The organism is Sinorhizobium alkalisoli, from assembly GCF_008932245.1.
Lineage (GTDB): Bacteria > Pseudomonadota > Alphaproteobacteria > Rhizobiales > Rhizobiaceae > Sinorhizobium > Sinorhizobium alkalisoli.
Window position 1 is genome coordinate 452,874 of record NZ_CP034909.1, and the last position, 223,652, is coordinate 676,525.

Annotated in this window: 219 protein-coding genes, 2 tRNA genes, 5 pseudogenes and 1 riboswitch (2 of these 227 cut by a window edge); of the genes and pseudogenes, 121 read left to right on the forward strand and 105 right to left on the reverse strand. The window is 62.5% G+C overall.

Annotated elements, in window-relative coordinates; genetic code table 11:
• Positions 1-449: the 5' portion of a ribonuclease HII gene (locus tag EKH55_RS02155; RefSeq protein WP_069460347.1), read on the reverse strand. 202 nt of this gene lie to the left of the window's left edge; the window shows 449 of its 651 coding nt (coding positions 1-449); the start codon lies at positions 447-449; its stop codon lies beyond the left edge, outside the window.
• A gap of 311 nt (positions 450-760) precedes the next feature.
• Positions 761-1,918: a PA0069 family radical SAM protein gene (locus tag EKH55_RS02160; protein ID WP_151610899.1), complete on the reverse strand. Its 1,158-nt coding sequence runs from the start codon at positions 1,916-1,918 to the stop codon at positions 761-763.
• Positions 1,919-2,092: 174 nt separating this feature from the next.
• Between EKH55_RS02160 and EKH55_RS02165 the strand changes: the two genes are divergently transcribed.
• Positions 2,093-2,626 carry a glycosyltransferase family protein gene (locus tag EKH55_RS02165; RefSeq protein WP_069460349.1) on the forward strand — a complete coding sequence of 178 codons (534 nt, stop codon included), beginning with the start codon at positions 2,093-2,095 and terminating at the stop codon, positions 2,624-2,626.
• A gap of 265 nt (positions 2,627-2,891) precedes the next feature.
• On the opposite strand, the gene moaB is transcribed toward EKH55_RS02165, so the two are convergent.
• The 4 genes from moaB to EKH55_RS02185 all read right to left on the reverse strand — a co-directional run bounded on the left by moaB (position 2,892) and on the right by EKH55_RS02185 (position 7,364).
• Positions 2,892-3,434: a molybdenum cofactor biosynthesis protein B gene (gene moaB / locus EKH55_RS02170; RefSeq protein WP_069460350.1), complete on the reverse strand. Its 543-nt coding sequence runs from the start codon at positions 3,432-3,434 to the stop codon at positions 2,892-2,894.
• Positions 3,435-3,440: 6 nt separating this feature from the next.
• Positions 3,441-4,352, reverse strand: a complete 912-nt coding sequence (locus EKH55_RS02175; RefSeq protein ID WP_192803734.1) for a 4-(cytidine 5'-diphospho)-2-C-methyl-D-erythritol kinase — start codon at positions 4,350-4,352, stop codon at positions 3,441-3,443.
• 7 nt (positions 4,353-4,359) lie between these two features.
• On the reverse strand, positions 4,360-6,192 hold the full coding sequence (locus EKH55_RS02180; protein WP_069460807.1) for a tetratricopeptide repeat protein: 1,833 nt from the start codon (positions 6,190-6,192) through the stop codon (positions 4,360-4,362).
• Positions 6,193-6,347: 155 nt separating this feature from the next.
• On the reverse strand, positions 6,348-7,364 hold the full coding sequence (locus EKH55_RS02185; protein WP_151610901.1) for a polyprenyl synthetase family protein: 1,017 nt from the start codon (positions 7,362-7,364) through the stop codon (positions 6,348-6,350).
• A 112-nt stretch (positions 7,365-7,476) separates the two neighbouring features.
• On the opposite strand from EKH55_RS02185, the gene EKH55_RS02190 reads away from it, so the two are divergent.
• From EKH55_RS02190 to EKH55_RS02210, 5 genes are all read left to right on the forward strand, one after another.
• Positions 7,477-7,698 (forward strand): putative signal transducing protein, encoded by a 222-nt coding sequence (locus tag EKH55_RS02190; RefSeq protein ID WP_069460353.1) that lies wholly within the window; start codon positions 7,477-7,479, stop codon positions 7,696-7,698.
• A gap of 40 nt (positions 7,699-7,738) precedes the next feature.
• Complete coding sequence (locus EKH55_RS02195) at positions 7,739-8,527, forward strand: tRNA1(Val) (adenine(37)-N6)-methyltransferase (protein WP_427915834.1); 789 nt, start codon at positions 7,739-7,741, stop codon at positions 8,525-8,527.
• 75 nt (positions 8,528-8,602) lie between these two features.
• A complete protein-coding gene (locus EKH55_RS02200) occupies positions 8,603-9,469 on the forward strand; it encodes a S49 family peptidase (protein WP_069460354.1) in 867 nt (288 codons plus the stop codon).
• Positions 9,470-9,573: 104 nt separating this feature from the next.
• Entirely contained in the window at positions 9,574-9,768 is a 195-nt protein-coding gene (locus EKH55_RS02205; RefSeq protein ID WP_069460355.1) for a hypothetical protein, read from the forward strand.
• Between the two features lie 105 nt (positions 9,769-9,873).
• Positions 9,874-10,833: a glycine--tRNA ligase subunit alpha gene (locus EKH55_RS02210; protein ID WP_151610903.1), complete on the forward strand. Its 960-nt coding sequence runs from the start codon at positions 9,874-9,876 to the stop codon at positions 10,831-10,833.
• 32 nt (positions 10,834-10,865) lie between these two features.
• On the opposite strand, the gene EKH55_RS02215 is transcribed toward EKH55_RS02210, so the two are convergent.
• Entirely contained in the window at positions 10,866-11,057 is a 192-nt protein-coding gene (locus tag EKH55_RS02215) for a hypothetical protein (RefSeq protein WP_069460356.1), read from the reverse strand.
• Between the two features lie 327 nt (positions 11,058-11,384).
• Between EKH55_RS02215 and EKH55_RS02220 the strand changes: the two genes are divergently transcribed.
• The 6 genes from EKH55_RS02220 (at position 11,385) to EKH55_RS02245 (ending at position 18,181) form a co-directional block, all read left to right on the forward strand.
• Positions 11,385-11,933 carry a LemA family protein gene (locus tag EKH55_RS02220; protein ID WP_069460357.1) on the forward strand — a complete coding sequence of 183 codons (549 nt, stop codon included), beginning with the start codon at positions 11,385-11,387 and terminating at the stop codon, positions 11,931-11,933.
• 30 nt (positions 11,934-11,963) lie between these two features.
• Positions 11,964-13,901 (forward strand): DUF2207 domain-containing protein, encoded by a 1,938-nt coding sequence (locus EKH55_RS02225; RefSeq protein WP_151610904.1) that lies wholly within the window; start codon positions 11,964-11,966, stop codon positions 13,899-13,901.
• A gap of 93 nt (positions 13,902-13,994) precedes the next feature.
• A complete protein-coding gene (glyS, locus tag EKH55_RS02230) occupies positions 13,995-16,160 on the forward strand; it encodes a glycine--tRNA ligase subunit beta (RefSeq protein WP_069460359.1) in 2,166 nt (721 codons plus the stop codon).
• Positions 16,157-17,080, forward strand: coding sequence for an AraC family transcriptional regulator (locus tag EKH55_RS02235; protein ID WP_246231764.1), 924 nt, complete (start codon positions 16,157-16,159; stop codon positions 17,078-17,080). Before glyS ends, EKH55_RS02235 begins: the two co-directional genes overlap by 4 nt.
• Positions 17,081-17,166: 86 nt before the next feature.
• Entirely contained in the window at positions 17,167-17,547 is a 381-nt protein-coding gene (locus EKH55_RS02240) for a cupin domain-containing protein (RefSeq protein ID WP_069460360.1), read from the forward strand.
• Between the two features lie 136 nt (positions 17,548-17,683).
• Positions 17,684-18,181, forward strand: a complete 498-nt coding sequence (locus tag EKH55_RS02245; RefSeq protein ID WP_151611930.1) for a 2-thiouracil desulfurase family protein — start codon at positions 17,684-17,686, stop codon at positions 18,179-18,181.
• Positions 18,182-18,294: 113 nt separating this feature from the next.
• Here the strand turns inward: EKH55_RS02245 and EKH55_RS02250 are convergent, their stop codons facing one another.
• From EKH55_RS02250 to EKH55_RS02265, 4 genes are all read right to left on the reverse strand, one after another.
• Entirely contained in the window at positions 18,295-18,795 is a 501-nt protein-coding gene (locus EKH55_RS02250) for a plant virulence effector HPE1-like domain-containing protein (RefSeq protein ID WP_069460361.1), read from the reverse strand.
• A 199-nt stretch (positions 18,796-18,994) separates the two neighbouring features.
• Entirely contained in the window at positions 18,995-20,266 is a 1,272-nt protein-coding gene (gene purD / locus EKH55_RS02255) for a phosphoribosylamine--glycine ligase (RefSeq protein WP_151610905.1), read from the reverse strand.
• Between the two features lie 106 nt (positions 20,267-20,372).
• Positions 20,373-22,751 carry a putative bifunctional diguanylate cyclase/phosphodiesterase gene (locus tag EKH55_RS02260; RefSeq protein ID WP_069460363.1) on the reverse strand — a complete coding sequence of 793 codons (2,379 nt, stop codon included), beginning with the start codon at positions 22,749-22,751 and terminating at the stop codon, positions 20,373-20,375.
• Positions 22,748-23,788, reverse strand: coding sequence for a polyamine ABC transporter substrate-binding protein (locus tag EKH55_RS02265; RefSeq protein WP_151610906.1), 1,041 nt, complete (start codon positions 23,786-23,788; stop codon positions 22,748-22,750). Before EKH55_RS02265 ends, EKH55_RS02260 begins: the two co-directional genes overlap by 4 nt.
• Before the next feature lie 166 nt (positions 23,789-23,954).
• On the opposite strand from EKH55_RS02265, the gene ubiA reads away from it, so the two are divergent.
• Positions 23,955-24,914, forward strand: a complete 960-nt coding sequence (ubiA, locus tag EKH55_RS02270) for a 4-hydroxybenzoate octaprenyltransferase (protein WP_069460364.1) — start codon at positions 23,955-23,957, stop codon at positions 24,912-24,914.
• A gap of 327 nt (positions 24,915-25,241) precedes the next feature.
• Here ubiA and EKH55_RS02275 read toward each other — a convergent pair whose 3' ends face one another.
• Positions 25,242-25,808 (reverse strand): DUF6101 family protein, encoded by a 567-nt coding sequence (locus EKH55_RS02275; protein WP_083265436.1) that lies wholly within the window; start codon positions 25,806-25,808, stop codon positions 25,242-25,244.
• Between the two features lie 315 nt (positions 25,809-26,123).
• Between EKH55_RS02275 and EKH55_RS02280 the strand changes: the two genes are divergently transcribed.
• Complete coding sequence (locus EKH55_RS02280; protein WP_151610907.1) at positions 26,124-28,430, forward strand: DUF1217 domain-containing protein; 2,307 nt, start codon at positions 26,124-26,126, stop codon at positions 28,428-28,430.
• 18 nt (positions 28,431-28,448) lie between these two features.
• On the opposite strand, the gene EKH55_RS02285 is transcribed toward EKH55_RS02280, so the two are convergent.
• The 3 genes from EKH55_RS02285 to EKH55_RS02295 form a co-directional block, all read right to left on the reverse strand.
• Positions 28,449-29,882 (reverse strand): FAD-binding oxidoreductase, encoded by a 1,434-nt coding sequence (locus EKH55_RS02285; RefSeq protein WP_151610908.1) that lies wholly within the window; start codon positions 29,880-29,882, stop codon positions 28,449-28,451.
• Between the two features lie 16 nt (positions 29,883-29,898).
• Positions 29,899-30,873, reverse strand: coding sequence for an L-threonylcarbamoyladenylate synthase (locus EKH55_RS02290; RefSeq protein WP_069460368.1), 975 nt, complete (start codon positions 30,871-30,873; stop codon positions 29,899-29,901).
• Between the two features lie 88 nt (positions 30,874-30,961).
• Positions 30,962-31,558: a DUF6656 family protein gene (locus EKH55_RS02295; RefSeq protein ID WP_069460369.1), complete on the reverse strand. Its 597-nt coding sequence runs from the start codon at positions 31,556-31,558 to the stop codon at positions 30,962-30,964.
• A gap of 318 nt (positions 31,559-31,876) precedes the next feature.
• A riboswitch (cobalamin riboswitch) is annotated at positions 31,877-32,076 on the forward strand.
• Here EKH55_RS02295 and EKH55_RS29285 point away from each other — a divergent pair.
• The 3 genes from EKH55_RS29285 (at position 32,060) to EKH55_RS02305 (ending at position 34,579) form a co-directional block, all read left to right on the forward strand.
• A complete protein-coding gene (locus tag EKH55_RS29285; RefSeq protein ID WP_165614743.1) occupies positions 32,060-32,209 on the forward strand; it encodes a hypothetical protein in 150 nt (49 codons plus the stop codon). Its footprint overlaps the riboswitch before it by 17 nt.
• A 32-nt stretch (positions 32,210-32,241) precedes the next feature.
• Positions 32,242-33,486 (forward strand): aromatic ring-hydroxylating oxygenase subunit alpha, encoded by a 1,245-nt coding sequence (locus tag EKH55_RS02300; protein WP_151610909.1) that lies wholly within the window; start codon positions 32,242-32,244, stop codon positions 33,484-33,486.
• A gap of 1 nt (position 33,487) precedes the next feature.
• Positions 33,488-34,579, forward strand: coding sequence for an FAD-binding oxidoreductase (locus EKH55_RS02305; protein WP_151610910.1), 1,092 nt, complete (start codon positions 33,488-33,490; stop codon positions 34,577-34,579).
• A gap of 76 nt (positions 34,580-34,655) precedes the next feature.
• Here EKH55_RS02305 and EKH55_RS02310 read toward each other — a convergent pair whose 3' ends face one another.
• Complete coding sequence (locus tag EKH55_RS02310; RefSeq protein WP_192803735.1) at positions 34,656-35,732, reverse strand: glycoside hydrolase family 25 protein; 1,077 nt, start codon at positions 35,730-35,732, stop codon at positions 34,656-34,658.
• Between the two features lie 422 nt (positions 35,733-36,154).
• Between EKH55_RS02310 and EKH55_RS02315 the strand changes: the two genes are divergently transcribed.
• From EKH55_RS02315 to EKH55_RS02355, 9 genes are all read left to right on the forward strand, one after another.
• Positions 36,155-36,580: a BA14K family protein gene (locus EKH55_RS02315; RefSeq protein WP_151610911.1), complete on the forward strand. Its 426-nt coding sequence runs from the start codon at positions 36,155-36,157 to the stop codon at positions 36,578-36,580.
• A 300-nt stretch (positions 36,581-36,880) separates the two neighbouring features.
• Entirely contained in the window at positions 36,881-38,662 is a 1,782-nt protein-coding gene (locus tag EKH55_RS02320) for an acyl-CoA dehydrogenase family protein (protein ID WP_069460373.1), read from the forward strand.
• 12 nt (positions 38,663-38,674) lie between these two features.
• Positions 38,675-39,427, forward strand: a complete 753-nt coding sequence (locus EKH55_RS02325) for a crotonase/enoyl-CoA hydratase family protein (protein WP_069460374.1) — start codon at positions 38,675-38,677, stop codon at positions 39,425-39,427.
• A 272-nt stretch (positions 39,428-39,699) separates the two neighbouring features.
• Positions 39,700-40,080, forward strand: a complete 381-nt coding sequence (locus EKH55_RS02330; protein ID WP_069460375.1) for a hypothetical protein — start codon at positions 39,700-39,702, stop codon at positions 40,078-40,080.
• Positions 40,081-40,175: 95 nt separating this feature from the next.
• Entirely contained in the window at positions 40,176-40,403 is a 228-nt protein-coding gene (locus tag EKH55_RS02335) for a hypothetical protein (RefSeq protein ID WP_069460814.1), read from the forward strand.
• Positions 40,400-41,863, forward strand: coding sequence for a TolC family protein (locus tag EKH55_RS02340; protein ID WP_069460376.1), 1,464 nt, complete (start codon positions 40,400-40,402; stop codon positions 41,861-41,863). Before EKH55_RS02335 ends, EKH55_RS02340 begins: the two co-directional genes overlap by 4 nt.
• Before the next feature lie 14 nt (positions 41,864-41,877).
• Entirely contained in the window at positions 41,878-43,227 is a 1,350-nt protein-coding gene (locus EKH55_RS02345) for a multicopper oxidase family protein (RefSeq protein ID WP_151610912.1), read from the forward strand.
• Between the two features lie 39 nt (positions 43,228-43,266).
• Positions 43,267-43,746, forward strand: a complete 480-nt coding sequence (locus EKH55_RS02350; RefSeq protein WP_069460378.1) for a cupredoxin domain-containing protein — start codon at positions 43,267-43,269, stop codon at positions 43,744-43,746.
• 18 nt (positions 43,747-43,764) lie between these two features.
• Positions 43,765-44,049 carry a copper-binding protein gene (locus EKH55_RS02355; RefSeq protein WP_069460379.1) on the forward strand — a complete coding sequence of 95 codons (285 nt, stop codon included), beginning with the start codon at positions 43,765-43,767 and terminating at the stop codon, positions 44,047-44,049.
• A gap of 112 nt (positions 44,050-44,161) precedes the next feature.
• On the opposite strand, the gene EKH55_RS02360 is transcribed toward EKH55_RS02355, so the two are convergent.
• Complete coding sequence (locus tag EKH55_RS02360) at positions 44,162-44,530, reverse strand: hypothetical protein (RefSeq protein WP_069460380.1); 369 nt, start codon at positions 44,528-44,530, stop codon at positions 44,162-44,164.
• Positions 44,531-45,300: 770 nt separating this feature from the next.
• Here EKH55_RS02360 and EKH55_RS02365 point away from each other — a divergent pair.
• A complete protein-coding gene (locus EKH55_RS02365; protein WP_069460381.1) occupies positions 45,301-45,882 on the forward strand; it encodes a DUF305 domain-containing protein in 582 nt (193 codons plus the stop codon).
• A 259-nt stretch (positions 45,883-46,141) separates the two neighbouring features.
• On the opposite strand, the gene EKH55_RS02370 is transcribed toward EKH55_RS02365, so the two are convergent.
• The 7 genes from EKH55_RS02370 to EKH55_RS02400 all read right to left on the reverse strand — a co-directional run bounded on the left by EKH55_RS02370 (position 46,142) and on the right by EKH55_RS02400 (position 53,679).
• The gene (locus tag EKH55_RS02370) at positions 46,142-47,389 is read right to left on the reverse strand and encodes a class I SAM-dependent RNA methyltransferase (RefSeq protein WP_069460382.1); all 1,248 of its coding nucleotides are present in this window, start codon (positions 47,387-47,389) and stop codon (positions 46,142-46,144) included.
• Positions 47,386-48,141 carry a TlyA family RNA methyltransferase gene (locus EKH55_RS02375; protein WP_069460383.1) on the reverse strand — a complete coding sequence of 252 codons (756 nt, stop codon included), beginning with the start codon at positions 48,139-48,141 and terminating at the stop codon, positions 47,386-47,388. The genes EKH55_RS02370 and EKH55_RS02375 overlap by 4 nt, the downstream gene beginning before the upstream one ends.
• Positions 48,142-48,196: 55 nt before the next feature.
• Positions 48,197-50,110 carry a 1-deoxy-D-xylulose-5-phosphate synthase gene (gene dxs / locus EKH55_RS02380; RefSeq protein ID WP_192803762.1) on the reverse strand — a complete coding sequence of 638 codons (1,914 nt, stop codon included), beginning with the start codon at positions 50,108-50,110 and terminating at the stop codon, positions 48,197-48,199.
• Positions 50,111-50,271: 161 nt separating this feature from the next.
• Positions 50,272-51,195: a pirin family protein gene (locus EKH55_RS02385; protein WP_069460385.1), complete on the reverse strand. Its 924-nt coding sequence runs from the start codon at positions 51,193-51,195 to the stop codon at positions 50,272-50,274.
• Between the two features lie 264 nt (positions 51,196-51,459).
• Complete coding sequence (locus EKH55_RS02390) at positions 51,460-51,714, reverse strand: exodeoxyribonuclease VII small subunit (RefSeq protein ID WP_069460815.1); 255 nt, start codon at positions 51,712-51,714, stop codon at positions 51,460-51,462.
• A gap of 3 nt (positions 51,715-51,717) precedes the next feature.
• Positions 51,718-52,647 carry a histone deacetylase family protein gene (locus tag EKH55_RS02395; RefSeq protein ID WP_069460386.1) on the reverse strand — a complete coding sequence of 310 codons (930 nt, stop codon included), beginning with the start codon at positions 52,645-52,647 and terminating at the stop codon, positions 51,718-51,720.
• 63 nt (positions 52,648-52,710) lie between these two features.
• Complete coding sequence (locus EKH55_RS02400; protein WP_151610914.1) at positions 52,711-53,679, reverse strand: zinc-dependent alcohol dehydrogenase family protein; 969 nt, start codon at positions 53,677-53,679, stop codon at positions 52,711-52,713.
• A gap of 14 nt (positions 53,680-53,693) precedes the next feature.
• Here EKH55_RS02400 and EKH55_RS02405 point away from each other — a divergent pair, with 14 nt between their 5' ends.
• Positions 53,694-54,095 carry an acyl-CoA thioesterase gene (locus tag EKH55_RS02405; protein ID WP_069460388.1) on the forward strand — a complete coding sequence of 134 codons (402 nt, stop codon included), beginning with the start codon at positions 53,694-53,696 and terminating at the stop codon, positions 54,093-54,095.
• On the opposite strand, the gene EKH55_RS02410 is transcribed toward EKH55_RS02405, so the two are convergent.
• From EKH55_RS02410 to EKH55_RS02430, 5 genes are read right to left on the reverse strand one after another with little or no spacing between them, the layout of a single operon-like run.
• Entirely contained in the window at positions 54,083-55,276 is a 1,194-nt protein-coding gene (locus EKH55_RS02410; protein WP_151610915.1) for a thiolase family protein, read from the reverse strand. The genes EKH55_RS02405 and EKH55_RS02410 overlap by 13 nt on opposite strands.
• The gene (locus EKH55_RS02415) at positions 55,260-56,753 is read right to left on the reverse strand and encodes a class I adenylate-forming enzyme family protein (protein WP_151610916.1); all 1,494 of its coding nucleotides are present in this window, start codon (positions 56,751-56,753) and stop codon (positions 55,260-55,262) included. Before EKH55_RS02415 ends, EKH55_RS02410 begins: the two co-directional genes overlap by 17 nt.
• 4 nt (positions 56,754-56,757) lie before the next feature.
• Entirely contained in the window at positions 56,758-57,321 is a 564-nt protein-coding gene (locus EKH55_RS02420) for a biotin transporter BioY (RefSeq protein WP_151610917.1), read from the reverse strand.
• Between the two features lie 31 nt (positions 57,322-57,352).
• A complete protein-coding gene (locus tag EKH55_RS02425) occupies positions 57,353-57,958 on the reverse strand; it encodes a CbiQ family ECF transporter T component (RefSeq protein WP_069460392.1) in 606 nt (201 codons plus the stop codon).
• Positions 57,952-58,632 (reverse strand): energy-coupling factor ABC transporter ATP-binding protein, encoded by a 681-nt coding sequence (locus EKH55_RS02430; protein WP_151610918.1) that lies wholly within the window; start codon positions 58,630-58,632, stop codon positions 57,952-57,954. The genes EKH55_RS02425 and EKH55_RS02430 overlap by 7 nt, the downstream gene beginning before the upstream one ends.
• A gap of 142 nt (positions 58,633-58,774) precedes the next feature.
• Between EKH55_RS02430 and EKH55_RS02435 the strand changes: the two genes are divergently transcribed.
• Positions 58,775-59,977, forward strand: coding sequence for a winged helix-turn-helix domain-containing protein (locus EKH55_RS02435; protein WP_151610919.1), 1,203 nt, complete (start codon positions 58,775-58,777; stop codon positions 59,975-59,977).
• Positions 59,978-60,047: 70 nt separating this feature from the next.
• Positions 60,048-61,463, forward strand: coding sequence for a metalloprotease TldD (gene tldD, locus EKH55_RS02440; protein ID WP_151610920.1), 1,416 nt, complete (start codon positions 60,048-60,050; stop codon positions 61,461-61,463).
• A 61-nt stretch (positions 61,464-61,524) separates the two neighbouring features.
• On the opposite strand, the gene EKH55_RS02445 is transcribed toward tldD, so the two are convergent.
• The gene (locus tag EKH55_RS02445; protein WP_151610921.1) at positions 61,525-62,775 is read right to left on the reverse strand and encodes a D-alanyl-D-alanine carboxypeptidase; all 1,251 of its coding nucleotides are present in this window, start codon (positions 62,773-62,775) and stop codon (positions 61,525-61,527) included.
• Between the two features lie 348 nt (positions 62,776-63,123).
• On the opposite strand from EKH55_RS02445, the gene EKH55_RS02450 reads away from it, so the two are divergent.
• Complete coding sequence (locus EKH55_RS02450) at positions 63,124-64,173, forward strand: polysaccharide deacetylase family protein (protein ID WP_151610922.1); 1,050 nt, start codon at positions 63,124-63,126, stop codon at positions 64,171-64,173.
• Positions 64,174-64,185: 12 nt separating this feature from the next.
• On the opposite strand, the gene pdxH is transcribed toward EKH55_RS02450, so the two are convergent.
• The gene (gene pdxH, locus EKH55_RS02455) at positions 64,186-64,806 is read right to left on the reverse strand and encodes a pyridoxamine 5'-phosphate oxidase (protein WP_069460397.1); all 621 of its coding nucleotides are present in this window, start codon (positions 64,804-64,806) and stop codon (positions 64,186-64,188) included.
• Positions 64,807-64,949: 143 nt separating this feature from the next.
• Here pdxH and EKH55_RS02460 point away from each other — a divergent pair, with 143 nt between their 5' ends.
• The 4 genes from EKH55_RS02460 to EKH55_RS02475 all read left to right on the forward strand — a co-directional run bounded on the left by EKH55_RS02460 (position 64,950) and on the right by EKH55_RS02475 (position 68,514).
• Complete coding sequence (locus tag EKH55_RS02460) at positions 64,950-65,405, forward strand: RT0821/Lpp0805 family surface protein (RefSeq protein ID WP_069460398.1); 456 nt, start codon at positions 64,950-64,952, stop codon at positions 65,403-65,405.
• 313 nt (positions 65,406-65,718) lie between these two features.
• Positions 65,719-66,759, forward strand: a complete 1,041-nt coding sequence (locus EKH55_RS02465) for a DnaJ C-terminal domain-containing protein (RefSeq protein ID WP_069460399.1) — start codon at positions 65,719-65,721, stop codon at positions 66,757-66,759.
• Positions 66,760-66,954: 195 nt separating this feature from the next.
• Positions 66,955-67,773 (forward strand): enoyl-ACP reductase FabI, encoded by an 819-nt coding sequence (gene fabI, locus EKH55_RS02470; protein WP_069460400.1) that lies wholly within the window; start codon positions 66,955-66,957, stop codon positions 67,771-67,773.
• Between the two features lie 156 nt (positions 67,774-67,929).
• Complete coding sequence (locus tag EKH55_RS02475; RefSeq protein WP_069460401.1) at positions 67,930-68,514, forward strand: histidine phosphatase family protein; 585 nt, start codon at positions 67,930-67,932, stop codon at positions 68,512-68,514.
• Between the two features lie 201 nt (positions 68,515-68,715).
• Here the strand turns inward: EKH55_RS02475 and EKH55_RS02480 are convergent, their stop codons facing one another.
• Positions 68,716-68,976, reverse strand: coding sequence for a DUF1344 domain-containing protein (locus EKH55_RS02480; protein ID WP_069460817.1), 261 nt, complete (start codon positions 68,974-68,976; stop codon positions 68,716-68,718).
• Positions 68,977-69,559: 583 nt separating this feature from the next.
• Between EKH55_RS02480 and aroC the strand changes: the two genes are divergently transcribed.
• Together aroC and ribB are read left to right on the forward strand one after the other, a co-directional pair.
• Positions 69,560-70,657, forward strand: a complete 1,098-nt coding sequence (gene aroC, locus EKH55_RS02490; RefSeq protein ID WP_069460818.1) for a chorismate synthase — start codon at positions 69,560-69,562, stop codon at positions 70,655-70,657.
• A 16-nt stretch (positions 70,658-70,673) separates the two neighbouring features.
• The gene (gene ribB / locus EKH55_RS02495; protein ID WP_151610923.1) at positions 70,674-71,774 is read left to right on the forward strand and encodes a 3,4-dihydroxy-2-butanone-4-phosphate synthase; all 1,101 of its coding nucleotides are present in this window, start codon (positions 70,674-70,676) and stop codon (positions 71,772-71,774) included.
• 90 nt (positions 71,775-71,864) lie between these two features.
• Here ribB and EKH55_RS02500 read toward each other — a convergent pair whose 3' ends face one another.
• Positions 71,865-72,485 carry an invasion associated locus B family protein gene (locus EKH55_RS02500; RefSeq protein WP_425353248.1) on the reverse strand — a complete coding sequence of 207 codons (621 nt, stop codon included), beginning with the start codon at positions 72,483-72,485 and terminating at the stop codon, positions 71,865-71,867.
• A 299-nt stretch (positions 72,486-72,784) separates the two neighbouring features.
• Between EKH55_RS02500 and coxB the strand changes: the two genes are divergently transcribed.
• The 13 genes and pseudogenes from coxB (at position 72,785) to rnhA (ending at position 82,529) form a co-directional block, all read left to right on the forward strand.
• Positions 72,785-73,669 (forward strand): cytochrome c oxidase subunit II, encoded by an 885-nt coding sequence (gene coxB / locus EKH55_RS02505; protein WP_069460404.1) that lies wholly within the window; start codon positions 72,785-72,787, stop codon positions 73,667-73,669.
• A gap of 20 nt (positions 73,670-73,689) precedes the next feature.
• Complete coding sequence (gene ctaD / locus EKH55_RS02510) at positions 73,690-75,378, forward strand: cytochrome c oxidase subunit I (RefSeq protein ID WP_069460405.1); 1,689 nt, start codon at positions 73,690-73,692, stop codon at positions 75,376-75,378.
• 98 nt (positions 75,379-75,476) lie between these two features.
• Positions 75,477-76,433 carry a heme o synthase gene (locus tag EKH55_RS02515; protein ID WP_069460406.1) on the forward strand — a complete coding sequence of 319 codons (957 nt, stop codon included), beginning with the start codon at positions 75,477-75,479 and terminating at the stop codon, positions 76,431-76,433.
• Positions 76,433-76,573: a hypothetical protein gene (locus tag EKH55_RS02520; protein WP_106407922.1), complete on the forward strand. Its 141-nt coding sequence runs from the start codon at positions 76,433-76,435 to the stop codon at positions 76,571-76,573. Before EKH55_RS02515 ends, EKH55_RS02520 begins: the two co-directional genes overlap by 1 nt.
• 10 nt (positions 76,574-76,583) lie before the next feature.
• Positions 76,584-77,189: a cytochrome c oxidase assembly protein gene (locus EKH55_RS02525; RefSeq protein WP_069460407.1), complete on the forward strand. Its 606-nt coding sequence runs from the start codon at positions 76,584-76,586 to the stop codon at positions 77,187-77,189.
• A gap of 62 nt (positions 77,190-77,251) precedes the next feature.
• The gene (locus EKH55_RS02530) at positions 77,252-78,130 is read left to right on the forward strand and encodes a cytochrome c oxidase subunit 3 (protein ID WP_069460408.1); all 879 of its coding nucleotides are present in this window, start codon (positions 77,252-77,254) and stop codon (positions 78,128-78,130) included.
• Positions 78,131-78,315: 185 nt separating this feature from the next.
• On the forward strand, positions 78,316-78,513 hold the full coding sequence (locus tag EKH55_RS02535) for a hypothetical protein (RefSeq protein WP_151610924.1): 198 nt from the start codon (positions 78,316-78,318) through the stop codon (positions 78,511-78,513).
• Positions 78,506-78,889: a DUF983 domain-containing protein gene (locus EKH55_RS02540; RefSeq protein ID WP_069460819.1), complete on the forward strand. Its 384-nt coding sequence runs from the start codon at positions 78,506-78,508 to the stop codon at positions 78,887-78,889. The genes EKH55_RS02535 and EKH55_RS02540 overlap by 8 nt, the downstream gene beginning before the upstream one ends.
• Positions 78,858-79,643 (forward strand): SURF1 family protein, encoded by a 786-nt coding sequence (locus EKH55_RS02545; RefSeq protein WP_151610925.1) that lies wholly within the window; start codon positions 78,858-78,860, stop codon positions 79,641-79,643. Before EKH55_RS02540 ends, EKH55_RS02545 begins: the two co-directional genes overlap by 32 nt.
• 1 nt (position 79,644) lies before the next feature.
• Positions 79,645-80,009: pseudogene (locus tag EKH55_RS02550) on the forward strand (DUF1304 domain-containing protein).
• 3 nt (positions 80,010-80,012) lie between these two features.
• Positions 80,013-81,023, forward strand: coding sequence for a 4-hydroxy-3-methylbut-2-enyl diphosphate reductase (gene ispH, locus EKH55_RS02555; RefSeq protein ID WP_069460411.1), 1,011 nt, complete (start codon positions 80,013-80,015; stop codon positions 81,021-81,023).
• A gap of 49 nt (positions 81,024-81,072) precedes the next feature.
• Positions 81,073-82,053 (forward strand): homoserine kinase, encoded by a 981-nt coding sequence (locus EKH55_RS02560; RefSeq protein ID WP_151610926.1) that lies wholly within the window; start codon positions 81,073-81,075, stop codon positions 82,051-82,053.
• Positions 82,050-82,529, forward strand: a complete 480-nt coding sequence (gene rnhA, locus EKH55_RS02565; protein ID WP_069460413.1) for a ribonuclease HI — start codon at positions 82,050-82,052, stop codon at positions 82,527-82,529. Before EKH55_RS02560 ends, rnhA begins: the two co-directional genes overlap by 4 nt.
• A gap of 170 nt (positions 82,530-82,699) precedes the next feature.
• Here rnhA and EKH55_RS02570 read toward each other — a convergent pair whose 3' ends face one another.
• Positions 82,700-83,194: a peroxiredoxin gene (locus tag EKH55_RS02570; RefSeq protein ID WP_151610927.1), complete on the reverse strand. Its 495-nt coding sequence runs from the start codon at positions 83,192-83,194 to the stop codon at positions 82,700-82,702.
• A gap of 177 nt (positions 83,195-83,371) precedes the next feature.
• The gene (locus EKH55_RS02575; protein WP_246231767.1) at positions 83,372-84,193 is read right to left on the reverse strand and encodes a protein-disulfide reductase DsbD domain-containing protein; all 822 of its coding nucleotides are present in this window, start codon (positions 84,191-84,193) and stop codon (positions 83,372-83,374) included.
• Between the two features lie 274 nt (positions 84,194-84,467).
• Here EKH55_RS02575 and EKH55_RS02580 point away from each other — a divergent pair, with 274 nt between their 5' ends.
• On the forward strand, positions 84,468-85,073 hold the full coding sequence (locus tag EKH55_RS02580; protein WP_069460416.1) for a YqgE/AlgH family protein: 606 nt from the start codon (positions 84,468-84,470) through the stop codon (positions 85,071-85,073).
• 117 nt (positions 85,074-85,190) lie between these two features.
• Here EKH55_RS02580 and EKH55_RS02585 read toward each other — a convergent pair whose 3' ends face one another.
• From EKH55_RS02585 to thrC, 4 genes are all read right to left on the reverse strand, one after another.
• On the reverse strand, positions 85,191-88,103 hold the full coding sequence (locus EKH55_RS02585; RefSeq protein ID WP_069460417.1) for an EAL domain-containing protein: 2,913 nt from the start codon (positions 88,101-88,103) through the stop codon (positions 85,191-85,193).
• The gene (locus EKH55_RS02590; protein WP_069460418.1) at positions 88,103-88,714 is read right to left on the reverse strand and encodes a GNAT family N-acetyltransferase; all 612 of its coding nucleotides are present in this window, start codon (positions 88,712-88,714) and stop codon (positions 88,103-88,105) included. The genes EKH55_RS02585 and EKH55_RS02590 overlap by 1 nt, the downstream gene beginning before the upstream one ends.
• A 170-nt stretch (positions 88,715-88,884) precedes the next feature.
• Complete coding sequence (locus EKH55_RS02595; RefSeq protein ID WP_083265422.1) at positions 88,885-90,186, reverse strand: M16 family metallopeptidase; 1,302 nt, start codon at positions 90,184-90,186, stop codon at positions 88,885-88,887.
• A 14-nt stretch (positions 90,187-90,200) separates the two neighbouring features.
• A complete protein-coding gene (thrC, locus tag EKH55_RS02600; RefSeq protein WP_192803736.1) occupies positions 90,201-91,607 on the reverse strand; it encodes a threonine synthase in 1,407 nt (468 codons plus the stop codon).
• A 449-nt stretch (positions 91,608-92,056) separates the two neighbouring features.
• Here thrC and EKH55_RS02605 point away from each other — a divergent pair, with 449 nt between their 5' ends.
• A complete protein-coding gene (locus EKH55_RS02605; RefSeq protein WP_069460419.1) occupies positions 92,057-92,602 on the forward strand; it encodes a hypothetical protein in 546 nt (181 codons plus the stop codon).
• Positions 92,603-92,681: 79 nt separating this feature from the next.
• On the opposite strand, the gene EKH55_RS02610 is transcribed toward EKH55_RS02605, so the two are convergent.
• Both EKH55_RS02610 and EKH55_RS02615 read right to left on the reverse strand, forming a co-directional pair.
• Positions 92,682-93,788: a branched-chain amino acid ABC transporter substrate-binding protein gene (locus EKH55_RS02610; protein WP_069460822.1), complete on the reverse strand. Its 1,107-nt coding sequence runs from the start codon at positions 93,786-93,788 to the stop codon at positions 92,682-92,684.
• A 153-nt stretch (positions 93,789-93,941) separates the two neighbouring features.
• The gene (locus EKH55_RS02615; protein WP_069460420.1) at positions 93,942-94,637 is read right to left on the reverse strand and encodes an HAD family hydrolase; all 696 of its coding nucleotides are present in this window, start codon (positions 94,635-94,637) and stop codon (positions 93,942-93,944) included.
• 250 nt (positions 94,638-94,887) lie between these two features.
• Here EKH55_RS02615 and EKH55_RS02620 point away from each other — a divergent pair, with 250 nt between their 5' ends.
• Positions 94,888-95,556 carry a GntR family transcriptional regulator gene (locus EKH55_RS02620; protein ID WP_071014199.1) on the forward strand — a complete coding sequence of 223 codons (669 nt, stop codon included), beginning with the start codon at positions 94,888-94,890 and terminating at the stop codon, positions 95,554-95,556.
• A 91-nt stretch (positions 95,557-95,647) separates the two neighbouring features.
• Here the strand turns inward: EKH55_RS02620 and EKH55_RS02625 are convergent, their stop codons facing one another.
• Entirely contained in the window at positions 95,648-96,328 is a 681-nt protein-coding gene (locus tag EKH55_RS02625) for an ArsR/SmtB family transcription factor (RefSeq protein ID WP_069460422.1), read from the reverse strand.
• Between the two features lie 126 nt (positions 96,329-96,454).
• Here EKH55_RS02625 and EKH55_RS02630 point away from each other — a divergent pair, with 126 nt between their 5' ends.
• The 3 genes from EKH55_RS02630 (at position 96,455) to EKH55_RS02640 (ending at position 98,428) form a co-directional block, all read left to right on the forward strand.
• Positions 96,455-96,781: an NIPSNAP family protein gene (locus EKH55_RS02630; protein WP_069460423.1), complete on the forward strand. Its 327-nt coding sequence runs from the start codon at positions 96,455-96,457 to the stop codon at positions 96,779-96,781.
• A complete protein-coding gene (locus tag EKH55_RS02635; RefSeq protein ID WP_069460424.1) occupies positions 96,778-97,143 on the forward strand; it encodes an antibiotic biosynthesis monooxygenase family protein in 366 nt (121 codons plus the stop codon). Before EKH55_RS02630 ends, EKH55_RS02635 begins: the two co-directional genes overlap by 4 nt.
• Before the next feature lie 154 nt (positions 97,144-97,297).
• Positions 97,298-98,428 (forward strand): site-specific DNA-methyltransferase, encoded by a 1,131-nt coding sequence (locus tag EKH55_RS02640; protein WP_069460823.1) that lies wholly within the window; start codon positions 97,298-97,300, stop codon positions 98,426-98,428.
• A gap of 176 nt (positions 98,429-98,604) precedes the next feature.
• Here EKH55_RS02640 and EKH55_RS02645 read toward each other — a convergent pair whose 3' ends face one another.
• Together EKH55_RS02645 and mutY are read right to left on the reverse strand one after the other, a co-directional pair.
• A complete protein-coding gene (locus EKH55_RS02645) occupies positions 98,605-99,249 on the reverse strand; it encodes an HAD family hydrolase (protein ID WP_151610929.1) in 645 nt (214 codons plus the stop codon).
• Between the two features lie 41 nt (positions 99,250-99,290).
• Complete coding sequence (mutY, locus tag EKH55_RS02650; protein WP_151610930.1) at positions 99,291-100,376, reverse strand: A/G-specific adenine glycosylase; 1,086 nt, start codon at positions 100,374-100,376, stop codon at positions 99,291-99,293.
• 90 nt (positions 100,377-100,466) lie between these two features.
• Here mutY and EKH55_RS02655 point away from each other — a divergent pair, with 90 nt between their 5' ends.
• The 4 genes from EKH55_RS02655 (at position 100,467) to ppdK (ending at position 108,382) form a co-directional block, all read left to right on the forward strand.
• Complete coding sequence (locus EKH55_RS02655; RefSeq protein ID WP_069460824.1) at positions 100,467-100,973, forward strand: DUF721 domain-containing protein; 507 nt, start codon at positions 100,467-100,469, stop codon at positions 100,971-100,973.
• Between the two features lie 186 nt (positions 100,974-101,159).
• Entirely contained in the window at positions 101,160-101,975 is an 816-nt protein-coding gene (locus tag EKH55_RS02660) for a DsbA family protein (RefSeq protein WP_069460427.1), read from the forward strand.
• 117 nt (positions 101,976-102,092) lie between these two features.
• Positions 102,093-105,554, forward strand: coding sequence for a chromosome segregation SMC family protein (locus EKH55_RS02665; RefSeq protein ID WP_069460428.1), 3,462 nt, complete (start codon positions 102,093-102,095; stop codon positions 105,552-105,554).
• Positions 105,555-105,691: 137 nt separating this feature from the next.
• Complete coding sequence (gene ppdK / locus EKH55_RS02670) at positions 105,692-108,382, forward strand: pyruvate, phosphate dikinase (protein ID WP_069460429.1); 2,691 nt, start codon at positions 105,692-105,694, stop codon at positions 108,380-108,382.
• Positions 108,383-108,600: 218 nt separating this feature from the next.
• Here the strand turns inward: ppdK and EKH55_RS02675 are convergent, their stop codons facing one another.
• Positions 108,601-108,990, reverse strand: a complete 390-nt coding sequence (locus EKH55_RS02675) for a hypothetical protein (RefSeq protein ID WP_069460430.1) — start codon at positions 108,988-108,990, stop codon at positions 108,601-108,603.
• 248 nt (positions 108,991-109,238) lie between these two features.
• Here EKH55_RS02675 and EKH55_RS02680 point away from each other — a divergent pair, with 248 nt between their 5' ends.
• Positions 109,239-110,150, forward strand: coding sequence for a DUF1499 domain-containing protein (locus EKH55_RS02680; RefSeq protein WP_069460825.1), 912 nt, complete (start codon positions 109,239-109,241; stop codon positions 110,148-110,150).
• A gap of 89 nt (positions 110,151-110,239) precedes the next feature.
• On the opposite strand, the gene EKH55_RS02685 is transcribed toward EKH55_RS02680, so the two are convergent.
• Complete coding sequence (locus tag EKH55_RS02685) at positions 110,240-111,151, reverse strand: MBL fold metallo-hydrolase (protein WP_069460431.1); 912 nt, start codon at positions 111,149-111,151, stop codon at positions 110,240-110,242.
• Between the two features lie 11 nt (positions 111,152-111,162).
• Positions 111,163-111,459, reverse strand: a complete 297-nt coding sequence (locus EKH55_RS02690; RefSeq protein ID WP_069460432.1) for a cupin domain-containing protein — start codon at positions 111,457-111,459, stop codon at positions 111,163-111,165.
• A 231-nt stretch (positions 111,460-111,690) separates the two neighbouring features.
• Between EKH55_RS02690 and EKH55_RS02695 the strand changes: the two genes are divergently transcribed.
• Positions 111,691-111,765: transfer RNA gene (locus EKH55_RS02695), tRNA-Gln, on the forward strand.
• Between the two features lie 583 nt (positions 111,766-112,348).
• Here the strand turns inward: EKH55_RS02695 and EKH55_RS02700 are convergent.
• On the reverse strand, positions 112,349-112,762 hold the full coding sequence (locus tag EKH55_RS02700; protein ID WP_069460433.1) for a hypothetical protein: 414 nt from the start codon (positions 112,760-112,762) through the stop codon (positions 112,349-112,351).
• Positions 112,763-113,038: 276 nt separating this feature from the next.
• On the opposite strand from EKH55_RS02700, the gene EKH55_RS02705 reads away from it, so the two are divergent.
• Positions 113,039-113,115: transfer RNA gene (locus EKH55_RS02705), tRNA-Pro, on the forward strand.
• Positions 113,116-113,196: 81 nt separating this feature from the next.
• On the opposite strand, the gene EKH55_RS02710 is transcribed toward EKH55_RS02705, so the two are convergent.
• The 8 genes and pseudogenes from EKH55_RS02710 to EKH55_RS02750 all read right to left on the reverse strand — a co-directional run.
• On the reverse strand, positions 113,197-113,418 hold the full coding sequence (locus EKH55_RS02710) for a hypothetical protein (RefSeq protein WP_069460434.1): 222 nt from the start codon (positions 113,416-113,418) through the stop codon (positions 113,197-113,199).
• Positions 113,419-113,687: 269 nt separating this feature from the next.
• Positions 113,688-113,924 carry a 30S ribosomal protein S21 gene (rpsU, locus tag EKH55_RS02715; protein ID WP_069460435.1) on the reverse strand — a complete coding sequence of 79 codons (237 nt, stop codon included), beginning with the start codon at positions 113,922-113,924 and terminating at the stop codon, positions 113,688-113,690.
• 79 nt (positions 113,925-114,003) lie between these two features.
• On the reverse strand, positions 114,004-114,288 hold the full coding sequence (locus tag EKH55_RS02720) for a hypothetical protein (protein ID WP_069460436.1): 285 nt from the start codon (positions 114,286-114,288) through the stop codon (positions 114,004-114,006).
• Positions 114,289-114,453: 165 nt separating this feature from the next.
• Entirely contained in the window at positions 114,454-114,663 is a 210-nt protein-coding gene (locus EKH55_RS02730; RefSeq protein ID WP_069460437.1) for a cold-shock protein, read from the reverse strand.
• 584 nt (positions 114,664-115,247) lie between these two features.
• Positions 115,248-116,744, reverse strand: a complete 1,497-nt coding sequence (gene cysN / locus EKH55_RS02735) for a sulfate adenylyltransferase subunit CysN (RefSeq protein ID WP_151610931.1) — start codon at positions 116,742-116,744, stop codon at positions 115,248-115,250.
• The gene (gene cysD, locus EKH55_RS02740) at positions 116,744-117,697 is read right to left on the reverse strand and encodes a sulfate adenylyltransferase subunit CysD (RefSeq protein WP_069460439.1); all 954 of its coding nucleotides are present in this window, start codon (positions 117,695-117,697) and stop codon (positions 116,744-116,746) included. Before cysD ends, cysN begins: the two co-directional genes overlap by 1 nt.
• Before the next feature lie 49 nt (positions 117,698-117,746).
• A complete protein-coding gene (locus EKH55_RS02745; protein WP_106407924.1) occupies positions 117,747-118,502 on the reverse strand; it encodes a phosphoadenylyl-sulfate reductase in 756 nt (251 codons plus the stop codon).
• A 151-nt stretch (positions 118,503-118,653) separates the two neighbouring features.
• Positions 118,654-119,936 (reverse strand): annotated as a pseudogene (locus EKH55_RS02750) (chloride channel protein); the annotation flags it as partial.
• 228 nt (positions 119,937-120,164) lie between these two features.
• Between EKH55_RS02750 and EKH55_RS02755 the strand changes: the two are divergent.
• Both EKH55_RS02755 and EKH55_RS02760 read left to right on the forward strand, forming a co-directional pair.
• Positions 120,165-120,542 carry a DUF6152 family protein gene (locus EKH55_RS02755; RefSeq protein ID WP_151610932.1) on the forward strand — a complete coding sequence of 126 codons (378 nt, stop codon included), beginning with the start codon at positions 120,165-120,167 and terminating at the stop codon, positions 120,540-120,542.
• The gene (locus EKH55_RS02760) at positions 120,542-121,027 is read left to right on the forward strand and encodes a DUF6644 family protein (protein ID WP_069460442.1); all 486 of its coding nucleotides are present in this window, start codon (positions 120,542-120,544) and stop codon (positions 121,025-121,027) included. Before EKH55_RS02755 ends, EKH55_RS02760 begins: the two co-directional genes overlap by 1 nt.
• 2 nt (positions 121,028-121,029) lie before the next feature.
• Here EKH55_RS02760 and betA read toward each other — a convergent pair whose 3' ends face one another.
• From betA to betI, 3 genes are all read right to left on the reverse strand, one after another.
• Positions 121,030-122,679 (reverse strand): choline dehydrogenase, encoded by a 1,650-nt coding sequence (gene betA / locus EKH55_RS02765; protein WP_069460443.1) that lies wholly within the window; start codon positions 122,677-122,679, stop codon positions 121,030-121,032.
• Between the two features lie 137 nt (positions 122,680-122,816).
• Entirely contained in the window at positions 122,817-124,280 is a 1,464-nt protein-coding gene (gene betB / locus EKH55_RS02770; RefSeq protein ID WP_151610933.1) for a betaine-aldehyde dehydrogenase, read from the reverse strand.
• An 80-nt stretch (positions 124,281-124,360) separates the two neighbouring features.
• The gene (gene betI, locus EKH55_RS02775; protein WP_069460445.1) at positions 124,361-124,948 is read right to left on the reverse strand and encodes a transcriptional regulator BetI; all 588 of its coding nucleotides are present in this window, start codon (positions 124,946-124,948) and stop codon (positions 124,361-124,363) included.
• 149 nt (positions 124,949-125,097) lie between these two features.
• Between betI and EKH55_RS02780 the strand changes: the two genes are divergently transcribed.
• From EKH55_RS02780 to EKH55_RS02790, 3 genes and pseudogenes are all read left to right on the forward strand, one after another.
• Complete coding sequence (locus EKH55_RS02780) at positions 125,098-125,649, forward strand: HdeD family acid-resistance protein (RefSeq protein ID WP_151610934.1); 552 nt, start codon at positions 125,098-125,100, stop codon at positions 125,647-125,649.
• A gap of 57 nt (positions 125,650-125,706) precedes the next feature.
• Positions 125,707-127,595 (forward strand): annotated as a pseudogene (locus tag EKH55_RS02785) (GGDEF domain-containing protein).
• A gap of 79 nt (positions 127,596-127,674) precedes the next feature.
• The gene (locus tag EKH55_RS02790) at positions 127,675-128,685 is read left to right on the forward strand and encodes an NAD(P)H-quinone oxidoreductase (protein WP_192803737.1); all 1,011 of its coding nucleotides are present in this window, start codon (positions 127,675-127,677) and stop codon (positions 128,683-128,685) included.
• Between the two features lie 405 nt (positions 128,686-129,090).
• On the opposite strand, the gene EKH55_RS02795 is transcribed toward EKH55_RS02790, so the two are convergent.
• Positions 129,091-129,828, reverse strand: a complete 738-nt coding sequence (locus EKH55_RS02795; RefSeq protein WP_151610935.1) for a DUF3750 domain-containing protein — start codon at positions 129,826-129,828, stop codon at positions 129,091-129,093.
• Positions 129,829-129,895: 67 nt separating this feature from the next.
• Here EKH55_RS02795 and EKH55_RS02800 point away from each other — a divergent pair, with 67 nt between their 5' ends.
• The 3 genes from EKH55_RS02800 (at position 129,896) to EKH55_RS02815 (ending at position 133,022) form a co-directional block, all read left to right on the forward strand.
• A complete protein-coding gene (locus EKH55_RS02800) occupies positions 129,896-130,903 on the forward strand; it encodes an asparaginase (RefSeq protein ID WP_151610936.1) in 1,008 nt (335 codons plus the stop codon).
• 87 nt (positions 130,904-130,990) lie between these two features.
• A complete protein-coding gene (locus tag EKH55_RS02805) occupies positions 130,991-131,611 on the forward strand; it encodes a glutathione S-transferase family protein (protein WP_151611933.1) in 621 nt (206 codons plus the stop codon).
• 481 nt (positions 131,612-132,092) lie between these two features.
• A complete protein-coding gene (locus EKH55_RS02815) occupies positions 132,093-133,022 on the forward strand; it encodes a LysR substrate-binding domain-containing protein (RefSeq protein WP_151610937.1) in 930 nt (309 codons plus the stop codon).
• Here the strand turns inward: EKH55_RS02815 and EKH55_RS02820 are convergent.
• Positions 132,988-133,647, reverse strand: a complete 660-nt coding sequence (locus EKH55_RS02820) for a glutathione S-transferase family protein (protein ID WP_151610938.1) — start codon at positions 133,645-133,647, stop codon at positions 132,988-132,990. The two genes, EKH55_RS02815 and EKH55_RS02820, sit on opposite strands and share 35 nt — an antisense overlap.
• Before the next feature lie 554 nt (positions 133,648-134,201).
• Here EKH55_RS02820 and EKH55_RS02825 point away from each other — a divergent pair.
• Positions 134,202-134,972 carry a L,D-transpeptidase family protein gene (locus EKH55_RS02825; RefSeq protein WP_069460452.1) on the forward strand — a complete coding sequence of 257 codons (771 nt, stop codon included), beginning with the start codon at positions 134,202-134,204 and terminating at the stop codon, positions 134,970-134,972.
• A gap of 19 nt (positions 134,973-134,991) precedes the next feature.
• Here EKH55_RS02825 and EKH55_RS02830 read toward each other — a convergent pair whose 3' ends face one another.
• On the reverse strand, positions 134,992-135,465 hold the full coding sequence (locus EKH55_RS02830; protein WP_069460453.1) for a MarR family winged helix-turn-helix transcriptional regulator: 474 nt from the start codon (positions 135,463-135,465) through the stop codon (positions 134,992-134,994).
• A 113-nt stretch (positions 135,466-135,578) separates the two neighbouring features.
• On the opposite strand from EKH55_RS02830, the gene EKH55_RS02835 reads away from it, so the two are divergent.
• Positions 135,579-136,001, forward strand: a complete 423-nt coding sequence (locus EKH55_RS02835) for an organic hydroperoxide resistance protein (protein WP_069460454.1) — start codon at positions 135,579-135,581, stop codon at positions 135,999-136,001.
• 109 nt (positions 136,002-136,110) lie between these two features.
• On the opposite strand, the gene EKH55_RS02840 is transcribed toward EKH55_RS02835, so the two are convergent.
• The gene (locus EKH55_RS02840) at positions 136,111-136,323 is read right to left on the reverse strand and encodes an alkylphosphonate utilization protein (RefSeq protein WP_069460828.1); all 213 of its coding nucleotides are present in this window, start codon (positions 136,321-136,323) and stop codon (positions 136,111-136,113) included.
• A gap of 121 nt (positions 136,324-136,444) precedes the next feature.
• Positions 136,445-137,998 (reverse strand): helicase HerA-like C-terminal domain-containing protein, encoded by a 1,554-nt coding sequence (locus tag EKH55_RS02845; RefSeq protein WP_151611934.1) that lies wholly within the window; start codon positions 137,996-137,998, stop codon positions 136,445-136,447.
• 247 nt (positions 137,999-138,245) lie between these two features.
• Between EKH55_RS02845 and EKH55_RS02850 the strand changes: the two genes are divergently transcribed.
• Positions 138,246-138,635 carry a DUF2780 domain-containing protein gene (locus EKH55_RS02850; RefSeq protein ID WP_069460456.1) on the forward strand — a complete coding sequence of 130 codons (390 nt, stop codon included), beginning with the start codon at positions 138,246-138,248 and terminating at the stop codon, positions 138,633-138,635.
• 197 nt (positions 138,636-138,832) lie between these two features.
• Here the strand turns inward: EKH55_RS02850 and EKH55_RS02855 are convergent, their stop codons facing one another.
• From EKH55_RS02855 to EKH55_RS02870, 4 genes are all read right to left on the reverse strand, one after another.
• A complete protein-coding gene (locus EKH55_RS02855) occupies positions 138,833-139,660 on the reverse strand; it encodes an aldo/keto reductase (protein WP_151610939.1) in 828 nt (275 codons plus the stop codon).
• Between the two features lie 77 nt (positions 139,661-139,737).
• The gene (gene tam / locus EKH55_RS02860; RefSeq protein WP_069460829.1) at positions 139,738-140,511 is read right to left on the reverse strand and encodes a trans-aconitate 2-methyltransferase; all 774 of its coding nucleotides are present in this window, start codon (positions 140,509-140,511) and stop codon (positions 139,738-139,740) included.
• A gap of 11 nt (positions 140,512-140,522) precedes the next feature.
• Positions 140,523-141,185 carry a haloacid dehalogenase type II gene (locus EKH55_RS02865; protein ID WP_069460458.1) on the reverse strand — a complete coding sequence of 221 codons (663 nt, stop codon included), beginning with the start codon at positions 141,183-141,185 and terminating at the stop codon, positions 140,523-140,525.
• Between the two features lie 156 nt (positions 141,186-141,341).
• Positions 141,342-141,893: a phosphatase gene (locus EKH55_RS02870; RefSeq protein WP_151610940.1), complete on the reverse strand. Its 552-nt coding sequence runs from the start codon at positions 141,891-141,893 to the stop codon at positions 141,342-141,344.
• A gap of 70 nt (positions 141,894-141,963) precedes the next feature.
• Between EKH55_RS02870 and EKH55_RS29290 the strand changes: the two genes are divergently transcribed.
• Positions 141,964-142,110 (forward strand): hypothetical protein, encoded by a 147-nt coding sequence (locus tag EKH55_RS29290; protein WP_192803738.1) that lies wholly within the window; start codon positions 141,964-141,966, stop codon positions 142,108-142,110.
• 232 nt (positions 142,111-142,342) lie between these two features.
• On the opposite strand, the gene EKH55_RS02875 is transcribed toward EKH55_RS29290, so the two are convergent.
• The gene (locus EKH55_RS02875) at positions 142,343-143,383 is read right to left on the reverse strand and encodes a zinc-dependent alcohol dehydrogenase family protein (protein ID WP_151610941.1); all 1,041 of its coding nucleotides are present in this window, start codon (positions 143,381-143,383) and stop codon (positions 142,343-142,345) included.
• A 179-nt stretch (positions 143,384-143,562) separates the two neighbouring features.
• Between EKH55_RS02875 and EKH55_RS02880 the strand changes: the two genes are divergently transcribed.
• Positions 143,563-144,444: a branched-chain amino acid aminotransferase gene (locus EKH55_RS02880; protein ID WP_151610942.1), complete on the forward strand. Its 882-nt coding sequence runs from the start codon at positions 143,563-143,565 to the stop codon at positions 144,442-144,444.
• A gap of 187 nt (positions 144,445-144,631) precedes the next feature.
• Here the strand turns inward: EKH55_RS02880 and EKH55_RS02885 are convergent, their stop codons facing one another.
• Positions 144,632-145,042 carry a VOC family protein gene (locus tag EKH55_RS02885; protein WP_069460462.1) on the reverse strand — a complete coding sequence of 137 codons (411 nt, stop codon included), beginning with the start codon at positions 145,040-145,042 and terminating at the stop codon, positions 144,632-144,634.
• Between the two features lie 235 nt (positions 145,043-145,277).
• Here EKH55_RS02885 and EKH55_RS02890 point away from each other — a divergent pair, with 235 nt between their 5' ends.
• Entirely contained in the window at positions 145,278-145,880 is a 603-nt protein-coding gene (locus EKH55_RS02890) for a superoxide dismutase (protein WP_069460463.1), read from the forward strand.
• A 74-nt stretch (positions 145,881-145,954) separates the two neighbouring features.
• Here the strand turns inward: EKH55_RS02890 and EKH55_RS02895 are convergent, their stop codons facing one another.
• Positions 145,955-146,635 carry a helix-turn-helix transcriptional regulator gene (locus EKH55_RS02895; protein ID WP_151610943.1) on the reverse strand — a complete coding sequence of 227 codons (681 nt, stop codon included), beginning with the start codon at positions 146,633-146,635 and terminating at the stop codon, positions 145,955-145,957.
• Positions 146,636-146,768: 133 nt separating this feature from the next.
• Here EKH55_RS02895 and EKH55_RS02900 point away from each other — a divergent pair, with 133 nt between their 5' ends.
• From EKH55_RS02900 to EKH55_RS02910, 3 genes are all read left to right on the forward strand, one after another.
• On the forward strand, positions 146,769-147,410 hold the full coding sequence (locus tag EKH55_RS02900) for a LysE family translocator (protein ID WP_069460465.1): 642 nt from the start codon (positions 146,769-146,771) through the stop codon (positions 147,408-147,410).
• 178 nt (positions 147,411-147,588) lie between these two features.
• A complete protein-coding gene (locus tag EKH55_RS02905) occupies positions 147,589-148,035 on the forward strand; it encodes a c-type cytochrome (RefSeq protein ID WP_069460830.1) in 447 nt (148 codons plus the stop codon).
• 109 nt (positions 148,036-148,144) lie between these two features.
• Positions 148,145-149,059: a c-type cytochrome gene (locus EKH55_RS02910; RefSeq protein ID WP_151610944.1), complete on the forward strand. Its 915-nt coding sequence runs from the start codon at positions 148,145-148,147 to the stop codon at positions 149,057-149,059.
• A 57-nt stretch (positions 149,060-149,116) separates the two neighbouring features.
• Here the strand turns inward: EKH55_RS02910 and EKH55_RS02915 are convergent, their stop codons facing one another.
• Both EKH55_RS02915 and EKH55_RS02920 read right to left on the reverse strand, forming a co-directional pair.
• Entirely contained in the window at positions 149,117-149,686 is a 570-nt protein-coding gene (locus tag EKH55_RS02915) for a DJ-1/PfpI family protein (RefSeq protein ID WP_069460467.1), read from the reverse strand.
• A gap of 13 nt (positions 149,687-149,699) precedes the next feature.
• The gene (locus EKH55_RS02920) at positions 149,700-150,203 is read right to left on the reverse strand and encodes a GNAT family N-acetyltransferase (protein ID WP_151610945.1); all 504 of its coding nucleotides are present in this window, start codon (positions 150,201-150,203) and stop codon (positions 149,700-149,702) included.
• A gap of 410 nt (positions 150,204-150,613) precedes the next feature.
• On the opposite strand from EKH55_RS02920, the gene bla reads away from it, so the two are divergent.
• Positions 150,614-151,504 carry a class A beta-lactamase gene (gene bla, locus EKH55_RS02925; RefSeq protein WP_151610946.1) on the forward strand — a complete coding sequence of 297 codons (891 nt, stop codon included), beginning with the start codon at positions 150,614-150,616 and terminating at the stop codon, positions 151,502-151,504.
• A gap of 46 nt (positions 151,505-151,550) precedes the next feature.
• Here the strand turns inward: bla and EKH55_RS02930 are convergent, their stop codons facing one another.
• Both EKH55_RS02930 and EKH55_RS02935 read right to left on the reverse strand, forming a co-directional pair.
• Positions 151,551-153,053, reverse strand: coding sequence for a protein adenylyltransferase SelO (locus tag EKH55_RS02930; RefSeq protein ID WP_192803763.1), 1,503 nt, complete (start codon positions 153,051-153,053; stop codon positions 151,551-151,553).
• Positions 153,054-153,232: 179 nt separating this feature from the next.
• Positions 153,233-154,189 (reverse strand): homocysteine S-methyltransferase family protein, encoded by a 957-nt coding sequence (locus EKH55_RS02935; RefSeq protein WP_192803764.1) that lies wholly within the window; start codon positions 154,187-154,189, stop codon positions 153,233-153,235.
• Positions 154,190-154,441: 252 nt separating this feature from the next.
• Here EKH55_RS02935 and EKH55_RS02940 point away from each other — a divergent pair.
• Positions 154,442-155,055 (forward strand): annotated as a pseudogene (locus EKH55_RS02940) (TetR/AcrR family transcriptional regulator).
• Positions 155,056-155,068: 13 nt separating this feature from the next.
• On the opposite strand, the gene EKH55_RS02945 reads toward EKH55_RS02940, so the two are convergent.
• The 4 genes from EKH55_RS02945 to EKH55_RS02960 form a co-directional block, all read right to left on the reverse strand.
• Positions 155,069-155,596: a DUF1697 domain-containing protein gene (locus EKH55_RS02945; protein WP_069460472.1), complete on the reverse strand. Its 528-nt coding sequence runs from the start codon at positions 155,594-155,596 to the stop codon at positions 155,069-155,071.
• 11 nt (positions 155,597-155,607) lie between these two features.
• Positions 155,608-157,716 (reverse strand): S9 family peptidase, encoded by a 2,109-nt coding sequence (locus tag EKH55_RS02950; protein ID WP_151610949.1) that lies wholly within the window; start codon positions 157,714-157,716, stop codon positions 155,608-155,610.
• Between the two features lie 101 nt (positions 157,717-157,817).
• Positions 157,818-158,657 (reverse strand): SDR family oxidoreductase, encoded by an 840-nt coding sequence (locus tag EKH55_RS02955; protein ID WP_151610950.1) that lies wholly within the window; start codon positions 158,655-158,657, stop codon positions 157,818-157,820.
• Positions 158,658-158,761: 104 nt separating this feature from the next.
• The gene (locus EKH55_RS02960) at positions 158,762-159,664 is read right to left on the reverse strand and encodes a VOC family protein (RefSeq protein ID WP_427915835.1); all 903 of its coding nucleotides are present in this window, start codon (positions 159,662-159,664) and stop codon (positions 158,762-158,764) included.
• 345 nt (positions 159,665-160,009) lie between these two features.
• On the opposite strand from EKH55_RS02960, the gene EKH55_RS02965 reads away from it, so the two are divergent.
• The 3 genes from EKH55_RS02965 to trhA all read left to right on the forward strand — a co-directional run bounded on the left by EKH55_RS02965 (position 160,010) and on the right by trhA (position 161,790).
• A complete protein-coding gene (locus EKH55_RS02965; RefSeq protein WP_069460475.1) occupies positions 160,010-160,432 on the forward strand; it encodes a universal stress protein in 423 nt (140 codons plus the stop codon).
• A gap of 64 nt (positions 160,433-160,496) precedes the next feature.
• On the forward strand, positions 160,497-160,841 hold the full coding sequence (locus tag EKH55_RS02970; protein WP_069460476.1) for a TraR/DksA family transcriptional regulator: 345 nt from the start codon (positions 160,497-160,499) through the stop codon (positions 160,839-160,841).
• Between the two features lie 286 nt (positions 160,842-161,127).
• Entirely contained in the window at positions 161,128-161,790 is a 663-nt protein-coding gene (trhA, locus tag EKH55_RS02975; RefSeq protein WP_069460477.1) for a PAQR family membrane homeostasis protein TrhA, read from the forward strand.
• A gap of 27 nt (positions 161,791-161,817) precedes the next feature.
• On the opposite strand, the gene EKH55_RS02980 is transcribed toward trhA, so the two are convergent.
• Together EKH55_RS02980 and msrB are read right to left on the reverse strand one after the other, a co-directional pair.
• Positions 161,818-162,312, reverse strand: coding sequence for a hypothetical protein (locus tag EKH55_RS02980; RefSeq protein WP_069460478.1), 495 nt, complete (start codon positions 162,310-162,312; stop codon positions 161,818-161,820).
• A 155-nt stretch (positions 162,313-162,467) separates the two neighbouring features.
• A pseudogene (msrB, locus tag EKH55_RS29615) lies at positions 162,468-162,744 on the reverse strand (peptide-methionine (R)-S-oxide reductase MsrB); the annotation flags it as partial.
• A 268-nt stretch (positions 162,745-163,012) separates the two neighbouring features.
• Here msrB and EKH55_RS02990 point away from each other — a divergent pair.
• From EKH55_RS02990 to mnhG, 7 genes are read left to right on the forward strand one after another with little or no spacing between them, the layout of a single operon-like run.
• A complete protein-coding gene (locus tag EKH55_RS02990; RefSeq protein ID WP_151610952.1) occupies positions 163,013-165,388 on the forward strand; it encodes a putative monovalent cation/H+ antiporter subunit A in 2,376 nt (791 codons plus the stop codon).
• The gene (locus EKH55_RS02995) at positions 165,385-165,804 is read left to right on the forward strand and encodes a Na(+)/H(+) antiporter subunit B (RefSeq protein WP_151610953.1); all 420 of its coding nucleotides are present in this window, start codon (positions 165,385-165,387) and stop codon (positions 165,802-165,804) included. Before EKH55_RS02990 ends, EKH55_RS02995 begins: the two co-directional genes overlap by 4 nt.
• Complete coding sequence (locus EKH55_RS03000) at positions 165,804-166,181, forward strand: Na+/H+ antiporter subunit C (RefSeq protein WP_151610954.1); 378 nt, start codon at positions 165,804-165,806, stop codon at positions 166,179-166,181. The genes EKH55_RS02995 and EKH55_RS03000 overlap by 1 nt, the downstream gene beginning before the upstream one ends.
• Before the next feature lie 7 nt (positions 166,182-166,188).
• Positions 166,189-167,748, forward strand: a complete 1,560-nt coding sequence (locus EKH55_RS03005; RefSeq protein ID WP_151610955.1) for a Na+/H+ antiporter subunit D — start codon at positions 166,189-166,191, stop codon at positions 167,746-167,748.
• Positions 167,745-168,221 (forward strand): Na+/H+ antiporter subunit E, encoded by a 477-nt coding sequence (locus EKH55_RS03010; protein WP_151610956.1) that lies wholly within the window; start codon positions 167,745-167,747, stop codon positions 168,219-168,221. Before EKH55_RS03005 ends, EKH55_RS03010 begins: the two co-directional genes overlap by 4 nt.
• Positions 168,218-168,604 (forward strand): cation:proton antiporter, encoded by a 387-nt coding sequence (locus EKH55_RS03015; protein WP_151610957.1) that lies wholly within the window; start codon positions 168,218-168,220, stop codon positions 168,602-168,604. Before EKH55_RS03010 ends, EKH55_RS03015 begins: the two co-directional genes overlap by 4 nt.
• Positions 168,604-168,963, forward strand: a complete 360-nt coding sequence (gene mnhG / locus EKH55_RS03020) for a monovalent cation/H(+) antiporter subunit G (protein WP_069460486.1) — start codon at positions 168,604-168,606, stop codon at positions 168,961-168,963. Before EKH55_RS03015 ends, mnhG begins: the two co-directional genes overlap by 1 nt.
• A 120-nt stretch (positions 168,964-169,083) precedes the next feature.
• Here mnhG and EKH55_RS03025 read toward each other — a convergent pair whose 3' ends face one another.
• Positions 169,084-169,305 carry a hypothetical protein gene (locus EKH55_RS03025; protein WP_192803739.1) on the reverse strand — a complete coding sequence of 74 codons (222 nt, stop codon included), beginning with the start codon at positions 169,303-169,305 and terminating at the stop codon, positions 169,084-169,086.
• A 57-nt stretch (positions 169,306-169,362) separates the two neighbouring features.
• Between EKH55_RS03025 and mucR the strand changes: the two genes are divergently transcribed.
• Complete coding sequence (gene mucR / locus EKH55_RS03030; RefSeq protein WP_069460488.1) at positions 169,363-169,794, forward strand: exopolysaccharide biosynthesis transcriptional regulator MucR; 432 nt, start codon at positions 169,363-169,365, stop codon at positions 169,792-169,794.
• 243 nt (positions 169,795-170,037) lie between these two features.
• On the opposite strand, the gene EKH55_RS03035 is transcribed toward mucR, so the two are convergent.
• Together EKH55_RS03035 and EKH55_RS03040 are read right to left on the reverse strand one after the other, a co-directional pair.
• On the reverse strand, positions 170,038-170,460 hold the full coding sequence (locus EKH55_RS03035; protein ID WP_069460833.1) for a SufE family protein: 423 nt from the start codon (positions 170,458-170,460) through the stop codon (positions 170,038-170,040).
• Positions 170,461-170,660: 200 nt separating this feature from the next.
• Positions 170,661-171,095, reverse strand: coding sequence for a DUF5330 domain-containing protein (locus tag EKH55_RS03040; RefSeq protein WP_151610958.1), 435 nt, complete (start codon positions 171,093-171,095; stop codon positions 170,661-170,663).
• Between the two features lie 584 nt (positions 171,096-171,679).
• Between EKH55_RS03040 and EKH55_RS03045 the strand changes: the two genes are divergently transcribed.
• The 3 genes from EKH55_RS03045 (at position 171,680) to EKH55_RS03055 (ending at position 174,726) form a co-directional block, all read left to right on the forward strand.
• Positions 171,680-173,260, forward strand: a complete 1,581-nt coding sequence (locus EKH55_RS03045) for a sensor histidine kinase (protein WP_151611936.1) — start codon at positions 171,680-171,682, stop codon at positions 173,258-173,260.
• On the forward strand, positions 173,232-174,218 hold the full coding sequence (locus EKH55_RS03050; RefSeq protein ID WP_151610959.1) for a peptidoglycan-binding domain-containing protein: 987 nt from the start codon (positions 173,232-173,234) through the stop codon (positions 174,216-174,218). Before EKH55_RS03045 ends, EKH55_RS03050 begins: the two co-directional genes overlap by 29 nt.
• A 157-nt stretch (positions 174,219-174,375) precedes the next feature.
• On the forward strand, positions 174,376-174,726 hold the full coding sequence (locus tag EKH55_RS03055) for a DUF1491 family protein (RefSeq protein WP_069460492.1): 351 nt from the start codon (positions 174,376-174,378) through the stop codon (positions 174,724-174,726).
• A 205-nt stretch (positions 174,727-174,931) separates the two neighbouring features.
• Here EKH55_RS03055 and EKH55_RS03060 read toward each other — a convergent pair whose 3' ends face one another.
• Positions 174,932-176,005 (reverse strand): DUF2336 domain-containing protein, encoded by a 1,074-nt coding sequence (locus tag EKH55_RS03060; protein WP_069460834.1) that lies wholly within the window; start codon positions 176,003-176,005, stop codon positions 174,932-174,934.
• Between the two features lie 247 nt (positions 176,006-176,252).
• Between EKH55_RS03060 and EKH55_RS03065 the strand changes: the two genes are divergently transcribed.
• The 3 genes from EKH55_RS03065 (at position 176,253) to EKH55_RS03075 (ending at position 177,770) form a co-directional block, all read left to right on the forward strand.
• Entirely contained in the window at positions 176,253-176,879 is a 627-nt protein-coding gene (locus EKH55_RS03065; protein ID WP_151610960.1) for an SH3 domain-containing protein, read from the forward strand.
• Between the two features lie 125 nt (positions 176,880-177,004).
• Positions 177,005-177,289 (forward strand): hypothetical protein, encoded by a 285-nt coding sequence (locus EKH55_RS03070; protein WP_069460494.1) that lies wholly within the window; start codon positions 177,005-177,007, stop codon positions 177,287-177,289.
• A gap of 310 nt (positions 177,290-177,599) precedes the next feature.
• Positions 177,600-177,770 (forward strand): hypothetical protein, encoded by a 171-nt coding sequence (locus tag EKH55_RS03075; RefSeq protein ID WP_165614749.1) that lies wholly within the window; start codon positions 177,600-177,602, stop codon positions 177,768-177,770.
• A gap of 159 nt (positions 177,771-177,929) precedes the next feature.
• Here the strand turns inward: EKH55_RS03075 and EKH55_RS03080 are convergent, their stop codons facing one another.
• The 3 genes from EKH55_RS03080 to EKH55_RS03090 form a co-directional block, all read right to left on the reverse strand.
• Entirely contained in the window at positions 177,930-178,478 is a 549-nt protein-coding gene (locus EKH55_RS03080) for a DUF1254 domain-containing protein (RefSeq protein WP_069460496.1), read from the reverse strand.
• The gene (locus EKH55_RS03085) at positions 178,471-179,058 is read right to left on the reverse strand and encodes a DUF1214 domain-containing protein (RefSeq protein WP_069460497.1); all 588 of its coding nucleotides are present in this window, start codon (positions 179,056-179,058) and stop codon (positions 178,471-178,473) included. The genes EKH55_RS03080 and EKH55_RS03085 overlap by 8 nt, the downstream gene beginning before the upstream one ends.
• Positions 179,059-179,179: 121 nt before the next feature.
• A complete protein-coding gene (locus EKH55_RS03090; protein ID WP_151610961.1) occupies positions 179,180-181,387 on the reverse strand; it encodes a transglycosylase domain-containing protein in 2,208 nt (735 codons plus the stop codon).
• A gap of 151 nt (positions 181,388-181,538) precedes the next feature.
• On the opposite strand from EKH55_RS03090, the gene EKH55_RS03095 reads away from it, so the two are divergent.
• A complete protein-coding gene (locus EKH55_RS03095; RefSeq protein WP_069460499.1) occupies positions 181,539-182,006 on the forward strand; it encodes a YcgN family cysteine cluster protein in 468 nt (155 codons plus the stop codon).
• Between the two features lie 26 nt (positions 182,007-182,032).
• Here the strand turns inward: EKH55_RS03095 and EKH55_RS03100 are convergent, their stop codons facing one another.
• Both EKH55_RS03100 and EKH55_RS29295 read right to left on the reverse strand, forming a co-directional pair.
• Positions 182,033-182,368 (reverse strand): MmcQ/YjbR family DNA-binding protein, encoded by a 336-nt coding sequence (locus tag EKH55_RS03100; RefSeq protein ID WP_069460500.1) that lies wholly within the window; start codon positions 182,366-182,368, stop codon positions 182,033-182,035.
• Positions 182,369-182,485: 117 nt separating this feature from the next.
• On the reverse strand, positions 182,486-182,626 hold the full coding sequence (locus tag EKH55_RS29295; RefSeq protein ID WP_165614750.1) for a hypothetical protein: 141 nt from the start codon (positions 182,624-182,626) through the stop codon (positions 182,486-182,488).
• Positions 182,627-183,092: 466 nt separating this feature from the next.
• Between EKH55_RS29295 and EKH55_RS03105 the strand changes: the two genes are divergently transcribed.
• The 12 genes from EKH55_RS03105 to EKH55_RS03160 all read left to right on the forward strand — a co-directional run bounded on the left by EKH55_RS03105 (position 183,093) and on the right by EKH55_RS03160 (position 197,428).
• Complete coding sequence (locus EKH55_RS03105; RefSeq protein WP_069460501.1) at positions 183,093-183,344, forward strand: hypothetical protein; 252 nt, start codon at positions 183,093-183,095, stop codon at positions 183,342-183,344.
• Positions 183,345-183,387: 43 nt separating this feature from the next.
• Positions 183,388-184,059: a two-component system response regulator FeuP gene (gene feuP / locus EKH55_RS03110; RefSeq protein ID WP_069460502.1), complete on the forward strand. Its 672-nt coding sequence runs from the start codon at positions 183,388-183,390 to the stop codon at positions 184,057-184,059.
• A complete protein-coding gene (locus EKH55_RS03115; RefSeq protein WP_069460503.1) occupies positions 184,049-185,434 on the forward strand; it encodes a sensor histidine kinase in 1,386 nt (461 codons plus the stop codon). Before feuP ends, EKH55_RS03115 begins: the two co-directional genes overlap by 11 nt.
• A 232-nt stretch (positions 185,435-185,666) precedes the next feature.
• On the forward strand, positions 185,667-186,131 hold the full coding sequence (locus EKH55_RS03120) for a hypothetical protein (RefSeq protein WP_069460504.1): 465 nt from the start codon (positions 185,667-185,669) through the stop codon (positions 186,129-186,131).
• A gap of 147 nt (positions 186,132-186,278) precedes the next feature.
• Positions 186,279-187,421, forward strand: coding sequence for a c-type cytochrome biogenesis protein CcmI (gene ccmI, locus EKH55_RS03125; protein ID WP_069460505.1), 1,143 nt, complete (start codon positions 186,279-186,281; stop codon positions 187,419-187,421).
• Positions 187,418-187,870 carry a cytochrome c maturation protein CcmE gene (gene ccmE / locus EKH55_RS03130; protein ID WP_069460506.1) on the forward strand — a complete coding sequence of 151 codons (453 nt, stop codon included), beginning with the start codon at positions 187,418-187,420 and terminating at the stop codon, positions 187,868-187,870. The genes ccmI and ccmE overlap by 4 nt, the downstream gene beginning before the upstream one ends.
• Positions 187,867-189,855 (forward strand): heme lyase CcmF/NrfE family subunit, encoded by a 1,989-nt coding sequence (locus EKH55_RS03135; RefSeq protein ID WP_069460507.1) that lies wholly within the window; start codon positions 187,867-187,869, stop codon positions 189,853-189,855. The genes ccmE and EKH55_RS03135 overlap by 4 nt, the downstream gene beginning before the upstream one ends.
• Complete coding sequence (locus tag EKH55_RS03140; protein ID WP_069460508.1) at positions 189,852-190,307, forward strand: cytochrome c-type biogenesis protein; 456 nt, start codon at positions 189,852-189,854, stop codon at positions 190,305-190,307. The genes EKH55_RS03135 and EKH55_RS03140 overlap by 4 nt, the downstream gene beginning before the upstream one ends.
• Before the next feature lie 290 nt (positions 190,308-190,597).
• Positions 190,598-192,157, forward strand: a complete 1,560-nt coding sequence (locus EKH55_RS03145) for a Do family serine endopeptidase (RefSeq protein ID WP_069460509.1) — start codon at positions 190,598-190,600, stop codon at positions 192,155-192,157.
• 195 nt (positions 192,158-192,352) lie between these two features.
• A complete protein-coding gene (locus EKH55_RS03150) occupies positions 192,353-193,054 on the forward strand; it encodes a response regulator transcription factor (RefSeq protein WP_069460510.1) in 702 nt (233 codons plus the stop codon).
• Complete coding sequence (locus EKH55_RS03155) at positions 193,051-194,442, forward strand: sensor histidine kinase (RefSeq protein WP_069460511.1); 1,392 nt, start codon at positions 193,051-193,053, stop codon at positions 194,440-194,442. The genes EKH55_RS03150 and EKH55_RS03155 overlap by 4 nt, the downstream gene beginning before the upstream one ends.
• Positions 194,443-194,470: 28 nt before the next feature.
• Entirely contained in the window at positions 194,471-197,428 is a 2,958-nt protein-coding gene (locus EKH55_RS03160) for a bifunctional [glutamine synthetase] adenylyltransferase/[glutamine synthetase]-adenylyl-L-tyrosine phosphorylase (RefSeq protein WP_151610962.1), read from the forward strand.
• A gap of 66 nt (positions 197,429-197,494) precedes the next feature.
• Here the strand turns inward: EKH55_RS03160 and EKH55_RS03165 are convergent, their stop codons facing one another.
• A complete protein-coding gene (locus EKH55_RS03165) occupies positions 197,495-199,813 on the reverse strand; it encodes a PAS domain-containing sensor histidine kinase (protein WP_069460513.1) in 2,319 nt (772 codons plus the stop codon).
• Positions 199,814-200,109: 296 nt separating this feature from the next.
• Complete coding sequence (gene pepN / locus EKH55_RS03170; protein WP_151610963.1) at positions 200,110-202,770, reverse strand: aminopeptidase N; 2,661 nt, start codon at positions 202,768-202,770, stop codon at positions 200,110-200,112.
• 395 nt (positions 202,771-203,165) lie between these two features.
• On the opposite strand from pepN, the gene EKH55_RS03175 reads away from it, so the two are divergent.
• Positions 203,166-204,104, forward strand: a complete 939-nt coding sequence (locus EKH55_RS03175; RefSeq protein WP_069460514.1) for a DMT family transporter — start codon at positions 203,166-203,168, stop codon at positions 204,102-204,104.
• 3 nt (positions 204,105-204,107) lie between these two features.
• On the opposite strand, the gene EKH55_RS03180 is transcribed toward EKH55_RS03175, so the two are convergent.
• The 5 genes from EKH55_RS03180 to EKH55_RS03195 all read right to left on the reverse strand — a co-directional run bounded on the left by EKH55_RS03180 (position 204,108) and on the right by EKH55_RS03195 (position 208,336).
• Positions 204,108-205,397, reverse strand: a complete 1,290-nt coding sequence (locus tag EKH55_RS03180; RefSeq protein ID WP_069460515.1) for an MFS transporter — start codon at positions 205,395-205,397, stop codon at positions 204,108-204,110.
• Between the two features lie 200 nt (positions 205,398-205,597).
• Positions 205,598-205,738, reverse strand: a complete 141-nt coding sequence (locus tag EKH55_RS29300) for a hypothetical protein (protein ID WP_192803740.1) — start codon at positions 205,736-205,738, stop codon at positions 205,598-205,600.
• 67 nt (positions 205,739-205,805) lie between these two features.
• Positions 205,806-205,982 carry a hypothetical protein gene (locus EKH55_RS03185; RefSeq protein ID WP_106407928.1) on the reverse strand — a complete coding sequence of 59 codons (177 nt, stop codon included), beginning with the start codon at positions 205,980-205,982 and terminating at the stop codon, positions 205,806-205,808.
• 142 nt (positions 205,983-206,124) lie between these two features.
• Positions 206,125-207,000, reverse strand: coding sequence for a uracil-DNA glycosylase (locus tag EKH55_RS03190; RefSeq protein WP_069460516.1), 876 nt, complete (start codon positions 206,998-207,000; stop codon positions 206,125-206,127).
• Positions 207,001-207,049: 49 nt separating this feature from the next.
• Positions 207,050-208,336: an Hsp70 family protein gene (locus EKH55_RS03195; protein WP_069460836.1), complete on the reverse strand. Its 1,287-nt coding sequence runs from the start codon at positions 208,334-208,336 to the stop codon at positions 207,050-207,052.
• Between the two features lie 245 nt (positions 208,337-208,581).
• On the opposite strand from EKH55_RS03195, the gene EKH55_RS03200 reads away from it, so the two are divergent.
• From EKH55_RS03200 to EKH55_RS03210, 3 genes are all read left to right on the forward strand, one after another.
• Positions 208,582-210,246, forward strand: coding sequence for an electron transfer flavoprotein-ubiquinone oxidoreductase (locus EKH55_RS03200; protein WP_069460517.1), 1,665 nt, complete (start codon positions 208,582-208,584; stop codon positions 210,244-210,246).
• A gap of 546 nt (positions 210,247-210,792) precedes the next feature.
• Positions 210,793-211,791 (forward strand): ABC transporter substrate-binding protein, encoded by a 999-nt coding sequence (locus EKH55_RS03205; RefSeq protein WP_069460518.1) that lies wholly within the window; start codon positions 210,793-210,795, stop codon positions 211,789-211,791.
• Between the two features lie 176 nt (positions 211,792-211,967).
• On the forward strand, positions 211,968-212,855 hold the full coding sequence (locus EKH55_RS03210) for an ABC transporter permease (RefSeq protein ID WP_069460519.1): 888 nt from the start codon (positions 211,968-211,970) through the stop codon (positions 212,853-212,855).
• 71 nt (positions 212,856-212,926) lie between these two features.
• Here the strand turns inward: EKH55_RS03210 and EKH55_RS03215 are convergent, their stop codons facing one another.
• Complete coding sequence (locus tag EKH55_RS03215; RefSeq protein WP_151610964.1) at positions 212,927-213,835, reverse strand: DMT family transporter; 909 nt, start codon at positions 213,833-213,835, stop codon at positions 212,927-212,929.
• A gap of 135 nt (positions 213,836-213,970) precedes the next feature.
• Between EKH55_RS03215 and EKH55_RS03220 the strand changes: the two genes are divergently transcribed.
• A complete protein-coding gene (locus tag EKH55_RS03220; protein WP_069460521.1) occupies positions 213,971-214,441 on the forward strand; it encodes an Lrp/AsnC family transcriptional regulator in 471 nt (156 codons plus the stop codon).
• Positions 214,442-214,550: 109 nt separating this feature from the next.
• Here the strand turns inward: EKH55_RS03220 and EKH55_RS03225 are convergent, their stop codons facing one another.
• Positions 214,551-215,564: a zinc-binding alcohol dehydrogenase family protein gene (locus EKH55_RS03225; RefSeq protein WP_151610965.1), complete on the reverse strand. Its 1,014-nt coding sequence runs from the start codon at positions 215,562-215,564 to the stop codon at positions 214,551-214,553.
• A 101-nt stretch (positions 215,565-215,665) separates the two neighbouring features.
• Here EKH55_RS03225 and EKH55_RS03230 point away from each other — a divergent pair, with 101 nt between their 5' ends.
• Both EKH55_RS03230 and EKH55_RS03235 read left to right on the forward strand, forming a co-directional pair.
• Positions 215,666-216,016 carry a winged helix-turn-helix transcriptional regulator gene (locus tag EKH55_RS03230; protein WP_069460523.1) on the forward strand — a complete coding sequence of 117 codons (351 nt, stop codon included), beginning with the start codon at positions 215,666-215,668 and terminating at the stop codon, positions 216,014-216,016.
• A gap of 174 nt (positions 216,017-216,190) precedes the next feature.
• Positions 216,191-217,135, forward strand: coding sequence for a diacylglycerol/lipid kinase family protein (locus tag EKH55_RS03235; protein WP_069460524.1), 945 nt, complete (start codon positions 216,191-216,193; stop codon positions 217,133-217,135).
• Here the strand turns inward: EKH55_RS03235 and EKH55_RS03240 are convergent.
• Both EKH55_RS03240 and EKH55_RS03245 read right to left on the reverse strand, forming a co-directional pair.
• On the reverse strand, positions 217,114-218,601 hold the full coding sequence (locus EKH55_RS03240; protein WP_069460525.1) for an ArnT family glycosyltransferase: 1,488 nt from the start codon (positions 218,599-218,601) through the stop codon (positions 217,114-217,116). The two genes, EKH55_RS03235 and EKH55_RS03240, sit on opposite strands and share 22 nt — an antisense overlap.
• The gene (locus tag EKH55_RS03245; RefSeq protein ID WP_151610966.1) at positions 218,594-219,613 is read right to left on the reverse strand and encodes a glycosyltransferase family 2 protein; all 1,020 of its coding nucleotides are present in this window, start codon (positions 219,611-219,613) and stop codon (positions 218,594-218,596) included. Before EKH55_RS03245 ends, EKH55_RS03240 begins: the two co-directional genes overlap by 8 nt.
• A 98-nt stretch (positions 219,614-219,711) precedes the next feature.
• Here EKH55_RS03245 and EKH55_RS03250 point away from each other — a divergent pair, with 98 nt between their 5' ends.
• The gene (locus EKH55_RS03250; RefSeq protein WP_069460527.1) at positions 219,712-220,668 is read left to right on the forward strand and encodes a lysylphosphatidylglycerol synthase domain-containing protein; all 957 of its coding nucleotides are present in this window, start codon (positions 219,712-219,714) and stop codon (positions 220,666-220,668) included.
• Between the two features lie 157 nt (positions 220,669-220,825).
• Here the strand turns inward: EKH55_RS03250 and EKH55_RS03255 are convergent, their stop codons facing one another.
• The 4 genes from EKH55_RS03255 to EKH55_RS03270 form a co-directional block, all read right to left on the reverse strand.
• A complete protein-coding gene (locus EKH55_RS03255; RefSeq protein ID WP_069460528.1) occupies positions 220,826-222,328 on the reverse strand; it encodes an AMP nucleosidase in 1,503 nt (500 codons plus the stop codon).
• 192 nt (positions 222,329-222,520) lie between these two features.
• The gene (locus EKH55_RS03260) at positions 222,521-222,841 is read right to left on the reverse strand and encodes a YnfA family protein (RefSeq protein WP_151610967.1); all 321 of its coding nucleotides are present in this window, start codon (positions 222,839-222,841) and stop codon (positions 222,521-222,523) included.
• 81 nt (positions 222,842-222,922) lie between these two features.
• A complete protein-coding gene (locus EKH55_RS03265) occupies positions 222,923-223,096 on the reverse strand; it encodes a hypothetical protein (protein WP_034854326.1) in 174 nt (57 codons plus the stop codon).
• Between the two features lie 69 nt (positions 223,097-223,165).
• Positions 223,166-223,339 carry a hypothetical protein gene (locus EKH55_RS03270; RefSeq protein WP_151610968.1) on the reverse strand — a complete coding sequence of 58 codons (174 nt, stop codon included), beginning with the start codon at positions 223,337-223,339 and terminating at the stop codon, positions 223,166-223,168.
• 182 nt (positions 223,340-223,521) lie between these two features.
• Between EKH55_RS03270 and EKH55_RS03275 the strand changes: the two genes are divergently transcribed.
• Positions 223,522-223,652: the 5' portion of a glutathione S-transferase family protein gene (locus tag EKH55_RS03275; protein ID WP_069460530.1), read on the forward strand. Its footprint extends 571 nt past the window's final position; the window shows 131 of its 702 coding nt (coding positions 1-131); the start codon lies at positions 223,522-223,524; the stop codon falls past the right edge of the window.

A 223,652-nucleotide genomic window follows, 5' to 3' on the forward strand; every position in this document is an offset into this window, starting at 1 on the left:
GAGTCGCCCTTGACGATCGCCTTTGCTTGACAGGCGAGACCCGGAGGCACATCGCGCCCATCAATCAGGACAAAGCGGGCCGCCGTCGCCAGGCCGAAAATCGCCCGGCGCATGGCATCGAGGCTGGCCTTGAGAATATCGCTGGTGTCGATGTGTCTCGCCGAGGATGACGCGATCGAAACCGTGGCCGTCGCCATGATCTGGTCGAACAGCATTTCGCGTTGTTCGGCGCTCAGGAGCTTGCTGTCGTTGAGACCGTCAGGGACGGCATCGGGATCAAGGATGACTGCGGCGGCGACCACCGGGCCAGCGAGCGGCCCGCGGCCGACTTCATCGGCACCGGCAACGGGCCAGAAGCCGTCCCGCCTTGCCGTCAGTTCGAGAGCGAAATCCGGGATCACCGGTTGGAGAGGGAAAAGGAGGGAATCGGGCGGGTTGCGACGTGACATGCGGGGGACCCTCGCATATTCGCCCGATTCCCTTCAAGCCCCCCGGTACGAGTGCGGCGGTGACCGGGAGGAAAGCCGGCGTCGTCCTGAGGCGGGGAGGACGCCGGAGCTGAAATCCTGTCGGCGCTCAAGGCGCCATGGGTCCGTCCGGACGCTGTTACGTGGCTCCAAGATCTATTGCATGCCTGTCTGACGCGACCTCGACTCAAGGGCCACGGCAACACTTGCGCGTTTGCCAAGACGCGCGCCGCTGTGGAGCAGCGCCTGCTTGAGAACTGCCGCCTCGGCGTCTCGGAGATGCGCGTGAGCCCTTAAAGCAGCGACAATTGCACCCCCATTCCGAGCGGAGGCACGAAGATATCGTTTCGCAACTGGCGGCGCGCGAGATTGAGGCCAAGCCGCTTGGCGGCGAGGTCGAAGCGGCGGCCGATCTGCCAGGCATAGGGGCCAGCGCCCTTCATCCGCTTGCCGAACTCGGCGTCATAGTCCTTGCCACCGCGCATCGAGCGAATAAGGGACATTACGTGCCTGTAGCGATCAGGGTAGTTTCTCAACAGCCAGTCCCGGAACAGTGGACTCACTTCCAGCGGCAGGCGCAGGAGCACGTAGCTTGCTTCGGCAGCGCCAGCCGCCTTGGACGCGTCCAGCACGCGTTCGATTTCATGGTCGTTCAAGGCGGGAATGACCGGAGCAACCAGAACAGCGGTTGGAATGCCGGCCTCGGACACCGCGCGCATCGCCTCGAGGCGTTTGGCCGGCGTCGAGGCCCTCGGCTCCATGGCGCGTGCAAGCTTCCGGTCAAGGGTGGTCACCGAAATGCCGACCCGCGCGAGGCCCTTCTCAGCCATCGGTGCAAGCAGGTCGATGTCGCGCGCCACCATGGCCGATTTGGTCACGATCATCACCGGGTGGTTGGCCGACTGAAGCACTTCGAGGATCTGGCGCATGATGCGCCATTCCTTTTCGATCGGCTGATAGGGATCGGTATTGGTGCCTATCGCGATCGGCCGCACCTTGTAGTCCGGCCGTGCCAACTCTCGCTCCAGCAGGCGCGGAGCGTCTGGCTTGACGAACAGCCTGGATTCGAAGTCGACGCCCGCAGAGAGGCCCATATAGGAATGCGTGGGCCGCGCGAAGCAATAGATGCAGCCATGTTCGCAACCGCGATAGGGATTGATCGAGCGGTCGAAGGGAATATCGGGGGATTCGTTGCGGGTGATAACCGACCGTGGTTTCTCGACCTGGACCTCGGTTTTGAAGGGCGGCAGATCCTCGATGGTCTGCCAACCATCATCGAAGGTCTCACGGGTTACGGGCTCGAAACGTCCTGACATGTTGAGGCCCGCTCCGCGCCCGCGGCGGCGGTCGACATCGATCCTGACGCCGCTTGCGGTGGCCATGGCGTCGGCGATCTCGGCGCTGTTGCCCGGTGCAAAGGCGCCCCGCCTGAGTTGAGACAGCTCGTTCATGGAAATCTCCTCGGAACCGATAGTCGAGTCTGTTCCGCTCTGACTATTTTCCTACCGTAGACAGCAGAACAAATCAAGAACAAAATTCCATGTCATCTCGGCATCGGGAGGAGGCGGTCGGCTTTGCCCCTGTAATCTTGTGGTATTTGCCTCTGCAATGCGCTAGGAACGGCTATGCTGACGATCATTATGGAAACGCGGGACAATGAAGCGGAGCTGGCACAAACGCTTTCCGCACTGGTCACGGGTGCAGTGGAAGGGCTCGTCAGCGACGTCATCATACTCGATCACGGTTCCAAGGACGGCTCGCTGCATGTCGCCGACGCCGCGGGCTGTCGCTTCTGTGTCGACTGGGACCTTGGCGATGTCGTGCGGTCGGCACGGGGCGAGTGGCTGATGCTGCTCGAGCCGGGCGCCCGTCCTGTGGGCCGCTGGGTCGACGAACTCCTCGAATATGTCTCGCTCAACAAGGCGCCGGCGCGCTTCTCTCCATCGAGAGTGCACAAGCGGCCCCTACTCAGCCGGCTGTCCAAGAGGGCGCCCCCGCTTGAGACTGGATTCTTGATGCGAAAGCTTGACGCCGTCGCCATGGCGCGTGCCGATATGCGGCTGAGCGATATCGCGAATGCGCGGTCGGTGCGCAAGCTTGGCACGGAACTCGTTCCAGCATGGGTGGCGCTGAGACACCGGATGGCCGAGCGCGCCTGAACGAGCTTGCCCAGACCCACGGAATATGGGGTGTGCCTTGCGGCACCCCCGAAGCCATTCTTAAATCACCTTGCTCGCGAAAAATCTTTGCCATGATGCCCCGACCGGGTGGAGCGCATGTTATATATCTCCTACTTCCCCATATTTTTAGGAAAGAGGCGCCGTCGCGTTCATTCCAAGCGAATAGTCACCTGGCCGCGCGAAGCTAACGTAACAAGGGTAGCGGCTCTTTCCGCCGGCGGCTGTTCCAAAGGGAACAGTTTCCTCAACCGCGCTTCAGGTGCTCGTCGAGTCGCGGCATGATTTCGACGAAATTGCAGGGCATGTGCCGATAGTCGAGCTGCTGTTTCAGGATTCCATCCCAGGCATCCTTGCAGGCCCCGGGCGAGCCGGGCAGCACGAAGATTAAGGTGGCGTTCGCAACCCCGCCGGTTGCCCGCGACTGGATCGTCGATGTGCCGATCTTGTCGAAGGAAATGCGGTGAAAGACTTCGGAAAAGCCGTCCATGCGCTTTTCGAACAGCGGCTCCAGCGCCTCCGGCGTCACGTCGCGGCCGGTGAAGCCTGTGCCGCCGGTGGTGATGACGACGTCGATTTCGGGGTCGAGCGTCCAGGTTTTCACCTGATCGTAAATCTTCTGCCGCTCGTCAGGGACGATTGCGCGGGCCTTGAGCAGATGACCCGCTTCGCGGATCCTCGTCTCCAGGGTATCGCCGGACTTGTCGTCCGCGCGCGTACGCGTGTCGGAGACGGTGAGGACGGCGATGCCGACGGGAATGAAGTGGCGAGTCTCGTCGATTCCCGGCATCTGGCCTTATCCTCTCTTTCCGGAACTGCGGCTGGCTAGAACGTACCACCCGGCATGGGCGGCGGAAATGCGCCGTGCAGCCGCAGCCGCCTCTTCATCGCTGCGGAACAGGCCGAAGCAGGTCGCACCCGAGCCGGACATGCGCACGAGGTCTGCGCCGGCCGCGCTCAAGGCATCGGACACGTGTTCGATCGATGGCTCCAGGGCGCGAGCCGGTGGCTCCAGATCGTTGCGCATGCCGGCCAGAGCGCTCAGCCACTCCTCGGTTGTTTCGATGCCTTGCGGCAGCACCAGCGGCGGGTTCGCCTTTCTGGCAAGCGTCCTGAATATCACCGGCGTCGATATGGCGACGAGCGGGTTGGCGAGGACGATCGCGAAGGACGGCAAAGCGGGGAGCGGCGTGATCACTTCGCCGATTCCCCTTGCGATAAGCGTGCGGCCTTCGAGACACATCGGCACATCGGCACCGAGCTGGAGGGCGAGCTTGTTCAGTCCTTCGGGCGCGATACTTGCTTCCCAGAGCGCAAGCAGCCCTTTGAGCGTCGCGGCGGCATCTGCCGAGCCGCCGCCAATGCCGGAGGCGATCGGCAGGTTCTTCTCAAGATGCAGATGGACCGGGCCAGCGGATTCTCCCCTTCCGGTCAGTTCGCTGCGCAGGAGATCGCGAGCGCGCAGGACCAGATTGCCATCCCGGCCCTGAGCCGTGGTCGCCAGGTCCTGCGAAAAACGGCCCGAGACGGTAAAGCGGTCAGCCTCCGCCGGTGCTAGGCCCACCCGATCGCCGAGATCGGCGAAGGTGACCAAGCTTTCGAGGAGGTGATGGCCGTCGCCACGCTGGCCGATGACATGCAGCGCCAGATTGATCTTGGCCGGCGCCGCTGAGGTCAGTGCGAAGCCGGAGAGGTCGTCTGCCTGCATTCGGTTATCAGGATTTCTTGTCCGATGCAGCGGTTTCCGCGGCGCCCTTTTTCGGCAGGGTCTCCTTGGCATCCGCCGCAGCCGGAACGGTCTGCGCGAGAGGCGGCAATCCGTTTTCGATCTTTGCCTTGATCTTCGGAATTTCCGCTTCCTCCGGCTCCAACTCCAGCGCCTGGGTCCATTGGAACACTGCCTCGAGCTTGCGTCCCACCCGCCAATAGGCGTCGCCAAGGTGATCGTTGATCGTCGGATCTCCGGCCATCAACTCCGCCGCACGCTCGAGCTCGCCCACTGCCTCCTCGAAGCGGTTCATGCGGAAATAGGCCCAGCCGAGCGAATCGACGATGTAACCGTCGTCGGGCTTGAGCTCGACCGCCTTACGGATCATCTCCAGGCCCTCTTCGAGGTTGATGTTCATGTCGACCCAGGAGTAGCCGAGATAGTTAAGGACCTGCGGTTGGTCGGGGTTGAGCTCCAGAGCCTTGCGAAAATTCGGCTCTGCCTTCTCCCAGAGCTTCTGGCGCTCATAGGCGATCCCGCGCTGGAAGAAGACGGTCCAGTCGCTACGCTTCGGAACCGGGCCGATCGCCTCGACTGCACGATCGTAAAGCTCGCCCATTTCCTTGTACGCCTTGGCGTCGGAAAGCACGCTGCCATAGGCGAGATAATTGCGGATGTTCTTGGGATCGAGTTCGATCAGCCCCTGCAGGTGCTTCTTAGCCTCGTCGACCTTGCCGACGCCGGCAAGGGCGAGGCCGAGTTGCAGTTCCGAGACCCGGCGCATTGGCGAATCTTCAGGCACACTCCTGTAAAGCGCGATTGCCTCCTGCTCCTTCTTCAGGTTTTCGGCAATGCCTCCCAGCATCACCAGGATATCGGCACTGTCCGGATCGAGCCGGCGCGCCGTCTGGAGGTAAAGCGACACGATGTCCTCGGCACCTTCCCGGTTGAGGGCACCACCGATCGAGAAGAGCACGGCAGCCGCACCCTGCACGGCCGTACGTACCTGCTGCTCCTGGTGTTTGCCCTCTTCAATGCTTTTCCTGAGCGCCTCGAGCGGAGTGTAGTTGTTGACGAGGCTTTCGCCAACGGAGACGGTATCGAGCGCCTTCTGCTTGTTGCCCTCTCGCGCCTCGAAGCGCGCCAGCGCCTCAACCGCACGCATGAAGGTGTCCGGCGCGGCACTTCCGCCTTCCCGGTCGAGAATGGCGTCGTTCAGCCTCGCGCGCGCCGTCGCCTTGTCGCCGGCGGCCAGAGCGATCGCGCCAGCATGATAATTCTTGAACACCCGGAACCATTCCGGCCCGTCGAGCGCCTTAATCTGCGCAAGCGCTTCCTTCGGCCTGCCCTGACCGTATTTCGCCCAGGCGGAGAGCAGAGTGCTCATCAGCCGGTCGAGGTCGTTGGGGCCTTCATATTTCAAGAGCTTTTGGGCCGTGCGGTATTCGCGTTTGCGGATCGCGTCGATGGCGCGGACGACCGTCGTGATCCGTTCGACGGCCCGCTCTGACTTCAGATCCTCGGCAACCTTGACGCCTTCGTCGAATTCGCCGCCGATCAACAGCGTGATCATCAGGCGCTGCTTGACTTCCCGGTTGTCCGGCTCGAACTGCAATGCGATCCGGTAGAGGTCTGCCGCCATCGCATAATCTCGATCGACATCGGCGGTGCGAGCCGCCAGGAAGGCACCGGCGAAGGTGTTTGCGCTCGTGAGGTCGAAAGGTTCGGCGTCCTCGACCGCAGCCGCTTCTTCAGCGAAGGCGTAATGGCTGCCGGTCGTAACCACGAGGGCCAGCATTGCCGCGGCGCTGAGAAGCCGAAGGAGTTTATTCTGCCGCATATCAAACCTTTCGTTGCCGATGGTCCGGCGCATCGCGCCATCGCTCATTGCTGCGGAGTCGATTGGAGGGTGCCGGACGCAAGTCTCGAAAAACAGAATGGCTTTTTTGGCGCAGCCCGGCAAGAAATTCCTCAAGGGAAACCCTGACCAGCCGGCTAGCTCACTCGATCGATGCAGAAATCGATCACCTCGGTGAGCGCAGCTTTCCAGGGGGAAGCGGTGAGGGGCGCGAGCGCATCGCGCGCGATCGTGCCGTAATGCTGGGCGCGCGCAATCGTATCGGTCAGCCCCCCGTAGCGGTGGATTAGCCCGAGTGCCTTTTCGAGATTGGCCCCATCACTGGCGCCACCTTCGATGGCTTCGCGCCAGAAGGCGCGGTCCTGCGGCGTGCCGCGTCGATAGGAAAGAATGACCGGCAACGTGATCTTGCCCTCTCGGAAGTCGTCGCCGACATTCTTGCCGAGATTAATCGACGATCCGCCATAGTCGAGTACGTCGTCGACGAGTTGGAAGGCAAGGCCGAGATTCATGCCGTAGGATTTCAGCGCGTTGCGATCGGCCTTGCTCGCAGCCGCAACAATGGGGCCGACCTCGGCGGCCGCGGCAAAGAGCGCAGCCGTCTTGGCGCGGATCACCTGCAGATAGTCGTCCTCAGTGGTCTCCATGTTTTTGGCCACGGACAACTGGAGAACTTCACCCTCCGCGATCACAGATGCGGCGGTTGAGAGCACATCGAGCGCATCCAACGAACCGACATCCACCATCATGCGGAAGGCCTGGCCGAGCAGGAAGTCGCCGACGAGCACGCTCGCCTGATTGCCCCAGATCGTCCGCGCCGTCGACTTGCCGCGCCTGAGATCGCTTTCGTCGACCACGTCGTCGTGCAGAAGTGTCGCCGTATGCATGAACTCGACGCTGGTCGCGAGCTTGACATGGGCGTCGCCGTCATAGCCGAACATCGAAGCGGCCGCGAGTGTCAGCATCGGCCGCAGGCGCTTGCCGCCCGAAGAAATCAGGTGGTTGGCGACCTCCGGAATCATCTGCACGTCGGAGCCGGCCTTCGAGAGAATAAGCTGGTTGACCCGCTCCATGTCGGACGCCGTGAGCCCGACGAGCGGCTTCACGGACGCCTGTTTGTTTTTGCCGTCTTCCAGCGGTATCACTACGCCCAACGCCCCGGACTCCTGTTTCTTGCTCGGTTGTGACAATAGTAAAGAGGTGGCTCGTGCGGCAAGAGGCGAATTGCCTCGCCCGCTGGAATTTGAAGGAGGAGACCCGATCGCGATGAAGGAACTGATCCGCACCAACGATGCCGTCCTTCTCTCCTTCGCAGAAAGTCTGATGAAGGACGCCGGCATCACCTGTTTCGTCGCCGATCGCGACATGAGCATCCTTGAAGGCTCGCTCGGCCTGTTGCCGCGGCGCTTCCTGGTGGCCGAGGAGGATGCCGAGCGGGCCCGGCGCATTCTGGTCGAAGCTGGCCTGGAAAAGGAACTGCGGCAGTGATCGAGGCATCTCCGCGGACCGGCCGCGATGCGCTGGCAGAATGGCGGCCATGACAACGCTGATCAAGGAAACCGTGGATGCGTTCCACCGAGGCGGCTTTCACCTGATCCAGCCGCTTGGCCAGGGGCATCGCTCCGGCATGGACGCAATGCTGCTTGCGGCCCTCGTTTCCTGCGAGGGTTCCTGCCGCGTCGCCGATCTCGGTGCAGGGGCGGGGGCGGCCGGCATGGCGGTCGCCTCGCGCGTTGCAACGGCTGAGGTGCTGCTCGTCGAACGCTCGCCGATCATGGCCGGCTTTGCCCGTCGCAGCCTTGCCTTGCCTGCAAATGCACATTTTGCGGGACGCGTCGCCGTTCTCGAGGCGGATGTGACGCTGACTGGCAAGGCACGCGTAGAGGCGGGCCTTGCCGATGACACCTTCGATCACGTCATCATGAACCCGCCCTTTAACGATGCCGCCGATCGCCGGACGCCGGATCGGCTGAAGGCCGAGGCCCACGCGATGAGCGACGATCTCTTCGAAACCTGGATCAAGACCGCGGGCGCGGTCATGAAGCCCGGGGGCCAGCTTTCGCTCATAGCCCGGCCGGAATCGATCGCCGAGATCATCGCAGCCTGTGGCCGCCGCTTCGGCGGCATCGAAATCACGCCGCTCCTGCCGCGCGCCGGCGAAAACGCCGTGCGTATCCTGGTGACCGCGATCAAGCAGAGCCGCAAGCGATTGGCGCTGCGCGCGCCGCTCGTGATGCACGGGGAGGGGACGCACCGTTTCTCCCCGGACGTCGACGACCTCAATAACGGCCGGACCGCCTATCCTCGCCGGCGATAAACGGTAAGCGTGGCATTGCGTTTGCTGCGGCAGTGCATACATGCAGGGACAAGTTTCGAATGAGCAGGAGTTGAAATGGCCGGGTTCTTGAAAAAATTGCTTCCGAGGCGTTTTCGCAAGGACGGGCAAACGATCCCGGCTATCCGGCTCCATGGCGCGATCATGGCCGGGGGCAGCCAGTTCCGTCCTGCTCTCAATCTCGCGACGGTGGCGCCGCTGCTCGAGAAAGCCTTCGCCGTCAAGGAGGCTCCGGCCGTAGCCATCTCCGTCAACTCGCCCGGCGGCTCGCCGGTGCAGTCGCGCCTGATCTACCAGCGTATCCGCGATCTCGCCGAGGAGAAGAAAAAGCGGGTCCTGATCTTCGTCGAGGACGTGGCGGCCTCGGGCGGCTACATGATTGCGCTTGCCGGCGACGAGATCATTGCCGATCCGAGTTCGATCGTCGGCTCGATCGGTGTCGTGTCCGGCGGGTTCGGTTTTCCGGAGCTGTTGAAGAAGATCGGCGTCGAACGGCGCATCTATACGGCCGGCGAGAACAAGGTGGTCCTCGATCCGTTCCAGCCGGAAAAGGAGCGGGACGTCGAGTTCTTGAAATCACTTCAGCTCGATATCCACGATACCTTCATCGAGATGGTCAAGGCCCGGCGCGGCACGCTGCTCAGCGACAATCCCGATATATTCTCGGGTCTCTTCTGGACAGGGCGTCGCGGGCGGGAGCTTGGCCTCGTCGATGGACTCGGTGACATGCGCGGAGAGGTGAAGAGGCGCTATGGCGAAAAGGCGCGGCTTGAACTCATCCAGCCGAGCCGCAGCCTCTTCGGACGGCGCCAGCCGGGGGCGGCGGTCGCGGGATCTCTCGCAGCCCCACTCGCCGCTTCTGCTGTAGCGGGACTTGTCGAGGCGATAGAAGAAAGGGCGCTATGGGCGCGTTTCGGGCTGTGATACCAAGGGCAGTAGATTTCGGTCGGTCCCGCACCGCCCGGCCAGGGAATCGCTGCACCTCCAGCTGGCATTCTGTCTGATCCGGGAGGCGCAGAGGAGGAAACATGCCGCAGATCATTCTGCTCTTGATCATCGCTGTTATCGCCTGGATCGGCTATCGCAAGTTCATCGCCGACGCCGAGCGGCTCGCGCGCCAGCGCGAGCGTTTGCGCCGTGAGCGCGAGAGCGGCGCCGACGGAACGCTCGTCAAGGATCCGAAGACCGGCGAATACCGCCTGAGGCGCGACGACGAGCGATAAATTGCCGCAGGCTGAGGCTTAGGCCGTGGATCGGCCAAGGCGCTTGACCCTAGTTCTCCGGCATGGCACCTGTCCCCGCACATGTCGAAGAATTCGGACGAACCCATGACCGCTGCCCCCCTCCCGGACCATATGAACCCGAAGCGCTCGTTCCAGGCTTTGATCCTGACACTGCACAACTATTGGGCCGACAAGGGCTGCGCGGTGCTCCAGCCCTATGATATGGAAGTTGGCGCCGGCACCTTCCATCCGGCGACGACGCTCCGCGCGCTCGGGCCGAAGCCGTGGCGCGCGGCCTATGTCCAGCCCTCGCGGCGTCCAGCCGACGGCCGCTATGGCGAAAATCCGAACCGGCTCCAGCATTATTATCAATATCAGGTGATCCTGAAACCCAACCCGTCCAATCTTCAGGAACTCTATCTCGGCTCGCTCGAGGCGATCGGTCTCGATCCGCTGCTGCACGATATCCGCTTCGTAGAGGACGACTGGGAAAGCCCGACGCTTGGTGCGTGGGGCCTTGGTTGGGAGTGCTGGTGCGACGGCATGGAAGTGTCGCAATTCACCTATTTCCAGCAGGTCTGCGGCATCGAGTGCTCGCCGGTTTCCGGCGAACTGACCTATGGCCTCGAGCGATTGGCGATGTACGTCCAGGGCGTCGACAATGTCTACGACCTCAATTTCAACGGCCGCGAGGGCGCAGAAAAGATCACGTATGGCGATGTCTTCCTGCAGGCTGAGCAGGAGTATTCGCGGTACAATTTCGAATACGCCAACACAGCGATGCTGCATCAGCACTTTATCGACGCGGAGAAGGAGTGCCTGGCGCTTCTTGCCGCCGGTGCGCCCAACGCCGGCAACGATCGCCTGCACAAATGCGTCTTGCCCGCCTATGACCAGTGCATCAAGGCGAGCCATGTCTTCAATCTTCTGGATGCGCGCGGCGTGATTTCGGTGACGGAGCGCCAGAGCTACATCCTGCGCGTGCGCACCCTCGCAAAGGCCTGCGGCGAAGCCTTCCTGCTGACCGATGCAGGCGGCGCGAATTGGAATCAGGAGGCAGCCTGACGGTTGCCAGGGTGCCGTTGGCCCGGCTGCGATCAGAGCAGATCGTCGTTTTCCATAGGGCGGGTCGGTTTCACGAGCGGAGAAGCGCCCGGCTGCAGCGCCCTGGCATAGGTCTCCAGCGCGCGGCGGACGCCGTCCGGCCTTTCGACCTCCTCTACGCCCGCATAGGTAGCGAAGAGCGCTGTAAAGGCGATCGCGTTGACGAGGGTCGCGAGCGGTTTCATCGGGGGACCTTTGCGTCCTGGCGTGCGGGTGGATCTACTATCCCCCACTTGCTGGTCCGGCGCCGTTACCGGGGATACAGGCCGGCAGGCAGTCGAAATTCGTCGGTCGACAGCAGCGCGGCGCATGCGGAATACCGCTCCCCTGGTGCCGCTTCGATGCGGGCGGTCGCCCTTGCGTCTCCCGTCGGAATGCAGTTGCGGCTGCCCGTGTGCTGCGCCCGAGAGTCGCGGCGGGCTCTTTGAAATTGCTGCAGGCTTTCATCCTAAATCGATTTGGATTCGAGGAATCATGCAGTAAGCTCCGGCGGGTGCAAAAGGAGGGTTCTCATGCTCGGGCTGGCAATCGGTGTCGCCGTGATCCTTTATCTTGTCTACGTCTACAACAGCCTTGTCAGGGCGCGGCAGATGACCCAGGAGGCCTGGTCCGGCATCGACGTACAGTTGAAACGCCGCGCCGATCTCATTCCCAATCTGATCGAGACGGTGAAGGGCTATGCGGCGCACGAGAAGTCGACGCTCGAGGAGGTGGTCGCACTTCGCAACCGGGCACAGGCCGTGCCGGAAGGCGACGTAGCCGGCCGGGCCGCGGTGGAGGGGGCGCTCTCGCAGGCGCTCGGCCGCCTCTTTGCGCTCGCTGAAGCCTATCCCGACCTGAAGGCCAACCAGAATTTCGCCGAACTGCAGCGTTCGCTGGAGACGATTGAAGGCGAGATCCAGATGTCCCGCCGCTATTACAACGGCGCTGCCCGCGACTTGAACGTGAAGGTCGAGAGCTTCCCGTCGAATCTGATTGCGAACCTATTCCGTTTTGCCCGGGCCGGTTACTTCGAGATCACCAACGAGGCGGATCGTGCTGTGCCGTCGGTCAGGTTCTGATTCGTATCGGGTGAGGAAGGGGGCATTGCTATGAGGCGGCTCTTGGCGGCGTTGGCGGTCGCACTGCCCCTTCTGGCGACGTCGCCCGCTGCAGCGGCAGAGATCATCTCCGCCTTTCATTCGGTGATCGACGTCGCCAGGGATGGCACGCTCACGATCACGGAAACGATCACGGCAAATGTCGAAGGCAGGGAGATCCGCCGCGGCATCTACCGCGATTTTCCGCTGACCTTCCTCGATGAGAATGGCCGCCGGGCCCGCGTGGACTTCAAGGTCCTTTCCGTCGAGCGCGACGGCGAGGAGGAGGAGCACCGCACGGAGGCGATCAGCGGCGGGATCCGCGTTTACACCGGTAAGGCCGACGTCTTCCTGCCGCATGGCGAACATACATTCCAGATCTCATACGAGACCGGACGCCAGATACGCTTCTTCGACGACCACGACGAACTTTATTGGAACGTGACCGGAACCGAGTGGATTTTTCCGATCGAGGAGGCAACTGCAACGGTGACCTTGCCGTCGGGGGTCAGGGCTCAGGCGCTCGACGTCTTCACCGGCGGCTACGGCGCCACCGGCAAGGATGCGCGCGTTGTGGAAGAGGGTGACGAGATATTCTTTGCGACCACGCGAAGGCTGCGTCCGCAGGAAGGATTGTCGATCGCGATCATGATGCCGAAGGGCAGTATCGACCGGCCGAGCGCTGGCCAGGAAAACATCTGGTGGCTACGCGACCGTCTGACACTGGTCATCGCCGCGGCAGGCCTCCTGCTCGTCACCCTCTATTACGGGCGTGCCTGGGTCCGCGTCGGCCGCGATCCCGCCCGTGGGGTCATGGTGCCGCGCTGGGATCCGCCGGACGGAATTTCGCCGGCTCTCGTCAACTATGTCGACAACAGGGGTTTTTCCGGTGAGGGATGGACAGCACTTTCTGCGGCCGTGCTCAACCTTGCTGTCAAGGGCTATGTCGTCCTCGACGATCTGAAGAATGCCATCGTCATCGCCGCCACCGGCAAGGGGGGCGTGGAGCAGCTGCCGACGGGTGAGGCGGCAGTGATGAAGGCGATCGCAGCGGCCAACGGCAGGCTTACGATCGATCGGGCGAACGGCAAAAAGGTCGAAGCGGCAGGGTCCGGTTTTCGCCGCGCGATGGAGCGCGAACACCGCGATAAATACTACCGCGCCAATACCGGATATATCATCGGTGGCGTCCTGATTTCGGTGGTTTCGCTGGGCGCACTGTTCATCTTTGGCGATCTCGGAGAGGACAAGATCCCTCTCGTTTTCGTTCCCGTCGTCTTCGCCATTCTTGTTTCGACCCTGGCGGTTTCATTCGGCAAATCACTACGGCGCGGGTCGAGCCTCGCGCGCCGCATTCTGTCGATCGTCGTGCTCGCCTTTATCGGTTTCGTGCTCTTCTCCGTCTTCTCGAGCATCCTGGCGGTCGTCGTGCTCTCTGCGAGCGAACCGGATGACCTGGCGCTGCTTTCCGCAATCGGCGGCATACTGCTCGTCAACTTGCTCTTCTTCTTCCTGATGGGGGCGCCGACGCCGCTCGGCACCCGCATGATGGATGGGATCGACGGTCTCAGGCAATATATGACGCTTGCCGAAAAGGATCGCTTGAACATGCAAGGCGCGCCGGAAATGTCGCCGCGGCATTTCGAGACGCTCTTGCCCTATGCGGTTGCGCTCGGCGTCGAGAAGCCGTGGACGGAGACGTTCGATCGCTGGCTGCTGGCCGCAGCAGGCGGTGCAGCCGCGGCCGCTGCCTATCAGCCGGCGTGGTATCACGGCGATTCCTTCAGTCCGGGGTCTTTCGCCGATACGATCGGCGATTTCGCCGGCTCCATGGCGGGTACGATGACGTCTTCGCTGCCGCCTCCGCCAAAGAGTGCGTCATCGGGCTTCTCGTCCGGCGGCGGCTTCTCCGGCGGTGGTGGAGGCGGCGGCGGTGGCGGCGGCTGGTAGAGTGCGCCGATTTCCTCACAGCACTTGATGACATTTTCTCCAGAGCTTGCTAAGTCCCGCGCCAACGGTCCGGAACATAACAAAGCTGAATTCATGCCCGATCTTCTTATCGAACTGCGCTCCGAAGAAATCCCTGCCCGCATGCAGCGCAAGGCGGCCGGCGACTTAAAGAAGCTGGTGACCGACGCCCTGGTCGGGGCTGGCCTAACCTATGAGGGCGCGCGCGAATACTGGACGCCGCGCCGGCTGACGCTCGACATTCGCGGCCTGAATGCCCGCTCCGCCGATGTCCGCGAGGAGCGCAAGGGGCCGCGCACCGATGCCAACGAGAAGGCGATCGAAGGCTTCCTGCGCGCCGCGGGTCTCTCCTCGATCAGTGAAGCGCATGTTCACAGCGATCCGAAGAAGGGCGAATTTTACGTCGCTCACATCGTAAAGCCCGGCCGCGCGGCAGAAGACATCATTGCCGATGTGATGCCGGCAATCATCCGAGACTTCCCCTGGCCGAAATCGATGCGCTCCGGCGCCGCTTCCGCCAGGGCGGGCAGCCTGCGCTGGGTGCGCCCCCTGCAATCGATCATCTGCACCTTCGGCGCAGAAACCGAAGAGACGAAGGTGATCCCCTTCGAGGTCGACGGCATCGTCGCCGGCAATGTCACCTACGGCCACCGGTTCCATGCGCCGGAGGCGATCAGCGTTCGTCGCTTTGCCGATTATTCCGAGCAGCTCGAAAAGGCGAAGGTCGTGCTCGATGCCGAACGCCGCAGACAGATGATCTCAGCGGACGCCCACAACATCGCCTTCGCCAACGGCCTCGAACTGGTAGAGGACGAAGGGCTGCTTGAGGAAGTTGCAGGTCTGGTCGAGTGGCCGCGCGTGCTGATGGGAAGCTTCGACGAGAGCTATCTGGAAATCCCTTCCGAAATCATCCGCCTGACGATCAAGACCAACCAGAAATGCTTCGTCACGCGGCGGCCCGGGGCGGAAAAGCTTTCCAACAAGTTCATCCTCGTTGCCAATATCGAAGCGCGCGACGGTGGCCAGGAGATCATCCACGGCAACGGCAAGGTCGTGCGCGCCCGCCTCTCCGATGCGGCGCATTTCTGGAAGCGCGACCAGGGCGATCTGCCGGACCTCGAAACGCTGGAAGCGCCGGCGGCGAAGCTTGCGCTTGATCTTGAAAAGCCGCTCGACCAGCGCATGGCGAAGCTCGATGCGCTGAACGTCACCTTTCATGCCAAGCTCGGAACCCAGGGCGAGCGCGTCGCCCGCATCCGCGCCCTGGCTGCCGCACTTGCCAAGATCACCGGAGCCGATGCAGCGCTGGTCGATCGCGCAGCCGTTCTCGCCAAGGCGGATCTACGCACCGAAGCGGTCGGGGAATTCCCGGAGCTTCAGGGCATCATGGGCCACAAATATGCTGCCTTGCAGGGCGAGGATCAGGCCGTCTCCAACGCGATCGAAGACCATTACAAGCCTCAGGGTCCTTCGGACCGCGTGCCGACCGATCCGGTATCGGTCACCGTCGCGCTTGCGGACAAACTCGATACGCTCGTCGGCTTCTGGGCGATCGATGAAAAGCCGACCGGCTCGAAGGATCCTTACGCACTACGCCGCGCCGCGCTAGGCGTGATCCGGCTCGTGCTCGAAGGAAAGGCACGTCTCCCAATGCTGCCCTTCTTCGATGTCGCCCTTGCAGGGCTCAAGGCTCAGCGGCCCGACATTGCCGGCGAGATCGGCGGGGACCTCCTCGCCTTCTTCCATGACCGGCTGAAGGTCTATCTACGCGACCTCGGGGCGCGCTACGACCTGATTGACGCGGTGCTGACGCCTGAGGCCGACGACCTGTTGATGATCGCCCGCCGCGTCGAGGCGCTGACGGCCTTCATCACGGCGGAGGAGGGCAAGAACCTGCTTGCCGGCACCAAGCGCGCGACGCAGATCCTTGCGGCCGAGGAGAAGAAGGGCACCGAGGTGGCCGCGAGAGTGGACGAGAAGCTCTTCCGGCTCGACGCCGAGCGCACGCTGCACGCTTCGATTATGATCGCCTCCGACGACGCGCGCCAGGCGATCGTCAAGGAGGACTTCCGCTCGGCCATGGAGGCGCTCTCCAAATTGCGCGAGCCGGTCGATGTCTTCTTCGACGACGTGCTCGTCAACGACGAGAATGTAGCGATCCGCGCCAACCGTCTGGCGCTGTTGGGCCTGATCCGCACGGCGACCGGCGAGGTCGCGGATTTCTCGAAGATCGCGGGATGACGTCGACAAGCGACGGGAGCGATCCTAACTCCCGCCGTATGACGAGCGACAATGCGAGCGCGGGCGCAGGTGTCATCGAGCCTCCGGGCCACGAGCGGGGCGGTGATTGGATTGCCGTTGCCGACGATGCCATCCCGTTCGAGCGTATCGAGGCCTTCTTTTCGGGGCGTGCCTACGAGCCGCACCGGCACGATACCTATGCCATCGGCCAGACCTTGTCCGGCGTTCAGAGTTTCCATTATCGCGGTGCCGAGCGGGCAAGCCTTCCTACCACGACGATGGTGCTGCACCCCGACGAAGTGCATGACGGCCAAGCCGGTAGCGAGGATGGCTTTCACTATCGCATGATCTACATCGAGCCGGCAGCCATCCAGAGCGTTCTCGGTGGTCGGCCGCTGCCTTTCATCAAGGGCGGGATCTCCTGCGATCCACACCTCTTCGCCGCGGTTCGCGCCTTGCTTCCGGCGACGGATGCCCGGATCGAAATCCTGGAATTCGAGGACGGCCTTTTCGAACTCGCCCGTGCGCTTGAAGTCGCCGGCGGCGGACCCGCGAAGGCTGGCCGCACGCTCGACTACCGCGCCTGCGAGCAGGTGCGCCTTTACCTCCATGACCTGCCCGGAGGCACTGTGACACTTGAGAGCCTCGAAACCATCAGCGGCCGCGATCGCTGGGGCCTCAGCCGCGACTTCCGCCGGCTTTTCGGCACGAGCCCCTATCGCTATCTGGTGCAAAGGCGCCTTGAGACGGTCAAAGTCCATCTGCGGCGGGGCGTCCCAGTTGCACAGGCCGCGCTCGTCGCGGGCTTTGCCGACCAGGCGCATATGAGCCGCCACTTCAAGAAGGCCTTCGGCGTCACCCCCGGACGATGGCTGCGCGTGGCGGGCATGCCTTCGGCTGTCGAAGCGGACCGAGCCTGAAACGGCTCTCTTCCTGCACGATCGTTCAAGACCGGTCGCAAGGCTCCTGCTGTTATTCCTGTCGGAAACAGCCTGAGGAAACAGCGATGAAATCAAACAGACCCGCCTATGCCCCGATAAACTTCGCAGACAAGCTGGCGCAGTTCACCGATCGATGGCAGCCGCGCGTGATCGCAGAGCTCAACGACTATCAGTTCAAGATCGTCCGCATTGAAGGCGACTTCATCTGGCACGATCACCCCGAGACGGACGAGGCCTTCATCGTGCTGGAGGGCGTCCTCCGCATCGATTTTCGTGATGGCGCGGTGACGCTCGGTCCGGGCGAAATGTACATCGTGCCGAAGGGCGTCGAACACAAACCCTTTGCAGCAAGCGAAGTGACGATGTTGCTCATCGAACCGCGTGGGACGCTGAACACCGGGGAGGTGGGCGGTGAGCGCACGACAGCGAATGATATCTGGATCTGACAGGGTTGACGTCCAGGTTCGGCGATCTCGCGCCCCTCCTTCAGCGGGTCATGCCGCTGGTTTCGTTGCCGCGGTATTTCTGACGGAATGAATCTTCTGTTGAAGAAGTCGGCGGTGGCCGTCTATGACGGACAGCATGATCGCAAGAATTCTCGTCAGTGCCTGTCTCATGGGGCATGCGGTGCGCTACGACGGCGTAGCGAAGCCGCTCCTTCATCCGGCCATCGAACGCTGGCGCGGTGAGGGGCGGCTTGTGGTCCTCTGTCCCGAAATGTCGGCAGGCATGCCGGTGCCGCGCCCGCCGGCGGAAATCGAGCCCGGCAGGACCGCTGGCGCAGTGCTTTCCGGCGATGCTCGCGTCCTCGAAAGGACCGGCGGGGATGTGACGGCCGCGTTTCGCGAGGCGGCTGAAAACGCGCTTGCTCTTGCGCGTCGGACGAATTGCCGCTTTGCGCTGCTTATCGATGGCAGCCCATCCTGCGGCTCAAGCTTCGTCCATGACGGGGGCTTCAGGGGCGCTCGGGTTTCCGGGGCGGGGGTGACGGCGGCGCTGCTCCGCGCGAACCGCATAGAGGTCTTTTCCGATCGGCAGATCGGCGAGTTGGCGGCGCGGATCGAGGAATTCGGTTCCTGACAAAAGATTACGCCCCTGCTTCTCTCAGGGGCGCAACCTTTTCGCCATTGCAGCGAAACGCCCGTCGGTCCTTGAACCTGGCCGATGGGGCAGGGAACTCAGTTTATATGGGTTCAATCTAGCCGAAGTGCGAAAGCGGACGGATCAAATTCTCGTGAAGTGCCCGCCATGGCCGCGCTCACCGGCTCGGTCCGCGTTGGGGTGCCGACCGCAGAGGTCTTCGTCGTCACGTCGATCGTCGCGGCGGGTGGTGTGGACGGGCTCGTTGAGGCATATGCCTGTTTCGTTTGATCCGCTTCGAGTGCCGCGGCCCTGATCGCTTCCTCCGACGCTTTGCTGACGAAGATCACCGGCGAGCCGCCGAGCCAGGCCTCCGTGCGGACCGACTTGAACTCCCCATGGATTTCCTTGAGCTCAACCCGGTCCGTTCCGGGCGCGAGCTCGGGCACGAGATAGGAGCTCTTCTTCTTCGGCTGTAGCGGAGGGCACTCGGCACAGGAGATCGTCGCGACGCTGGAATTAATGGCCTCGCCGGAGACCACGTCTTCGATCGAGGATGCTGCCGCTGTGCCGGCGGCGAAAAGGAGGGCGGCGGTGATCAGCAGGGAACGCATCGGTCTCTCCTCGCTAGCTCACGTGATCCAGGGTCTGCTTCAGATCATCGTGGTCGTTTCCGGCAGCTGGAGCGGGACGGGCGGGCAAACCGTGTATAGCTCTTCCCTCGCTTCAGTTCGGGGGAGAATATGAGCTTTCCCTTACCTTCTCGTCAGGAGAATTGGTAAAAATTGAATGATGCGGCCGAAATTCCGCCGTTCACGTCGTCTCGCGTTCGACCGCGCGCCAACCGATGTCGGCACGACAGAAGCCATTCTCCCACGAAACGCCCTTCAGCGCGGCGTAGGCGGCATTCTTGGCTTCGCCGACGGTCCGCCCCATGGCCGTGACATTCAGGACCCGGCCGCCGGTGGCGACCAGCCGCCCGTCCTGCATCGCTGTTCCGGCATGAAACACCTTGGTCCTGGCAGACGCCTCCGGCAGCGAGTCGATCGGCGTGTTTTTCTCGTAGGTTCCGGGATAGCCGCGTGAGGCAATGACGACCGTCAGCGCCGCCTCATCGCGCCATTCGGCCTTCAGGCCGTCGAGCGCGCCCGTTGCTGCTGCGTAGAGCAGCGGCAGGAGGTCGCTCGTCAGGCGCATCATCAGGACCTGGCATTCCGGATCGCCGAAGCGGACATTGTATTCGATGAGTTCCGGTCCCTTCTCGGTGATCATCAGGCCGGCGAAGAAGACGCCGGTGAACGGGTGCCCGCTCTCGGCCATGCCGCGCACCGTCGGCTCGATGATCTCCTTCATCGTCCGTTCGACCATTTCCTGAGTCATTACCGGGGCCGGCGAATAGGCACCCATCCCGCCGGTGTTCGGTCCCGTATCGCCGTCGCCAACGCGCTTGTGATCCTGCGCAGAGCCGAGTGGCAGCACCGTCTCGCCGTCGCAGAGGCAAAAAAAGCTTGCCTCTTCGCCGTCGAGATAGGCTTCGACCACCACTTCCGCACCGGCAGACCCGAAGGCACCCGCAAAGCAGTCGTCGATGGCGGCAAGCGCCTCCTCGAGCGTCATCGCGACGGTCACGCCCTTGCCGGCGGCAAGCCCGTCGGCCTTGATGACGATCGGTGCGCCCTGTTCGCGGATATAGGCCTTGGCCGGTTCGGCTGCGGTGAACCGCTTATAGGCGCCGGTCGGAATTCCGTATCTGGCGCAAAGGTCCTTGGTGAAGCCCTTGGAGCCTTCGAGCTGGGCAGCGGCGGCCGATGGGCCGAATACGGGAATGTTTGCGGCGCGAAGCACGTCTGCAAGGCCGGCGACCAGGGGCGCCTCGGGGCCGACGACGACAAAGTCGATCGCCCGTTCGCGGCAGAAGTCGAGAATGGCCGAATGGTTCTCGGTATCGAGTCCGACGATCGTTGCTTCTTCGGCGATGCCCGGATTGCCCGGCGCGGCATAGAGCGCGGTGAGCTTCGGCGATTGCGCGATCTTCCACGCTAGCGCATGTTCACGTCCGCCCGACCCGATCAGAAGAACCTTCATCGCCAACCCCGCCATCTGCTCGTCGATGCGCTGCGGTTAGGACGGCAAATGGGGCCAGGTCAAGGAAAAAGCGGTGCGGATGTGTGATTCCCGCACTATGCCGTGTTCAAGCCTCGCTCGCCGCGACCGGAAAATCGCGGAAACGTTTGGCGGCGAGGGTCGGTGCATGTCGCGCCGTTCTGGTCAGGCCCCAGATCGCCAGATCATCGAGGGCGAGGGGCTTGCTGATGAGATATCCCTGGAAACGGTCGCAGCCGGCCGCCGTCAGCATTGCGAGCTTTTCCGGTGTGTCGACGCCTTCACCGACCACCGCCATGTCTTTCGCATGGCAAAGCGCCACGACCGCCTTTAATACGGGGAGCGCGTGCGACGCGGTGAGATCCGCAACCAGCGCCCGGTCGAGCTTGATCGTGTCGGCGGCATAGTCGATGATCTGCTGGACGGATGTATAGCCGGCGCCGAAATCATCGATCGAAAGGCGAAAGCCCTTCCGCCGAAGCTCCTCGATGTTTTCCCGCAACTGATCGCTGATTTTGACGGCGAAAGTCTCGGTCAGCTCGATATCGATCGATTGCGGACCGAGCCCGTGGCGCTCCAGGCACTCTGAGAAATAGTCGTTGATCGCGCTCGAATGCAGTTCCGCCGAGGAGATGTTGATCGCCACCACCGTGTCGGGCCCAAAGAACGCCTTCAACTGGTGGCAATCGGCCATGGCTTTGTCGATGACCCACCAGTCGATCTTTGAAAAGAGACCGGAGCTTTCCGCTATCGGCACGAACTCGTCCGGCGTCACATTGCCGAGAACCGGGGAATGCCAGCGCAACAGCGCTTCGCAGCCGGTGACCTGACCTTGGGTGTTCACGATCGGCATGTAGACGAGGTGAAACTGCTCGTTCGGGTCGATGGCGCGCAACTCCTCCTGGATCTGGCGCTGCCTGGTGCGCTTGTCATGAATCGCACGGGAGAACCGGGCAGACCGGTTCTTGCCGCCGGTCTTTGCCTGATACATGGCGGCGTCGGCATTGGATATCAGTTCGGCGACCGTGATTGCGTCACCCGGGCATATGGCGACGCCGATGCTCGCCGTGACCGGATAGCGCTTGTCCGAGACTTCGAAACCGCCATCGAAGAGCGCGAGGATGGCGGAAGACATCTCGCGTACGGTGCCGTCCCCCGGTTGCGAACGGGCAAGCACCGCGAATTCGTCGCCCGAGAGGCGAGCAATGATGGCCGGCGCTTGGCCCCTCCTTCGGCTGATGGTCTCGACGCAGCCGGTGATGCGCGTGGCGAGTGTCTTCAGCAGGTCGTCGCCGACTTCGTGGCCATATTTGTCGTTGACGAACTTGAAGTTGTCGATGTCGATGAACAGCAGGCTGCACTTGCCGCCGGAGGTCAGGACGTCATCGACGACGCCGGCGGCAAGCGTATTGAAGCGGCCGCGATTGGCGATTCCTGTGAGCGTATCGGTCCAGGACTTCTGCTGCGCGAGCCGCAGCGAATTGAGGGACTGGCGGTGAAGCTCGCGGATGTTCTGCGTCAGGCGCCCGATTTCGCCCACGGTGCCCGCACCTGCGATTTCGTCGTGCTCGCCGGTCATGACCGCCGTCACATTGGCATCGAGCCTTGCGATCGGACCGGTGATGAAGCGCCTGATCAGGAGGACGATCAGGCAGATGGATATCAGGCTCATGGCAAGCGCGCCGAAGGCAAGCTGCATCTTCTGCTGCAGCATCTGCGCGTCGAAGTGAGAGTCCGGCACGGCGATCGTCGCGTATAGCTGTGGTCCGAGAGGCACACTCGCCGAAAGCGCGTCCGTGACGGCGAGCGGCCATGGCTGGAGGACGATGTCGGCGCCATACTCCTTCTTCAGGGCGGCCTGCATCTGCAGAAAGCGATCGGGCAGTATGGCTATCTGCATCAGCAGCGCGTTTGATTTGTTGCTCGGCATCGGGCGGCGGAAGGTGACCGGATCGACGAAGAGGGAGTAAACGATCCGCGGCCGCTCGCCAGTGGGCTCGAGATAGGTCAGGTCGCTCAGCCGCTTGCTGGCAACCAACTTTCTTGCAAGAGCACTTTGGGGCCTGTCGATCTGGGCAAAGGGATCCCAGCTGTTTTCAAAATAGTATCGGACTTCTCCCTGCGCATCGAGGATAGCGAATGAGAGATACGCGATCGGATCGTCCGACAGTGATCTTATGCTCTCCTGCAGGCGCACGCCGAGCGCGGCTACGCGGTAGCGCTCGTCCGTCTCTGCCACGTACTGGCGTAGCGCATTGCCGTTCAGCAGCGCATTGAGAAAACCTTCGCTGCGCTGGATTTCGTTCTGGAAGACGGCGGCTGCGTGTTCCAGGCGCTGCGAAAGCTTCGCCTGTTCCAATGCGCGAATTGATCGCTTTTCGGCGTAGTGAGCCGAGAGAGCCGCGAGAAAGTAGCCGGCAAGCACTACGGGAAAGATCAGAAAGAGCGCGCGCTTGCTGAGTGTCACTGGAAGTTTGCCAATGTGCTGATGATGCGCCGGCGCGCCTGGACGGAATTGACCGAAAGTTCTTGCTGGTACTGACTTCTCGTCAGCACCTCCTCCGGCGGGTAGATTTCCGGATTGGAGCGTACGGACTCAGGCAGGAGCTTCTGTGCTGCACTGCTCGGGGTAGGCATGTTCAGCGACAGCGCATTGGCGGCTGCGACCTCGGGCGAGCCGACATATCTGAGGAACTCCAGAGCCCGTTGCTTGTGGGGAGAGGCGGCGGTAACCGAAACGCAGTCGAGCCAGGAGAGCGTTCCTTCTAAGGGAACGGCGTAGCGCCACAGACCGGACTTGCCGATCTTCTCGTTGAGGACGTGCTGATCGCCGCTGTAGCCGAGCGCCATATGGATATCTTGGCCGATTGTGGGGCTCTGAATGGCGGTGATGACATAGTCGTAGGTCAGAACGGACGGCGCCTGGGCCTTCAGTAATTCGAAGGCGGCCTTCAGGGTCTCGGTGTCGTTGGCATTGATGGAAGCGCCGAGCAGTACCAGCGGCGGCACGAAGAGTTCGCTATAGTCGTCGAACATCGCGACGTGCTTCTTGAGGGCGGGCGCCGGACGCATCATGTCCTGCCAGGACGTAGGCGGCGGCTCGATGACGTCGGCACGATAGAGAATCCCGACCGTGCCCCACAGATAGGGAAGGCCATAGCCTGCGCAGCGCTTGCGCCACTCGGGCGCATAGTCCGCGAGCGCCGGCAGATTGCTGTCGGAGAGGGGTTCGAGGACACCCTTCTTGCCGAAGAGCGAAGCGCCATGCTCATCGACCGTGACCAGGTCGATGTGATTGGTCGGGTCGGCGAGGATCACGTCGCGGGCGTCGTCGCTGTCGAAATTGATCTGGTGAATCGAAACGCCGGTCTCCTGCGTCCAGCGATCGATGAGGTCCTGGTCAATATAGTCTTCCCAGATCAAAAGGTTCAGTGTCTCGGCATGGCACGCGGACGCGCCGACAAGCGCTGCCAGTAACACGGAAATTGCGGCACGCCCTTTCATCCTCAGCCCCCGCTCGATGCCCATGGGCCGATTTTATGGGGGAATAATTGAGGAATACTTACGGAAAGGCACCGTCGCGGCAGTCGGAAAGTCGCGGGACTTCACCTTGCCTTCATCGCCGCGTCAAGCGCTTGACCGCCGGCCTTTGCGGCGCCAAACAGAAAGCATGAGCACCTCGCCCGTCGATTCCGGCCGCGTGCATGACGCGCCATCCACCAATTGGGTCTATCGTGCGCTGCCGCGCGCGCTCTGGCCCTATGCACAACTTGCCCGCTGGGACAGACCGATCGGCTGGCAATTGCTGATGTGGCCATGCCTCTGGTCCACGGCTCTGGCCGCCGGCACGGCCGCGAGCCTCGGCGGCTTTTCTCCGGCCCGCTTCCTTCTCCATGTTTTTCTTTTCGTCGCCGGGGCAATCGCCATGCGTGGCGCCGGCTGCACTTATAACGATCTCGTCGACCATGATATCGACATGGAGGTGGCGCGCACGCGCTCGCGCCCGCTGCCGTCCGGCCGCGTCACGCGCGCCCAGGCCAAGGCCTTCATGATCCTGCAGGCGCTGGCGGGCTTCGTCATCCTGCTGCAGTTCAATGGCTTCACCATCTTCCTGGGCATTCTCTCGCTGGTGCTGGTCGCCATCTATCCCTTCGCCAAGCGGTTCACGGACTGGCCGCAACTTTTCCTCGGTCTTGCCTTCTCATGGGGAGCGATCATGGGCTGGGCGGCGGAATTCGGTACCCTCTCGGTTGCGGCCGTGATCCTCTACGCGGCGGCCATCGCCTGGACCATCGGCTACGACACGATATACGCCTATCAGGACCGCGAGGATGACGAACTGATAGGCGTCCGCTCCACGGCGCGCCGCTTCGGCGAGAACCCAGGGCCGTGGCTGATCGGGCTCTATGGAATGGCCGTCCTCCTGATGTTCTTCGCGTTTCTCGCAGCGGGCGCCGGCTTTTTCGCCTATATTGGGCTTGTGATTGCGGCGGTCGTACTCGCCTATCAGATCCTGGTGCTGAATATCCACGATCCGCTGCAATGCCTGGCGCTGTTCAAATTCAACGGCACAGTCGGCCTCATCGTATTCGCGGGGCTGGTTCTGGCGCTTCTCGTGCGCCTTTTATGAAGAAGCCTCCGGGTTCACCGGATGCGATTCAAGCCCAACTCAATTCAGTATCGGCCCGCCGCCGCCTTTCAGCGAGTCGAGCGCGGATGATGGCGCGGATAGCGGCGAAAGTAGTCAGCAGCGGTCTGCGCATCGGCGTCTCCTTCTTCTATGTCCTGCCGCGGCTTATGACAAGAAGAACGCATTTGCGCTGTTTCGCGGGTAACACTCTGCTCTTGAGGATCGCGCGGCGGTCTGCCGGCGTCGCGAGGCCCATGCAAGAGAGCCGACCATTTGTTGATGGCCGGCTCCCATTACGAGAAGGGATTTGTAAGGGGACTTGTCAGGTCAGCGACGGGCGATGATTTCGCGGCCGTTGATCTTCATGTGCACGCCAAGCTGCCCGGTGGAGCGGCGCACGAGGAAGCGAGGTCGGCGCTCGGCGAAGAAGGCGTGGCGCCGGCGCGGTTTCGCCGGTGCGGTGCGCACGTCGCCGAGATGTTCCTCGAGGGATCGTGCCACCCCGTCCGCCTCGATCATCAGCATCGGGATTCGATAGGCCTCCGCCCAGGCACGCCAATCGGCTGCAATGTCGGACAGATCATGGGCCACGAGCAGCGGGATGCAAAGATCCGGATCGTCGTGATGGAGCTCTAGCGTCACTGTAACCTCTCCGTTCCCGTGGTCGATGGCCCGCGCCGCCACGCCCCTGAAGGCCCGGGCGGGCAAAGCGATTGAAAGCGGAAGTCCGCTGGATGGTAACACCTTGCGCAGCACAGCGCCACGCTGGTCGAGGCTGATGCTGACATTGCCCACATCGCCATGCAAGATATAGCTTGCCTGCTGCGGGAAACGCTTCGGATCGAGTCGCAGCGTGTTTTCAACCCACGCCGGTTGAGAGAGTGTATTGCCCATTTCCATCGCCCTTGTTTTCCTTGAGAGCCGGGATGCCGGTCTTCTCGTCGGGACTTTTCGTCCTCTATGGGCGGGAGGATAGGCGCGGCCGCTTCCGCGCGGCTTAAGAATTGCGGTTAAAAAAACTTTGCGTTGCCCGATGGTTAGCAAAAGCCGAGCCTGCAGGGTTTCTCCTTCGTAAACGGAAACTACGGCATTTTTTGCGTCAGCGCCGCAATGGGCCGAACAGCTTCGCGCAAGGGTGTCGCGTCACCTTGAGGCCGTTTGATGATCGGAGACGGGCGCGCGTCGGCCGTCTGGTGGAGCGGCCCTCGCATGGTTTCGACTTATCTCGACTATAATCTCATTGCGCGGGACATGACGCTCAGCCTCAAGCGTGTTTCGGAGCAAACCCTCGTCGCCCGCGATACGCAATACTTCAAAGAAAACATCGGCAATGTGACTTCGGTCGATGAGTTCCTGGACGATTTTCGTCTCTATTCTTACGCAATGGCGGCGTTTGGGCTGGGGGAGATGATCGATTCGGTCGCCTTCATGCGCAAGGTGCTGGAAAGTGACCTCTCCGACGAAAACAGTTTCGCCAACAAGCTGACGGATGAGCGCTATCGTGAATTCGCAATGGCGTACAGCTTCAGCAGCGGGACCGCCGTCTCGCAGACCGAGGCGCAACTCGACGAACTCATCGGATTGTACAACACGAGCATCGCCAATCTCGGGGAGACCCAGAAGGAGGAGACCCGCTACTACAACGTCATGATCGACAAGGTCACCAGCGTCGATCAGTTGTTGAACAACGACCGCCTGCGCGCCTACGTGTTCACCGCCTTCGGGATCGATGAGAGCACCTATTCGCGACAGACGATTCGTGGCGTGCTTTCCAGCAGTGCGGACGATGCGGACAGCTACGAGAATACCGTGATTGCGCCCCAGCTCTCCAGCCTCGAAACGGCGAAGGCAGAGGCGCAGGCGGAACTTTCGGCGGGGGGGCTTACCGACGACGAGCGAGTACGGCTCCAGCGTAAGATAACGACCTACACGAATTCCATCGCCACGCTTAACAACTACCTCGACCTCGCTGCGGCTTTCGATTTTGGCTCTGACGGAGCCGCGACGGCAGGCGCCGCGCAGACGGCCGAAAACAAGCTCGCCACCAACGATCTCTATATTTCCAGCAACTCCCGCGTCACGCCGCAGGCGGCCCTTTTGAACAAGGCCTATTTCGAGGAGCAGATCGCCAGCATCACGACCGTCGATGAGCTCGTCGCCGATGCGCGCCTTTACAACTACATCAGAACGGCCTTCGACCTTACCGGCGTCACGATCGTTCCTGCGACCATCAAAAACATTCTCACGAGCGATCCGGATGATCCGGATAGTTACGTCAACACGATCGGCGGCGGCGACGAGAACTACATAGCACTCGCCAAGGCCTTCAATTTCCAGGAGGACGGGACACTCGCTGCCGGGGACACGGCCCAGGCTGCGGCACAAACGAGCCTTACCTCCAATCGCTACATGACGCGATATAACGACAAGGATGAGGAGGCGGACGAGAAGGCGATCAGCGCTTACGAGATCGCCGTTTCCGACCTGACCTCCGTCGACGACTTCGTCGGCACCGCTTCAATCTACGAATTCGCGCTGACAGCAGTCGGGCTGGATCCCGATGCCGAAAGCGCGCGGACGATCAAGCGGGTGCTGACCAGCGACCTGACCGATCCGAAAAGTTTCGTTTATACGCTCAAGGACGAGCGCTACCTGACGCTTGCCCAACTGTTCAACTTTACGACAGAGGGTGAAATCGGCGTTCCTGCACTCGCCCAATCCGAGACGCAAATCCAGGAGACCGCGAAGAGCTACATCGTCAACAAGTCCCGTTTTGGATCGGAGGACGACAAGGCGGCGGCAGAGGACGAGAGCGATTATTACACGGCCGAGGTTCCCAAGCTTGCCTCGCTCGATGAATTCCTGGCGGATTCCCGTCTGGTGAGCTTCGCGCTCGAAGCCAATGGGATCAACCCGGAAAGCGTGAGCCCCGACGTGCTTCGCCAGATCTTCACTTCCGATCTCGACGACCCGGAAAGCGTCATCAATCAGCAGGAAAATTCCGCCGCCTATGTCTCGCTGGTGACCTCCTTCAACTTCGACAGCGAAGGAAACCTGCTGCGCGAGCAGAAGGACGCCATTGTCACCCGCCAGGGATTCTACGAAACGCTCGACCATTATCTGCACCAGATGCTGGAGGAGCAGGCGGGCGAGGAAAACGAGGGCGTCCGCCTTGCGCTGTATTTCGAACGGATGGCGGGGTCATTGGTCGACGCCTATGACCTGCTGGCCGATGATGCGCTGGCCGAGGTGTTCCGGACTATTTTCAGCCTGCCAGACGAGTTCAGTTCCATGGACATCGACCAGCAGGCGAAGTTCGTCGACAAGAATCTCGATCTCGAAATACTGAGCGACACGGTTGAGCTCAAGAAGCTTCTCGCACGATTTGCCGTGCTCTACGATCTGGAGAATAACACGGCAGTCGATCCGGTCGTGTCGATCCTATCGAGCAGCGGCACCGTCGGGATCAGTGCCGATACGCTTCTTACGTTGTCGCAGCTTCGGGTGGGTGGTTAGGCGCAAGGCGCGCCCGGCTCAATCGGCCCGCAGCACCTTGTCAGGGTTCATGATTCCGGCCGGATCGAAAGCATGTTTGATCCGACGCATCAGCTCGATCTCGATCGGGGAGCGGACCGCGGCGAGTTCGTCGCGCTTCAGCTGGCCGATGCCGTGTTCGGCCGAAATCGAGCCGTCATATTTCAGCACTACGGCATGCACGATTGCGTTCATCTCGCGCCAGCGGGCGAGAAAGGCCGACTTGTCCGCGCCGACCGGCTGGGAGATGTTGTAGTGGATGTTGCCGTCGCCCATATGGCCGAAGGCGCAGATGCGCGCGCCGGGTATTGCCTTCAGGACGGCCGCGTCGGCCTCCGCCATGAAGGCTGGGATGCTCGATACCGGCACGGAAACGTCATGCTTGATCGAGCCGCCTTCGGGCTTCTGCGCCGGCGATATGCTCTCGCGCATGTGCCATAGCGCCTCGCTCTGCGCTTCGCTTTGGGCGACGACGGCATTCTCGATGAGCCCGTCCCTGATGCCGGCTTCCAGCAGGCTCTGCACCATCCGATCTGCGCTTTCGGCGGAATCGAAGGTGGAGACGTCGACCAGCGCATACCAGGAGTGGATTGAGTCCAACGGGTCCCGCACGCCTGGTATATGGCGCGTGGTGAATTCTATGCCGAGCCTCGGCATCAGTTCGAAGCCGGTGAGCGCAGGACCGCAGAGGCTTGATGCCAGGTCGAAAAGCGCAAGCGCATTCTCGACGCTCGCCAGTCCGGCAAAAGCCACCTGTCGGCCGCGCGGCTTCGGAAAAAGCCTCAGGACGGCGCCGGTGATCACGCCGAGCGTTCCTTCCGCGCCGATGAAGAGGTCGCGCAGGTCGTAGCCCGTATTGTCCTTCTTGAGCCGTCGCAGACCCTCCCACACCTCGCCGGTCGGAAGCACCACCTCGAGTCCGAGGCAAAGCTGGCGCATATTGCCGTAGGCGAGCACCGCCGTGCCACCGGCATTGGTGGAGAGATTGCCGCCGATCCGTGCCGAGCCCTCTGACCCGAGCGAAAGGGGAAAGAGCCGATCGACGTCGTCGGCGGCCCCCTGGATATCCGCAAGGATGCAGCCTGCGTCGGCGACGATGACATTGCCCACCGGATCGATCTCGCGGATCCGGTTCAACCGTTCGAGTGAAAGAATGACGTCCGCCTTGCCTTCGCGCGGAACGCCGCCCGCGACATGTCCCGTATTGCCGCCCTGCGGCACGATCGCCGTCAGGGTGTCAGTTGCGAGTCGCAGGATGCGCGACACCTCGTCGACGGAACCGGGCTTCAGCACGAGCGGCGTGGTGCCGCGATAGAGCCCGCGCGATTCGACCAGATAGGGCGCAATCTCGCCGGCACCCGTCACGGCATAGTCGGCGCCGACGATGTCGATGAAGGAGGCGATCAGTTCGGGAGAAGGTATTACGCTCGTCATGACCCTACCTTGACGGTCAATCCCTCGGCGCGGCCGCCCGCTGCAGGCGGTCGATGATGGCTTCGCCTAAGCCTTCATTCGGGACTGTTCCGAAGGCGATGGTGCGGGCACCGCTCGCATCCGCCTTCTTCATATAATCGAAAAGATTGGCGGCCGCCTCGCGGAGATTGCCGCCCGGGCTCAGGTCGAGCACCATAGCCGCCTCGCTCTCGCCGGGGAGCGGGCTGCCGCCGAAACGAATGAGCGCTTCTCCCTTGCGAACGTCCGTTGCATCGAGCCGCACCACGGCGCCCGGTGCATAATGCGAGGTCAGCATGCCCGGCGCCTCGATCGTCGCACCTGCGGTTTCGGGGCGCTCCACCACGAGGCCGGTCAGCGCCTCGACCTCCGCGGCATCGAGCCCGCCCGGCCGCAGCAGCCGGAGCGTCTCGCCTTCGACCTTGATGATCGTCGACTCCAGGCCGATCTCGGCCGGGCCCGCATCGAGGATCAGTTTCAGCTTCGATCCGAGATCCGCCTGCACGTGGGCCGCGCTGGTCGGGCTGATCCTGCCCGAGGTGTTGGCGCTCGGCGCCGCCAGCGGCCGCCCGAACTGCGCGATCACGCGGCGCGAGAAGCCCTCGGGCATGCGCAGGCCGAGCGTGTCGAGACCTGCGGAAGCGAGCGCATGCACGCTCCTTTCCGACCGCTGCGGCAGGATCAGCGTCAGCGGACCTGGCCAGAAGGCTTCCGCCAGTTGCCGCGAAACTGCATCGAAGGCCACATGCTCCTCAGCCATCGCCAGGTCCGAGACGTGGCAGATGAGCGGATTGAAACGGGGCCGGCCCTTGATCTCATAGATCCGGCCGATCGCCTCTGCATTCGTCGCATCCGCCGCGAGGCCGTAGACAGTCTCTGTCGGGATCGCGACCGGTTCGCCGGCGGAAAGCACCGCGCAGGCCGTGTCGATCGCCCGGTCGGGTTCGCTGCGCGTATCGATGATTTCGGCCATGGCGTTCGCCTTCCTTTCCGCGGTTTCCTTAGCGGACCTGCCGGGAAAACAGAACGATTTTCTTTGCCGCTGGGCTCGGCGCGTTACACTAGATGCCGCGGATGATCCTTCGCAGCGCCTCCTCGCGTGCGCCAAGCATCAGCACGTTCTTGAGCGCCACCTTCGGGTCCTGCGTGCGAAAGATCAGGCCGTCGCCGCGCACATTGCGGTTGACGACCATCCGCCCTCCCTCCGTGCCCGGCTCAATGGCAACGGCGAAATACATGCGCGAATAGCCGGCCTGGATCCGGTCGAAGAAGTGCGCCTCGTCGCCGAGATCTGAAAAGAAATTTGCGAAGTAGAAAGCCCAGGTGACGTCTTTCGATCGAGCAAGCCGGGTCGTGGCGGCCGTCACATGGCAATAGCCAAGGTGCGGGCTCGCGGCGAGCGTCCGGTGGAAGATCATATTCGGGAATTTGATCGAGGCGTGAAAGCTGTTGATCCGCTTGTGAGTCGCTTCTCCCGCCGCCGTCAGCTTGCGCCCGGTTTTCTCCGCCACCTCCTCGTAGCTCAGATAGCGCCGCTGCTCGGGCGTTTGGCGGCGTCGCTCGATGCGGCCGGTTCGCAGAAACTCGGTGTGGGACGTCGCCTTTGGCACCGGAGCCGACGCCTTCTCTGAGGCGTCGTAATATCTGAGCTTTGCCATCGACCTCTGCGCGCCTTCGCGAGAATGCGGTTGAACTACCGGTGGACGCTAAACCATCAGGGTTAACAGAGTATTTTTCGTACTTCTGCGCGAGGCGCGTGCACCGGTGCCGTCGCAATCAGTCGCAATCTGGATGGTCGCTTTCGCACTTGGGATGGCGTTGCCGAAAAAATTACCCATTGCTCAACATTTCCTTTATCGTTTTGTTTCTATTAGTGAAAATCGACGCGACCCTCACCGCCGTCCCGCCGTAAGATTGCTGTCGTCTTTCCAGAATGGAATGTCGTTTATCGGCACTTGTGCGGGCTGCGAGACCGCTTAGATGGGGACACTCGAGGTGCCGCCCTGAAGCGGGCGGAGAATTGGGAAGCCGGTCAAATCCCGGTGCTGCCCCCGCAACGGTGGTGGAGTGAAGCCACGGCGAAGGCCACTGGACGGGAATGTCCGGGAAGGCGCCGGGCGGGTCCTTGGCGGGACGGCTCCAGAGCCCGGAAACCAGCCTTGAGCACATCGACCGTAACGGGTTGCGGCGGGCAGCCGGACGGAGCCATGGCGCGCGGCCTGTTGCCGCGGGGGTTCCTGTCCTGCCTCTCCGAACTAGAGCGAGATGAGGAAAAGAGTGCGCGGTTTTCCGCCCGCATCTCGCTCTAACTCTTTTGATCTGGGCGAACGAGGACATGGGCATGGACATTCAGAGCGAAATGCTGCGCAAGCTGGAGACCCGTCGCGAAGGCTACAGCCTCGACCGGGACTTCTATATCGATCCCGACTATTATCGTCACGACTTGGAAAACATCTGGTACAAGGATTGGCTCTTCATCGGCCACGATTGCGAAATCCCGCGGGCCGGCAACTACTTCACGGTGCAGGTCGGCGATTATCCGATCGTCATCGTTCGCGACCGGCAGGGAACAATCCGGGCGCTGCATAATTCGTGCCGCCATCGCGGCTCGCGCGTCTGCACCCAGCACAAGGGCTCTTCGGCAAAGCTCGTTTGCCCCTATCATCAATGGACCTACGAATTGGACGGCAAGCTGCTCTTCGCGCGGCAGATGCCGGACGGGTTCGATCCGGCGGCGCACAGCCTGAAGCCGGTGCATTGCGAGGCTGTCGGCGGCTACATCTTCATCAGCCTCGCCGACGAGCCGATGGAGTTCCAGCCGTTCCGCGACATGGTTTCCGGCTATCTCGCGCCGCATCGTCTCGGCGAGACCAAGGTCGCCTTCGAAAGCACGATCATCGAGAAGGGCAATTGGAAGCTCGTCTGGGAGAACAATCGCGAGTGCTACCATTGCGCGGCCAATCATCCCGAGCTCTGCCGCACCTATCCCGAAGCGCCGACGGTGACGGGGGTGCATGGCGCGATGAACGATCCGGAGATCAACGCCCATTGGCAGAAATGCGAGGCGGCCGGCCTGCCGAGCGCATTCAGGATCGGGTCGACCGGTCAGTTCCGCATGACGCGCATGCCGCTGATCAACGGCGCCGAGAGCTACACCATGTCGGGTCAGAAAGCCGTGGCCAAGCCGCTCTCCTCCGAAGCGATGACCGGCCGCATCGGCACATTGCTGCTCTTTCACTATCCGACGACGTGGAACCATATTCTCGGCGACCATGCGATCACCTTCCGCGTGCTGCCCCTCGGTCCCGAAACGACCCAGGTCACGACCAAGTGGCTCGTCAACAAGGACGCGGTCGAAGGCGTCGACTACAAGCTTGACGACCTCATCCATGTCTGGACCGAGACCAACGACCAGGACCGGCAGATCGTCGAGGAGAACGCCTTCGGCATTCGCTCGCCGGCTTACCAGCCGGGACCCTATTCCGTCGAGCACGAGGGCGGCGTGATGCAGTTCGTCGAATGGTACGCGCGCTACATGCTGGAGCGCCTGCAGCGCGGCGCAGCGCCTCTTTCGCGGGTGGCATGACATGGAAATGGCCCGTTCCTTCCATCATTTCGACGAGCTCAGCCCCTGGATCGACCGCCAGCACATGCTCGAATGCATCTCGGTGGTGGCCGAAACCGCGGATGTGATGACCTTCACCTTCCGCTCCGACAGGCCGGCCTGGTTCCGCTACCTGCCCGGGCAGTTCGTAACCCTCGAACTGCCTGTCGGAGAGGAGCCGGTGATGCGCACCTACACGCTCTCGTCCTCACCGTCGCGGCCGCTCTCCGTTTCGATCACCGCCAAGGCACAACGGGACAGCATCGGCACCCGCTGGATGTTCGACAATCTGAAGCCGGGCATGGTGCTGAAGGCGTTCGGGCCGCTCGGCGATTTCAGCTTCGTCCGCCATACGGGTGAAAAATATCTCTTCATCTCCGCCGGCTCGGGCATCACGCCGATGATGTCGATGACGCGCTGGATGGCAGATTGCGCGCCGGATTCCGATGTCACCTTCATTTCCTGCGCGAGGCGCCCGGAGGATCTCCTGTTCAAGCCGGAGCTGGAGATCCTCGCCAGACAGATGCCGCATCTCAATCTCGGCTTCCTAGTCGAGGGGCACGAGGCGCGTCATGGCTGGCACGGGCTGCGCGGCCGTATCGACGCCACGAAGCTGCCGCTGCTGGCTCCGGATTTTCAGGAGCGAACGGTCTTCTGCTGCGGTCCCGAGCCTTTCATGCGCGGTGTCCGGGAGATGCTTCAGTCCGTCGGGTTCCCCATGGCCCGCTACCACCAGGAAAGCTTCCAGCCTGCGGCGGCACCAGCAGCAGAAGAGCTTGCCATCCGCGCCGGTGCGGCGGGCGCCGAGGCGGGGACGTCGAAGGTGATTTTTACCATGAGCGGCAAGGAGGTGGAGGCGATCCCGGGCCACACCATCCTCCAAACCGCGCGTGCCAACGGCGTCAGGATCGGAGCCGCCTGCGAAGGCGGCATCTGCGGCACATGCCGGGTGTTGAAGATCGCCGGCGATGTGGACATGAACCACAATGGCGGCATTCTCGACGACGAGGTCGAGGAGGGCTACATCCTCGCCTGCTGTTCGCGTCCGCGGGGCGACGTCCAGATCGAGGCGTAACCGGACCAACTGTCCTGCTTGGGTCCCACAGCGCCGAGCTCTCAGAGACGCGGCGTGGTGGGCAGCAGCGTGAGCTTCAGCGCCGCTCGGTCCGGTAGGGCATCAGCGCCTCCGCTGCCTTCACGTCGATCGTCCCGGTGACCGTCGTATCAACGGCGGCCTCGACGCCGCTGCCCGAGCCGCTCTCGGCATCGGCACGGCTGATCAGCAGCGGTTGCGACAAGGCGTCGGCTGCTGCGGCGCTGGCGGCCGGTGACAGGCCGATCGTCGCCGACGCGACCACGGTCAGTACCGGCGGCTTTTCCGGAAGGAGGGCCCCATGCGGCCAGATCTTCTTCAGTTTAGCGGCGTTCATCGCAGCCACGTTCACATCGATGTCGTTGCGCGTGCCGGGCACGCGATAGGGACAGCGTTTCTTCCCGCAGTTGTGCGCCGACGAGAATTGCCAGAGCGCGTATTTCTCCCAATTGCCCAGCGGGAAGACCTTGCGGATGTCGGGCTTGTAGCGTGCATACCAGAGCGGCAGGCGGGACAGCAGCCGATGCTTAAAGCGATTGTCGGCAATGTATTTCGCCGTGACGTGGTTGGTATATAGAATGGGATAGCGACCGGTACGTGACTTGATGTGCCCGGCAAAAATCGCGGCGTCTTCGAGGGACATGAATTGCACGGGATCCATGCCTTCGATATCGAGCACCATCAATTCGTCCTCGCGCGGATCGGCGTAGTCGAGGAAGTGATTGGCCTGGTCGACGGGATTGCCCGGCCGGGCCAGATGATAGGCGCCCCAGAGCAGGCCTTGGGAGCGGGCAATCATACGCCGCGTCTGGTATAGCTCGCGGCTGACCGCATATTTCCGCCACATCGTCTTGCAATGGGCGACCGTGTCGCCGCCGTGATCGCCGGCGCAACTGAAGCTTTCGGGCAGCCCGTCCGAGGCCTTGGCAATGAACCCGGCGATGCGCCTGTCCTTCAGCATCGCCTCCCAATCGATGCTGTTCAATTCATAGGCATCGACGATGATGGCGTTCTGCGATTGCTTCCAGGGCTCTATATTGGCGGCGCATGCCGTCGCCGTCGCCGCGAAGGTCAGGCCCACGAGGGCCGCCAGGCGCAAGATCGTTCCCGAGATCGAGAGTCCCCGCTTTTCCATTCTCTGAGATTGCCGACTTAGAGTTAAGAGGTCGTAAATCCCAGCCCCGCCGGCATCCTGCGCGAGACGGACGGGCCTGTACACCGACCGCCGGCCGCAATTGTCGGTCCGACTCGGCTCATGATTGTGTGTAACCGTTGCAGATCGCCGCCACTTCCGGCGCAGGCACTCTTCTGCGTGCAGCTGCATTCCTGCTCTACGCGCTGCGGTCGTGCCGGGCCGGGAACGAAATGCCCGGCGAAGGCGTTTGCGTGGTGATCACGCTGACTTGGGTCGGATAACTCGAGCGTTTTGAAGGCGATCGATCCTGAACGGCAGTTGCGATACGGAACTCAGGCGCAAGTTTGGGCGCTTCCCCCCGTGTCTCACGCGCCCGCGTTTGGGCATCCGATCGGGGCTGGCGTCGGGTCATGGAGGTGAGAATGAAGATCACAAAGACGAAATGGGTTTCATGCACGTTCGCCGTATTCGCTTTGACCGCGACGGCGGTTCCGACACATGCTTTCACGCCCGCTCCGTCGAAGGTCGTGGTCACGAGCGATGTAACCGATGTCCAATATCGATCTCGGCGCGGCTACTACCGGGACGGAGACGTCCGTTATTACAATGGACACCGTGGCTACCGACATCATCGTCCCGGCTATCGCTACCATCGTGGATGGTGGTTCCCGCTTGCGGCGTTCGGGGCAGGGGCGGTCATCGGCGGCGCCCTCGCACAGCCGCCAGTGCGCTATGGCAACAGGCATGTGGAATGGTGCTACGATCGCTACCGCTCCTATAGAGCCTATGACAATACGTATCAGCCCTATAACGGCCCGCGTCGTCAGTGCTATTCGCCCTATAGTTAAGGGCGCTTGCAGCTTCAGCGGCATCGATGGTCGGATTCGCTGCTATCGGCGTGTCCCCCCAGCAGATATTCATGGGTTTACCCACGGCTATCTGCTTAATTGGGTCCCTTAGGTTTGCCGCAGGTGCTGATCGAAAAATGTTGGGTTGACCGGTGATCGCCCTCATCGGCCAGGGGGCAGAAGCCGAACCGGCTGCAGAAGTGGCCGCGACCGAAGTTGACGTTTACGTAAAAATCAATAATCTGCCTGCGCGAAGCATGAGCAATGCGGCCAAACCGTGGCCGCGCGGGGAGGAGCAGCATGTACAAGGCGCCGGTCGAGGAGATCGCATTCACCTTGAAGCACGTGGTCGGCATGGCGGACGGCTTGGATGCCGGGATGTTCGGCGAGCTCGGCGAGGACCTCATCGATGCGATTCTGTCGGAAGCGGGGCGCTTTGCCACGGAAGAGGTAGCGCCGCTCGGCGAAGTTGGCGACAGGCAGGGATCTCGCCTCGTCGATGGCTCGGTGAAGACACCAGACGGCTGGCGTGGTCTTTACCACAACTGGATCGCCGGCGGCTGGAATGGGCTCACGGCGCCGGAAGCTTTCGGTGGTCAGAACCTGCCGCATATGCTGCACGTCGCCGCCATGGAGATGTGGAACGGCGGTTCGATGGCCTTCGCGCTGGGGCCGACCCTGACCATGGGCGCCATCGATGCGCTGGAAAAGCACGGTACCGACGCACTGAAGGCGACATTCCTCGAGAAGATGGTCTCCGGCGAATGGATGGGGACGATGAACCTCACCGAGCCGCATGCGGGCTCCGACCTCGGCGTGCTCAAGACCCGTGCAGAGCGCCGCGACGACGGCACCTACCGCATCTTCGGACAGAAGATCTTCATCACCTGGGGCGAGCACGACTTCACCGACAACATCGTCCACCTCGTGTTGGCGCGCTTGCCGGATGCATCGCCGGGCACCAAAGGCATCTCGCTGTTCCTCGTGCCGAAGTTCCTCGTCAACGAGGACGGGTCGCTCGGCGCGCGGAATGATCTCTTCTGCCATGCGCTCGAGCACAAGCTCGGCATCCATGGCTCGCCGACCTGCACCATGATCTATGGCGACGGCAGATATGGCGAGGAAAAGGGCGCGATCGGCTATCTCGTGGGCGAGGAAAATCGCGGGCTCGCCTGCATGTTCACGATGATGAACAATGCCCGGCTTGCCGTCGCCATGCAGGGTGTCGCGATCGCCGAGGCCGCGACCCAGAAGGCGGTTGCCTATGCCAGGGAACGCACGCAGGGCCGTGCGCCGGGCTGGGAGGGCGAGGGCATGAGCCCGATCATCGAGCATCCGGACGTCGCCCGGATGCTGCTGACAATGAAGGCGCTGACGCAAGGTGCGCGCGCCATCGCCTATGCGTGTGCCCATGCAGTCGACATGGCGCATGCGAGCGAGGGCGACGCGGCGCTTCGTTGGCAGGAGCGCTCGAGCCTGTTGACGCCGATTGCCAAGTCCTTTGCCACCGACGTCGGCGTCGACGTCGCCTCGATCGGCATTCAGGTGCATGGCGGCATGGGCTTCATCGAGGAGACGGGGGCCGCGCGCTACCTGCGCGACGCCCGCATCGCGCCCATCTACGAGGGCACCAACGGCATTCAGGCGATCGACCTCGTTACCCGCAAGCTGCCGCTGTCCGAAGGTGCGCAGGTGCGCGGCTTCATCGGGGAGCTCCGGCAGGTCGCGTCTGCCGTCAGGGCCTCGAACCGCCAAGGCTTCGGGGAAACGGCCTCGCGGCTCGATGCGGCGCTTGCGGAGCTAGCGGAGGCGACCGATTGGCTCCTGGCGACGCTCGCCGCCGGAAGGCACGCCGATGCGCTCGCCGGCGCCACCGCCTATCAGCGCCTCTTCGGCCTCACACTGACCGGTGTCTATCTTGCCAAGGGCGGACTTGCCGAGGCCGGCGACGGCAGGCAGGAGGGGCGAATTGCGCTCTGCCGTTTCGCCGCGGAGAACCTAATTGCCGAAACGGCGGCGCTCAAGGACAGCGTCGTGAACGGAGCCGCGAGCCTCGCGGCCGCCCGCGCCATTCTGGACTGAAAGGGCTGTCCCATGACCGACCATGTACTCGTCGAACGCCCGGAGGCCCATCCCGGCGTTCAGGTCATCCGCTTCAACAGGCCGGAAAAGAAGAATGCCATCACGCGCGAGATGTACGCGAAGATGACGACCGCCTTGACGGTGGCGCAATCGGACCCGGCAATCCGGGTGACGGCCTTCCTCGGAAGCGAAGGCTGTTTCTCCGCTGGAAACGACATGAGCGATTTCTTGGCCGTCGCCATGGGCGGAAGCATGGGGCGCGAGGTACTCGATTTCCTTCGGGCGCTCGCGCGTGCGGCAAAGCCGGTCGTTTCCGGCGTCGACGGTCTGGCGATCGGCATCGGCACGACAATCCATCTGCATTGCGATCTGACGGTCGCCTCCGCTCGGTCGCTCTTCAGGACACCCTTTGTCGACCTCGCGCTGGTTCCGGAAGCGGCCTCGAGCCTGATCGCGCCGCGCATCTTGGGGCACCAGCGTGCCTTCGCGCTGCTTGCCGCCGGCGAACCGCTCGAAGCCGCCGAGGCGCTGACGGCCGGACTGATCTGGAAGATTGTCGATGCGGAGAGCGTCGAGGAGACGACGCTGTCGCTTGCCGCGCGCCTTGCCGCGAAGCCGCCGGAGGCGTTGCGCATCGCCCGCGACCTCGTTCGCGGCAACCGCAAGGACGTGCTTGCCCGCATCGACGAGGAGGCGGAGCACTTTGCGGCGCAACTGAAGAGCGCCGAAGCGCGCGCCGCCTTCGAGGCCTTCATGCGTCGTTGAGTCGACGGATGGTGCCATCGTGGGGAGTGGCCCGGTCATGCGCGTGCGGGAGAGGAGTGTTTTGACGCGCTAGGCTCCTTGGTGGCATGGCGATGCGCCCTTCCATGCCCGGCCATTTTCTTGCTTGACCCTGCCACTGTTGTAACCATTACATCCGTCTTCAGTCAGATGATTTTCGCGGCCGTTCGTTGCGGTGCCACAGAATAGACGCGAATCGCGTGTCTGCATGAACTGACAATTGACAACTTCGGTACCGGTGGTAGTCCTCGGGCATGGGTATGTTCCGAATCACATTGCAAAAGATGTTGGTTCTGCTCCGCTTGGCGATTGTCATGTCGCTGACGGTTTACTCATTGCCGACGGCTTCTGCCGCAATGCATGGCGCTTCGTACAATCCTGAAATCGCGCAGTCCGACAACCATCATCGTGAGACGGCGAGCGGCGGGCATACGCATGGCGACCACAAATCCTCCCTGGACGATGCCCAGAAGCTTGTGAAGCAGGAATGTTGCAAGGGCTTCTGCGTCAGCATGGCGATCGTCGGGGAGGCCGAGGCCGTCGGCGGACCGCGCGTAGTCTCCATTCGCGAATTCATCGATGACGCCCGCACCACGGGCGAGCTTCCTGCACTGCACCGTCCCCCGAACATCTGACTAGGACGCACCCGTTCTTCTCACGGGTCCAAGGAGTGTTCGTGAGCAAGGATTCGCTCTCGGGCGCCACTGCAATTTCCTATTCGGATGAAACCATGAAGCCGTTGTTTTTCGTGGCCGCCCTGCCGCTGTTTGCGAGCGGATGCGCCGCCACATTGCCTCCCGATGTCATTGCTTCGGGCGATCTCGCCACCTCCCAGGCTCAGGTCCGCCCCCTCAGATATACGAGCCCGGTCTCCGGCTACACCCACCGCGCTCCGGTCGATCCCCAGCCGTGGCGCAACCAGAACGACGCGCAGGCTCCGGAAGGAGACGCGTCATGATGAACAGCAAGATCAGACTTGCAGCGACTCTCGCCCTGCCGCTGGTGCTCGGCGGCTGCGTATCCGCCAGCGAACATGCAGCGAAGAACGCTGGCTTCTCGTCGGTCGAGGCCAAGACCGCCGAGGCCGCAGGCAAGCAGACGGTCTGGATACAGAACCAGCAGCAGGCACGCGTGGTCTCAGACCGCGTGAAGACGCTGATGGCGAAGAAGACCATCGACGTCGAGACCGCCGTGCAGGTGGCGCTCCTGAACAACAAGGGTCTGCAGGCGGCCTACGCTGACCTCGGCGACTCCGCGGCCGACGCCTGGCAGTCCACCATGCTCGTCAATCCGACCGTTTCGCTCGGAGTCACCGGTATCGGCGCGCCGGGGCTGGAAGCCTTCAGGTCGGTCGAAGGCATGATCGCCAATAATATTCTCGCGCTTGCCACCCGAGACCGGAATATCGCCATCGCCGATACTGAATTCCGAAGGGCGCAATTGAATGCGGCTCTTCGTACGTTACAGCTAGCCTCAGATACACGCCATGCCTGGATCAACGCCGTTGCCGCCTGGGAAACGGTCGGCCAACTCAACCAGGCGCAGGCAGCAGCCGACGCAGCCTCGGAGCTTGCACAGGAACTTGGCAAGAGCGGCGCGCTCACGAAAGAAGGTCAAGCCCGCGAGCATGTGTTCTATGCCGAGCTAGCGGGACAGACGGCAAAGGCGCGGCTGGAGGCGCGGCTCGCCAAGGAAGAGCTGACGCGGCTGATGGGGCTCTGGGGCTCGGACATCGACTATCAGGTTCCGAACCGTCTGCCGCAGTTGCCTAGGGGAATAATGAAGCGTGACCTGATCGAGGCGGAAGCGTTGCAGCGCCGCGTCGACCTGCAGATGTCGAAGCTCGACCTTGAAGCGTCGGCCAAGTCCTACAAGCTGACCGAAGCAACCCGTTACGTCACCGACCTCGAACTATTGACCGGCTTCGAGACCGAACGGGAGAAGGAAGACGGCAACGTCGAGACCGAGACCACCGGACAGGCGGAACTCGAGTTCGTTATCCCGATCTTTGACAGCGGCAAGGCCCGGATGCGCAAGGCGGAACTTGCCTACATGCGGGCGGCGAACCTGCTCGCCGAGAAGGCGGTCAACGTCCGCTCCGAAGCGCGTTCCGCCTACCAGGCCTACCGCGCCAACTACGACATCGCCCGGCACTACCGAAACAGCGTCGTGCCGCTGCGCACCAAGATCGAGGAGGAATCCCTCCTCACTTACAACGCCATGATCACCAACACCTTCGAACTGCTCGCCGACAGCCGCGAGAAGGTCAATGCGAACCTGCTTGCCGTCAACGCCAAGCGCGACTTCTGGCTCGCGGAGGCGAACCTCGCCCCTGTCATCTACGGCGGTGGCACAGGAGCTGCCTCCGGCGAGATGGAAGTCGCGGCGGCCGCCGAAAGCGGCGGCGGTGGCCACTGAGAAAGGAACAAACAATGTTCAGCAGAAGACAGTTGCTCGGTGCGAGCGCCGCCCTAGTGTCGACCGCCGCCTGGGCCAAGACCTCCAACATGGGCCTGCCTGAGGCTGCGGTGATGGAGACGGCGGAGACTCAAGCCCCGGTCCGGCCGACCTCCGGCCCCGACTACAATCCGGTCGTCACGCTCAACGGCTGGACGCTGCCCTACCGCATGAACAACGGCGTCAAGGAGTTCCACCTTGTCGCCGAGCCGGTCGAGCGTGAAATGGCGGAAGGCATGACCGCCTATCTCTGGGGGTATAATGGCCAGTCGCCGGGACCGACGATCGAGGCGGTCGAAGGCGACCGGGTGCGCATCTTCGTCACCAACAAGCTGCCGGAGCACACGACGATCCACTGGCACGGCATGATTCTCCCCTCCGGAATGGACGGGGTCGGCGGCCTGTCGCAGCCGCACATCCCGGTCGGCAAGACCTTCGTCTACGAGTTCGACCTCGTGAAGTCGGGCACCTTCATGTACCACCCGCATTCCGACGAGATGGTGCAAATGGCGATGGGGATGATGGGCTTCTTCGTGATTCACCCCAGAGACCCGAAGTTCATGCCGGTCGACCGCGACTTCGTGTTCCTGCTCAACGCATACGATATCGATCCGGGCTCCTACGTGCCCCGGGTCATGGAAATGACCGACTTCAACATGTGGTGCTGGAACAGCCGCATCTTCCCGGACATCAGCCCGCTTGTCGTCTCCAAGAACGACCGGGTGCGGGTCCGGGTCGGCAATCTCACCATGACCAACCACCCGATCCACATGCACGGCTACGATTTCGAGGTCACCTGCACCGACGGCGGTTGGGTGCGGCCCGAGGCCCGCTGGCCGGAGGTCAGCATCGACATTCCGGTCGGCGCGATGCGGGCCTACGAGTTCGACGCCAAGTATGAGGGCGACTGGGCGATCCACTGTCACAAGTCGCACCACACGATGAACGCGATGGGGCACGACATCCCGACCTTCATCGGCGTCGACAAATCGAAGGTTGCCGAGAAGATCAAGAAGCTTCGCCCGGAATACATGCCGATGGCCACCAAGGGCATGGCCGATATGGGCGAGATGGAGATGGAAATCCCCGAGAACACCATCCCGATGATGACCGGCTGGGGACCGCATGGCCCGATCGAGATGGGCGGCATGTTCTCGGTGGTCAAGGTGCGCGAAGGCATCTCGGCGGGCGATTACGCCGATCCCGGCTGGTACGAAAACCCACCCGGCACTGAGGCCTGGGAGTGGACGGGCGAGCTTCCCAACGCGGACAAAGCCAAGGACGCCAAAACCCAGATCATGCCGAAACATAAGAACCACGGCTGATCCCGCATGCCGATGTTCAACCAACCAAAGGAACACACAATGAAAGCTCAAATCTTCGGACTTCTCGTCGCCGCGCTCGCTACACCCGCGCTCGCAGGCGGCAATCACGCAGGCGGCCACGGCGAGGCAATGGCCGTCGGCGAGCCCGGCAAGAAAGCCAATGCCACCCAGACGATTCGAGTGACCATGAAGGAGACGGACGACGGCAAGATGATCTTCACTCCGTCGACGTTCGAGGTCCGCAAGGGCCAGACCATCGTCTTCGCGATCAAGAACGCGGGCGAACTCGACCACGAGTTCGTGCTCGATCAGGAAGACAAAATCATGGAGCACAAGGCGGTGATGGAGAAGTTCCCGGAGATGGAGCACGACGATCCGAATGCGATCCGGCTGGCCACTGGAGAGTCCGGCGAGATCGTCTGGAAGTTCACCAATGACGGCACGTTCAAGATCGCCTGCCTCGTGCCCGGCCATTACGACGCCGGCATGCACGGCGACATCACCGTTGCCAAGAAATAATCGCAGGAAGGAGACAACATGAAGACGCTGATCAAACTCACCCTCGCCTCTGCCCTCGCTGTCGGGACCGCCTACGGCGCTCTCGCGCAGGAGTTCACAAAGGGAACCGTTAAGAAGGTCGACGCCAAGGCGAAGAAGGTCACGCTGATCCACGAGGAGCTGAAGAGCCTTGAGATGCCGGCGATGACCATGGTGTTCCGCGTCCAAGACGACGCGATCCTGGAGAAGCTGAAGGAAGGCGCGAACGTCGAATTCGTCGCCGAGCGCGTCAACGGAAAGTTGACAGTCATTGAGGTCAAATAATTCCCGACACAGGACGCGGGCGTAGCCGCCCGCGTCCTGTGTCTTTCATTCGTTGGGCGACAGCTCCGATCGATGTCTTGGATGTCGCTCGCGGCGTGCTGCAGCGGGAGTGTTACGATACGGGCGGCGTGCAGACGGTTCTCCAGAGATCGTCTTTCCAGTCGCTTCCCCCACCTTCCGCAGTGGGTATCGCGTAATCGACGCCCCTTACCGAAACCGCCGGCGGTGGGCCGCATCGGACAGATGCCTTGTGTTGGCCGGGGTCCTTGTAACCGGCCTCTATGTCGTCACTCGTTTGTGACAGTGAGATGTATACATCATAGTCATAGTCGGTGCTCGACGCCACCTGGCTCCCTACAAGGCTCAGATTGACGATGGTGTGATCCTGAAAGCGTGCCGTGTGGAAGATCACCGGCTCGGTTGCGGTCGCTGACGAGAGGAGCAATGTCTCGACAGCAAGGACTGAAATGACAATACGCATTCACCCCTCCCGTGGTTCATGCGACGCCAAACCATACCATGACGGCGCTCCATTGCCTCCGCGAAATTCGCACGTAAGAAGACAGAAGCTCAGATACCGGGTGCCCGAACGCCTGGGTGACATGCGCGCTGGCCCCTTGCGCCGACTAGCCGTGCCCCGGCAGCCAGCCCAGCGCTCGCCGGATGCTCCATATCGAGCCTAGCCGCTCCCGATTTGGACGGCGTTGAAAACGCCTGCTACTGCTGCTGCAGTTCCGGCACGTCAGGCCACCTGAGGAATGCTGAACCAAACGCCTCCTTGAAGCCGATTGTGTGCCGAACTTCGTGATCACTGCGGGTTAGCCCTTTTCTCGGGGGAAAGCCCGCTCATTGGAGCAATCCAGGACATGAGCCGAGTTCGGCGCGCTTTCAACCGGCCGCGCAGGAGCGGACCGCCCCACCCATCAATGGCGACCGCAGCGCCGTCTTGATCAGACGGCCTCGGTCGACAGGAAGCCCGCGGCTCCTCGTTCGGCTGCAGCCTGCAAGCGTGCCGCGGCGTTCACACCATGGCCACCAGAATCGCCACCTATGACCACAACGTCGGCAATGTGTAGCCCGAAGGCATGCAGCAGGCTGCGCCTCCGACGCGGTGGCATTTCACGCCTTCCTCGCAGCTCTCAATGCATTCACCGGACTCGAAAATTCAGCGCGTCGGGCATGCCCGGCAGTGTTGAATATGAACAAAAAGCCAACTTATCCGTTTAGCGCCTGAACCGGGAGGTCGCGGCGATGGATCAGCATAAAATGATGAGTATGGGGTGGGGACGCTTCGCGGCGATGATCGCCACATCGACGGTAATCATGTTCTTTCTGATGTACCAGCTCGTTTACAGTTGGGACCATGCGCTGTTCAGCTTGACCCGGTTCATTTCCTCCCTGGTGATGGGCTGCGTCATGACAGCGGTAATGCTGGCTTTCATGTGGCGGATGTACCGACCAGAAGTCGCGAAAATTGCCTTACTTGCGGTGGCGATCATCGGAGGCTGGACGCTGCTGACTGTGAACCGCAGCCAAGCGCTAATCGGCGATGTCGACTTCATGAGAGCGATGATTCCGCATCACTCCATAGCCATCAGCAACGCGCGCCAGGCTGACATTCGTGATCCGCGTGTGCGCTATTTGGCAGATAGGATTACTCGCGATCAGGTGAAGGAAATTGCCGAAATGAAAATGCTGATCGAGGACATCGAGCAGTTCGGCAGGCGCGCCAACGAACCGCTGGCCGCCGGTCCTGCGACTTTGAAGAGCGAGGGTGCGAGCGAGGCTCGGGATTTGTTGAGCGGCAAATTACTGACGGAAAAGCCGCTGTAGTCGAGAGGGCCAGGGTTGCATCCCCTCGAGCTATTGTGAGTCGGATGTATCGAGATGTCGGCTTCTCGCATGGAGTGCTGTCCAAGCTCCGCTTTCCACCCGAACCGGACCTTGCTAGAAAACCTTGTGGCAGCGAAAATCCCGTCGCTCTCGCCCGGTTGAACGAGAGCTTGCATGGGGCGATTCCATACCGTCAAGATGAACACAGTGGTTCAACAGGGGCACTGATCCGGAGACAAACGCAGCGAATCCCCGTCATTCATCTATCGAGCGTCGCCACCGTCTCCACATGCGACGACCAGAGAAACTGGTCGATCGGCGTCACCGATGTGATGCGATAGCCCGCAGTCGCCAGGATCGAGAGATCCCTGGCAAGGGTCACCGGGTTGCAGGAGACCGCCGCGATCTTCTTCACGCCGGAGCGGGCAAGTTCGTGGCACTGGGCTTCGGCGCCCGCCCGGGGCGGATCGAAGACGACGGCATCGAAGACCTTCAATTCCTGCGCCATCATTGGCCGGCGGAAAAGATCGCGTTTCTCGACCGTCACAGGCTTCAGCCCTTGCGTGTTGCGCGCCGCGAAATCAAGCGCCTTCAAGGCCTTGTCCTCGCCTTCGACGGCGTGCACGCGCGCGGTGCGGGCGATCCGCAGCGCAAAGGTGCCGATGCCTGCGAAGAGATCGGCGACACGTTTCGTCTTGCCGAGATGATCGAGCACGAGCTTGGCCATGGCTTCCTCCGCCGGGCGCGTCGCCTGCGCAAAGGCGCCGGGCGGAGGCAAGACCGTGATGCCGCCCACGTCGATGCTGGGTTTGACCGGCTCGATGATGATTTCGCCGTTGAGGCTGACGCGGGCGATGCCCCGCTCGCCGAGAACGGCCTCGACGGTCGCGCGCCGCTGCCGGTCGCTGAGCTTGAGTCCTTCGAAGGCGAGATCAAGGCCGGTCTCGGTTTCGAGAACGGTGATGCGGAATGGTTCGGAACTCAACGCCATCGCCGCAGCGATCTTGCGGATGGTGGCAAGCCGCGAGACGATGCTCGGGCTCGTGATGGGACATTCGCTGATCGCGACGATGTGGTGGCTCGCCGCCTGGTTATAGCCGAGCAGGAGTTCCTTTTCCGTGGGCCGAGCGGTGAAGACGGCACGGCGGCGCTCGCCCGGCCGGGCAACGGCGAGGGGTGCGACATCCGGTGTCAGCCCCTTGGATTTCAAGGCGTCGATCACGAGGTTCCGCTTGAAGTCGTGATAGAGCGCATCGGACGCGTGCTGCAGGCTGCAGCCGCCGCAGGTGCCATTGACACCGTCCGGCCCGAAGTGCCGGCATTTTGGCTGGACGCGCTCGGGAGAAGCCTCTCTCAGCGAGATCAGCGTGCCATGGGCCTTGTTTACGGCAAGGGCCGCGGTTTCTCCAGGCAGGGTGAAGGGTGCGTAGACGGCGCCGGATTCGGTCTGGGCGATACCGTCACCCTGCGCACCCAGGCGGCTTATCGTGACGATTTCGGTGCTCATGGCTTCCGCCCCGCAAGAAGAAACTCCCTGTTGCCGTCGCCGCCCGCAATCGGCGAGGGGGTGAGGCCAAGGCTCAGCCAGCCCACATCCTTGACGAGCCAGCGTTCGAGCTCGGCCGCCACCGTCGGGGCGCTCTCCGGATCCTTGAGCAGCCCCGCCTTGCTGATCGCGTCACGCCCGGCCTCGAATTGCGGCTTGACGAGCAGGATGCACCGCGCGCCGGCTTCGGCAAGGGAGAGCGCCGGCGGAAGCGCCAGTTTCAGAGAGATGAAAGAGACGTCGGAAACGATGAAAGTAACTGAACGGTCACCGATATTCTCCGCTTTCATCGCCCGGGCGTTCAGACCTTCGATATTGGTGACGCGTGGATCGCCGGCAAGGCGCGGATGCATCTGGCCATGGCCGACGTCGACGGCAACCACATGGGCAGCCCCGCGCTCGAGCAGGACCTCGGTGAAGCCGCCTGTCGAGGCGCCGACGTCGAGACAGATCTCACCCGCCGGATCGAAGCCGAAATGGTCGAGCGCGGCGACGAGCTTCAGCGCCGCGCGGGAGACATAGGCCTGCGCCGGATCATCGATGGTGATCGCCACGCCTTCGGCAAAGGCGGCGGCCGGCTTGGTGACGGTGCGGCCGTCGACCTTCACGGTGCCGCGTTGGATGGCATCGCGGGCGCGGGAGCGGCTTGCGACGAGGCCCTTGCTCAGGAGCAATTGGTCGAGGCGGATCATGTTGTGTGCTTCGTTGGACATGGGTCGTCATCGCCCGTCGCGCGCCGCAATGCAAGGGGGACCCGCGAGGGCCTCCTCAGCCGGCCGCCCCGATGCCGATGGAGTGCTTCTGTCCGAGCGCCTTGAAGACCGTCGAGACGATGCCGGCGCGATCAAGACCGGCGTGTGCATACATCGCTTCGGGTTTTGCCTGTTCCATCCAGATGTCCGGCATTGCCATCGGGCGCACCCGAAGGCCGCCGTCGAGCAGGCCCTCTTCCGCCAGGAAATGCAAGACATGGCTGGCGAAACCGCCGATCGAACCCTCCTCGATGGTGATCAGCACTTCGTGGTGGCGCGCAAGCTGGCGGATCAGGTCCTGGTCGAGCGGTTTGGCGAAGCGCGCGTCGGCGACCGTCGTCGAGAGGCCAGCGGCATCGAGGTCTTCGGCGGCCAACAGACAGTCGGCAAGCCGTGTGCCGAAGGAAAGCAGCGCGACCTTCGTGCCCTCCTTGAGGATGCGGCCCTTGCCGATCGCGAGGATCTCACCATGCTCCGGCAGGTCGACGCCGACGCCTTCGCCCCGCGGATAGCGGAAGGAGATCGGGCCTTCGTCATAGGCCGCGGCGGTGCGGACCATGTGCTTCAGTTCCGCCTCGTCGGCGGCCGCCATCACCACGAAGCCCGGCAGCGATGCGAGATAGGTGGTGTCGAAGGAACCGGCATGGGTGGGCCCATCGGCGCCGACGAAACCGGCGCGGTCGATGGGGAAGCGCACCGGCAGGCCCTGGATCGCCACATCGTGGACGACCTGGTCATAGGCGCGCTGCAGGAAGGTGGAATAGAGCGCCGCGAACGGCTTGTAGCCCTCCGCCGCCAGGCCGGCAGCAAAGGTCACGGCATGCTGCTCGGCAATGCCGACATCGAAACAGCGCGAAGGATGCACGGCCGCGAACCGGTCGAGCCCGGTGCCGGATGGCATGGCCGCAGTGATCGCCACGATCTTTTCGTCGAGGCTCGCTTCCTGGACAAGAGCGTCCGCAAAGACCGAGGTGTAGGAGGGTGCATTCGGCTTTGCCTTCGCCTGGGCACCGGTGATCACATCGAACTTGTTAACGCCGTGATACTTGTCGGCAGCGGCTTCCGCCGGCGGATAACCTTTGCCCTTCTGCGTCACGACATGGATCAGCACCGGGCCTCTCCCATTGTCGCGGACATTGCGCAGCACGGGCAGAAGATGGTCGAAGGAATGCCCGTCGATCGGTCCGATATGGTAGAAGCCCATTTCCTCGAAGAGCGTGCCGCCGGTGACGTAGCCGCGCGCATGCTCGACGGCGCGGGTGATCGCGCGGTCGACCGTCTTGCCGAGGTAGGCGGTCAGCTTCTTCCCGACCTCGCGGATGCCCATATAAGTCCGGCCCGAGGCCAGCCGCGCCAGATAGGCGCTCATGGCGCCCGTCGGCGGCGCGATCGACATGTCGTTGTCATTGAGGATGACGATCAGGCGGGCGTCGAGAGCCCCGGCATTGTTTAGCGCCTCATAGGCCATGCCGGCCGACATTGCGCCGTCGCCGATCACGGCGATGACATTGCGGTTCTTGCCGTCGAGGTCGGCGGCGACCGCCATGCCGAGGCCGGCCGATATCGAGGTTGAGGAATGGGCTGCGCCGAAGGGGTCGTATTCGCTTTCTGCGCGCCGGGTGAAGCCGGAAAGCCCGCCCTCCTGGCGCAGCGTGCGGATCCGGTCGCGCCGCCCGGTGAGAATCTTGTGCGGATAGCACTGGTGCCCGACATCGAAGATAAGCCGGTCATGCGGCGTATCGAAGACCTTGTGGATGGCGATCGTCAGTTCCACGACGCCGAGGCCGGCGCCGAGATGGCCGCCGGTGCGCGACACCGCATCGATCATTTCCGCGCGCAATTCGCTTGCCAGCTGAGGCAGATCCCGATCGTCGATCTTCTTCAGATCGTCAGGGATATTGACCCTGTCGAGCAAAGGAGTTGCAGGCATCGGAGTGGTCGGCAGTTGTGTCACGCTTGTCGCCTTATACGCACCAGCTTTCGGCGCGATCTGTTTTGGTTGTGTCCGTCAAAACGGCACTGTTTAGACGCAGTCGCCGTTGAATGCAAAATCAGGCTTTCCTGCGTCTTCGACCGAGAACTTAACGAAAATTAGCCTCCGGGCAAAGGGATGAACTCCTGTTCATCCCCCGGAACGATATCGAAGCGCCTGCTCCGCCATTCTTCTTTCGCCCTATCGATCCGCTCCTTGGAGGAAGAAACGAAATTCCACCAGATATGGCGCGGCGAACCGAGCGCTGCGCCGCCGAAAAGCATGACGTGGCAGCCGGTCGGACCGGCCGTAATGGTAATCTCGTCGCCGGGCCGGAAGACGAGGAGCTGGTTGTCGGCAAAACAATCCCCGGCGATGATTGCCTCGCCCGAAAGGATATAGAGCGCCCGCTCCTCCCATTGCGCGGCAAAGGGCGCGCTGCTGCCTGCCGCGATATTGAGATCTACATAGAGTGTGTCGGTGAAGACGGAGACGGGCGAGACTTCGCCTTCGAATTGGCCGATCACGACCCGCGCCCGCACGCCGCCGTCGGCGAGATGAGGCAGAACGCGCTCCTCCGTGTGGGTGAAGATCGGATCGATCTCTTCCTTGTCGTCGGGCAGCGCCAGCCAGGTCTGCAACCCGGACAGCGAGCGCTCATGACCGCGCTGGTTCTCCGGCGAGCGCTCAGAATGGACGATGCCGCGTCCGGCCGTCATGAGGTTCACGTCGCCGGGCCGGATCACCATCTCGGTGCCGAGGCTGTCCCGATGCTTGATCTCGCCGTCGAAAAGATAGGTGACGGTCGAAAGCCCGATATGCGGATGCGGCCGCACGTCGATCGCTTCGCCCGCGTGCAGCAACGCCGGCCCCATCCGGTCGAAGAAGATGAAAGGGCCCACAAGGCGGCGCCGCGCCGTCGGCAGGGCGCGACGTACCTCCAGCCCGCCGATATCGCTGGTGCGTGGAATGATCAGATGCTCGATGGCGTCACAGGCCGGCTTGTCGCCGGCGAGCGGGTCGGGACCGGGAAAGAAGGACATGGCAGGCGCTCCGTCTGGTGGGGTATCGGCTCGCGTTCTCCGAGGAAAAAGCGTGGAAGTTAGCCCCTCTCCTTGAGTTAAACCCTGGTTTAACCCGAGGGCTAACCCTTTCCCCGCAAGCAGGGCGAGGGGACCGGGAGTTTCGCCGCGAGCCCCGGAGGAGGGAGCGATTGAGTGCCACAAGTCTCCTTCGCCCCGCTTGCGGGGAGAAGGTGGCCGGCAGGCCGGATGAGGGGCAAATTTCGATAAACCGACCTCTCGCCCTCACTGCTCCGCATCCAGCGGCTCGACGCCCTGAGGCCGGCCAGCGCGGTCGAGGCGGATTTTTTCGATGCGGTCCTCGGCCGCCTTCAACAGCGTCTCGCAATGCTTCTTCAGAGCCTCGCCGCGCTCGTAGATCTCGATCGACTTGTCGAGCGCCACGTCGCCGCGTTCGAGCGCCGAGACGATGCGCTCCAGTTCTTCGACGGCCTGCTCGAAGGAGAGGGCTGAGACGTCCGGTTGTGCGTTGGTGTTCATCAATTACCCTCTCATCAGTCTCTGTATGTGCATGGCCGCCGATTCGGCGAGCCCTTCGAGATCATAGCCGCCCTCGAGCAGGCTGACGATTCGGTTGCCGCCGCTCTTGCCGGCGACCTCCATCAGGCGTCCCGTTGCCCAGTCGAAGTCCTCCGCCATCAGGTTGATCTGCGCCAGAGGATCACGGTAATGCGCGTCGAATCCGGCGGAGATCAGCACGAGATCCGGGCGGAAATTGTCGAGTGCTGCCAGGACGCGGGTGCGGAACGCGTCACGGAAATGCTCGCTGCCGCTGTTGGGCGAAAGCGGAGCATTGACGATATTGTGTTTGACGCCCGTCTCCTCCTTGGCGCCGGTGCCGGGATAAAGCGGCATCTGGTGCGTGGAACAGAACAGCACCGAAGGGTGGTTCCAGAAGATATCCTGCGTGCCATTGCCATGGTGCACGTCCCAATCGACGATCGCCACCCGCTCGACGCCGTGCGCACGCTGGGCATGGCGTGCTGCGATCGCGACTGTGTTGAAGAAGCAGAAACCCATCGGCCTGTTCTTCTCTGCGTGATGGCCTGGCGGGCGTGCCGCGACGAAGGCATTGTCCGCCTCGCCGGCGAACACCGCGTCCACGGCGGCGATAGCGGCTCCGACGGCAGTCAAGGCGGCATCGAAGCTCGAGGGGCTGGCAAAGGTATCCGCTTCGATCTGCGTGATGTCCTCTTCCGGAATCCACTTCTTGATCGAGCGCAGATGCTCCTCGGTATGGGCGAGAAGGACCAGATCCTCGCTGCCTTTCGGCGCCTCTACCCGCTTCAGCTCAGCAAAGTTCGGGTGCTCCAGCGCAAGGTTCAGCGCCTTCAGCCGATCCGGCCTTTCCGGATGTCCCTCGGGAACGATATGTTCCAAAAAAATGGGATTTTCATAGAGCTGCGTTGTCATCTGCGCAAAGCTAGTGCGCGTGCCCTTCAAAATCCATGCCAGCGACCACGATTGTGCCGATTTTCAACAGCGCGGATCGATGAGGATCTTGCCGTCCCGATGCGGATCGGCCTGGTGCGCCAGGGCATCCGCGAGTCGGCTCAGGGGATAGGTCGCAGCGACGGGGCTTGCAAAGAGCCCGTCGCGCAGCCCCGTGAAGCATCGGGCGAAAGCGGCTTCGAGGGAGCCGCGACCGGCGGAATGCACATAGTTTCTCAGCCACAGGAAAGCAAAGCGGACATCGGGCCGGGCGGCGATTGCCGATTGCGGCACCGGAACGTTGCTCAGCGCCCCATATTGGACCAAGATGCCGCCGGGACTGATCGCCCGGCGGATCAAGTCGCCGGCAAGCGGGCCGCCGACCGCGTCGAGCACGGCGTCGAAGATCCTTTCTGGGGGAAGGCTGCTGCCCTCGGTGACCATGACCCTCTGCCCCGCCTCGAAGCGCCCGCGGCTTTTGTCGCTGCGAAGGATCGCGGTCGGCACCGCGCCTTCGCGGCCGATAAGCTTTATCAGCATGCCGCCGATCGCCGAGCCCGCCGCGGTGACGGCGACGGAGCGTCCCTGCAGCGAGCCGAAATGTCTGCGCAGATCCTCGATCAGCCGAAGCGCCGTCAGAGGGTTGACATAGCTCATGGCGGCCTGGCTGTCGCTGATGTCGTCCGGCACGCGAAAGCACCATTCGGTCGGGCGCACGAGAAACTGCTGCCACAGCCCGCTCGCGCCGATCGGGATCACGCGATCGCCGGATTTGAAGTGGCGAACGCCCGGGCCGATGCGGCTCACCGTGCCGACACCCTCGAATCCGGGCACGAAAGGCAGCTCGGTGCGGGCGCGATAGGCGCCGGTGACGGGAATGAGGTCCGAAGGATTGATCGCCGCGAGCGCGATTTCGATCTCCACTTCCCCGGCTGCCGGATCGATACGCGGCGCGTCCACAAGCTCTATCACTTGTTCCGGATCGCCAAACTGTCTAACCAGGGTGGAGCGCATGGGAAGGGTCTCGCATGGACGGCATCGAGCGGGAGAATGTCACGGAAATCCGCATTCCATTTCGCGATATAGACATGCATGGGCACATGCACAATGCGGCCTATTACGCGCATGGGGAGGCCGCGCTGGCCAATCTCTGGCGGCACCGCCCGGCCGTCGAGCACGAGCCGGCCTATCTCGTGCGCCGGTCGGCCTGCATCTTCCATCGCGGCCTGCGTTTCGACGACCCCGCCCGCTTCACCGTGACCGTCGCCAAGATCGGAGGCAGTTCGGTGAGCTTTGCCGTTCGTGTCGAAACCGGTGATGCGCTTTCCGCCGAGATCGAGATCGTCTGGGTCGCCGTCGATCGCGGTCGCCACCAGCCGGTGCCGTTGCCGACGGCAACCCGTGACTGGCTCTCCGGCTATCTCTCCTGATCGAGCTGTCGGCGGCGGAAATGCCCGATAATGCCCATGCCGCCGCCGACACCCATCATTGCCAGGCCCTGGCTCTCCGATATCGCCTCGAGCATCTGCGAAAACAGCCGCACGACCAGGATGGCGCCGGAAGCGCCATAGGGGTGGCCGAGCGCGATCGCGCCGCCATCGAGATTGACGCGCTCAGGTGGGATTCCAAGCCGGTCGAGACTGCCGAGAACCTGCGAGGCAAAAGCCTCGTTGAATTCGATGAAGTCGATTTCGGCAATGTCGAATCCCGGATTGCGGGCGCGAAGCCTCGCCATCGCCGGGACGGGTCCTAGCCCGAGAAGGTTCGGGTCGACCCCGGCCGTCGCCGCGTCGATGAATTCGAGCGCAACCGAAACCCCGAGCCGGCGGGCTTCGGCGACGCTCGTGACCAGCACCATGGCAGCGCCGTCATTGATCGGGCAGGCATTGCCGGCGGTGACGGTGCCGCCCCTAACGAAGACCGGCTTCAGCCGGGCGAGCGTTTCGGCAGCCGCATTGGCGCGCGGACATTCATCTCTGGCAACGGGTCCGGACGCGGTCATGACCGGCACGATCTCGCGTATGAAGCGACCGGCAGCCTCCGCCGAAACGGCGCGCCGATGGCTTTCAAGAGCAAACTGGTCCTGGCGCTCCCGGGAGATGGCGCAGTCGGTCGCGACATTTTCGGCGGCGACCCCCATGTCCGGATCGCCGATGAAATCGGGCGCCATGCGTGCGCGCTTCACCGGCTGTAGTTCCTCGCCTCGCGCAAGCGGCGGCCGCAGCCGAATATGGGCGCGGCTCGCGCTCTCCGCGCCGCCGGCGAGATAGAAGCGTCCGGCGCCGGCCTGGATTTGACGGGCGGCAAGCACGATGGCTTCGAGCCCCGAGCCGCATTGGCGATCGACCGTGACGCCCGGGACGGAGACCGGCAGATGGGCCTCGAGCGCGGCCAGTCGGGCAAGATTGCCGGCGCTGTTGGCGGCGTTGCCGAGGAGCACGTCGTCGATCTCGCCCCGATCTACGCCTGTATCGGCAATGATCCTTTCGATCAGCACGGCGGCAAGGCCCGCGGGCTCCACCGCGGCCAAGCTACCATTGACGCGGCCGATCGGCGTGCGCAGCGCAGCGATGATGACCGGTGTGCGGAACGGATCAGATGAGGCGCTCAAGGGCAGGGTGCTCCTCCGCGATCCATTGCCGAAGTTCCTTGACCGCGACCTTGCCAGAGGCGGTCATCGGCATCTGCCGGCAGAGCCAGATCTTCCGCGGATGCTTGTAGCGCGGCAGCGCGTCAGCAAGATGGCGAGCGAATGCGGCCGGATCGAAGCTGCCGTTCGGCTGGATGATCGCCGCCAGTTCGCTGCCGAGATCCGGGTGTTCGAGGCCGAAGACATGAACCGCCTCGACGCCGGCCACTGCCATGATTACCGTTTCCACTTCGGAAGGGTAGATATTGTTGCCGCCGGATAGCACCATGCCGCCGGCGCGGCCGATCAAATGCAGCGTACCCTCCGCATCGAGGAAGCCGAGATCGCCGACCGTGGCGAGGGGGCCCTGCCTTCGAAAACCCGCTCCGTCGCCGTCGCCCATATATCCGTCCGAGATCAGTTCGCTTTCGACGAAGATCGTACCGGTTTCGCCCTGGGGCAGGGCGGTGTCATGGTCATCGAGGATCGCCAGTCGAACGCCGGGGAATGCCCTGCCGACGGCTGTCGGGCCGTGCCTGTCCGCGGCACCGGAGACGGTGATGAAGCCGAGTTCCGATGCGCCGTAATATTCCGTGACCGCCGCAGAGGGGAAAGTGCGGTCCGCGGCCTGCCGGTCGCCGGGGGTCAGCTTGGCGCCGGCGACGGTGATCTTCTCGACCGAATTCCAGGCGAGCCCGCGCGCCTCGGCGCAGAGCCGCCGCAGCATGGTCGGCACGAGCACGAGCCGCTTGACGTTTCTCTCGGCGATCTCGTTCAGTGCCTGATGTGGATCGAAATGCCTTGCGCCGATGAATTCGGCGCCGGCCCAAAGGCACTCCGCAAGGGCGTAAAGCGTCAGCCCATGCGCCAGCGGTCCGGGCGCATAGGTCGTCGTCTCCGGCCCAATGCCGAAGAAGCTCTGGCCGGTTTCGAGGCTGATGCGCCACGAGCGGCGATCGCGGACGATCGCCTTCGGTTCGCCTGTGGTGCCGGAAGTGAAGACGACGAGGAACGGCTCCGCGCCATCGCCGCCCTGAAGCGGCGAGGAGCCGGCGAAGGCATCCAATGCGTGGCTTTGCCCGGCCGACGGCACTTCGAGGCGCAGCAAATCGCCATCGGGGAGGATGACGATCTCGGGACGCAGTTGCGCCTTCATCCGCCGGCGCGTGGCTTCCGGCAGGTGCGGATCGATGAGCGCGGCGCAATTGCCACCGGCCGTTGCGGCGATGAAGGCCGCGGCAAAAAGCGGGTGGTTGCCGATCTCGAGCGCGATGAGGCGCGCGCGGCCGGAAAGGACGCTTCGCTGGGTTGCCCGTGCGGCTGACCGCTCGATTGTATACAGAAGGCGGCAAGCGTCCGCGGACAACTCTTCGAAGCAGAAGAGCCGGTCCTCCATGCGGAAAGCCGGGGCATGCGGGCGCTCAGCCGCATGGACAGCGATCGCGCTGGAAAGCGGCATCGGCTCAGGCGCGCGCCGGCAGCAACGGGTAGCCGGCGTAGACGGCACGCGCCGCCAGCGCGGCAATCGCGGCCTTTACGAGGTCACCTGGAATGAAGGCCAGCGAACCGCCTGCGGCTGCGATGAGCGGCGTGCCCGTGACGAAGGAAAGCCACGGAACGCCGATTGCATAGAGCACGAGAATACCGCCGACCACCGAAGCGAGAAAGAAGCCGATGAGCTGACGTCCTTCCGAAACACCCGGCCGAATGGCGCGCTCGGCGATGAGGCCGGTGACGTAGGCGGCGACCGCCCAGCCAAGTATGAAGCCGCCGGAGGGGCCGGCGAAGATGGCAAGGCCGCCTCGCCCGCCCGACAGGACCGGCAAACCGATCGCGACCAGGAGGACGAAGAGCAGGAAGGAAAGCGCCGCGCGCCTGGCGCCGATGATGCAGCCGGCAAGCATGACGCCCATCGACTGCGCCGTGATCGGAACCGGGATGAAGCCGAGCGTGATCGGTGGAATAAGGCCGAGTACGACGACGATCGCGGCGAAGAGCGCGATGAGGACGAGGTCTCTGGTGTTCATGTGGTCCTACCCTCTATTAGCAATCTCGAATTCATTGACGGCGAAACCCGCGGGCGTCAATGGCGGCCGCAATCGTATCCGCATCTTTCAACGTCAGGATGATCAGCGGACCGATGATCGTCAGCGGCCTGATCGGCACGCCGCGTGCGCGATGCGCCTCCCTGATGGCCTGGTAGCGGGCGAAGATATCGGGAACGAAGCGCAGCACGAGCCCGAGCGCGAGGCTGACATCGGCCGCTCGAACCAGGCCCAGGCGCTCGATCGGCCCCAAGAGAACCGTCACTTCGTCCATGAAGGCGCCGATTGTCGTCGTCGCCGTGACGGCCGCGGCAAAGAGGACGAGCGCCATGAGCCTGAGGACGAGGGCAAGCACCTCAGGGACGGGAACGAGGAAGAGATTGACGACGGCGAGCACCAGGATGGTGAAGAAGACGAAGCCGACGCGCGCGAATGCCTGGCGAAGCGTCAGGCCGAGCGAAAAATAGAGCCCGCCGCAGAGGAGAAAGGCCGGCAGCAGCAGCAATAAAGAGTTGGTCGTAAAGAGCGCGATGCTGAGGGCAAGGAGGGCAATCAGCTTTGCCCGCACCGGCGCGCGGTGAAACCAGGTCCGGCCCTCGACATAGAGGCTCGTCAGCATCCGGCGACCTCGTGATAGTGCCGGATGGTCTCGCCCGGGCTTCCATCGGCGATCAGTCTTCCCTCGTGAAAGAGCAAAAGCCGCTCGACGCCTTCGACGAGCCCGAGATCATGGGTGATGACGATCGTGTCCTCGTCGAGCGCCTCGATCGTCTCGGCGACCATGCGGCGATTGCGCAGGTCGAGTTGGTTGGTCGGCTCATCGAGGATGAGGATTTTCGGCCCGGTGACGACGACGCTCGCCATGGCGACGAGCTGCGTCTCGCCCCCCGACAGCTCGTGCACACGTCGCCTGGCGAGATGGCTGATGCCGAAGCGCGCCAGCACCGCCTCCATTCGAGTTGAGATCTCTTTGGCCGGCAAACCGCGATTCTTGAGGCCGAAGGCGATGTCGTCGGAGACGATCGGCATGATCAACTGGTGCTGCGGGTTCTGGAAGATGAAGCCGGCCTCGGCGAGCACGGCCCGGTCGTCCTTGACCGTATCGAGTCCGTTGACCTCTACGCGCCCCGTCGTCGGCTTGACGAGGCCGTTGATCAGCCGCGCGAAGGTGGTCTTGCCGGAGCCATTGAGACCGATGATGCCGATGCGCCGTTCATGGAGGGCGAGGGTCAGCGGGTGAAGCGCCTCCCTATCGCCGAAGCGGACAGAACAATCGGTAAGGCGGATATCCAATCCTCGTATCCTCTCCTTGTATCCTCGCGCATTTCGTGCTCGCTCTATAGGCAAGTCGATCGGCAAGGGCAATGCGGCTTGCCCGGACGCAGGCGGCGAAAGGGGCATTTGATATATGGGAATATAAGCCTATCCTCGACGCATGACGATTCGCCTCTCCAATCGCGATGCCCGGCGCATCTTTCTTTCCAGGCAGGGACTCTCTGCCGCGCCGCACCGCGCGCTCGGCAAGGAGGGGCTGCTGCAGCTCATCCATGACATCGGCTTCGTGCAGGTGGACAGCATTGCGACGGTCGAGCGCGCCCATCACCAGATCTTGTTCTCCCGCAACCAGACTTATCGCCGGGAGCACCTGACGGAGCTTCTCGAAAAGGACGGCGAGCTCTTCGAGCATTGGACGCATGACGCCTCGATCATTCCGAGCAGGTTCTTCGTCTATTGGAAGCACCGCTTCAAATGGGAGGCCGAGACGCTTGGCGAACGCTGGCGCAAATGGCGCGGGGACGGTTTCGATGCGGGCTGCGACGAAACCTATGAACGGATCGCCAGCAACGGCGCGGTCATGGCGCGTGATCTCAAGGAGGAGGAGCACGCATCCGGCGGCTGGTGGAACTGGCACCCGTCGAAGACGGCGCTCGAAGTGTTGTGGCGGCAGGGCAGGCTTGCAATCGCCCGGCGCGAGAACTTCCAGAAGGTCTATGACCTCACCGAACGCGTCATTCCCGCGCATCATTACGACGGCGATGTCGGCCACGAGGAATTCGTCGACTGGGCCTGCCGCAGCGCGCTCCAGCGGCTCGGTTTTGCGACCCATGGCGAGATCGCCGCTTTCTGGGATCTCGTGTCTCCGGAGGAGGCCAAGGCGTGGGTGACAGCCCATCGCGACGAACTCTGCGACGTCGCCATCGAGACCGCCAATAGCGGAAAGCCGCGCCCGTCCTACGCCTTCGCAGGCTTTCCGGACACGCTCGGCGCGATCGCCGATCCGCCCGGCCGCATTCGAGTGCTGAGCCCCTTCGATCCTTTGCTGCGCGACCGCAACCGAACTGAACGTCTCTTTGGCTTCTTTTATCGCATCGAGGTTTTCGTGCCGGCTCCGAAGCGCGAATACGGCTATTATGTTTTTCCGCTGCTCGAAGGCGACCGCCTGATCGGCCGTATCGACATGAAGGCCGACCGCAAGCGCGGCAGCCTCGACGTGCGCCGCCTCTGGCTGGAGCCGGGCGTGCGGGCCGCGTCGGGTCGGATGGAGAAGCTTGCCGCCGAACTCGATCGCATCGCCCGCTTTGCCGGCGTCGGCGAGGTCGTGCTGCTCGACGGGTGGCACGCCGGCTTTTCCCCATGAGCTTTTTTCTTGGCTTGCGGCACCGCGCTCCCTAAATGGAGCAGGAATCCTTCTTGATGCGGAGCAGACGATGGACACCAACCTGATAAGCCTCTTCGACGCGGATGAGGTGACGGTCCGCAAGGTTCTCGCCGAGACGCTTTCCGGAGCCGATGACGGGGAGCTCTTCCTTGAGCACTCGCAGGCGGAGGTGCTCTCCTTTGACAATGGTCGCCTGAAGGGTGGTAGCTTCAATACCGACCAGGGCTTCGGCCTCAGGGCAGTCGCCGACGATGCCGTCGGCTACGCCCATGCCGGCGAACTGTCGCTTTCGGCTTTGAAGCGTGCGTCGGACGCGGTCGGGCAGGTGACCCGCGGTTATTCCGGCAGCTACGCCGCGGCCCCGCAGCGCACCAACAAGAAGCTCTACGGCGACGAAAACCCCATCGGCGAACCGACCTTCGATGCCAAAGTCAGGCTGCTGCAGGAGATCGATTCCTATCTCCGCGCCAAGGACCCGAAGGTCCGGCAGGTGACTGCGACAGTCTCCGCCAGCTGGCAGGTGGTGGATATCCTGAGGGCCGATGGCCATCGCGTCCATGACGTGCGGCCGATGACCCGTATCAATATCTCCGTCGTCGTCGGCGAGGGCGACCGACAGGAAACCGGCACCTTCGGCTCGGGCGGGCGGCGCGGCTTCGGCGATCTGGTCGTCGAAGAAAACTGGAAGCGAGGCGCCGACGAGGCGTTGCGCCAGGCTCTCGTCAACCTGTCGGCAATCGACGCGCCGGCTGGCACCATGGATGTCGTGCTCGCCTCCGGCTGGCCGGGCGTGATGCTGCACGAGGCCGTCGGCCATGGCCTGGAGGGCGACTTCAATCGCAAGAAGACGTCCGCCTTCGCAGGCCTGATTGGCGAACAGGTCGCCGCCAAGGGTGTGACCGTCGTCGACGACGGCACTATAGAGGCGCGGCGCGGCTCGATCTCGGTCGACGACGAGGGCACGCCGTCGGGCTACAACGTGCTGATCGACGACGGCAAGCTCGTCGGCTATATGCAGGACCGGCAGAATGCCCGCCTCATGGGTATGGAGCCGACCGGCAACGGCCGCCGCCAGGGTTATGCGCATGTGCCGATGCCGCGCATGACCAACACCTACATGCTTGCCGGCGACCGCACGCCGGAGGAGATCATCGCCTCGGTGAAGAAGGGCATCTACGCCGTATCCTTCGGCGGCGGTCAGGTCGATATCACCTCCGGCAAATTCGTGTTCGGCTGCACCGAGGCCTATCTCATCGAGAATGGCATGATCGGCGCCCCGGTGAAGGGCGCGATGCTGATCGGCAACGGGCCCGATGCGATGCGGCGAGTGACGATGGTCGGCAACGACATGAAGCTCGACACCGGCGTCGGCAATTGCGGTAAGGGAGGCCAATGGGTGCCCGTCGGCGTCGGCCAACCGCATCTGCGCATGGACCAGATCACCGTCGGCGGCACGCAGGCGTGAAAACGGAGACGCCCGCCCTGTTTGTTGGTGAGCGAGACATGCGGCATTCCGCTCGCGTGGATCAGCTGCGTCCGGGAAGCAGCAGGCAGTCGTAGGAATGCTTCTTCAGAACGTCGCAGGCCGAGGCTGCGGCCTCCCGAGTGGGAAAACCGACAAATCGCGCACGGTAACGGGTGGCCGAACCGGTCCCGGTTACGTCCGTGTGGGGTGAAACGCCGAGCAGTGCTGCGCCTCCGTCGGACTGGGCCTCGATGAGGATTCGACGTGCGCCTTCCGCAGACGGCGTCGTGGAAATCTGGATCTGCCACTTGCCGCTCGGCTGTTCCGCATTTGCCACTTCCGCTACAGCGGTTGGCCTGTCCTGCGGAACCGCAATTGCGGTCGCTGCCATGATCGCTGATTCGGCCTTATCGAGCCTGTTGATTTCATTCGCGTAGGACAGCGAAACTCCAGGCAATGTCGGCACTTCTGCCTTACCGCTCGCCTTCGCTGCGGCAACCGTGGTCGCCACCTTCGGTGACGAAATTCTTCCAAGATGCTGGTCGAGGAGGGCCGCCATCTTGTTGTCGCGACCTTTTGCAGTCCGCCCGCCGAGTACCACACCGATAATGCGGCGATCGCCGTCCCGGACGGCGCTCACGAGATTGAAGCCGGACGCATTGGTATAGCCGGTCTTGATGCCGTCCATGCCGTCGTAGCGGTACATGAGATTATTGTGGCCGCGGATCGTGCGGTCGCGGAAAGTGAAGCTCTGCATCGAAAAAAGCCGGTATTCGGACGGAAAATCCCTGATGAGCGCGACGGCGAGCTTTGCCATATCGCGTGCCGTCGTCACCTGCTGGCTCGCGGGCAGACCTGATGCATTGACGAAGAAGGTCCGGTTCATGCCAAGCCGGCTGGCCTTCGTGTTCATCATCCGGGCGAAGTTCGCTTCAGAGCCGCCGAGTTTCTCGGCCATGGCTGCCGACGCATCATTGGCCGATTGCACGATCATGCCATAGACCGCGTCTCGGACGGTGATCGTGTCGCCAGCCTTGACGCGCAACTTCGTCGGCGGCTTGCGGGCAGCCTCCTGCGACATCGGTACTTTGGTTTCCCAGCCGATTTCGCCTCGGCGCAGTGCTTCGAAGGTGAGGTAGAGCGTCATCATCTTGGTAAGCGACGCCGGATGATTGAGGTCGTCGGCATTCTCGGCGGAAAGCACCCGGCCGCTGCGGGCGTCCAGAACGAGAGATGCGTTGCCGGCAAAGGCCGAAGCTGTGGCAAGGAGGAATGCCGCCAACGTCGCCAAGGCAATATGCAAGTTCTTCATCGAAGCCCCCATCGAGGCGGCTGCTTTGGCCGCTCGCGTGTCATTGTTCCATTATGTGCCAGCAGGGGGCTTTGCCGCAACATTGAGGCGAAAACCGGTCGGGGGACTGTCGGCGCCGCCAATTCAGGGCTGAGAGCGCTTGCGGCATGGTTTCTACGGTCGCGGCCGGACTTCCTGCGCCCGAATGATCCACAGGATTCAGCAAGACTTAACGCCGCCGGCTTAGCCTGCCGCCCGTGGTGGGGTGCCGCGACTTTTTAGCGGTCTCCCGCTTCGCGACTTGCAAGGCAGATCCCGACGGTCCCGTCTTTCGGCGCCGGTGCGGGTTCCGGATGGGATCGAGGGAAGATGAGACACGGCCTCGCGCGGCTGGTTCTAAACCATGTCAGACGCACCGCCATAACCGGCGGCCTCGAGACGGCACATCTTCTTTCGCGTGCCGGCCTGTTGGCGGAGGCCCGCGGGCGCGGCGCGATCTTCACGCTCCATCATGTACGCCCGGCCTGCAAGCGCGCCTTCGCCCCTAACGCGCACCTCGAAATCACGCCGGATTTTCTCGAGGAGGCGATTGTCGCGTTGCGGCATGCTGGTTACCGTTTCGTGGCGATCGAGGACCTGCCCATGCACCTCGCTGCTGGCGACACGCAACCGGTCGCCTGCTTCACGCTCGATGATGGCTATCGCAACAATCTCGTTCACGGGCTGCCTGTCTTCGAGCGGTACGCCGTTCCCTTCACTGTTTTCGTTACCGCCGGCTATGTCGACCGCACCCATACCCTCTGGTGGGAGACGCTCGCCGACTGGCTCTCCGCCTGCGGCGAAATCCGCTTTGATTTTGGCCAAGGCGAGGAGGAAATGGCGATTGCGTGCCTTTCCCGAAAACAGGCGGCATTCGACCGCATCGCCGCTCACATCCACAAGACGGAAGAGGCGGGTGCGATTGCCGCATTGGACAGGACTGCGGCAAGGGACGGCATCGATGCGCTGGCGATCACGGAGCGGCTGACGATGGACGAGGCCGGTCTGCGCGCCTTGCTTGAAAGCCCGCTCGCAAGCCTCGGTGCACACACGGTCAGCCATCGCGCCCTGGCACGACTTGGCGACGACGAAGCGAAGCGGGAGCTTCTGATTTCCTCGGAGCGCGTCGAAGCGATCGCCGGCCGTCGGCCGCTCAGCTTTGCCTATCCCTACGGCTTCCGCCCCACCGTCTCGGCGCGCGATTGTCGCCTGGCCGCCGATCTCGGCTTCGCAGTTGCGGTGACGACGGAGCCGGGCACCCTCTCTTCCGGCGCAAACCTTCACGCTCTGCCGCGGATATCGCTCAACGGCTACTTCCAAAGCACCCGTTATGTTTCGGCGCTCGCATCCGGGATTCCGTTCCGGTTTGCCGTGGCGTAGCGCCCGGGACCTTCAGGGATACATGCGCACCTTCACCCAGCCGCCTTCCGGCGCCGGCCGGCTGAACTCGATGCGGTCGTGCAGCCGGAAGGGGCGGTCGTGCCAGAACTCGATCGAGGTCGGGCGAATGCGGAAGCCGGACCAATATTCCGGGCGCGGGATCTCGCCGATGGCGTAACGCGCGGTGAACTCAGCGACCGCCTTTTCGAGCGCCAGGCGGCCCTCGAGCGGGCGGGACTGCTTGGAAGCCCAGGCCCCGATACGGCTGCCGCGCGGCCGGCTCCTGAAATACTCGTCCGCCTCTTCTTCCGATACGGTCTCGACCGGACCGCGCAGGCGCACCTGTCTGCGCAGCGATTTCCAATGGAAACACATGGCGGCTTTGCGCGTCGCCAGGATTTCACGCCCTTTCCGACTTTCGAAATTCGTGTAAAAGGCAAAGCCGCGTTCGTCGAAACCCTTGAGCAGGACCATGCGCACATTGGGCATGCCATCCGGGTCGACGGTGGCGAGGGCGACGGCGTTCGGATCGTTGACTTCGCTTTCTTCGGCGTCCTTCAGCCATGTGCCGAAAAGGGAAAAGGGTTCGCTTGCATCCGTGAAGTCACTGCTTGTTAACTCATTCGAGGTCATATTGGCTTCCAATGCCCGTATATCTGGTGCGGGAACCCGTCGGGAATGATCCCGTTCCGGTGTTACCGCATTGAACTAGGTCAGAGCTGCCCTCGGGACTTCCCCAGCATCGGTTCGGCTCTGGCGACTCTGACAGGATTGCCGTGCAAGACATAGCAAAGTGGATCGAAGGCAAGAAGGATTTTTCCTTCGCACGGCTGCGCGGCACGGCCGTTTGCCTGATGATGCTCGTGCTTTCGGGCTGCATGGGCGGCGGCCTCGACATGTTCGGGAAATCGGATGTCGACCGCTCTGTCTCGACGGGAACCGTTCCGGTCGCCAAGACGTCGGACGGGCTCTCCGACGCCGTTACCGTTCGCAATGCGGTTTCCTCCGCCGACATCAGTCAGGGCGGCAACAATGCCATTCCGTGGGCAAACACAACGTCGGGAAGCGCCGGCGTCATCAGCAGCATCGAGGAAGACAGCGCATCGGGCGTTCTCTGCCGCCGCTTTACCACGACCCGCCACTCCTTCGAAGGCATAGCCAAGTTCGACGGCAAGACCTGCCGGCTCGAGAATGGCGAATGGTATCTGACGAGCTTCGGCCCACGCAGTTGAAATGGCCGGTTAACCACGTTTCTCGAAAGCCCTGGGCATCCGGCCCGCAAGGACAAGCCGAGCGTATCGCGGGCGCCGCCGACTAACCGATATTTAGCAACTTTCCCCGATCATCTCTCTAAGAATTGCAGCGACGGCGCGTCTGACCAGACACGCAGGGATCGCTGTCGGACTTTGAATTGCTACATGTCTCCTTAGGCCGAGATCGATCTATGGAGACATGCAGAAGGGCCTTTCTCGCGGTCTTCCTGCTGTCGCCACAGCATTGGCACGGGCAGTCGGGAAAGATCGTCGATCAAAATGGTGACAAGCCATGCGCGATCCTTATGCAATCCTCGGCGTGCGCCGAAATGCCAGGCAGGAGGAAATCAAGGCCGCCTGGCGTTCTGTCGCCAAGGCGATCCATCCGGATCACAACCAGAACGACCCTCTGGCCACGGAGCGCTTCGCCGAAGCAGGCAGGGCCTACGAACTTCTGCGCGATCCAGTACGCAGGAGCCGCTATGACTGGGCACGGCGCGAGGCGGAACTGCGACGCATGGAGGCCATGAAGGCGAAGATGCGCGGGACGGAGACGTTCGAAGAGTCGGTCGGTGCCGAAACGGCCGAGGACGCGGTCTCGCGGATCTTTGGCGTCGAGCCGCAGGCAAGCGGTCCCCGGCCGGAGCCGGCCGCGGCGCGCCCGACCGAGAAGGCGGCAGATCCAAAACCGGAGACGGCGGCGGAGGCAAAGCCGGAAAGTCCGAAAGCGGAACTCTCCGTCTCTCGGCGCTCCGCCGCGAATGCGACGGAACTGGTTGCAGCGATCGTCCGTCGCATTCGCGATCGCATCACGAGGTCGGCGGAGAAGGTGCCGGACCTGGTGGTCGACATCCCGGTGAGCGTCGACGAGGTCATGAACCGGGCACGCCTTTCCGTGGAGCTTCCCGACGGCGAAACGGCGAAGCTCGCAATTCCGCTTGGTGCGCGGGACGGAGAGGTGATTCGGTTGAAGGAGCAGGGCTACCGGGTCGCGGGCATGACGCGTGGCGACGTCGTCGTGACCTTGCGCATTGCCCAGGACGGCCCCTTCAGGACCCGGGGTCTCGATCTGGTCACCACACTGCCCGTCAGCCTCCAGGATGCGGTACTGGGTTGCGAGACGCCGATCGAAACGCCGAACGGACCCGTTGCGGTCATCGTGCCGGCCTGGTCGGGTTCCGACAGGGAGATCCGCATTGCCGGCAAGGGGATGAGGGGCGCCGACGGCGAGCGGGGAGATCTTGTTGTGGAACTCCGTCTCGTACTCCACGAAAAGCCAGACGACAGGATCACGGACCTGATGCGGGCGCAGCGTGACGGCCTGTATTTGTGAAAGTTCTCTGACAAACTGAACCAATATTACGGGGACTAACAGTTCCTGATCCGCGGCGCGCTTGAACCGCTTTGACGGCTATGCCATAGGCAATTCTCGACATTTTGCCGCACCTCGCGGGTGTGCGGAGTCGTTGAGTTTCAAGAACGGCAACCGGCACCCGCCGGTGCAGGCAGACAGTATTGGGGACATTCCATGGCTCAGGCATCGGGTCTGATGAATGGCAAGCGTGGCGTCATCATGGGCGTTGCAAACAATCGCTCGATTGCGTGGGGCATTGCCAAGGCTTTGTCGGAAGCCGGCGCTGAGATCGCGCTGACATGGCAAGGCGATGCGCTGAAAAAACGCGTCGAGCCGTTGGCGCAGGAACTCGGTGCCTTCATGGCCGGTCATTGCGATGTCACCGACCTTTCTACGATCGATGCGGTATTCTCAACATGCGAGGAGAAGTGGGGCAAGATCGATTTCGTTGTGCATGCGGTTGCCTTCTCCGACAAGGACGAACTGACGGGCCGCTACGTGGATACGAGCCGCGACAATTTCGCCCGCACAATGGATATCTCCGTCTATTCCTTTACGGCGGTCGCCGCCCGCGCCGAGCGCATTATGAATGATGGGGGCTCGATCCTGACGCTGACCTATTACGGCGCCGAAAAGGTGATGCCGCATTACAACGTCATGGGCGTTGCCAAGGCGGCGCTCGAAGCGAGCGTGCGCTATCTGGCGGTCGATCTCGGCAATCGCGGCATTCGCGTCAACGCCATATCGGCCGGGCCGATCAAGACGCTTGCCGCTTCCGGCATCGGCGACTTTCGCTATATCCTCAAGTGGAACGAATACAACGCGCCGCTGAAGCGCACCGTTTCGATAGAGGAGGTCGGTAACTCGGCGCTCTATCTTCTCTCCGACCTGTCTAGCGGCGTCACCGGTGAGGTGCATCACGTCGATTCCGGCTATCATACGATCGGCATGAAGGCCGTCGACGCACCGGACATTTCCGTTCTCAAGGACTGACCGCCACGCGTCTGTTCGGCGGCGATTACAGCGCCGTGCGTCTTATTAGCCAGACGCGCAAGGTCGCTGTAGCACATTGAATTTCTGCATGTCTTTGTCCTTTAATCGAGGTCGATTAAAGGAGACATGCAGTAGGCTGTGTCCGGAGTGAACACTGTGCTCATCTACATGGTTCGCCACGGCCAAACGGATTGGAACGCCGAGGGTCGTCTCCAGGGGCAAAAGGACATTTCCCTCAACGAAACCGGTCGTCGGCAGGCGACCGGCAATGGCCTGGCTCTCGCGGCGAAGCTCGGGCGCGAGGCCGCCGCTTACGACTTCGTGAGCAGCCCACTCGGCCGCACCCGCGAGACCATGCAGCGACTCAGGCAGGCGATGGGGCTCGATCCGCTTTCCTACCGTATCGATGAACGGCTGAAAGAGGTCTCCTTCGGCGATTGGGAGGGCTATACGCTGCCGGAACTGAAGCGCCGCGTGCCGGAGCGGATCGCCGCTCGCCGCGTGGCCAAATGGGATTTCATCCCGCCCGGCCCGGAAGCCGAAAGCTACGAAATCCTGTCCTGGCGCGTCGGCGCCTGGCTGAAGGATCTAAGGAAGCCCACCGTATGCGTCAGCCATGGCGGCGTCATTCGGGCGCTGTTCAAGCTGCTTGGGGAAATGGATGGCGACGAAGCGGCCGCGGCCGCGATCCCGCAGGACCGGCTCCTGAAAATCGCCGACGGCTCCATCCGCTGGCTCTGACCGGGTGCATAGCGCGACTACGGCGCCGCGCAAATTGCTGCGCGCTTTGTAAGCCCTGGCGCATCGGGCCGAAAATCGTATCCGATTTTCGGAAAAGATCGATCTACAGTTTCAAAGAGTTACAGCGATCCTCGCGCGTCTGAATGCGTCTGTCTGAAAAGACGCGCGGGGCTATAAGATATGCACGGGTGCAGTGGAGGATCACTGCACGATCTCAAGATCGTCGATGACGCGCTTGCCGTCGATCTCCGTATAGAAGACAACAACCTTGACGCCGGCCTTCAGCCCCTCGAAATTGAACTCCTCCGGTGCCTGGTAGCTCTTGCCGTCGTCGAGCGAGAGGCTCAATTTCTCCGTGTCAACATTGGTGATCACCGCCTCGACATCCGCGCTTTCGGCCCGGGCGGAAAGCGGCGACAGCAAGCCTGCAGTAGCCAAGAGCGCGGCGATGACGAATCGCATCTTTCCCACCTTCAATGATTTTGCGAACATTCCTGCCATCACCTTTGATCCCCGATTGTGGCAAAAGTAGCCATGTGCCGTCGCCAGCGCATCGGCCGAAAATCGTACCCGATTTTCGGAAAGCTCGATGCGCAGTTTCAAAAAGTTACAGCGACCTTTGCGCGTCTGAAAGCACGCGGCGCTGTAAGCAGGTTCCGCAAGAGTTCCCACGATCTTGCGATCAGAATCTGCGGCAACCCCAAGGAATCTAAGCAGATAAGCGTGAGTGAACCCATGAATATCTGCTTAGCCGCGCTTAGGGGAGAGTGAATGCGGCCTCGGCAGAATACAAGCGAACCATATCGTGAACCCTTCTTGCTGCAGTCGTCTCACCGGCTTTTCCCACTGCAAATTAAGGAGCGCAGACCTGCCGTCTCCGTCGCTCCGACGCTGAGGCATGGCGGCGCTGTGATTTTATCTTCAAATCGGTTCCGCTTTGGAGATTCATGCAGTAAGAGAGGGCGCGCGATTTTCGCGCGGGTTTTTCAAGAGCGGGATGGAAGCCATTCCTGTCCGGCTCTCGCTCAACATCCCGGTAGCCGTCATGTCGCACAATACCTTTGGTCATCTCTTTCGAGTCACCACCTGGGGCGAAAGCCACGGTCCGGCGCTCGGCTGCGTCGTCGACGGATGCCCGCCCGGGCTTCGCTTTACGCTCGCCGAGATCCAGGCGTGGCTCGACAAGCGCAAGCCCGGCCAGTCTCGCTTCGTCACTCAGCGTCGCGAAGACGATCTCGTCAAGGTGCTGTCCGGCGTCATGCTCGATGATGACGGCGAGACGATGATTGCCACCGGCACGCCGATCTCGATGCTGATCGAGAACACCGACCAGCGCTCCAAGGACTATTCCGAGATCGCCAAGCGCTATCGTCCGGGCCATGCCGACTACACTTATGACGTTAAGTACGGCATCCGGGATTATCGTGGCGGCGGCCGCTCTTCGGCGCGTGAGACCGCCGCGCGCGTCGCCGCCGGCGCCATTGCCCGCAAGGTCGTGCCGGGCCTCATCGTGCGCGGGGCTCTCGTCCAGATCGGCAAGCACAGGATCGACCGCGGCAATTGGGACTGGGCGGAAGTCGAGAACAATCCCTTCTTCTCGCCGGACCCGGCGATCGTTCCGGTCTGGGAAGACTATCTTGACGGCATCCGCAAGGCCGGCTCGTCGATCGGGGCCGTGGTCGAGGTGATCGCTGAGGGTGTACCCGCCGGTATCGGCGCGCCGATCTACGGCAAGCTCGACCAGGACATCGCCTCGAACCTGATGTCCATTAATGCGGTCAAGGGCGTGGAGATCGGCAACGGCTTCGCCGCCGCCGAGATCAGCGGCGAGGAGAATGCCGACGAGATGCGCATCGGCCCCGGCGGCGAACCGGTCTTTCTCTCGAACAACGCCGGCGGCATCCTCGGCGGCATTGCCACGGGACAGCCGGTCGTCGCCCGCTTCGCCATCAAGCCAACCTCTTCCATCCTGACCGAGCGCCGGTCGATCGACAGCGACGGCAATGAGGTCGATCTCCGCACCAAGGGCCGCCATGACCCCTGCGTCGGGATAAGGGCGGTGCCGATCGGCGAAGCCATGCTTGCCTGCACGATCGCCGACCACTATCTGCGCGACCGGGGCCAGACCGGCCGGCTGAAGTAATATGCGGGAGAGAAGCATGTCCTATGACCAGAAGCGTGTCGTCGACGCCATTCGCGCTTTCGAGGCCGGTGAGATCGTCGTCGTCACCGACGACGGCGGCCGCGAGAACGAAGGCGACCTGATCGTCGCGGCCGTTCACTGCACCCCGGAAAAAATGGCCTTCATCGTCCGCCACACTTCCGGCATCGTCTGCACCCCCATGCCGCGCGACGAAGCAAAGCGGCTCAATCTCAATGCGATGGTTGCCGAGAACGATTCCGCCCACACGACCGCATTCACGGTATCCGTCGATTTCAGGCATGGAACAAGCACCGGCATTTCCGCCGACGACCGGACGCTGACGGTGCGCAACCTCGCCAATCCGAATATCGGGCCGGGCGATTTCGTGCGGCCGGGCCATATCTTCCCTCTGGTGGCCCGCGAGGGCGGCGTACTCATGCGTTCCGGCCATACCGAGGCGGCCGTCGATCTTTGCCGGCTCGCCAGCCTGCCGCCGGTCGGCGTCATTTGCGAACTCGTCAATGACGACGGCACCGTCATGCGCGGTCCGCAGGTGGAGACCTTCGCCGAGACCCACGGTCTGAAACAGGTTTCCGTAGCCGATCTCATTGCCTACCGCCAGCGCAAGGAAACCCTGATCGAGAAGGGCAATTGCTTCGAAATCGAAACGCCCTACGGCAAGGCGAAGGGCCATGCCTATTCTCTGCCCTGGGACCCGATGCAGCATCTCGCCGTCGTTTTCGGCGACATCCGCGACGGTGTCGACATTCCGGTCCGCCTCCATCTCGAAAATGTCGGATCGGATGTTTTCGGCAGCGATCGTCCGGTCGACGAGGTCATGAAGCGCATCGCCGCGGAGGGCAGGGGCGTTATCGTCTATCTGCGCGAAGGTTCGGTCGGCGTCGGCATCTCGCAGACCGCGCGCAAGGGGAAGCAAGAGCGTGAAGTGCACGAGGAAGCGCAGGCGCGAGAAAGCGAATGGCTGGAAATCGGCCTCGGCGCCCAAATCCTCAAGGACCTCGGGATCACCTCCATCCGCCTTCTTTCCTCGCGCGAGCGCCATTATGTCGGCCTCGAGGGTTTCGGCATCAATATTGCCGCGACCGAGATTCTGTGAATCAACGGCGCGATCCCGGCTCTGGATCTGCAGTGAAAAAAGCCGCGCATCCAAGGAAGCGCGGCTTTTGATTCGGCAACTTCTGGCCGATCAGGGCAGCGCGTCGTACCCCTCGCCGAAGCCCTTGAGGTCGACCGGGATGCCGATGCCTTCTTCCGGAGACTGGAAGACGATGAAGGTCGCCGTCGCGCCGGCCCGGAACGTCTTCAGAAGTTCGTCCTCCAGCACGACTTCCGCATAGCAGCCATCGGTGAAACAGCGAACGAAATAGGCGCGGCCGATATCCTTGCCGTCGACGTTGAGTCCAAGGCCGTTGGGCAGAAGCACGCCGAGGGGGGCGAGAACCCGAAGGATCTTCGCTTTGCGGTCCGCCGTCTTCAGAACGACGACGGAAAGCCCGACCTCCGGCCGGTCTTCGGCGATGACGTTCTGCATCAGCGCGCATTGTTCGGTCGAGGCGCCCGCAGGCTTGTCGCAGACGATCGACCACGCGCCGTGGTTCGACTTCACCGTTCCCGGTGTTCCGCCGGATTGCTGGGCCATGCTTGCTGTGGAGAAGGCGCAGGCGGCAATTCCGAGGGCGGCCAGAACGGGCAGCCGGGAGAAGAGGGACAGGCCCATGTAAACCTCAAAACGTCGAATCAGTCGGGCTATTCTTGAAGCGCGGAGCGGCAAATGAAAAGCCCTGCCCACTACATTCCAATGCCATATGGCCGAAATTGGGCCCGAACTGCCCGGAACGACAAGTCCGAACCTGCTTTGGGCGTGCTTCGCCACTGTGCGTCGTATATAGAAGAGGAAACCATGCTCATGCGACGGGCTAGAGAGTTTGGTGCAGATCCCGGTGCGGCGGCCTGTGCGAAAAACCCCTCTTTGCGCAAAAATGCCGCACGAGGTTGCTTGGTCAGATGTTGCGGCGCTCACCAAACTGTGGTTTGAAGCGCTGCAGTATCGCAGGGATTCTGCGTTCCGGGTTTGATCCTGATCAAGCGCATTGGGGAGACGTCATTGTGAAGAATAAGGCCTATGCAGTTCTGGCAGCGCTTGCCTGTCTGCTCTTTGCTTCGAGCGCCTTTGCTGACAAGCCTGTCGACTGGCAGACCGGCTTTCAGCCGGCGGCGACGGGCATCATGGAAGCAATCACGTGGTTCGAGCAATACACACTGTGGTTCATCATTCCGATCACGCTCCTGGTCCTGCTGCTGCTGATCATCGTCGTGGTCAAATTCCGCGAGGGCGCCAATCCGGTGCCGTCGAGGACCAGCCATAACACGCTGATCGAGGTCATTTGGACCGTGGGTCCGGTGATCGTGCTCCTGTTCCTCGCCGTTCCGTCCTTCCAGCTTCTGACGGCGCAACTGACGCCGCCTGAGAATCCGGATCTGACCGTGAAGGCCACCGGCAACCAGTGGTACTGGTCCTATGAATATGAAGTGGGCGAGAATCCGCTTTCCTTCGACAGCCTTCTCTTGAAGGACGAGGATCGTGCAGGCCTCGGCAAGGAAGACAAGGCCGCGTATCCGCGCCTTCTCGCCGTCGATAACGAGGTGGTCGTTCCGGTCGGCAAGACCGTCCGCGTCCTGGTTACGGCTGCCGACGTGATCCACGCCTTTGCCATGCCGGCTTTCGGTGTGAAGATCGATGCCGTACCTGGTCGCCTCAACGAAACCTGGTTTAAGGCTGACCGCGAAGGCCTCTATTACGGCCAGTGTTCCGAGCTCTGCGGCAAGGATCATGCCTATATGCCGATCGCCATCCGTGTTGTATCGCAGGACAATTACGACGCCTGGCTCGCTGCCGCCGCCACCAATCTCGGCGAGGCGAACAAGGCGCTCATGGCGTCCATCGACGGCGCGGCCAAGGCCGTTGACGTCGCCGAAAACGCCGCACAGTAATCGGAAGGGGAGCTCGACCCATGGCTGGAACAGCCGTTCATCACGATCAACGGCATGATCATTCCGATCATGCCCATGCCGACCACGAACACAAGCCGCTGAGCTTCTTCCAGCGCTGGTTCCTCTCGACCAACCACAAGGACATCGGGACGCTCTACCTGATCTTCGCGATCATCGCCGGCATCATCGGCGGGACGCTGTCGGTGTTCATGCGTGCCGAGCTGCAGGAGCCGGGCATCCAGATCTTCCATGGTCTGGCGCAGATGGTCTACGGTTTCGAGGGTGATGCTGCCATCGATGGCGGCAAGCACATGTTCAACGTGTTCACGACCGCGCATGCTCTGATCATGATCTTTTTCATGGTCATGCCTGCGCTCATCGGCGGATTCGCCAACTGGATGGTGCCGATCATGATCGGAGCGCCGGACATGGCCTTCCCGCGCATGAATAACATCTCGTTCTGGTTGATCGTCCCGGCCTTCCTGCTGGTCTTGCTTTCGATGTTCGCCGAGGGCCCTGCAGGTGCCTATGGTGCGGGCGGTGGTTGGACGATCTATCCGCCATTCTCGACTTCGGGCATGCCGGGGCCGGCCATGGATCTTGCGATCCTCGGCCTGCATGTCGCCGGCGCTTCGTCGATCCTGGGTGCGATCAACTTCATCACGACCATCCTCAACATGCGTGCGCCGGGCATGACGCTGCACAAGATGCCGCTCTTTGCCTGGTCGGTGCTGATCACGGCATTCCTGCTGCTGCTCTCGCTGCCTGTTCTGGCAGGCGGCATCACCATGCTGCTCACGGATCGCAACTTCGGCACGACCTTCTTCGCGCCTGAGGGCGGTGGCGATCCGATCCTGTTCCAGCACCTGTTCTGGTTCTTCGGCCATCCGGAAGTGTACATCCTGATCCTGCCGGGCTTCGGCATCGTCAGTCACATCATCTCGACCTTCTCGCGCAAGCCGATCTTCGGTTATCTGGGCATGGCCTATGCCATGGTCGCGATCGGCGCCGTCGGCTTCATCGTGTGGGCGCACCACATGTATACGGTCGGCATGTCGCTCGAGACGCAGCGCTATTTCGTCTTCGCGACCATGGTCATCGCCGTTCCGACGGGCGTGAAGATATTCTCCTGGATCGCGACGATGTGGGGTGGCTCGATCCGCTTCTCGACGCCGATGGTCTGGGCGATCGGCTTCATCTTCCTCTTTACGGTCGGCGGTGTGACGGGCGTGCAGCTCGCCAACGCCGGTCTCGATCGTTCGCTGCACGACACCTACTACGTGGTCGCCCACTTCCACTACGTGCTGTCGCTCGGCGCCGTTTTCGCGATCTTTGCGGCCTGGTACTACTGGTTCCCGAAGATGAGCGGCTACATGTATTCCGAGTTCATCGGCAAGCTGCATTTCTGGGTGATGTTCGTCGGCGTGAACCTGATCTTCTTCCCGCAGCACTTCCTCGGGCTTGCAGGCATGCCACGCCGCTATATCGACTATCCGGATGCCTTTGCCGGCTGGAACATGGTTTCCTCCTACGGCTCCTACATCGCGGCCGTCGGCGTGCTGATCTTCCTCTTCGGCGTCGCCGAAGCTTTTGCGAAGAAGCGCGTTGCGGGCGACAATCCGTGGGGCGCGGGTGCAAACACGCTGGAATGGCAGCTGTCGTCGCCGCCGCCGTTCCATCAGTGGGAGCAGCTCCCGCGGATAAAGTGACGGACAGCGAACAGAAGCCGCCGGCATCGGCGGCTTCTCCCCGGCGACTTGCCGGCACGATATGGCCTTTGCGGCCGCGACAGGACCAGGGACCAGACATGGCGCTCATCAACAATCACGAAGCAGTCGGCATGGACGGTACGCCGCGCCTGTCCGAAGCCTCTGCGCGCGATTATTTCGAGCTGCTGAAGCCGCGCGTCATGTCGCTGGTCATTTTTACGGCCTTTGTCGGCCTCGTCCTTGCGCCAGGGCAAATCAATCCCGTTATTGGTTTCATCGCGATCCTCTGCATCGCCGTGGGCGCCGGTGCCTCCGGCGCGCTGAATATGTGGTATGACGCCGATATAGACGCCGTCATGAGCCGCACCGCCAAGCGCCCAATTCCTGCCGGCAAGGTCCTGCCGCAGGAAGCGCTCGCCTTTGGCCTGACGCTTTCGGCATTTTCGGTGACGATCCTCGGTCTCGCCGTGAACTGGCTCGCAGCCGGATTGCTCGCATTCACGATATTCTTCTACGTGGTCATCTACACGATGTGGCTGAAGCGCTCCACGCCCCAGAACATCGTCATCGGCGGTGCGGCCGGAGCCTTCCCGCCCATGATTGGTTGGGCCTGCGTGAGCGGCGGCGTGTCGGTCGAAAGCATCGTGCTGTTCCTCATCATCTTTCTCTGGACGCCGGCGCATTTCTGGGCCCTGGCGCTCTTTAAGATGGGGGATTACGAGGCCGTCGGCGTGCCGATGATGCCGAATGTCTGCGGCGAGGCGACGACCAAGAACCAGATCGTCGTCTATGCGCTGCTGACGGCACTGAGTGGTATCTGTCCTACCTTGCTCGGCTTTGCGAGCCTCGGCTATGGGGCATTCGCGACGGCCATGGGGCTCGGCTTCATCTGGTATTCGCTTGGCGTTTTGCGCATGGAGAGTGATGATAGACGGATGGTGCCGGCCAAGAAGCTCTTCGCCTTCTCTATCGTCTATCTCTTCGCGATTTTCTCGGCCCTGCTGGTCGACCATGTCGTCGTCGAGATGTGGCTCATTGCCGGAGGTACGATCTGATGGAAACCGTCGAACTCAGCGTCGCCCAAAAGAAGTCCCGCCGCAGCCGAAACATGGCTCTTGGCCTGGTGCTGGCCGGACTCGTCGCGCTTTTCTACGTCGTGACGCTGATCAAGTTCGGCGGCGGCGTGGCCCATTGAGGAGCGGCTCATGACGGATATTCCGCGCAAAGGCCCGAAGGAACGAGCGAATGGCGCCATTGTCGGCGCCTGCCTCGCCTTTGTCGTCGGCATGGTCGGCATGGCCTACGCGGCCGTGCCGCTCTACAACATGTTCTGCCGCGTAACCGGCTACAACGGCACTACGCAGCGGGTCGACCAGGCCTCCGACGTCGTCCTCGACCGGAAGATAAGGGTGACCTTCGATGCCAATGTCGCGCCGGGTCTGCCCTGGGAGTTCAAGCCCGTCCAGCGTCACGTCGACCTCAGGATCGGCGAAACGGTCAAGATAAACTACCGCGCCAAGAACCTATCGTCGAAGCCGACGACCGGGCAGGCGGCATTCAACGTCACGCCATTGGAAGCCGGAGCCTATTTCAACAAGCTCGAATGCTTTTGCTTCACCGAGACGACGTTGCAGCCCGGCGAGGAACTAGAAATGCCGGTCGTCTTCTTCGTCGATCCGGAAATCGTTAAGCCGGTCGAGACGAAAGACATCAAGACCTTGACGCTGTCCTACACCTTCTATGCGCGCGAGCCGTCCAAGCCCGTCGCGGCAGTGAAGGCGAAGGAAGGGCAGGATCAGAACAAACTTTGACATGCGGTCCATTTCGGCTATGCCGGACGGGCTAAAAGAGAGGACTATCGGGGATTACTGACATGGCCGGTGCGCATCAGAAGAATCACGACTATCACATCATCGATCCGAGCCCGTGGCCGCTGCTTGCCTCCATTGGCGCCTTCGTCCTGGCTCTCGGCGGCATCGGCTACATGCGCTATCTTTCCGGCGGCTCGTTCAAGATATTCGGAATGGAGCTTGCCAATCCGTGGATATTCCTGATCGGTCTCGCCATCATTCTCTACACCATGTTCGGCTGGTGGTCGGACACGATCAAGGAAGGGCGCGAGGGGCACCACACCCGCGTCGTCTCGCTGCACTTGCGTTACGGCATGATCATGTTCATCGCTTCGGAAGTGATGTTCTTCGCCGCCTGGTTCTGGGCCTTCTTCGATGCGAGCCTTTTCCCGGGAGAGGCTATTCAGGCGGCGCGCGCGGAGTATACGGGGGGAGTCTGGCCGCCGCAGGGCATTGAGGTGCTCGATCCCTGGCACCTGCCGCTCTACAACACGGTCATCCTGCTGCTGTCCGGCACGACCGTGACTTGGGCCCATCATGCTCTGCTGCACAACGACCGCAAGGGCCTCGTCTACGGCCTGATGCTGACGGTGCTGCTTGGCGTGCTCTTCTCCTTTGTGCAGGGTTACGAATACGCCCATGCGCCATTCGCCTTCAAGGACTCGATCTATGGCGCGACCTTCTTCATGGCGACCGGCTTCCACGGTTTCCACGTCCTGGTCGGCACGATCTTCCTGCTGGTCTGCCTGTTCCGTGCACTCGCCGGCGGCTTTACTCCACAGCATCACTTCGGCTTCGAGGCTGCCGCCTGGTACTGGCATTTCGTTGACGTGGTCTGGCTGTTCCTCTTCTTCTCCATTTACATCTGGGGTGGTTGGGGCGCGCCGATCGCTCACGGCTAAGAGGGATATCTCGTGATGATGACGGGCGGTTGCGGCAACGCAGCCGCCCTTTCTGCTCGACAGCGATTGTGACGATTTGGACTATTCGACTACGGCTTCGTCGCCGCCGCGTCGACATTCTCGTCAATGCTTTCGTCGCATGCTGTGAATACGGCAGACAGGGTCTGGAACCGCCCGGACGGAACATGGAAGCTGCCGTAGAAGCGGCGCCGGTCCGGGGACAGACCAGGGTCATCGGCCAACCGGATCGCTTCGGCTGGCTGGCGCTTTTGACGCAGATGATCGATTGGACGGCGGGCTGTATAGCCGTTACCGTTGGAGAGATGAACGAGATCGGCGATATGGTTCCCGACAATCCGGTGATGAGATCAATCCATGAATGACGACAAGGCCCTCTTTCCGCCGGTGGACCCGGTCATCACCGGTGCCAAGGGACTTTGCCCACGCTGCGGCCAGGGGCGCCTCTTCGACGGCTTCTTGAAGGTCCGGCCGTCCTGCACCGCTTGCGAACTCGACTACCGTTTTGCGGATGCGGGAGACGGGCCCGTCGTCTTCGTGATCCTGATCGTCGGCTTCCTTGTCGTTGGGGCCGCGCTCTGGATGGAGGTGAACGTCAATCCGCCTTTGTGGCTGCACTTCCTGCTCTGGGTCCCGCTCGCGACGGTCTTGAGCCTCGCGCTAACGCGGATACTCAAAGGCGTGCTGATCAATCTCCAGTACCGAAGCAATGCACGTCAGGGTGAGATCGATCGTGGCTGACGCGCGCAAGCCCGCGCCGGGCGGCCGTCGTCGGTTCCTTACAACCCTTGTTCTCGCGGGTCTCGCCTTCGCCGTTCTGATCGGGCTCGGTACCTGGCAGATGCAGCGGCTAGAGTGGAAGGAGGGGCTGATCGCCGCCATTGCCGAACGGCGGGCTGCGCCGCCCTTGTCGCTCGGCGAAATTGAGGCCATGGCAGAGGAAGGCACCGATATCGACTACCGTGCCGTAGGCATTACGGGAGTCTTCGACCACGGCAGGGAGCGCCATTTCTTCGCCACCCATCAAGGGCGTACCGGCTACTACGTCTTCACGCCGCTGATGTTGAGGGACGCCCGCGCGCTGTTCGTCAATCGCGGCTTCGTGCCCTTTGAAAAAAAGGACGCTTCGACTCGTCCCGAGGGCCAGCTTTCCGGAACCGTGACCATCACTGGCCTTGCACGGCCGAAGCTCGCGGAGAAGCCGTCTTCGCTCGTGCCCGACAACGACATCGCCAAGAACATCTTCTATTGGAAGGACCTCGACGCGATGGCGACGTCTGCGGGCATCACCGCCGATCACGTCCTGCCGTTCTTCGTCGACGCGGACGCCTCGCAGAATCCGGGCGGGTTGCCCATCGGCGGGGTGACGCAATTCGACCTGCCGAATAATCACCTGCAATATGCGCTCACCTGGTACGGCCTTGCTGCCGCGCTCGTCGGCGTCACGGGAGCTTTTCTCTACCGGCAGAATAGAGGGAGCCGTACGGGGCATTGAAATGGGGGTCCTATCATTCGTTCTTATCGCGCTGACCGTCTTGCTGCATCTCGGGTTTCTTGTGCTCGAAATGTTTCTCTGGATGAAACCCGAGGGCAGGGCGGTCTTCCGCATGACGCCGGAACGGGCCGAGGCGACGCGGGTGCTCGCGGCCAATCAGGGCTCTATAACGGATTTCTGGCCGCGGGCCTCCTCTGGTCGCTCATCGAGGCGGACCCGGTTTTCGCCTTCAAACTGAAGGTCTTCTTTCTTGTGTGCGTGGTCGTTGCCGCTATATATGGCGCATGGTCGGTCAAGTCCCACATCCTTCTCGTGCAGGGTGGACCGGCGATGCTCGCGCTCCTGTTCCTTCTACCGGCGTCCTGATCCATGGCCTTATCCACGGCAGCAAAATCCCCGATTATCATTCGTCTCTGCGGGCCGCGCGGCTTCTGCGCCGGTGTCGACCGGGCGATTCAGATCGTCGTGCTGGCGCTCAAGGAATTCGGTGCCCCGGTCTATGTTCGGCACGAGATCGTGCACAATCGCTATGTCGTAGAGGGGCTCGAAGCCAAGGGCGCGATTTTCGTCGAAGAGCTTGACGAAATCCCGCTGGAACACCGTAAGCAGCCGGTCGTCTTCTCCGCGCATGGCGTCCCGAAATCTGTGCCGGCCGACGCCGACATGCGCAACCTCTTTTACCTCGATGCCACCTGCCCGCTGGTTTCGAAGGTGCACAAGCAGGCAATGCGTCACCATCGTCAGGGGCGGCACGTCGTGCTGATCGGGCACGCCGGTCACCCCGAAGTCATCGGGACCATGGGGCAATTGCCGGAAGGCGCCGTCTCCCTTGTCGAGACGGTGGAAGATGCGGAAGCCTATGAGCCGTCGGACCCGGACAATTTAGGTTTTGTCACGCAGACGACGCTCTCGGTCGACGATACCGCCGGGGTGATCAAGCGGCTGCATGAGCGCTTCCCGAAGCTGACGGCACCGGCCGCCGATTCGATCTGCTATGCCACGACGAACCGCCAGGAGGCCGTCAAGCAGGCGGCGCCCGGCTGCGACCTTTTCCTGATCGTCGGTGCGCCGAACTCGTCGAATTCCAAGCGCCTCGTCGAAGTGGCTTTGAGAGCGGGGGCGAGGCAAGCCGTCCTCGTTCAGCGCGCCGCGGAAATCGACTGGGACCGGCTTGGCGAGATCTCGACGGTCGGTCTGTCGGCCGGTGCGTCGGCGCCGGAAGTGATTGTCAACGAGATCATCGAAGCATTCCGCGCGCGCTATGACGCGACGGTCGAACTCGCCGATACGGTCGAGGAACACGAGAACTTCCTCGTCAACCGCGAACTGCGCCATGTCGAACTGACCGCCGCGGACATGGCCTTCGTCAACGGCGAGTGAACCGGTCGGACGAACCCTTCTAAAGTGCATCGCTGGAAAGTAGCAAGCCTTGGCAGTTTACACCGATATCGCGGAAGACGATTTGACCCGCTTCCTTGCGGCCTACGACGTGGGCTCGCTGACCTCCTACAAAGGCATTGCCGAGGGGGTGGAGAACTCGAACTTTCTCCTTCACACCACAAAGGGCTCCTATATTCTCACGCTCTATGAGAAGCGGGTGAATGCGGACGACCTTCCGTTTTTTCTGGGGCTGATGCACCACCTTGCGGAGCGGGGTCTTTCCTGCCCGCTGCCCCTGCCGCGCACCGATGGCGCACTCCTGGGGACGCTTTCCGGCCGGCCGGCCGCGGTGATTTCCTTTCTCGAAGGCATGTGGCTCAGAAAGCCCGAGGCGCAGCATTGCCGAGAAGTGGGGCGTGCGCTGGCCTCGATGCACAAGGCCGGAGAGGGATTCCCATTGAAGCGCGCAAACGCGCTTTCGGTGGAGGGCTGGCGGCCGCTTTGGCATAATTCCGAGGCGCGTGCCGACGAGGTGCAAGCCGGATTGCGGGAGGAAATTGCGGCGGAACTCGCCTATCTTGAAGAGCACTGGCCGAAGCGTCTGCCGCAGGGCGTGATCCACGCGGACCTCTTCCCCGACAATGTCTTCTTTCTCGGAGACCGTCTTTCAGGCCTCATCGACTTCTACTTCGCGTGCAATGACTTTCTTGCCTTCGACATTGCGGTCTGCCTGAATTCCTGGTGTTTCGAGAAGGACGGATCCTACAACATCACCAAAGGAATGGCGCTGCTTTCTGGTTACGAGAGCGTGCGCAAGCTCACGACGGAAGAGGTTGTTGCGCTGCCGCTGCTCGCACGCGGCGCGGCACTACGCTTCTTCCTGACGCGGCTCTATGACTGGCTGACGACGCCAGCTGGCGCGCTGGTGGTCAAGAAGGATCCGCTTGAATATCTGACGAAGCTTCGCTTCCACCGCGCCGTGGTCTCGAGCGCCGAGTACGGCTTGAGACGCGAAGGGGCCTCGGCATGAAGCACGTCGATATTTTCACCGACGGCGCCTGTTCGGGAAATCCCGGCCCAGGCGGGTGGGGCGCGATCTTGCGGTATGGCGAAGTTGAAAAGGAGATGTCCGGCGGCGCGGCCGAGACGACAAATAATCGCATGGAATTGATGGCGGCGATTTCGGCGCTGAACGCCCTTAAACAGCCCTGCGAGGTCGACCTTCACACCGACAGCAAGTATGTGATGGACGGCATCTCCAAATGGATCCACGGCTGGAAGCGCAATGGTTGGAAGACCGGCGACAGGAAGCCCGTGAAAAACGGCGAGCTGTGGCAGGCGCTCGACGAAGCGAGGGGGCGCCATCAGGTGACCTGGCACTGGGTCAAAGGCCATGCCGGACACCCGGAGAACGAACGCGCCGACGAACTGGCGCGCATGGGCATGGAGCCGTTCAAGATAGCGCGGCGCTCTGATGCGATGCCGTCGGATAACTCGGGCTACTGACCCGCCGGAGCCAGGCCGCGAAACACTCGGAATTTGCCTTTGCTCCAAGCCCTCCTACAGGCGCGGAGAGGTGAGCGTGATTTGACGCGCGTCCCTTTCAAGCTGCCGGTCGAGCCGCAGCAGCTGCAGCGCAGCTGCTGCGGAGGCCTATTGGAAGATGCTACAGCCGTTCACGGAGCGTCGAGCTGCTCCAGCATCGTGGCGGCCCCGGAAACGATCGCCTGACTCGGGGCGTCCTCGACGTTGAGGTTCTTGACGACGCCATCCTCCACCAGCATCGAGTAGCGCTTGGAGCGGATGCCGAGCGTGCCGGCGGAAAGGTCGATGTCCATGCCGAGCGTCTTGGTAAAGGCGGCGTTCCAGTCGGACAGGAAATGGATCTTGCCCATGCCGCCGGTCGCCGTTGCCCAGGCGCCCATCACATGCAGGTCGTTGACCGACACCACGGCGATGTCGTCGACGCCACGGGCGAGGATCGCGTCGCGGTGCTCGAGGTAGCCAGGTAGATGGTTGAGCGAGCACGTCGGCGTGAAGGCGCCCGGAACGGCAAAGAGAACGACGCGCTTACCCCTGAACAGATCGTCGGTGGTCACCTCCACCGGGCCGTCCGCGGTCTTTTCCTTGAAGGTTGCGCTGGGCAGTCTGTCTCCGACGGCGATGGGCACGGTTCTCTCCTCGTTTGGTGTGCCGCCTCGGGCAGGGCACGCGGGACTAAATGCGCGCCACCCGAAACTGTGCGGCGGTTTGGGGCAACGATATGCACACAACGCTGATCTACAGCATTTTGCTGCCAGGTGGAATCGCCTGAAATCGCACAACTCGTTCCTTTGCTTGGGACCGCCTCAGTTAAGGGCAAGGGTCGCTTCCATGCTGCGCCCGCCGGCGCGTACCGTGAGCGTGATTGCCTTTCCGGCGAGGTCACGGTTCTTGCCAAAGCGCTTCACCGGGACCTCTACGTGGCGAATGTTGCCTGAACTGCCAGCGATGATCGGCTGACCGAAGTAGAATCCGGAGGGCCCGGCGAGAAAGAGATCGGGGTCACCGCTCCCCGCCTCTGCCGGCAGCCGGAGACCGAAGCGGATCAGCCCCGCACTCGCGTCGAACTGCGCCCCGTCCAGGCGGAAATCCTTTGAGGGCGGCTCAGGCAGCATCGCGAGCGCTTTTTCGATGCGGGCACCGTCGAGAGGGTCGTCGAACTCCCCGCTCTTGACCGTGAGTTCCAGGGTTCCCTGGACCGGGATACAGATATTCTCGCAGACGCCGAGGAAGACAGATGCCCGGATCCTCACGTCCTTTCGGTCGCCTCGGCGCTTCAGCTGCAACGGAAATGCGACGGGCGCATCGTAGCCGGCATAGCGATCCGCTCCGTCACCGAACGACTTCGGCGCAGGAAAGCGCATCGCCTCGAGCACGGCGTCTCCTCCCTGATCAAGCGTGATCTGCGGCGGGATTCCGCTTGCGCCGGGCTCGCGCCAATAGGTCTTCCAGCCGGGCTCGAGCTTGATTTCGAGAATGGCGGGAATGGAGCCGTCCGGCTCGGGCTGCAAGGCGACTAGACGGATCGCGCCGCCCTCAGCCCTGATCCATTCGCTGGAGGCGGCGTGAGACTCCCCCGTGAGTAAAGACGTAAGAGCCAGGGTCGCCGCCGCAATCTGTCGGCGCATTTTGGCGCGTGTCGTGCGTTTGCTCATGAGCGTAGCAGTAGCGCCTTTCTCGCCTGCGCTCCAGCGGCGCCAGCGCTCTTGACCAATCATATTTGCTTGAACGCTGCACATCTTCTTGAACGATCGCGTTTCGGCGGATGGCCGCTGGGAAAAGGTACGAATTCGAGTTGGCTTGGCCGAAATGCGCAGGGCTAACCGTCGTACGTGCATATTTCGGCGGCCGCCACGTAGAGACGCTTTTCATTTCGTGGCGAATTGATAGGCTATCTTCATTATGGCGACGAAGGTATTGGACAACACGCGCGAACGCGGATTCCTTGACGGTCAATTCCTGATCGCCATGCCGGGCATGTTCGATTCCAATTTTGCCCGCACGGTCATCTTCGTCTGCGCCCATTCCGAGGACGGTGCGATGGGTTTCGTTCTGAATCGGCCGCAACGCCTGACCTTCCCGGATGTTCTGCTGCACCTCCAGCTTCTCGATCCGGACGAAGCCATTCGGCTTCCCACGACGGCGCGCGAATTCCAGATCCAAGCCGGCGGTCCCGTTGAGACAGGGCGCGGCTTCGTACTGCACTCGGATGATTATTTGAGCGATTCCAGCATTCCCGTCAGCGACGACATTTGCCTGACGGCGACCCTCGACATCGTCAAGGCGATTTCCCGTGGTGAAGGGCCTCTCAGGGCGACCATGCTGCTCGGCTATGCGGGATGGGGCCCGGGGCAGCTCGAAAACGAAATCACCCAAAATGGATGGCTCACCTGCCCTGCGCGCGAAGAACTGATCTTCAGCCGCGACCTGGACGAAAAATACGACAAGGCGCTTGCGCTGATGGGCATTTCTCCCGCCATGCTCTCGCCGGACGCGGGTCACGCCTGATCAGGGCGAGACCACCCTCTCGACCTGTACCGATATTGCCCGAAATCGCCCGGCCCTTTCGATGGGCCGTCTGCCGGCCTGTCCCACGCAATCGGTCAACATCGGTGCAGGTTGGTATCAGGCCCGCTTCATGAGTGGAAACCGCTCCTTGAGCAGCCGCAGGGTTGAATCCGATCCAATCGGCGGACCGAAGAGGAAGCTCTGACCATAGTCGCAGCCCATCTGCGCGAGCTGGATCGCGTCTTCCTCGGATGCGATTCCCTCGGCGACCACCTGCATGTCGAGGTCACGTGCCATGGCGATGACGGAGCGCAGCACGACGGCGCGCTTGTCGCTGGGATCACGCACCAGCGCCTTGTCGATTTTGATCGTCTCGAAAGGAAAACGGGTGAGATAGGAGAGGGAGGAGTGCCCCGTGCCGAAATCGTCGAGCGCCAGGCGCAAGCCCGCTTCCTTCAGCTTTTCGAGTACGAGCCGCGCCTGTTCCGGGTTTTCCATAACCAGCGATTCGGTTAGCTCCATCTTGATCTGGGCGGGGTCGCAGCGGTTCTTGATGAGCAGCGCACGCACGTCCTCATACAGTTCGTTGTTCAAGAGCTGCGCGCTCGATAGGTTGACCGATACGAATATCGGCAGATCGCCGGTTTGCGTCTGCCATTCGGACAGATCGCTCGTTGCCCTGTCGAAGGCGAACATGCCGAGCTGGTTGATGATGTCGGAGTTCTCGGCGATCGGGATGAATTCCGTCGGCGAGATGTTGCCGCGCTTCGGGTGATCCCACCTCATGAGCGCCTCGAAGCCGGCGATCTCGCCATCGCTCAGGCGCACGATCGGCTGGTAGACGAGCGAAAGCTCTTTGCGCTCGATCGCCCGTTTCAGGTCCGCTTCGAGTTGCAGGCGATCCGATCCGGAGGTGCGGAAGGATGGGCGGAACGGTTCGACGCGGTTTCCACCTTCCTTCTTGGCGCGGAACATTGCGAGTTCCGCATCATCGAGCAGGCCCGGTGCACTCTGCTCCTGGTCGAGCCAGGAGACGAGACCAATCGACGCGGTGAGGTTGATTTCGCGATTGCCGTAGTTGAGCGGAACCATGATCGCTTTGCTGACGGCGTCGGCGAAGTCGGCGATCTTCGTCGGATCGCGCTCGGACATGAGGATAAGGCCGAACTGGTCGCCGCCGAGGCGCGCCAGCGTATCCTGCGGGCGCAACAGCCGCCGCAGCCGCCGGGTCAGCGCGATCAGGACGTTGTCGCCGGCGGCGATGCCGAGCAGTTCGTTGACCTGTTTGTAGCGGTCGATGTCGATGGCGAGCACCGTCGGTCGCGTTGCATTCGTCCCGTCGGACATCAGCAGGATCGCCTGCAGACGGTCGAGGAACACCTGCCTGTTCGGCAGGCCGGTCAGATTGTCGAGAAGCGCATTGTGCAGGAGACGTTCGACGGAGTTGCGCTGTTCCGTAATGTCGACGATGGTTCCGACGCAGCGGATAATCTCGCCGTTGGCACCGAGTACCGGCCGCGCCCGGATCGACAGCCAGTGATAATGCCCGTCCTCGGCGCGCACGCGGAATTCATGGTTCAGACGCCCCCGCCGATGTTCCAGCAGAACATCAAGGGTCGCGCGGAAGCGGTCGCGGTCGTCCGGGTGCAGCCGCGGCACCCAGTTGCGCACCGGCCCGTTCATCGTTCCAAGGGAAAGCCCGAGCTGGTGCGAGACATCGGGGAGGGTGATGACGCGGTCACGCGCCACGTCCCAGTCCCAGACAGTATCGCCCGAACCGGTCAGCGCCAGAGCCTGGCGTTCGAGGTCGGAGAAGAGTCCTTGCTGGTAGGCGCCGCCGGAAAAGGCGTGCTGCATGACCGTGAAGCCGATCAGAAGCACGATCAGCACGAGGCCGCCGCCAAGCGCCGGCTGGACAATGTCGTTGGCGAGTTGCCCCGTCACGGCAAGCCACGCTCCGAAGAGCCAGACGAGGATCAGCAGCCATGCTGGAACGAGAAGGATGGCACGGTCGTAACGATTGAAGCCGAGATAGGCAATGAGCACAATGCCCGCCGTTGCCGTCAGCGCGAAGGAGAGGCGCGCTATGCCCGCGGCGATCGCCGGATCGTAGATGGCAACGCCGAAGAGCAGCGCCAGGCCGAGTATCCAGGCGAGCGTCGCATAGCCGAGATGCTGATGCCAGCGGTTGAGGTTGAGATAGGTGAAAAGGAAGATCACCAGACCGGCCGCCAGGAAGACTTCGGTTCCGGCGCGCCATATGCGCTCGTCATCAGCCGTCATGCTGATCAGCTTGGACAGAAAGCCGAAATCGACGCAGATATAGGCGAGCACCGCCCAGGCAAGCGCCGCCGTTGCCGGCAGCATCGAGGTACCCTTGACGACGAAGAGAATGGTCAGGAACACCGCCAAGAGGCCGGCAATGCCGAGTACGATGCCGCGATAGAGCGTGAAGGCGTTGACCGTGTCCTTGTAGGCCTCGGGTTGCCAGAGATAGATCTGCGGCAGATCGGGCGTCGCCAGCTCGGCCACGAAAGTGACGACCGCACCGGGATTGAGGGTGATGCGGAAGACATCGGCTTCCTCGCTCGGCTGCCGGTCGAGCGAGAAGCCCTCGCTGGGCGTGATCGAGAGAATGCGCCGGGAACCGAGGTCGGGCCAGAACAGCTTGGAGTTCACCAGGCGAAAATGCGGTGCGACGATTACCCGTTCGAGTTGCTCCTCCGACACATTGGCCAGCGCGAAGACGGCCCAGTCGCCCTGATGGTTTTCCGTGCTCGAGCGCACTTCGATGCGGCGCACGATACCGTCCGTGCCGGGAGCCGTGGAAACCTGGAACGCTTCTCCATGGCCGCTATAGATTTCCGTCGTGGCGGTGAGATCGAGTGCAGTGTCCTCGCGCGAGATCTTCACCGGTTCGAGCGCATGCGCCACGCCGCCGGCAAGGCTGAGGACGAAGACGGCAAGTGCGACCAGAAACGCTGCCAGCCTTGCGGCTGGCCATGCGAACGGCTTCAAGGTCAGGGGCATCAAAGGGGCATGTTCCTGTTCGGTACGGCATCCGTGGCGAGCCGCGAAAACATCAGGTGATCCCGCCACTGCCCGTTTATCTTCAAGTACTGTCTCAAGTAGCCTTCACGCTCAAAGCCGACCTTTTCAAGGAGACGGATGCTCCGCGCGTTTTCCGGAATACAGGCTGCCTCGATACGGTGCAACTCAAGCGTCGAAAAGATGTAGGGGATTGTCAGCTTCAGTGCGCCGCACATGTGGCCGTGACCGGCATATTTCTGGCCCATCCAGTAGCCGATCATGCAATTCTGAGCTGCCCCTCGGCGGATGTGACCGATGGTGAGGCCGCCGAGCAGGGTTTCATCGGATTTACGGAAAAGCAACAAAGGCACGGCCTGACCGGATGCATATTCCTGTTCGTTGCGGTTGACGCGGTTGCGAAACGCGCTTTCCGTCATCTCGTCGGTGCGCCAGCTCGGCTCCCAGGGCTCCAGGAAAGTGCGGCTGTCGCTGCGCAACCGGTACCATTGCCGATAATCGGAATATCGGGGCAGGCGCAGCAGGTAATGCTCGCTGGCGATCTCGACCGTCTCGGGCTGCCGCGACAGGAACCGAAAAACCGATCGTGCCATATATGCCTCCGCGCCAAGCTCACGAGCCGGGCAATGACAAAAGCAAATGCCGTCTCATTTCGAAACGTCGCACAAGTTTACGTCCAAATCGAATCCGATTTTAGAAATTGTGCAAGAAAATCACGGCGTACGGCCGCCGATCGCATCAGCCGCAGCGGCAGCAGCCTGCGTCAGCCTGCCATGGCCTTTACCGCGGCCGGCTTCGCGCTCAACGAAGAGAGGAGATCGTTCATCGAGGCGAGGTGCTCGAGAGGGCCGATCGCCGAAAGTGTGGGCACGGTGTCGAAGAAAAGCCGACCGGCGAGATCCGTCAGGCGCTCGATCGTGATGCCGGACAAACGCTCCATGAGTTCGTCGTTCGGAATCGGCCGACCATAGAGCATCATCTGCCGGGCAATCTGGCCGGCCCGGGCCGCGGGGCTCTCCTGACCCATCAATAATTGTGCCCGGATCTGCGCGCGAGCGCGCTCGATCTCCTGCTGTTCGATGTTCGTCGAAGACTTCCGCAACTCCTCGACTATGACCGGCATCAGTTCGGGCAGGTTTTCGCCACCGGTCGCGGCATGGATGCCGAAGATACCGGTGTCGGAAAAGCCCCAATGGAAGGCATAGACGGAATAACAGAGGCCGCGATGCTCGCGCACTTCCTGGAAGAGGCGTGACGACATGCCGCCGCCAAGGATATTGGCGAGAATTTGCGAGCAATAGAAATCGCGAGCATGATAAGCCCTGCCTTCGAAGCCGAGCAGGATTTGCGCGTCCATGAGGTCGCGGGTCTCACGACTGTCGCCGCCGGTATAGCGGGCCGTATCCAGCACGGGAGATTCAAGCGGCGAGGCGGGCAAGGTGGAGAAACGCTCCTCCACCTGACGCACGATCGTATCGTGGTCGATGGCGCCGGCGGCGACGATAAAGGTCCGGTCGGTTGTGTAATTGCGGCCGAGATAGTGGCGAATCTGGCGGGGCGTAAACGACATAACCGTTTCCGGCGTCCCGAGGATCGGCCGGCCAACCGTCTGATCGCGATAGGCCGTCTCGGCAAAGTGGTCGAACACCACGTCGTCCGGCGTGTCGTCCGCAGCGCCGATCTCCTGCAGGATCACGTGCTTCTCGCGGCGGAGCTCGTCCTCCTCGAAAGTCGATTCCGTCAGGATATCCGCCAGGATATCGATCGCCAACGGCACGTGGTCCTTGAGCACGCGGGCATAATAGGAGGTCGTCTCGGTGGAGGTGGCGGCATTGACCTCGCCGCCGACATTCTCGATCTCTTCGGCGATCTGGCGGGCGCTGCGCCGCCTCGTGCCCTTGAAAGCCATGTGCTCCAGCAAATGCGCAATGCCGTGTTCCTCCACGGTCTCATTGCGCGAACCGGACTTGATCCAGACCCCGAGCGCCACGCTCTCGAGATGCGGCATTTGCTCGGTAACCACGGTCAGCCCGGAAGGCAGCCGGGTGCACTCAACTTTCATCATCCGCTTCTTTCGTTCTAATCCCGAACGCGCGTGCGCTCGCCGATGAAGGTTTCGACGATCTTCAGTTCCGGATCCAGAATATCGAAACGCTCCGCCCTACTCATGAGATCAGCAAGCCACGATGGAAGCGCCGGGTCAATACCGCTGGCCGATTTTACCGCGTCGGGAAATTTGGCCGGGTGGGCGGTCGCAAGCGTCACCATCGGTGCTTGAAGCTTCTCATGCCCGGCCGCAACAAAAACGCCGATTGCCGTATGCGGATCAAGGAGATAGCCGGTTTCTTCATAGGTTTTTCGGATCGTCTCCGACACCTCTTTCTCCGAGGCGCTGCCGGCGCGGAATTCCTTGCGGATTTTTTTGAGCGCGCCCTCGCCGATGGCGAACGAGCCGGACTGGTTGAGTCCTGCCATCGCCGCGCGCACCGCAGCCGGATCCCGATCATGGGTCTCGAACAGAAGCCGCTCGAAATTGGAGGAAATCTGAATGTCCATCGACGGGGACGTCGTGGCCTTCACCTCGCGCATTTCATAGCGGCCGGTCTTCAGAGTCCGTGCGAGAATGTCGTTCTCATTGGTGGCGATGATCAGCTTGTCGATCGGCAGTCCCATGCGCTTGGCGACGTAGCCCGCGAAGATATCGCCGAAATTGCCGGTCGGCACAGTGAAGGAGATCTTCCGGTCCGGGCCGCCGAGCGTGATCGCGGTCGTGAAATAATAGACGATCTGCGCCATGATGCGCGCCCAGTTGATCGAGTTGACGCCGGAAAGCTTCACCCGGTCGCGAAATGCCTCGTCGTTGAACATGGCTTTGACGAGGTTCTGGCAGTCGTCGAAATTGCCGTTGACGGCAATCGCATGCACATTGCCGGCCGTCGCGGTGGTCATCTGCCTCTGCTGCACCGGCGACACCTTGCCGTGCGGGAAGAGGATGAAAATATCGGTACGCTCGCGGCCGGCAAAGGCATCGATCGCCGCTCCGCCGGTGTCGCCCGACGTCGCGCCGACGATCGTCGCGCGTTCGCCTCGCTCGGCAAGCACATGGTCCATCAGCCGCGCCAGCAACTGCATGGCGACGTCCTTGAAGGCGAGCGTCGAGCCGTGGAAGAGTTCCATCACGAAGGAGTTCGGGCCCGTCTGGACCAGAGGTGCCACCGCGGGGTGGCGGAAGGTGGCGTAAGCCTCGTCGATCATTTCGCGGAACATCGCGGCCGGGATCTCGCCATTGGTGAATGGTTCGAGCACGGCGAATGCAACGTCCTGGTAGGACTTGCCGCGCAGCCGCCGGATTTCCTTCTTCGAGAAGCTCGGCCACTCCTTCGGAAGATAGAGGCCGCCGTCGCGGGCAAGTCCCGCCAAAAGCGCATCGCAGAATCCGAGCGGGGTCGCTTCTCCGCGCGTCGATATGTACTTCACCGTCTTCATCCCTCGTTACCCATATCCCATGGCTGGAGTGCCAACGGGCGACCGGCCCGCGCACTCTTCTCGATCCGCGTTCTCCCGCCGCATCCCTCGAGAGGCGCATAGCCCCGGTTGTAGCAAGCAGGCGTTGCGGAGGTCGTGAGCGACGCCCGCGGCCCTTTTTGCGTCAGTCCCCCGAAAAACGCGCGGCCATTCTTGTTACCATGGCAATTTCGCGCCCTTTTCGGAATTTTCGGTTCAACAGGGCCACCCCGTCGATTTTTCGATTTCGCGCTGCTATAGACGATGCCCGAAGGCCGTGAAAGGCCTCTGTCGATCGTGAGCGCACCGAAAGCGGCGGTCCCGCATGATTTCGGTCCGAGCATCGCAACGGGCCGCGACGACTACGGCTGCTTGAGGCCGCGGTCACAGCGATCCCGAGTTTTGAACTGGTTCTGAAGAGGTTGTGCAACGTGTCTGCCAATGTGTCTCGCCATCTTCTCGCAATGTCCGTCCTGCTGGCCGTCGCCGGCTGCAACAAGACGCAGACGGGAGGGGCAATCGAAGCGGGCGGCAGCGCGAGCGCGCCGACGCCGGCCGTCGTCCAGGCGTCTTGCCCGCCTGTAACGCTCAGGGATGGAACCGCCTCCTACCGCACCTATGCGAAGGGTGGAAAGGACGATCCGACCAAGGTCGTCTATCAGGCGTCGCTTGCCGATACCACGCGCCAGTGCGTACAGAGCCAAGACAGCCTCAAGGTGACGGTGGTCGCGCAGGGTCGCGTCGTGGCCGGGCCCGCCGGCGGGCCGGGCAAGCTGTCCATGCCGATCCGCGTTGCCGCGACCGACGGGGAAAAGACGCTTTATTCCGAGCTGACGCAATTCCCGGTCGAGGTTCCGCCGGGCAGCACCAATGCGCAGTTCGTCTTCACCAAGGCCGACGTCACCCTGCCGGCGGGCGCCGGGGCGGACGCCAAGATCTTCATCGGTTTCGACGAGGGGCCGTATCGGACGCAGTAGGCCTCACGGTCACCTGTACAGCGCCGCGCGTCGTTTCAGACGCGCATAGGGTCGCTGTAACTCTTTGAACCTGCGCCGATCACTCGGCGGGCACGCTGTTGCCGGCCTCCCATTTGTAAAGCGAGAAGCTCGGCGAGGTCAGATCGCCGGATTCGCCATAGGTCAGTTTGCCGATCACCGTATCGATCTCGTCGCCGGACTTAATCGCTGTTGCGACCGCGGTCGGATCGTCGGGGGAGCCCGTCTTCTCGATGCCGGCCTTGATCACCTGTACGGCGGCGTAGGCGTTGAGCGTGAAGGCTTCGGCCGGAATGTTCTTCGCCTTGAGAGCCTCAATCACCGGCGCAGCGGCGGGGTTGCGGGTGGCGTCGCTGGCATTGGTGTAGATCGTCTCCTCGGCCGCATCGCCGCCGATTGCCCAGAACTCTGTGTTGGAGAGGCCGTCGCCGCCGATCAGCTGTGCGTCGACGCCCTGGTCGTGCATCTGACGGACAAGCAGGCCGCCCTCGGCGTGATAGCCGCCGAAATAGACCACGTCGACATTCTCGGCTTTAAGGCGGGTGACGATGGCGCTGTAGTCCTTCTCGCCCGGGGTCAGTCCTTCATAGACGACCTCATCGATGCCGCCTGCATTGATGGCGGCCTTGAAGCCGTCGGCAAGGCCCTTGCCGTAGGCACCCTTGTCATGAAGGACGGCGATGCGCTTGTCCTTGAGTTTCTGCAAGACGTAATCGGCGGCGACCACCGCCTGCTGATCATCGCGGCCGCAGGTGCGAAAGACGTTCCAGAGCCCGCGGGTGGTGAGATTCGGCGTGGTCGCCGTCGGCGTGACCATCAGGATGCCGTTTTCAGCCAGCACGTCGGAGGCCGGCATCGCCGTACCCGAAAGAACCGGGCCGACCACATAGCGCACGCCTTCGCCTGCAAGCTGGTTGGATACGGACACGGCCTGCTTCGGTTCGCCGCCGGTGTCGACGATCCTGATGACGACCTTCTCGCCACCGATGCCGCCTTTTTCATTGATCGCGGCTACGGCGGCCTCGGCGCCGTTCTTGACCTGCTCGCCGAAGGCCGCGACCGCTCCAGTGAGCGGGGTGATCACGCCGAGCGTGACGTCGGCATGGGCGAGCGGAGCAAAAGCGATACCGGCCGCAAAGGTCAATCCAGACAACAATGAAACACGCATGGCGTTTTCTCCTCCTTGGAAAGTCCCCTTGAACCTGTTGATATAGTCCTCTTGCGCGGCCGGGAAACTGGGTTCGTTGACGGAAAGCGCACGCATTTGGTTGCGCACTCCGTTGAGGACGAGTTTCCAGTCGGTTCAGGCCGGGAAAAGCTGTCAGGCCGTCAGCGATTCCGACCATTCGGCAAGCGCAGCGACCACGCCGGGCAGGGACGCCATGCGTGAGATGACTGTTTCCGCGCCGGCATCCGTCAGCCTGTCGGCATGCGATGGATAGGTATGCTTCCCACCGGTGAAGCCGACGACGCGCATCCCGGCCGCCCGCGCGCCGTGGACGCCGTGGACGGAATCCTCGATGACGAGGACGCGCGAGGGGTCGCGGCCGAACTGAGCGGCTCCGTGCAGGAAGATGTCCGGCTTCGGTTTCACCCGATCCGGCCCGAGGTCACGCGCGGAATAGATATGGGGACCGAAATGATCGCGGATGCCGACCTTGCCAAGCATCGTGGCGAGACGCTCCGAGGTGGAGTTGGAGCAGATGCAATGCGGCAGCGTGAGCTGCATCAGCACCGGCAGGACGCCGTCGATGATTCTGACGTCGCGGGCCAGTCGCTGGTCGAGAATGGTGTCGACCTTGTCGATCAGCGAGGCCGAGAGCGGAACATTGGCCTCCTTTTCGATCGTCAGCAGGGTGTCGCGCCATGTCATGCCGGCGAAGCGTTCATTCATCTCGTCGATGCTGATCGGATAGCCTGCCTCGCTCACCAGCGCAGCCTGAACTTCCGAGGCTATGATTTCCGAATCGACGAGAACGCCGTCGCAATCGAAGATGATGAGGTCGATACCGGTCATGATAATTCCTTGGGGGAAACGCCGCTGGCAGGGAGGCTCTGAAATGCGGACGGAAAATGGTCCCGGCAGATTTATACGATGGCGGTTCAAAGCTCAACCTTGAGCGGGACGAGGAAAAGTGCGAAGCGGTTTTCCGCCCGGGCTGGAACAGCGCGCGTGCCCGCATTACGCGCGGCTCAACCTCTGGAAATCGTCGGGAGATCGCCGCAGCTTGCTCGACAGGCACCGGCTGCGCCTCTATCTGTGATGCATGACGAAGGAACGGGACGACACGCTTGCCAGCCGCATCAGCCGGGCTCTCGCCGAGAGGATCATCTCCGGTCAGCTCGCGCCGGGCGAAAGGCTGCGCCAGGATCATGTTGCCGAGGAGTTCGGCGCCAGCCATGTACCGGTCCGCGAAGCCTTCCGCCGGCTCGAGGCCCAGGGGCTTGCCGTTAGTGAGCCCCGCCGTGGCGTCCGCGTCGCGGCCTTCGATCTTAAGGAGGTGCGCGAGGTTGCCGAGATGCGCGCGGTCCTGGAGGTGCTGGCCCTTCGCCACGCCATGCCCCATCTGACGCGCGCCATTCTCGATCGGGCCGAGGTGGCGACGGCCGCCGCCGACAGTTCCCGTGACGTGCGCAGCTGGGAGGCGGCAAACCGTGCCTTTCATCGCCTGATCCTCGAACCTTGCGCCATGCCCCGCCTGCTCGCCGCAATCGACGATCTTCACGCGGCAAGCGCTCGCTTCCTCTTCTCCACCTGGCGGTCGAGCTGGGAGGCGCGCACCGATCACGATCACCGGGCGATCCTCGCGGCGCTCCGCCAGGGCAAGTGTGAGGAGGCCGCGGCCATTCTCGAGCGGCATGTCGGCTGGATTGGCCGGTCGCCTGCGAAAACCGCGGGCGGCGAGATCCGCGGCGCCTTTTCCATCGTCGGATAGGTGCGTCTTTTCAGACGGCGCAAAGATCGGTGCACGCGCCTCGCCGCAGCGGTTTGGGGCGACGCTGGTCGACGCCGGCACCGGCGCGCGTCTATAGCGGAAAGTGCTCCAGGAAAGCCTTCTCGCCCGCGTCGGTGAAGCGGATGGCGCGGCTGTCCTTCACGCGCTTCGCCCAGCCCCTGTCGATGAAGTGCGCAAGCAGCGCCTCGCCGAGCGAGCCGGCGAGATGTGATCGGCGTTCGCTCCAGTCGAGGCAGGTTCTGCAGATCGGCCGGCGGGACGCCCTGAGCGCCGCATAGTCGATGCCGAGCGCCTCGACGCGTTCGCGGCCGGCATTGGTCAGCGCCACCTCTTCTCCCTCCATTTCGATCTGCTTGGCGCCAATGAGGCTATCCAGCATCCGCACACCATAGTCACCGGCCAGGTGGTTGTAGCAGACCCGCGCCTTGCGCAGTGCCGGATCCTTCGGCCCCGGCCGGTGTCGCGTGAGGCCGCGGCTTGCGGCAAAACCCATGAGACCTTCGAGCATGAGCCCGACCTCGTCTTCGCTTAGCGCGTAATAGCGATGCCGCCCCTGCTTGCGTTGCGTCACCAATCCGCCGGCCTCGAGCTTGGCAAGATGCGAACTCGCGGTCTGCAACGTCACGCCGGCATGACCGGCAAGCTCTGTCGGCGTCAGCGCCTGGCCGCCCATTAGCGCGGTCAGCATATTGGCGCGTGCGGGGTCTCCGATCAGCGAACCGATCAGGGCAATGTCAGGACCTTCCTTCATAGTTCGATGGTAATCGAAGCATTGAAGCAGGGCAAGCGGGCATGGTGGGCGGGGTCCGATATATGTTGCCCATGAGTGTGCAGCGTTTTCGGATGACGACATGCATGAACAAGAATAGGAAAAACCATGATCACCTGTTTCATCCGCTACGAAATTGATCCGTTCCGCAAAGAAGATTTCGCGACCTATGCCCGTAATTGGGGCGAGGCGATCCCGCGCTGCGGCGCCGATCTCATCGGCTATTTCGGGCCGCATGAGGGCTCGGCGACGACGGCCTATGGCGTCTACAATATCGACAGCCTTGCCTCCTATGAGGCCTACCGTGCGCGGCTCGCCGCCGACCCGCTCGGCCGCGAAAATTATGAATTTGCCCGACGCGAGCGCTTCATTCTCAAGGAAGACCGGATCTTCCTGAAGAACGTCTCCCTGCCAACGGGAGGAGCACGCCGATGATCGCCGTGATCTTCGAAGTGCTGCCGGCAGACGGAAAGCGTGACACCTATCTCGGCCTCGCCGCCGACCTGCGTCCGCTACTGGAAGGCATCGAAGGCTTCATCTCGATCGAGCGCTTCCAGAGCCTTGCCCATCCGAACAGGCTCTTGTCGCTTTCCTTCTGGCGCGACGAGGCGGCGGTCAAGGCCTGGCGCAACAGCGCCGAGCACCGCGCCGCGCAGGAGGCGGGTCGCCGAGGCGTGTTCGCGGACTACCGCCTGCGGATCGCCTCCGTCGTTCGCGATTACGGCCTCAAGGAACGGGATGAGGTGCCGCCGGACAGTCAGCAATGGCACGAGAAGACGGAGACCGGCCGATCCTGAGAAGCGCGACCCGGCTTCGCGCCGAGTTTGGGGCAGGGAAGTCGGGGCGATTTATCGGGACCGTCTTCAGCCTTTGGTAACCATCTTCGGTAACCATAAGTGCTATAGTCAGTCCCGAGTAAGCGTATTTGCGAGTTGTCCCATGCCTTCTCCCATCTCTTCTGTTGTTTCGCTTGCCGAAATCTCCCGCGCCGCCCGTCCATTGAGCTGGATGGATAGCATCATCAAGGGGGATTGCGTGGCCGCGCTGAACGCGCTTCCCGACAATTCGGTCGATGTCGTCTTCGCCGACCCGCCCTACAATCTCCAACTTGGCGGCACGCTCCACCGGCCGGACCAGTCGCTGGTCGATGCCGTCGATGACGAGTGGGACCAGTTCGCGTCCTTCGAAGCCTATGACGCCTTCACCCGCGCCTGGCTGCTTGCCTGCCGCCGGGTCCTCAAGCCGACCGGCACGCTGTGGGTGATCGGCTCCTACCACAACATCTTCCGGGTCGGCGCGATCCTTCAGGACCTGCATTTCTGGATCCTAAACGACATCATCTGGCGCAAGACCAATCCGATGCCGAACTTCAAGGGCCGTCGTTTCCAGAACGCCCATGAGACGCTGATCTGGGCGACGCCGAACGCCAAGGCCAAAGGCTATACCTTCAATTACGAAGCGATGAAGGCGGCGAACGACGACGTTCAGATGCGCTCCGACTGGCTGTTTCCGATCTGCTCCGGCTCTGAGCGGCTGAAGGACGAAGACGGCAAAAAGGTGCATCCGACGCAGAAGCCGGAAGCCCTGCTCGCCCGCATCCTGATGGCGTCGACCAAGCCGGGCGACGTCGTGCTCGACCCGTTCTTCGGTTCCGGTACCACCGGCGCCGTCGCCAAACGCCTCGGCCGGCATTACGTGGGCATCGAGCGCGAGCAGGACTATATCGACGCCGCCGCCGAGCGCATCGCCGCCGTCGAGCCGCTCGGCAAGGCGATGCTATCGGTTATGACCGGCAAGAAGGCCGAACCGCGCGTCGCCTTCAACACGCTCATCGAAAGCGGGCTGATCAAGCCCGGCACGGTCCTGACCGATGCGAAGCGCCGCTACAGCGCGATCGTGCGCGCCGATGGCACCTTGGCATCCGGCGGCGAAGCGGGGTCGATCCACCGCCTCGGCGCCAAGGTCCAAGGCCTCGACGCCTGCAACGGTTGGACGTTCTGGCATTTCGAAGAGGGGAATAGCCTGAGGCCCATCGACGAACTCAGATCCGTCATTCGAAACGACCTGGCAAAACTGAACTGATCAACCAGTTCCGCGCAGGTCTTCGAAAAGCGCTCCCTCCGGTTTTCGTACCTTCAGTCCCGGAAGGAGAGCTTTAAACGCCCGGAATCCGCGAGGATTCCGGGCGCTTGTATTTTGCACCCCTCGTGATTACGGACCTGCTCCGCGACAGGATGCCGTGCCTCGACCATCGCCCCTTACAGCGCCGCGCGTCTTTCTAGACGCGCTAGGTGCACGCCGTGGGCCGCAAGATCCGCCCTCAATTTCTGCGCATCGGCAAAATGAACGGCTTGCCAGCCGGCAGTCCGGGCGCCCTCGACATTGGCCATGCTGTCATCGATGAAGAGCGTTGCGGCGGGATCGAGGCCGAAGGTCTGGGCGTGGGTTCTGTAGATCTCGATATCCGGCTTGATAAGGCCGACATCGCCAGAGACCGTCACGCCACGCGGCAGCGCCAGAAGCGGAAAGCGCTTCAGGGCCTCTCGAAACGTGTCGGAGGCGAAATTGGTGAGCATCGTCACGTCGCGCTCTTCAGCAACCAGACTTTCGAGGAGCATGACCGTCTCGGTGTAGGCATGTGGCACCATCTCGTGCCAGTGCCGCCGGAAGGCGCGGATATGATCTTCCCGCTCGGGATGGCACTCGATCAGCAGTGACTCGGCCTCTTCCCAGGAGCGCCCACGATCCTGCTCGACATTCCAGTCGTGTGTGCAGACATTGGCGAAGAACCAGTCGCGCTCCGCCTGGTCGGGGATGAGGCGCCGATAGGGAATCTGCGGATCGTAATGGATCAGCACCTTGCCGATATCGAAGACTATGTGGCGGATTTCGATGGTGCTCATAACAAGTTCCTGACGGGCATGAAGATAGAGGCGATCCGAGATCAGCCGGGCTTGAAAGCATGCGGTATAGCCTTCGCGATTGCTTTTTTCATGACGGTCGGCAGCGCCTGCCTCTTCAGTGACGCGATCGGCTCCCACCAGCCGCCGACAGCGGGCGGTGCATCGGCGACATTGGCGCGGTAGACGGAAAGGCGCAACTCGAAATGCGTGAAGACGTGGGTAATCGTGCCGCAGGATTCCCAGGGCGCTACGAAGGGTCGCGCGTCGACGGAGGTCTCGCCATCGCGGCGTGCGCTCCAGTCCGTGCCGGGAACCTCCGTCATACCGCCGAGCAGGCCGGTTTCAGGCCGCTTGCGCAGATAGACGGCGTCGGCGCCATCGATCGCCACGAACGCAGCACCGAGGCGCACCGGCTTCTCCTTCTTCGCCGCCTTTATCGGAAATGTTTCCGGAACCGCCGAGGAAAGAGCCATGCACTTCATGCGGAAGGGACAGAGTGCACAGGTCGGTCGCTTCGGCGTGCAGATCGTGGCGCCGAGATCCATCATCGCCTGCGCGAAGTCGCCCGGTCGGTCGGCGGGTGTCAGCCGGGATACGCGTTGCCGCATTTCGGTCTTGGCCGCAGGCAGCGGCGTTTCGATCGCGTACAGCCGTGAAATGACGCGCTCGACATTGCCGTCCAGCACAGCGCTCCTGCGATTGAAGGCGATCGCCGCGATCGCTGCGGCGGTATAGGCGCCCACGCCGGGAAGCGCCTTCAAGCCTTCCTCCGTATCCGGAAAGCGTCCGCCGTGGCCGCGGGCCACTACCTCCGCGCATTTCTTCAGGTTGCGCGCGCGGGCGTAATAGCCGAGCCCGGCCCATGCCTTCATCACATCGTCCGTATCGGCGGCCGCGAGATCCTCGACCGTCGGCCAGAACCTCAGAAACTTGTCGAAATAGGCCTTTACCGCCTGAACGGTGGTCTGCTGCAGCATGACCTCCGAGAGCCAGACGTGATAGGGATCGGCGACGACGCCTTGCCGTGCCATGGGCGGCGAAACTCGCCAGGGCAGGTCGCGGTGGTGGCGATCATACCAGGTGAAGAGAAGGGCGGCGTCATCCGCCGTCAGGGTTTCGCACGTCATTTGCCGGGAAGTCCTTTTCCGGCCTATACTTGGCCGATGCCCGCCCGAGCTTCAAGGCTCGATCCGAATTGCAAACAGAAAGTCGCATGCGTGCGTGAACAAAAGCCCCGCAAGGGTGTGGTCCAGATCAGCGAAGTTGCCAACGGGCTGATCGATCCGGTGCTCGCCAAGCGCGCGGGCATCAACACCATGCTGCTCGGCTCCTGGGACGAGATCGCCGGCGCGGATTTTGCCGACTGCACCCGGCCGGAAAAGATCGCCTGGCCGCGCCGCGCCTCGGAAATCGGTGCCGAGGGCGGCTACCAGCCGGGCGTGCTCACCATTGCCTGCGAAGGCACGCGGGCGCTCTTTCTCACCCACGCGCAAGGCGAACTGATCCAGCGGATCAACGGGTTCTTCGGTTTCCACGCAATTGGTCAGTTGCGGATCGTACAGAAGCCGGTTGCCCCGCCCCCCAGGCGCCGCGGGCCGCCGCGGCCACTTACGGGTGAGCCCGCCCGCCGGCTCGAATCCATGATCGATGGCATCGAGAGCGAGACGCTGAAGGCGGCGCTGACGCGGCTCGGTACCGCCGTGTTGTCGTCACGGCGGAAATGACCGATCATCTACAGCGCTGCGCGTTGAATTGCTGCATTCCGTTGAATCGAGGTCGATTGATGAGACATGCAGTAGGGGTCACAATTCTTTGAACTCAGTTGAGATACCGCCCCTTGCCGCCATTGATCGGGCAAGTTATCGAATTCCCACTTCGAATTTTTCCCTCACAGAAAACGGGTCCTCTCCATGTCCGCTTCCGATACGAGCCTGTCGAAACGCCTGCTGAGTGGCGTCGCCATTGCGGTGATCGCCCTGGTCATCGCCGCTTGCAGCGATGAGAAGAAGGAGGCTGCTTCCACCACGCCGGCCGAAACGGCGACAAGTGCGGATGCGACGACCACCGCATCAACGGCTGAAGCGCCCGCCGCCTCGACCGAGACGAAACCCGCGGCGGGCACCGAGGTGGCCCAGGCATCCACACCCGCGGCCGAGGTCGAACTGCCGAAGTCGGAAGGCAGCGTGGACGTGCAGAAGCTGATGGAGCCGGGTCCGCTGCCGGAAATGGCGCTGGGGAAGGCCGACGCGCCGGTGACGATCGTCGAATATATGTCGATGACCTGCCCGCATTGCGCTGCCTTCCACAACAATACCTTCGAGGCCATCAAGGCCAAATATATCGACACCGGCAAGGTGCGATTCATCGTCCGCGAGTTCCCGTTCGATCCGCGCGCGGCAGCCGCCTTCATGCTGGCGCGCTGCGCGCCCGAAGGACAGTATTTCCCGATGATTTCCATGCTGTTCAAGCAGCAACGACAGTGGGCGGCCGCGGAAAACGGCCGCGATGCACTGCTGCAAATGTCGAAACTCGCCGGTTTTACACAGGAGAGCTTCGAGGCCTGCTTGACGAACCAGAAACTTCTGGATGATGTGAACGCAGTGATGCAGCGCGGTGCCAAGGAATTCGGCGTGCAATCGACGCCGACCTTCTTCGTCAATGGAGAGCACTATTCGGGGGACATGTCGGTTGACGTTATGTCGGCCCTCATCGACGGAAAGCTCTGATCCTTCGCTTTTCCTGAGAGCGGGCGACGGCGGTAGCCGTGCGCCCGTTTTTGGTGTTTGGAGAGCCGACCCTCTCTGGCCTGCCTGCCATCGCTCCAGAGGAGGATATTTCCTCCCATGAGGTTCACCAAACTCCGCCTGCTCGGCTTCAAATCCTTCGTCGAACCGACGGAGTTCATCATCGAGCGGGGCCTGACCGGCGTCGTCGGGCCGAATGGATGCGGCAAGTCGAATCTTGTCGAGGCGCTGCGCTGGGTGATGGGGGAGAACTCCTATAAGAACATGCGCGCCTCCGGCATGGATGACGTGATCTTTTCCGGGTCGGGCAACCGTCCGGCGCGCAACACCGCGGAGGTGGGCCTTTACCTCGACAACGGCGACCGCACCGCGCCGGCCGCCTTCAACGACAGCGACGAGATCCAGGTGACGCGCCGGATCGAGCGCGAGCAGGGTTCCGTCTACCGTATCAATGGCAAGGAGGCGCGCGCCAAGGACGTACAATTGCTCTTCGCCGACGCTTCGACGGGGGCCCGCTCGCCATCAATGGTCGGGCAGGGCCGGATCGGCGAACTGATCGCCGCCAAGCCGCAGGCGCGTCGGCAATTGCTCGAAGAAGCGGCCGGCATCTCCGGCTTGCATTCCCGCCGGCACGAGGCGGAACTCAGACTGAAGGCGGCGGAAACCAATCTCGAACGGCTCGACGACGTCACTTCGCAGCTCGAAAGCCAGCTCGAGAGCCTGAAGCGACAGTCGCGCCAGGCCAACCGCTTCAAGATGCTGTCGGCGGAAATCCGTCGCCATGAATCGATCCTTTTCCATATCCGCTGGGTGCAGGCGAAGGAAGCGGAGGCCGAAGCCACGAGCCAGTTGAACCAGGCCACCGCGCTCGTCGCGGAGAAGGCGCAGGCTCAGATGACGGCAGCCAGGGACCAGGCGATCGCAAGCCTCAAGCTGCCGGATCTGCGCGAGAACGAGGCGAAGTTCGCGGCGGCGCTTCAGCGCCTGCAGATCGCCCGCGCGCAACTCGAGGAAGATGCGAGCCGGATCCTGCGCCGTCGTGACGAATTGCAGCGGCGGCTGGCGCAGCTCGCCGAGGACATCGCCCGTGAGGAACGGCTCATCGCTGACAATGCCGGCATCCTTTCCCGCCTCGACGAGGAAGAGGCGGAGCTGAGCGGCATGCTGGCGAAGGCGGACGACCGTGCCGCCGAGGCTCGCGAGAGGCTGGAGGCGGCAAACGAGACGCTGTCCGAAAGCGAAGCCGATCTCGCGCGGCTGACGGCCGAGCGGGCCGAGGCGCAGGCCGCTCGCAACCAGATCGAGCGGGCGCTTCGGGATCTGTCGGACCGGCAGGCGCGCCTTGCCCGTCAGCTCTCCGACCACGCCCGTGACTTCGACGAAATCGACCGCCAGGTGGCCGCGCTTCCGGACCCTCACGAAAAGCGGGGACAGGTCGAAGCCGCGGCAGCGGCCCTGGAAGAGGCCGAAGCGACCGTCATTGCCATCGAAGAGGGGCTTGTAGAGGCGCGCGCCAGAGAAGCCGATGCCCGACCGCCGGTCGACCGGGCGCGTGCGCGGCTGAACGGCATCGAGACCGAGTCGCGCACGATCCGCCGGATGCTGGAGGCTGCGGGCGCCAGCACCTACCCGGCCGTGGTCGAGGAGATGAAGGTCGATCGGGGTTTCGAGACGGCGCTTGGCGCAGCGTTCGGCGACGACCTCGACTCGCCCCTGGACCATGCCGCACCGTCGCATTGGCGCATGCCTGGCGACCATGCCCATGATCCCGCCCTGCCGGATGGCGTTCCGGCCTTGATGAACTACGTGCGCGCGCCGGAGGCGCTCGGCCGAAGGCTGCGCCAGATCGGCATTGTGGAGGACGACATAGAGGCGGCGCGCCTGCTGCCGTTCCTCAAGGCCGGCCAGCGGCTGGTGACCAGGCGGGGTGCGGTCTGGCGTTGGGACGGCCACGTCACCGGGTCGGAGGCGCCAAGCGCGGCGGCGTTGCGGCTTGCGCAGAAGAACCGCCTGGCGGAACTCGAGGGCGAAGCGGAAGATGCCGCCGAGGCCCTCGAGCGGGCGGAGGCGGAGCTTGCCACCGCCGGACAGCGCATTCGCGCCGAGGACGAGCGGCTGCGGCTTTCGCGCGATGCGCACCGGATGATCGTCCGGCAATTGAGCGAGGCGCGCGAGGCGCTCGCCGCCGCAGAGCGCGCCTCCGGCGATCTCGCCCGCCGTCGCGCCGTGCTCGCGGAGACAAGCTTGCAGCTTCAGGCGCAGCTCGAGGAGATAGCCGAGCAGGTCGAAGCGGCGAACGATACCCTTGTCGAGGCGCCCGACCTTTCCGAGCTCGACCTCCGCCTGCGCAGCCGGATGGCCGAGGTCGCCGCCGATCGGGCGGCCATTGCCGAAGCGCGGGCAGCCCATGACGGCCTCGCCCGCGAAAACGAGGCGCGAATGCGCCGGCTTGCCGCGATTGCAGGAGAGCGCGAGACCTGGCTGGCGAGGGCCGCGAGCGCCGACGAGCACATCACCACGCTGCGCGAACGCGAGGTGGAGGCGCGCGAAGAGGTCGAGGAACTCGTCGACGCGCCGGACGAGTTCGAAGACAAGCGCCGCGCCCTGATGAACGAATTGCAGAAGGCCGAGACGGCGCGCCGTCAGGCGACCGATATTCTCGCCGAGGCGGAGAACCGCCAGCGCGAGGCCGATCGCATCGCCGCGACCGCGCTTTCGAAGCTGGCGGAAGGACGCGAGAACCGCGGTCGGGCAGAAGAGCGGCTTGTCTCGGCACGCGAGCGGCGCGTTGAGATCGAAGCCCGCATCCTCGAGGCTCTGTCCTGTGCCGCGCACGAGGTCATACGCCTGACCGGCCTTGCGGCAGACGAGGCGCTGCCGGACATGCGCGCGGTCGAGCGGGAACTCGAGCGGCTGAAGATCGAGCGCGAGCGGCTAGGCGCCGTCAACCTGCGGGCCGACGAGGAACAGAAGGAGCTCGCCGAACGGCTGGCGGCACTGCTCAAGGAGCGCGACGACGTCATCGAGGCGATCCGAAAGCTTAGAAGTGCCATCCAGAACCTCAATCGCGAGGGGCGCGAACGCCTGATCGCCGCCTTCGACGTGGTCAACGCACAATTCCAGCGGCTCTTCACGCATCTCTTCGGCGGCGGCACGGCCGAGCTGCAGTTGATTGAGAGCGACGATCCGCTGGAGGCGGGGCTTGAGATCCTTGCGCGTCCGCCGGGCAAGAAGCCGCAAACGATGACACTGCTTTCCGGCGGCGAACAAGCCTTGACGGCGATGGCGCTGATCTTCGCCGTGTTCCTCACCAATCCGGCGCCGATCTGCGTCCTGGACGAGGTGGACGCGCCGCTCGACGACCACAATGTCGAGCGCTATTGTAATCTGATGGACGAGATGGCCGCCTCGACCGAGACGCGCTTCGTTATCATCACTCACAACCCGATCACTATGGCGCGCATGAACCGTCTGTTCGGCGTCACCATGGCTGAGCAGGGCGTCTCTCAGCTCGTCTCCGTCGATCTCCAGACGGCGGAGCGCATGCGCGAAGCTGTCTGACAAGTCTCGTTCTGCTTACAGGCCACGCGCTGCCGCAATCTTGATGCACTGCAGCAAAAAACTTGGCCGAGTGCATTTTCAGCCCGAAACATATACTGTAGATCGTCACCAGAGCTGTTTTGGGGTGGAGAACAGGCATGACGAAGTGGGTTTACACCTTTGGTGGCGGAAAGGCCGAAGGCCATGCGGGACACCGCGACAGGCTTGGCGGCAAGGGCGCCAACCTTGCGGAGATGTGCAATCTCGGCCTTCCCGTGCCGCCGGGGCTCACCATCGTCACCGATGCCTGCAACAGCTATCTGGCAAACGGCCGAACCATGCCGGAGGGCTTGCGCAGCCAGGTGCGCGAGGGCATTTCCCGGATGGAAGAAGTCACCGGCCGCCTGTTCGGCGATACCACCCGCCCTTTGCTTCTTTCCGTTCGTTCGGGGGCTCGCGCCTCCATGCCCGGCATGATGGACACGGTTCTCAATCTCGGGCTCAACGATCAGTCGGTGCATGCGCTTGGCCACGATGCCGGCGATGCGCGATTCGCCTGGGACAGTTACCGCCGCTTTATCCAGATGTACGGCGATGTCGTCCTGGGCGTCGACCATGATGTCTTCGAGGAGATCCTGGAAGAAGAGAAGGCGCGGCTCGGGCACGAGCAGGATACGGAGCTTTCTGCCGTCGAATGGCAGCACGTGATTGCCCGCTACAAGGAAGCGATCGAGGAGGTTTTGGGCGAGCCCTTTCCACAGGACCCGGAGGTCCAGCTCTGGGGCGCGGTCGGAGCCGTCTTCTCGAGCTGGATGAATCCGCGCGCGATTACCTACCGCCATCTCCACGGCATCCCTTCAAGCTGGGGCACGGCGGTCAATATCCAGGCGATGGTCTTCGGCAATCTCGGCAACTCGTCGGCGACCGGCGTCGCCTTCACGCGCAATCCCTCGACCGGCGAGAGGGAACTCTACGGCGAATTCCTCGTCAATGCCCAGGGTGAGGATGTTGTTGCGGGCATTCGCACGCCGCAGAACATCACCGAAGCAGCGCGGATCGCTTCCGGCTCCGATAGGCCGTCGCTCGAGAAGCTGATGCCCGAGGCCTTCGCCGAATTCGAGCAGATATGCAGCACGCTCGAGCGGCATTATCGCGACATGCAGGATCTCGAATTCACCATCGAGCGGGGCAAGCTCTGGATGCTGCAGACCCGCTCCGGCAAGCGGACCGCCAAGGCGGCGCTGAAGATCGCCGTCGACATGGCGGAAGAGGGGCTGATTTCGAAGGAAGTGGCGGTGACGCGCATCGATCCCGCCTCGCTCGACCAACTCCTGCACCCGACCATCGACCCGCATGCGCGCCGCGACATCATCGGATCCGGCCTGCCGGCCTCGCCGGGGGCGGCGACCGGTGAGATCGTGTTCAACTCGGAGGAGGCGGTCCAGGCGGTCAAGGAAGGTCGCAAGGTTCTCCTGGTGCGCGTCGAGACGAGCCCGGAGGATATCCATGGCATGCACGCAGCCGAAGGCATCCTGACCACCCGCGGCGGCATGACGAGCCATGCGGCGGTCGTCGCCCGCGGCATGGGCACCCCTTGCGTGTCCGGCGCCGGCAACATCCGTGTCGACTATCGCAGCGAAACGCTGATCACGGCGAGCGTGACGCTGAAGAAGGGCGATGTCATCACCATCGATGGATCGTCCGGGCAGGTGCTGAAGGGCGAGATCCCGATGCTACAGCCGGAACTGTCGGGCGATTTCGGCAAGATCATGCAATGGGCCGATCAGAGCCGCCGCATGACGGTGCGCACCAATGCGGAGACACCGGCCGACGCGCGTGCCGCTCGCTCCTTCGGCGCCGAGGGTATCGGCCTCTGCCGCACCGAGCACATGTTCTTCGAGGACGACCGCATCAATGTGATGCGCGAGATGATCCTCGCCGAAGACGAGGACGGCCGGCGCGCGGCGCTCGCAAAACTGCTGCCGATGCAGCGCTCCGACTTCGCCGAGCTCTTCTCGATCATGCATGGCCTGCCGGTGACGATCCGCCTGCTCGATCCGCCGCTGCACGAGTTCCTGCCGAAGACGGACGCGGAAATCCACGAGGTCGCAAGCGTTCTGTCGCTCGATCCCGCGCATTTGCGCCAGCGCGTCGAAGCGCTGCACGAATTCAATCCTATGCTCGGTCATCGCGGTTGCCGGCTGGCGATCTCCCATCCGGAGATCGCCGAAATGCAGGCCCGCGCCATTTTTGAGGCTGCGGTCGAGGCCGGCCGGCAGACGGGCGCTCCCGTCGTTCCCGAGATCATGGTGCCGCTGGTCGGGCTGCGCGCCGAGCTCGACTACGTCAAGGACCGGATCGACGCCATCGCCAAGGAGGTGATCGGCGAGGCGGGCATGAAGATCGATTATCTGGTTGGGACGATGATCGAATTGCCGCGGGCGGCACTCAGCGCCGCGACGATCGCCGAGTCGGCGGATTTCTTTTCTTTCGGCACAAACGACCTGACGCAGACCACTTTCGGTATCTCGCGCGACGATGCGGCGATGTTCCTCGCCACCTATCAGCAAAAAGGCATCATCGAGCAGGATCCGTTCGTCTCGCTTGACTTTGACGGTGTCGGCGAGTTGATCCAGATCGCCGCTGAACGCGGACGCCGGACCAAGAACGGTCTGAAGCTCGGGATCTGCGGCGAGCATGGCGGCGATCCCGACTCGATCCGCTTCTGCGAAGAAACCGGCCTCGACTACGTCTCGTGCTCGCCCTTCCGAGTGCCGATCGCGCGGCTGGCGGCGGCACAGGCGGCGATCAACGGCAATGCCAAGGTGGAGGCGATGGCCGCGAGCTGACAGCCGCCCTATTGGATTACGGATTCTGCCGCACGGTCCCCGCGGCTCGACGGCGACCGGGCGGTCGCAGCCCCGCTCTGGCTACGCCTCTAACATTCGCGGTCGCCCACCATGTCTGCTGCTGAACGAATGGCGCCGTTTTCGTGCGAGTCAGGTGATCCGCCGGGCGCAATTCGATTGACGCCGCGCCGCCGTGGGGGGTGTCAATTCTCGGGCAATTACATACGCTCGAGCACGCCGACAAAGGCTTCGGCGAAATTCCTGAGCCCGGCGGTCCTTTCCCCCGACTCTTCGGCGCGAACCGTGCTTCCATCCGCGTCGAGACAGACGAAAAGGATCGTCGGGGGCTCGTCTGCCCCGGCGCCGAGACGCAGGACGGCGATGCTCAGGCAATCATCGATGAGGCCGGAGGCGGGCAAGGCGAACAGGAACTCGCCGCCGACGTCCTTGGCGACCGTGCGTACGAAGTCGTCGAAATCGTCCTCGTCGCCGGAGAAGTGGTCAAGCGAAAGCTCGAGTTCGAGCAGCGCCATCGGGATGGCCGCTTCGCCGGTCTGGCGCGCGGCGACGGGGCGGGTGAGCTCAATGCTGTTCTCCGATGCGGCCATGATACCTCTCCGTGAAGGCCCGCGCCGTCTGGCAGGCGCCGGCCGTTCGCCTCCAAGTCTCGCATCGCGGCGCAACTGTGCCGTTGGAAGCGAGTCTGGTAAATAACTGGTTAAGGAGAATGGCGAATTTGCGGCATTGACACAACTGGAGCGGTCACGCCCCGCCGAGGGCCGCCAGCCAGGTTCCCAGCGACACCTCCATCGGTTAAGAAGATTGCTCTGTTCCGTCGCGGGGAATGATTCCGTTCATGGTTGTTCGCTACGAGCGTCCCTATTCCTATGCCGCCCATTGGGCGCGCCGGCTTGCCCGCATAGGCTTCCTCATCTTCGTGCTGTCGCTTGCCGCGCATCGCTTCGGTCCGCTGACGACGCCACATTTTCTGGTGCTGGCTTTCGCCGCCGCCGCCTTGGCCGCCGCCGGCGTGCTGCTCGCGGCGGTCGGGCTCGCGCGCTTGTGGCAGATGGCGGCCATGGGCGGCAAGGCGTCCGTGTCGGCGCTCTTCTATGCGGCGCTTCCGATCGCGTTCCTTGGTTATTGCGCTGCGCAATACCTGATGCGCCCCGCGATCTATGACATCAGCACCGATACGGTGATGCCGCCGCCCTGGATCAGGGCACCCAAGGCCGAGGAGAATTGGATGAAGCGCAGGCCGATCGTGACGCCCGAGGATCGCGAGGCGCAGATCGTCGCCTATCCCGGGCTCACTGGCCGGCGCTATGAAGGTGCTCTCGACCGGGTGTTCCAAGGCGTGCGTAAGGTCGTCGACGAAACGGGCATGAGCCCCACCGCCGAACTCGGCGTGGAAAATGCGCGCGCCGACCTCGAGGACCTTGCCGTTCGCCCCGGCGCCGGCGTGGATACCAGCACGGAACTGCAAGTGATTCCGGTACCGGCCGTGCGTCCGGCCCCACCAGGCGTGGATGGCGGCATACCGGGACGGCGCCCCGGCGACGTGGTGCTGCAGGGCGAGTGGCGCACTTTGATCGTCGGCTTTCGCTTCGATGTGCTGGTTCGTCTGCGTGAGGAGGCGGAAACCACCTTCGTCGACCTCCGCGTCGCCTCGCGCTACGGCCCGCACGATCTCGGTATGGGCGCAGCCTTCGCCGAGGAATTCCTGCGGACGCTCGATGCCGAACTCCTCGGGATCGCGGGGGATTGACGGTCCCGTGGCGCTCTACGCAGCCGTTCGCCACCTCCTCCTGCGGGGAATTTGGCGTCGGTGCGACGAAATCGCGGGCGCTCTTTATCTCAGAGGACGAGCCGAAACTCCCCGAACAGCGAGGGCGGGCCGTCGGTCTCTATGCGACCGTGCTCGATCAGGTCCTCGATATGCGCGAGTACCGAAAGTGCCGCCGCACCGTGCAGGCGCGGGTCGGTCGACGCGTAGATCACCTTCACCATGTCCGGGATCATCCGGTCGCCGGCGCGCAGTCGTTGGAGAACGGCGCGCTCGCGCATCTTCCGGTGCGCCTTCAGCGCGCGGACGAAGGAGTCGGGCGCTGTGACGGGGCCGCCATGGCCGGGCAGGTAGAGCCGGTCCTCGCGGGCAAGCAGCTTGTCGAGCGAGGCCATATAATCGGCCATCGCTCCGTCCGGCGGCGCGACGATACTCGTTGCCCAGGCCATGACGTGATCTGCGGAGAAAAGGATGCCGGTGCCGTCGAGCGCGAAGGCCATGTGGTTGGCGGTGTGCCCCGGCGTTGCAACCGCGGTCAGCCTCCAGCCGTCGCCCTCGATCCGCTCACCATCGGCAAGCGCGATGTCTGGCGCAAAATCCGTGTCGGAGCTTTCGGCGAAAGGATTGCTCTCGCCTTCATGCAGGGGTCGCGCTGCCCGGTGGGGCCCTTCACCAAAGATGACCGCGCCAGTCGCCTCTTTCAGCCGGCGGGCAAGGGGCGAATGGTCGCGATGCGTGTGGCTGACGGCGATATGTGTCACCTCGCGGCCCTTGAGCGCTGTCATTAGCGCCCGGAAATGCGCCTCGTCCTCCGGCCCCGGATCGATCACTGCGACCGAGCCGCGGCCGACGATATAGGTGTTGGTGCCGTGGAAGGTGAAAGGGCCGGGATTGTTGACGGTGATCCGCTGCACGTCGCCGGCGACCGGCACCGCCTCGCCATGGGCAGGTTTGAAATCGAGGTCGAAGTCCGGGCCCTGCATTCGTCTTGCCTTCACTTGTACTCGATCTCGATGAAGGACATGGTCTCGCTGCCGGCCTTGACGACATTGTGTGCCACACCCGCGTCACGCCGATAGGCGGCGCCCTTGGCGACATCGATCCGGCGGGTGCCAACTTCCTCTTCCACCAAAAACTGACAGTCCGTCATAGGTACCACGACGTAGCCAAGCCCGTGGACGTGATGTCCCGTATCGGCACCGGGTTCGAAGTCCCAACGGATGATCCGGACGACGGCGTCGTCGGTGAGCACCGTCGGGACGGCAGGCGGACGTGCGCGAAACTGGCTCATGGCGTTCTCCATTTGCGGGCGACAATAGGACAAAGGACGGACGGAGGAAACGGCATTGTCCATGCTCTCGGCCTAGTGGAAGGCGTCCGTTGGACGGTGCGGCTGCATGCGTAAGGCAGGGCATATGGTCAACAAAATCTGCGGGCAATGCGAAGTTAAGCATTGTGGCGATGCACGAGCTTTGCTAATCAGGCGCACGATTTGGCGCGGCAGTATCCCGCCGGCCTGAGTTGGGGCGTAGCCAAGCGGTAAGGCAGCGGTTTTTGGTACCGCCATTCCCTGGTTCGAATCCAGGCGCCCCAGCCACTCGTTCTCTTCGAGCATTGGCATCCGCAGTACGCCGCTTAGTCGGGCAACTTGTATTTTTTCCGGATACGACCCTCGGGGCCGAGGTCTAAATGAAGGCGTGGAAATCCTGCGAGTCCGCTGCATAGAAGCGGTGGGAAGGGGCATAACACGACAATGGATCTGGTGATTCGCAGTGCGTCATGAAGGGCAGGGGTCGCCATGGAGCCAACGGGGCAAGAGCGAAGCCATGGCGATCTGCATAGCGCTTTCCGACGTGGATGAGCTTGAGGAAAACGCGATGATCTACACGAGCTCGTCTATCCAGCGCAAATGCATGGCCACAATCTCGTAATGGCTGCCCTTGAAACCGGTGATCATGTCGCTATCGCTCGCCATCGACACGGACACGGTTGACATCAACGAGTTCGCCGCGGACCCGAGCCGGAAAACCCTCCCGAAATCGCGGGCACAAAGCGGTCTTTTCAGAACAGCGGGATAGAGTGATAGCTGGACGAGGCAGATATTAAGCCTCGCCTCATGGGTCCGCCATGAAACAAATCCCGCCGACTTTCGTCAGCGGGTTCGATTGCACATTGGCCGATCACTCCGCCTTCGCGCCCCCCAAGAACTCCTCACACCAACTCGGGCCGCCTTCGCGCTTCCGGTCGCCGAGGACGCGGATCGAGCGGATGACGTAGTCGGAGGAGACGGTAAGCTGGACGGAGCAGCTCAAATATTCGGTACGCGCGGCGGAGATGCGCTTGCCGCGCTTGCCGTCAGCGGTTTTTTCGTACTGGGCCGGGACCTTGCGGGTCTTGTAGCCGCCCTTCCAGCTATAGACGGTATCGCTGCCGGACTCGACGTCGGAAATCGGGGGGCCGAATTCGGCAAAGAAGGGGCCGGCCGATTGGCCGAGCCAGCGTTTCTCGACCGCGTTTCTAGCCACGCCTGTCGTCGTCGTGCAGCCGGCGATGACCAGCGCGAGGCCGGCCGCCGCCATCAAGCGGAAATTCATGTTTCTGTCCCTTTGACCTGTCCTGAAGCTCGCGGCGTCGAAGACCCGACTCCCGGGTTTCCCCACCTCTCGTCGAGGCTCTAGCGCCAAAGCCGGCGAAAGAAAATCGGCCGGCACTCGGCGGATCAAGGAAAATCCAAAGCGTTGCAGAAACGCCCTATTTCCCTCGCGCGCCAGCTTTTCCACCGGTCCGACTTTTTTGGCGAAGCCGCTTTCTTTTTTGAGATCGCCGCTTGTGCAATCGCGAAGGCTGTTCTATAGAGGCGCCGCTGGTCACGGAGTGTAGCGCAGTCTGGTAGCGCACCACGTTCGGGACGTGGGGGTCGCAAGTTCGAATCTTGCCACTCCGACCAGCCGACCCCCCCTTGATACTGCTGTTTTCGTTTTCGTTTTGCGTCTGCCGGCGCATTCGTTCTCAGGCCGACAGGCGGGGGTTAAGCCCCGTGGCCGTGGAACCGGCGTGCGGCATCCAGCAGCGCATCCTCGTCGCTGACGCCCTGCCTGAGTTCACCCACGAGGAAGCGGGCGAGATGTTCTGTCTGCTCACCTTGGGCGGCGATCCCGTATTCGGTGCAGAGCTTGCCGAAAACGGTCCGAAGCAGATCGATTTCGTTTTCCTGGAGTTCTGCCGTCAGGTGACTGGGGAAGGCGTCCATGAGATCTTTCCGAAGTACCCTTTGGCACCTTGTGGATGCGCAGCGATCGTCCGGAGTTCGGGGCGGAATGGATGCAAATCGAGCCGGCGACCCGCGTTCCATGCAATCCACATCATGTGAGATAAACGAACGGGAGTAAAGGTGCCGCCTGCGGCGCTGCGCCCGATCAGACGATCAGGCGCGCAATGTCGTCTCAGTACTTTGAACAGCCGCATGGCTTTGTCTTCAAATCGAAAAACCTGCGGCAAAACTCAGAGGCGCCGCAGGTGTTATCGAGGGCGCTGCGCCTTTTTCGGTGCCGGCAAGAGCCCTTCGCGCTGGAGCCGTTTTCGGGCAAGCTTGCGCTGCCGGCGCACGGCCTCGGCCTTCTCGCGGGCCCGCTTCTCCGACGGCTTTTCATAGCTGCTTCGGGCGCGCATTTCGCGAAAAAGCCCCTCGCGTTGCATCTTCTTCTTCAGCACCCGAAGGGCCTGCTCGACATTGTTGTCTCGAACCGTGACTTGCAAATATACCTCCATGGTGTCGCACCGACGGGTGCCTTGGTTGGTGGCGGAAACGACAGCGCCGCGCGTCCTTTCAGACGTGCTAACGTCTGACTGTCGTGGCGAGGGGCGTCACCCACGCGCCCCCATCGCGCGCGTCGCCTTCAACGCCTGCCGGCACGGCGCGAAAGGATTTTTCGTTGTCAACGTCGGACTCGGCGATGCACCGCTCGAAGTTCTCGCCCTCGAAGCGAACGCGGTATTGCGGGCCGTTGAGGGATGCCGGCAGCAAGGCGACGATTCGGCACGGACCTTTCTGGCTGACGAAACGGACCGGTGCCTCGTTGAGAACGACTCGGTCGCCGATCTTGTATCGATGTGCAGTCATATGTTCTCCAGTTCGGTTCGCCGTCGGTCCGGCGCGCAATGCGCCTCGCCTTTGCCCGAAACAAAAAAGGCCGGGAGAACCCGACCTTCCTCATCGCCTCACCTGGCCAGTGCCAGTACATCCGTGGTCAAAAGCCGGGAGGCGATAATAACATGCGCCGTTCGATCAGAGGGATCGGAGATTTTCTGCCGACGTCTTGCCTGTGCGGCGGTCCTGGGCAAGCTCGAAGCCGACCTTCTGACCTTCCTTGAGGGAAGACATGCCGGCGCGCTCGACGGCGGAGATGTGCACGAACACGTCGGCCGCGCCATCTTCCGGCTGAATGAAGCCAAATCCCTTCGTGGCGTTAAACCACTTTACGGTTCCAGAATTCACGATGATCCCTTTCAATCGCATGGGAAAACAAACGTCGCCCAGAGGCGATGTATTAGACCGATCTTGTGAGGATTTTCGTGACGATGCGCCAGGCGCGGTAACAAATATCGTCGATCAATATCGATGTGAGCTATATAGGGTAGCCCACCGTTATTTACAAGAATTATTTTCTGACGGCTGAAATAGCGAAGAATGCGCCCAGCCAAGGAGCTGGAAATTCTTTGTTTTACGCGTTCGAAATCTCGCATTATCCAGGCGTGCGGTTCGTATAACCGCGTAAATCGGGCAGGTGATCGCTTTTGAAGTGTTGAGAGCGGGAGGCCGGTGCACTTTCCGCAAGCGGGCTGTCCCGCAAGCGTCCGAAAACGGCGGAACAGCACGATCGATCATCATTTCCGACGAGCCACTCTAAACACCGTTCGCCGGTCGAGAGGTCTGGACGAGGACAAGTCGGCGGCAAGCTTAAATCTCGGTTTGCGATCGCCCAGCCGATGGGAACGATCCACCGGCCTTGAACGAAGAAGCGGCCGCTACTGCAACAAGGACGAAGACGTGCTGCAATTCAAAGTGCACGGCGACATCGGTTACTCGTCGATGGCGTCGATCGCCTCGATTGCCTTGGCGGCGTTGACGCGGCGGATGTCGACGTCCTCGCGGCGGCTGGCGAAGATCTCCGTCGCCATCAACTGATCGGCGAGATCGGCCGGGAGCGACATGATGACGCGGTGCTCCTCGGCATGGATGCCGCCGATCGTCGCGCGCCTTGCGTTGATCATGCCGCCGGCCACCGTGTTGTTGGTGTCCGGGTCGATCAGGATGAAGGCACCGGTCGTGCGGTTCTGCTCGTAGGTGTCGAAGATCGCCTGCTCATCGAAGGTCAGATGCACCTTGCCGATGGCGTTCATCGGCAGCTCGTCGGCGTGGTTCCACTTGCCGGACTTGAGCTCGAGCTGGCTGATGGGCTGCACCTGCACGCGCTGACGGCGGCTGCCGGACTTCAGCCAATAGCGCTTGCCCGGCTGGATGCCCTCCGGCTGCAGCGCGACGATGTGGGCGTCGAAGGCAAGCCCGGTCATCGGCTGGCTATCGATCGCCGCGATCATGTCGCCGCGCGAGACGTCCACCTGCCGGTCGAGCACGAGCGTGATCGCGTCGCCGGCGACGGCTGCGTTACGCACAAGATCGAAGGTAACGATCTTCGTCACGTTCGCGACCATGCCGGACGGCAGAATTACGACGGAATCGCCGGGCTTCACCGATCCGCCGGCAACCGTGCCCTGATAGCCACGGAAGCTTTCGCCCGGGCGGGACACGCGCTGCACCGGCAGGCGGAAACCGACTGTCTGGGCCGAACGGGTCGTCGCCAGTTCCAGCACCTCGATCAGCGTCGGGCCCTCGTACCAGGGCATTGAGGCGCGGCCGTCATAGACGACGTTCTCGCCCTTCAGCGCCGAAACCGGGATCGCCGTCACCTGGCGCACGCCGAGCGACAGCGCCAGTTCCCTGAACTCATGCGAGATCTGCTCGAAACGGGAACGGTCGTAGTTCGTCAGGTCGATCTTGTTGACGGCGAGCACGAACTGACGGATGCCCATCAGCGTTGCGATCGTCGCGTGCCGGCGGGTTTGCTCGAGCAGGCCGACGCGGGCATCGACGAGCAGCACGGCGAGATCGGCGGTCGAGGCGCCGGTCGCCATATTGCGGGTATATTGCTCGTGGCCGGGCGTATCGGCGACGATGAAGGAGCGCTTGTCGGTCGAGAAATAGCGATAGGCGACGTCGATGGTGATGCCCTGTTCGCGTTCAGCCTGCAGCCCATCGAGCAGCAGCGCGAAGTCGGGCAGGCCGAGGTCGTTCTGTTTGCCGCTGGAATCGCGCTGCAGGCTTGCCGCCTGGTCTTCCTTCACCGCCTTGGTATCCCAAAGCAGGCGGCCGATCAGCGTCGACTTGCCGTCGTCGACGCTACCGCAGGTAATGAGGCGCAACGGCCGGGAATCACGAGTGGCTCGCGCCGGTTCCTGTGAGGGGAGGGCAACGGCGATTTCGTCCAGGGCTGCGTTTGCTACTGCCGGTGCAGTCATCAGAAATATCCTTCGCGTTTCTTCTTTTCCATCGAGCCGGCCTGGTCGCGGTCGATCGCACGTCCCTGGCGTTCGGAGACGGTCGCGGTTTCAAGTTCGGAAATGATGTCGTCGAGCGTCGTGGCGCTGGAGCGGATCGCGCCCGTGAGCGGGAAGCAGCCGAGCGTGCGGAAGCGGATGACCTCTTCGCGCTTGGTCTCGCCCGGAAGCAGCTCGAGGCGCGGATCCTCGGCGAGGATCATCATGCCGTCGCGCTCGACGATCGGCCGCTTCTCGGCGAAATAGAGCGGCACGATCGGGATTTCTTCCGCCTGGATGTAGCGCCAGATGTCGACCTCGGTCCAGTTGGAGAGCGGGAATGCGCGCACGCTTTCGCCCCGGCGGATCATGCCGTTATAGAGATTCCAGAGTTCCGGGCGCTGATTGCGCGGATCCCAGCGGTGGTCCGGCGTGCGGAAGGAATAGATGCGCTCCTTGGCGCGGCTTGCTTCCTCGTCGCGGCGCGCGCCACCGAAAGCGGCGTCATACTGGCCGGCGTCGAGCGCCTGGCGCAGGGCTTCGGTTTTCATGATGTCGGTATAAAGCGCCGAACCATGCGTAAACGGTGTGACGTTCTCGACGGCACCGCGCGGATTGGTGTGGACGACGAGGTCGAGGTCGTACTTCTCCACTATCTCGTCGCGGAAAGCGATCATCTCGCGGAACTTCCAGCCCGTATCGACATGGAGCAGCGGGAAGGGCACGCGGCCGGGATAGAAGGCCTTGCGCGCCAGGTGCAGCAGAACGGAGGAATCCTTGCCGATCGAATAGAGCATCACCGGACGCTCGAATTCGGCGGCGACCTCACGGAAGATGTGAATCGCTTCGTTTTCCAGTGCCTTCAGATGCGGGTCGAGCGGCGGCCTGGTGCTCTGCGGGTTGTGCAATTCCGTTTCCGGATGGGTGTGGGGCATTTCGAACTCCGGGGAGGATACGTGTCTCGTTGGTGCGGGCGCCCGGCCTTCAGGCGGCGCTGCTTGCGTTCGGGATGCTGGACGAAGCGGCTTCCGCAACGTGGAGGCCGCATTCGCGCTTCTCGTCGTTTTCCCACCACCAGCGCCCGGCCCGCTCGGGCTCGCCTGGCTTGATGGCGCGGGTGCAGGGCTCGCAGCCGATCGACGGATAGCCGCGGCTGTGCAGCGGATTGACCGGAATGGCCTCGGCCGCGACATGGGCGTGGATCGCGTCGATGTCCCAGTCGGCAAGTGGGTTGACCTTGATCAGCCCCCGCTCGAGGTCAGCTTCGGCGAAGGGCGTGGTGGCGCGGTTGCCCGATTGGCCGCGGCGGAGTCCCGTGATCCAGTAGTTTGCCCCTTCAAGCGCGCGCGCAAGCGGCCTCAGCTTGCGCACGCCGCAACAGGCATGCCGGGCCTCGACGCTGTCGTAGAAGCCGTTCATGCCGTATTGCGCCACATAGGCATCGATATCGGCCTTTTCCGGGTGGAAGCGCCTGATTGCGATGCCGTAGGTTTCCTCGGTCTCGCCGATCAGTGCGGCCGTTTCGTTGAAGAGACGGCCGGTCTCGAGAGTGACGACATCGATGTTGAGGCGGTTGGTGCCGATGGCCGCGGTGATAACCTGGTCCTCGATTCCGAGCGAGGTCGTGAAAACGGCACGGCCGTCGAGACCGGCGACAAGCGCCAGCCGTCCGGCAAGATCCAGGGCTCCCAGCTCTTCGTTCAGCGCTTGCGCCTTGGTTTCGAGGGATTGCGTGGTCATGGCTCGATCCTGTTCCATTGAGCACGGAATATCGCAGCCGTTCGTGACAAAGGACAGAAATAGCGGTTTCTAATGCCGCGCTATCGGAGCAAATATCTCTCTCTTCGCCGAAAGCCTTGAAAAATGGCGTCGGGCGAGCGGGCTTGGCGCGTCATTGCGCGGCGGCCTGGCTTTTGGCGCCGCTTCGGCGCAGCAGGATACTCTGCGCGACGAAGGTCCGCGAAAGGCCGTGATAGAGCGGCTCCGGCGAAATCAGCCGCGATGTGACATAGCCGAGCATCGAGGCGGCCATCAGCGGGATGACGCCCTGGTGGTGGCCGGTCATTTCCATGACGATGACGAAGGCCGTCATCGGTGCCTGGACGATACCGGCGAAGTAGCCGGCCATACCGAGCACGGCACCGAGCGCGATGCTGGCACCGGGGAGCGAACTCAAGCTGCTGCCGAGGCCGGCGCCGATGGCAAGGGACGGTGCGAAAATGCCGCCGAGAATGCCGGAGCTCATCGCCGCGAAGCCTGCAAGCAGTTTGCCGATGAAGAAGAAGGGCAGGGGCTCGCCGCCGACGGCGGCATGGGCCTGCTCGGAGCCCGTCCCGAAGGTGGCGCCGCCCGAAACGACGCCGATTACGGCCGTTGCCAGGCCGCAGCCGCCGGCGAGCATCAGCATGCGTTTCAGCGGCTCCGGCTGGGCCCAGCGGCGGATGCGCCGCGTCAGCCGGAGGCTTGCAACGCTGAATCCCGCACCCAGCATGCCGCCGCCGACGCCACAGACGGCGATGAGCAGAAAGTCGCGGGCGCCGCTTGCCGTCCACCGAGGCGGTGCCGAAATAGGTGTAGTTTCCCGAAAGGCCGAGCGCTGCGAGCCCCGACAGGATGACGGCCGTCAGCGCAAGTCCGTTGGCGCGTGGCGAAGACAATGCCGGCAAGCGGCGTGTTGAAGGCGGCCGCGATGCCGGCGGCGGAGCCGGCTAGGATCAGGCCGCGCGCCTGCGCCATGCCGCCCCAGCGGGCGGCCTCGAGCATGATCGAGGCGCCGACCTGGACCGTCGGCCCTTCGCGCCCGATCGAGGCCCCACCGAAAAGACCGAGCACCGTCAGCAGGATTTTTCCGAAGGCAAGCCGCAGCGACAGGAGCCTCGCACGGTCCTGCGGACCATGGAGTTCGCGCGCGGCGATCGCCTGCGAAATGCCGCTGCCTTGCGCATTCGGAAAGAAGCGGATGGCGAGCCAGGCCGAGAGCACGAAGGCGGCCGGCGTCATCAGAAGCGGCAGCAGGAAGCCCCATCGACCGCTCTCCGTCAGTTCGTGAAACGGGTGCTGCGCCCAATCGGCGAAATTGGCGAAGACGACGCTGATGATCCCGACCGCGATGGCCCCTGCCCAGAAGACGAGTCTCGGCCGCCAAACGTCGTAGGAGCCCCATAGGACCTTGGCATTTCACGAAGTTGGAAGGCATGTCGTCTTCTTAGCGGCGATCTTCGCCGAGCACAAATCCGAGATGCCGCATTCTGGCGAGGCGATTGGGGGGAGAGGTGGCGCAACGTCCACACCCTTTTCGCGCCGCCGGAGGGCGCCTCGCGTTCAACAATCGGTGAACCTGCTGTTCTTCTCTCGGCCGCGCTCCAAGTTCAGGAAATCAATCTGGACAGGGAAGGAAAGACAATGTTGTCGACACGCATTCCCATAGCCGGCTTGCTCGGCCTGCTCCTCGTCTCGGGAGCCTATGCGCATCACGGCTGGTCCTGGGCGGAGGCCGATCAGGTCGAGCTTTCCGGCGTGATCCGCGAAATCTCCATGGCGCCGCCCCATCCGACGCTGCGGGTGGAGACGGAAAATGACGGCGTCTGGCGCGTGGAACTCGGCAATCCGCGGCTCACTCAACGTTCGGGTTTCGTCGAAGGCGTCGCGAAGGTCGGCGATCCGATCGTGGTGCTCGGCAATCGCTCTCTCGACCCGAACGAGAAGCGGATGAAAGCGGTGCGGATCACCGTCGCCGGAAAGGTCTATGACATCTATCCGGACCGGATCCAGACGAACTGATGGAAGCGGTGGCGACACTGGAGTGGATCGCAGGGCTGCCGGTCGCCGTCGCGCTCCGGCGCTCCGCAACTTTCTACATCTTCGTGAACGCCGCCCATATCCTGTCGATCGGGATCATCATCGGCGCGATCCTGCCGCTGGACCTAAGGCTCTTGGGTATAATCCGGGCAGTTCCGGTCGCAGTGATCGGACCGTTCCTGTCGCGCGCCGCAGCCGTCGGCGTCGCGCTGGCGATCGCCACCGGCTTCTGCCTCTTCAGCGTCAATCCGCTTGAATATGCCGGCAATCCAGCGTTTCTGACCAAGATGTCGCTGCTCGCTCTCGGCGTCGCCAATGCGACTCTATTGCACCTCGCGCCGCAATGGCGCGCCGCCGTAAATGGCGGACCGCTTTCCTGGCGGGTCCGCCTTTCAGGCTTGCTTTCGTTAGCGATCTGGACCGGGGCGGTTGTTGCCGGCCGCTGGATCGGGTTCCTCTTGGAGTAGAATCACCGGTCGCTGACCGCCCAGCGCGGATTGATCCAGGGCTCCTGGTTGGAGCGGGCAAGCGGCTGCTTGCCAAGGATATGGTCGGCAGCTTTCTCGCCGGTCATGATCGAAGGGCCGTTGAGATTGCCATAGGTGATATGCGGGAAGATCGAGGAGTCGGCGACACGCAGGCCGTCGACGCCGATCACCCGCGTCTCCGGATCGACGACAGCCATCGGATCGTCCTTAGAGCCCATCTTGCAGGTGCCGCAGGGGTGATAAGCGCTTTCCAGGTGCTCGCGCAGAAAGGCGTCGATCGCCTCATCCGTCTGCACGTTTTCGCCTGGCTGGATTTCTGGCCCGCGATAGAGGTCGAAGGCCTTCTGGCCGAAGATTTCGCGCGTCAGCCGTACGCAGTGGCGGAATTTCTCCCAGTCCTCGGGATGGCTCATATAATTGAAGCGGATCACCGGATCGGCCTTCGGCTCTGAGGAGCGGAGAGTCACGGCGCCGCGCGATTTCGACAGGTTATAGCCGACATGCACCTGGAAGCCGTGCGAGTTCGCCGCTGCCTTGCCGTCATAGCTGATCGCCACCGGCAGGAAGTGGTACTGGATATCGGGCTGCTTGACACCGGGCGCAGAGCGCAGGAAGGCGCAGGCTTCGAACTGGTTGGAAATGCCGAGGCCGGACTTGAAGAACATCCATTGCGCACCGGCAACACCCTGCCAGAACCAGGGCAGCCAGGAATAAAGCGACACCGGCTTGGTGCTGATCTGCTGGAAATAGAACTCCATATGGTCCTGGAGGTTCTGGCCGACGCCCGGACGGTCGAGCTTCACCTCGATGCCCATCTCCTTCAGATGATCGGCCGGGCCGATGCCGGAGAGCATCAAGAGCTTCGGCGAGTTGAAGGACGAGGCGGAGACGATCACTTCGCGATTGGCCTTGACTACTTCTATACGGCCGCCGCGCTCGATCTCGACGCCGGCGGCCCGGCCGTTCTCGATTAAGACCTTGCGGGCGAAGCAGCGAACGAGTTCGACGTTCGGGCGCTTCAGCGCCGGCTTCAGATAGGCGGACGCCGCCGACCAGCGCCGGCCTTTCCACGTCGTCTGTTCCATTAGCCCGAAACCTTCCTGCTTCGAGCCGTTGTAATCCTTCGTCAGTTCGAACCCGGCCTGCTTTCCGGCTTCGATGAAGGCGTGGAAGAGCGGGTTCTTGACCGGTCCGCGCTGGACATGCAGCGGCCCGTCGGTGCCACGCCAGCCCTCCTCTCCGCCATGCGAGGTCTCCATCCGCTTGAAATAGGGCAGCACGTCCGCATAGGCCCAGCCCTGGGCTCCGAGTTCTTCCCAGCGGTTGAAGTCTTCCGCATGCCCGCGCACATAGACCATGCCGTTGATCGAGGAGGAGCCGCCGATCACCTTGCCGCGCGGTGCGGTGATGCGGCGGTTGTTCAGCTGCGGCTCCGGCTCAGAAAGATAGCCCCAATTGTAGCGGTTCATGCTCATCGGCCAGGCAAGTGCTGCCGGCATCTGGATGAACGGACCGAAGTCGGTGCCGCCGAACTCCAGCACGATAACCGAATGCTTGCCGTCTTCCGACAGGCGATAGGCGAGCGCCGAGCCTGCCGAACCGGAACCGACGATGACGAAATCTGCCTGCATAATGGTGGTCTTCCTGTATCCCTGATGGCCCCTCATCCGGCTGCCCTTCCTCCGCCGTAGCTGCGCTACGGCTGCGGAGGATGACCGGCACCCGCCCGTATCCAGTCACCTCTCCCGCGAGCGGAAGGTGAATCACATCAATACGGCGCCTCGACCGGTCCCATGCCGACATAGACGGTCTTGAGCTCGGTATAGTGGTTGAGCGCCGCGACCGAATTCTCTCGCCCGAAGCCGGATTGTTTCGATCCGCCGAAGGGGATCTCGACCGGGCAGAGATTATAGGTGTTGATCCAGAGCGTGCCGGCCTCAAGCCGGTCGACGACGCGGTGGGCGCGCGTGAGGTCGGCGGTGAAGACGCCGGCCGAGAGGCCGAATTCGGTCGCGTTCGCCCGGGCGACGACCTCCGCCTCTTCGTCGAAATCGAGGACGCACATGACCGGGCCGAAGATCTCTTCGCGTGCGATCGTCATCTCATCCGAGACGTCGGCAAAGACTGTCGGCTGGATGTAGGTGCCTTCGCCGCTCACATGGTTCGGAATGCCACCGCCGGTCAGGAGCCGCGCGCCTTCCGCCTTTCCCTTTTCTATATAGGAGAAGACCTTGTCGCGCTGCGCCCTGGAGACCATCGGCCCGAGCTGCGTCGCCTCGTCCATCGGGTCGCCGATGACGATCGTCTCGGTGCGTTCCTTCAGCCGCGACAGGAAGGAGTCCTTGATCCTCCTCTGCACGAAGACGCGGGTTCCGTTTGAGCAGACCTGGCCGGTCGAGTAGAAGTTGCCGAGCATGGCGCCGCCGATGGCGCTTTCGAGGTCGGCATCGTCGAAGACGATCAGCGGCGATTTGCCGCCGAGTTCCATGGTGACGTGCTTGAGTTCGGCCGCGGCGGCGCCCGCCACTCGTTTGCCAGTCGGCACCGAACCGGTGAGCGAGACCTTGGCGATACCCGGGTGATTGACAAGCAGGGGCCCGGTCGAGCGGTCGCCCTGGATGACGTTGAAGAGCCCCTTGGGCAGGCCCGCTTCGATCAGGATCTCGGCGATCTTCAGGGCGCCAAGCGGTGTGTTCTCCGACGGTTTGAACACCATGGCATTGCCAGCGACAAGAGCCGGCGCGGCCTTCCAACAGGCGATCTGCTGCGGGTAGTTCCAGGCGCCGATGCCGACGCAGACGCCGAGCGGCACCCGCTTGGTATAGGCGAAGTCGCCGCCGAGGGGGATATAGTCGCCGTTGAGCGCGGCGGGCGCGACGCCGCCGAAGAATTCCAGGCTGTCCGCGCCGGACGTGGGGTCGGCGACGATCGTCTCCTGTATCGGCTTGCCGGTGTCGAGCGTCTCGAGTTCGGAAAGCTCGCGGTTGCGCTCGCGCATGATCTCGGCGGCTCGCTTCAGGACGCGGCCACGCGCCGTGGGGCTCATCGCCGCCCATCCGGGCTGTGCCCGCTTCGCGGCTGCGATTGCCTTCTCGACGATCGCCGGCGTCGCGGCATGCAGCCGCGCAATTACCTCGCCGGTCGCCGGATAGATGCTCTCGATCATCGTGCCGGCCGCGTCCTCGACATATTCGCCATCGATGAAGTGCGACGCTTTGGGTTGTGCTCTCATTTTATTCTCCCCGCGGACAGCGTTTGGATTCGGTTTTGCGTTCAGCTTCTCTGTTGTTCAGGACCGAGGCAAACGGCCCCTTATCCTCCATTCGGCCGCAAATGCGCGCTCACGTAATCCTCCGTCAGCGCGATCGAGGCCTCTATGCTGATCGGCGCCGATTTCAGGCTTTGCCGGATGTAAAGCCCGTCGATCATGGCTGCCGCCCCTTCGGCAATGCGCTCCGCGTCGGCTGCGGGGCAAAGCGCCCTCAAACTTGCAAGGAGATTGGAGCGCAGCCGTCGCGCATAGACGACGAGCAGCCGGCGAACGTCTTCGGAGCGCTGCGCCTCGGAATAGAAGGCGAGCCAGGCGGCCACCGTCTCCGGCGCGAATTGATCGGCCCGGAAGCTGACGCGGATGAGGGCGCTCACCTTTTCTCGCGGTGTATGCGCCGCCTTGAGTGCCGCGACGGCGTCCCGGCGTAATTGACCGAGCAGGCTGCGGATCGTCGCGATCAGCAATTGCTCCTTGCTGCCGAAATAGTGATGCGCGAGCGCCGGCGAGACGCCCGCCGTCCGGGCGATCTCGGACATGGTCACGGCCAGTGTGCCTTGACCGCCGATCACACGCAGCGCCGCATCGACCAGCGCCTTGCGGCGCACCGGCTCCATCCCGACCTTGGGCATCCTAAGACTCCTTTGACGATTATCAGTCTATTGTTGATTGACGCGTCAATCAACAAAAATCGTCATGCCCTTTCCGCTTTCTTTTTGTCCGGAAATCCGGCTCAATCATGGGATAGCGCACGCACCATTGCCGGACTGGAGGTTGAAGTATGGCTGCCAACAGGTTCGAAGCTGGCGACGGGGAGACCGTCGCAGGGAAATGGGCGTGGTTCGTCGCGCTCGGTGTGCTTTTGATCATGGCCGGCGGTATTGCCTTCGGTAATCTGCTGATGGCGACGGTTGCCTCCGTCTACTATGTCGGCGTCATCATGCTGATCGGCGGCTTGCTCAATCTCGGCCAGGCCTTCCGCGTCAAGGACTGGGGAGGCTTTATCTACTGGATGCTGAGCGGCGCCTTCTATGCGGCGGCAGGACTTTTCACCTTCGTCAATCCGCTGCTCGCCTCCTCGGTGCTGACCCTTCTGCTGGCGATCGCGCTGATCGCAGCCGGCGCCTTCCGTGTCTGGGTCGGTTATAGGCTCAGCCCCCTTGCTGGCTGGGGTTGGGTCCTGATCGGCGGCCTGATCACCCTCGTGACCGGTCTCGTCATCGCCGCCGGTTGGCCGATCGACAGCCTCTGGATCCTGGGCCTGTTGCTGTCCATCGACCTCGTCATGCAGGGACTCGCGCTCATCGCCTTCGGCGTCCTTGTGAAGAGCTAGCCCGCGATACAATCGTTGGGCGGATGGCGATGTCCTGCTCACCGTCCGGACGTTGCAATGTTCACAAAAGCTTCACAGTCGCGAAAGACTTCGTTGACGCTTGCCGTCGATGCTGGTGGACGGTCCGACCCGTCCCATAATGGAGCCCGGCAGTCCGCCGTCCCCGCAGAAACGCTGCCGTTTCGTGGCTTCGGCGACGACCAGATCATAACGCTCGCGAAACTCGTCATCGAGAATGCCTTTCAGCCGATCGTCGAAACGACGAACGGCGCAGTCTTCGGTTATGAGTCGTTGATGCGCGGCTTCGACAGGCTGGGCTATGCTTCGCCGCTCGAACTGCTCGACAAGGCGGAAGAGGTCGGGCAGCTTCTGGCGCTGGAGCACCTGATTAACAGCCGTGCCGTCGCAGCCTTTGCGACACTTCCGGATTTCTCCACCCGCACATTGTTCCTCAACTTCGATTTCAAGGCTGGTTGGCGGGGAGGGGGATGTCGTCGAGCGCCTCGTCAATCACCTCAAGCGTGTCAACATCGCCCCGTCCTCGCTCTGCTTCGAGCTGTCGGAGAGGTTCGACAACGGCAAGGTGCCGGATTTTTCGGCGTTTGTTCGGCAATTGCGGCTTGCCGGCTTCAAGCTGGCGATCGACGATTTCGGTGCCGGCTTCAACGGGCTGAGAATGCTCTGCGACCAGCCTGTCGATTATGTGAAGATCGATCGGCATTTCATTACCGGCATAGATAGGGATTCTCGCAAGCGCCACCTTGTGCGCCACGCCGTCAACATGGCGCATGTGCTCGGGACGCGGGTGATCGCCGAGGGTGTGGAAACGGAAGTCGAGTTCCTGGTGTGTCGCGATCTCGGCTGCGATCTGGTGCAGGGCTATTTCGTTGCCCGGCCGACGACGCATCTCAATGAGTTGCGGCCGGTCTATGCGCATCTCGAGTTGGGGGGGCGCACGGAGCCATTCATCGACTCTCGACAGCATTCTGATCCGCAAGGAGGTGGAGCAACTGCCGGCGGTCCGGGAGAGCGACGATCTCGACTCGGTGTTCGATCACTTCCGGCTCAACCCGCGCCAGCCCTTTTTTCCGGTGTTGATCGCCAATGGGGAGCCGCGCGGCATTCTGCATGAATATCATGTGAAGGAGATGATCTATCACCCCTTCGGCCGTGACCTGCTGAAAAACCGCATCTATCGGCGCCGCATTTCGCACTTCGTGACGCCTGCGCCCATCGCCGATCTGGACACGCCGGCCGATGAAATGCTGAAGATCTTTGCCGGCATGGATGGCAGCGATTGCGTTATCCTGACAGAGAACATGCGCTATGCCGGCATTCTTTCGGCTGCGTCGCTTCTGAAAATCATCAACGAGAAGCAGTTGAAGATGGCGCAGGAGCAGAACCCCTTGACCGGCCTTCCGGGCAACCGCGCCATACGCGACTATGTCCAGCAGGCGATTCTCGACGGCGACCAGACGCGCTATTTCTGCTATTGCGACTTCGACGACTTCAAGCCTTTCAACGATACCTATGGCTTCCAGAAGGGCGATCTTGCAATCGCGCTGTTTGCCGCGCTTTTGCGGCGCCACTTTATCGGTGAGGAGAAGTTTCTCGGCCATATCGGCGGCGACGACTTCTTCGTCGGCGTGAGCGGTCTTGGCGAAGGGGAAGTCCGCGCCGTCCTCACGCGCCTTCTCGATGATTTCCGATCCGACGTCCGGCAGCTCTATTCTCCGGAGCATCAGGCGGGTCGCATCAGCGGTTACAGCCGCGACGGCGGTGCCAAGGACTTTCCGCTAATGCGCTGTTCGATCGCGGTTCTGGCGCTGCCGGAAAGCTTGATCTTTTCGGATACCCAAGCGGTAAGCAAAAGGATCGCCGAGATCAAGGGGCGCGCCAAGGCGAGCGAATCCGGATTGGTCGTGGAATTGCTCGACAATCGATGACCGATGCATGAACGACGCTCTTTCCGGCGTGGCGAGTGAGCGGTAGTTATAGGCTGACTGCCTTTGCGAGGATGCCGCCATGCCGACCGATATGCTCCCGAACGAAATGACCCATGTGGACCTCCGGAGCCCCGGCGGCGCTGAAAACATGGTGCTGGCGCGCGGTCGGCTGCCGGAGGTCGGTCCCGGCGACATTCTTATCCGCGTCGAGGCCTTCGGCGTCAACCGGCCGGACGTTCTGCAGCGCAAGGGCGATTATCCTCCGCCGCCCGGCGCAAGCCCCATTCTCGGTCTGGAAGTGGCCGGCGAAGTGGTCGCGCTTGGAGATGGCATCACGGGTTTCTCGGCCGGCGACAGGGTCTGCGCACTCGCCAATGGCGGCGGCTATGCCGAATATTGTGCCGTGCCGGCAACGCAGGCGCTGATCTTTCCGAAGGGCTACGACGCTGTGAAGGCGGCGGCGCTCCCGGAGACCTTCTTCACCGTCTGGGCCAACGTCTTCGACATGGCCGGTCTGAAACGGGGCGAAACGATCCTCGTCCACGGCGGGTCGAGCGGCATTGGCACCACCGCGATCCAGCTTGCCAGAGCCTTTGGCGCCGAGGTTTTCGCCACGGCCGGCAGCGCCGCGAAATGCACGGCTTGCGAAACGCTCGGGGCGAAGCGGGCGATCAACTACCGTGAGGAGGATTTCAAGGAGGTCGTGCTCGACGAGACCGGCGGGCGCGGCGTCGATGTCATCCTCGACATGGTCGGCGGCCGCTATTTCGGACGCAATCTCACGACCCTTGCCCAGGACGGGCGCCTGTCGATCATCGGTTTCCTCGGCGGCGCGCGGGTCGAAGACGCCAATATCGCGCCGATCCTGACCAGGCGGCTGCACGTGATGGGGTCGGCCCTGAGGCCCCGCAGCGCGGCGGAGAAACAGGCGATCCGCGATCGGCTCGCCGAAAAGGTCTGGCCGCTTCTGGAGGCGGGCGAGGTGGCGCCGGTCATTCACGCCGTCATGCCCCTCGAGGAGATCGCCGATGCCCATCGGCTGATGGAGGAAGGTGAGCATATCGGCAAGATCGTGATGCGGATCGCCTGAAAGCGAGCTGCGAAACCGCCACGCGCTCCTCAGTCTGGATTGGCCATTAGACGATAGTATCCCTTGTATCGGGGCACAAACCGCTTACCTTAGCTTCATCGGCAACAACAGAAAGGAAGGTGATCCAATGTCTAGTGAGATTTCGGTCTTGGTGATGGGCATGGGAGAGGTGAAGGAGTCGAGGCAACCCTCGGCCTGACGCCACCTTCCTTTGGGCCTCACGGCCCGCCTATCATGAAGCCAAAGCTCATGGAAGGGTCGCCAAGCGCGGCCCTTTTCCTTTCCAGGCCTTCGCCTTGCAGCACCGCGAGTCTTTCAGACGCTCAAAGTGGCTGTAACTCTTTGAACCTGCCCAGCGAATCTGCGCAGCGAGCGAAAATCAGAACCGATTTTCGGGCCAATGCGCTAGATTCCCAGGCGTCCCACCGCCGGTACCTTGATTCCCGGCCTTGCAATGTCGATGCCGGCCACCAGTCCCATGAAATGCAGTTCCACTCCGCTACGCCAGCCGGCAGAGATGCCGGCCAGCCCATAGAGCGTCGCATGCAGATCGCGGCCGTCGGCATCGATCTGGAAGAGTTTGCCGTCCGGCAGATAATCGCGCCCTACGGCGTCGGGCGGAAGCACTGCCCCGAGTTCGGGCACCGAGCGCAGGACATGGGCGACGAAGGTGTTGGAGTTCGGCCCCGGCCACAGGCGGTAGGCGCCGGGCGCGGAATAGGGATAGGCGGCGATCGCCTGCTCGACCTTCGGTATCAGCCGCTCGGCGTCCTCGCCGGTAACGGCTACGACGATGCGCGGGTCGTTCGAATACCAGCGGCTATCAGCCTGATAGGCATTCTTGCGGATCGGCTTGCCCCAGCCGACTTTCTCGTAACGATCATAGGTCGGCGCCCCCTCGTCCTTGGTGACGATCCACGCATGGCTTGCAACCGCGCCCTTCATGCCGCCGGTCGTGGCCGAGAAGACATAGATCGCCGCCTCCGGGCTCTCCGTCGCTGGCGGCAGTACGCCGGCGGAGGACCAGTCCGCGTCGCGCCAGCTCTGCGGCCGCTCCTTCAAATACCAAAGCCCCGCCGACGAAAGCGCCGGAAGCAGGTAGATGACGGCAAAGGCGAACAGGAGGCGGCGAAGTATTTTCATGGATGTCTTTGTTGCTATGGAATAGCTGATAGAAGCATCGCCGATGATGGAATTTTGAGGGCAGGAAATGTCGAATCCCGTTTTGGTTGAAGTGACGCGTGGAGATCTTGTCGAGAGCCGCCACCGCGGTGCCGTCATCGCCGTCGATGGCGACGGCAGGACGCTCTTCGCCCTCGGCGAGACGGAAGCGCCCGTGTTTCCGCGCTCGGCCTGCAAGGCGATGCAGGCCCTGCCGCTCGTGGAAAGCGGTGCGGCGGACGCCTACGGCTTCGGCGCCAAAGCGTTGGCGCTTGCCTGTGCCTCCCATTCGGGCGAGCCGGAGCACGTGGCACTCGCGTCCGAGATGCTGGCGGCCGCCGGCCGCGACGTCGGTGCGCTCGAATGCGGCGGGCATTGGTCGAACGACCAGGCGACGCTGATCGAACAGGCGCGCACGTTGGAAAAGCCGAACGCGCTCTACAACAATTGCTCCGGCAAGCATGCGGGCTTCATCTGTGCCTGCTGCCATTCCGGCACGGATCCTGCCGGCTATGTCGGCTATGATCATCCGATCCAGCGGGAGATCCGCGGCGTGATGGCAGATCTCACGGGCGCCATTGCCGGTCGGGACAATTGCGGAATAGACGGCTGCTCGATCCCGACCTATGCGGTGCCGCTCAAGGGGTTGGCCGGCGGCTTCGCCAAAATGGCGACGGGGATCGGCCTCGAGCCCCTGCGGGCGAGCGCTTCAAAGCGCCTGATCGACGCCTGCATGGCTGAACCCTTCTATGTGGCGGGCACCAAGCGCGCCTGCACGCGGATGATGAAAACGGCGCCGGGCAGGATTTTCGCCAAGACCGGTGCCGAGGGCGTCTTCTGCGCCGCGATCCCGGAAAAGGGGATAGGCATCGCGCTCAAATGCGAGGATGGCGCGACCCGCGCCGCGGAAGCAATGGTCGCGGCGACGCTTGCGCGCTTTTTCGCGGACGAGCCGGAGATCCATGCGGCGCTGATGGCGCAGGCCAACCGTCCGCTGCGCAACTGGAAGAGGATCCATGTCGGCGGTGTGCGCGTGGGGGACGCGTTCGGCCCATGAGCGAAGATCGGCGGACCGCGGCCGGCGCGGCTTGACAGCCTTTCCGCCTTCGAGATGAATTGCGACAGTTTCCGAGGAGGCACGATGATGCTGAAGCTCTACTATACGCCCGCCACCTGCTCGCTCGCCTCGCATATCGCGCTCGAGGAAGTGGGCGTCGTCTATGAAGCGCACCGCGTCGACTTTTCGAAGGCCGAGCAGACCAAGCCAGAATATCTCGCCGTCAATCCCAAGGGCCGCGTGCCGGCGTTGGTGACCGATCGCGGCACGCTGACCGAAACGCCGGCGATCCTTACCTATATCGCTCAAAGCTTCCCCGAGGCCGAACTGGCGCCGCTTGACGATCCTTTCGAATTCGCGCGGCTGCAATCCTTTCTGAGCTATCTCTGCTCGACGGTTCACGTCGCGCATGCCCATGCCCGCCGAGGAGCGCGCTGGGCGGACGATCCGGCGGCGCAGGAGGCGATGAAGGCGAAGGTGCCGAAGAACATGGCGGATTGCTTTTCTCTGATCGAGAGCTCGATGCTTTCCGGCCCCTTCGTCATGGGCGAGAACTATACGATTGCCGACCCTTATCTCTTCACCATTGCGGGCTGGCTGGAGGCCGATGGGGTCGACCCGGCGCAATTCCCCAGAGTTCTCGAGCACCGCAACCGAATGGCCGAGCGTCCGGCCGTCGCCAAGGCGCTGGCGGCGGCTCAAGGCTGAGCTCAGCAGCCGGGCCAAACGTCGTGCGCTATCTCCTGCAATATCTATCGCGAAGGAGCGCGACAAATCGAATCCAAATCGTATTCTTCATTCGCGCGAAGCTCTTGCCTTTGACGACCCGTGCTGGCGCGATCAGCGGCAGTCGCAGGTATTGTCTGCGGAAGTGCGCGGCCAGGGCCATCCCGGAAACGGCAGGTCGGCGAGCTCGCGTTCCTCCATCCTCATAAGGTCTGGATGCTGTAGCGGGTCGCGCAGCCAATTCACCGCCTCATGACAAGGGTCGCTGATCGGGTCGCCTTTGGGTCTCAGCATGGAGAAAAACTTAATCATGACGGCCCCCTTTCGACGCTGCAAGCATTGCCCTCTTTGATGTCCAAGCGCGATGCAGGTCTCCTGCAGCAAAGCGCGTTGAAGACGAGAATCCGTCCAACTGCATATAAATGCAATTGAGTTTCCTGGCGGCCAAGTTTAGAAAAACTAAATGAGAGAGCTCAATACGGTGCATCTGAACGGATTGCGTGCGGTCGAGGCTGCTGCCCGGCTGGGCTCGCTTGCGGCCGCTGCCGACGAACTGGGCGTAACCCCCGGTGCGGTCAGCCAGCAGATTGTGAAAACGGAAGCGCAGCTTGGGCGCCGGCTCTTCGAACGCTCGCCGCGCGGGCTCGCCGTCACCGACGCGGGCCGGCCGCTTTTGGCGCGCCTTTCGCGGGCCTTCGCGGAGCTTGCGCAGGCGGTGGCCGAGACGCGGCACCGCGACGACTCGGTGCTGACGGTTTCTGTCGCGCCGATCTTTGCCGCCCGCTGGCTTGTCTACCGATTGAACGGCTTTGCCGAGCGCCATCCAGACGTCCGGCTGAGGATCGATGCGACAACCAGGCTCGTCAGCCTTGACGCCTCCGACGTCGATCTCGGCATTCGCGTGGGAGCGGGGCGCTGGTCGGGAGTGCGTTCGGAATTGCTCCTGGAGCAGGAGGTCTTTCCCGTATGCTCGCCGGCCCTCGCCGCGGAACTACGCGAGCCGGCGGACATCCTGAGACTCCCTGCGGTCGTGGACGAGCATGCGATGTTTTCCTGGGATGTGTGGCTGAAGGCCGCCGGGCTCGCTGGCGCCGAGATCAGCGTGCGCCACAGCTTCAATGACGCCTCGCTCGCACTCGATGCCGCTATCGCGGGGCAGGGCGTCATGCTCGCCTGGCAAACACTGGCCGGTTACGCGGTAATGAAGGGCAGCCTTGTCGCGCCCTTCGGCGTCCGCGCGAAAACCGGCTTTGGACATTATTTCGTGACGTCCGCCTCGCGACGTGAAAGCAAGGCGGCGCTCGCCTTCAAGCAATGGGTGCGCGAAGAAGTGGAGGAAGGAATGCGGCAGCTTGCGGCTATGCCGGTTCCTTCAGCCGTTCCTCCATCATAGCCTTGAAGGCGGGACGCGACTGGCAGCGCGCGAGCCAGGTCTTGATGTGCGGGTGCCGATCGAAGAGCGCGGTCTGGCTCATGGCATAGCGGAAGACCTCGGCGAGGTTCAGGTCGGCAACGGTGAAGCGATCGCCGATCACGTAGTCGCGATCCTTCAGATGCGCCTCCAGTACGGCAAAGGCCTTCTCAAGCGACTGCGCGCAAGCGGCGATGCGTTCGCGGCCCTCCGGCGTTTCTTCGATGCCGTCGTCATAGGCGAGCACAATGTTGACCGCATGCGGCTCGACTTCCGTTGCCGCCCACATGGTCCAGTTGCCGATCAACCCTTCCTCGACAATATCGACCGGCGCCAGCGGGCCCCCATATTTGCGGGCGAGATAGAGGTTGTTGGCAAGGGACTCGGTCAGGATCAAACCGCCGTCGTCGATCGCCGGGATGAGCCCCATCGGATTGACGGCAAGGAAGCTCGATGACCGGGTGTTGAGGGGCGCATCGGCAGCCAGGGGATCGGCGAGGCGGCGTGCCTGGATCACCGCTACGGACTTGAAGGGAACGCCAAGTTCGCGTGCCATCCAGTAGTTGCGGGATGCGCGCGAGCGATAGACGCCGTAAATCGTCAACATCACCAATCCTCCTCCAAAGAGCGGCGGCCTCTTCAGGAGCGCCTCCATACTGCAGCGATCGCCCGTTGTCATAGGGCGTCGCCGCTCACCACGAAAGCCGGCGGCGTTGATAGGCTCATGAAATCTTTTGATGTGGAGCGGATCCGGATGCCCTCCGCAGCCTCTCAATTTGGAAAGTCTAACCTCCTCTCGTCAGACCGTGCTCGGCCGCGGCTGTCCGACGTTCATCGGCTGCCGCTCATTGGCTGCTTGTCGGTATGCAACAATTCAAAGTGTGCCACAGCGATGTCTTCGCGTCTGAAAAGACGCACGGCACTGGCGGACGATGCCGTGATCGTGATCGCAAGTTGGGCTGACACAGGCGAGCAGCGGCCGTAAATACAAGTTCGGAGTGAAATCGAATTTCCAGCACGCTCCGCCCTCCGCCCCGCGATTTGAGCGGAGTTGGAATTGTTCGACGCAAGGCCATCGTGATCTGGTAGCAAGGAGCGGGACAACGCGAATCACCATTGTGCCGCTCCTTCATTACGCTGCACTTAAACCGATAGAGTTCGATGTCATCGCTACCTTTGTTCTCTCGCCGCCGTTTTCTGCGCGGCTCCGGGCTCGCAATCGCCTCCGTCGGGCTTGCAGGCTGCACGTCCTCCATGAATACCGACCGTTTCCGCCAGCAAACGATGCCGGTCTTCCGCAATCCTGCGCTTGAGGAGCACTGGATCGAACCGGGGGCCGCGATTATCGAGGGGCCGGTGCCCACCGGCCTTCCGCCGCAGGATGCCTATTATGCGGATGTCTACGCGGCAAAGGAGGATGGCGGCTTTCTGCTTCCAGCCGTGCCCTATCGCCAGATCGACCCGCGTTTCTATCGTCAGGAGGTCAATGATCCCTTCGGCGAAGCCCCGGGCACGATCGTCGTCGACACGGCCGATCGCTATCTCTACCACGTCCAGCCGGGCGGCCGTGCCACGCGCTATGGGGTCGGTCTCGGCCGCGAGGGTTTCGCCTGGTCTGGGCGCGGTGTGATCCAGTGGAAACAGAGGTGGCCGAAATGGACGCCGCCGGAATCGATGATCGCCCGCCAGCCGGTGCTCGCAAAATATTCCGCCGACAAAGGCGGCATGCCGGGAGGGCTCGACAACCCGCTCGGGTCACGCGCGCTCTACATTTTCCAGAACGGCCAGGACACGCTTTACCGGGTGCACGGCACGCCGGAATGGCAATCGATCGGCAAGGCCGTTTCGTCCGGTTGCGTGCGCATGCTCAATCAGGACGTCATCGATCTTTATGACCGGGTGCGCGGAAAGGCGCCGATCCTCGTCGTCTGATAGGCCGTCAAGGACGTCGTCAATCTTCGCTGCGTGTCTCGGCGAGACGCTGTGTCAATCGGTGCAGCGCCTCACGCAATTCGCCCACTTCCTCGAGGCTGCAGCCGGTCGCCTTGCCAATCTCCGCAAGGATGGTGAAGGCCTCGGTCTTCAAGGTTCGCCCGTTTTCAGTCAAGCCGACTATCACCTGGCGCTCGTCGGCGGGGTCGCGCAGGCGGCGGACATAGCCCGCCGCCTCCAACCGCTTCAGGAGCGGCGACAGCGTGCCCGAATCGAGACCTAGTTCCTCGCCGATCCGCTTTACCGTCATGGCGTCCTGTTGCCACAGCGCCAATAGGACGAGATATTGCGGATAGGTAAGGCCAAAGCGGTCGAGCAAAGGCTTATAGGCGCGATTGAAGGCGTGAGTGGCGGAATAGACGGCGAAGCAGAGCTGCTGGCCAAGCGCCAGCGCCTCATCGGGCAAAGCATCGGATTTGGCCGTTTTGGTCATGGTGGCATTGTCTCAAATTCGGCTGAGAAATGCAATTTGCAAAATTAATTTGCGTGCAATTGAATTTTGCGCTATCTAGATGTCATCGGTAACCAGACGAGAAGGAGAATGCAATGCCCATCCTCTACCGCACCACCGCATCCGCTACCGGCGGCCGCTCCGGCCAGGCCAAGAGCGCCGACGGCGTCCTCGATGTCACCCTCACCGTGCCGAAGGAACTCGGCGGCGATGGGGCTCGCGGCACCAATCCGGAGCAACTTTTCGCTGCCGGCTACTCCGCCTGCTTCCTGGGTGCGCTGAAAGCCGTCGCCGGCAAAGAGAAGGTAAAGCTTTCCGAGGGCACGAAGGTCACGGGTACCGTCGGCATCGGCCCGCGCGAAGACGGCACGGGCTTCTTCATCGATGTGGCACTCGAAGTCTCTTCGCCCGATGTCGACAAGGCCGTTCTCGAGGATCTGGTCCAGAAGGCGCATATCGTTTGCCCCTACAGCCACGCGACGCGGGGCAATGTCGACGTGAAGCTGTCGGTGGCCTGATCGCCATACAGCACCGTGCGTTCCTCGGCACATGCGAAGATGCGGCAGAGACCTGAACGCCGAAGCCCGCGATGTGATTGCGGGCTTCAGTTGGCAGTTCGATATCGTGTCAGGCCTTCTTGAGGAACTCGGTGCGGAGCACTAGTCCCTTGATCTTTTCGACGCGGCATTCGACCTCGTCGGGATTGTCCGTGAGCCGGATGCCCTTCACCAGCGTGCCGCGCTTCAGCGTGGTGGAGGTCCCTTTCACCTTCAGGTCCTTGATCAGCGTAACATTGTCGCCATCCATCAGGATGGCGCCGTTCGAGTCCTTGACGTCCATCGTCGATCCTTTTCCGAGCACCGACGGTCCTTCGGCGACATTACCAAGGTCGAGGCCCACCGGCCTCCATAATCTGGAGGGAGGCACAGGCGCAAGCGCAATCGCGGTCGCTTGTCGGTTCCTATCGCTTCAGACTGCCCAGAATGCCGCGAACGATCGCCCGGCCGACCTGTGTGGCGACCGTGCGGGCGACCGATTTCAGCGCCGCTTCCACGATCGTTTCTCGCTGATAGCCGGAGGAGCGTGGCCGGGCGCGGCGGCCCGATGACGCCTCGTCCGTATCGTCGCCGAAACCGGGCAGGGTCCAGCGGCTGCGGCCGGAGGGCGCTTCGGCGGCCTGCTCTTCCGCCTGCCGCGCCGCCTCTGCTGCCTTGGCCGTCCGTTCGGCCAGGATCTCATAGGCCGATTCCCGGTCGAAATCCTCGTCATAGAGCCCGCGCACCGGGCTGACATTCAACGTGTTCTGCCGCTCGGCCTCCGTCAGCGGCCCGAGGCGCGAAGACGGCGGGCGGATCAGGGTCCGCTCGACCACCGACGGCGAACCCTTGCCTTCGAGCGTGGAGACCAGCGCTTCGCCGGTGCCAAGCGTGGTGATCACCGTGGCGCAGTCGAAGTCCGGATTGGGGCGAAACGTATCGGCCGCCGTCTTCACCGCCTTCTGTTCGCGCGGGGTGTAGGCGCGTAGCGCATGCTGCACGCGGTTGCCAAGCTGCGCGAGCACGGTTTCCGGCACGTCGAGCGGGTTCTGGGTGACGAAATAGACGCCGACGCCCTTTGAGCGGATCAGGCGAACCACCTGCTCGACCCGTTCGACCAGCACCTTCGGCGCATCGTTGAAGAGCAGGTGCGCCTCGTCGAAGAAGAACACCAGCCGCGGCTTCTCCGGATCACCGATCTCCGGCAGTTCCTCGAACAGTTCGGAGAGCAGCCAGAGCAGGAATGTCGCGTAGAGCCGCGGATTCATCATCAGCTTGTCGGCGGCAAGCACCGAGATCGCGCCGCGCCCGTCATTGGTCGTGCGCATGATATCGGTGATCTTCAATGCTGGCTCGCCGAAGAAATGATCGGCGCCTTGCTGCTCCAGGATCAACAGTTCGCGCTGGATCGAGCCCAGGGAGGACTTGGAGATGAAGCCGAACTGGTTCGAAAGTTCGCTGGCATTCTCGCCCATGTACTTGAGCAGCGCCTGCAGGTCTTTCAGATCGAGCAGCGGCAGACCGCCTTCATCGGCGATCTTGAAGGCGATGTTCAACACCCCTTCCTGCGCATCGGTGGCGTTCATCAGGCGCGATAGCAAGAGCGGCCCCATCTCCGACATTGTCGTGCGGACCCTATGGCCTTTCTCGCCGTAGAGATCCCAGAAGATTACCGGAAACTCCTGGAAGTCGTACGGGGAAAGGCCGATCTGCTCGGCGCGCTTCAAAAGAAAGTCCTTCGGCTCGCCGATCGCACCGATCCCGGACAGATCACCCTTGACATCGGCACAGAAGACGGGAACGCCGGCATTCGAGAAGCCCTCGGCAAGGATCTGTAGCGTCACGGTCTTGCCGGTGCCGGTCGCACCGGTGATCAGACCATGGCGATTGCCGAATTTTAGATCGAGATACTCGCCCTTGTTGATCGAATCGTCCGGCTTGCGGCTGGTGCCGATATACAGCTTGCCTTCCTGCAGCATGGGAGCCTCATTTCCGTTCATCAATTTTGCCAATGGAAGCGGACATTTGCCGCCAATCGCCATCGAAATGTCGTCGGTTTTGTTATAGGAGGTGAGGCTCTGTCCGGCAACAAAACTTGCGCGGACTGAAAGACTTGCAGACGGGGCCTACGAGATCTTCGGATGCGGACCGGCCGTCCGGTGCTATTGTCATTTCGAAATCGATCATTTACCTTGACGTTCACGTCAAAAAACGGAGGAGATTTTCATGAGCGAATTGGTCACGCGCGTGGCGGACAATGTCGGGATCGATCCCGCAACGGCCGAAAAGGCGGTTGGGATGATCCTCGGCTTTCTGCAGCGCGAAGCGGCGGACGGGCCGGTCGCCAGGATGATCGAGGCCATTCCCGGCGCGCCGGAACTGGTCGCGCAATATAGCGGAGAGGGCGGCAATGGCGGGCTGCTTGGCGGGCTGATGTCGGCAATGGGTGGTGGCGGCGTCATGGCGCTCGGCCAGCAGTTAATGAGCCAGGGACTTGGCATGGGCGAGATCACGGCACTTGCGAAGGAGACCATCGCCTACGCCAAGGAAAAGGCGGGCGACGAAGTCGTCGACGAGGTCGTCGCCTCGGTGCCGGGTCTTAGCCAGTTCGTTTGAGGAAGTAATAATCTCTTCTGGCCCGCCGGCTCTCCCAAAAGAGGGGGGAACAGATGGGGCATCCATCTGCGTCGCCGCAGGGTGTTCCGCATGCAAAGCGTTTTGCCGGACCGAAGTGGCCGGCCGCACATAATTCTCCCCCCTTGTGGGGGAGATGGCCGACAGACCACACGGGGTAGCGGATCGTTGCTTTCACCTCACACGTCCCACTCGGGAGCCAGTCCCGCCGGGTTGACGATGCGGCCATCCGGCTTTGCCAGTCCGCGGATCGCCGCCATCTCTTCCCGTGTTAGCGCGAAATCGAAGATCGCGAAATTTTCCTTGAGCCGCGCCTCCGTTGCCGTTTTCGAAAGGGCAATCACGTCCTGCTGCTGCACCAGCCACCGAAGCGCCACTTGCGCGGCTGTCTTGCCGTGACGGGCGCCGATCTCGGCCAGGTGCCGGTCCGAGGGTGTGCGGCCATTGGCCATGGCGTAATAGGCGGTGAGCGAAATGCCGTGCCGACGGGCCGCGTGCAGTACCTTGCTCTGGTCGAGGTAGGGGTGGAACTCGACCTGATTGGTCGCGATCGGCGCCTCGCTCAGCCGCACTGCTTCCTCCATCTGCGCCGTGTTGAAGTTGCTGACGCCGATGTGGCGCACCTTGCCGGCTCTCAGCACGTCATTGAGGGCACCGAGCCGCTCCGCCATCGGCACATCGCTGCCCGGCCAGTGCAGGAGCAGGAGGTCCACGTAGTCGGTCCTGAGTTTCCTGAGGCTGTCGTCGACCGAGGCGATGAAGGCGTCATGCCGATAATTGTCGACCCAGACCTTCGTCGTCAGAAAGATATCCGGCCGCGGAATGCCGGACATGTGCATGGCCTTCCCGACCTCGGCCTCGTTGCCGTAGATCTGCGCCGTGTCCACGTGGCGAAAGCCGATCTTCAGCGCTTGCGGCAGAATTCGAAGCACTTCCTCTCCGGACATGCGAAAGGTGCCGAAGCCGAGGGCGGGAATATTGGCGCCGTTGGAATTGACTGCATGCATGGAGGGCTCCTCGAACGACGAAAGGGACACCCCTATACTTGTCGCCGCGTGACGAAGGTTCAAGCGGATCCCGGACTTCAGCCGCCCTTCGTTGCGACGACGAAAAGGCGGGGGAAGCGCAACAGCACACGCCCGTCGGCCATCGCCGGATAGGCCTTGCGGATCTTCTCGGCATAGGCGGCGAGATATTCCGTTCGCCTTTCCGCCGGCAGCGCATCGAGATAGGGACGCAATCCCGTTCCCTTCACCCACTCGACTACGGCATTCGCATTGGCGAGTTGATGGTAATACACGGTATGCCAGACCTCGATCCGCGCCGCCTTGGCGGCAAGCTTCTCGACATAGGTCTTCGGCGCGGGAAGGGGAACGCGCGCCATGATGCGGTCGCGGAACGTCTGTTCAAAAGCGCGCTCCTCGGCCGTCTCCTGCATCAGCGCATGGGATGGCTCGTCGAGATTGTCGGGCATCTGGATCGCGAGCACGCCGCCGGGCGCGAGCGCCGTCAGGAGCCGCTCGAGAACGTCAATGTGTTTCGGCAGCCATTGGAACACCGCGTTTCCAAAGAAGAGCGCAGCCTTTGCCGGCGGTGCCCAGCCGGCGAGATCGACCTTTTCGAAGCGCAGATCCGGCAGGCGCTGACGGGCGGCGGCCAGCATGCCATCGTCATTGTCGAGGCCGACGAGGTCGTTATCCGGAAAACGGGCGCGGATCAGTTCCGTCGAGTTCCCCGGTCCGCAGCCGAGATCGAAAGCCGTACCGGCAGGAAGGTTCGGCACCTGCGCCAGTAGGTCTCGTGCCGGCCGCGTCCTTTCCTCCTCGAACTTCACGTATTGCGCTGCCGACCACGTCATCGCATGTCCCTTCATATGCCGAACTGCAGGCTTTCGAGCGAGGGGAGGATGAGCGACGGCCCGTAGTCTCTGTATTCGTCCGGCATGTCGTGACGGTTTATCCAGACTGTGCGAAAGCCGAATTTGGTCGCGCCGGCCACGTCCCAGCGATTGGACGACTGGAAGGAGACCGCATTCGGATAGAGGCGGTACTGCGTCGTCACTATATCATAGACCGCAGGCGCCGTCTTGAAGGCCTTGACCACATCGACCGAGAATACGTCGTCGATCACGATGTCGAGCGCCGCGTTCTTGACGGCGGAGGCGAGCATCGCCGGCGATCCATTGGAGAGAATTGCAATGCGGGCGCCGCGCTCCTTCAATCCCCGTAGCACGGCCGGCACTTCCGGATAGCAGTCGAGTGTCCAATAGGCGTCGAGCAGTTTCTTCCTGAGCTTGGGATCGGCCGAGGGGAAGCGTTGGAACGCGAAATCCAGCGATTGTTCGGTCAATTGCCAGAAATCGACATACGCGCCCATCAGCGCGCGCACCCAGGAATATTCAAGCTGCTTTGCACGCCAGAGCTCGGAAAAGGCTCGCCCGTCCGGACCGATTGCGTCGGCATGCCGGCGCACGGCCGCGTGCACGTCGAAGAGCGTGCCGTAGGCGTCAAAGACATAGGCCGCGTAGGACATAGAGTTCTCCCGTCATTCCCGCCTCGGCCGACGCTCCGCGAACAGCCTTTCGGGCAGGTCGTGCGGCGAAAGGCGCGCCGCTTCTCCATTTGTTTTGGAGAGATCATGTCAAATTTTTGTGCGCCGCACAACGTGGCCGTGCCAGGTGACGATTTGTCAGCCTTTCCAGGTCTTTGCCGGAAAGCGAAGCGCCTGTCTGGCAAGCCTGCCTTTGAGCCCGAGCGCCGTATCGCAGAGGCCGACCACCTGTCGGTTTGGTTTGGCCTCCGGGCGAAGCGCGTGCAACGCTGCGGCCGCCTGCTCGGGTGCCATGTAGCGCGCCAGGATGCCGAGCGTCAGCGCCGTCGAGCGCCCGATCCCTCTGAGGCAATGGATCAGAAGATGCGCATGCTCCGGCAGCCGGTCGATGAAGGCGAAGGTCGCCTCGATCGCCTCGGCGCGCGCGGCATCGGGCGCTTCGGGATCGACGGCATCGCCGAAATGAAGCTCCAGATGCCGCTCCGGCGGCAGTTCTATCATCGACAGAAGCCGGGTTGCCGGCGCTCGGGTCGAGATCAGATGCGTGGGCGCCCAAAGCGCCCGGTTATGCCGCGCCTCCGTCTGCGAAGCGACGATCACGCGCACCGGCCAGCCATTCGGATGCACCGGATTGCGGTCGAGAACGGGCCGGTAGAACTGGCCTTCGCAGGCCTGAGCCGCAAGCGCCATGACGGGTCCTCGCTGATTCGTCGTCCTCATGACGAGGATAGCAGCGCGGGGCTGGGTTCGGAATCCCTCGGTGGGGGCCAGAGGCTATTGCAAGCATTCCAAGCGGGGCCAGAAGGTCCGCCCGGCCGTTTCGAGCGTTCTCACCTCGCTTTACAGGATCGGACTCATCTCCACCGCCGACGGCGGCAAGACCTTCGCCTGGCGCCGGGCGGCGTGATCCGAGCCCTTGCCACTCCCCGGCAAGACCCCTCCCCAATCCCTCCCCACAAGGGGGAGGGGCTTCGGTGCCCGCTGCTCCCGACTACCACTTTCTGAGCGCATGCCGCTTCGACCAATAGAGGACCGCGAGGGCGCGGCAGGTTACGCCCCTCCCACCTGTGGGGAGGGGTTGGGGAGGGGTCTTCGAGCGGCCCTGTGGGACGAGGCAGTCGCGACGCCCGCACCTCGCATCAAAAATGCGTTATCACGCTGATGCCGAGTTCCGTCGCGCGGTCCATCGCCACCAGCGCCGGCACCGCCTCTTCCAGCGAAATGTTCCGACCGATCAGCTGTGTGGGATCGAGCTTGCCGGCCACGATCATCTCAAGCATCGCGTCGTAGCGCCAGGCCTGCATGCCGTGGCTGCCGTAGATCTCGAGTTCGTGGCCGATCACCTGGGCCATCGGGATCTGCGGCGTGGCGTGTTCGGCCAGCATCAGGCCCACCTGGACGTGGCGGCCGCGGCGGCGGAGGTTCTTGATCGAATTGAAGCAGGTGACGGGCGAGCCCAGCGCATCGATCGAAACATGCGCGCCGCCTTGGGTGATTTCCCTGACGGCGGCGACGACGTCGTCGGTCTCGCCCGCGTTGATAGCCGCGACGGCACCGATTTTCCGGGCGAAGGCCAGCTTGTCGGCGGAAATGTCGATAGCGATCGGCTTGGCGCCGAGCGCGGCGGCGATCATGATCGCCGAAAGGCCGACGCCGCCGCAGCCATGCACGGCCACCCATTCACCACCCTTGACGCGCGCCTGGTCGGTGACGGTCCGGAAGGAGGTGGCGAAGCGGCAGCCGAGGCTGGCGGCGGTCGCGAAATCCATGCTCTCCGGCAGGTGAACGAGGTTCTGCTCGGCGAAATCGATCGCCACATATTCGGCGAACGAGCCCCAATGGGTGAAGCCCGGCTGGAATTGTGCTTCACAGACCTGTTGGTTGCCGGAGCGGCATTCGCCGCAACGACCGCAGCCGGATACGAAAGGCACGGTCACGCGGTCGCCGACCTTGTAGCGCATCACCCCGCGGCCGGCGGCTGCGATCGTACCCGCCAGCTCGTGGCCCGGAACATGCGGCAGGCGAATGTCCGGGTCGTGCCCCATCCAGCCATGCCAATCACTCCGGCAGAGCCCGGTGGCCTCGACCTTGATGACGACGCCGTTCTCCGTCGGTGACGGATCGGGCAGAACCCTGATCTCCGGCGTCTTCTCGAAGGCGTCGTAATACATTGCTCTCATCGATGCGAACTCCCATTCCGTCTCGATAGTTTTCGGGGCAGCCCCTGTCGTTCCTCGGACCGGCTACCACGCTGCTCCAGAATGGACCTCATGACAATTTTTGATATACCCATTCACCCCAGTTCTGCTTTTTCCCGCTACACCACGATGGTGCACGTCGAGACGAGAAGGAGACGCCGATGGCCGTCGATACATCCCCCCGCACCACCACCTGGACCTATGTCGATGGCGAATGGCTTTCCGGCAACCCGCCGCTGATCGGACCGACATCCCATGCGATGTGGCTCGGCTCGACGGTGTTCGACGGCGCGCGCTGGTTCGACGGCATCGCGCCGGATCTCGACTTGCACTGCCAGCGCGTCAACCGTTCTGCGGAAGCGCTCGGACTGAAACCGGCCATGGCCGCCGAAGAGATCGAGGCGCTCACCTTGGAGGGCGTGAAGAAATTCGACGGCAAGACGGCGATCTATGTAAAGCCGATGTACTGGGGCGAGCATGGTTCCTGGAGCGTCGTCGCGGTAGATCCGGAATCGACCCGCTTCGCCCTCTGCCTGTTCGAGGCTCCGATGGGCAATGCCCATGCGGGCTCGGCCCTGACGCTCTCGCCCTTCCGCCGGCCGACGCTCGAATGCATGCCGACCGATGCGAAAGCCGGCTGCCTCTATCCGAACAACGCCCGCATCCTCACCGAAGCCCGCTCGCGCGGCTTCGACAACGCGCTGGTGCGCGACATGCTCGGCAATATCGCCGAGACTGGCTCTTCCAACGTCTTCATGGTCAAGGATGGCGTCGTCTTCACGCCGGCCGCGAACAGGACCTTCCTCGCCGGCATCACCCGCGCGCGCATCATCGGGCTTCTGCGATCGGCGGGCCACGAGGTCGTCGAAACGACGCTGACGATGACCGATTTCGAGGGGGCGGACGAGATCTTTACCACCGGCAATTATTCGAAAGTCCTGCCGGTGACGCGTCTCGAGGAGCACAACTTCCAGGCCGGCCCGGTCACGGCGAGGGCGCGCGACCTCTACATAGATTGGGCGCATTCGAGCGGCAACGCGTAACGGCGGCGAGACCCCTCATCCGGCCTGCCCGTCCTCCGAAGCAACTGCGGAGGGTGGACCGGCCACCTTCTCCCCGTAAGCGGGGCGAAGGAGACTCGCGGCGCACTGTCTCTGTCCCCTCTCCCCGCGTGCGGGGAGAGGGTTAGTCCTCGGGCTAAACCCGAGGAGAGGGGCTTTTAAAACATGTTCATTCCTCGATCGGCCGAACCACCACGTCGGCGGAGGATCGCGTCGTCGGACCGTGATGGACCGCTTCGATGTTGTTGCCGTCCGGGTCGAGGAGAAAGCCGGCATAATAGCCCGGATGGTAAGGCCGCTCGCCTGGAGCGCCATTGTCCGTGCCGCCATTGGCGATGCCCGCATTATAAAACCGATGGACGGCGTCGCGATCGGCTGCCTGGAAGGCGAGATGAACCTGGCTCTGATAGTCCTCCGCTTTGTCGACGAAGAATTCATCGAAGGCGAAAAACGCATCGGTCTCGTGGGTCGGCTGATGGCCGAGCGCGCCAAGTACTGCGACGTAGAAGCGCTTGCTGACGGCGAGATCCTGCACGCGCAGGTGCACATGGTCGATGAGACGTCCCTGGTGAAACTCCATCCTGGTCTCCTGCAACTCCTGTGCGACGGAGGCGACGCCGTTATGTAACGATGCTGCACGAGGAAAGTTGCGCGTCGCCTTCTCCAAGGACCGATCGGTGGCGTCCGCAAAGGAAGCATTTTTCGTGACTTAGGGAAATTTTGGCACCACATCGGTTGCCTCCCGCCGAGGCGGTGCCTATGTTCCCGATCACAGATTTCCGTCACCAAATCCCATGCCAAGAGGAGATGCCACAATGGCTTTCGAATTGCCGAACCTTCCCTATGACTATGATGCGCTCGTGCCCTATATGTCGCGCGAAACGCTCGAGTACCATCACGACAAGCATCACCTCGCCTATGTGACGAACGGCAACAAACTTGCCGAGGAAGCCGGTCTTTCCGACCTGTCGGTGGAAGAGATCGTCAAGAAGTCCTATGGCACGAACCAGCCGCTGTTCAACAATGCCGGCCAGCATTACAACCACATCCACTTCTGGAAGTGGATGAAGAAGGGCGGTGGCGGCACCAGTCTGCCGGGTAAGCTCGATGCCGCGATCAAGTCCGACCTCGGCGGCTACGACAAATTCCGCGCCGATTTCATCGCTGCCGGAACGGGCCAGTTCGGCTCCGGCTGGGCCTGGCTTTCGGTGAAGAACGGCAAGCTCGAAATCTCGAAGACGCCGAACGGCGAAAACCCGCTCGTTCACGGTGCATCGCCGATCCTCGGCGTCGATGTCTGGGAGCATTCCTACTACATCGACTACCGCAACGCCCGCCCGAAATATCTCGAGGCCTTCGTCGACAACCTGATCAACTGGGACTACGTGCTCGAAATGTACGAGGCGGCGACGAAGTAAGCGGCTTCACGAGTCGCGATGGAAGGTGGGCCCGGCTCTTGCGCCGGGCCTTTTCGTAGGGGTCAAATACCCACCTACGTCTTCCACCCTGCCATCCATGCTTGCCGCAGCCTGTCGCCCTCTCCGCGGAAGAAGGCTTCGACCGGCTCGCAGTGCTCCACGCGGTCGGCGCGGAAATTGCGGATCGCTTGGCGCAATTCGCACCAGGCGACCATCATCGCCTGTTCCGAATAATAGATCAGGGCCAGCGGCCTGACCGTGCGTTCAGTCGCCCGGCCGAACTCGTCGCGGTAGTCAAGTGCGAGTTTCTGTTCGTCGCGGATCGCGCGCCGAATGAGGGCGAGGTCGACCGCTGTTGGGGCCGCCGCGATTGATCCCCAGGCGCGGAGCGCCTGCGATTGGAAGACCTGGCGCAACGGTTCCGGAACGGCCCCGGTGATCTTCTGGCCCACGCGGCTAGCGGCGACTTTCAGTTCCCGGTCGCCGGTGCGCTCGAGCAGCGCGAGCGCGAGCACGATCGCCTCCGTTTCCTCGATGGAGAACATGAGCGGCGGCAGGTCGAAGCCGGGCCTCAATATATAGCCGATGCCGCGTCCGCCCTCGATCGGCACCCGCATGGCCTGCAAGGCCACGATGTCGCGATAGATCGAGCGCGACGTTACCTCCAACCGTTCGGCCATATCGGCCGCCGTCACCGGCCTTCGGGCAAGACGCAAGATCTGGATGATCTCGAAAAGCCGCGATGCCTTACGCATCGGTTTCCCTCCATGGCCGCGAAGGCTCCTGACACGACCCTGTCAGTTGGGCAGAGATATAGCAATGCGGCAACGGATTGAAAAATCTGCAGTCCGGTCCATTGTCCCTCGAAATTATCCACGAGCAACTGACATGACATACGCGGAAAACCTCTGGCTGTTCTTCACTCTCCTGTTCGGTATCATCATCGTGCCCGGCATGGATATGGTCTTCGTCCTCGCCAATGCCGTCACCGGCGGACGCGCCTCCGGGCTCGCTGCGACCGCCGGCATCATGGCGGGCGGCGTCCTGCACACCCTTTATGCCGCGCTCGGTGTCAGCGTGGTGCTGCATCTGATGCCCGAACTCTTCAATGCGCTTCTGGTTGCCGGCGCGGGCTATATCGCCTGGATCGGCTTCTCGCTCCTGCGCAGTTCCGTCACCATCGGCGGCATCGAAGGCGGGATGATGCGGTCGCGCTGGACGAGCTTCCGGCAGGGGGCGCTGACGAGCCTCATGAACCCCAAGGCCTATCTCTTCATGCTGGCGGTCTATCCGCAATTCCTGAAGCCGCAATTCGGGCCCGTCTGGTCGCAGGCCGCCGTCATGGCAATCATGATCGCCTCGACGCAGTTGGCCGTTTATGGCGGTCTCGCGCTTGCAGCCATCCGCGGTCGCGATCTGCTGGTCGGCAGTCCCGCCGTGACGGTCGCAGTCGGCAGGTCCGCGGGCCTTGTCCTCGTGTTGATCGCGGGCCTGACCATTTGGCAGGGGTGGAGCGATGTTCGGCTATAAACATGACCTTACTATTCATGTTATTTGCTGAGCTGGAGCTGAATGTACTTCGGTCAAATTGCGTTGCAGCGACAAGCACTTCAAAAAAATGTTACTTCCGTCGAAAAGCCAAAATGCCATCATGCCGGCGCTTTCAACACGAAGCCGCTCAAGCGGATTCGCACGACCGGAGATGATGATGAAGATGAGAGCTTTTGCGCTTGCGGCCGTCCTTGCAGGGCTGGGTGTCACCGCCGTGACCGCTGCGGACGAGCCGCAGGAGGTTCGCCAGCAGCTGATGAAGAAGGTCGGGCAGGCTGCCGGCGCCCTCAGTGGGATAGCCAAGGGCGAAAAGCCGTATGACGCGGAAGTCGTCAAGGCATCGCTGACGACGATCAGCGATACCGTAAAGGTCTTTCCGAATCATTTCCCTCCGGGTTCGGAAACCGGCATGGAGACTGAAGCGAGCCCGAAGATCTGGCAGAATATGGAGGACTTCAAGGCGAAGGCCGCCAAGCTCGGCGGCGATGCGGAGATGTTCCTCGCCGAGTTGCCATCCGATTCTGCCGGCGTCGGCGCCGCGCTGGGTGTTCTCGGCAAGGACTGCGGCAGCTGTCACGAGACCTATCGCCTAAAGAAAGAGTGACGAAGGACCTCTTTGTCCTGCCAGGAATGCGCCGGTTCGACCGGCGCTTTCCTTTCCGGCCCCTGCAGGGCCGTCCGAACAGGCGCACTTACGAGCAGTTGGGGAGATCATGAGGCAGCGCACGAATTGGCTTCTGTCCGGTCTGGTCCTGCTGGCTCTCGCAGGCGCCGGCGTTCTCTGGTGGCTGACGAAACCGAGACCATGGGACGAGGCGCATTGGAAGGGACTGGGTCAGCCGGATCTAGCCAATGGCGAACAGGTCTTCTGGGCCGGCGGCTGCACCGGCTGCCACGCGGCTCCCGGCGCCAAGGATGATCAACGGCTCGTGCTGGCGGGCGGTCGGCCGCTGAAAAGTCCATTCGGTACTTTCTACGCGCCGAATATCTCGCCCGACAAAACGGCTGGAATCGGTGGCTGGACGCTCGCCGAGTTCGGCAATGCCATGACGCGCGGCGTCGGCAAAGACGGCGAACACCTTTATCCGTCTTTTCCTTACGGCTCCTACGCGCGCATGACCGCCAAGGATATCAACGACCTGTGGGGCTTCCTGCAAACGCTGCCGAAAAGCGCCACCGTTGCACCGCCGCATGATCTGCCCTTTCCCTACAATATCCGCCTGGCACTCGGCGGCTGGAAGCTCCTGTATTTGACCGACGATCAGAGGGTCGCGCTCGATACGGCCGAGCCAAAGCTGGCCCGTGGACAATATCTCGTGGAAGGTCCCGGCCATTGCGGAGAGTGCCACACCCCGCGCGACGCGCTCGGCGGCTTCGAGCCGGAGAGGTGGCTTGCCGGAGCGCCGAACCCGGAAGGAGAGGGTCGCATTCCCAATATCACGCCGGGCTCGAAGAGCATCGGCGGTTGGAGCGCGTCCGACATTGCCTCCTATCTAGAGACCGGATTCACGCCGGATTTCGACACGGTCGGCGGTTCGATGGTCGAGGTGCAGAAGAACTTGGCGAAGCTTCCCTCGGAAGATCGGGAGGCGATCGCCGCCTATTTGAAGGCGCTGCCGCCGCTGTGATCCATGTCGCCCGGAGCGTGCAGGGTTTTCGGGACAACGACATGTCTAGGGGGCCATTCAGGTGAGCCGGTGCTCCTCGGCATAGAGCGCGAGGTAGGCGTCGAGCGCCTCGGAGCCGAGGCCGAGCGCGTGAAAGACTTCAGCCGCGAAGCTTACCGGTGCGGTGCCTGCGGCCGTCACGAGGCGACCGCTGCGAACCGCCCGCGGCTGGTCGCGATAGTGGCTCTGGCCTTGATAGTCGGGAACCGCCGCAAGGCTTCCGGCCGAGTTGCCTGTGTGATCGGCCCCATTGAGGATGCCGCTTGCGGCAAGCGCCAGCGTGGCGCCGCAGATTGCCGCAACCACGCGCTCTGCCGTGTGGAAGGCACGGATCGTATGCGACAGGTCGGGTGCCGCAGCGGTTTCCCAGATGGTGCCGCCGCAGAGCACGAGCCCGTCGAACTCCGCCGGGGCGAGCGTCTTCGTCGGCAGGTGCGGCGTGATGTGCAGGCCGCCCATGGAGGTTACCACGGTGCCGCCGGGCGAGGCGACGAGAAGATCCACTCCCAGCTCGGCGCGCGCCGTCGCCATCAACAGCGCGCATTCCCAGTCGGCAAAGCCTTCCGTCAGCACGATAGCAACGCGCATCGAGCCCTCCTCTTCAGCCTATCCTCTGAATATAGCGCATGCCGGTCACCGGGCGAGGCTCGAAGCGCTCGGATTCATAGAAACGATGCGCCTGGAAATTGCCGGTCGCGGCGCTGACCGAGAGGTAATTGCAGCCCGCCATTTTCGCCTGCTCCCGTGCCTTGGCGATGAGATGCCGGCCGATGCCGGTGCCGCGGTGACCGGGCCGCACGAAGAGGTGATGCAGTTCCATACCGCGCACGCCCTCGACCGCCCTGTACTGGGGAACCAGTATGGCATAGCCGATCAACTGACCACCGGCTTCGGCGACGAGAGCGGTGATCCACGGTGTGCGGCCGAAGAGATCGCGCTCCAGCTGTTCGGATGTGACCGGGGCAGCGTCGCCATGATGGGCGGAAAGCTCGGCGATCATTTCGCGCAGTTCGGCAACGTCGCGCGGCTTCGCGCAACGGATCGTCACCATGGGCGCTCTGGCCGACGGCACGGGGTGAAGGCTAGGTATGGCGGTCTGCAGCATTCTCGGCTCCTATGGTTCTTCCGCCATCAGGTGCCGTGAAAAACAAAAGCCGCCTGATGGCGGCCTTGTTGAATATGATCAGCAAGCCGCTCCTATCGGAACAGCCAAAAATACGCGCGGAAAATGGGTGCGTTCTTGATCATGCGCGTAGATTCTCCATTTCCCGGATTTTGTCAACGGAGATTCTTTTGGGCGGTCAGTATTCGCCCTCGCACTGGCAATGGTCGGCGAGCGCGCGGATGGCCTTTTTCGCTCGTACAATCTCTCGTGGCACGCCGGTACCCACGTTGAGCGAGCACAAGACCGCCACATTCGGCTCGTAGCGAGTCGTGGACAGTGCATAATTGTATTCAATATCAATAATTTAGTTGTCTGATGTGGATGCGTCGGCCGAACGGAGGGAATAGACGATGCCCCTGCTTATCAGTCGCCGCAGCGTGTTGTTTGCAACCGCCACACTCTTTCCGGCGTTCACCTTGCCGGCTCCTGCGCTGGCTTTCTCCCGAGCGGAGGATGACGTTGCGAAGCAGCTAGAAGAGCTTGAAAAGCGCACCGGGGGCCGTCTTGGCGTCTCCGTGCTCGACACCCGGACCAATATTTCCTTCGGTCATCGGGAGACCGAACGCTTCGCCATGTGTTCGACCTTCAAGGCGCTCGCGGCGGCCTGTGCGTTGGCGCGCATCGATCGGGGAGAGGAGGCGCTCGACCGGCGTATTGCGTTCGGCAGGGACGTGTTGCTGCCGCATTCTCCAGTCACCGGGAAGCATGTCGGCGGCAATGGGATGACGGTCGCCGCGCTCTGCGAGGCGGCGATCACGATCAGCGACAACGCCGCCGCCAATCTACTGCTGGAAAGCTTCGGCGGTCCGGCCGGGCTGACATCGTGGCTGCGGTCGATCGGAGACGAGGCGACGCGTCTCGACCGGATGGAACCCGAGCTCAACGAAGCCGCGTTCGGCGACCCGCGCGATACGACGACGCCTGCGGCGATGCTGGAAACGCTCCGCAAGCTGGCCTTCGGTTCGGTGCTGTCGGAGAGTTCGCGCCAGCGGCTTGTCGGCTGGATGGTCGCGAACAAGACAGGCGGCGCACGGCTGCGGGCCGGCCTTCCAAGGGACTGGCGGATCGGCGACAAGACCGGGACAAGCATGGCCGGCGCCGTCTCGGATATCGGCTTCGCTTGGCCGGACGGGCGTGGACCCATCCTGGTCGCTGTCTACACCGGTGAGGCGAAAGCGCCGCTCGACGCCCTGAATCCGGTCTTTGCCGAGATCGGCAGGATCATCGCCGGAATGGCCTGAAAACCGTCCAAATCGTTTCGCCGCAGCCCGTGTCTCTGCGGACCCTTCAAGTGCCGCAGAAGGTTTGCAGCACTTCTTCACCGGGCTTCGGCGGTTCCGCATGGGCGGCATGTTGCGGCTGGTCTTCGTAAGGCATTGAGGTCACGTCGACGAGGGCCTCGAAGAGGGAGAAGTCTGCATCCCGGACTGCCGCATCGATCGCCTGCTCTACCCGATGATTGCGCGGAATGAAGGCCGGATTGACCGCCCGCATGGCGGCGGCACGCTCGTCCGGCGCCCGCGGTTCGCGCCCGAGCCGGCCCCGCCAGTCCGCGAGCCAGGGCAAAAGCGCCTCCGGATTTTGGAACAGGCCGGCAAGCTGCGCGTCCGAAGCGTCGTCCTCGACACAGGCCGCAAGCTGGCGGAAGGTGAGGCTGAAGTCCGCATTGCCCTTGTGCATCAGGGTCAGGAGCGTCTGTATCCGTTCCAGGTCTCCGTCTTCTGCCGTCGCAAGCCCGATCTTTCGCCGCATGCCCTCTAGCCAGTGCTCCTGGAAGACCGACCCGTATCCGGTGAGGACCTCATTGGCGAGATCGACCGCCGTATCGGCGGCAGGATCGAACAATGTCACCAGTGTCTCGGCCAGGCGTGCCAGGTTCCACTGCCCGATGGCCGGCTGATTGGCGTAGGCGTAGCGGCCGAACTGGTCGATCGAACTGAACACCTTCTTGGGATCGTATGTATCCATGAAGGCGCAGGGCCCGAAGTCGATCGTTTCGCCGGAAACCGTCATGTTGTCGGTGTTCATCACGCCATGGATGAAGCCGACATGCAGCCAGCGCGCGATCAAAGCGGCTTGGCGCTCCGTGATCGTCTTGAAGAGTGCAAGATAGGGCCGTCCGTCGCCCTTGATCTCCGGATAGTGCCGATCGATCACGTAATCGGCGAGCGCCCTGACCGCCTCCATATCACCGCGCGCGGCGAAGAACTGGAAAGTGCCGACGCGAATGTGGCTGGCCGCGACGCGGGTGAAGACGGCGCCGGGCAGTATCTCCTCGCGATAGACGGGCTGGCCGGTGACGGTTGCCGCAAGCGCGCGGGTGGTCGGGATGCCTAGCGCATGCATCGCTTCGCTGACGATATATTCGCGCAAGACCGGGCCGAGCGCCGCACGCCCGTCGCCACGGCGCGAATAGGGCGTCTTGCCCGTTCCCTTGAGCTGGATGTCGCGGCGCTTCCCGTTTCGGTCGATAACCTCTCCGATGAGAATGGCGCGTCCATCGCCGAGCTGAGGGACGAAGGTGCCGAACTGGTGGCCGGCATAGGCCATGGCGAGCGGCTCCGCACCCGCGGGGACGCGGTTGCCGGAGAAGATCGCTGCGCCGTCACGCTCCAGCGCTTCGACGTCAAGCTGCAGCTCTTCGGCAAGCGCCCTGTTGAGCTTGATCAGCCAGGGCTCGGCCACCGGTGTCGGCTCGACGCGCGCATAGAACTGTTCAGGCAGCCGCGCAAAGCTGTTGTCGAAACGGAACGGGCCGGTCTCTGAGGCCGTCGGGGGCGTGTATTCCATCATGCTCCAGCGGCCGTAATGCGAGCTGCCGACCGCCCTTTCACGACGAGTCTACACGAGCCACCCCCTTTTCGCGAGGGGGCTACACTTCACTACAGCGGGCAAGGGCTGCTGCAGCACGTGGATGGCCGCACGTGCAACATGTCCTTGGGAAAGCGCCCCGCACGGGCGCAATCCGATCAGGCGCTGAGCGCCGGCGGCGGCAAACAGGCCTCGCAGATCGCCTCGATGTGGCGGTGATCGGTGCCGCAGCAGCCGCCGAGGATGCGCAGATGCGGCATGCGGCCGGTCAGCGCACGGTAACGCTGAGCGAGGTCGCGCATATCGCCGACGTCCAAGGTCTCGCTTTCGTCGAGCTCGGCATGGCTCTTCGCGGAGGCATTGGCGCGGATGCCGCCGATCCGCCGGACCCAGGCCTGAGTCTGGTCCAGGCTGCCCTCGAAATGGCTCGGATGTGCGCAGTTGACCATGTAATAGTGCGGATAGCTTTCGGTTGCCGCGTCTGCGGTTTCGATCGCTTCCTGAAGCGAGCGGCCGGTGACGAGCCTCCCATCGGTCTCCACGGTGAAGGAGATGGCGCAGGGCATGCCGTGGTTCCGCGCCGCGCGGGCAATTCCGATCGCTTCGTCGATATTGGTCAGGGTGTAGGCGGCGACCATGTCGGCTTCGCTGGCGGCAAAGGCCGCCACCTGCGCCGCATGATAGTCTTCCGCTTCTTCGGCCGACATCCGACCGGCCTTGTAACCGTCGCCGCGCGGACCGATTGCGCCGCTGAGGACGATCGGCGCTTGCGGGCGCTCGTATTCCGCACGCAGTTCCGTCAGCAGGTACACCGCGTCGCGATTGACCTGGTCGAGCGCCTCGGCGTCATAGCCGAGCTTTGCGCCCCAGTCGGCATTGGCGCGCCAGGTGGCGGTGTCGAGAATGAAGCCGGTCCCGTGGCGTCGGGCAATGTCGAGATAGCGTGTATAGTAGCGAAGGAGTTGCTGGCGCCCTTCCGAGGACGACAGCAGGACGAAGGAGGCGAAGTGCGGCAGTGCCATGCCTTCGTGAAAAATCAGCGTCGTTTCCAGTCCGCCGTCGCTCAGGAATGCGCCTCCGCGCAGGAGCGGCAGGTCGTGTCGGTATTTGGCGATTTCGCGTTTCACCCTTTCCTCCTCTTTTGCTGCAGACCAGGGTGAGGTCGCCAGGCGCCCCCCATCCCGCTTCAATGCTGGCTTTTCTGCCTTTTTATCGGCAGCTAAACTAGCGGTCTTGCGGTATAGTATTGCCGGAATAGCCGCATATCGCTGTCACATCAGGAACTTGCCGTCGGGATTGGCGACGGGAGACCCGGCTGACGCCGCCTCTTCGAAATCAAAACTGTACTTGCGGTATAGGAGTGGACCATGCGAAAGGGCGAGGAAACCCGCGCAAAGATCCTCGATGCCGCCGAAGTTGCGGTACTGGCGAAGGGTTTCGGCGCGACATCGATGAGTTGATCGTCGAAATCGGCATCACCAAAGGCGGGTTCTTCTATCATTTCCGCGACAAGAACGAACTCGCCAAGGCGCTGCTCGAACGCTACATCGAAAATGACGAGCGCATCTACGACGAGATATTCGGGCGGGCACGTGAACTCGCGGACGATCCGCTGCAGTCCTTCCTGACAGGCCTGAAGCTGCTGTCCGAGTTGCTCGCGGACCTGCCGAACGGCCATCCCGGCTGCCTGGTCGCCACCATGTGCACGCAGGAGCGTGCGTTCGATCGGGAGATCCAGGCGATAAACCGCCAGGCAGCGTTGATGTGGCGCAAGCGTTTCGGCGCCATGTTCAGGGAGATCATGCTGACCTACCGCCCGCGCGAGCCGCTCGAGGCCGATCAACTGGCCGACATGGTCTCGACCGTTCTCGAGGGCGGCATCGTGCTCTCAAAGGCGCTGAAGGAGCCGAAGAGCCTTCCCGATCAACTCCTCGTTTTTCGCAGCTTCGTGCGACTGCTGTTCCAGCCGAAGAACCAGTGATATGAGGGCGAGGTCAGGAACTCTCGTCCTCCATGGCGGCGGCGAGTTCCGCAAGCTTGCGCACAGTATTGAGGTTGCGTGCCGTGCCGGCCTTCAGTGCCGGCAGCTTGAGCTTCGAGCGGCCGGATCCGTTCGGATAATGGATGAAGATCTCCCGGCCATCGATCTGCGCCTCCTCTCCACCCGGCGCCACGAGATCGTCGAGTGCATCGGCAGGAGGTGGTTTCCGTAGGAAGGTGACGAGCAGGAAATTCGGCCTGGCCCCAGGAAACGGTGCCCTGGCCAAGACGTCTTCAAGCGCGCGTCGGCTGCGCAGGATCACGCCCGGCGCCTTGCCCATCCTGGCAGCGAGCGCGTCCTCAAGCCTCCGCCGCGCTTCGGTTTCCGAGAGCTCGGAGCGGAAGAGGACATTGCCGCTCTGGATGTAGGTCCTGACGTCGGTGAAGCCAAGGCCCTCGCAGATCGACCTCAGCTCCGCCATGGCAAGCGTTCCGGTGCCGCCGACATTGACTGCCCTCAGCAGAGCGATGTGGACCGGCACCGCGCTACCTCCTACGCCTTGCCAGCGACCTTGATGGCAAAGGCATATTCGAAGGCGATCTCCTCGAGGCGCTGGAAGCGCCCGGATGCGCCGCCATGGCCGGCATCCATGTTGGTCTTCAACAGGATAGGTTCGCTGCCGGTCGTCTTTTCGCGCAGCCTCGCCACCCACTTCGCCGGTTCCCAATAGGTAACGCGCGGATCGGTCAAACCACCAAGCGCCAGGATCGCCGGGTAAGGCCTGGCCTCCACATTGTCATAGGGAGAGTAGCCGGCGATGATGTCATAGAATTCTTCGCTTTCGATCGGGTTTCCCCATTCGGGCCATTCCGGCGGCGTCAGCGGCAAGGTGTCGTCGAGCATGGTGTTCAGCACGTCGACGAAGGGGACCGCGGCGATGATGCCGCGGAACTTCTCCGGCGCCATATTGGCGATCGCGCCCATCAGCATGCCGCCTGCCGAGCCACCTTCGGCGATGATGTTGGAGTAGGAGGTGAACTTCTCCTCATTCAGAAAGTCGGCCGCGGCGATGAAGTCTTTGAACGTGTTGATCTTCTTCGCCATCTTGCCGTCTTCGTACCATTGAAAGCCCCTATCCTTGCCGCCGCGGATATGGGCGATGGCGTAGACGAAGCCGCGGTCCACGAGCGACAGGCAATTGGTGTTGAAGCCCGCCGGAATGGTGATGCCGTAAGCCCCGTAGCCGTAGAGCAGGCAGGGTGCGGAGCCGTCGAGCGGCGTGTCCTTGCGATAGAGAAGTGTGACCGGAACCGGGGCTCCATCCGGAGCGGGTGCGAAGACGCGGCGGGTGACGTAGTCGTCCGGATTGTGCCCGGACGGCACTTCCTGGGTCTTGAGCAGCGTCCGCTCGCGCGTCGCCATATTGTAGTCGAAGAGTTGCGACGGGGTCGTCATCGAGGAATACGAGAAGCGGATAACTTCGGTGTCGTATTCGGCGGCGCCCGAGAGCCCCAGGGAGTAGGCCTCCTCGGCGAAGGCGATCGCGTGTTCCTCGCCGGTCTTGCGGTCGCGGATGACAATTTCCGGAAGCCCCTCGCGCCGCTGCAACCAGACGAGATGGCGCGCATAGGCCATATGGCTGAGGATAAGCGTGCCCGGCCTGTGCGGAACCACTTCGCGCCAGTTTTCCTTTTGCGGCGCTGCGACGGGCGATTCCATGATCTTGAAGTCCTTTGCGCCGTCGGCATTGGTCAGGATATAGAAAACGTCGCCACCTTCGGTCATGGAATATTCGAGGCCGGTGACGCGTTCCGCCACGAGCTTCGGCTCGGCCGCGAGGTCCGTGGTCGCGATGATGCGATATTCGCTGGTCTGGTGGTCGTGGATGTCGATGAAGATGAAATCGTCGATAAGCGACCCGCCGACCGACATGAAGAAGCCTGGATCCTTTTCCTCATAAACGAGCCGGTCGTCCGACTGCCGCGTGCCCACGACGTGATGGTAAATCTTCGATGGCCGATGGTTCTCGTCGAGCACCGTGTAGAAGAAGCTCTTGCCGTCCGCTGCCCAGGCGCCGCCGCCGCCGGTATTCTCGACCACATCGGCGAGATCGCCACCGGTCGCAAGGTCGCGCACCTTCAGCGTGTAATATTCCGACCCCTTGTCGTCATAGCCCCAGATGCCACGGGCATGGTCGCTCGAATGATTGAGGCCGGCAATGCGGAAATAGGCTTTTCCCTCGGCTTCCTTGTCGCCGTCGAGCAGCACCTGCCGGATCGTCTCGTCGCCGACCGCTCCTTCGCGTGGGATCCGGAAGTAACGCGGATGTTCGCCGCCTTTCACGTAAAAGGTGCCGTAGGCGAAGGCGCCGTCCTTCATCGGAACGGAGGAATCGTCTTCCTTGATGCGGCCGCGCATTTCGGCAAACAGCGTCTTTTGCAGATCCTTGGTGTCCGCCATGGCGGCGTTCATATATTCGTTTTCGGCTTCGAGATGCTTGCGGATCTGCGGATCCAGGATCGACGGGTCCTTGAACATGGCCTGCCAGTTGTCGGCCCTGAGCCAAGCGTAGTCGTCGGTCCGGGCGATGCCGTGGCGCGTGTCCGTGACCGGCTTTTTCGGAGCGACGGGTGCGGCGGGCAGGTTCTTGAAAACGGACAAGTCGGGTCTCCGGGAGCTATTCTGCGAGAGACCATGAGATAGAGAGCGCCTGCACGGCGATCAAGCGGAAAGCGCGGGCGCGGTTTAGGTGCTGCCCTTGATCAGGCCGACAATGCCGCGGCATTGTCCTTCGCGTAGGTTTCGAGGGAGCGGGGCTTCTTGCCGGTCAGTCTTTCCACGTCGGCGGTCACCCTGTCCATGCGGCCTTCCCGGACGGGCCGAAAAACGCCTGCGACGTAACGAGCATAATCTTCCGGGACGCCGGCGGTCGCCAGCATGCCGACGAAGGTCTCCTCGTCGACCGGTTTATAGACGATGGGCCTGCCGATGGCCTGCGAAAGGATTGCCGCCGCTTCGTGATAGCTCAATGCCTTTGGGCCGGTGAGATCGAAGGCCAGGCCGCTGAAGGCGTCGGTTGTCAGTGCTGCGGCGGCACATTCGGCGACGTCGCGCACGTCGATGAAGCCGGTTTTGCTATCCGCCGCCGGCACGGCAATGACGCCATGACGAATGCCCTCCAGCCAATGGCTGTGAAAGTTGTCGGCGAAGGTGTTGGGGCGGAGGATGATGAATTGTGCTCCGGTTTTTTCGAGGAAGAGTTCTACTCGACGATAGGGATGGTCCTCGTCGGCGTCCGCGCCGATGACGCTCATCAGGACGTTCTTGACGCCGCGGGCGGCAGCCGCGTGGATCATTGGCGTCAGCAGCGCCCCCGGGTCCGTATAACCGTCCGGGGCCATCACGAAAACACGGTCGACACCCTCGAGCGCGTGGCCATAGGTCGAACAGTCCCGGTAGTCGAAGGCAATCGTTTCGGCGCCCTCGGCAGGTGTGGCCCCGCGGCTTGCCGCCTTCACGCGTTCGCCCCTTTCGACGAGAGAGCGCACCAGTTTGCTGCCGACCCTGCCGCCGGACCCGAGAACGAGAATCTTGCCGCCCATCGCCTTGCCTCCCAGCCTGTCGTTCAAACGATAACGATAGAACTGGATGAAATTGCGGAGGTCGAGATCGGCAAGGCAAGGCGATGCGGGCGCAAAAGCGCACTCTACGCGGCAAGTGTGAGGCCGATTCCCCAGGGATCGACGAGACTGTGAAGGTCGCCTTCGCGGCGCACCGGTATTCCGGCCTCCTCGAGCCTGTCTGATATGGCCGTTAGATTCTTCGGATCCCTAAGGCGAAGCGTGTATTCCCTGAGGCCAGTCATCCTGCCCTCGCGTTTCGGGGCTCCTCGCGAATTCCAGATATTGGCTGCGATATGATGGTGGTACTTGCCCGTCGCGAAGAAACTTGCCCCCGGATAGCGAGCCATGAGGTCGAGTCGCAGCAAGTCGCGGAAGAACGCATCCGCCTGCGGCAAATGCGAAACTTGAAGATGAATATGGCCGATCGTGCTGCCTTCGGCGAGGCCGCTCCACTCGTCTTGCCGTGCCTCGTCGTAGAGCGCCTGGAGGTCGAGTGGCAGCGTCTTCATCTCGACGGTGCCGTGCGGATGATAGGTCCACTCCTTACGCGGGCGATCGCGGTAGACTTCGACACCGTTTCCTTCGGGATCGGAGAGATAGATCGCTTCGCTGACGAGGTGGTCGGACGCGCCCTGCAGGCGAATGCCATCGTCCAGGGCATGCGCCAGCCAGCGACCGAGTTCACGGCGATCCGGTACGAGATAGGCGACGTGAAAGAGGCCGGGCGCGTTGCGCGGCGCCCTTGCGGCATTTCCAGCGCTGGTGAGTGTGAGGAGGGGCCGTCCCGCGACGCCGAGCACCGCTCCACTCGCGCTCGTCTCTAGCGCCGCAAGGCCCATGATCCGCTGATACCAGGCCAGGACCATCGGAAGGTCCTCGACGACGAGATGCGCTCGCTCGACATAGGTCGGCATCGACACGGCGTGATCGGCAGGAAAGTCGACCGCTGGGTCCGAGGTCGTTAGGTGTTCCATCATCATCATCATCATCATCCTTCCGGACCGCGGCCATCCATCATTTGTCCCGGGTCCCAGCCTCGAAGTTTAGCCCAATATGATCACGTGATCCCGTTCGGGAAAGCCATTATATTCCTTGATGTTGTGTTCGATGAGCGTTGACAGTCGTGGCTGTCGCCCTAACTCCTGATGTGGGCGATGCGGGCGCGAGGGTGGTGCTGATTGATCTCAATCAATGCCGGAATCACCACTGCCGCTCAGTCTCGGCCCGGAGCGGGAAGACGGGGTGGCCCGGCTGCCTCCGATCCGGGCCCAAGGCATCGGCTCCGATTGGGGAGCCGGCGACCGGGAGTCCAACCGAAGGAGCGTGTCTGTATGTACAAGAAGATCATCGTCCCGATCGCCATGGATCAGCTGGAGCACGGCGAGTCCGTCCTCAGCATAGCAGAGAAGTTGATTGACGAGGGCGGGGAGATCATCCTGCTCAACGTGGTCGAGGACCTGAACGCCTACGCTCAAGGCTACATGATCGTCGACTTTCCATTGGAGATGATCGAGGAATCGCGCAAGCATGCAGTCAAGACGCTCGAGGCGCTGAAGGCCAGGCATGGCATAAGGGGGCGCGTCGAAATCCGCACGGGCGGGGCAGCCGGCACTATCAACGCCCTCGCAAGAGACGAGAACGCGGACCTCGTGATCATAGCGTCACATCGTCCGGGCCTGATCGACTATTTCATCGGTTCGACTGCAAGCCGTGTCGTCAGCCATTGCCCATGTGCCGTTCTCGTCGATCGATAGCACGACAACAAGAATAAGAAAACGCGGCGCGGGTATCGTTGCGCCGCAGCCCAGGGAGCTTGTAATGGACAAGTACTTGCTTGACGATTTTCGCGAACAGCTTCTAAGCCGCAAGCGCGAACTCTATGGCCGGCTGGTGAAGATCGAGGAAGATCTCGAGCAGCCGATGAATGCCGATGTGCCGGATCGCGTCACGGAACGCGAAAACGACGAGGTGCTGGAAGGGCTCGGCCTCGCAGGGCAGGGGGAGATCCGTGCGATCGACGCGGCGCTCGACCGCATCGCGGCCGGGACATTCGGCATCTGCGTGCGCTGCGGCGATCCGATTTCACAGGAAAGGCTGAACGCGGTGCCGCATGCGCCTCTCTGCCAGACCTGCGCCGCGGAGATAGCCTCCCGCACGCGCTAATGTAGGTCGGAACAGGGACCTGCAGCGCGTCGCGCGAATGCGTCGAAGGCGGCGCGCTTTAAGAGCGCGCCAGTTTCGGATTTGATCTCCGCTATGGCGAGCCGCCGGCCCGGCGCAACGTGGTCGCAGGGATTTCCGCGAATGTTGTCATACGTCTCGAAAATTGATTCGTTCCGCCGAATGGAAGCTTTGCCGGATAAGGGCTGTATGGCAGGATGGTAGCAGAACGGGCGCTGTCGGTTCGGCTCTCTCCGTTCTTTTCTCAAACGGGTGGTGGAGCAGCCCCGTGGATTTGAGTGGCGTCAAATGGGACTACGACCGGGCTGAACTCATTGCCGACGGCATCGTCCACGGTATCGGCCTGTCTGCCGCGCTTATCGGCGTCACGGCATTGATTTTCTACGCAACCCTCTGGAGCACGTCGGGCCAACTCGCCGCAGCCTGTATCTACAGCATCGGATTGGTCCTCACCCTGTCCGTCTCGTTCCTCTACAATCTCTATCCGATCTGCCGGACGAAATTGTATCTCCGCCGCGTGGACCATTCTGCGATCTTCGTGCTGATAGCTGCAACCTATACGCCGTTTCTCCAGCGCGGATGGGACGATCCATTCCTCTTCTGGATGCTGTTTGGTATCTGGACGGTCGCCTTTGCCGGCATCGCCATGAAGTGTCTGCTTCCGCTGCGCTTCGATCGATTGGCAATCCTGCTCTATCTAACCATGGGCTGGGGCGGGATTCTTGCCGCCCGTTCGCTGTTCACGGCCTTGAGCACGACGACGCTCGTTCTCATCATCGTCGGCGGCGTCATCTATTCGGCCGGCATTGTTTTTCATGTTTGGGAGCGGCTGCGCTACCAGAACGCCATCTGGCACGGCTTTGTCGTTGCTGGATCGGCTGTCCACTATTCGGCCGTCGTCACCTGCATCAGCGGTGCCGCGTCGTCCTGAGTCGCAACCGTTTGCCGAATTCAAGCGTCAATCCGGCGGCTGGCAGCCTTCGGAGGGCCTCAGTGCCGCTGCCATGCGCGAGATCACGCCGTCAAAACTCGTCAGCCTCGACTTGCGGTATTGGAGTCGAAAATACGCGGCGCTGCCGTCGCAAAGCGCGATGGCCCGCGCATAGAAGACCTCGCCGTCGCGCGCGCCCGAGTAGCTCGCCCAGTCAGGCGTGACGCGTGAAAAGAGTATTCTCCAGTGATCCTCTTTCTCGTAGCTGATCCGTTCAGCGACGTCGATTTCAAACTCTCCGCCCGGGGGACGGGTACCGAAGATGATCAAGGTCGCACCGTTGTCGTCGGCGTGAAAACTTGCGCCATCGCCAATGCCGGCTTGCTTCCGCATCTCGAATCCGGGCGGAATGTCGACTGTGTAGCCGAAGCGGGGATTGGCGTAGGGGTGCCAATCATCTGCCGCCGCCGCGGGCAAGGCAAGCCCCGGCAGAAGAGCGATCGCGAAAACGCCGCGGCGCATGGGAAATATCCTTGTGGCTTCGATCTGCCCACGTCCATCGTAGCGTCGCGCCATTCTTCCGACGCGTAAAGACGTCCTCGCGATTTTTACAGCGCAGCATGACTTTTCAGACGCGCAAAGGAGCCGACGCTTCCAAATCGATCGTACGACGCGTTTCAGTCCTCTTCAAAGGTCATTGCCGTTCTGTTGAGGCAGTAGCGCAGGCCCGTTGGCGGCGGTCCGTCGGGGAAGACATGGCCGAGATGGGCGTCACAATCGGCGCAGCGGATTTCCGTTCTCACCATGAAATGCGAGCGGTCGACATGTTCGGCGATCGCATTTTCGTCGACCGGCGCGAAATAGCTCGGCCAGCCGCACCCGGAATCGAACTTCGTGTCGGACCGACGCACCTGTGCCCTGTTGCTTGTTGTTGAGGAACGGCTCGGTGAAGGGGTAAAATCTCGTTGGATTGCTGCGATAATATAGAAGGGCGATCGCGCCGTCACAAAGGGGTTGCTCGGCCGGATCGTTGTTGAATATCGCCGCTGCTGTTTGCCCCGAATATGGGGAACGAAAGGCGATCACGTTGCAGCTTTACACAGTATTGCCGTCCCTGCGCTTCCTTTTGCCGCCGATTTCTCTTGAGGCGAGCCGGCCCATCTTCTATGTCCGGTAGCCAACCTGACCGACGAACGAAGCAGCGAAGGAGCGTGGCAAGGCGATGGACATGGCGGCCCTGACATTTCTGGCCCTCGGTCTTCCCTTTCTCGCGGCGCTCGTCGCGCCGGTGTTGGCGCGTCTGCTCGGCCACAATGCCGCGTGGGTCCTGGCGCTCGCCCCGGCAGGGGTTTTCGCGCATTTCCTGCGTTTCGTCCCGGATGTCGGAAACGGCGAGGTCGTGACCGGCGGCTATGCCTGGATACCGTCTTTCAATGTCAGTTTCTCCTGGCTGGTCGACGGACTATCGCTGACTTTCCTGCTACTGATTTCGGGGATCGGGGCACTGATCGTGCTCTATTCGGGCGGCTATCTGAAGGGCCATCCGCACCAGGGCCGCTTCTTTTCCTTCATCCTGATGTTCATGGGATCGATGCAGGGTCTCGTCGCATCGGACAGTTTCCTGATGCTGTTCGTTTTCTGGGAGCTGACGTCGATCACATCCTTCTTGCTGATCGGCTTCGATCATCGCCGCGAGGCGGCGCGCCGCGCCGCGCTGCAGGCCCTGGTCGTGACCGGGGGCGGCGGGCTGCTGCTGCTTGCGGGGCTGCTGATACTGTGGAACGTCAGCGGCGTTACCCAATTCTCGCTGCTCCTCTCCTTCGGCGCCGAGCTCAAGCAAAGCCCGTTTTATCTGGCGGCGCTCCTTCTCGTGGTCGGCGGCGCCTTCACCAAATCGGCACAGTTTCCCTTTCACTTCTGGCTGCCGAACGCCATGGAGGCGCCGACGCCCGTATCGGCCTATCTGCATTCGGCCACGATGGTGAAGGCGGGCGTTTATCTGTTGATGCGGCTCAACCCGGTTCTCGGCGGCACGCCGGAATGGCAGGTGATCTTGCCGCTTTTCGGCGCCGCCACGCTGATGGCGGGCGCTTTGCTTGCCGTGCGCCAGACGGATCTGAAGCTGATGCTCGCCTATACGACCATGTCGTCTCTGGGCCTCCTGGTCATGCTGACGGGTCTCGGTCTGCCGTACGCGATCGAAGCGGCGACCCTCTATCTGGTGGCGCACGCCCTGTTCAAAGGCGCCTTGTTCATGGTGGCTGGCATTATCGACCATGAGACTGGCACGCGCGATCTCACCCGGCTCGGCGGCCTCCGGTCGGCTATGCCGCTGACCTTTGCAATCGCGCTCGCTACGGCGCTTTCGATGGGAGGGCTGCCGCCCTTCTTTGGTTTTCTCGCGAAGGAGGAGATTTATGCGGCGCTGTCCGGCTTCGAGCTTCGCTCCGCGACCTTTGCCCTTCTTACCATCTTCGCCAACGCGCTCATGTTCGCGGTTGCCTTCGCGATCGCACTGATGCCGTTCCTGGGTCCGAAGGTCGGCACTCCGAAGCACCCCCACGAAGCGCCTGTGCTGCTGTGGCTCGGCCCGGGTATCCTGGCTCTGGCCGGGCTGTCGATGGCGCTGATGTCCGGCCTTGCACATCGAATGGTTTCTTCGCCAATGGCCTCGGCGATCGCCGGCACGCCGACGCCCGTGAACATCTCGTTCGTGCCGCATATCGGCGTGCCGCTCCTTCTTTCCGGCATGACCGTCGCCGCGGGTATCGTCTTTTACCTCAACCTCGCTCGGCTGCGCGGGGCAATGGCAACGATCCTTGCCGGGATCGGCTGGGGACCGGACCGGGGCTTCGACCAGTTCATGCGTGGTCTGGTGCGCTCCGCCGTGGCCGTGACCCGTCGGGTGCAAGGCGGTCGGCTCGACGTCTACATGACGGTGACCTTCCTGCTGGTCGCCTTCGTGCTTCTGGCCATTCCCTTCCACTATGGCGAATTCCCGCGTGCGCCCTTCTTCGCCGCGGATGTTCCCCTGCACGAACTTGCGATCATGACGATCGCCGTCGCCGGGCTCGTTGCGATGATGATTGCGCCGGACCGGCTGACCGCCATCGTTTCGCTCGGCATACAGGGTTTCGCCGTCGCCATGATCTTCCTGCTCTATGGCGCGCCAGATCTCTCCTTCACCCAATTCATGATCGAGACCCTGTCGGTCGTCGTTCTCGCCCTCGTCATGACCCGGCTGCGGCTGTCACCGTCGGACCATAGGCCATGGCGCGAGAAAGTGCCTGACTTCGCGCTCGCGCTTGCCTGCGGCACCGGCTTTGCCCTTCTCCTACTACGCGTCACCGGCGTGCCCTTCGATGCGAGCCTGACAGCCTTCTTTAACGAATATTCGAAGGCGATCGCGCACGGGGCGAATGTCGTCAATGTCATCATCGTCGATTTCCGCGGCACCGATACGCTCGGCGAAATCACAGTCGTGATGATTGCCGGATTGGCCATTCTTGGGCTCGTGCGGCTGAGGGCCGGCGCGCTCAAGCGCCCCGCCGTCGCCGAAGTCGTCGTTGAGGACGAGGATGTGGAGGAACGGGTATGAAGTCGGTAATCTTCCGCACGTTGGCGCCGTTCCTGGCCAGCCTCATGATGCTTTTTTCCGTCTTCGTCTTGCTGCGCGGCCATAATGAACCGGGCGGCGGCTTCATCGGCGGGCTCATCGCCGTTTCTGCGTTGGCGATCTATGGTATCGCCAACGGAGTCCAGACGGTGCGGCGCGCCATCTACTTTCATCCGATGGCGATCGCGGGCGCCGGTCTTTTCGTTGCGACGATCGCCGGTATTGTTTCCGTGGCCGTGGGCGTCCCATTCATGACTGGATTATGGATCTACCCGTCCTTACTCGGCGTCGAGGTCCCGCTTTCCACGGTCATGCTGTTCGACACCGGCGTTTATCTGGTCGTCGTCGGCGCCATCAGCTCGGTCGCGTTGTCGCTCGAAGAACGGGGAGGGGAGTGATGGAGGCCTGGTTTGCCCTGCTGGTCGGCGTCTTTTTCACCGTGGCCGTCTACCTGATGCTTTCGAAGTTCATCATCCGCGTGCTTCTGGGCGTCGCGGTTCTCGGAAACGCCGTCAATCTGCTGATATTTACCGGTGGCCGTCTGACGCGCGAGGTGCCGCCGGTCATTGCCGGTGATGCCGAAGTGCTGGCCGGACCCGCCGCGAATGCCCTGCCGCAGGCGCTGATCCTGACGGCTATCGTCATCTCCTTTTCTTTCTTCGCCTTCCTGCTTGTTCTTTCCTGGCGGGCCTACGACGATCTCGAGACCGACAATACGGATGAGATGCGCGTCGCCGAGCCGATGAACGAGCCGGCGCCGCCGCTGGGATACTGACTGCGATATGGCTGCTTCGACCGCCCCCTCCGTTGACCTCTCCGCCGCCCTCGTCCTGGCGCCGCCGACCGCAGCCGAGTGGCTGGTGGTCCTGCCCGTCGCCTGGTGCCTGACGCTTGGAGCCCTCCTCGTGATGATGCGTCGCAATATCGGCCTCCATCCGGCGATCACGATCGTCGGGCTGACCGGGCTGGTGGGCATCGACGCGCTGCTCCTCCTCGAGATCATGCGCAACGGTCCCATGACCATGGTCATGGGACGCTGGCTTCCCCCCTTCGGGATTGCGTTCACGGCCGACCTGACGGGCGCGCTTTTTGCGCTCGTCGCCGCTCTGGTCGCACTTGCCGCCGGCATCTTCTCTATCGCCGATATCAACGACAGCGGCCGGCGCTACGGCTTCTACCCGTTGCTGATGGTGCTAATGGCGGGCGTCTCGGGAGCCTTCCTGACAGGCGACATCTTCAACCTCTATGTCTGGTTCGAAGTTCTGCTGATCTCCTCCTTCGGCCTTCTCGTGCTTGGCTCGGAACATGAGCAGATCGACGGAACTGTGAAATACGGCTTCCTCAATCTCGTTGCGACAACGCTGTTCTTGGTCGCAACCGGCTACCTCTACGCAATCTTCGGCACTCTCAACATGGCCGATATCGCGCGCAAGGCGGAGGGGCTGCGCAGCAGCGCTCCGCTGATGACGCTGGCGGGGCTCTATACCCTGGCTTTCGGCATGAAGGCGGCGGCATTCCCAGTCAATTTCTGGCTCCCCGCCTCCTACCATACTCCGCGCGTCGTGGTCTCGGCACTCTTCGCGGGCCTGCTTACAAAGGTCGGCATCTACGCGCTGATACGCGTCATGGTTATGCTGTTCCCGGTTGAACGGGAGGAAATGAGCTTGCTACTTGCCGTAGCCGGCTCCCTGACGATGATCGTCGGCGTTCTCGGGGCGCTCGCCCAGTCCGATTTCCGTCGCCTGCTCGGCTTTCTTGTCATCGCGGGAATCGGTTCGATCCTCGCCGGCATTGCCGTCGGCGGCCCGGGCGGCATCGGCGGCGCCATATTCTACGCCCTGCATTCGATGCTCGTCATGACCGCGCTTTATTTCGCATCCGGCATCGCCATGCGTCTCGGTGCGAGTGCTTCGATCGTCACGCTCGCCGGTCTTTATCGCCGTCATGTCGGGTTTGCCGCACTCAGCCTGATGCTGTGCTTCGCCGTCTCCGGGCTGCCGCCCTTTTCCGGCTTCTGGCCAAAGGTCATGCTGGTGAAGGCGGCGCTCGATATCGGCGCCTGGTGGCTCGCCGCGGTCCTGCTGCTTGCCGGCTTCCTCACCACAATCGCCACCGGTCGTCTTTTCCTGCTGGCCTATTGGCGCGACGGAGCGGCAGCGGTCGGCGAGACGGCGCCGCTGCCCGCATCGACGCTGGGACCGCTTGCCGCCCTCACCCTGCTGACTTTGGTACTCGGCCTTTATCCTGAGCCACTGCTTGCGACGATCCAGGAGGCGGCGGCGGGGCTTGCCGATCCGTCCGCCTACGGAGAATCGGTCTTTCCGGAAGGGTGGCCGCAATGAAGTTCCTGGCGACCAACCTGATCCTGACTGTCATCTGGGGCGCCATCAGCGCCAGTTTCACGCCGGCCAACCTCCTGCTCGGCTTTGCTGTGGGGGCACTGTCGCTCTGGCTGATCCGCCGTGAACTGCAGCCCGTCACCTATCCGATCAGACCCTTGCGGCTGGCGCTTCTGCTTGCCCTGTTCTTCAAGGAACTTGCCGTCTCCGCGACCAAGGTCGCAATCCTTGTGACCCGCAAGAAAATGGCGCTCAAGCCCGGGATCTTCGCCTATCCGCTCACCGTGAGGAGCGATTTCGAGATTTCCCTGCTTGCCAATCTCATCACCCTTACGCCCGGCACGTTGTCCGTGGATGTCTCCGAGGACCGCAAGACGCTTTATGTCCATGCATTGGATTGCGCCGATCCGGGCGCATTGCGACTGGATATTTCGCGCGGCTTCGAACGGCGCATTCGGGAGGCTTTCGAACGATGATCTCCGATTGGATCCTGAATGCGGCCACCAGCCTTTCCCTGGCGGTCTTGTCTGCTGCCCTGCTCGTGACGCTCGTGCGCATCGTCCGCGGACCGACCTTGCCGGACCGGGTGCTTGGTCTCGACATGCTGGTGGCGATTGCCATCGGCTTCATCGCGGTGATCGCCGTCAAGACCGGCTTCAGCCTCTATATCGATATCGCGATCGCCCTCGGACTTGTCGGCTTTCTCGCCACCATCGCACTGGCGCGCTTCATCCTGACGCGCGGACTGGCGCCGGAGCGCGAAGCCAGGATGCCGACGGCGTCAGCTGGCGCCAAGCCCGCTCCGAAACCGATAAAGACAGGACGGCCGAACCGCCGCAAACGCAAAGGAGGACGCTGATGGGCGGACAGATCAACGCCATCGTTACGCTGCTCGTCGCTCTCATCATGGTCGTGGGCGCCGGGTTTTCGCTGCTGGCCGCCGCCGGCATAGTCCGGTTTCCCGATCTGTATACCCGCATGCATTCGGCGTCGAAGGCGGGCACCGTGGGTTCCGGCCTGCTGCTTTTCGCCGCCGGGCTGCATTCGCTCGATCCCGCGATCTTCGCGCGTGCGCTTGCAGCCTTTGTTTTCTTCGTGCTGACGGCGCCGATCTCGGCGCATCTACTGGCCAAGGCCGCGCATCAGGCAGGTTACAGGATGTCGAGACTATCGGTGATAGATCAGCTGCCGCAAAAGGAAGAGGCGCGCGGCCTTTGAGCGGCGCCGTTTCTGTCCCTTTATTTCCGGCAATTTCGGGCGTGACGGCCAAATTAGTGGCCTTGAATAGATTTGCTGGCGGTAGATGAAAATTATGTTTTGACATTTCCTAGATCAGTGTTAATCCACTATATGAAAAGTGTCGTCGCTGATAAATACTTTGAACTGAAATTCCAGCTTGGGTTGTGATTCTTCCTTGTTGCTTTGAGGCGTAGGCCAGCTCGGCGCCTTGGTGACGTTTCCAATCGCGACCGGAGCCTTGATGTTGCGGCGGAGCCGGCTTCCCCTGCAATGACCGTCCAGTTTCAAATGGCAAGTGAGTTCGGCGGCATTTTCTAACATGTTTCCTCCTGAAACGTCGTTTCAGGATATGTTGCTGAGTTCCGATAGGAGAAGAAGATGACAGAAACCACGCTCGGTACGAGCAACGAACTTTTGGTAGAGCTGACGGCGGAAATTGTAGCGGCCTATGTCAGCAACCACGTAGTTCCGGTTGCCGAGCTTCCGACGCTGATCGCCGACGTTCATTCAGCGCTCAACAACACAACCGCTCCGGCGCCGGTGGTTGCTCCCGTTGAGAAGCCGAAGCCGGCGGTATCGGTCCGCAAGTCGGTGCAGGACGATCAGATCACCTGCCTCGAATGCGGCGGCACCTTCAAGTCGCTGAAGCGCCACCTGATGACCCACCACAATCTGTCGCCGGAAGAATATCGCGAGAAATGGGACCTGCCCGCCGACTACCCGATGGTCGCTCCCGCCTACGCGGAAGCCCGTTCGCGTCTGGCCAAGGAGATGGGCCTCGGCCAGCGTCGAAAGCGTCGCGGCAAGTAAGAGCTCTATCAAATCGGCGCCGATTGCTGCGGCCGGTGAAGCTTATATTGCGAGTTCAGGCCGGGCTGCTTCAGTCCGGCTTTTTGCTTTAGTCTACAGCGCCGAGCGTCCTATCGGACGCGCAAAGGTCGCTGTAGTACTTTGAATTGCTGCATGTCCTTGAATCGAGGTCAATTTACATGCAGTAGGAGCGGCGCGTGTCGTATCAGACGCGGGATGGTGGCTGGCGCAGGTGCAACGGCATCACGCAGGCAGGCGCGTCTCGGCCTCACTCTTGATCCGCCGTACCATGGAGCGCAAACCATTGGCGCGCTGGGCCGACAGATGTTCGATGAGACCGATCTTACCGAAGATCTCGAGAGCATCGATGCTGGCGATTTCGGAGGCGCGCTTGCCGGAAAAGATGGCGAGCGCGATCGCCACGAGGCCGCGGACGATGTGGGCGTCCGATTCGCCGTGAAAAGTGAGCACCGGGTCTTCGGGATCACCCGCCGCTTCGGTCACCAGCCAAACCTGGCTCGCGCAGCCCTGAACCTTGTTCTCGCTCGTTCTCAAGGCCTCCGGCATATCGGGCAGACCCTTGCCCAGCTCGATCACATAGCGGTAGCGGTCCTCCCACTCGTCCAGGAAGGCGAAATCATCGATGATCTGGTCAAGGGAAGTCATGGCCCGTCCGATATTGGCGTTCTGCGCGCGCCGAAGGATGCGATTCCTCTCGATCCTTCGGCCGCTCGCCGGGGATCCATCCCTCATATAGGGGATGCCGGCCGCAAAGAGAACAGTCAAGGCCCATTCAGTTCTCCACGCCTGACTGCGGCGCGGTCCATCGCGCCAGCCGGCACGACATTGCCTTGCGAATGCGGCTGTTACCTGGTGCCCGCCGCCCTCGGATGGAGACGCGGTTCCGGGACCGGCATCCGCTTGAAGCCCGGCATGGCTTCATGCGCTGTCTTTGCGGTTGCGTCATCTTCGACCGGGCCAACGGTGCCGGTCATGACCATGGCATCGGGTGCCGCATCCGTCCCGGCAAACTGGGTGTCCAGGAATTCATAGGCGATCCGCGCCCCCGTACGGGCGCGATGACCGAGCGCGACGAAGGTTTCCGTACCCTTTGCGCAGACATCGGGTTTCTCCGCGCAGATCGCGCTCACATAGCGGATCGCTTCGTTGGCTGCGGAGAAGGTGTCTCCGATCTCGATCGTCGGCCCCTTGTCGAGCTTTGCCCTGCTCGAGGGATCGAGGAACGGAAGAAGAACCAGCACCAGCGAAAACCAGAATGTCGCCTTTACGAGAAACCACATGGTCCGACTATCCTCTGTTCGCTTGTCGGAATTTGCCGCTTTCGGCATCATCGATCAAGCCATCCTTGCGTCATGTTCGGGGCCATCTGCATTCCGCTCATGTCACGGGATCGACCGTAGAACGGGAATCACAAGGCTGGTTTTCAAAAACCGGTTGGATTTGTCTCGAATTTTAAGAAAGTGCACAATTTTGACGTGCGATGCAACCGGATGTCTCGCATTTTAACGATCGCCGTTAAGCTTCGTGGCGAACCGCACGAGGCAATTGTCGGCTCTGCGGGCCTCAGCACCGTCACGCCTTGCCCAATTGGTTAACAAGAACCGGAAAATCCACCAAAATCCGCTGCTTACGCCCCGTTAACCACAACAGATAAAGCTCGGTGGAATTGCTTCAAATCGAGAAATTTCCGCCGTTTCCGCGGGCCTTTCGGGATACGCGCTTATTCTTTCATTAAGTCGGGAATGCGAGATTCGAAGCATAAAGAGGTGCGCCGGACACCGGCCCGGCAAAACGCGGCAGGGCCCCGGAAGCGCCTCGCAAAACAACAATGACGGCAGGGTATGGCGTGAGCGTATTGCGTGACATGGCTGGCAGGTGGGCATCCCGCTTGGATAAGGCGGCCGCACCTCGAATGCTGCGCCGTTCGAACGGATCCGCCGTCGCTGATCGTGACCTCCGGCGTCTGCGCGCCGTCGCCGCGGTTTCCTTGACCGCTCTGCCGATCGTGCCACTCGCCCTGATGGCAGTCTTGCCGGTTTCCGCGGCGTTGCCTGCGGGAACGGCGCTCTGGGCGTCAGCATCGCTTCTGGCGGCAGCCGCGGCCCTGGTCGGTGGACGCAACGCATATGTGTCCGTCGGGGCCGAGGCGTCCCTCGCCGGCGCCACGCCTGATCTGTCGGGCGCATACGATCTTTTCGCCGGTCTCGTCACTGTGCACGATCCGCGCGGCAATGTCCTGTCGGTTCACGGTCGCGACGCGGCCGAACACCTGAACTTGCTGCGAGATCCTCGCGGCCGCGGGTTCCTCGAGCAGATCCACGTGTCCGATCGCCTCACCTTCCTCAGGGCAATCGATGCACTGCGCCAGGACGGGGGGCGTTCCGCGGTTGATATCCGGCTGGAACGGCCCTCGGTGAGGGCCGAAGGCGCGCAGTTCGTGCATATGCACTGCGAGATGGCGCCCCTGCGCGATGCCGAGGGGCGTCTGGTGGCGATCGTCGCCCAGTCACGCGACGTCTCCGACGAGGCCCGCTTGCGGGAGGAGGCCACCGAGAAGGCGGCGCATGCGGAATCGGCGAACGATGCGAAGACGCGCTTCCTGGCGGCAGTGAGTCACGAATTGCGCACGCCGCTGAACGCTATACTCGGCTTCTCGGATGTCCTTGCCGGAGAGTATTTCGGCAAGCTGGAGAATGACCGGCAGCGTGAATATGTGTCGCTGATTCATCGTTCCGGGACGCATCTTCTATCTGTCGTCAATACGATGCTTGACGTGAGCAAGATCGAGGCCGGCCGTTACGAGCTGTTGCCGGAGCCCTTCCCGGTCGCAGATGCGATCGCCGCATGCGAAGCGATGCTCTCGCACCAGGCGCAGGAAAAGGGCGTGAGGCTGACGAGCCGCGTGACGCGCGCAGTGGGTGAGATCAATGCCGATCAGCGCGCCTTTCAGCAGATCCTGATCAATCTTATCGGCAACGCGATCAAGTTCACCGACTGCGGCGGGCTGGTGACGATCGACGCGGAAAGAGACGGCGCAGCGCTGAAGCTGACCGTCAGCGACACCGGCATCGGCATAGCCGAAGACAAGCTCCAACTTCTGGGCCAGCCTTTCGTCCAGATTCAGAATGATTATACGCGCCGCTATGAAGGGACTGGCCTCGGGCTTTCCCTGGTGAAGGGGCTGGTCGAGTTGCATGGCGGCAGTTTCTCCATCCGCAGCGCCGAGGGCAGGGGAACGGTCGTCATTACCTCCATTCCCTGCGATGGTTCAGGAATTGCGGAGCGCGAGCAGGCGGGCTCTCCCGTTACGGTGGAGTTCCCGCCGAAACTCAGGGTGCGTGGCGAAGACAGGAGCGCTCCGGGACAGGCACTCGCCGCTGCGTCCAGGAGCGAGAGAACGAGCAAGGAAGGGGGACATGGCTCCGCGCAAGCGAAAACAGCCTGAGCGGAAGAGGGCGGCACGGTCGCAGCAGGGTTTCGCGCTCACGGGGCTGGCACTCGCCGGCCGCGGCCTGGGTCGCGTCATCGTGTTTGCCGGGCGGGCGGTCGCGCGCCATCCCGTCGGCGCCGGAGGCTCGGCGGCTTTCATGGTGGCCTTCAGCTTCGTGGCAGCAAATGCCATATGGTACCAGCAGGGCACGCATCCCTCGCCGCTGTTGCACACGCGTGTCCCGCTGGTCAGTGCGGAGGTCGCGGAACGTCTTGCTGCTGCCAACGGCGTGGCTGTCGAGCCGCGCCGCGTAACGACTTTCGTTATTGAGCGCGAAGGCGAGGCAAAGCCGGAGAAGGTCGAGGATGCGATCGCTGCTGACGGAACGTCGTCGGCGAAGCGATCCGTGCGCCCTGAAGCCGAGGCTGCCGGCGATACGGGCGGCGTCGTCGATTCGGCGCTCGTCGCCGAAGTCCAGAAGGAATTGGTGCGGCTAGGGTTCTATGACGATGCGCCGGATGGCCGCAGCGGTCCGAAAACCGCGGCGGCGATCGTGCGATTTGAGAAACAGGCCGGCCGAACGGAGACCGGCGCGGTGAGCCCCGAACTTCTCGCGGACCTCCTTGTGTTCGGCAAAGCCGGAGCCGCGGCCGTTACAGTTCCGGATAATCGCCCCTATGCCGATCCGAAGACGGCGCCGGCGGACACCGATCCCGTCGCGGCGGCGATCCGCAAAGCGGAGGAGGAGCAGACGCTCGTGACGCGTGCCGGGGTTCCCGCATCGAGCGAACTGGTCATGAACATCCAGAGGGGCTTGAGCAATCTCGCCTACGCCGACGTCGTCGTCGATGGCGTCGCCGGCGACCAGACGCGGGCGGCGATCCGCCACTTCGAGAAGCACTACCGTTTGCCGCAGACGGGTGAGCCAAGCGCCAAGGTCCTCAAGAAGCTGAAGGAAATCGGCGCGCTTTGATGCATGCAGCCACTCTGACTTCCAGCATGAATTGTGGTCTGATTGGACGCGGGGCGCTGTAGAGCCGTATGGCGGCTTTGGAAGAGCGTGCATAAGGAGCCGATAGGCTCCAACTCCCTCGTTTGCATCTTACTGTTGCCGCGTGTATCAGCCTCGCATGCGCCTGAAGTCCCACATCTTCGTCTCTTCGCTCATGCGCCGCGTGTTTGCGCTCGGCGGCTACGCCGCGGTCTTGCGCAAGGGGGCGGAAGAGGCGGGTGCGATTTTCGTCCGGCAGCGCACCCGTCTGGGTGGGGAGACGCTCTACGCGCCGGCCCCGCAAAATTTCTTCGAAGACGAAGGCGATACGGCGCGCCGGTTCGAGATTCGGCTGCGGGACGTCGAGGCAGAGACGATCGACAGCACTTTATCGTCGGAGATCCGCTTCGATCCGGATTGCTGGGTCGTCGAGATCGAGATCGAGGATTGCAGTGACCTGCTCGAAACTGTCAGCGATGCTGATCGCTGACGGGCGTAGATTTCGCTTAGCGCATAGGCTTGAATGACAGACCTTCGGAAAACAACGATGCGTGGCTTCAAAAACCTATAGCGTCCGTCGTCCGAAAGGACGTGCGAAGCTGACACAGCGATCTGCAATGCTGCACGTTTATCTCAACCGAGGACCATCCAAGGAGACATGCGCCAAACCGAGATGCGGCAGTGTCCCGGCCCCCTCAGCGCCGGCCGAAGGTCCGCCTGAATTGCTCGATACCGTCGCGGTCGGCAGCCGACGGGTGGGCGTCCTGTCGACGCGGGTCCGGCCTTCGATTGTCCGCGAAGTGGGTTTCGTGCCGCGCCAGACTCTGCGGACCCGGTTCGTCGGCACGCAGCCAGGACTTGACGTGCTCGACACTCGCCCGCAGGTCCAGGGCTTTGATCAGCGCATCCGCGCGCGTGCCGCCGCCGAGTCTGTCCCCCAGATGCGGGTAGAGGCAGGCCAGCAGCGACGCCATGTCGGACGACGGAAAGTCCAGTGCGGCAAGCGTGGTGGCTAATTGCTGGCCGGAAACATCCAACAGGATCCGCTCGGCCAGGGAGTCGCTTGCCCCAAGCATGTCGGCGAGGGCATTCGCGAAGAGCACCGTCTCGCCCGTTCGCGCAAACCGCACGAGCAGTGCCTGGTGGACCTCGTCGATTGCCGGAAGCTCGGAAGGAGCGGCGGTATTCGATCCGGTGCGAGCCAGCGCCTTGATTTCGTCGCGCAGCTTGTCCTCGCGCGCGACGCGGTCGACTGCGGTCCGGTCCACTGAAGGGGAAGGCGCAACTGCTGGCGCCGGGCCGGTCAACTCGCGGGTCTGCACGGAGGCAGCTGCGTTCTTATGGTGCTCGACCAGGGCGTCGATCACGGAAGCGGAGAGATCGTCACGGCGAGCAATTGCGCTCGCATGGGCCGGGCCCCGCTTGCGGATGATGGAGATGAGCATCCGATCCGAAACTGCCTTCGAACGGGTGAGGAAGCTTGCAGCAACCGAGATCGGCATGCTGCCGATGAGAAGGGCAACGGCTTCCGGGACATGGTCGCATTGCGAAAGAGCCGCCGCCGCCTGCCGGCGCGCCTCCTCGCTGGAGCCGAGGAAAAGTGGTTCGAACAGTTCGGCGAATTGCCTCATTTCGGACCGGCGCGGTTTGCGAAGGCTTTCGAAGCTGGTGACGGTCGCCATCAGCACGACGTCCTTCAGTCGGCCCTTTTGCGGCCTTTCCAACTCACGAAACCGATCCGTCACGACAAATCCTTGCACGCAATGCAGGCCATTGCCGATGGTTCGGAACGGCACACGTCTCAAAAAGTAAACTGAAAACGTTAGCGTAGCATTAACTATGGACGTTGGAGCTTTATTCAGGCTTGCGGCGTTGCGGTGGCGGGATGCAATGGCGGCAAGTGCCGCCTCCGCCTCAAAAACTCCACAAGCGGCGCTATTTCATTCCCCGGACGGTGAAAGGCCTTCGGGCCTGCCGACGGAGAAGGCCCATCGTCTTCTTAAGGGAGAAATATCTGTGAAGCATCCCTTCCTGCGGGCAGCGGCTCTCGGCGCGTTGCTCTTCATGCCGGCGATCGCCGAGGCGGCCGGAGGCATCGCAACTGCCAACGTCAATATGCGCTCGGGGCCGAGCACCCGCTATCCGGCCGTGACCGTGATACCAGCTGGTAATTCGTTGGAAATCCACGGCTGTCTGGCGGATCGGCCCTGGTGCGATGTTTCCTTCTACGGCGGTCGAGGCTGGGTCGCAGGCCGCTATGTGCAAGCGGTCTATCGCAGCAACCGCGTGCATGTGGAACCGGAATATTATCGACCCCTCGGAATTCCCACCATTGTCTTCGAGTTCGACCGCTATTGGGATCGCAACTACCGCGGCCGCGAATTCTACCGCGATCGTGACCGCTGGCGCCGGGATCGGGTTGACGACGGTCACCGGCGTGACTGGGAACGTCGAGAGGCGCGTCCAGATTGGGACCGGGATCGTCGCCGCGGCGACGACGAATGGGAGAGCAGGGCCGACGAGGATTTCTTCGAGAACCGCCGTCGCGAGCGGGAACAGTCGCGATACGAGATCCGACGCGAATCAGAGATGAGAACCGTTCGTGAATGCGAGATAGACGACTTCGCGTGTGAAATCGACTGAACGCCGATTGGGGGGCGGGCGGTGTTGTCCGCTCCCTTTGTCGGTCCGCTCTGCCTTGTGATTTCGCGGGAACCAATCCGCGCTTCGACGCGTTGACATCGCGCAAAAGGGAAGGAGCGGACGTGATGGCGGAAGAAAAGCTGGCGGCAGTGGACTCCGAATTGGATGCGGATAATCGGACGGCGGATGCACAGGCGGAACTCGAAGCACAGATTGCGGATCTCAGGACCGAGATCGCCCGGTTGACCGAGACTGTATCGGCCATCGGAAGCGGAGCGAAGGCAGTCGTGCAGGGAGAAGCGGAACTCATGACGGAGCGGGTGCGAGAGCGCGTCCGCGAGGATCCGATTTCCACACTCCTGACGGTTGCAGGCGTCGCCTTCCTGTTCGGCGTGCTTGCAAGACGCTGAGAAACGCTGACGCGCGGACGCGCTCCAGCGCCCCCCAATTCGAAGTTGGCCCAAGGCTGGTGACGCGAGACGAAGGCGCGCACCGGATTAAGACATAGTTAAATAGGGCTATGGCTCAATCGGAGCGGGCCGGCTATTATCGGGTCTCGCATCTGATGCTCCGAAGCGGACGAAATCCGGGAGAACCGGAAGAAGGAGAAAGTGAGAACGGCGTGTCTGACCGGTCGTCACCGGGACCGCGCCAGCCCGCAGCGGGCAGGGTGAAATCTGTACGGTAGTTCATCCGTCTCGTGGAAATATGGAGACGAGCATGGCAGACGTAATCAGAATGGAGGACCGCAAGGTCAAACGACCGCGTCGGCGCCCGGTGACATCGGGCAGTGCCAAAGTATTGTTCTTCACCGGCATCCGCTATGAGCGCCTCGACGGTCGTGGGCCTCAGCCGAGTGCTCCGGCAGGCAAGCACGCGAAGAAACAGTAAGAACCTGACTGCGGATGACCGTTCGCAGAGGCTGGCGGCGGGGCTAATGCTCGCTGTCTCTCCCCACCCGATGAAATCCCCCCACGGCGCCGAGCGTCCGGCGTGCAAAGCCCGATACGACCCGTTACAGTAGGTCTGCGCATCGAGCTTTCCGAGTCGTCATGACCGCCGAAAGAGCTGACAGCTGGAGTCGCTCAGAAAATCGCGGACCTGTTCCTCGAAGCTGTCAAAAGGGGCGAGCGCGCGCAGAACCGCGTAGCCTTCCTCGTCTTTCATCTCGATCATGATCGATTGGGTCAATTCCTCCGGCGGCGACTTGCGCAGTTCCACCAGTTGGATCGGCGTTGCCACGATGAGATCGAGATTGCCGTTGACGGCGGTGTGGTCGTTCATGCTGAACACTTCGTTCGAGCCGCTGTCGAAGACGGAGAGCGACCAGAAAGGAACGGGACCGCGGGCAATGAAGCGGGTCGGTGCATCCGCGACCGAGAAACTGCAGACGGCCGTTCGAAGAAACGGATTGCCGCTGCGCAAGCCGGTCGGGCTGGGCTCGGCCGTAAGGGGAAAGAAACTGTCCATTTCCAGAAGGTCCAGCACGCGGGTGTAGGCGTCGCGGCCGGTGAATTGCGGCAGTGCCAGGACGATCACAATGTGCAGGAGGGCTGCACCGAACAGCCCCACGAGGATGGCAAAGAGGACGCTACGCATTGCCGCACCCGGTCTTGACGATCTTCGGCATGTCGAGATCGATCAGCCCCGACGAGCCGGCCGTCGGCGTGTCGAGCAGCGTCAATACGAGCCGGAAACTGCCCACATGCCGAAGCGCCAGCCAGTTGCCCGGCTTGGCAACGGGGGAGGCGTGGACGACGAAGCGGCCGTCCCTGGCGCGGAGCACCGTCCAGGAGTTGATCGCCGAGGGGAGGTCCGGGCTCGGCCGCAGCGTGATCCCATCGGCGGTCGTCGCATAGAGGGTCCAGAAACGAGTGGGCGGCGTGATGCCGGAAATGTCGTAGGAACAACCCGCCGAGAGCCGCTCGCCGCTGTCGTCGGTCGCCGCCGAGAACATCAGCCCCTCCGCGCTGCCGAACAGCAGCTCGCCGGTACGGGCTCGGTGCGCCTTGGCATAGGGGTCGGCAGAGGCCGTCTGTGCCGCCGGAAACGCCACCCATGGTCCTATGGCAATGGAGCCGAAACCGACCGTCGCCCTCAGCGCCCATACGGACGAAGCGATGCCACCGCCAAAGGCGACGGCAAGTGCGACGGCGACGAGGAGGGGAACTCGGAACAAGAGGAGACTCTATTGAAAATGTGTTGGCTAACCGGCAGCTGATTCTTTTGTCCTTGCGATCTGTCCATTGGGTCCATGTTCAGGGAACCCACCTGTCGTCGTCAGTTCGGTTTTCCGCAACTCAGTTCTCCGTCGAATTGGTTGTCAGTTGCCGCGTCAGAGCTTCGCCCGGCGCTTCGAGCGTCGCAACCTTGCCGCCGGCCTTTTCCCGGGGTTTGAGTGGAAGTGCATGCTCCAGTGCTTCGCCGATCGTCTTCAGCATCCGCGTCGCACCGGACGAAAGCGACCGCGGACGGATGAGCGGAGGCAGCGCGTTTTCGTCCCGGCTAGCGTCGCCGGCTTTGGCCGGTTTCTTCGACGCCACGGCCACCGGCGCTTCAAAGCCGGGGATGTCGCGATGCTCGATGCCCTGTTCGGCATAGTCCATCAGCCGCTTGAATGTCATCGCGGGCAGCGAGCCGCCGGTCATGTTTTCCGTGGAGGTGTAATCGTCATTACCGAACCAAACGGCCGTCGTGTAGTCGCCGGTGAATCCGATGAACCAGGCGTCGCGATAGGCCTGGGTCGTTCCGGTCTTGCCGCCGGTCACGATGCCGTTGTCAAGCGCAGCCCTACGGGCCGTCCCCATGACCGGGATTTGCGTGAGAATGCGGTTCATCGAGGACACCGCTTCTTCGCTCAAGACCCGCTCGGACGGCGGTGCGTCGCGCACGAAATCATAGAGGATGTCGCCGTCATAATTCAGGATCTGGCTGAGGCCGTGGCGCCGCGACTGGAAACCTCCTGCCGGAAAGACGGCATAGGCCGTTGCCTGGTCGAGCACCGTTACTTCAGAGGTGCCGAGCGGCATGGTCTTGTCGGTGCGGATCGGTGTCTCGACGCCCATCTTCTTGGCGGTTTCGGCGATGATTTCGGTGCCGAGCTTGTCCTTCGCAAGCCGGACCGGAATCGTATTGATGGATTTCGCCAGCGCCGTCATCAGCGTCACACGGCCGGCATAGCTGCGGCCGTAGTTCTGCGGCGACCAGCCGCGCCAGGTGATCGGCGCGTCGACGACCACCGTCTCCGGCGTCATGCCTTTTTCCATGGCGGCCGCATAGGTGTAGACCTTGAAAGACGAGCCCGGCTGGCGAAGGGCGCGGGTGGCGCGGTTGAACTGGCTCTCGCCATAGTCGCGGCCGCCGACCATCGCGCGGACGGCGCCGCCATGTTCGATCATTACGAGGGCGCCCTGCTTCACCTTGTAGGTTTCGCCATATTGTCTGAGGCCCGATTCTACCGCTTCCTCGGCGGCCGCCTGCAGGCCCATATCGATCGTGGTCCTGACGATCAGGGAATGCTGCGCGAAGGGAGCGGCGATGCGCTGCACCTCGTCGAAGGCCCAGTCGAGGAAGAAGTCCGGCGCCTTGACCTGGGCGCGATCGATGATCGTCGCCGGGTTGAGGCGGGCGGCGAGCACCTGCCCCTCCGTCATCAGGCCGCCCTGGACCATGTTGGTCAGGACCTCGTTGGCGCGCGCGCGCGCAGCCGGCAGGTTGACGTGCGGTGCATAGCGCGCAGGCGCCTTGAAGAGGCCCGCAAGCATGGCGGACTCGGCAAGATTGATGTCCGTGATCGCCTTGCCGAAATAGAACTGAGCCGCCGCCGCCGCGCCGAACGTGCCGCCGCCCATGTAGGCGCGGTCGAGATAGAGGCGCAGGATTTCCTTCTTCGAGAGATTGCATTCGAGCCAGACGGCAAGGAAGGCTTCCTTGACCTTCCGTTCGATCGTCCGCTCATTCGTCAGGAACAGGTTCTTGGCAAGCTGCTGGGTCAAGGTAGAGCCGCCTTGGACGACGCTGCCAGCCCGGGCATTTTCCGTCATGGCGCGAGCGAGGCCGAGAAAATCGATGCCCCAGTGCTCGAAGAACCGGCGGTCCTCGGTCGCCAGCACCGCTTTGATGAGATGGTCCGGGAGTTCGTCGATCGGGACGGAATCCTCATGGATGATGCCGCGATGGCCTATCTCGTTGCCGTAGCGGTCCAGGAAGGTCACGGCAAAATCGCCCTGGGCGCGCCAATTGCCTTTGGTTTCCTCGAAGGCCGGAAGGGCGAGCGCGAGCATCACTACCGAGCCAGCGGTCCCCCATGTCATGCCCTCGCCGAGAACTTCGAAAAGCGCCCGTTTCCAGCCGCGCACGCGGAAACGGCGGGAGAAGATGGTGGTGTCCTCCCACCATTCGGCAAGGCGGAACCCGGCATTCCACACCGTCGAATCGATCCAAGAATCGATCCGGAGGAAGATGTGTCGCGCCTTTGGCCGGTTGTCCTCTTTCCTCGGTTCCTGCACGGTCTTTCATGTCCCGACGCTATCCTGCCCCATCCAATATTTGCATGGCGCCAAATTCCAATCTACTTGCATATCGCGCCGCCGGCCTTAAAAAACCGGCAATTTTCTGCGAATTTTCCATGTCGGCGTGTATTGATGGAAGTGTGACGCTATGGGCGAAATGCCTTTCTGGAAGACGAAGAGCCTCGAAGAGATGTCCCAGGCGGAGTGGGAAAGCCTTTGCGACGGCTGCGGGCTCTGCTGTCTCAACAAGCTAGAGGATTGGGACACCGGCGAAATCGCGTGGACGTCGGTTCGCTGCACGCTTCTCGATGGCGAGACTTGTCGGTGCAAGGACTACGAAAACCGACAGGCGACGGTTCCGGACTGCATTCAGCTGACGCCGGAGCGCGTGCGCGAGATAAGCTGGCTGCCGCCGACCTGCGGCTATCGGCTGATTGCGGAAGGGCGCGGGCTCTATTGGTGGCATCCGCTCGTTTCCGGCGATCCGGAAACCGTGCATGCTGCCGGCATTTCCGTGCGCGGACGCAGCATTGCCGAGGACGGGATCGATATCGACGACTATGAGGATTACCTGGTTACCTGGCCACTGGAGGTAGGGCTCGAGCCGGCCGAGTAGCCGGCTGCAGCGTTTAGCGCCGCGCGTCAGTAGCCGCCGTTCCTGCGGACGAGGCTTTTCGGGGCGACGTTGCGCCACGCGGTTTCCATGGACTGGCGAATGAGTTCCTCGTCGGCATCGACAAAATAGAGCGAGGTCCAGCCGCGCTCGCCCCAGCCGCCGGGGACGGCGGCGCAGACGCCGGGTTCGGTTTCCAGCAGCATTCGCTGCTGGTCGGGCGTGAACTTGAAGACCGCGCGTCCGGCCTCGGGCAGGGTCATGAAAACCCGTTTGCCCACACGGAAATCCCGCGTGCCGAAATGGGCATTCTCCTGTGTTCCGGGCAGGCTCAGCGCCAGCTTTTCCATCTCCTCGCTCAGCATCCGAAAAGACTAGCACGAATTTATCAATTGACAAAAAGCATCCGCCCACCATTTGGCGGGCGGATGCTTGTACAGAATGCGAGTTGGCTTCTCCCGGATTTGGCGCCGGGTGCCGCGTCATTCGCTTGGCGGGACCAGCTTTTCCGGCGCTTCTTTCGCCGTGCGCATCGCGCGCCATTCACTCTCGAAACGATCGAGCAAAATTTGCGGAATTCTGGATTGCGTGGCTACGGGCGACTTGTTCGCGACTGACTGCATCCGGTCCTCCTGAATGATTTGGGTGGAATGAGCGGACCATTTCACATGGCAAAAACTTTGTAAATCAGAGGGTTAAATCTTTTAAACGATTGAAGAATATTTAAATCGATTAACTTCGGACCATATCCACAGCATTTGAAGCGCTGGCGCATCGGCCCGGAAGTCGTACCCGATTTTGGGAAAAGGCTCGATGCGCAGATCCAAAAGGCTACAGCGATCTTTGCGCGTCTGCGAAGGCGCGCGACGCTGGGAGATGAGCGAGGGCGCTTTCAGTGTGCGGAGTGGCTGATGTGATTTTTGATGATTGGCCGCCAAAGGATTCAAATGAATCGCTTTTCAGGGTCGGAGGCGTGACCCGTGCGCCACGCGCCGGGTCTGCACCGGCGTTGAGGGGGCATTCATTTGCCATTCAGCCTATATCGGATAAAAAAACCTCCATGTTGCTTCCCAAGTCGAAAGTGCATTCATGTCTTCACAAGTAATCATAGCCGCGCTTGCCGCAGGCCTCGCAGGCTTCCCACCGCCTGCCGTCACTGTGCCTGCGGCTGTCGTCAGTGCGGCTGGCGATTGCAGCGTCGCAGCCGCGCAAGTGGTGGCTGAGACGGGCGGTGAATTGCTTTCCGCCCAACCGACATCCGATGGCAAGTGCGTCGTGACCGTGCTAATCCCTGGCAATGGCGGGCGGCCGAAGAAGTTGACCGTAAGGGTCCCCATGTAGGCTTCTGCGCCCCGCACAAAGAACAAGGGGCTTTAGACGAGAGATGCGCATTCTGATTGTCGAGGACGACGCCAACCTGAACAGGCAATTGGCCGAGGCGTTGAAGGAATCCGGTTATGTCGTCGACCAGGCCTTCGATGGCGAGGAGGGCCATTACCTCGGCGATACTGAACCCTATGATGCGGTGATCCTCGACATCGGCCTGCCGGAAATGGACGGGATCACCGTGCTCGAGAAGTGGCGCGGCGACGGCAAGCTCATGCCCGTGCTGATTTTGACGGCGCGCGACCGCTGGAGCGACAAGGTGGCCGGCATCGACGCCGGCGCCGACGATTACGTCGCCAAGCCCTTTCACGTCGAAGAAGTGCTTGCCCGTATCCGAGCACTGATCCGCCGCGCCGCGGGGCATGCGAGTTCAGAGATCATTTGCGGGCCGGTGCGTCTCGATACGAAGGGATCGAAGGCGACGGTCGACGGCGTGGCGCTGAAGCTGACTTCGCACGAGTTCCGCCTGCTCTCCTATCTCATGCATCACATGGGGCAGGTGGTCTCCCGCACGGAACTCGTCGAGCACATGTACGATCAGGACTTCGATCGCGACTCCAACACAATCGAGGTCTTCATCGGCCGGCTTCGCAAGAAGATCGGCAATGACCTGATCGAGACGGTGCGCGGCCTCGGTTATCGCATGCAAGCCCCTGGCAATGGCAATTAGATCCCTCACGGCCCGCGTTCTGGCGGTATCGACCGGCTGGGCGGTCGTTGCCCTGGTCGTAATCGGGGTCGTCATCTCCGCGCTTTACAGGCAGGGATCGGAGCGCGGCTTTCAGGACCTCTTGCGGGCGCAGCTCTATAACGTGATCAACTCGATCTCGGTCGGCGAGAACGGCTCCCTCTCGGGCAGCCCGCAACTTGGCGACCTGCGCTTTTCGCAGCCGCAGACCGGCTGGTACTGGATCGTCGAGCCGATCGGCGAGTTCAATACGCCGCCCCTCCTGTCGACTTCGCTGGGCACGGCGAAATTGCCGATCGTCAGCGTCGACGAGGTGCCCTTCGACATACGCTACGAGCGCTTTTATACCACCGAGGACCCTTTCGGAAATCAGGTCGAAGTGGCGGAAACCGAGGTGGTTCTTGACATTGAAGGCCACGCGGCGCGCTTCCGAGTGGCGGGCAACCGCAATGTGCTCGAGGCGGACATCGATCGCTTCACCCGCAACCTGACGATAGCGCTCTCCATCTTCGGCCTCGGCGGCCTTGGCATGAATGCCCTGACGATTCTTTTTGGCTTGAAACCGCTCGACCAGGTGCGCCGCTCGCTCGAGAAGATCCGCACCGGCGAGAGCGAACGGCTGGATGGGGCGTTCCCGCGCGAAATCCAGCCGCTCGCCAATGAGGTAAATGCGTTGATTGACAGCAACCGCCGCATCGTCGAGCGCGCGCGCATGCAGGTCGGCAATCTTGCTCATTCGCTGAAGACGCCGATCGCCGTGCTACTCAACGAGGCGCGGGTGCTGGAGGTGCCGCATGGCGAGTTGATCAGGATGCAGGCGGATGCGATGCAGACACAGGTGCAATCCTATCTGAGCCGCGCCCGAATCGCGGCGCAGCGCGGGTCGGTCCTGGCGCGGACCGAAGCTCAGCCGGCGCTCGAAAGGATCGTCCGTGTGATGCGGCGCCTCAATCCGGAGAAGGAATTCAGCCTGTCAGTTCATCCGGCGGGGCTGGTGCTGGCCATGGAGCAGCAGGATGTCGAAGAAACGGTTGGCAATCTACTTGAAAATGCTGCGCGATACGCGCGCGACCATGTTTGGTTGAGCGTCAAGCCGGCCTCCGAGGAAGAACGCAGCAAGGAACCGGGTCGTGAATGGGTCGTGTTGCAGATCGAAGACGACGGCCCCGGCCTCTATCCGGACCAGATCGCTCTGGCCATGAAGCGCGGCAAGAGGCTCGACGAGAGCAAGCCCGGAACGGGGCTCGGGCTTTCGATCGTGAGCGAGATCGTGGGCGAGTATCAGGGCAGCCTGGAGCTTTGCCGTCGCGACGAGGGGGGCTTGCGCGCCAAGCTTCTTCTGCCGGTCGCGGTCTAGGGAGGTCCCCCGAAAGGCAATCCGGGCGGCGAGGACAGCGGGCGTTCGTCCGAAATGCGGCTTCTCCGGAAACAACGCATCGTGATCCGGCGGTCACACCGGTAACCGAAAATATCGCAGTCGACACCGGGTGCGGTTGCCTCGGGCGGTGGAGGGGTGCAAAAAGAAAACCTGTTCGTGCCGTTCCCATCGGGGCGGCGCCAGTAAATTCGAGAACGAGTAGTCGCGTATCATGAGGATTGGCGCAGAATTTGGGCAGGCCCTTGCTTCGGGCGGCAGGATCGCAATCGTCGCATCGGCCGTGACGCTTGCCGGCTGCGCTACTTCGAGCGGATCGCGCGGGACCGCAGCCGCCGCTCTCGCCCCAACCACGACCCGCAGCGTGTCGTCGTCGACCTATATCGAGGCACTACAGGGTGGGATCATCGCGCGCCTTTCCGGCGTCGATCTCGGCAAGTCGGATCGGCAAAGGGCACTGGAGGCGGAATACCGCGCCCTGGAAGCAGCACCCGGTGGCCAACCGGTCCTCTGGGAAGGGCAGGGCGTGAGCGGTTCCGTAGTTGCCGCCGCTCCCTATCAGGTCGGCTCGCAGAACTGCCGCCAGTACAGCCACACGGTCACCGTCAGGGGGCAGTCGACGAAAGCGCACGGTGCGGCGTGCCGCAACAGCGACGGAAGCTGGACGCCCTTGACCTGAGGCGGTCATCGACGGAACTCCGCTCCTCGCGCTCGGGATCTCCGGGCCGAACGGCTCCGGATAGGTCCTTGCGGCGAAACGCCTCAAATCTCCGTCATTTCCGGTTTTCGAGTTGGAATGACAGGGCCCGCATAGTATTTCCCCATCATGTTGTTCTGGATTCTCGTCGCCGCCCTGACGGCGGCTGTCGCTATCGTGCTCCTCTTGCCGCTGATGCGGGCGGCTTCGCCGCTCCCGTCTGCCCACAGCCATGACATTGAAGTCTACCGCGACCAACTCGAGGAGTTGGAGCGGGATCGCGGGGCCGGGCTGATCAGCGAGGAAGACGCGGAACTTGCGAGGGCGGAGATCGCGCGCCGGCTGCTTGCGGCGAGCGCAGCCGACGAACCGGCCCGAAGCGTGCCGAAGCAGGTTCTTTCGAACCGGATGGCGCAGGTCTTCATCCTTCTCTGCCTGCCGGCCGTTGGGCTTGGACTTTACCTGACGACTGGCAGTCCGGGCGTGCCGGCCCAGCCGCTGGCCGAGCGGCTGGCAAATCCCGGCGAGGACATCAACATTCTGATTGCCAAGGCCGAGAACCATCTCGCCGTCAACCCTGAGGATGGCGCAGGTTGGGATGTGCTGGCGCCGATTTACATGCGCAACGGCCGCGTGGACGACGCGGCTGCCGCCTATGAGCGAGCGATCCGACTGGTCGGCCCGACGGCGGCGCGGCTAGGCGGCTATGCGGAAGCCCTGATCGTTCAGTCCGGCGGGCTCGTCACCGCGGAAGCCCAGGACGCGTTGAAAAAAGCGCTGGCGCTCGATCCCCATGATCCGCGTTCGGAATTCTATCTGGCGCTGGGTTTGAAACAGGAAGGAAAGCAGGCTGCCGCACTCGCAGCGTTCCGCAAGCTCGCCGACACTTCGCCCGCCGATGCGCCCTGGCTGCCGCTGGTCACCCAGCACATCGCGGAGCTCGCGAACAGAAAGCCGGCCGACGGCGGCGCGGCGCCCGCAGACCCGACATCCGATGACATCGCGGCCGCCGAAGAGATGAACGCCGGCGACCGGCAGGCGATGATCCGCGGCATGGTCGATAGCCTGGCGGCGCGGCTGAAAGACGATCCCGCCAATCTCGAGGGATGGCTGCGCCTCGTCCGGTCCTATGTTGTGCTCGATCAAAGAGACAAGGCCGAGGATGCATTACGGCAAGGTCTGAAGGAATTCCCGGCCAAGGGCGATGAGGGCAAGCAGTTGCTGTCTGTGGGGCGGGAACTCGGCCTCGATGCCGGCGGAGAGCAAGAATGACGCGTAAACAAAAGCGGTTGGCAATCATTGGGGGCGGCGTTGGGTTCCTCACCGCCGCGGTGCTGCTCGTCATGTTTGCCTTCAGCCAGGCGGTGGCCTATTTCTATGTTCCCGGTGATCTGGAGAAGACCAGTGTTGCGCCCGGGACGCGCATCCGGCTCGGCGGATTGGTCGAGGTGGGCTCCGTCAAGCGCGGCGAGGGCAAGACGGTCACCTTCAGCGTCACCGATACGCTCGCATCGGTGCCCGTGACCTATACGGGCATCCTGCCGGATCTCTTCCGCGAGGGGCAAGGTGTGGTGGCGGAGGGCGCATTCGTTGCCGGCGGCTCCGTCTTCGTTGCCGATACGGTGCTGGCGAAGCACGACGAGACCTATATGCCGAAGGATGTGGCGGACCGGCTGCAGGCGCAGGGCGTCACGCTTGGCGGGAAGGAAAATATCAAATGATCATCGAGCTCGGGCACTACGCGCTGGTGTTGGCCCTTGCAACGGCGATCGTCCAGGCGGTGTTGCCGATCCTGGGCGTAAAACGCGGTGACCAATCCATGATGGAATTGGCGGGAGGCGCCGCGGTCGCCTCCTTCCTGCTCGTCGTCTTCGCATTCGCGGTGCTGACCTTTGCCTATGTCGTGTCCGATTTCTCGGTCAGGAACGTCTGGGAAAACTCGCATTCCCTGAAACCTTTGATTTATAAGATTTCGGGCGTTTGGGGAAACCACGAGGGCTCGATGCTCCTGTGGCTTTTGATCCTCGTTTTCTTCTCCATGCTCGTCGCCCTATTCGGCCGCAACCTGCCGGCGACATTGAAGGCGAACGTACTTGCGGTGCAGGCCTGGATCACCACGGCCTTCACCCTTTTCATTCTGCTTACGTCCAATCCCTTCGCCCGCCTCGTCCCAGCCCCGGGTGAGGGTAGGGACCTGAACCCGGTCCTTCAGGACATCGGCCTCGCAATCCATCCGCCGCTGCTCTATCTCGGCTATGTCGGCTTTTCCGTCTGCTTCTCCTTTGCTATCGCGGCCCTGATCGAGGGGCGGATCGATGCGGCATGGGCACGATGGGTAAGGCCCTGGACGCTCGCCGCCTGGACGGCCCTGACGGCGGGCATCGCCATGGGTTCCTACTGGGCCTATTACGAACTCGGCTGGGGCGGCTGGTGGTTCTGGGATCCGGTCGAGAACGCCTCCTTCATGCCCTGGCTTGCCGGTACCGCACTGCTTCATTCCGCCCTCGTGATGGAAAAGCGCGAAGCGCTGAAGATCTGGACCGTGCTTTTGGCGATTCTCACCTTCTCGCTTTCGCTGCTCGGCACCTTCCTGGTGCGTTCGGGCGTGCTGACATCGGTCCATGCCTTCGCGACCGATCCGACGCGTGGCGTCTTCATCCTGGCAATTCTCGTCATTTTCATCGGCGGCGCCTTCGCGCTCTTCGCCTTGCGCGCCACGCATCTGAAGGCGGGTGGGCTATTCGCGCCGATCTCGCGCGAGGGCGCGCTCGTCCTCAACAACCTGATTCTGACCACGGCGACTGCGACGGTGCTGACCGGAACACTCTATCCCTTGTTGTTGGAAGCCTTGACCGGCGACAAGATCTCGGTCGGTGCGCCTTTCTTTAACATGACCTTCGGTCTCCTGATGCTGCCGTTGCTCTTCGTCGTTCCTTTCGGGCCGCTGCTCGCATGGAAGCGGGGTGACCTCTCCGGCGCCGCTCAACGGCTCTTCGTCGCTGCCGCCATGGGCATTCTGGCCGCTGCAGTCATGTCTTATGCGAAAAGCGGCGGGCCGCTTCTTGCGCCCTTGGGCATCGGCCTCGGCGCCTTTCTGGTGCTCGGGGCGATGACCGATCTCGTGCTTCGATCCGGGCTTGGCAAGGTCGCGGGCCGCATCGCCCTGAGGCGCCTTCTCGGCCTGCCGCGCTCGGTCTTTGGCACAGCGCTCGCCCATGCCGGCCTCGGCGTCACGCTGATCGGCATCGTTGCGGCTACGGCCTATGGGACGGAGACCGTGGCGGAAATGAAGCCGGGAATGCTGGCGGATGCCGGCGGCTACACGTTGCGCTTCGACGGCATGCGAGAGGGGCGCGGCCCGAACTATTCGGAAGATACGGGACACTTCACCGTCAGCCGCGACGGTGTCCAACTCAACGAGATCTGGTCGTCCAAGCGCCTTTACTCGGCCCGCAGGATGCCGACCACGGAAGCCGGGATCAGGACCTTCGGTCTGAGCCAGCTCTATGTTTCGCTCGGCGACGAAATGTCCGGCGGCGGCATTGTCGTACGCATCTGGTGGAAACCCCTGATCCTGTGCATCTGGGGGGGGGCGCTGATCATGATGGCTGGCGGTCTCGTTTCCCTGAGCGACCGCCGCCTGCGAGTCGGCGCCCCGTCGCGCGCCAGGAAGTCACCCCAACTCGCTGCGGGAGCTGCCGAATGATCCGCGTCCTTCTCGCGCTCTGCCTCTGCCTGGCGTCCCTCGGACCGGCTCTCGCGGTCAATCCGGATGAGGTGCTTGCCGACCCCGCGCTCGAGGCGCGGGCGCGGGAGATCTCCGCGGAGCTGCGCTGCATGGTTTGCCAAAACCAGTCGATCGACGATTCCAATGCAGAACTTGCGAAGGACCTGAGAGTGCTCGTGCGCGAGCGCCTGAAGAACGGCGACAGCGATGAGGCGGTGATTAACTATATCGTGTCGCGCTATGGCGACTTCGTGCTCCTGAAACCGCGCTTCGGGGCCAAGACCCTGATTCTCTGGGGCATGCCGGTCGTTCTGCTGCTCGTCGGTGCAGGCACCATTTTTTTCGCTGCGCGCCGCCGTGGTGGCCGGACGGCGGGAGCGCCACTTTCCGACGAGGAGCAGGCACGACTGGACAAGCTCATGCGATCCTGAAGGTGTTTCGGCAACGGTATCCGGCTGTGCGAAAAGCAAATGCGATCAGCCGTTAGCGGTTTGCGCGCCGTGAAAGAGGCCAATTCTCCGGCATGTCTTGCCAACATTACGAAAAGTTCATCTGGCGGACAGAACTCAGTAAGGTCCCTTCCATTAAATCTTGCTTCATCGGCTGTTCCTCCAGTCGCAGCCAATCAGACGATCAGGTAACGGGCATCCGGATCCTGGCAGCAACGGTTTCGAGCCACCGCCGACCCGCGGAGCTCCATGGAAGAGAAAAGGCAAATCGAATGTCCACGAAGAAATCCCTGCGTCCCTCTCTCAAGACCATTCTGAAGACGTCCACGGTCGCCGGCGTTGCCGCGGTGATGCTTACGACCGGCATTCCGGCGCAGATATCGCACTCCTTTGCAGAGGCGGTGCAAGTTCAGGCCCCGGCCGTTCCCAGTTTTGCCGATGTCGTCGAAGCCGTTTCCCCGGCGGTCGTCTCCGTTCGGGTGCAATCGCGCATGCAGGTCTCCGATGAACAGGCCGGCAATTTCAGCTTCGACTTCGGCCGCGGCTTCGAGGATCTGCCGGACGATCACCCGCTGAAGCGCTTCTTTCGTGAATTCGGCGGCCCGGCTCCGCGTGACGGCGATCGAGCCGATCGCTGGCGTGATCGTCACGGGCCGCGTGAAGGCCGGCTCCGTCCGCGGGCACAGGGCTCCGGCTTCTTCATCAGCGAAGACGGCTATCTCGTCACCAACAACCACGTCGTTTCCGACGGCTCGGCCTTCACCGTCATCCTGAACGACGGCACGGAGCTTGATGCCAAGCTCGTAGGCAAGGATCAGCGCACGGACCTTGCCGTGCTCAAGGTCGATGCCAAGCGCAAGTTTGCCTATGTCAGCTTTGCCGACGACAGCAAGGTGCGCGTGGGCGATTGGGTGGTCGCCGTCGGCAACCCATTCGGTCTTGGCGGCACGGTCACCGCGGGTATCGTCTCAGCCCGTGGCCGCGATATCGGCTCCGGTCCCTATGACGATTATCTGCAGGTCGACGCGGCGGTGAACCGCGGCAACTCCGGCGGCCCCACCTTCGACCTTGCGGGCCAGGTTGTCGGCATCAACACGGCGATCTTCTCTCCGTCTGGCGGCAATGTCGGCATTGCCTTCGCCATCCCCGCATCGGTGGCGAAGGACGTTGTCCAAGATCTCATCAAAGACGGCAGTGTCTCGCGCGGCTGGCTCGGCGTCCAGATCCAGCCTGTAACCAAGGACATCGCCGAATCGCTCGGCCTTTCCGAAGCGAAGGGCGCCCTCGTTGTCGAGCCGCAGCCGGGTTCGCCGGGGGAAAAGGCAGGCATCAAGCAGGGCGATGTGGTGACAGCCCTCAATGGCGAGCCGATCAAGGATCCGCGTGATCTCGCACGGCGAGTGGCGGCGCTCAATCCGGGTACGACCGCCGACGTCACGCTGTGGCGCAATGGCAAGTCGGAGAGCATCAAGCTCGAGATTGGAACTCTGCCGAACGACACCGCGAGTGCGACTCCCGACAGTGGTGACGGGCGGCCCGATCAGGGACAGACGGGTGAGGAAACGCTTTCCGATCTCGGCCTGGCGGTCACTCCGTCGGATGACGGCAAGGGCGTCACGATCACCTCGGTCGATCCGGAGTCCGATGCCGGCGATCGCGGCTTGAAGGAAGGCGAAAAGATCGTCTCCGTCAACAATCAGAATGTGACGTCGGCGGACGAGATTCTCAAGGTGATCGACGCTGCCCGGAAGGATGGCCGCAGCAAGGCGCTCTTCCAGATCGAAGCTGCGGAAGGCAGCCGCTTCGTGGCGCTGCCGATCGACCAGGGCTGATCTATCAAGAGACCGGACCGGGTGCGGGAGGGAATGGTCGAAGGATCTTCCCCGCCCGCGTCTCGGCGCGTGGCCGAACCGCCGCGATCGTCGCGGCGGCTTCCGTTTCGACCCGATCTGCTGCGGCCCATGACACCGCGGCGTTCGGGCTGCTTGCGATCCGAAACCGGTTGAGACGATCAGAGGTCCGGGATTATGGTCATGCGTATGAAGATTCTCATTGTTGAAGACGACCTGGAGGCAGCGGCCTATCTCGCCAAGGCGTTTCGTGAGGCGGGTATCGTTTCCGACCATGCAAGCGACGGCGAGAGCGGCCTGTTCATGGCAAGCGAAAACGCCTACGACGTGATCGTGGTCGACCGGATGCTGCCGCGTCGCGACGGACTGTCGCTGATCTCCGAGCTCAGGCGCAGGGATGTCCACACGCCGGTGCTCATCCTCTCCGCTCTCGGCCAGGTCGACGATCGCGTCACGGGCCTTCGCGCCGGGGGCGACGACTATCTGCCGAAGCCTTATGCCTTCAGCGAACTCCTGGCGCGGGTTGAAGTGCTCGGCCGGAGAAAGGGAGCGCCGGAGCAGGACATGGTCTACCGCGTCGGCGACCTCGAACTGGACCGGCTCTCCCATTCGGTCAGACGGCAGGGCAAGGAGATTTCACTGCAGCCGCGCGAGTTCCGCCTGCTCGAATATCTCATGAAGAATGCAGGCCAGGTGGTCACGCGCACCATGCTGCTCGAGAACGTTTGGGACTACCACTTCGACCCTCAGACCAACGTCATCGACGTCCACGTCTCGCGCCTGCGCTCGAAGATCGAGAAGGATTTCGACCCGCCCCTGCTCAGAACCGTTCGGGGCGCAGGTTATATGATCAAGGACGACCAGGCGTCTGAAACATGAGCAGGTTCGGCGTTCTGTCCAGGACGACGGCGGTCAGGCTCTCCGCACTCTATCTCGTACTCTTCTCCCTTTGCGCCGCCATTCTCGTATTCTACGTCACCGGCATGTCCGAACGTCTGCTGGAACAGCAGACGCGCGAAGCTGTCGCTGCCGAGGCGTTACAGATCGAGGGCGTGTACGAGCGTGCCGGCATCAGCGGCCTGCTGCGGACACTCGAACGCCGTGCGCGCCAGCCCGGCGCCAATCTCTATGTCATCGCCGGCCCGGCAGGGGAAATACTCGCCGGCAATGTGGCCAGTCTTGAACCCGGCCTGCTCGATGACGCGGGCTGGACACCCGAGCCGTTCCGATACCGCCGCTTTACCGACGAGAGCCGCGCCGATAGTCATGTGGCGCTTGCCCAGGTGATCGTGCTCGACAATGGCCTCAGGATCCTGGTCGGCCGCGACCTGCAGGAGCCGGAGAAGTTTCGCGTCCTCGTCCGTCAGGCCCTGGTGGTCGCCCTCGGCATCATGGGGCTCGGCGCGCTGGTGATCTGGTTCGGCATCGGACGTAACGCCCTGAAGCGCATCGACCGCATGTCCGAGGCAAGCACCAAGATCATGGGGGGCGACCTGTCGCAGCGCCTGCCGATGAGCGGATCCGGCGACGAGTTCGACCGGCTTTCGGAATCGCTGAACACGATGCTCGGCCGCATCGAGAAGCTCAATGAAGGCCTGAAACAGGTGTCCGACAACATCGCGCACGACCTCAAGACGCCGCTGACACGACTGCGCAACAAGGCTGAGGCGGCGCTTGCCAGCCGCGAAAATCAGAGCGCCTCTCTCGAGGAGATCATCGCCGAGTCCGATCAACTGATCCGCACCTTCAATGCGCTCTTGATGATTTCGCGCGTCGAGGCAGGATCCGCCGTTGCGGAGATGAGCGAAGTCGATCTGACCGGCATCGTCGCCGATTGCGTCGAACTCTACGAACCGCTCGCGGAGGAAAGTGCGCTACGGCTGGAGACCGCCATCGAGCCCAAAGTGACAGTTGCGGGCAATCGCGAGCTTATCGGTCAGGCGCTGGGCAACCTACTCGACAATGCCGTCAAATATGCCGAGGGGGCGGAAAATCCGCTGATCCGGGTGGAAATGAAGGAGAGCGAGGGCAATGTCCTGCTGTCGGTTGCAGACCACGGCCCCGGCGTTCCGGCCGGCATGCGCAGCGAGGTCCTCAAACGGTTCGTGCGGCTCGACGAGAGCCGATCGAAGCCTGGGACCGGGCTCGGCCTCTCGCTTGTCGAAGCGGTCATGGAGATGCACCATGGCTCACTGGAACTCACGGCGACTGAACCGGACGGCACGGGATTGACGGTACGCATGGTTTTCCCGACCGCTTTGGCCTGATAGATCGATTGTGATGGGGAGGGATTGGATGCAGGCGGCGAGGGAAAGACGGCTGTCCGATATCGATGCGGTGCACATCCGGCCCGGAAGTCAGGCCGAGGCGAAGGCGTCGCTTGCCGCTCTGAAGGACGCGGCCAAAGGGCGTGAGGCACTCACTGCGCTGCTGGCCTCCGAAGCACCGCTCAAGAACTTCCTCGTCGCCGCTTTCGCGCTCTCCCCCTTCTTGCGCGATACGCTCGGCAGCCACCCGGCCATTCTCGAGGCTTTGCTTGCCGAATCCCTGCCTCTATTTCTCGAGCGACGGATCGATGCCGCGCGGGTGGCATGGAAAGCGGAGGGGACGGGCGTGGCACTGCCGGACGCGGAAGTGATGTCGCGGCTGCGGCGAGCCAAACGCGAGATTGCCTTCGCCATCGCCCTTGCCGATCTCGCCCGACTCTTCGACGGCCGGGAAACGACGCGCTGGCTGAGCGATTTCGCGGGCGCGGCTGTGTCTGCGGCGGTCGATCACCTGCTGTTGAGCGCAGAGGAGAGCGGCAAGTTTGCATTGAAGGACGCGGCCAAACCGAGCGCCGGTTCCGGCCTTGTCGTGCTCGGTATGGGCAAGCTCGGTGCGGCGGAACTCAATTATTCCTCCGACATCGATCTCGTGGTCTTCTACGATCCGCAATCCGTCATCCTGCTGCGACCCGACGAGGCGCCGGAGACCTTCGCGCGGCTCTTGAGACGGCTGGTCCGCATCCTGCAGGAGAGAACCGGCGACGGTTACGTTTTCCGCACGGACCTGCGCCTTCGCCCGGATCCGGGTTCCACCCCGCTCGCGATCCCCGTCGAGGCGGCGATGCTCTATTACGAGAGCCGGGGCCAGAACTGGGAGCGCGCCGCCTTCATCAAGGCGCGGCCGGTCGCTGGCGACCTCCAGGCAGGCGAGCGTTTCCTCAAGGAACTGACACCCTTCGTCTTCCGCAAATATCTCGATTATGCGGCGATCGCCGATATCCACTCGATCAAGCGGCAGATACATGTGCACAAGGGTCACGGCGAAATCGCGGTCAAGGGGCACAATATCAAGCTCGGCCGCGGTGGCATCCGCGAGATCGAGTTCTTCGTCCAGACGCAGCAACTGATCGCCGGCGGACGCATGCCGGCGCTTCGGCTGCGCGCGACCGAAGCGATGCTGCGTGCTCTCGCAGATACCGGCTGGATAGATCCGGGGACGGCGGATGAACTGATCGACGCCTATTGGTTCCTGCGCGATGTCGAGCACCGGATCCAGATGGTGCACGACGAGCAGACGCATCTTCTGCCCGAGACGGAGTCGGAGTTGAAGCGGATCGCCTGCATGCTCGGTTTCAGCGACACGGCCTCTTTCGCGGCGCAGTTCTCCGGCATCTTGCGGACGGTCGAGCGGCGCTACGCCCAGCTCTTCGAGCAGGAGGCGCGGCTTTCGAGCGAGACAGGCAATCTCGTTTTCACGGGCCAGCAGGACGATCCGGACACGCTGCAGACGCTGAAGAAGCTCGGTTTCGAGCGCCCGTCGGATATAGCCCGCATCATACGCACCTGGCACTATGGTCGCTACCGGGCCACTCAGTCCGTGGAGGCGCGCGAACGGCTGACGGAGTTGACACCGGAGCTTCTGCGCGTCTTCGGCGAGAGCCGGCGTGCCGATGAGGCGCTTCTGCGCTTCGATCAGTTCATCTCCGGGCTGCCGGCGGGCATACAACTTTTTTCCTTGCTCGGCAGCAATCCCGGGCTTCTGTCGCTGATCGTCAACATCATGTCTTCGGCCCCGCGTCTTGCCGATATCATCGCCGCCAAGCCACATGTCTTCGACGGCATGCTGGATCCGGGGCTTCTCGCCGAGCTTCCGACGCGTGACTATCTTGCGCCGCGAATTGCCAATTTCGTAGCCGGCGGCCGCCACTACGAGGATGTGCTCGATCGCCTGCGCATCATCGCGGCCGAGCAGCGCTTCCTGATCGGGATCAGGCTCCTGACGGGAGTGATCACCGGACCGCAGGCAGGCCGGGCCTTCACCGATCTCGCCGACCTGATCATCGCCTCCGCGCTCGAGGCGGTGCTCGAAGAGATCCGCGCCGTGCATGGCCGCTTCCCCGCAGGGCGGGTCGCGATCGTCGGCATGGGCAAGCTCGGTAGTCATGAGCTGACGGCTGGTTCCGACGTGGACCTCATTCTGCTCTACGACTTCGATGATGAGGCGTCCGTATCCGATGGCGCCAAGCCGCTGGATCCGGTCCGCTACTTCACCCGCGTGACGCAGCGACTGATCGCCGCCCTTTCCGCGCCGACGGCGGAGGGCATTCTCTACGAGGTCGACATGCGGCTAAGGCCGTCGGGCAACAAGGGTCCGGTCGCAACGCGCATCAGCGCCTTTGCCAAATACCAGCGAAACGAGGCCTGGACCTGGGAGCATCTGGCACTGACGCGTGCGCGCTGCATCTGCGGAGATGCCGGTCTGATCGGCGAGGCGGCGGCGATTTTCGCCGAGGTGCTCTCTAAGAGGCGCGACATCGAAAATATCCGCAAGGATGTCGGGGAGATGCGCGCGCTGATCGAAAAGGAGAAGCCGCCGCACGACATCTGGGATTTCAAGCTCATCCCCGGTGGTCTCGTCGACATCGAGTTCATCGCGCAATATCTGGCGCTGATCGCGCCGGCCAAGGGCGTGAAGCCGCTGCCCCCAGGAAGCCACACGATGGAGGCGTTGAAAACGCTCGGCGCCGCTCTCATGGATGCAAACGACCTCGATACCACGTTGGAGGCGCTTTCGCTGTTCACCGAGATATCGCAGATTGTCCGCCTTTGCATAGATGGCGATTTCGATCCGCGAAACGCGCCGTCGGGTCTCGTCGACCTCGTCTGCCGGGCGGGCGACTATCCCGACCTGAAGCATCTCGAGGCCGACATACGCCGCCTCTCCAAGGCGACGCGCCGAATATTCCAGTCGATTGTCGCAGGCTAGCGCCTCATGCTTTCCGAAAATCGAACCGATCTGTGGAAAAGGGCGCTGCAAAGACCGGAACCCACCTCAGGCGCGATCGGGAATCCTGACGGAGATGATCGTACCGACGCTCTCGGCCGAATGGATTTTCATCGTTCCGCCGTGCAGGCGCGTCAGCGAGCGGGAGATCGCAAGGCCGAGGCCGGACCCGCCCTTGCTCTTGGCATACTGGCTCTGAACCTGTTCGAAGGGCTGGCCGATTTTTTGCAAGGCATCCTTCGGGATGCCGATGCCGGAATCGGCAATGGTCAGCGTTACGGCGCCGCGGACTTTGCGCGCCCTCAAGGATATCCGCCCGCCTTCATTGGTGAACTTCACAGCGTTGGAGAGGAGGTTGAGCAGCACCTGTTTCATTGCCCGTCGGTCGGCGAACATCGTCAGACCGGAGGACACCTGCTGTACGATCCGGATATTCTTCTGCTCGGCCGGGATTGTGGTGAAGCGCAGCGTTTCCTCGATCAATGGTGCAAGGTCGATCCTCTCGCGTGCGATCCGCATGTGCCCGGCCTCGATCTTCGACATGTCAAGAATGTCGTTAATGACGTTGAGCAGATGCTTGCCGCTTTCGAAGATATCACGGGAATATTCGTGGTATTTCTCCGAGCCGAGCGGACCGAACATCTGGTTCTGCAGTATCTCCGAGAAACCGAGGATGGCGTTCAGCGGCGTGCGCAACTCATGCGACATGTTGGCGAGGAATTCCGACTTGGCGCGGTTTGCGGCCTCTGCCCGCTCCTTTTCCGCCTGGTAATTGGAATTGGCGACCGAGAGCTCGGCCTTCTGTCGTTCGAGCGTGATGCGCGAGGCGGAGAGATCGCCGATCGTTGCCATCAGCCGCCGCTCCGATTCGCGCAGGCGCACCTGATGGCGCTTCAGGAGCGTGATATCGGTGCCGACAGACACGAGACCGCCGTCGCGTGTACGCCTTTCGTTGATCTGCAGCCAGCGCTCGTCGGCGAGTTGCACTTCGCTGGTTTGCGAGTGGTTGCTGCGGTCCGGATCCGCCACCCGCCGCTCGACGACCGGCTTTGCCGCGGCAGCATGCACGACCGCGCGCTCGGTTCCCGGCACGAGCACGTGGTCGGGCAGCTGGTAGGCCTGCTGAAAATGGGTGTTGCACATGACCAGACGGTCGTGCTTGTCCCAGAGGACGAAAGCTTCCGAAGTGCACTCGATGGCGTCGGTAAGCCGCTGGTCCGCCTCCGCATAGCGTTGCGCGAGCCGATGCTGCTCGGTCACGTCCATAGCAATGCCGATGAGGTGAGCCCGGCCCGAAACGGTGCGGATGACCTGCGCCCGGGCGCGGAGCCAAACATAATGGCCGTCCGCATGGCGCATCCGAAACACCTGGTCGATCTGGCGTTCGTTGCCCTTGGCGATCGCCCGCGCCACCCGATAGATGCTGCGGTCCTCCGGGTGCATGAGCCGTGCGGCGTCGCCAAAGGACAGGACGCTGCTGTCTCCCGGCATGCCGAGCATCTCGTACATCGAGCGGGACCAGAACAGGCGCCGGTTGGCGAGGTCGAAATCCCAAAGGCCGCATCGGCCGCGTGACAGCGCGGTTTCGACGCGCAGGTTCGATTCGGCGAAGATCGCATCGGCATCGCGCGCGCGCTTGGCTTGGATGTAATAGGCATAGAGCACGACGAGCAGGATCGCCGAAATCCCGGCAAACAGGGTCACGTTGAGGGAAATGTCATCGCGCCAGGCAGTTTCGAACTGGGAAATCGGTGTCGCCGCCACGACCACCCCCGCGGACGCCGGCACCTGCATCACGGCTATGAGATGCCGGGCGCCGTCGATCGGCGCCTTCATGACACTGGAGCCTTCGCCGTAATATTGCTGCATCGCGGCATCGGGCGCGATGGCGGCAAGCGCATGCCCGACAAAGTCCGCACCGCCATTAGTGCCGGCGAAGATGCGGCCGTCCCGGCGGACCAGCAGGAGGAATATACCCGCGTCGAGCGCTTCAGCGGGCAGGTATCGCGCCAGCCGCTGCTCGGCCTCCCAGCGCCGCCCCTCGGAAAAAAGCACCGACCCGTCAGTCTGGAAGGCCGCCGCCGCCGCCGCCGCTGCCAAGCTGACGGTCTGGCGGGAACTCGTCTCCATGCGGGCATGCTCGTCCATGATGCCCGACATGCGCGAAAGCGCTACGATCAGGAGAAAGGCGATGATGAGGACCGGAATGGAGCGCTTGAGGATGGGCTCGGCCTTCGCGAGCTTGCGCGAGGCCGGTTCGGCAAAGAGCTTCACCTGCTCGATGATCTCTCGCTCCAGACCGGCAAGGGCCGGAAATTTGAGTCGCAACCGCCCATCGGCTGCGCTTCCCCGTCGCGCGTCCGCCATCTGTCCCTACCGCCATTGTCGAGTGCGCCCCGGCATGTCTGAATGCGGAGGGACGCTTGATCCTCTCGCTCCGAATCATCCCTTCTCCGGGCGCATGGACCGGATGCAGGCTGTTTCAGTGATTCGGCGCACCGTTCGCCCGAATCTGCCTCAATGAATCACACGGCGATTCGCCTTGTCTAGAGGCGATGGTGAAGATTTGTTAACCATTTTTCGTCGTTGGAAAGTCATAGCGCGACCGGAATGCCGTTCGTGCGCCAGGCTGGACAATGCGGGCAAATGTGCCCGCATCCTGGTCACGCCCGCCCTTCGTCCTGCAACATTCGCTCGACGATGTCGCTCACATCGGCGGAGAGGCTTGACGCCGCGGCGATTTCCTTGAGAGCGCCGCGAGCGTGTTCGGCTCTCGTCTGCTCCAGCGAGCGCCATGAACGCATCGAGGTTAGGATGCGCGCCGCAAGCTGCGGATTGCGGGGGTCGATCGCCAGGATCTGCCGCGCCAGGAAGCGATAGCCTTCGCCATCGGCGCGATTGAAGCCCGTGGGATTGGAGAAGGCATAGGTGCCGACGAGGGAGCGCACGCGGTTGGGATTGCTGGCATTGAAAAGCGGGTCAGACATCAGCGTCTTCACCCGGTCCAGAGTGGCCGGACCCGGGATAGTCGCCTGGATGGCGAACCACTTGTCGATGACCAGTGCATTGTCGGCAAAGCGCTTCTTGAAGGCGGCTAGCGCCTCCGCCGTCTCTTCCGCGTCCGGGAAGCGCTGTGCAAGCAGTGTCAGCGCCAGGCTCAGATCGGTCATGTTGTTGGCAGAGTGGAAAGCGTCCGCCGCCCTTTCCGGCCGCCCGTCGCCATAGACGAGGTAGGAAAGGGCCGCATTACGGAGCGAACGCTGGCCGGCGCTTGTGGCATCCGGACGGAACGGGCCGGGCAATGCCATGTCGTCGGCAAGGCGCTCGAAGGTGCTCCGGCCGGACGCGGCAATGGCAGACAGGATTGCCTGGCGGCCCGCGTGAATAGCATCGGGATCGTTGTCGTGGCCGATCTCGCGGGCGATGTCGGCCTCGCTTGGAAGGGAGAGGACCTGCGAGCGGAAGGCCGGCTCCAACCGATCGTCGCCGGCGGCGGCCAGCAGACCCTCGACGAGCAACTCGTCGCAGGTGATCGGTCGTGCCCCGCGAGCTTCGCCAGCAGCTTCGACCAGATTGTCCAATGCCATCGCGTTCAGCGCCTGCCAGCGGGCGAAAAGATCGACCTCGTGGCGGGCGATCAGGGCCCGGTCCTCGGCGCTCTGTTCGATGTGGACATTGATGGGCGCGGAAAAGCCGCGGTTGAACGAGGGGACGGGGCGCGACGGAATGCCGGAGAAGACGACTGTCTGCCTCCGTTCCGTCAGGTGGATTACGTCGCCGGTGACGTCCGCACCCGAAGCGCGTTTCAAGGTGGCCTCGCTACCGTCCTCAAGAAGCAGGCCCACGCGGAGCGGGATGTGCATCGGCCTCTTGGCGGATTGGCCAGGCGTCGGCGGCACCGTCTGTTCCAGGGCAAGGGTGAAGGTCTGCGCGGCCGTGTCGTAGGATCCGGAAGCGCTGACCAAAGGCGTGCCGGCCTGCTCGTACCAGAGAGAGAACTGGCTGAGGTCTCGTCCGCTTGCATCCTCGAAGCAGGCGATGAAGTCCTCGATCGTCACGGCCTGGCCGTCATGGCGATCGAAATAGAGATCCATGCCCTTCTTGAAGAGATCGCGTCCGAGGATCGTGGCGATCATACGCGTCACCTCGGAGCCTTTTTCATAGACCGTCGTCGTATAGAAGTTGTTGATCTCGCGATATTGCGCCGGCCGGACCGGATGGGCGAGCGGCCCAGCATCCTCCGGAAATTGTTCCGATTTCAGGTGCCGCACCTCGGCGATGCGCTTGACGACGCGCGAGCGCATGTCGGCGGAGAATTCGTGGTCGCGGTAGACGGTCAGGCCCTCTTTCAGGCAGAGCTGGAACCAGTCGCGGCAGGTGATGCGGTTTCCCGTCCAATTGTGGAAATACTCATGCGCGATGATCGCTTCGATATTGGCGTAATCCGTATCGGTCGCCGTTTCCGGATCGGCGAGCACGTATTTGTCGTTGAATACGTTGAGCCCCTTATTCTCCATGGCGCCCATGTTGAAATCGGAGACGGCAACGATCATGAAGATATCCAGATCGTATTCGCGGCCGAAGACTTCCTCGTCCCATTTCATAGCGCGTTTCAGCGCGTCCATGGCGTAGGCCGCGCGCGGTTCCTTGCCGTGCTCGACATAGATCTTCAGCGCCACTTCGCGGCCCGAAGCAGTCATGAATTTGTCTTCGACGACGCCCAGGTCGCCAGCGACCAGCGCGAAGAGGTAGCTGGGCTTCGGGTGCGGATCGAACCAGGAAGCGAAATGGCGGCCGTCGCCCAGGTCGGCGCCGCCGAGATAGTTGCCGTTCGAAAGCAGGAGCGGCGCCGTCGCCTTGTCGGCAATGATGTTGACCGTATAGACGGCGAGCACATCCGGGCGGTCGGGAAAATAAGTGATGCGGCGAAAGCCTTCAGCCTCGCACTGCGTGCAATAGACATTGCTTGTACGATAGAGCCCCATCAGCTTGGTGTTGGATTCCGGCGACAGGACTGTCGTCACCGTAATCTCGAAAGGGGCCGTCTCCGGCAGTCCGCGGATCTTCAGCGTATCGTCCAGCACATCGTAAAGTGCAGCGGGTATTTCCTCCTGATCGAGCAAAAGACCGGTCATGGTCAGTTCGTCGCCGTCGAGCACCAGGGGGGCGGAGGGGTTGGCGCCTTCGCGTCGATGGAAGATCAGACGTGCCTCGACTTTCGTCTCCTTCGGGTCGAGCTCGAACGTCAGGTCCACCCTCTCAAGAACGAAATCGGTCGGTCGGTAATCTTCCAGATGAACGATCTGGCCGGTATTTGTCCGCATGGTCAGTCCCGCTTTCGCCCCGCTTCCGTTGTAGAGGGCGCCTGTGATGGTGAAAAGGCCCAGGGGCAAGAATCTGCGTTTGCGAATGCCGTCGACCGCACTTCCGGCACAAACGCGCCGCCGATGTCCCTCCCGCTCCCTGTCTCCTGGAGGTTTATCGAAGCGCCACTAACAAGACCTAAATTCCACAGGATTTTTTCGCGCGCGCTGATTGAACCCCTTCTCCACGCGGTAGTCATCACGAAAAAATCGGTTTCATCAAGGAATTTGATCCAACTCCTTCTTCGGGCGGGGCTAGAGTGACGCATCTTACGCGGCGGGTCCGTCGCGTCCTCCCTTAGCCTCGCTCTTCCAGTAATCGGCTGGCCGATGGCAGATTGAAAAAGCGCGTTTCCATGGATGCCGACATACATAGCCCGATGAAGGGAATTTTGCTCAAGGTCCTTTCCGTCGTCGTTTTCCTCTGCATGTCCACCTGCATCAAGGCCGCCGGCAGCGACATCGCGACGGGACAGATCACCTTCTATCGCTCTGCGTTTGCCATGGTGCCGATCCTCGGCTATCTCGCTTTCCGCGGTCAACTGCGCGATGCTTTCAAGACGACCGATATCACCGGCCACCTTGGACGCGGTTTCGTTGGCATACTGGCAATGAGCTTCGGCTTCTACGGGCTCGTGCATCTGCCGCTGCCGGAGGCGATCGCGATCGGCTACGCCATGCCGCTTCTCGCGGTGGCCTTTGCAGCGTTCTTTCTCGGCGAGATCGTGCGGCTTTACCGCTGGACAGCCGTCATCATCGGACTCGTCGGGGTATTGATCATCACCTGGCCACGGCTGACCTTGTTGGAGCAGGGGGGCTTCGGAGAATCCGAGGCGCTCGGTGCCGCGGCAGTCCTGCTGTCGGCAACCTTCGGGGCCATGGCAATGGTGCTCGTGCGCAAGCTGGTGCAGAAGGAGCGCACGCATACGATCGTTCTCTACTTCTCTCTTTCCGCCTCTCTCTTCTCGCTGGCGACGCTGCCCTTCGGCTGGGCCGCGATGTCGTGGACGTCTTTCCTGCTGCTGATGGTGGCAGGCTTTTGCGGGGGTATCGCGCAGATCCTGCTGACGGAGAGTTACCGCCACGCCGACATGTCGACCATAGCCCCGTTCGAATATACGTCCATCGTCCTCGGCATCGTCATTGGCTATTTCCTGTTCGGCGACGTGCCGACGGCGACCATGCTTGCCGGCACTGCGATCGTCGTCGGCGCCGGCATCTTCATCATTTTCCGCGAACGCCGGCTGGGACTGGAGCGGAAGGGCGCTCGTAAGCACATGACGCCGCAGGGATAACGGCTATTGCGCCTGCGTCTCCCATTCGGGGACTGTATCATCCTCGATGATCGGACCAGCTTCCTGCTGGGCGAGCGGGTTCGTCACGTCCGGGCCAGGCGTCGGCAGGACGGTCGTCGCTTGGAAATCGGTTTTGGCGACGAGGCCCTCGTGCTGCTCGCGCTGCCCGATTCGCCAGGCCGCATAACCGGCATAGAGCGCAAAATAGACCGCGAGCACGATGAACAGTGCGGCGGGGCCGAACGCGTCCATAACCGGACCGACGACCAATGGGCCGGATATTGTGCCGAGGCCGTAGGTGATCATCAGCCCTGACGAGATCTTCACAAATTCGTCTGGCTGCGCGAGGTCGTTGGCGTGGGCGACGTTCAGCGCATAGATCGGGAAAAGCACCATGCCGACGCAGCCGGCAAGGGCGTAGAGGATCCAAGCGCCGCTGCCGATTGCGAGCGCCGTGACGAGACAGGAGACGAAGCCAAAGAGTCCGCAGGCGATCATGACGATGCGCCGGTCCATCCGATCAGAGGCCCGGCCGATCGGGATCTGGGAAAGGGCGCTGCCGGCAAGCACCGCGGCGAGCAAGGTCGCGCCCTCCGAGGTCGAAAGGCCGATCTTCTGCGTGAAGACGCCGCCGAGATTGAGCCAGGCGCCGGAGAGCGCGCCAGCGAGAAAGCCGCCGACGACTGCGACGGGTGAGCGGCGGAAAAGACCCGGCAGGTCGAAATTCGCCTGCGTCGGCGCCGCCGGCATCGGCGAGGATGAGAGCGCCGTCGGCAGGAGCGCGAGCGAGAACAGCACGCCGCACAGGATGAACAGGGACGTGTTGGTCGGATCGCCGAGCGGCACCAGATACTGGCCGGCGATCGTTCCGATCATGGTGGTGATCAGATAGAGCGAGAAGAGGAGACCGCGGTTTTCGTTCGTCACACGCTCGTTCAGCCAGCTTTCGATGACGAGATAGCTGCCGGCAATGGCAAATCCGGACACGGCGCGGAAGCCGATCCAGGCGCGCCAATCGACAATGAGGCCGCACATCAGGATCGCAACCGAAAGCAGCGTCATCAGCGCTGTGAAGACGCGGACATGTCCGACGCGCAGGACGAATTTCGGCGTGACGACGCAGGAGAGGGTGAAGCCCAACGTATAGCCCGTCGCGAAAACCGATACGGTGAGTGTCGACCAGTCCTCTGCGACCGAGCGCACCGGAATGACGTAGCTCTGCAGGCCGAAGGCCACCATCATCAGAAGCGTGGATAGCATCAAGCTGAAGACGGACGCGAAATTCGCCAACATTCGGCGCTCCTGGAAACTTCCGACCTCTGCTCAGCCCCGCGGGAGAACAAGGGCCAGCGACCTCCGCGTATCCGAAAGGACGCGCGGCGTTGCGTGTCAAAAAAAGCGAGAGTGGCTTTATTCCCGTTTCCGCGCTCTATCGATTGCGACAGGCCGTGGCGAGAAGACGCAAACCGTGAGCGACCGTGCCGCTGCCGGCGTCAGCTGGGCAGCAGCGGGCTGATCACGTTGCGATGGGCACGCCGGGCATCCGTGACCGAACTCAAGCGGCTATATTCGCGCGAGGCGCGCACTGCGGTACCGATGTCGGCGACCGCGTCGACGAGATTGCGGATAGACATGATACATTCTCCGATCCCGCAGCCTCAGGCGAAGCTGCGGCGGTCTGCGTGGGTCGTTGCCGGGGGATCAGCGCTGGATGAAGTCGGCGTAGATCTGCGTCGGACGCGTGGTTCGGGCAAAGCCCACAGCCGTCAATTGCTCGTTGGTTGCCGTGCCGGATCGATTAAACGGTGCCCGCCGGGCAAAGCTCGCATGGCGGAGCGTCTCAAAGCTGCTGTGGATCGGGCGAAAGCGGGCAGTCATGGTTCAATTCCTTAAATCCATTCCTCCCGTTAGCCCATATTGCAACGCAACATTGCTTTTGCAATGCACCAAAACGCCGCGCAGACATGCACAAACCGCATGGCTTTTTTCATACTTAATTGATGAATCAGGCCGCGTGGCGTCAGGCTCCGATTCTGGCCTTGAAGGCCAGCAGATCCTGCCAGGCGAAGCGCTTGTTGATCGGCGCGGTAACCAGGTCCTGCGGGTGCAACGTTGCCATTGCCGGCGCGGCGTGACCGCCGGCGGCGAGTTCCCGCCACTGCCCCCGCATCTGATGGATCGTCTCGCTACCGCCGTAAAAGAACCGTGCGGTAAAATTGCCGAGGAGGAGCACATGCCTGGGTTCGGCAAGGGCGATCTGTCGCTCGATGAAGGGACGGCAGATGTCCGCCTCGCGGCTGCTTGGCACGCGATTGCCCGGCGGCCGCCAAGGTATGGCATTGCTGAGCAGCACGTCGTCCCTCGAAAGCCCGATGGCGACGAGCATGCGGTTCAGCATGTCGCCGTGTCTGCCGGCGAACGGACGAGCATCGCGGTCGTCATCAGCATAGGGCATCGGCCCAATGATCATAACGGCGGAGCTGGCATTGCCCTCCACGAAAACCAGGTTGCGGGCGCTGTTTCTCAGGTTGCAGCCGGTAAAGGCCTCCATCGCACTGCGCAGTTCGGCGAGCGACCGTGCGCTCTCGGCGGCAAAGCGCGCCTCGCCGATCGCCTGTTCGTCGGGTATGGCGACGCTCGGTGGTGCTGAAGGCGGTGCGGCGTGATCTCTTGTCCGGCTGGCGGGAACTGCTGGTTGCGTTCTCTGTGTGCCCGTGGGGGTCGACTGCCTGGCCTGCGGCGCGGCGCGCCCCTCGGCGCGCCTCGCCTTCATGGCCTCGAACTCCGCCAGCCGGTCGACCGGTGCGTCTTCCAGCAGCCATTCGACGCCCGCCTCGGCATGGAAGGCGAGGAGGGCGGCGAGTTCGGAAGTGGAGAGGTCATTGGCCGAGATCATGGGGCGACTTTAGCAGATCGGAGGATGCGGTCCACCCGCTGTGGGAGCATCAACGCGCTGTCCAGGTCGCGATATCCTCGCGTTCGCCGATAAGCGCCAGGCCATGGGCGATCGACAGGAGTTCGCCGCCGCATTCGATTCGTTCCTCGCTGAAGCGATTCTCGAACAGCCGGCGGACGGCCGGCACGAACGAGGTGCCGCCGGTCAGGAAAATCCGGTCTATCTCGCCGGGAGGCGTCGCGGTCTTCGCCAGCACCGTGTCGAGGGCTTCTTCGATGCGGGCCAGGTCGGGCGCGATCCAGCCCTCGAAATCCTTGCGTCGCACCATCCGGCGTGATCGCTCCCCAAGCGGCGGAAAGTAGAACTCGGTCTCCTCGTCCAGCGATAGGCGCATCTTCGTGGCCGAGACCGCCTGGTAGAGCGGATAGCCCTCATCGTGCTCGACGAGATCCATGAAGGCCTCCAGCTTCTCCGGCTCGAGGCTCGAACGGACGAGCTTCCTCAACTCGGTGAAGTCTCTCAATGTTTTGAAGATCGACAACTGGTTCCACCGGCCGAAATTGGCATAATAGCTCGACGGCACTTCAAGCAGTTTGTCGAAGCTTTTGAAGAGACTCCCTTTGCCGATGAGCGGGGAGACGATATTGTCGATGATGCGGAAGTCGAAGTGATCCCCGGCGATGCCCACTCCGGAATGCCCGATCGGCGTTGCGGTCAGCCGCCCGGCCCCGCGTTCGAAGCGGATGATCGAGTAATCGGTAGTACCGCCGCCGAAATCGGCGACAAGCACGGTTGCGTCGCGCTCAAGCTTTTGTGCGAAGTAGAAGGCGGCCGCGACCGGTTCATAAACAAAATGCACCTCCGGAAAACCAAAACGCAGCAGTGCGCGATTGTAGCGTTCGATCGCCAGCGTTTCGTCGGGATTGGCCCCGGCAAACTGTACGGGTCGGCCGACGACGATCCGTCGAAGGCTGTCGCTCCATTCGCCACCGCCATATTCCCGCAGACGGGCAAGGAAGCCATGCATCAGATCTTCGAAATCATACCGCTTCGCGAAGACGAGCGTGCCATGAAACAGCGCGCTTGCGGCAAAGGTCTTGAACGATTGCAGGAAACGGCACTCGCCGGGATTGTCGATGAACTCTCTTATCGCTGCCTGCCCCGCTTCTATCCGCAAGGGGAGAGGACCCGGATTTTTCAGGAAGGAAAGCGCCGTTCGGGTCGTATCGGCTTTGCCGGCGGGGCTTTCCATGACGATGGAGCGAGTGGAGGCGCCTTCTGCCACGGCCAGTACGGAATTGGTGGTCCCGAAATCGAGGCCGAGTGCGGATGCCATGACGATCTCCATACGTGGGAAAGGGGCCGGCCTCCTCGCACGGGTGCCGGTCGAAAGCAAGGCCGTCCCAGTTTACGTTTACGTGCAAGTAAGTTATACGTGCCTGGCCTAAACTCATCAGGTCATGCGCAAATGCAGGGAAACTCTGTCGCATCCTGGCTCGACAACGCTTGCCACATTTGCCATGACGGAACGATATGGCTGGGAAAGGAGCCGGCGGAAGACCGGCAGGACTGGAGAGCATGATGACCGAGGTACAAGAACTTCCCGAGCGCGAGAGCATGGAATTCGACGTGGTGATCGTCGGAGCGGGTCCGGCCGGCCTTGCCGCAGCGATCCGGCTGAAGCAGGTCAATCCCGAACTCTCCGTCGTCGTCCTGGAGAAGGGCGCCGAGGTCGGCGCGCATATTCTGTCCGGCGCCGTCGTCGACCCGATCGGCATCGACCGGCTCTTGCCCGGCTGGCGTGACGAGCCGGATCATCCCTTCAAGACGGAAGTCACCGACGACCATTTCCTTTTCTTAGGTCCGGCCGGCTCGATCCGCCTGCCGAACTTCCTGATGCCGTCGCTGATGAACAATCACGGCAACTACATTGTATCGCTTGGGCTCGTCTGTCGCTGGCTCGCCGCCAAGGCGGAGGAACTCGGCGTCGAGATCTATCCGGGCTTTGCCGCCACCGAAGTGCTCTACAATGACGAGGGCGCGGTGATCGGGGTTGCCACCGGCGACATGGGCATCGAGCGCTCAGGCGAGCCGGGGCCGAACTTTGCCCGCGGCATGGCGCTCCTTGGCAAGTACACGCTGATCGGCGAGGGCGTGCGCGGTTCGCTCGCCAAGCAATTGATCGCCAAGTACAAACTCGACGAAGGTCGCGACGTGCCGAAATTCGGCATCGGGCTGAAAGAGCTTTGGGAGGTGAAGCCGGAGAACCATAAACCCGGCCTCGTGCAACACTCCTTCGGCTGGCCGCTCGACATGAAGACCGGTGGCGGCTCATTCCTCTACCACCTCGAGGACAATCTCGTCGCCGTCGGCTTCGTCGTTCATCTCAATTACAAGAACCCCTATCTCTACCCCTTCGAGGAATTCCAGCGCTTCAAGACGCACCCGGCGATCCGCGGCACCTTTGAAGGCGGCAAGCGTCTCTCCTATGGCGCCCGTGCCATCACCGAGGGCGGCTGGCAATCGGTGCCGAAGCTGTCCTTCCCCGGCGGCGCGCTGATCGGCTGCTCGGCCGGCTTCGTCAACGTGCCGCGCATCAAGGGCAGCCACAATGCAGTGCTGTCCGGCATTCTCGCGGCAGAAAAGCTGGCGGATGCAATCGCGAGCGGCCGCGCCAATGACGAGCCGGTCGAGATCGAGAAGGGCTGGCGCGACAGCGCCATCGGCCAGGATCTGAAAAAGGTGAGAAACGTCAAGCCGCTATGGTCGCGCTTCGGCACGGCGATCGGCGTCGCGCTCGGCGGCCTCGACATGTGGACGAATACGCTTTTCGGTTTGTCCTTCTTCGGCACGCTGAAGCACGCCAAGACCGATGCGGCCTCGCTGGAACCGGCGGCGAAACACCAGAAGATCGACTACCCGAAGCCGGATGGGGTTCTGACTTTCGACCGGCTGTCGTCGGTGTTCCTGTCGAACACCAATCACGAGGAGGATCAGCCGATCCACCTGCAGGTCAAGGACCCCGAACTGCAGAAGCGCTCCGAACACGATGTCTTTGCCGGCCCCTCGACGCGCTACTGTCCGGCCGGCGTCTATGAATGGGTCGAGAAGGATGGGCAGCCGACCTTCGTCATCAACGCCCAGAACTGCGTCCACTGCAAGACCTGCGACATCAAGGACCCGAACCAGAACATCAACTGGGTGCCGCCCCAAGGGGGCGAAGGCCCGGTCTATCCGAACATGTAATGTTCGGAAGGCGGGCCGCACGGACCCCCGCGAAGAAAGCAGGGCGAAGGCCCGGTCTATCCGAACATGTAATGTTCGGAGGGCGGGCCGCACGGCCCCCCCCACGAAAGCACGGCGAAGGCACGGTCTGTCCGAACATGTAATGTCCGGGGGAAGCGGCTTCATGGATCATCGGTGTAACGCGGAATGGCCGGTCTTCCCCGACGAGGAGGCGGGCCCGTGGACCCGCGGCGGCGGTCGTAATCGGGCGCGAAAAGAGGCGCGGCGCTTCAGCCGGGCAGAAATTAAGTGAAGTTTTTCCGCCAAGGCCTTCAATTATCTAGATGCATGGCTAATATGGCCGTCAGGGCGCTCGCTGACGCAAATGGACAAGTGTTTGCCGGAGAGACTCGCTATCAATGGCAATGGCCGTTGATCGTGAGGATGGATCGATGGCGTGCAGCTGGTTGCGTCCAGGGGCTGGAGCAGGCGCTGTTCCGATGTCCGCCGCGGCGGTAGGGCGAGCAGCCCGTTGCAAACACACCGTCACAACAGAGGGAACCGAAAATGAACAAACTTCTTGCGACGACATTTCTTGCCGCTGGCCTGCTCGGGCTGGGCAGCGCTGCCTCGGCAGCGGAATGCGGCGACGTGACGATCGCCAACATGAACTGGCAGAGTGCCGAGGTTCTTGCTAACGTCGACAAATTCATCTTGACGGAAGGCTACGGTTGCAATGCCGAGCTGGTCGTTGGCGACACGGTGCCGACCATCACCTCGATGATCGAGAAGGGCGAGCCGGACATTGCGCCGGAAGGCTGGGTCGATCTTCTGCCGGATGTCGTCAATCGCGGTCTCGAGGAAGGCAAGATCGTCGGCGCGGCGCTTGCGCTTTCCGACGGCGGCGTCCAGGGCTGGTGGATGCCGAAATACATCGCCGACGAGCATCCGGACATCAAGACGATCGACGACGTGCTGAAGCACAAGGAGCTCTTCCCGGCTCCCGAAGATCCGAGCAAGGGTGCCATTTACAACGGTCCGCAGGGCTGGGGCGGCACCGTGGTAACGACGCAGCTCTACAAGGCCTATGACGCCGACGAGGCAGGCTTTACGCTTGTGGATACCGGTTCTGCCGCCGGCCTCGACGGTTCGATCGCCAAGGCCTACGAGCGCAAGGAAGGCTGGGTCGGCTATTACTGGGCTCCGACGGCGCTGCTCGGCAAGTATGAGATGGTCAAGCTCGACCACGGCGTTCCCGCCGATCCTGCCGAGTGGAAGCGCTGCAACACGGTTGCGGATTGCCCGGACCCGAAGAAGAACGATTGGCCGAAGGACAAGGTCCAGACGCTGGTGACGAAGGAGTTCGCCGAACGCGCCGGACCTGTCATGGATTACCTCAATACCCGCGCCTGGCCCAACGACGTGGTCAACAAGCTGATGGCCTGGATGACGGACAATCAGGCGAGCGGCGAGGAGGGTGCCGAGCACTTCCTCGAGGAGAATGAGGAGATCTGGACCAAGTGGGTTTCCCCGGAGGTCGCCGAAAAGGTCAAGGCCGCCCTCTGATCCACGGCCCTGATATGGAGCGGCGCGCCGGCTTGCGCGCCGCTCGCTTTTTAATGGACACCGCGTTTGCGGTACGGTGAATGCAGCGGCGTGTGTTCCTGAGATGCGCGGCGCTGCCGGCGGCAGATAAGAAGAAGAGTGTGCCGCTTTGACGACATGCGAAGGGGAATCGAGAAATGGAATGGTTGACCAAATTTCCGCACATGGACGACGATCGGCTTCGACAACTCAAGAAACTGATCGATGACGGGTTCCGGACTTTCACGCGCGCCTATGGCGACGCCATCGAGAGCTTTTTCGAACCGCTGCAGTTCTTTCTGATCCAGTCCGAGCGCTTTCTGACGCGCACGCCTTGGCCGGTCATTCTGATCCTGATCGCGCTTATCGCCTGGTTTGCGAGCCGCAATTGGAAGATCGTCGCCGGCTGCGTCGGCACCATGCTGGCCATCGGCTATTTCGACATGTGGGACGACACGATGAAGACGATCTCGATGATTTTCGTCTGTACCGTGCTGTCGATCGCCATCGGCATTCCGATAGGGATCATCATGTCGCGCTCCGACCGGTTCCAGAGCGTGGTCAATCCGGTGCTCGACGTGATGCAGACGATGCCAAGCTTCGTCTACCTCATTCCCGTCGTGATGCTGCTTGGCATCGGCAAGGTGCCGGGCCTGATCGCCGTCGTCATCTACGCCATTCCGCCGATGATCCGCCTCACCAATCTCGGCATTCGCCTGGTCGACAAGGACGTGCTCGAGGCGGCGGACGCTTTCGGCTCTTCCAACTGGCAAAAGCTGAAAAACGTCCAGATGCCGCTGGCTCTGCCGACGATCATGGCCGGCATCAACCAGACGATCATGATGGCTCTCGCCATGGTGGTCATTGCCTCGATGATCGGCGTTCAGGGCCTGGGCCAGCCGGTCCTGAAGGCGATTGCCAACCAGTACTTCACGCTCGGCATCTTCAATGGCATGGCCATCGTCGGCATTGCCATCATTTTCGACCGCGTCAGCCAGGCCTATGGACGCCGTCTGCAGCGGCATCTCGAAATCGTCCACGGCTGAACCACGCAACGAAGAGCGGCCCGAGGCTTCGGTCCCGGGCCGCTCTTGTTTCCCAGGGTCCAGACCCTAGCTTATCGCTGGCGAGGCGACAGAATACCGGTCGAGAGGGCAACGCCGGTTGCTGTTGCGATAGCGGCGGTAACTTCGTAGGGGCCGATTGCCTCGCCGAGAAGCACGCCGCCGCCCACCATTGCGAGTACCGGAGTGAGAGCCGTGAAGGCGGCAGCCTGTGTGCCGCCGAGGCGGCTGACGGCGATGCCATAGGCAAGTGTCGCGACGAGGCCGGAGAGGATGCCCTGGCTCATTACTTGAAGCCCGATCTCATGCGCGGGAACGGTCGAGAGCGTGCTGCCGAAGAAAAGTGCCAGGAGGAGATGGATAACGAATGACCAGGAGGCGATCAGCGCGCTGCCTTCGATGGGACTCAGACCCGAACGCCGGAATGCGTGCGTATAGACGGCCCAAAGAATGCCGGCGCCGGGTAGCAGCAGGTAGCCCACCCATGCGGACGCATCGGCCGTGTCGAGGCCGCGGACGAGCAGGATTGCGACACCGACGACGATTGCCCCGAAGCCGATGAGCCGCATGCCGTCCGGCCGCTCCCCGAAGAAGCTTGCGCCGATGAGCGCCGTCGCCAGTGGCATTGAGCCGCCGAGGAGCACGCCAACCGACGATGCGGGTGTTGCATGAATGGCGAAAGCCGCAACCTGAAAGAAAACCGCGCCCGATCCGGCGACCATCAGAGCAAGCAATCCAAGAGGCACGCCTTTTGGAAAGAGGCCCAGTCGCAACCAGACAGGAGCAAGCGCCAGCGCTGGCACGCCGTAGCGAATGAGCCCGAGATCGATCGTGCCGAGCGTAGTCGCTGCCGTGTGTCGTGTGGCGAGAATCCAGCCCGCCCAGATCAATACCGTAACAAAGGCGCCCGCATAGCCGGCGGCCGGCGCCTGCGAATGCCGTTCGAGTGTCAGCGCAACCATGATCCAGTTCCTCCAGTGGTAATGCTCAGGCGTGGAGGTTAGCGCCGATGGCGAGGGCACGTCCTTGCTATTTGTGCCCCTCCCGATCTATAGTTGGCAATTATCTGCCAACGTGGCCGGGGTATTTGACTGGTTATGCCAAATCTCGACAAATTCGATATTGCCATTCTCCGGATCCTGCAGGAAGATGCGCGCGCGACCAATGTCGAGATCGCCGAACGCGTCAATCTCTCCCCGTCGCCCTGTCTGAGACGCATCCGCAATCTCGAGAAATCCGGTGTGTTGCGCGGTTATCGCGCCGACATAGACCGCAAGGAGGTCGGCCTCGGCCTGACGGTCTTTGTCGAAATCAAGGTCGGGCACCACAGCCAGGAGAACGCACGCCTGCAGCAGGAGGCGCTGCTCGCGGTTCCTGAGGTCGTGTCTTGCTTCCTTATTTCCGGCAATGCGGATTTCCTCGCAGAGGTCGTGGTCGAGGATCTGGCGGCCTATGAGAAACTGCTCACCGAAACTCTGCTGACCCTGCCCGGTGTGACCGATATTCGGTCTAATTTCGCCATACGGACGATCAAGACCGCCGGCCCATTGAAGCTTCCGTCCCGCTGAGCACGGGCCCAGAATCGGAGTCGCTTCTCAAAAGACGGGTGGCGCTGTGACGACCCGACCTGCCGGCGTCAAAGTCCGCTGCCGGCAGGTCTTTCCCTCTCTCGCCGCGTCAGAAACCGGTCAGCACCAACTTGCCGCGCGTGCGGCCGGTTTCGACCATTCGATGTGCCTTCTTGAGGGTCGCCGCATTAATCGGGCCGAGGGTTTCCGTCAGCGTCGTACGGATCTTTCCGGCGTCGACGAGTTCGGCCACCCGGTGCAGGAGCTTGTGCTGCTCGATCATGTCCGGGGTTTTGAACAGCGAACGGGCAAACATCATCTCCCAATGGGTCGAGACCGATTTGCGCTTGAACGGCATCACGTCGAGCACGGCCGGGTCATCGATGAGGGCAAAGCGCCCCAGCGGCGCAATGAGCTTGACGATCTCGTCGATGTGTCTCTCCGTATGGGTCGTCGAGAATACGAAGGCCGGTGCGCCGAGGGCGAGTTGATCGATCTCCGCCGCAAGCGGGCGTCCATGGTCCAGGACGTGATGTGCTCCAAGTGTCAGGGCCCATTCTCGGGTCTCAGGCCGGGACGCGGTTGCGATCACGGTGAGATCGGTCAGCGCCCGCAAAAGTTGAATGGCGATAGAGCCGACGCCGCCGGCCCCGCCGACGATCAGCACCGCATTCGCTGCACCCGGTACGGGGTCATTAACCCTGACCCGATCGAACAGGGTTTCCCAGGCGGTGATCGCGGTCAGCGGCAGGGCCGCGGCAGCAGCGAAGTCGAGTGATTTCGGCTTGTGTCCGACGATCCGTTCGTCGACGAGGTGGAACTCAGCATTGGTGCCGGGGCGATCGATGGCGCCGGCATAGAACACTTCGTCACCCGGCCGGAAGAGCGTGACCTCGCGCCCGACCGCCTTGACCACGCCGGCGGCGTCCCAGCCGAGGACCTTCGGCTGCCCGGGCTCCGGTTCGACGCCTGCCCGGACTTTGACGTCGACGGGATTGACCGAGACGGCCCTGACCTCGACGAGAAGATCGTGACCCTCGGCCGTTGGGGTCGGCAGTTCGACGTCGATCAGGGAGGTTTCGGCTGTGATCGGTTGGGATGTCCTGTAAGCAACAGCGCGCATCAAATGCTCCTTTACAAATTGAACAGGAGCTAGATGACGATTACAGTCGCCAGTCGCAAGAATGCACAAATTCAGCCCATAGTGCCAAAAAGGATACCGTCATGTCTCTCCCGCGTCAGAAGCTGACGAACAAATTCCCCGGCTGCCCGGTAGAGGCGGCGCTGAGTTTCATCGACGGCAAATGGAAGGGCGTGATCCTCTATCATCTGATGGTCGACGGGACTCTGCGTTTCAACGCGTTGCGCCGGCGGTTGCCGAGCATCACGCAGCGGATGCTGACGAAGCAGTTGCGGGAGCTGGAGGAGGCCGGCCTTCTGTCGCGCACGGTCTTTCCGGTCGTGCCGCCGCGCGTCGAATATGCCCTGACGGCCAAGGGCGAAAGCCTGAGACCGGTAATCATGGCGCTGAAAAGCTGGGGCGATGAAAACGTCCTCTGTGAGGCAATCGCATGATGTCGATGCCCCTCGGAAAAATCAGGAATTGCAGGCCGTATTCGCTCGCATCTGGCCTCTGGATTAGGCTGCCGCAGCGCTTATCTGAGATGTCTACTACATGCCTCCTTAAATCGACCTCGATTTGAGAAGACATGGAGTGGACGCCTCGGCTAACGGAGACAGTGGCCATTCATGAAGGTCAAAGCCATCTTCAATCGCGATGGGGGAACATTCCGCACGACCGACATGGAGACCTATGGCAGGACGGTCGAGGAGGCCTTCCATGCCGCCGGACACAGGATAGAGATAGCCATCGTCCCCGCGGAGGTAATACTCCCGGCACTGGAGACGGCCTGCCGCCGCGGCGATCTCGATGCGATCATTGCGGGCGGCGGCGACGGCACGATCTCCGCGGCCGCCGGCGTCGCCTGGAGAACCGGCATGCCGCTCGGCATTATCCCTGCAGGTACCATGAACCTGTTCGCCCGCTCGCTGAAACTGCCACTCGACATCTGGAAAGCACCGGAGGTTCTGGCAAAAGGAACGATCATCGATGGCGATATCGGCAGTGCCGACGGCCGGGCCTTCGTACATCAATTCTCGATGGGGCTTCACGCGCGTCTGGTGCGCTACCGCAACGCCTATCACTTTGCCTCGCGACTCGGGAAAATCGGCGCCAGCACGCGCGCCGCGGTCGGGGTCATTCTCAATCCGCCGGATTTCGAGATCGAGTTCGACGCCGACGGGCACCGGGAACTCCGACACGTTTCTCATATCTCGGTTTCGAACAACCATTTCGGCCATGCAACGCTGATGTATGCGGACGATGTGACGGCCGGCCACCTCGGCTTCTACACGGCGCCCCCTTTGACTTCCGTCGGTGTCGTCAAACTGGCCTTCGATATCCTGCGCGGCCGTTTCCGCGCGAGCCCGCTGATCACGGAGATGAGCGCGCTCGGGGTCGATCTGCACTTTCCCAAGGTGGATCGCAAGATCAATTGCGTGGTCGATGGCGAACTCCTCCCGATCAGCCAGCGCGATGTCTCCCTTCGCATCCACCCGGGCGAACTGAAGCTGCTGGTCGGCACGGGCAATGACCACCCTCCCGTGTCCGATTACCCGCCGATCCAGATGTAGCGGAATCCGTACCGGTCCGCCTCCGAGCCGTAGAGGTAGGGCAGGGCGAGTTCGCGTGGCGTCGTGCCGGATACGACCACGCCCAGTTCATGGAGCGTCTGCTTCAGCGGATCGGGTAGCTGCGGCTGCGCGTCCGCCTTGTCGTGCCAGACCACCAGAAGCGGCCGCTTCGCGGAGTCGCCCGCGATCTTGTCCATGCGCGAGGGCATCGCCACCGTCGCGTTTGCGAACTGCGTTCGGAAATTGCCCGCGGCCTGCTTGTCGTCGGTAAGCACGAAAGCCGGCTGTTGTCCCTTCGACGTCTCGATCGCTTCCGCAAAACTGGCATAGGGTATGTTCAACCGCGAATAATCGCCGAACCAGGGCCGCACGACGGCGCGTCCGGAGACGACGACGAGCGCTCCAAACACGATCGTCGCGATCAGCGACGCAAAGAGTTTGAAGCCCGGCATCGGGTCGATTTTTGCCGCCTCGATCTTCAGGCAGAGATAGAGCGGCAGCAGGAGCAGATAGAGAACCAGCCATTTCTCGCGGATGTGGGTCGCAGCGACGCCGAGCACGATCAGGAGCACCGCCAGGAAAGAGAGTGCAATGGTCCGGCCGATGACGCGGGTCCACAGGCTTTCAGCCCGCCACACCAGGAGCACTTTGCCGCGCACGACAAGTCCAAACAGGATAACGGTGACGAAACTGCCGCCGATCACTGCGGAAACCAGCGCGGAGACGCCGTGGAGCGCCTGAAGAAGACGTCCTTCCGCTTCGCGTTCCTTCATCTCGTTCAAGGTTCCGGCCGAGGCCGCGTCGAGATTTTGCAGAATCCAGATCCCGTGAGGGAGCGCGATTAAGGCGGCGACGGCGATCGCGGCCACGATCCGCCAGTCGAAGACACGGGCGCGCAGCTCCCGTTCCGGCAGGATGGCGATAATCGCCGCTGTGGGGACCAGGACGAAATTGTATTTGGAGATCGCGCCGATACCGACGGCAAGGCCGGTCAGGAGATAGGCGGCAAGGCTTGGCCGCGTGAGCGTTCGGAGGAAGCCATAAAGGAAGAGCGAGACGGCAAAAAGCGCAGCCACCGTGTGCGACAGATCCCGCTGCGCGAGCAGGAAGACAGGCGGCAGGCTCAAGACGCCGAGCATTGCCATGGCGGCGAGGCGCCGGTCCTGAAGAACGAGGCGCGCGGCAAGTCCGTAGAAGAGGCAACAGAGGAACAGCAGCCCGTTCTTGAGCACCGTCATGGTTGCCAGTGACGGGCCCATCGCTTGCGAGAGCCCATATTGCAGCCAGTTGTAGAACGGCGCCTGCGGACCATATCCAAGCTGTAGGAATTGCGACAGGAATGCCTGCTCCGATTCGTCGATCTCGAGCGAACTCGAGATCGCCAGCCGCAAGGCGATGCAAAGCAGGAAATAGCCTGCCAATGCGACGATAACCGCATTCGGCCTACGTTCGACGATGTCAAGCATGCGGCGGTTCCGGCTCGAACACCTGCCGCACGATGTAATTTGTCGTTTCATCGTCCCGGAAATAGGCGCGGGCCATCATTTCCGCGAGAATGCCGGTCGTGATGAGTTGTACCGAGGAGAGGAAGAGCATTACGCCAACCATGAGCATCGGGCGATCGCCGATGTCGTTGCCGAGGAGGAACTTGTCAAAGGCGAGATAGGTGAGGATGAGCCCGCTCACGCCGCCAGCAGCAAGACCGATCGAGCCGAAGAAATGGCCTGGCCGCGCCTTGTAGCGCATGAAGAACAGAACCGCGAGCAGGTCGAGGATGACGCGGAACGTCCGTGAGATTCCGTATTTGGACGCGCCGAAATGGCGGGCGTGATGCGTCACGGGCATTTCGCCTATCCGGCTGCTGGGGACGACACCGGCCACCCAGGCAGGGATGAAGCGATGCATTTCGCCCATGAGCTTCACCTGCTTGATGACCGTGCTGCGATAGATTTTCAGGCTGCAGCCATAGTCGTGCAGCTTCACGCCGGTAATCTTGCCGATCAGGAAATTGGCGCACCAGGAGGGGATCTTCCGAAACAGGAGACCGTCCCGGCGGTTCTTCCGCCATCCGACCAGCAGATCGAGTTCCCGCTCTTCGATCGACGCAACCATCGCCGGGATGTCTTTGGGATCGTTTTGCAGGTCGCCATCGAGCGTCGCGATCAGTCGTCCGGCAGCGGCGTCGATCCCCGCCTGCATCGCGGCCGTCTGGCCAAAGTTCTTCTGCAATTCGATGATCCGCAGGCGCAGGCCCGGCTGCAAGAGCTCCTTGCGCGCATTCGGCAGGGTCCGGTCGGTACTGCCGTCATCGACCAGGATCAGTTCCCACGGCTTGCCGAATCCGGTCATTGCGTCGCGAATACGGGCGACGAGCGGCTGGACGCTATCCTCCTCGTTGAACACCGGCACGACGATGGAAAGCTCAGCACCTTCCAAAACGGCAGCCATTGCTTGCGCAGGTTCTTCCAACTTGTTCACGAGCGGTGTCTCCGGTGTTCCGTTGCTGGCTTTCTTGCACAGTTGACAGTAGTAACCAACAGGTATCGCATCGCTTGGACAGAGGAAATCGGCATCTCATGAATTCGGACCGACAGTGCCGTCGGCAGTCGTGGCTTGTGCGCAACCGCATGGGACTGATTTCCGTGGCGGCCGTCGCGGTCTACGCCGTCTTCGTCGAGTGGATCTGGGGATGGCTCACCTTGATGCGGCAATGGACCGAGGTCGGCGCAATGCCCATACTCTCGGCGCTGGCGCTCCTCATCGCCACCTACTTCGTTCGCTGCTACCGGATTTACGACTATTTTCCCGAACAGACTCGCGGTCGGTTCCTGACGCTTCTGCGCGTTACCCAGACCCATAATCTCCTCAACATCATGCTGCCATTCAGAGCCGGGGAAACGAGCTTCCCGCTACTGATGCGCACCGAGTTCGGCGTTCCACTGTTGCGCGGCACCTCGGCGCTGCTCGTCATGCGGCTGCTCGATCTGCATGCGCTCGTCATCGTCGCTGCGATCGGCCTCGTGCTCGGGCGGAGCCAACAGGCGGCTTGGTGGCTCCTCTGGCTGCTGGCATTCTTCTCGCCACTCGCATTCTTTCTGCTGAAGGCAAGAGTTCTTGCCGTGGCGCGCCGATTGACGCCTGGCAGGTTCGGGCCCTATTTCGCCGAGATCGAGGCCGGTCTGCCGGAGCATGTTTCGGCATTCCTGCGGGCCTGGGCGATGACGATCCTGAATTGGGCGGTCAAGGTGGCGATTCTCGCCTGGGTGCTCGCGATCATGGGCGTGGCGCCCTTTGCCGCCTCCTTCGGAGGGGCGCTCGGAGGCGAACTGTCGTCGGTTCTTCCGGTGCATGCGCCGGCAGGCGTCGGCACCTACGCGGCGGCGATCGTTGCCGGTGCGATGTCGTTCGGCGCAGCCGGCGATCCCGCGACGCTTGGCATGCTCGGGCGCGCGAGCGTCAATGCGCACCTGCTCGTCATCGTCTCGGCAGTGGCCGGCACACTGTTGTCGCTGGCGCTGAAGCCGAAGGCCTGATTCACGGCGCTGCTAGCGCATCGGCCCGAAAATCGTATCCGATTTTCGGAAAGCTCGATGCGTCGATTCAAAGAGTTACAGCGACCTTTGCGCGTCTGAAAGCGTCTGAAAAGACGCGCGGCGCTGTAAGCGGGAAGGTCCGGCGACATCGATAGGTCTATTGGAACGATGTCTCGTAGAAGCTTCTGAGCTTGCGTGAATGCAGCTTCTCCGGTGGCATCGCCGCGAGTTTCTGCAGCGCCAGAATGCCGATCTTCAGATGTTGGCTCACCTGGGTCCGGTAGAAAGCGGTTGCCATTCCCGGCAGCTTCAATTCGCCGTGCAGCGGTTTGTCGGACACGCAGAGCAAGGTGCCGTAAGGCACGCGGAAGCGGAAGCCATTGGCGGCGATCGTCGCCGATTCCATATCGAGCGCGATGGCGCGCGCCTGCGACAAGCGCTTGACCGGGCCGCGCTGGTCGCGCAATTCCCAGTTGCGGTTGTCGATCGTGGCCACGGTGCCGGTGCGCATGATCTGCTTGAGATCGTAGCCCTTGTAGCCCGTCACCTCGGCCACCGCGTCCTGGAGCGCGACCTGCACCTCCGCCAGTGCCGGCAGTGGAATCCAGACCGGCAGGTCATCGTCGAGCACGTGATCTTCGCGCATGTAGGCATGGGCGAGCACATAATCCCCGAGCCGCTGGCTGTTGCGCAGACCGGCGCAATGGCCGAGCATCAGCCAGACATGCGGTCTCAGCACGGCGATGTGGTCGGTGATGGTCTTGGCGTTGGAGGGGCCGACGCCGATATTGACCATGGTGATGCCGCCATGGCCCTTCTTCTTTATGTGATAGGCCGGCATTTGCGGCAGGCGGGCGAGCGAATAATCGGCCTCCGGCCTGTCGGCGCCCGCCGGCGTGATAATGTTGCCGGGCTCGATGAAGGCCGTATAGCCATTGCCGCCTTCGGCCATCTGCTGGCGTGCCCAGGCGCAGAACTCGTCGATATAGAACTGGTAGTTCGTGAAAAGCACGAAGTTCTGGAAATGCGTGGCGCTGGTCGCCGTGTAATGGCTGAGGCGCGCAAGCGAATAGTCGATGCGCTGGGCTGTGAAGGGGGCAAGCGGGGAGGGCTCGCCGGGGCCCGGCTCATAGGAGCCGTTGGCGATCTCGTCGTCGGTGGTGGTGATATCCGGCGCATCGAAGAGGTCGCGCAGCGGAATATCGATGCTCTCGCCCGCCGATGCCTCGACATGCGCGTTCTCGCCGAAGGCGAAGTGCAGCGGAATGGGCGTTGCCGATTCGGACACGATGACGCTGACGCCGTGATTGCGGATCAGATGTCCGAACTGTTCCTTCAGGTAGTGGCGGAAGAGCCGCGGGCGGGTGATCGTCGTCGTGTAGACGCCGGGTGCGCTGACATAGCCGAAGGATAGCCTGGAATCGACATGGCCGAAGCTGCTTGTCTCGATGCTGACCTGCGGATAGCAGGCGCGGAAACGCGTGAGCGGCCTGCCGTTCTTTCCCAGCCCCTCGAAAGCCTCCCGCAGGAAACGGGTGTTGCGCTCGTACAGCGCTTCCAGACAATCGACGGCATCGGCCGGATTGTCGAAGGTTTGCGGCTCGAAGGCTTCAGGGGTGGCGATGGAGAGGGCGGAATGTGAAGAGATTCGTTTGTCCATGTTGCATTATAGGCTGGGGCTTCTGACAAGCAAACGACAAGATATGCGGTTTTTCACATGCTTCGCATCCGATGCATGTCGACGCGCTTTACAGCGCCGCGCGCCTTTTCAGACGCGCAAAGCTCGATGCAAGTCTTTGAAGCTGTGCATTGAGCTTTCCGAAAAATCGGGCACGATCTTCGGGCCGATGCGCTAGCGGGGGCCTGCGAGAATGATCGCGCTGCCGGCAATTGCAACCGCCATGCCGGTCAGGTCCCAACGGTCGGGCCTGATGCCCTCGGCGATCCAAAGCCAGGTGAGCGATGTGGCGATGTAGACGCCGCCATAGGCCGCATAGGCGCGCCCGGCAGCGGCCGTATCGATCATGGTCAGGAGCCAGGCAAAGAGGGCCAGAGAACCCATGCCGGGTATGAGCCACCAGGCGGACTTGTCGAGCTTGAGCCACGCCCAGAAGGCGAAGCAGCTGGCGATCTCGGCAAGTGCTGCAAGGAAATAGATGGCGAATGCGGGCATGGCTTGCTCCTTTCACGGGTGACAAGGAGCGGAGAGTTAGGTGAAGCGCAAGAGGGAAATGGAGTGGGCGCGACCGTGTGATCAACTCATCGCCTGGCGCTGGAGCGTCATGAAGAGAACGAAGCCGGCGCCGTTCTTGCCGATGCCGGAGGTGCTGGCCTTGTTGTAGGCCACCGCTCCGATCGGCGCCATCAGCAGGCCCGTGACGAACAGGAGCCGGAGTGCAAGGATGGCGGAGGAGACGAACGCGGACATTTCCCTGATCCTGGTGTGTTGGGGCGGAGCGAGCGGGGGGGGGGAAGACCGCTCGCCTCCAGTCCCGCCTTAAAGCTTGGCCTGGCAATATTGTGCGGTGTGTGCGGTGCAGTCGGTCAGCGAGCCGATATAGGTGTTCTGGCGGCGACGCTCGGTGTCGGCGCCTACGGCCGCAGCGAGTGACATTGCGAAGACGACCATCAGCAGGCTGATGAGGGTGAGGCGTCGGGCGAGGATATCCATGTTTCTGTCCGTGGGCTGGAGGCGCTGTCAAATCGATTGGGCGTCTTTTCGCACAACCAAACTGAATTCTTGCTGAGGCGCCCATTCATCTGCCGTTCATCTTGGTTGAAGGCAGGGGCCTTGCCTCGCGCGGAGCGCGTTCCTACCTGTGGTTTTCCACGAACCTCAAGGAGAGATCGCCGATGACGGCTCCGATCGAGCTTTATTACTGGCCGACACCGAACGGCTGGAAGATCACCATCATGCTGGAGGAACTCGGCGTTCCCTACGTGGTCAAATACGTCAATATCGGCCGCGGCGACCAGTTCGCGCC

Bases quoted from the DNA above. Each gene is read 5' to 3' on its own strand.
- EKH55_RS02160 (WP_151610899.1), bottom strand. From the start codon at position 1,918: ATGAACGAGCTGTCTCAACTCAGGCGGGGCGCCTTTGCACCGGGCAAC.
- EKH55_RS02165 (WP_069460349.1), top strand. From the start codon at position 2,093: ATGCTGACGATCATTATGGAAACGCGGGACAATGAAGCGGAGCTGGCA.
- moaB (WP_069460350.1), bottom strand. From the start codon at position 3,434: ATGCCGGGAATCGACGAGACTCGCCACTTCATTCCCGTCGGCATCGCC.
- EKH55_RS02175 (WP_192803734.1), bottom strand. From the start codon at position 4,352: ATGCAGGCAGACGACCTCTCCGGCTTCGCACTGACCTCAGCGGCGCCG.
- EKH55_RS02180 (WP_069460807.1), bottom strand. From the start codon at position 6,192: ATGCGGCAGAATAAACTCCTTCGGCTTCTCAGCGCCGCGGCAATGCTG.
- EKH55_RS02190 (WP_069460353.1), top strand. From the start codon at position 7,477: ATGAAGGAACTGATCCGCACCAACGATGCCGTCCTTCTCTCCTTCGCA.
- EKH55_RS02195 (WP_427915834.1), top strand. From the start codon at position 7,739: ATGGCGGCCATGACAACGCTGATCAAGGAAACCGTGGATGCGTTCCAC.
- EKH55_RS02200 (WP_069460354.1), top strand. From the start codon at position 8,603: ATGGCCGGGTTCTTGAAAAAATTGCTTCCGAGGCGTTTTCGCAAGGAC.
- EKH55_RS02205 (WP_069460355.1), top strand. From the start codon at position 9,574: ATGCCGCAGATCATTCTGCTCTTGATCATCGCTGTTATCGCCTGGATC.
- EKH55_RS02210 (WP_151610903.1), top strand. From the start codon at position 9,874: ATGACCGCTGCCCCCCTCCCGGACCATATGAACCCGAAGCGCTCGTTC.
- EKH55_RS02215 (WP_069460356.1), bottom strand. From the start codon at position 11,057: ATGAAACCGCTCGCGACCCTCGTCAACGCGATCGCCTTTACAGCGCTC.
- EKH55_RS02220 (WP_069460357.1), top strand. From the start codon at position 11,385: ATGCTCGGGCTGGCAATCGGTGTCGCCGTGATCCTTTATCTTGTCTAC.
- EKH55_RS02225 (WP_151610904.1), top strand. From the start codon at position 11,964: ATGAGGCGGCTCTTGGCGGCGTTGGCGGTCGCACTGCCCCTTCTGGCG.
- glyS (WP_069460359.1), top strand. From the start codon at position 13,995: ATGCCCGATCTTCTTATCGAACTGCGCTCCGAAGAAATCCCTGCCCGC.
- EKH55_RS02235 (WP_246231764.1), top strand. From the start codon at position 16,157: ATGACGTCGACAAGCGACGGGAGCGATCCTAACTCCCGCCGTATGACG.
- EKH55_RS02240 (WP_069460360.1), top strand. From the start codon at position 17,167: ATGAAATCAAACAGACCCGCCTATGCCCCGATAAACTTCGCAGACAAG.
- EKH55_RS02245 (WP_151611930.1), top strand. From the start codon at position 17,684: ATGATCGCAAGAATTCTCGTCAGTGCCTGTCTCATGGGGCATGCGGTG.
- EKH55_RS02250 (WP_069460361.1), bottom strand. From the start codon at position 18,795: ATGCGTTCCCTGCTGATCACCGCCGCCCTCCTTTTCGCCGCCGGCACA.
- purD (WP_151610905.1), bottom strand. From the start codon at position 20,266: ATGAAGGTTCTTCTGATCGGGTCGGGCGGACGTGAACATGCGCTAGCG.
- EKH55_RS02265 (WP_151610906.1), bottom strand. From the start codon at position 23,788: ATGAAAGGGCGTGCCGCAATTTCCGTGTTACTGGCAGCGCTTGTCGGC.
- ubiA (WP_069460364.1), top strand. From the start codon at position 23,955: ATGAGCACCTCGCCCGTCGATTCCGGCCGCGTGCATGACGCGCCATCC.
- EKH55_RS02275 (WP_083265436.1), bottom strand. From the start codon at position 25,808: ATGGGCAATACACTCTCTCAACCGGCGTGGGTTGAAAACACGCTGCGA.
- EKH55_RS02280 (WP_151610907.1), top strand. From the start codon at position 26,124: ATGGTTTCGACTTATCTCGACTATAATCTCATTGCGCGGGACATGACG.
- EKH55_RS02285 (WP_151610908.1), bottom strand. From the start codon at position 29,882: ATGACGAGCGTAATACCTTCTCCCGAACTGATCGCCTCCTTCATCGAC.
- EKH55_RS02290 (WP_069460368.1), bottom strand. From the start codon at position 30,873: ATGGCCGAAATCATCGATACGCGCAGCGAACCCGACCGGGCGATCGAC.
- EKH55_RS02295 (WP_069460369.1), bottom strand. From the start codon at position 31,558: ATGGCAAAGCTCAGATATTACGACGCCTCAGAGAAGGCGTCGGCTCCG.
- EKH55_RS02300 (WP_151610909.1), top strand. From the start codon at position 32,242: ATGGACATTCAGAGCGAAATGCTGCGCAAGCTGGAGACCCGTCGCGAA.
- EKH55_RS02305 (WP_151610910.1), top strand. From the start codon at position 33,488: ATGGAAATGGCCCGTTCCTTCCATCATTTCGACGAGCTCAGCCCCTGG.
- EKH55_RS02310 (WP_192803735.1), bottom strand. From the start codon at position 35,732: ATGGAAAAGCGGGGACTCTCGATCTCGGGAACGATCTTGCGCCTGGCG.
- EKH55_RS02315 (WP_151610911.1), top strand. From the start codon at position 36,155: ATGAAGATCACAAAGACGAAATGGGTTTCATGCACGTTCGCCGTATTC.
- EKH55_RS02320 (WP_069460373.1), top strand. From the start codon at position 36,881: ATGTACAAGGCGCCGGTCGAGGAGATCGCATTCACCTTGAAGCACGTG.
- EKH55_RS02325 (WP_069460374.1), top strand. From the start codon at position 38,675: ATGACCGACCATGTACTCGTCGAACGCCCGGAGGCCCATCCCGGCGTT.
- EKH55_RS02330 (WP_069460375.1), top strand. From the start codon at position 39,700: ATGGGTATGTTCCGAATCACATTGCAAAAGATGTTGGTTCTGCTCCGC.
- EKH55_RS02335 (WP_069460814.1), top strand. From the start codon at position 40,176: ATGAAGCCGTTGTTTTTCGTGGCCGCCCTGCCGCTGTTTGCGAGCGGA.
- EKH55_RS02340 (WP_069460376.1), top strand. From the start codon at position 40,400: ATGATGAACAGCAAGATCAGACTTGCAGCGACTCTCGCCCTGCCGCTG.
- EKH55_RS02345 (WP_151610912.1), top strand. From the start codon at position 41,878: ATGTTCAGCAGAAGACAGTTGCTCGGTGCGAGCGCCGCCCTAGTGTCG.
- EKH55_RS02350 (WP_069460378.1), top strand. From the start codon at position 43,267: ATGAAAGCTCAAATCTTCGGACTTCTCGTCGCCGCGCTCGCTACACCC.
- EKH55_RS02355 (WP_069460379.1), top strand. From the start codon at position 43,765: ATGAAGACGCTGATCAAACTCACCCTCGCCTCTGCCCTCGCTGTCGGG.
- EKH55_RS02360 (WP_069460380.1), bottom strand. From the start codon at position 44,530: ATGCGTATTGTCATTTCAGTCCTTGCTGTCGAGACATTGCTCCTCTCG.
- EKH55_RS02365 (WP_069460381.1), top strand. From the start codon at position 45,301: ATGGATCAGCATAAAATGATGAGTATGGGGTGGGGACGCTTCGCGGCG.
- EKH55_RS02370 (WP_069460382.1), bottom strand. From the start codon at position 47,389: ATGAGCACCGAAATCGTCACGATAAGCCGCCTGGGTGCGCAGGGTGAC.
- EKH55_RS02375 (WP_069460383.1), bottom strand. From the start codon at position 48,141: ATGTCCAACGAAGCACACAACATGATCCGCCTCGACCAATTGCTCCTG.
- dxs (WP_192803762.1), bottom strand. From the start codon at position 50,110: ATGCCTGCAACTCCTTTGCTCGACAGGGTCAATATCCCTGACGATCTG.
- EKH55_RS02385 (WP_069460385.1), bottom strand. From the start codon at position 51,195: ATGTCCTTCTTTCCCGGTCCCGACCCGCTCGCCGGCGACAAGCCGGCC.
- EKH55_RS02390 (WP_069460815.1), bottom strand. From the start codon at position 51,714: ATGAACACCAACGCACAACCGGACGTCTCAGCCCTCTCCTTCGAGCAG.
- EKH55_RS02395 (WP_069460386.1), bottom strand. From the start codon at position 52,647: ATGACAACGCAGCTCTATGAAAATCCCATTTTTTTGGAACATATCGTT.
- EKH55_RS02400 (WP_151610914.1), bottom strand. From the start codon at position 53,679: ATGCGCTCCACCCTGGTTAGACAGTTTGGCGATCCGGAACAAGTGATA.
- EKH55_RS02405 (WP_069460388.1), top strand. From the start codon at position 53,694: ATGGACGGCATCGAGCGGGAGAATGTCACGGAAATCCGCATTCCATTT.
- EKH55_RS02415 (WP_151610916.1), bottom strand. From the start codon at position 56,753: ATGCCGCTTTCCAGCGCGATCGCTGTCCATGCGGCTGAGCGCCCGCAT.
- EKH55_RS02420 (WP_151610917.1), bottom strand. From the start codon at position 57,321: ATGAACACCAGAGACCTCGTCCTCATCGCGCTCTTCGCCGCGATCGTC.
- EKH55_RS02425 (WP_069460392.1), bottom strand. From the start codon at position 57,958: ATGCTGACGAGCCTCTATGTCGAGGGCCGGACCTGGTTTCACCGCGCG.
- EKH55_RS02435 (WP_151610919.1), top strand. From the start codon at position 58,775: ATGACGATTCGCCTCTCCAATCGCGATGCCCGGCGCATCTTTCTTTCC.
- tldD (WP_151610920.1), top strand. From the start codon at position 60,048: ATGGACACCAACCTGATAAGCCTCTTCGACGCGGATGAGGTGACGGTC.
- EKH55_RS02445 (WP_151610921.1), bottom strand. From the start codon at position 62,775: ATGAAGAACTTGCATATTGCCTTGGCGACGTTGGCGGCATTCCTCCTT.
- EKH55_RS02450 (WP_151610922.1), top strand. From the start codon at position 63,124: ATGAGACACGGCCTCGCGCGGCTGGTTCTAAACCATGTCAGACGCACC.
- pdxH (WP_069460397.1), bottom strand. From the start codon at position 64,806: ATGACCTCGAATGAGTTAACAAGCAGTGACTTCACGGATGCAAGCGAA.
- EKH55_RS02465 (WP_069460399.1), top strand. From the start codon at position 65,719: ATGCGCGATCCTTATGCAATCCTCGGCGTGCGCCGAAATGCCAGGCAG.
- fabI (WP_069460400.1), top strand. From the start codon at position 66,955: ATGGCTCAGGCATCGGGTCTGATGAATGGCAAGCGTGGCGTCATCATG.
- EKH55_RS02480 (WP_069460817.1), bottom strand. From the start codon at position 68,976: ATGCGATTCGTCATCGCCGCGCTCTTGGCTACTGCAGGCTTGCTGTCG.
- aroC (WP_069460818.1), top strand. From the start codon at position 69,560: ATGTCGCACAATACCTTTGGTCATCTCTTTCGAGTCACCACCTGGGGC.
- ribB (WP_151610923.1), top strand. From the start codon at position 70,674: ATGTCCTATGACCAGAAGCGTGTCGTCGACGCCATTCGCGCTTTCGAG.
- ctaD (WP_069460405.1), top strand. From the start codon at position 73,690: ATGGCTGGAACAGCCGTTCATCACGATCAACGGCATGATCATTCCGAT.
- EKH55_RS02515 (WP_069460406.1), top strand. From the start codon at position 75,477: ATGGCGCTCATCAACAATCACGAAGCAGTCGGCATGGACGGTACGCCG.
- EKH55_RS02520 (WP_106407922.1), top strand. From the start codon at position 76,433: ATGGAAACCGTCGAACTCAGCGTCGCCCAAAAGAAGTCCCGCCGCAGC.
- EKH55_RS02525 (WP_069460407.1), top strand. From the start codon at position 76,584: ATGACGGATATTCCGCGCAAAGGCCCGAAGGAACGAGCGAATGGCGCC.
- EKH55_RS02530 (WP_069460408.1), top strand. From the start codon at position 77,252: ATGGCCGGTGCGCATCAGAAGAATCACGACTATCACATCATCGATCCG.
- EKH55_RS02535 (WP_151610924.1), top strand. From the start codon at position 78,316: ATGGAAGCTGCCGTAGAAGCGGCGCCGGTCCGGGGACAGACCAGGGTC.
- EKH55_RS02540 (WP_069460819.1), top strand. From the start codon at position 78,506: ATGAATGACGACAAGGCCCTCTTTCCGCCGGTGGACCCGGTCATCACC.
- EKH55_RS02545 (WP_151610925.1), top strand. From the start codon at position 78,858: ATGCACGTCAGGGTGAGATCGATCGTGGCTGACGCGCGCAAGCCCGCG.
- ispH (WP_069460411.1), top strand. From the start codon at position 80,013: ATGGCCTTATCCACGGCAGCAAAATCCCCGATTATCATTCGTCTCTGC.
- rnhA (WP_069460413.1), top strand. From the start codon at position 82,050: ATGAAGCACGTCGATATTTTCACCGACGGCGCCTGTTCGGGAAATCCC.
- EKH55_RS02575 (WP_246231767.1), bottom strand. From the start codon at position 84,193: ATGCGCCGACAGATTGCGGCGGCGACCCTGGCTCTTACGTCTTTACTC.
- EKH55_RS02580 (WP_069460416.1), top strand. From the start codon at position 84,468: ATGGCGACGAAGGTATTGGACAACACGCGCGAACGCGGATTCCTTGAC.
- EKH55_RS02585 (WP_069460417.1), bottom strand. From the start codon at position 88,103: ATGCCCCTGACCTTGAAGCCGTTCGCATGGCCAGCCGCAAGGCTGGCA.
- EKH55_RS02590 (WP_069460418.1), bottom strand. From the start codon at position 88,714: ATGGCACGATCGGTTTTTCGGTTCCTGTCGCGGCAGCCCGAGACGGTC.
- EKH55_RS02595 (WP_083265422.1), bottom strand. From the start codon at position 90,186: ATGATGAAAGTTGAGTGCACCCGGCTGCCTTCCGGGCTGACCGTGGTT.
- thrC (WP_192803736.1), bottom strand. From the start codon at position 91,607: ATGAAGACGGTGAAGTACATATCGACGCGCGGAGAAGCGACCCCGCTC.
- EKH55_RS02610 (WP_069460822.1), bottom strand. From the start codon at position 93,788: ATGCGTGTTTCATTGTTGTCTGGATTGACCTTTGCGGCCGGTATCGCT.
- EKH55_RS02615 (WP_069460420.1), bottom strand. From the start codon at position 94,637: ATGACCGGTATCGACCTCATCATCTTCGATTGCGACGGCGTTCTCGTC.
- EKH55_RS02620 (WP_071014199.1), top strand. From the start codon at position 94,888: ATGACGAAGGAACGGGACGACACGCTTGCCAGCCGCATCAGCCGGGCT.
- EKH55_RS02625 (WP_069460422.1), bottom strand. From the start codon at position 96,328: ATGAAGGAAGGTCCTGACATTGCCCTGATCGGTTCGCTGATCGGAGAC.
- EKH55_RS02630 (WP_069460423.1), top strand. From the start codon at position 96,455: ATGATCACCTGTTTCATCCGCTACGAAATTGATCCGTTCCGCAAAGAA.
- EKH55_RS02635 (WP_069460424.1), top strand. From the start codon at position 96,778: ATGATCGCCGTGATCTTCGAAGTGCTGCCGGCAGACGGAAAGCGTGAC.
- EKH55_RS02645 (WP_151610929.1), bottom strand. From the start codon at position 99,249: ATGAGCACCATCGAAATCCGCCACATAGTCTTCGATATCGGCAAGGTG.
- mutY (WP_151610930.1), bottom strand. From the start codon at position 100,376: ATGACGTGCGAAACCCTGACGGCGGATGACGCCGCCCTTCTCTTCACC.
- EKH55_RS02660 (WP_069460427.1), top strand. From the start codon at position 101,160: ATGTCCGCTTCCGATACGAGCCTGTCGAAACGCCTGCTGAGTGGCGTC.
- EKH55_RS02665 (WP_069460428.1), top strand. From the start codon at position 102,093: ATGAGGTTCACCAAACTCCGCCTGCTCGGCTTCAAATCCTTCGTCGAA.
- ppdK (WP_069460429.1), top strand. From the start codon at position 105,692: ATGACGAAGTGGGTTTACACCTTTGGTGGCGGAAAGGCCGAAGGCCAT.
- EKH55_RS02675 (WP_069460430.1), bottom strand. From the start codon at position 108,990: ATGGCCGCATCGGAGAACAGCATTGAGCTCACCCGCCCCGTCGCCGCG.
- EKH55_RS02680 (WP_069460825.1), top strand. From the start codon at position 109,239: ATGGTTGTTCGCTACGAGCGTCCCTATTCCTATGCCGCCCATTGGGCG.
- EKH55_RS02685 (WP_069460431.1), bottom strand. From the start codon at position 111,151: ATGCAGGGCCCGGACTTCGACCTCGATTTCAAACCTGCCCATGGCGAG.
- EKH55_RS02690 (WP_069460432.1), bottom strand. From the start codon at position 111,459: ATGAGCCAGTTTCGCGCACGTCCGCCTGCCGTCCCGACGGTGCTCACC.
- EKH55_RS02700 (WP_069460433.1), bottom strand. From the start codon at position 112,762: ATGAATTTCCGCTTGATGGCGGCGGCCGGCCTCGCGCTGGTCATCGCC.
- EKH55_RS02710 (WP_069460434.1), bottom strand. From the start codon at position 113,418: ATGGACGCCTTCCCCAGTCACCTGACGGCAGAACTCCAGGAAAACGAA.
- EKH55_RS02720 (WP_069460436.1), bottom strand. From the start codon at position 114,288: ATGACTGCACATCGATACAAGATCGGCGACCGAGTCGTTCTCAACGAG.
- cysN (WP_151610931.1), bottom strand. From the start codon at position 116,744: ATGACTGCACCGGCAGTAGCAAACGCAGCCCTGGACGAAATCGCCGTT.
- cysD (WP_069460439.1), bottom strand. From the start codon at position 117,697: ATGCCCCACACCCATCCGGAAACGGAATTGCACAACCCGCAGAGCACC.
- EKH55_RS02745 (WP_106407924.1), bottom strand. From the start codon at position 118,502: ATGACCACGCAATCCCTCGAAACCAAGGCGCAAGCGCTGAACGAAGAG.
- EKH55_RS02755 (WP_151610932.1), top strand. From the start codon at position 120,165: ATGTTGTCGACACGCATTCCCATAGCCGGCTTGCTCGGCCTGCTCCTC.
- EKH55_RS02760 (WP_069460442.1), top strand. From the start codon at position 120,542: ATGGAAGCGGTGGCGACACTGGAGTGGATCGCAGGGCTGCCGGTCGCC.
- betA (WP_069460443.1), bottom strand. From the start codon at position 122,679: ATGCAGGCAGATTTCGTCATCGTCGGTTCCGGTTCGGCAGGCTCGGCG.
- betB (WP_151610933.1), bottom strand. From the start codon at position 124,280: ATGAGAGCACAACCCAAAGCGTCGCACTTCATCGATGGCGAATATGTC.
- betI (WP_069460445.1), bottom strand. From the start codon at position 124,948: ATGCCCAAGGTCGGGATGGAGCCGGTGCGCCGCAAGGCGCTGGTCGAT.
- EKH55_RS02780 (WP_151610934.1), top strand. From the start codon at position 125,098: ATGGCTGCCAACAGGTTCGAAGCTGGCGACGGGGAGACCGTCGCAGGG.
- EKH55_RS02790 (WP_192803737.1), top strand. From the start codon at position 127,675: ATGCCGACCGATATGCTCCCGAACGAAATGACCCATGTGGACCTCCGG.
- EKH55_RS02795 (WP_151610935.1), bottom strand. From the start codon at position 129,828: ATGAAAATACTTCGCCGCCTCCTGTTCGCCTTTGCCGTCATCTACCTG.
- EKH55_RS02800 (WP_151610936.1), top strand. From the start codon at position 129,896: ATGTCGAATCCCGTTTTGGTTGAAGTGACGCGTGGAGATCTTGTCGAG.
- EKH55_RS02805 (WP_151611933.1), top strand. From the start codon at position 130,991: ATGCTGAAGCTCTACTATACGCCCGCCACCTGCTCGCTCGCCTCGCAT.
- EKH55_RS02815 (WP_151610937.1), top strand. From the start codon at position 132,093: ATGAGAGAGCTCAATACGGTGCATCTGAACGGATTGCGTGCGGTCGAG.
- EKH55_RS02820 (WP_151610938.1), bottom strand. From the start codon at position 133,647: ATGTTGACGATTTACGGCGTCTATCGCTCGCGCGCATCCCGCAACTAC.
- EKH55_RS02825 (WP_069460452.1), top strand. From the start codon at position 134,202: ATGTCATCGCTACCTTTGTTCTCTCGCCGCCGTTTTCTGCGCGGCTCC.
- EKH55_RS02830 (WP_069460453.1), bottom strand. From the start codon at position 135,465: ATGACCAAAACGGCCAAATCCGATGCTTTGCCCGATGAGGCGCTGGCG.
- EKH55_RS02835 (WP_069460454.1), top strand. From the start codon at position 135,579: ATGCCCATCCTCTACCGCACCACCGCATCCGCTACCGGCGGCCGCTCC.
- EKH55_RS02840 (WP_069460828.1), bottom strand. From the start codon at position 136,323: ATGGACGTCAAGGACTCGAACGGCGCCATCCTGATGGATGGCGACAAT.
- EKH55_RS02845 (WP_151611934.1), bottom strand. From the start codon at position 137,998: ATGCTGCAGGAAGGCAAGCTGTATATCGGCACCAGCCGCAAGCCGGAC.
- EKH55_RS02850 (WP_069460456.1), top strand. From the start codon at position 138,246: ATGAGCGAATTGGTCACGCGCGTGGCGGACAATGTCGGGATCGATCCC.
- EKH55_RS02855 (WP_151610939.1), bottom strand. From the start codon at position 139,660: ATGCATGCAGTCAATTCCAACGGCGCCAATATTCCCGCCCTCGGCTTC.
- tam (WP_069460829.1), bottom strand. From the start codon at position 140,511: ATGACGTGGTCGGCAGCGCAATACGTGAAGTTCGAGGAGGAAAGGACG.
- EKH55_RS02865 (WP_069460458.1), bottom strand. From the start codon at position 141,185: ATGTCCTACGCGGCCTATGTCTTTGACGCCTACGGCACGCTCTTCGAC.
- EKH55_RS02870 (WP_151610940.1), bottom strand. From the start codon at position 141,893: ATGGCGCTTGCGGCTCAGGCCTGCGAAGGCCAGTTCTACCGGCCCGTT.
- EKH55_RS02875 (WP_151610941.1), bottom strand. From the start codon at position 143,383: ATGAGAGCAATGTATTACGACGCCTTCGAGAAGACGCCGGAGATCAGG.
- EKH55_RS02880 (WP_151610942.1), top strand. From the start codon at position 143,563: ATGGCCGTCGATACATCCCCCCGCACCACCACCTGGACCTATGTCGAT.
- EKH55_RS02885 (WP_069460462.1), bottom strand. From the start codon at position 145,042: ATGGAGTTTCACCAGGGACGTCTCATCGACCATGTGCACCTGCGCGTG.
- EKH55_RS02890 (WP_069460463.1), top strand. From the start codon at position 145,278: ATGGCTTTCGAATTGCCGAACCTTCCCTATGACTATGATGCGCTCGTG.
- EKH55_RS02895 (WP_151610943.1), bottom strand. From the start codon at position 146,635: ATGCGTAAGGCATCGCGGCTTTTCGAGATCATCCAGATCTTGCGTCTT.
- EKH55_RS02900 (WP_069460465.1), top strand. From the start codon at position 146,769: ATGACATACGCGGAAAACCTCTGGCTGTTCTTCACTCTCCTGTTCGGT.
- EKH55_RS02905 (WP_069460830.1), top strand. From the start codon at position 147,589: ATGAAGATGAGAGCTTTTGCGCTTGCGGCCGTCCTTGCAGGGCTGGGT.
- EKH55_RS02910 (WP_151610944.1), top strand. From the start codon at position 148,145: ATGAGGCAGCGCACGAATTGGCTTCTGTCCGGTCTGGTCCTGCTGGCT.
- EKH55_RS02915 (WP_069460467.1), bottom strand. From the start codon at position 149,686: ATGCGCGTTGCTATCGTGCTGACGGAAGGCTTTGCCGACTGGGAATGC.
- EKH55_RS02920 (WP_151610945.1), bottom strand. From the start codon at position 150,203: ATGCTGCAGACCGCCATACCTAGCCTTCACCCCGTGCCGTCGGCCAGA.
- bla (WP_151610946.1), top strand. From the start codon at position 150,614: ATGCCCCTGCTTATCAGTCGCCGCAGCGTGTTGTTTGCAACCGCCACA.
- EKH55_RS02930 (WP_192803763.1), bottom strand. From the start codon at position 153,053: ATGGAATACACGCCCCCGACGGCCTCAGAGACCGGCCCGTTCCGTTTC.
- EKH55_RS02955 (WP_151610950.1), bottom strand. From the start codon at position 158,657: ATGGGCGGCAAGATTCTCGTTCTCGGGTCCGGCGGCAGGGTCGGCAGC.
- EKH55_RS02960 (WP_427915835.1), bottom strand. From the start codon at position 159,664: ATGATGATGATGATGGAACACCTAACGACCTCGGACCCAGCGGTCGAC.
- EKH55_RS02965 (WP_069460475.1), top strand. From the start codon at position 160,010: ATGTACAAGAAGATCATCGTCCCGATCGCCATGGATCAGCTGGAGCAC.
- EKH55_RS02970 (WP_069460476.1), top strand. From the start codon at position 160,497: ATGGACAAGTACTTGCTTGACGATTTTCGCGAACAGCTTCTAAGCCGC.
- EKH55_RS02980 (WP_069460478.1), bottom strand. From the start codon at position 162,312: ATGCGCCGCGGCGTTTTCGCGATCGCTCTTCTGCCGGGGCTTGCCTTG.
- EKH55_RS02990 (WP_151610952.1), top strand. From the start codon at position 163,013: ATGGACATGGCGGCCCTGACATTTCTGGCCCTCGGTCTTCCCTTTCTC.
- EKH55_RS02995 (WP_151610953.1), top strand. From the start codon at position 165,385: ATGAAGTCGGTAATCTTCCGCACGTTGGCGCCGTTCCTGGCCAGCCTC.
- EKH55_RS03000 (WP_151610954.1), top strand. From the start codon at position 165,804: ATGGAGGCCTGGTTTGCCCTGCTGGTCGGCGTCTTTTTCACCGTGGCC.
- EKH55_RS03005 (WP_151610955.1), top strand. From the start codon at position 166,189: ATGGCTGCTTCGACCGCCCCCTCCGTTGACCTCTCCGCCGCCCTCGTC.
- EKH55_RS03010 (WP_151610956.1), top strand. From the start codon at position 167,745: ATGAAGTTCCTGGCGACCAACCTGATCCTGACTGTCATCTGGGGCGCC.
- EKH55_RS03015 (WP_151610957.1), top strand. From the start codon at position 168,218: ATGATCTCCGATTGGATCCTGAATGCGGCCACCAGCCTTTCCCTGGCG.
- mnhG (WP_069460486.1), top strand. From the start codon at position 168,604: ATGGGCGGACAGATCAACGCCATCGTTACGCTGCTCGTCGCTCTCATC.
- EKH55_RS03025 (WP_192803739.1), bottom strand. From the start codon at position 169,305: ATGTTAGAAAATGCCGCCGAACTCACTTGCCATTTGAAACTGGACGGT.
- mucR (WP_069460488.1), top strand. From the start codon at position 169,363: ATGACAGAAACCACGCTCGGTACGAGCAACGAACTTTTGGTAGAGCTG.
- EKH55_RS03035 (WP_069460833.1), bottom strand. From the start codon at position 170,460: ATGACTTCCCTTGACCAGATCATCGATGATTTCGCCTTCCTGGACGAG.
- EKH55_RS03040 (WP_151610958.1), bottom strand. From the start codon at position 171,095: ATGTGGTTTCTCGTAAAGGCGACATTCTGGTTTTCGCTGGTGCTGGTT.
- EKH55_RS03045 (WP_151611936.1), top strand. From the start codon at position 171,680: ATGGCTGGCAGGTGGGCATCCCGCTTGGATAAGGCGGCCGCACCTCGA.
- EKH55_RS03050 (WP_151610959.1), top strand. From the start codon at position 173,232: ATGGCTCCGCGCAAGCGAAAACAGCCTGAGCGGAAGAGGGCGGCACGG.
- EKH55_RS03055 (WP_069460492.1), top strand. From the start codon at position 174,376: ATGCGCCTGAAGTCCCACATCTTCGTCTCTTCGCTCATGCGCCGCGTG.
- EKH55_RS03070 (WP_069460494.1), top strand. From the start codon at position 177,005: ATGGCGGAAGAAAAGCTGGCGGCAGTGGACTCCGAATTGGATGCGGAT.
- EKH55_RS03075 (WP_165614749.1), top strand. From the start codon at position 177,600: ATGGCAGACGTAATCAGAATGGAGGACCGCAAGGTCAAACGACCGCGT.
- EKH55_RS03080 (WP_069460496.1), bottom strand. From the start codon at position 178,478: ATGCGTAGCGTCCTCTTTGCCATCCTCGTGGGGCTGTTCGGTGCAGCC.
- EKH55_RS03095 (WP_069460499.1), top strand. From the start codon at position 181,539: ATGGGCGAAATGCCTTTCTGGAAGACGAAGAGCCTCGAAGAGATGTCC.
- EKH55_RS03100 (WP_069460500.1), bottom strand. From the start codon at position 182,368: ATGCTGAGCGAGGAGATGGAAAAGCTGGCGCTGAGCCTGCCCGGAACA.
- EKH55_RS29295 (WP_165614750.1), bottom strand. From the start codon at position 182,626: ATGCAGTCAGTCGCGAACAAGTCGCCCGTAGCCACGCAATCCAGAATT.
- EKH55_RS03105 (WP_069460501.1), top strand. From the start codon at position 183,093: ATGTCTTCACAAGTAATCATAGCCGCGCTTGCCGCAGGCCTCGCAGGC.
- feuP (WP_069460502.1), top strand. From the start codon at position 183,388: ATGCGCATTCTGATTGTCGAGGACGACGCCAACCTGAACAGGCAATTG.
- EKH55_RS03115 (WP_069460503.1), top strand. From the start codon at position 184,049: ATGGCAATTAGATCCCTCACGGCCCGCGTTCTGGCGGTATCGACCGGC.
- EKH55_RS03120 (WP_069460504.1), top strand. From the start codon at position 185,667: ATGAGGATTGGCGCAGAATTTGGGCAGGCCCTTGCTTCGGGCGGCAGG.
- ccmI (WP_069460505.1), top strand. From the start codon at position 186,279: ATGTTGTTCTGGATTCTCGTCGCCGCCCTGACGGCGGCTGTCGCTATC.
- ccmE (WP_069460506.1), top strand. From the start codon at position 187,418: ATGACGCGTAAACAAAAGCGGTTGGCAATCATTGGGGGCGGCGTTGGG.
- EKH55_RS03135 (WP_069460507.1), top strand. From the start codon at position 187,867: ATGATCATCGAGCTCGGGCACTACGCGCTGGTGTTGGCCCTTGCAACG.
- EKH55_RS03140 (WP_069460508.1), top strand. From the start codon at position 189,852: ATGATCCGCGTCCTTCTCGCGCTCTGCCTCTGCCTGGCGTCCCTCGGA.
- EKH55_RS03145 (WP_069460509.1), top strand. From the start codon at position 190,598: ATGTCCACGAAGAAATCCCTGCGTCCCTCTCTCAAGACCATTCTGAAG.
- EKH55_RS03150 (WP_069460510.1), top strand. From the start codon at position 192,353: ATGGTCATGCGTATGAAGATTCTCATTGTTGAAGACGACCTGGAGGCA.
- EKH55_RS03155 (WP_069460511.1), top strand. From the start codon at position 193,051: ATGAGCAGGTTCGGCGTTCTGTCCAGGACGACGGCGGTCAGGCTCTCC.
- EKH55_RS03160 (WP_151610962.1), top strand. From the start codon at position 194,471: ATGCAGGCGGCGAGGGAAAGACGGCTGTCCGATATCGATGCGGTGCAC.
- EKH55_RS03165 (WP_069460513.1), bottom strand. From the start codon at position 199,813: ATGGCGGACGCGCGACGGGGAAGCGCAGCCGATGGGCGGTTGCGACTC.
- pepN (WP_151610963.1), bottom strand. From the start codon at position 202,770: ATGCGGACAAATACCGGCCAGATCGTTCATCTGGAAGATTACCGACCG.
- EKH55_RS03175 (WP_069460514.1), top strand. From the start codon at position 203,166: ATGGATGCCGACATACATAGCCCGATGAAGGGAATTTTGCTCAAGGTC.
- EKH55_RS03180 (WP_069460515.1), bottom strand. From the start codon at position 205,397: ATGTTGGCGAATTTCGCGTCCGTCTTCAGCTTGATGCTATCCACGCTT.
- EKH55_RS29300 (WP_192803740.1), bottom strand. From the start codon at position 205,738: ATGTCTATCCGCAATCTCGTCGACGCGGTCGCCGACATCGGTACCGCA.
- EKH55_RS03185 (WP_106407928.1), bottom strand. From the start codon at position 205,982: ATGACTGCCCGCTTTCGCCCGATCCACAGCAGCTTTGAGACGCTCCGC.
- EKH55_RS03190 (WP_069460516.1), bottom strand. From the start codon at position 207,000: ATGATCTCGGCCAATGACCTCTCCACTTCCGAACTCGCCGCCCTCCTC.
- EKH55_RS03195 (WP_069460836.1), bottom strand. From the start codon at position 208,336: ATGGCATCCGCACTCGGCCTCGATTTCGGGACCACCAATTCCGTACTG.
- EKH55_RS03200 (WP_069460517.1), top strand. From the start codon at position 208,582: ATGACCGAGGTACAAGAACTTCCCGAGCGCGAGAGCATGGAATTCGAC.
- EKH55_RS03205 (WP_069460518.1), top strand. From the start codon at position 210,793: ATGAACAAACTTCTTGCGACGACATTTCTTGCCGCTGGCCTGCTCGGG.
- EKH55_RS03210 (WP_069460519.1), top strand. From the start codon at position 211,968: ATGGAATGGTTGACCAAATTTCCGCACATGGACGACGATCGGCTTCGA.
- EKH55_RS03215 (WP_151610964.1), bottom strand. From the start codon at position 213,835: ATGGTTGCGCTGACACTCGAACGGCATTCGCAGGCGCCGGCCGCCGGC.
- EKH55_RS03220 (WP_069460521.1), top strand. From the start codon at position 213,971: ATGCCAAATCTCGACAAATTCGATATTGCCATTCTCCGGATCCTGCAG.
- EKH55_RS03225 (WP_151610965.1), bottom strand. From the start codon at position 215,564: ATGCGCGCTGTTGCTTACAGGACATCCCAACCGATCACAGCCGAAACC.
- EKH55_RS03230 (WP_069460523.1), top strand. From the start codon at position 215,666: ATGTCTCTCCCGCGTCAGAAGCTGACGAACAAATTCCCCGGCTGCCCG.
- EKH55_RS03235 (WP_069460524.1), top strand. From the start codon at position 216,191: ATGAAGGTCAAAGCCATCTTCAATCGCGATGGGGGAACATTCCGCACG.
- EKH55_RS03240 (WP_069460525.1), bottom strand. From the start codon at position 218,601: ATGCTTGACATCGTCGAACGTAGGCCGAATGCGGTTATCGTCGCATTG.
- EKH55_RS03250 (WP_069460527.1), top strand. From the start codon at position 219,712: ATGAATTCGGACCGACAGTGCCGTCGGCAGTCGTGGCTTGTGCGCAAC.
- EKH55_RS03255 (WP_069460528.1), bottom strand. From the start codon at position 222,328: ATGGACAAACGAATCTCTTCACATTCCGCCCTCTCCATCGCCACCCCT.
- EKH55_RS03260 (WP_151610967.1), bottom strand. From the start codon at position 222,841: ATGCCCGCATTCGCCATCTATTTCCTTGCAGCACTTGCCGAGATCGCC.
- EKH55_RS03265 (WP_034854326.1), bottom strand. From the start codon at position 223,096: ATGTCCGCGTTCGTCTCCTCCGCCATCCTTGCACTCCGGCTCCTGTTC.
- EKH55_RS03270 (WP_151610968.1), bottom strand. From the start codon at position 223,339: ATGGATATCCTCGCCCGACGCCTCACCCTCATCAGCCTGCTGATGGTC.